This is a genomic window from Gordonia jinghuaiqii, assembly GCF_014041935.1.
GTDB classification, from domain to species: domain Bacteria; phylum Actinomycetota; class Actinomycetes; order Mycobacteriales; family Mycobacteriaceae; genus Gordonia; species Gordonia jinghuaiqii.
Genome location: NZ_CP059491.1, coordinates 2994514 through 3225199, shown reverse-complemented (window position 1 = coordinate 3225199; position 230686 = coordinate 2994514). Strand labels below are relative to the sequence as shown.

At 67.5% G+C, this 230686-nt stretch carries 181 protein-coding genes, 2 tRNA genes, 3 rRNA genes and 6 pseudogenes (2 of these 192 running past the window's edge); 116 read left to right on the top strand and 76 right to left on the bottom strand.

Annotated elements, in window-relative coordinates:
- The 3 genes in view from bioB to H1R19_RS14335 are tightly spaced (at most 34 nt apart) and all read left to right on the top strand, a layout consistent with a single transcriptional unit that may run on beyond the window.
- On the top strand, positions 1-718 hold the 3' portion of the coding sequence (bioB, locus tag H1R19_RS14345) for a biotin synthase BioB (RefSeq protein WP_219849374.1). It extends 317 nt beyond the left edge of the window; only the last 718 of its 1035 coding nucleotides appear in the window; its start codon lies off the left edge, out of view; its stop codon occupies positions 716-718.
- 34 nt (positions 719-752) lie between these two features.
- The gene (gene bsaP, locus H1R19_RS14340) at positions 753-992 is read left to right on the top strand and encodes a biotin synthase auxiliary protein BsaP (RefSeq protein ID WP_219849373.1); all 240 of its coding nucleotides are present in this window, start codon (positions 753-755) and stop codon (positions 990-992) included.
- Positions 989-1615 (top strand): DUF2567 domain-containing protein, encoded by a 627-nt coding sequence (locus tag H1R19_RS14335; RefSeq protein ID WP_244970713.1) that lies wholly within the window; start codon positions 989-991, stop codon positions 1613-1615. The genes bsaP and H1R19_RS14335 overlap by 4 nt, the downstream gene beginning before the upstream one ends.
- Here the strand turns inward: H1R19_RS14335 and H1R19_RS14330 are convergent.
- Both H1R19_RS14330 and map read right to left on the bottom strand, forming a co-directional pair.
- On the bottom strand, positions 1578-2342 hold the full coding sequence (locus tag H1R19_RS14330; RefSeq protein WP_219849372.1) for an NUDIX hydrolase: 765 nt from the start codon (positions 2340-2342) through the stop codon (positions 1578-1580). The two genes, H1R19_RS14335 and H1R19_RS14330, sit on opposite strands and share 38 nt — an antisense overlap.
- A gap of 73 nt (positions 2343-2415) precedes the next feature.
- Positions 2416-3180, bottom strand: a complete 765-nt coding sequence (gene map / locus H1R19_RS14325; protein ID WP_188327880.1) for a type I methionyl aminopeptidase — start codon at positions 3178-3180, stop codon at positions 2416-2418.
- Between the two features lie 139 nt (positions 3181-3319).
- On the opposite strand from map, the gene H1R19_RS14320 reads away from it, so the two are divergent.
- The 4 genes from H1R19_RS14320 to nadC all read left to right on the top strand — a co-directional run bounded on the left by H1R19_RS14320 (position 3320) and on the right by nadC (position 6250).
- A complete protein-coding gene (locus tag H1R19_RS14320) occupies positions 3320-3580 on the top strand; it encodes a helix-turn-helix domain-containing protein (RefSeq protein WP_219849371.1) in 261 nt (86 codons plus the stop codon).
- Entirely contained in the window at positions 3577-4083 is a 507-nt protein-coding gene (locus H1R19_RS14315; protein ID WP_219849370.1) for a DUF1990 domain-containing protein, read from the top strand. Before H1R19_RS14320 ends, H1R19_RS14315 begins: the two co-directional genes overlap by 4 nt.
- Positions 4084-4253: 170 nt before the next feature.
- A complete protein-coding gene (gene nadA, locus H1R19_RS14310; RefSeq protein WP_188327883.1) occupies positions 4254-5327 on the top strand; it encodes a quinolinate synthase NadA in 1074 nt (357 codons plus the stop codon).
- Between the two features lie 17 nt (positions 5328-5344).
- Positions 5345-6250, top strand: a complete 906-nt coding sequence (gene nadC, locus H1R19_RS14305; protein WP_244970993.1) for a carboxylating nicotinate-nucleotide diphosphorylase — start codon at positions 5345-5347, stop codon at positions 6248-6250.
- A gap of 111 nt (positions 6251-6361) precedes the next feature.
- Here nadC and H1R19_RS14300 read toward each other — a convergent pair.
- The 3 genes and pseudogenes from H1R19_RS14300 to H1R19_RS14290 all read right to left on the bottom strand — a co-directional run bounded on the left by H1R19_RS14300 (position 6362) and on the right by H1R19_RS14290 (position 9644).
- Positions 6362-7977 (bottom strand): annotated as a pseudogene (locus tag H1R19_RS14300) (HNH endonuclease signature motif containing protein).
- A gap of 266 nt (positions 7978-8243) precedes the next feature.
- Complete coding sequence (locus H1R19_RS14295) at positions 8244-8699, bottom strand: hemerythrin domain-containing protein (RefSeq protein ID WP_219849369.1); 456 nt, start codon at positions 8697-8699, stop codon at positions 8244-8246.
- 216 nt (positions 8700-8915) lie between these two features.
- Positions 8916-9644 (bottom strand): MerR family transcriptional regulator, encoded by a 729-nt coding sequence (locus tag H1R19_RS14290; RefSeq protein ID WP_244970712.1) that lies wholly within the window; start codon positions 9642-9644, stop codon positions 8916-8918.
- Between the two features lie 214 nt (positions 9645-9858).
- Between H1R19_RS14290 and hisD the strand changes: the two genes are divergently transcribed.
- From hisD to H1R19_RS23365, 24 genes are all read left to right on the top strand, one after another.
- A complete protein-coding gene (gene hisD, locus H1R19_RS14285; protein WP_219851685.1) occupies positions 9859-11202 on the top strand; it encodes a histidinol dehydrogenase in 1344 nt (447 codons plus the stop codon).
- Positions 11199-12347 carry a histidinol-phosphate transaminase gene (locus H1R19_RS14280; protein WP_219849367.1) on the top strand — a complete coding sequence of 383 codons (1149 nt, stop codon included), beginning with the start codon at positions 11199-11201 and terminating at the stop codon, positions 12345-12347. The genes hisD and H1R19_RS14280 overlap by 4 nt, the downstream gene beginning before the upstream one ends.
- A complete protein-coding gene (gene hisB, locus H1R19_RS14275; protein ID WP_188327889.1) occupies positions 12344-12982 on the top strand; it encodes an imidazoleglycerol-phosphate dehydratase HisB in 639 nt (212 codons plus the stop codon). Before H1R19_RS14280 ends, hisB begins: the two co-directional genes overlap by 4 nt.
- A complete protein-coding gene (gene hisH / locus H1R19_RS14270; protein WP_188327890.1) occupies positions 12979-13617 on the top strand; it encodes an imidazole glycerol phosphate synthase subunit HisH in 639 nt (212 codons plus the stop codon). The genes hisB and hisH overlap by 4 nt, the downstream gene beginning before the upstream one ends.
- On the top strand, positions 13614-13919 hold the full coding sequence (locus H1R19_RS14265; protein WP_244970711.1) for a hypothetical protein: 306 nt from the start codon (positions 13614-13616) through the stop codon (positions 13917-13919). The genes hisH and H1R19_RS14265 overlap by 4 nt, the downstream gene beginning before the upstream one ends.
- 113 nt (positions 13920-14032) lie before the next feature.
- Entirely contained in the window at positions 14033-14776 is a 744-nt protein-coding gene (gene priA / locus H1R19_RS14260; protein ID WP_188327891.1) for a bifunctional 1-(5-phosphoribosyl)-5-((5-phosphoribosylamino)methylideneamino)imidazole-4-carboxamide isomerase/phosphoribosylanthranilate isomerase PriA, read from the top strand.
- Positions 14776-15597: an inositol monophosphatase family protein gene (locus H1R19_RS14255; RefSeq protein ID WP_188327892.1), complete on the top strand. Its 822-nt coding sequence runs from the start codon at positions 14776-14778 to the stop codon at positions 15595-15597. The genes priA and H1R19_RS14255 overlap by 1 nt, the downstream gene beginning before the upstream one ends.
- An 85-nt stretch (positions 15598-15682) precedes the next feature.
- Positions 15683-16456 (top strand): imidazole glycerol phosphate synthase subunit HisF, encoded by a 774-nt coding sequence (hisF, locus tag H1R19_RS14250; RefSeq protein WP_188327893.1) that lies wholly within the window; start codon positions 15683-15685, stop codon positions 16454-16456.
- A 118-nt stretch (positions 16457-16574) separates the two neighbouring features.
- Positions 16575-16970 (top strand): phosphoribosyl-AMP cyclohydrolase, encoded by a 396-nt coding sequence (gene hisI, locus H1R19_RS14245; RefSeq protein WP_188327894.1) that lies wholly within the window; start codon positions 16575-16577, stop codon positions 16968-16970.
- Between the two features lie 29 nt (positions 16971-16999).
- Positions 17000-17179: a tautomerase family protein gene (locus H1R19_RS14240; RefSeq protein ID WP_005179191.1), complete on the top strand. Its 180-nt coding sequence runs from the start codon at positions 17000-17002 to the stop codon at positions 17177-17179.
- Positions 17176-18753 carry an anthranilate synthase component I gene (locus H1R19_RS14235; protein WP_219849366.1) on the top strand — a complete coding sequence of 526 codons (1578 nt, stop codon included), beginning with the start codon at positions 17176-17178 and terminating at the stop codon, positions 18751-18753. Before H1R19_RS14240 ends, H1R19_RS14235 begins: the two co-directional genes overlap by 4 nt.
- Before the next feature lie 74 nt (positions 18754-18827).
- A complete protein-coding gene (locus H1R19_RS14230) occupies positions 18828-19565 on the top strand; it encodes a Trp biosynthesis-associated membrane protein (RefSeq protein ID WP_372631545.1) in 738 nt (245 codons plus the stop codon).
- A gap of 148 nt (positions 19566-19713) precedes the next feature.
- Positions 19714-20532, top strand: a complete 819-nt coding sequence (gene trpC / locus H1R19_RS14225; protein ID WP_188327897.1) for an indole-3-glycerol phosphate synthase TrpC — start codon at positions 19714-19716, stop codon at positions 20530-20532.
- 60 nt (positions 20533-20592) lie between these two features.
- Positions 20593-21918 carry a tryptophan synthase subunit beta gene (trpB, locus tag H1R19_RS14220; protein WP_219849365.1) on the top strand — a complete coding sequence of 442 codons (1326 nt, stop codon included), beginning with the start codon at positions 20593-20595 and terminating at the stop codon, positions 21916-21918.
- Entirely contained in the window at positions 21915-22724 is an 810-nt protein-coding gene (gene trpA / locus H1R19_RS14215; protein WP_188327899.1) for a tryptophan synthase subunit alpha, read from the top strand. Before trpB ends, trpA begins: the two co-directional genes overlap by 4 nt.
- A gap of 64 nt (positions 22725-22788) precedes the next feature.
- Positions 22789-24414 carry a prolipoprotein diacylglyceryl transferase gene (gene lgt / locus H1R19_RS14210; protein ID WP_219849364.1) on the top strand — a complete coding sequence of 542 codons (1626 nt, stop codon included), beginning with the start codon at positions 22789-22791 and terminating at the stop codon, positions 24412-24414.
- Between the two features lie 290 nt (positions 24415-24704).
- Positions 24705-29276: a glutamate synthase large subunit gene (gene gltB / locus H1R19_RS14205; protein WP_219849363.1), complete on the top strand. Its 4572-nt coding sequence runs from the start codon at positions 24705-24707 to the stop codon at positions 29274-29276.
- Positions 29269-30774: a glutamate synthase subunit beta gene (locus H1R19_RS14200; RefSeq protein ID WP_219849362.1), complete on the top strand. Its 1506-nt coding sequence runs from the start codon at positions 29269-29271 to the stop codon at positions 30772-30774. Before gltB ends, H1R19_RS14200 begins: the two co-directional genes overlap by 8 nt.
- A gap of 200 nt (positions 30775-30974) precedes the next feature.
- Positions 30975-32399, top strand: a complete 1425-nt coding sequence (gene pyk / locus H1R19_RS14195; RefSeq protein WP_188327903.1) for a pyruvate kinase — start codon at positions 30975-30977, stop codon at positions 32397-32399.
- Positions 32400-32474: 75 nt separating this feature from the next.
- The gene (locus H1R19_RS14190; protein WP_188327904.1) at positions 32475-33353 is read left to right on the top strand and encodes an acyl-CoA thioesterase; all 879 of its coding nucleotides are present in this window, start codon (positions 32475-32477) and stop codon (positions 33351-33353) included.
- A 70-nt stretch (positions 33354-33423) separates the two neighbouring features.
- Positions 33424-33882 carry a hypothetical protein gene (locus tag H1R19_RS14185; RefSeq protein ID WP_219849361.1) on the top strand — a complete coding sequence of 153 codons (459 nt, stop codon included), beginning with the start codon at positions 33424-33426 and terminating at the stop codon, positions 33880-33882.
- Positions 33883-34051: 169 nt separating this feature from the next.
- Positions 34052-36037, top strand: coding sequence for an ABC transporter ATP-binding protein/permease (locus H1R19_RS14180; RefSeq protein ID WP_188327906.1), 1986 nt, complete (start codon positions 34052-34054; stop codon positions 36035-36037).
- Positions 36038-36142: 105 nt separating this feature from the next.
- The gene (locus H1R19_RS14175) at positions 36143-37981 is read left to right on the top strand and encodes an AMP-dependent synthetase/ligase (protein WP_219849360.1); all 1839 of its coding nucleotides are present in this window, start codon (positions 36143-36145) and stop codon (positions 37979-37981) included.
- The gene (locus tag H1R19_RS23365) at positions 37978-38100 is read left to right on the top strand and encodes a hypothetical protein (protein ID WP_257865655.1); all 123 of its coding nucleotides are present in this window, start codon (positions 37978-37980) and stop codon (positions 38098-38100) included. Before H1R19_RS14175 ends, H1R19_RS23365 begins: the two co-directional genes overlap by 4 nt.
- Here the strand turns inward: H1R19_RS23365 and eutC are convergent.
- The 4 genes from eutC to H1R19_RS14150 form a co-directional block, all read right to left on the bottom strand.
- Positions 38097-38897, bottom strand: coding sequence for an ethanolamine ammonia-lyase subunit EutC (gene eutC / locus H1R19_RS14165; RefSeq protein WP_219849359.1), 801 nt, complete (start codon positions 38895-38897; stop codon positions 38097-38099). The two genes, H1R19_RS23365 and eutC, sit on opposite strands and share 4 nt — an antisense overlap.
- Positions 38894-40303: an ethanolamine ammonia-lyase subunit EutB gene (locus tag H1R19_RS14160; protein WP_219849358.1), complete on the bottom strand. Its 1410-nt coding sequence runs from the start codon at positions 40301-40303 to the stop codon at positions 38894-38896. The genes eutC and H1R19_RS14160 overlap by 4 nt, the downstream gene beginning before the upstream one ends.
- 79 nt (positions 40304-40382) lie before the next feature.
- Positions 40383-41201 carry an SDR family oxidoreductase gene (locus H1R19_RS14155; protein WP_219849357.1) on the bottom strand — a complete coding sequence of 273 codons (819 nt, stop codon included), beginning with the start codon at positions 41199-41201 and terminating at the stop codon, positions 40383-40385.
- 13 nt (positions 41202-41214) lie between these two features.
- The gene (locus H1R19_RS14150; protein ID WP_219849356.1) at positions 41215-41898 is read right to left on the bottom strand and encodes a TetR/AcrR family transcriptional regulator; all 684 of its coding nucleotides are present in this window, start codon (positions 41896-41898) and stop codon (positions 41215-41217) included.
- A gap of 102 nt (positions 41899-42000) precedes the next feature.
- Here H1R19_RS14150 and H1R19_RS14145 point away from each other — a divergent pair, with 102 nt between their 5' ends.
- Complete coding sequence (locus H1R19_RS14145) at positions 42001-42870, top strand: alpha/beta fold hydrolase (RefSeq protein WP_219849355.1); 870 nt, start codon at positions 42001-42003, stop codon at positions 42868-42870.
- Here the strand turns inward: H1R19_RS14145 and H1R19_RS14140 are convergent.
- Complete coding sequence (locus tag H1R19_RS14140) at positions 42862-43095, bottom strand: dodecin (protein WP_188327912.1); 234 nt, start codon at positions 43093-43095, stop codon at positions 42862-42864. The genes H1R19_RS14145 and H1R19_RS14140 overlap by 9 nt on opposite strands.
- An 87-nt stretch (positions 43096-43182) precedes the next feature.
- On the opposite strand from H1R19_RS14140, the gene H1R19_RS14135 reads away from it, so the two are divergent.
- Positions 43183-43599: a YchJ family protein gene (locus H1R19_RS14135; RefSeq protein ID WP_219849354.1), complete on the top strand. Its 417-nt coding sequence runs from the start codon at positions 43183-43185 to the stop codon at positions 43597-43599.
- 28 nt (positions 43600-43627) lie between these two features.
- On the opposite strand, the gene H1R19_RS14130 is transcribed toward H1R19_RS14135, so the two are convergent.
- The 6 genes from H1R19_RS14130 to H1R19_RS14105 form a co-directional block, all read right to left on the bottom strand.
- Positions 43628-44560, bottom strand: coding sequence for a putative antibiotic biosynthesis monooxygenase (locus H1R19_RS14130; protein ID WP_219851682.1), 933 nt, complete (start codon positions 44558-44560; stop codon positions 43628-43630).
- A 107-nt stretch (positions 44561-44667) separates the two neighbouring features.
- Positions 44668-46065 (bottom strand): amidohydrolase family protein, encoded by a 1398-nt coding sequence (locus H1R19_RS14125; protein WP_188327914.1) that lies wholly within the window; start codon positions 46063-46065, stop codon positions 44668-44670.
- Between the two features lie 101 nt (positions 46066-46166).
- Positions 46167-47162, bottom strand: coding sequence for an antibiotic biosynthesis monooxygenase (locus H1R19_RS14120; RefSeq protein ID WP_188327915.1), 996 nt, complete (start codon positions 47160-47162; stop codon positions 46167-46169).
- Between the two features lie 36 nt (positions 47163-47198).
- Entirely contained in the window at positions 47199-47789 is a 591-nt protein-coding gene (locus H1R19_RS14115; RefSeq protein WP_244970710.1) for an FAD-binding oxidoreductase, read from the bottom strand.
- A gap of 147 nt (positions 47790-47936) precedes the next feature.
- On the bottom strand, positions 47937-48608 hold the full coding sequence (locus H1R19_RS14110) for a DUF2461 domain-containing protein (protein WP_219849353.1): 672 nt from the start codon (positions 48606-48608) through the stop codon (positions 47937-47939).
- The gene (locus tag H1R19_RS14105; RefSeq protein WP_219851680.1) at positions 48608-49240 is read right to left on the bottom strand and encodes a CHAP domain-containing protein; all 633 of its coding nucleotides are present in this window, start codon (positions 49238-49240) and stop codon (positions 48608-48610) included. Before H1R19_RS14105 ends, H1R19_RS14110 begins: the two co-directional genes overlap by 1 nt.
- A 325-nt stretch (positions 49241-49565) precedes the next feature.
- On the opposite strand from H1R19_RS14105, the gene H1R19_RS14100 reads away from it, so the two are divergent.
- Positions 49566-51026 carry a phospholipase D-like domain-containing protein gene (locus H1R19_RS14100; protein ID WP_219851678.1) on the top strand — a complete coding sequence of 487 codons (1461 nt, stop codon included), beginning with the start codon at positions 49566-49568 and terminating at the stop codon, positions 51024-51026.
- A gap of 64 nt (positions 51027-51090) precedes the next feature.
- Here the strand turns inward: H1R19_RS14100 and H1R19_RS14095 are convergent, their stop codons facing one another.
- The 15 genes from H1R19_RS14095 to phnG form a co-directional block, all read right to left on the bottom strand.
- A complete protein-coding gene (locus H1R19_RS14095) occupies positions 51091-51690 on the bottom strand; it encodes a TetR/AcrR family transcriptional regulator (RefSeq protein ID WP_219849352.1) in 600 nt (199 codons plus the stop codon).
- Entirely contained in the window at positions 51687-52889 is a 1203-nt protein-coding gene (locus H1R19_RS14090) for an NAD(P)/FAD-dependent oxidoreductase (protein WP_244970709.1), read from the bottom strand. The genes H1R19_RS14095 and H1R19_RS14090 overlap by 4 nt, the downstream gene beginning before the upstream one ends.
- Positions 52886-53065 (bottom strand): rubredoxin, encoded by a 180-nt coding sequence (locus H1R19_RS14085; protein ID WP_219849351.1) that lies wholly within the window; start codon positions 53063-53065, stop codon positions 52886-52888. The genes H1R19_RS14090 and H1R19_RS14085 overlap by 4 nt, the downstream gene beginning before the upstream one ends.
- Positions 53062-53229 carry a rubredoxin gene (locus tag H1R19_RS14080; RefSeq protein WP_188327919.1) on the bottom strand — a complete coding sequence of 56 codons (168 nt, stop codon included), beginning with the start codon at positions 53227-53229 and terminating at the stop codon, positions 53062-53064. Before H1R19_RS14080 ends, H1R19_RS14085 begins: the two co-directional genes overlap by 4 nt.
- Positions 53226-54455: an alkane 1-monooxygenase gene (locus H1R19_RS14075; RefSeq protein WP_188327920.1), complete on the bottom strand. Its 1230-nt coding sequence runs from the start codon at positions 54453-54455 to the stop codon at positions 53226-53228. The genes H1R19_RS14080 and H1R19_RS14075 overlap by 4 nt, the downstream gene beginning before the upstream one ends.
- Positions 54456-54620: 165 nt before the next feature.
- A complete protein-coding gene (locus H1R19_RS14070; RefSeq protein ID WP_188327921.1) occupies positions 54621-55226 on the bottom strand; it encodes a DUF8020 domain-containing protein in 606 nt (201 codons plus the stop codon).
- Between the two features lie 134 nt (positions 55227-55360).
- Complete coding sequence (phnN, locus tag H1R19_RS14065) at positions 55361-55999, bottom strand: phosphonate metabolism protein/1,5-bisphosphokinase (PRPP-forming) PhnN (protein ID WP_219849350.1); 639 nt, start codon at positions 55997-55999, stop codon at positions 55361-55363.
- Positions 55996-57174, bottom strand: coding sequence for an alpha-D-ribose 1-methylphosphonate 5-triphosphate diphosphatase (locus H1R19_RS14060; protein ID WP_219849349.1), 1179 nt, complete (start codon positions 57172-57174; stop codon positions 55996-55998). Before H1R19_RS14060 ends, phnN begins: the two co-directional genes overlap by 4 nt.
- On the bottom strand, positions 57171-58019 hold the full coding sequence (locus H1R19_RS14055; RefSeq protein ID WP_219849348.1) for a DUF1045 domain-containing protein: 849 nt from the start codon (positions 58017-58019) through the stop codon (positions 57171-57173). Before H1R19_RS14055 ends, H1R19_RS14060 begins: the two co-directional genes overlap by 4 nt.
- Positions 58016-58756, bottom strand: a complete 741-nt coding sequence (gene phnL, locus H1R19_RS14050) for a phosphonate C-P lyase system protein PhnL (RefSeq protein WP_244970708.1) — start codon at positions 58754-58756, stop codon at positions 58016-58018. Before phnL ends, H1R19_RS14055 begins: the two co-directional genes overlap by 4 nt.
- A 2-nt stretch (positions 58757-58758) precedes the next feature.
- Positions 58759-59535, bottom strand: coding sequence for a phosphonate C-P lyase system protein PhnK (gene phnK, locus H1R19_RS14045; RefSeq protein ID WP_188327926.1), 777 nt, complete (start codon positions 59533-59535; stop codon positions 58759-58761).
- A complete protein-coding gene (locus H1R19_RS14040; RefSeq protein ID WP_188327927.1) occupies positions 59532-60392 on the bottom strand; it encodes an alpha-D-ribose 1-methylphosphonate 5-phosphate C-P-lyase PhnJ in 861 nt (286 codons plus the stop codon). The genes phnK and H1R19_RS14040 overlap by 4 nt, the downstream gene beginning before the upstream one ends.
- Entirely contained in the window at positions 60389-61510 is a 1122-nt protein-coding gene (locus H1R19_RS14035; protein WP_219849346.1) for a carbon-phosphorus lyase complex subunit, read from the bottom strand. The genes H1R19_RS14040 and H1R19_RS14035 overlap by 4 nt, the downstream gene beginning before the upstream one ends.
- The gene (gene phnH, locus H1R19_RS14030; RefSeq protein WP_219849345.1) at positions 61510-62142 is read right to left on the bottom strand and encodes a phosphonate C-P lyase system protein PhnH; all 633 of its coding nucleotides are present in this window, start codon (positions 62140-62142) and stop codon (positions 61510-61512) included. The genes H1R19_RS14035 and phnH overlap by 1 nt, the downstream gene beginning before the upstream one ends.
- On the bottom strand, positions 62139-62630 hold the full coding sequence (gene phnG / locus H1R19_RS14025) for a phosphonate C-P lyase system protein PhnG (RefSeq protein ID WP_219849344.1): 492 nt from the start codon (positions 62628-62630) through the stop codon (positions 62139-62141). Before phnG ends, phnH begins: the two co-directional genes overlap by 4 nt.
- A 214-nt stretch (positions 62631-62844) precedes the next feature.
- Here phnG and phnF point away from each other — a divergent pair, with 214 nt between their 5' ends.
- Positions 62845-63573 carry a phosphonate metabolism transcriptional regulator PhnF gene (gene phnF / locus H1R19_RS14020; RefSeq protein ID WP_223204594.1) on the top strand — a complete coding sequence of 243 codons (729 nt, stop codon included), beginning with the start codon at positions 62845-62847 and terminating at the stop codon, positions 63571-63573.
- 56 nt (positions 63574-63629) lie between these two features.
- Here phnF and H1R19_RS14015 read toward each other — a convergent pair whose 3' ends face one another.
- The 6 genes and pseudogenes from H1R19_RS14015 to H1R19_RS13990 form a co-directional block, all read right to left on the bottom strand.
- Positions 63630-65360: a PhnE/PtxC family ABC transporter permease gene (locus H1R19_RS14015; RefSeq protein WP_188327932.1), complete on the bottom strand. Its 1731-nt coding sequence runs from the start codon at positions 65358-65360 to the stop codon at positions 63630-63632.
- The gene (gene phnC, locus H1R19_RS14010; protein WP_219849343.1) at positions 65354-66187 is read right to left on the bottom strand and encodes a phosphonate ABC transporter ATP-binding protein; all 834 of its coding nucleotides are present in this window, start codon (positions 66185-66187) and stop codon (positions 65354-65356) included. The genes H1R19_RS14015 and phnC overlap by 7 nt, the downstream gene beginning before the upstream one ends.
- A 25-nt stretch (positions 66188-66212) precedes the next feature.
- Positions 66213-67160: a phosphate/phosphite/phosphonate ABC transporter substrate-binding protein gene (locus tag H1R19_RS14005; protein ID WP_188327934.1), complete on the bottom strand. Its 948-nt coding sequence runs from the start codon at positions 67158-67160 to the stop codon at positions 66213-66215.
- A gap of 204 nt (positions 67161-67364) precedes the next feature.
- On the bottom strand, positions 67365-68141 hold the full coding sequence (aqpZ, locus tag H1R19_RS14000) for an aquaporin Z (RefSeq protein WP_188327935.1): 777 nt from the start codon (positions 68139-68141) through the stop codon (positions 67365-67367).
- A 145-nt stretch (positions 68142-68286) separates the two neighbouring features.
- Positions 68287-68860: pseudogene (locus H1R19_RS13995) on the bottom strand (pirin family protein).
- A 611-nt stretch (positions 68861-69471) separates the two neighbouring features.
- Positions 69472-69654, bottom strand: coding sequence for an AMP-binding enzyme (locus tag H1R19_RS13990; RefSeq protein WP_219849342.1), 183 nt, complete (start codon positions 69652-69654; stop codon positions 69472-69474).
- 80 nt (positions 69655-69734) lie between these two features.
- Here H1R19_RS13990 and H1R19_RS13985 point away from each other — a divergent pair, with 80 nt between their 5' ends.
- Genes H1R19_RS13985 through H1R19_RS13970 form a run of 4 tightly spaced genes read left to right on the top strand, consistent with a single transcriptional unit; the run spans position 69735 to position 73622 of the window.
- Positions 69735-70019 (top strand): hypothetical protein, encoded by a 285-nt coding sequence (locus H1R19_RS13985; RefSeq protein WP_188327936.1) that lies wholly within the window; start codon positions 69735-69737, stop codon positions 70017-70019.
- Positions 70016-70840 carry a hypothetical protein gene (locus H1R19_RS13980; protein ID WP_188327937.1) on the top strand — a complete coding sequence of 275 codons (825 nt, stop codon included), beginning with the start codon at positions 70016-70018 and terminating at the stop codon, positions 70838-70840. Before H1R19_RS13985 ends, H1R19_RS13980 begins: the two co-directional genes overlap by 4 nt.
- A gap of 60 nt (positions 70841-70900) precedes the next feature.
- The gene (locus H1R19_RS13975) at positions 70901-72874 is read left to right on the top strand and encodes a fumarate reductase/succinate dehydrogenase flavoprotein subunit (protein WP_219849341.1); all 1974 of its coding nucleotides are present in this window, start codon (positions 70901-70903) and stop codon (positions 72872-72874) included.
- 1 nt (position 72875) lies between these two features.
- Positions 72876-73622, top strand: coding sequence for a succinate dehydrogenase/fumarate reductase iron-sulfur subunit (locus H1R19_RS13970; protein ID WP_188327939.1), 747 nt, complete (start codon positions 72876-72878; stop codon positions 73620-73622).
- A 143-nt stretch (positions 73623-73765) separates the two neighbouring features.
- Here the strand turns inward: H1R19_RS13970 and H1R19_RS23260 are convergent.
- Positions 73766-73993, bottom strand: a pseudogene (locus H1R19_RS23260) (M23 family metallopeptidase); the annotation flags it as partial.
- Between the two features lie 110 nt (positions 73994-74103).
- Entirely contained in the window at positions 74104-74805 is a 702-nt protein-coding gene (locus H1R19_RS13960; protein WP_219849340.1) for an HD domain-containing protein, read from the bottom strand.
- Between the two features lie 190 nt (positions 74806-74995).
- Between H1R19_RS13960 and H1R19_RS13955 the strand changes: the two genes are divergently transcribed.
- Together H1R19_RS13955 and H1R19_RS13950 are read left to right on the top strand one after the other, a co-directional pair.
- Positions 74996-76009 carry a GlxA family transcriptional regulator gene (locus tag H1R19_RS13955; protein WP_219849339.1) on the top strand — a complete coding sequence of 338 codons (1014 nt, stop codon included), beginning with the start codon at positions 74996-74998 and terminating at the stop codon, positions 76007-76009.
- A pseudogene (locus H1R19_RS13950) lies at positions 75946-76083 on the top strand (succinate dehydrogenase/fumarate reductase iron-sulfur subunit); the annotation flags it as partial. The gene H1R19_RS13955 and the pseudogene H1R19_RS13950, both read left to right, overlap by 64 nt.
- 290 nt (positions 76084-76373) lie before the next feature.
- On the opposite strand, the gene H1R19_RS13945 reads toward H1R19_RS13950, so the two are convergent.
- Entirely contained in the window at positions 76374-76904 is a 531-nt protein-coding gene (locus H1R19_RS13945) for a TetR/AcrR family transcriptional regulator (RefSeq protein WP_219849338.1), read from the bottom strand.
- Between the two features lie 76 nt (positions 76905-76980).
- On the opposite strand from H1R19_RS13945, the gene H1R19_RS13940 reads away from it, so the two are divergent.
- Positions 76981-77913 (top strand): alpha/beta hydrolase, encoded by a 933-nt coding sequence (locus tag H1R19_RS13940; protein ID WP_219849337.1) that lies wholly within the window; start codon positions 76981-76983, stop codon positions 77911-77913.
- 331 nt (positions 77914-78244) lie between these two features.
- On the opposite strand, the gene H1R19_RS13935 is transcribed toward H1R19_RS13940, so the two are convergent.
- Positions 78245-78321 (bottom strand) — tRNA-Leu (locus H1R19_RS13935).
- Between the two features lie 114 nt (positions 78322-78435).
- Between H1R19_RS13935 and H1R19_RS13930 the strand changes: the two genes are divergently transcribed.
- Together H1R19_RS13930 and H1R19_RS13925 are read left to right on the top strand one after the other, a co-directional pair.
- Entirely contained in the window at positions 78436-79059 is a 624-nt protein-coding gene (locus H1R19_RS13930; protein WP_188327945.1) for an ANTAR domain-containing response regulator, read from the top strand.
- A gap of 165 nt (positions 79060-79224) precedes the next feature.
- The gene (locus H1R19_RS13925; RefSeq protein WP_188327946.1) at positions 79225-80589 is read left to right on the top strand and encodes an ABC transporter substrate-binding protein; all 1365 of its coding nucleotides are present in this window, start codon (positions 79225-79227) and stop codon (positions 80587-80589) included.
- A 148-nt stretch (positions 80590-80737) separates the two neighbouring features.
- On the opposite strand, the gene H1R19_RS13920 is transcribed toward H1R19_RS13925, so the two are convergent.
- The 4 genes from H1R19_RS13920 to H1R19_RS13905 are packed head-to-tail and all read right to left on the bottom strand — an operon-like array spanning position 80738 to position 85081.
- Positions 80738-81547, bottom strand: coding sequence for an ABC transporter ATP-binding protein (locus tag H1R19_RS13920; RefSeq protein WP_188327947.1), 810 nt, complete (start codon positions 81545-81547; stop codon positions 80738-80740).
- The gene (locus H1R19_RS13915; protein ID WP_219849336.1) at positions 81547-82725 is read right to left on the bottom strand and encodes an ABC transporter ATP-binding protein; all 1179 of its coding nucleotides are present in this window, start codon (positions 82723-82725) and stop codon (positions 81547-81549) included. Before H1R19_RS13915 ends, H1R19_RS13920 begins: the two co-directional genes overlap by 1 nt.
- Entirely contained in the window at positions 82718-83707 is a 990-nt protein-coding gene (locus tag H1R19_RS13910) for a branched-chain amino acid ABC transporter permease (protein ID WP_188327949.1), read from the bottom strand. The genes H1R19_RS13915 and H1R19_RS13910 overlap by 8 nt, the downstream gene beginning before the upstream one ends.
- Positions 83708-83710: 3 nt before the next feature.
- Entirely contained in the window at positions 83711-85081 is a 1371-nt protein-coding gene (locus H1R19_RS13905) for a branched-chain amino acid ABC transporter permease (protein WP_219849335.1), read from the bottom strand.
- A gap of 269 nt (positions 85082-85350) precedes the next feature.
- On the opposite strand from H1R19_RS13905, the gene H1R19_RS13900 reads away from it, so the two are divergent.
- The 6 genes from H1R19_RS13900 to H1R19_RS13875 all read left to right on the top strand — a co-directional run bounded on the left by H1R19_RS13900 (position 85351) and on the right by H1R19_RS13875 (position 92689).
- A complete protein-coding gene (locus H1R19_RS13900) occupies positions 85351-85920 on the top strand; it encodes a GNAT family N-acetyltransferase (RefSeq protein ID WP_219849334.1) in 570 nt (189 codons plus the stop codon).
- 55 nt (positions 85921-85975) lie between these two features.
- Positions 85976-88777, top strand: a complete 2802-nt coding sequence (gene polA / locus H1R19_RS13895; protein WP_219849333.1) for a DNA polymerase I — start codon at positions 85976-85978, stop codon at positions 88775-88777.
- 16 nt (positions 88778-88793) lie between these two features.
- The gene (locus tag H1R19_RS13890; RefSeq protein WP_219849332.1) at positions 88794-89918 is read left to right on the top strand and encodes an isocitrate/isopropylmalate dehydrogenase family protein; all 1125 of its coding nucleotides are present in this window, start codon (positions 88794-88796) and stop codon (positions 89916-89918) included.
- A 155-nt stretch (positions 89919-90073) separates the two neighbouring features.
- On the top strand, positions 90074-90946 hold the full coding sequence (locus H1R19_RS13885) for an ABC transporter substrate-binding protein (protein ID WP_219851677.1): 873 nt from the start codon (positions 90074-90076) through the stop codon (positions 90944-90946).
- Between the two features lies 1 nt (position 90947).
- The gene (locus H1R19_RS13880) at positions 90948-91907 is read left to right on the top strand and encodes an amino acid ABC transporter permease (protein WP_188327954.1); all 960 of its coding nucleotides are present in this window, start codon (positions 90948-90950) and stop codon (positions 91905-91907) included.
- Positions 91904-92689: an amino acid ABC transporter ATP-binding protein gene (locus H1R19_RS13875; RefSeq protein WP_280527220.1), complete on the top strand. Its 786-nt coding sequence runs from the start codon at positions 91904-91906 to the stop codon at positions 92687-92689. Before H1R19_RS13880 ends, H1R19_RS13875 begins: the two co-directional genes overlap by 4 nt.
- A 7-nt stretch (positions 92690-92696) precedes the next feature.
- Here the strand turns inward: H1R19_RS13875 and H1R19_RS13870 are convergent, their stop codons facing one another.
- On the bottom strand, positions 92697-93545 hold the full coding sequence (locus H1R19_RS13870; protein WP_188327955.1) for a class I SAM-dependent methyltransferase: 849 nt from the start codon (positions 93543-93545) through the stop codon (positions 92697-92699).
- Positions 93546-93562: 17 nt separating this feature from the next.
- Here H1R19_RS13870 and H1R19_RS13865 point away from each other — a divergent pair, with 17 nt between their 5' ends.
- Positions 93563-94336 carry an AfsR/SARP family transcriptional regulator gene (locus tag H1R19_RS13865; RefSeq protein WP_188327956.1) on the top strand — a complete coding sequence of 258 codons (774 nt, stop codon included), beginning with the start codon at positions 93563-93565 and terminating at the stop codon, positions 94334-94336.
- A 73-nt stretch (positions 94337-94409) separates the two neighbouring features.
- Here the strand turns inward: H1R19_RS13865 and H1R19_RS13860 are convergent, their stop codons facing one another.
- Complete coding sequence (locus H1R19_RS13860) at positions 94410-95495, bottom strand: class I SAM-dependent methyltransferase (protein ID WP_219849331.1); 1086 nt, start codon at positions 95493-95495, stop codon at positions 94410-94412.
- Positions 95496-95981: 486 nt separating this feature from the next.
- On the opposite strand from H1R19_RS13860, the gene H1R19_RS13855 reads away from it, so the two are divergent.
- Genes H1R19_RS13855 through H1R19_RS13815 form a run of 9 tightly spaced genes read left to right on the top strand, consistent with a single transcriptional unit; the run spans position 95982 to position 106556 of the window.
- Positions 95982-96863, top strand: coding sequence for a glycosyltransferase family 2 protein (locus H1R19_RS13855; protein ID WP_188327958.1), 882 nt, complete (start codon positions 95982-95984; stop codon positions 96861-96863).
- Positions 96864-96909: 46 nt separating this feature from the next.
- On the top strand, positions 96910-98184 hold the full coding sequence (locus H1R19_RS13850) for a lipopolysaccharide biosynthesis protein (RefSeq protein WP_244970707.1): 1275 nt from the start codon (positions 96910-96912) through the stop codon (positions 98182-98184).
- Between the two features lie 4 nt (positions 98185-98188).
- A complete protein-coding gene (locus H1R19_RS13845) occupies positions 98189-99868 on the top strand; it encodes a glycosyltransferase family 2 protein (RefSeq protein ID WP_219849329.1) in 1680 nt (559 codons plus the stop codon).
- Positions 99865-101622 (top strand): hypothetical protein, encoded by a 1758-nt coding sequence (locus tag H1R19_RS13840; protein ID WP_244970706.1) that lies wholly within the window; start codon positions 99865-99867, stop codon positions 101620-101622. Before H1R19_RS13845 ends, H1R19_RS13840 begins: the two co-directional genes overlap by 4 nt.
- Before the next feature lie 8 nt (positions 101623-101630).
- Complete coding sequence (locus H1R19_RS13835) at positions 101631-102851, top strand: hypothetical protein (protein WP_244970705.1); 1221 nt, start codon at positions 101631-101633, stop codon at positions 102849-102851.
- Entirely contained in the window at positions 102848-104011 is a 1164-nt protein-coding gene (locus H1R19_RS13830) for a glycosyltransferase family 4 protein (RefSeq protein ID WP_219849327.1), read from the top strand. The genes H1R19_RS13835 and H1R19_RS13830 overlap by 4 nt, the downstream gene beginning before the upstream one ends.
- Before the next feature lie 39 nt (positions 104012-104050).
- Entirely contained in the window at positions 104051-104785 is a 735-nt protein-coding gene (locus H1R19_RS13825) for an alpha/beta hydrolase (protein ID WP_244970704.1), read from the top strand.
- Positions 104758-105762 (top strand): glycosyltransferase family 2 protein, encoded by a 1005-nt coding sequence (locus H1R19_RS13820; RefSeq protein WP_308258779.1) that lies wholly within the window; start codon positions 104758-104760, stop codon positions 105760-105762. The genes H1R19_RS13825 and H1R19_RS13820 overlap by 28 nt, the downstream gene beginning before the upstream one ends.
- Positions 105759-106556 (top strand): glycoside hydrolase family 16 protein, encoded by a 798-nt coding sequence (locus tag H1R19_RS13815; RefSeq protein WP_188327965.1) that lies wholly within the window; start codon positions 105759-105761, stop codon positions 106554-106556. Before H1R19_RS13820 ends, H1R19_RS13815 begins: the two co-directional genes overlap by 4 nt.
- A gap of 482 nt (positions 106557-107038) precedes the next feature.
- Here H1R19_RS13815 and H1R19_RS13810 read toward each other — a convergent pair whose 3' ends face one another.
- Positions 107039-107587 carry a 2'-5' RNA ligase family protein gene (locus H1R19_RS13810; RefSeq protein WP_188327966.1) on the bottom strand — a complete coding sequence of 183 codons (549 nt, stop codon included), beginning with the start codon at positions 107585-107587 and terminating at the stop codon, positions 107039-107041.
- 189 nt (positions 107588-107776) lie between these two features.
- On the opposite strand from H1R19_RS13810, the gene rpsA reads away from it, so the two are divergent.
- The gene (gene rpsA / locus H1R19_RS13805) at positions 107777-109255 is read left to right on the top strand and encodes a 30S ribosomal protein S1 (protein WP_188327967.1); all 1479 of its coding nucleotides are present in this window, start codon (positions 107777-107779) and stop codon (positions 109253-109255) included.
- A 75-nt stretch (positions 109256-109330) separates the two neighbouring features.
- Here rpsA and H1R19_RS13800 read toward each other — a convergent pair whose 3' ends face one another.
- Entirely contained in the window at positions 109331-109897 is a 567-nt protein-coding gene (locus H1R19_RS13800; protein WP_188327968.1) for an SWIM zinc finger family protein, read from the bottom strand.
- The gene (locus H1R19_RS13795) at positions 109894-111513 is read right to left on the bottom strand and encodes a DEAD/DEAH box helicase (RefSeq protein WP_244970703.1); all 1620 of its coding nucleotides are present in this window, start codon (positions 111511-111513) and stop codon (positions 109894-109896) included. Before H1R19_RS13795 ends, H1R19_RS13800 begins: the two co-directional genes overlap by 4 nt.
- Before the next feature lie 201 nt (positions 111514-111714).
- Here H1R19_RS13795 and H1R19_RS13790 point away from each other — a divergent pair, with 201 nt between their 5' ends.
- The 4 genes from H1R19_RS13790 (at position 111715) to H1R19_RS13775 (ending at position 115408) form a co-directional block, all read left to right on the top strand.
- Complete coding sequence (locus H1R19_RS13790) at positions 111715-112488, top strand: TetR/AcrR family transcriptional regulator C-terminal domain-containing protein (protein WP_219849324.1); 774 nt, start codon at positions 111715-111717, stop codon at positions 112486-112488.
- Positions 112489-112569: 81 nt separating this feature from the next.
- Positions 112570-113820, top strand: coding sequence for a zinc metallochaperone AztD (gene aztD / locus H1R19_RS13785; protein ID WP_219851671.1), 1251 nt, complete (start codon positions 112570-112572; stop codon positions 113818-113820).
- Positions 113821-113890: 70 nt separating this feature from the next.
- Complete coding sequence (coaE, locus tag H1R19_RS13780; protein WP_188328060.1) at positions 113891-114787, top strand: dephospho-CoA kinase; 897 nt, start codon at positions 113891-113893, stop codon at positions 114785-114787.
- Between the two features lie 198 nt (positions 114788-114985).
- The gene (locus H1R19_RS13775) at positions 114986-115408 is read left to right on the top strand and encodes a hypothetical protein (RefSeq protein WP_308258780.1); all 423 of its coding nucleotides are present in this window, start codon (positions 114986-114988) and stop codon (positions 115406-115408) included.
- Here the strand turns inward: H1R19_RS13775 and H1R19_RS13770 are convergent.
- Positions 115402-115998, bottom strand: a complete 597-nt coding sequence (locus H1R19_RS13770) for a ribonuclease FAU-1 family protein (protein WP_219849323.1) — start codon at positions 115996-115998, stop codon at positions 115402-115404. The two genes, H1R19_RS13775 and H1R19_RS13770, sit on opposite strands and share 7 nt — an antisense overlap.
- Positions 115999-116117: 119 nt before the next feature.
- On the opposite strand from H1R19_RS13770, the gene uvrB reads away from it, so the two are divergent.
- The gene (gene uvrB, locus H1R19_RS13765; protein WP_219849322.1) at positions 116118-118274 is read left to right on the top strand and encodes an excinuclease ABC subunit UvrB; all 2157 of its coding nucleotides are present in this window, start codon (positions 116118-116120) and stop codon (positions 118272-118274) included.
- 178 nt (positions 118275-118452) lie between these two features.
- Entirely contained in the window at positions 118453-118899 is a 447-nt protein-coding gene (locus H1R19_RS13760; protein WP_188327972.1) for a universal stress protein, read from the top strand.
- 46 nt (positions 118900-118945) lie between these two features.
- Here the strand turns inward: H1R19_RS13760 and H1R19_RS13755 are convergent, their stop codons facing one another.
- Positions 118946-119848 (bottom strand): hydroxymethylglutaryl-CoA lyase, encoded by a 903-nt coding sequence (locus H1R19_RS13755; RefSeq protein WP_219849321.1) that lies wholly within the window; start codon positions 119846-119848, stop codon positions 118946-118948.
- 339 nt (positions 119849-120187) lie between these two features.
- On the opposite strand from H1R19_RS13755, the gene H1R19_RS13750 reads away from it, so the two are divergent.
- Both H1R19_RS13750 and H1R19_RS13745 read left to right on the top strand, forming a co-directional pair.
- Positions 120188-128431, top strand: a complete 8244-nt coding sequence (locus H1R19_RS13750; protein ID WP_219849320.1) for an amino acid adenylation domain-containing protein — start codon at positions 120188-120190, stop codon at positions 128429-128431.
- 29 nt (positions 128432-128460) lie between these two features.
- Positions 128461-154689: a non-ribosomal peptide synthase/polyketide synthase gene (locus tag H1R19_RS13745; RefSeq protein WP_219849319.1), complete on the top strand. Its 26229-nt coding sequence runs from the start codon at positions 128461-128463 to the stop codon at positions 154687-154689.
- A gap of 36 nt (positions 154690-154725) precedes the next feature.
- Here H1R19_RS13745 and H1R19_RS13740 read toward each other — a convergent pair whose 3' ends face one another.
- The 3 genes from H1R19_RS13740 to H1R19_RS13730 form a co-directional block, all read right to left on the bottom strand.
- Positions 154726-157092, bottom strand: coding sequence for a HelD family protein (locus H1R19_RS13740; protein ID WP_219849318.1), 2367 nt, complete (start codon positions 157090-157092; stop codon positions 154726-154728).
- The gene (locus H1R19_RS13735; protein WP_219849317.1) at positions 157089-157763 is read right to left on the bottom strand and encodes a hypothetical protein; all 675 of its coding nucleotides are present in this window, start codon (positions 157761-157763) and stop codon (positions 157089-157091) included. The genes H1R19_RS13740 and H1R19_RS13735 overlap by 4 nt, the downstream gene beginning before the upstream one ends.
- Before the next feature lie 106 nt (positions 157764-157869).
- Positions 157870-159018 carry a DoxX family protein gene (locus H1R19_RS13730; protein ID WP_219849316.1) on the bottom strand — a complete coding sequence of 383 codons (1149 nt, stop codon included), beginning with the start codon at positions 159016-159018 and terminating at the stop codon, positions 157870-157872.
- A 483-nt stretch (positions 159019-159501) separates the two neighbouring features.
- On the opposite strand from H1R19_RS13730, the gene H1R19_RS13725 reads away from it, so the two are divergent.
- Complete coding sequence (locus tag H1R19_RS13725) at positions 159502-159894, top strand: hypothetical protein (RefSeq protein ID WP_188327979.1); 393 nt, start codon at positions 159502-159504, stop codon at positions 159892-159894.
- A gap of 4 nt (positions 159895-159898) precedes the next feature.
- Here the strand turns inward: H1R19_RS13725 and H1R19_RS13720 are convergent, their stop codons facing one another.
- A complete protein-coding gene (locus H1R19_RS13720) occupies positions 159899-160597 on the bottom strand; it encodes an MBL fold metallo-hydrolase (protein ID WP_188327980.1) in 699 nt (232 codons plus the stop codon).
- 250 nt (positions 160598-160847) lie between these two features.
- Between H1R19_RS13720 and uvrA the strand changes: the two genes are divergently transcribed.
- A complete protein-coding gene (gene uvrA / locus H1R19_RS13715) occupies positions 160848-163730 on the top strand; it encodes an excinuclease ABC subunit UvrA (RefSeq protein WP_219849315.1) in 2883 nt (960 codons plus the stop codon).
- Positions 163731-163746: 16 nt separating this feature from the next.
- Here uvrA and H1R19_RS13710 read toward each other — a convergent pair whose 3' ends face one another.
- Together H1R19_RS13710 and H1R19_RS13705 are read right to left on the bottom strand one after the other, a co-directional pair.
- The gene (locus tag H1R19_RS13710) at positions 163747-164064 is read right to left on the bottom strand and encodes a PspA domain-containing protein (protein WP_219849314.1); all 318 of its coding nucleotides are present in this window, start codon (positions 164062-164064) and stop codon (positions 163747-163749) included.
- Between the two features lie 35 nt (positions 164065-164099).
- Complete coding sequence (locus H1R19_RS13705; RefSeq protein ID WP_219849313.1) at positions 164100-164525, bottom strand: DUF1844 domain-containing protein; 426 nt, start codon at positions 164523-164525, stop codon at positions 164100-164102.
- Between the two features lie 316 nt (positions 164526-164841).
- Between H1R19_RS13705 and infC the strand changes: the two genes are divergently transcribed.
- The 5 genes from infC (at position 164842) to H1R19_RS13680 (ending at position 169598) form a co-directional block, all read left to right on the top strand.
- Positions 164842-165444, top strand: coding sequence for a translation initiation factor IF-3 (gene infC / locus H1R19_RS13700; RefSeq protein ID WP_188328062.1), 603 nt, complete (start codon positions 164842-164844; stop codon positions 165442-165444).
- 117 nt (positions 165445-165561) lie between these two features.
- Positions 165562-165756: a 50S ribosomal protein L35 gene (gene rpmI, locus H1R19_RS13695; RefSeq protein WP_004018754.1), complete on the top strand. Its 195-nt coding sequence runs from the start codon at positions 165562-165564 to the stop codon at positions 165754-165756.
- Positions 165757-165799: 43 nt separating this feature from the next.
- Positions 165800-166180, top strand: coding sequence for a 50S ribosomal protein L20 (gene rplT, locus H1R19_RS13690; RefSeq protein WP_188327984.1), 381 nt, complete (start codon positions 165800-165802; stop codon positions 166178-166180).
- 47 nt (positions 166181-166227) lie between these two features.
- Positions 166228-167037 (top strand): TrmH family RNA methyltransferase, encoded by an 810-nt coding sequence (locus tag H1R19_RS13685; protein ID WP_188327985.1) that lies wholly within the window; start codon positions 166228-166230, stop codon positions 167035-167037.
- A gap of 47 nt (positions 167038-167084) precedes the next feature.
- Positions 167085-169598: a Tex family protein gene (locus H1R19_RS13680; RefSeq protein WP_372631549.1), complete on the top strand. Its 2514-nt coding sequence runs from the start codon at positions 167085-167087 to the stop codon at positions 169596-169598.
- Between the two features lie 84 nt (positions 169599-169682).
- Here the strand turns inward: H1R19_RS13680 and H1R19_RS13675 are convergent, their stop codons facing one another.
- The gene (locus H1R19_RS13675; protein WP_219849311.1) at positions 169683-170543 is read right to left on the bottom strand and encodes an alpha/beta fold hydrolase; all 861 of its coding nucleotides are present in this window, start codon (positions 170541-170543) and stop codon (positions 169683-169685) included.
- Between the two features lie 157 nt (positions 170544-170700).
- Here H1R19_RS13675 and H1R19_RS13670 point away from each other — a divergent pair, with 157 nt between their 5' ends.
- The 35 genes from H1R19_RS13670 to H1R19_RS13500 all read left to right on the top strand — a co-directional run bounded on the left by H1R19_RS13670 (position 170701) and on the right by H1R19_RS13500 (position 213933).
- Positions 170701-172128 carry an acyltransferase gene (locus H1R19_RS13670; protein WP_219849310.1) on the top strand — a complete coding sequence of 476 codons (1428 nt, stop codon included), beginning with the start codon at positions 170701-170703 and terminating at the stop codon, positions 172126-172128.
- Between the two features lie 91 nt (positions 172129-172219).
- Complete coding sequence (gene pheS, locus H1R19_RS13665) at positions 172220-173272, top strand: phenylalanine--tRNA ligase subunit alpha (protein WP_188327988.1); 1053 nt, start codon at positions 172220-172222, stop codon at positions 173270-173272.
- Between the two features lie 55 nt (positions 173273-173327).
- Positions 173328-175799 (top strand): phenylalanine--tRNA ligase subunit beta, encoded by a 2472-nt coding sequence (pheT, locus tag H1R19_RS13660; protein WP_219849309.1) that lies wholly within the window; start codon positions 173328-173330, stop codon positions 175797-175799.
- 151 nt (positions 175800-175950) lie between these two features.
- Positions 175951-176976 carry an N-acetyl-gamma-glutamyl-phosphate reductase gene (gene argC, locus H1R19_RS13655; RefSeq protein ID WP_219851669.1) on the top strand — a complete coding sequence of 342 codons (1026 nt, stop codon included), beginning with the start codon at positions 175951-175953 and terminating at the stop codon, positions 176974-176976.
- Complete coding sequence (argJ, locus tag H1R19_RS13650) at positions 176973-178235, top strand: bifunctional glutamate N-acetyltransferase/amino-acid acetyltransferase ArgJ (RefSeq protein WP_219849308.1); 1263 nt, start codon at positions 176973-176975, stop codon at positions 178233-178235. Before argC ends, argJ begins: the two co-directional genes overlap by 4 nt.
- Complete coding sequence (gene argB, locus H1R19_RS13645; RefSeq protein ID WP_219849307.1) at positions 178232-179203, top strand: acetylglutamate kinase; 972 nt, start codon at positions 178232-178234, stop codon at positions 179201-179203. Before argJ ends, argB begins: the two co-directional genes overlap by 4 nt.
- On the top strand, positions 179200-180465 hold the full coding sequence (locus H1R19_RS13640; protein ID WP_188327993.1) for an acetylornithine transaminase: 1266 nt from the start codon (positions 179200-179202) through the stop codon (positions 180463-180465). The genes argB and H1R19_RS13640 overlap by 4 nt, the downstream gene beginning before the upstream one ends.
- Positions 180462-181385 carry an ornithine carbamoyltransferase gene (argF, locus tag H1R19_RS13635; RefSeq protein WP_219849306.1) on the top strand — a complete coding sequence of 308 codons (924 nt, stop codon included), beginning with the start codon at positions 180462-180464 and terminating at the stop codon, positions 181383-181385. Before H1R19_RS13640 ends, argF begins: the two co-directional genes overlap by 4 nt.
- A 33-nt stretch (positions 181386-181418) precedes the next feature.
- Complete coding sequence (locus H1R19_RS13630; protein WP_188327995.1) at positions 181419-181925, top strand: arginine repressor; 507 nt, start codon at positions 181419-181421, stop codon at positions 181923-181925.
- A 164-nt stretch (positions 181926-182089) separates the two neighbouring features.
- Positions 182090-183289 (top strand): argininosuccinate synthase, encoded by a 1200-nt coding sequence (locus H1R19_RS13625; RefSeq protein ID WP_188327996.1) that lies wholly within the window; start codon positions 182090-182092, stop codon positions 183287-183289.
- Positions 183286-184755, top strand: coding sequence for an argininosuccinate lyase (gene argH / locus H1R19_RS13620; RefSeq protein WP_188327997.1), 1470 nt, complete (start codon positions 183286-183288; stop codon positions 184753-184755). The genes H1R19_RS13625 and argH overlap by 4 nt, the downstream gene beginning before the upstream one ends.
- Before the next feature lie 83 nt (positions 184756-184838).
- Positions 184839-187835, top strand: a complete 2997-nt coding sequence (locus tag H1R19_RS13615) for an AMP-binding protein (protein WP_219849305.1) — start codon at positions 184839-184841, stop codon at positions 187833-187835.
- A gap of 4 nt (positions 187836-187839) precedes the next feature.
- A complete protein-coding gene (locus H1R19_RS13610) occupies positions 187840-188055 on the top strand; it encodes a Trm112 family protein (protein WP_188327999.1) in 216 nt (71 codons plus the stop codon).
- Between the two features lie 60 nt (positions 188056-188115).
- Complete coding sequence (tyrS, locus tag H1R19_RS13605) at positions 188116-189429, top strand: tyrosine--tRNA ligase (RefSeq protein ID WP_188328000.1); 1314 nt, start codon at positions 188116-188118, stop codon at positions 189427-189429.
- Between the two features lie 426 nt (positions 189430-189855).
- Positions 189856-191379 (top strand): 16S ribosomal RNA (locus H1R19_RS13600).
- 431 nt (positions 191380-191810) lie between these two features.
- A 23S ribosomal RNA gene (locus H1R19_RS13595) occupies positions 191811-194947 on the top strand.
- 112 nt (positions 194948-195059) lie between these two features.
- Positions 195060-195176, top strand: a 5S ribosomal RNA gene (rrf, locus tag H1R19_RS13590).
- The 16S, 23S and 5S rRNA genes sit together here, the layout of an rRNA operon.
- 129 nt (positions 195177-195305) lie before the next feature.
- Entirely contained in the window at positions 195306-197519 is a 2214-nt protein-coding gene (locus H1R19_RS13585) for an HAD-IIA family hydrolase (RefSeq protein ID WP_219849304.1), read from the top strand.
- A gap of 11 nt (positions 197520-197530) precedes the next feature.
- Positions 197531-197821: a hypothetical protein gene (locus H1R19_RS13580; protein WP_244970702.1), complete on the top strand. Its 291-nt coding sequence runs from the start codon at positions 197531-197533 to the stop codon at positions 197819-197821.
- A 49-nt stretch (positions 197822-197870) separates the two neighbouring features.
- A complete protein-coding gene (locus H1R19_RS13575; RefSeq protein ID WP_188330521.1) occupies positions 197871-198782 on the top strand; it encodes a TlyA family RNA methyltransferase in 912 nt (303 codons plus the stop codon).
- 76 nt (positions 198783-198858) lie between these two features.
- On the top strand, positions 198859-199878 hold the full coding sequence (locus tag H1R19_RS13570) for an NAD kinase (protein ID WP_219849303.1): 1020 nt from the start codon (positions 198859-198861) through the stop codon (positions 199876-199878).
- 2 nt (positions 199879-199880) lie between these two features.
- Positions 199881-201635, top strand: coding sequence for a DNA repair protein RecN (gene recN, locus H1R19_RS13565; protein WP_188330469.1), 1755 nt, complete (start codon positions 199881-199883; stop codon positions 201633-201635).
- 127 nt (positions 201636-201762) lie between these two features.
- Positions 201763-202950, top strand: coding sequence for a putative cytokinetic ring protein SteA (steA, locus tag H1R19_RS13560; protein ID WP_219849302.1), 1188 nt, complete (start codon positions 201763-201765; stop codon positions 202948-202950).
- A 3-nt stretch (positions 202951-202953) separates the two neighbouring features.
- Positions 202954-203889 (top strand): copper transporter, encoded by a 936-nt coding sequence (locus H1R19_RS13555; protein WP_219849301.1) that lies wholly within the window; start codon positions 202954-202956, stop codon positions 203887-203889.
- A gap of 181 nt (positions 203890-204070) precedes the next feature.
- Positions 204071-205873, top strand: coding sequence for a CTP synthase (locus H1R19_RS13550; protein WP_188330466.1), 1803 nt, complete (start codon positions 204071-204073; stop codon positions 205871-205873).
- A gap of 5 nt (positions 205874-205878) precedes the next feature.
- The gene (locus H1R19_RS13545) at positions 205879-206523 is read left to right on the top strand and encodes an NUDIX domain-containing protein (RefSeq protein WP_188330465.1); all 645 of its coding nucleotides are present in this window, start codon (positions 205879-205881) and stop codon (positions 206521-206523) included.
- Complete coding sequence (gene xerD, locus H1R19_RS13540; RefSeq protein WP_188330464.1) at positions 206523-207440, top strand: site-specific tyrosine recombinase XerD; 918 nt, start codon at positions 206523-206525, stop codon at positions 207438-207440. The genes H1R19_RS13545 and xerD overlap by 1 nt, the downstream gene beginning before the upstream one ends.
- 160 nt (positions 207441-207600) lie before the next feature.
- Positions 207601-208548 (top strand): ParA family protein, encoded by a 948-nt coding sequence (locus tag H1R19_RS13535; protein ID WP_219849300.1) that lies wholly within the window; start codon positions 207601-207603, stop codon positions 208546-208548.
- A 13-nt stretch (positions 208549-208561) separates the two neighbouring features.
- Positions 208562-209449, top strand: coding sequence for a segregation and condensation protein A (locus tag H1R19_RS13530; RefSeq protein WP_372631315.1), 888 nt, complete (start codon positions 208562-208564; stop codon positions 209447-209449).
- The gene (gene scpB, locus H1R19_RS13525) at positions 209446-210177 is read left to right on the top strand and encodes an SMC-Scp complex subunit ScpB (RefSeq protein ID WP_188330462.1); all 732 of its coding nucleotides are present in this window, start codon (positions 209446-209448) and stop codon (positions 210175-210177) included. The genes H1R19_RS13530 and scpB overlap by 4 nt, the downstream gene beginning before the upstream one ends.
- A gap of 6 nt (positions 210178-210183) precedes the next feature.
- A complete protein-coding gene (locus H1R19_RS13520; RefSeq protein ID WP_188330461.1) occupies positions 210184-211122 on the top strand; it encodes a pseudouridine synthase in 939 nt (312 codons plus the stop codon).
- Between the two features lie 77 nt (positions 211123-211199).
- Complete coding sequence (gene cmk / locus H1R19_RS13515) at positions 211200-211871, top strand: (d)CMP kinase (protein WP_219851667.1); 672 nt, start codon at positions 211200-211202, stop codon at positions 211869-211871.
- Positions 211868-213307, top strand: coding sequence for a ribosome biogenesis GTPase Der (gene der / locus H1R19_RS13510; RefSeq protein ID WP_219849299.1), 1440 nt, complete (start codon positions 211868-211870; stop codon positions 213305-213307). The genes cmk and der overlap by 4 nt, the downstream gene beginning before the upstream one ends.
- Before the next feature lie 137 nt (positions 213308-213444).
- Positions 213445-213708: a GlsB/YeaQ/YmgE family stress response membrane protein gene (locus H1R19_RS13505; RefSeq protein WP_188330459.1), complete on the top strand. Its 264-nt coding sequence runs from the start codon at positions 213445-213447 to the stop codon at positions 213706-213708.
- Positions 213709-213859: 151 nt separating this feature from the next.
- Positions 213860-213933, top strand: a tRNA-Pro gene (locus H1R19_RS13500).
- A 66-nt stretch (positions 213934-213999) separates the two neighbouring features.
- Here H1R19_RS13500 and H1R19_RS13495 read toward each other — a convergent pair.
- From H1R19_RS13495 to H1R19_RS13470, 6 genes and pseudogenes are all read right to left on the bottom strand, one after another.
- Positions 214000-215121 (bottom strand): ATP-binding protein, encoded by a 1122-nt coding sequence (locus H1R19_RS13495; RefSeq protein ID WP_244970701.1) that lies wholly within the window; start codon positions 215119-215121, stop codon positions 214000-214002.
- Between the two features lie 37 nt (positions 215122-215158).
- Entirely contained in the window at positions 215159-215632 is a 474-nt protein-coding gene (locus H1R19_RS13490) for a GNAT family N-acetyltransferase (RefSeq protein WP_219849298.1), read from the bottom strand.
- Between the two features lie 111 nt (positions 215633-215743).
- Positions 215744-215866: pseudogene (locus H1R19_RS13485) on the bottom strand (diiron oxygenase); the annotation flags it as partial.
- Between the two features lie 205 nt (positions 215867-216071).
- Positions 216072-216374: a hypothetical protein gene (locus H1R19_RS13480; protein WP_188330446.1), complete on the bottom strand. Its 303-nt coding sequence runs from the start codon at positions 216372-216374 to the stop codon at positions 216072-216074.
- Positions 216371-216940, bottom strand: a complete 570-nt coding sequence (locus tag H1R19_RS13475) for a recombinase family protein (RefSeq protein WP_219851663.1) — start codon at positions 216938-216940, stop codon at positions 216371-216373. The genes H1R19_RS13480 and H1R19_RS13475 overlap by 4 nt, the downstream gene beginning before the upstream one ends.
- 290 nt (positions 216941-217230) lie before the next feature.
- Positions 217231-217494 carry a cyclic-phosphate processing receiver domain-containing protein gene (locus H1R19_RS13470; RefSeq protein ID WP_188330445.1) on the bottom strand — a complete coding sequence of 88 codons (264 nt, stop codon included), beginning with the start codon at positions 217492-217494 and terminating at the stop codon, positions 217231-217233.
- A gap of 166 nt (positions 217495-217660) precedes the next feature.
- Here H1R19_RS13470 and H1R19_RS13465 point away from each other — a divergent pair, with 166 nt between their 5' ends.
- Positions 217661-219118, top strand: a complete 1458-nt coding sequence (locus H1R19_RS13465) for an LLM class flavin-dependent oxidoreductase (RefSeq protein WP_257865646.1) — start codon at positions 217661-217663, stop codon at positions 219116-219118.
- 64 nt (positions 219119-219182) lie between these two features.
- Here the strand turns inward: H1R19_RS13465 and H1R19_RS13460 are convergent, their stop codons facing one another.
- From H1R19_RS13460 to H1R19_RS13450, 3 genes are all read right to left on the bottom strand, one after another.
- Complete coding sequence (locus H1R19_RS13460) at positions 219183-219734, bottom strand: LppP/LprE family lipoprotein (protein WP_219849297.1); 552 nt, start codon at positions 219732-219734, stop codon at positions 219183-219185.
- A gap of 86 nt (positions 219735-219820) precedes the next feature.
- Positions 219821-220342, bottom strand: a complete 522-nt coding sequence (locus H1R19_RS13455) for a methylated-DNA--[protein]-cysteine S-methyltransferase (RefSeq protein ID WP_188330443.1) — start codon at positions 220340-220342, stop codon at positions 219821-219823.
- Between the two features lie 90 nt (positions 220343-220432).
- A complete protein-coding gene (locus H1R19_RS13450) occupies positions 220433-220591 on the bottom strand; it encodes a hypothetical protein (protein ID WP_219849296.1) in 159 nt (52 codons plus the stop codon).
- 26 nt (positions 220592-220617) lie between these two features.
- Between H1R19_RS13450 and H1R19_RS13445 the strand changes: the two genes are divergently transcribed.
- From H1R19_RS13445 to H1R19_RS13435, 3 genes are all read left to right on the top strand, one after another.
- Entirely contained in the window at positions 220618-220986 is a 369-nt protein-coding gene (locus H1R19_RS13445) for an SbtR family transcriptional regulator (RefSeq protein WP_219849295.1), read from the top strand.
- A 61-nt stretch (positions 220987-221047) separates the two neighbouring features.
- Positions 221048-221473, top strand: a complete 426-nt coding sequence (locus tag H1R19_RS13440) for a nitroreductase family deazaflavin-dependent oxidoreductase (protein WP_219849294.1) — start codon at positions 221048-221050, stop codon at positions 221471-221473.
- Between the two features lie 94 nt (positions 221474-221567).
- Positions 221568-222032, top strand: a complete 465-nt coding sequence (locus tag H1R19_RS13435; RefSeq protein ID WP_188330440.1) for a phage tail protein — start codon at positions 221568-221570, stop codon at positions 222030-222032.
- 99 nt (positions 222033-222131) lie between these two features.
- On the opposite strand, the gene H1R19_RS13430 is transcribed toward H1R19_RS13435, so the two are convergent.
- From H1R19_RS13430 to H1R19_RS13415, 4 genes are all read right to left on the bottom strand, one after another.
- Positions 222132-223184, bottom strand: a complete 1053-nt coding sequence (locus tag H1R19_RS13430) for a fused (3R)-hydroxyacyl-ACP dehydratase subunits HadA/HadB (RefSeq protein WP_244970700.1) — start codon at positions 223182-223184, stop codon at positions 222132-222134.
- A 163-nt stretch (positions 223185-223347) separates the two neighbouring features.
- Positions 223348-224619, bottom strand: a complete 1272-nt coding sequence (locus H1R19_RS13425; protein ID WP_223205328.1) for an oxygenase MpaB family protein — start codon at positions 224617-224619, stop codon at positions 223348-223350.
- A gap of 156 nt (positions 224620-224775) precedes the next feature.
- The gene (gene poxB / locus H1R19_RS13420; protein ID WP_219849293.1) at positions 224776-226512 is read right to left on the bottom strand and encodes a ubiquinone-dependent pyruvate dehydrogenase; all 1737 of its coding nucleotides are present in this window, start codon (positions 226510-226512) and stop codon (positions 224776-224778) included.
- 166 nt (positions 226513-226678) lie between these two features.
- Positions 226679-226954, bottom strand: coding sequence for a Rossmann-fold NAD(P)-binding domain-containing protein (locus tag H1R19_RS13415; protein WP_244971030.1), 276 nt, complete (start codon positions 226952-226954; stop codon positions 226679-226681).
- On the opposite strand from H1R19_RS13415, the pseudogene H1R19_RS13410 reads away from it, so the two are divergent.
- Positions 226933-227388, top strand: a pseudogene (locus H1R19_RS13410) (MmyB family transcriptional regulator); the annotation flags it as partial. The gene H1R19_RS13415 and the pseudogene H1R19_RS13410 overlap by 22 nt on opposite strands.
- A gap of 9 nt (positions 227389-227397) precedes the next feature.
- On the opposite strand, the gene H1R19_RS13405 reads toward H1R19_RS13410, so the two are convergent.
- The 4 genes from H1R19_RS13405 to H1R19_RS13390 all read right to left on the bottom strand — a co-directional run.
- Positions 227398-228042: a GyrI-like domain-containing protein gene (locus H1R19_RS13405; RefSeq protein ID WP_219849292.1), complete on the bottom strand. Its 645-nt coding sequence runs from the start codon at positions 228040-228042 to the stop codon at positions 227398-227400.
- A gap of 23 nt (positions 228043-228065) precedes the next feature.
- A complete protein-coding gene (locus H1R19_RS13400) occupies positions 228066-228551 on the bottom strand; it encodes a PPOX class F420-dependent oxidoreductase (RefSeq protein ID WP_188330437.1) in 486 nt (161 codons plus the stop codon).
- Positions 228552-228623: 72 nt separating this feature from the next.
- On the bottom strand, positions 228624-229805 hold the full coding sequence (locus tag H1R19_RS13395; protein ID WP_219849291.1) for a serine hydrolase domain-containing protein: 1182 nt from the start codon (positions 229803-229805) through the stop codon (positions 228624-228626).
- Between the two features lie 75 nt (positions 229806-229880).
- A protein-coding gene (locus H1R19_RS13390) for a polysaccharide pyruvyl transferase family protein (protein ID WP_219851659.1) crosses the window boundary here: on the bottom strand, positions 229881-230686 show its 3' portion. It continues 490 nt past the right edge of the window; the window shows 806 of its 1296 coding nt (coding positions 491-1296); its start codon lies beyond the right edge, outside the window; it ends in the stop codon at positions 229881-229883.

Sequence of the window (230686 nt, the reverse complement as noted above, 5' to 3'; positions counted from 1 at the left end):
GCTGGTCGAAGCCGCCAAACAGACCGCCAAGACCGGTGCCACCGAGTTCTGCATCGTCGCTGCGGTCCGCGGTCCGGACAAGCGCCTGCTCAGCCAGGTCGCCGCCGGTATCGAGGCCATCCGCAACGAGGTCGACATCCAGATCGCCTGCAGCCTGGGCATGCTCACCCAGGAGCAGGTCGACCAGCTCCGTGACATGGGTGTACACCGCTACAACCACAATCTCGAGACCGCCCGCAGCCACTTCCCGAACGTGGTCACCACCCACAGCTGGGAGGAACGCTGGGACACCTTACGCATGGTCCGTGAAGCGGGCATGGAGGTGTGCTGCGGCGGCATCCTCGGCATGGGCGAAACCCTCGAGCAGCGGGCCGAGTTCGCCGCCGAGCTCGCCGATCTCGAGCCGGACGAGGTGCCCCTGAACTTCCTCAACCCGCGGCCCGGCACTCCCTTCGGTGACCTCGACGTCCTGCCCGCCGCCGAGGCGCTCAAGTCGGTCGCGGCCTTCCGCCTGGCCCTGCCGCGCACGATCCTGCGGTTCGCCGGTGGCCGCGAGATCACTCTCGGTGACCTCGGCGCCAAGCAGGGCATCCTCGGCGGGATCAACGCCGTCATCGTGGGCAACTACCTGACGACACTCGGACGTCCCGCCGAGGACGACCTCGATCTCCTCAGCGATCTGTCGATGCCCATCAAGTCGCTGAACGACACGATCTGACGATCAGGTCGGACGTGATGGGTAGCGTGTTCTCATGATCGACACCGTTCCGGGTCCACTCGCCGAGCCGTGCCGGTTCGGGGTCCACACCGGACTCGAACTGGAACTGCAGGCGCCCGACGCCGTCCCGCCGGCCGCCCGGCTCGGTCTCGAACCCCCGCGGTTCTGCGGCCAGTGCGGGCGCCGGATGGTGGTTCAGGTGCGCCCCGACGGCTGGGATGCGCGGTGCTCGCGTCACGGCACCGTCGATTCCACCGAACTGGGCCGCCGGTGAGAACGCCGGTTCCGCACACGCGCCGCGGATCGGCCCGGCCGGAGCGCCCGACGTCGGTGCTGCTGGCGATCACAGCGGTGGTGATCCTCCTCGGTGCGGTCGCCGGGATGATCTGGGCGTCACTGACGCCGCCGAGCACCGGCGTGGTGATCGAGGGGGCCCGAGGTGACATCCCCGTCGACTTCGACGGGATCGGAGCATTCGCGCTGGTGATGTTCGGTTACGGCGGCGTCGCGGCACTCGTGGTGTGGCTGGCGGCGAAACCGTGGCGCGGCGTCGTCGGTTTCGTGTGGCCTGCGCTGGGCACGGTGGCCGGTGCGGCGCTGGCGGCAACGGCCGGGATGAGGATCGCCGGCCTTCGGTTCCACGACGACCCCGCCGATCTGCCGGTGGGGACGATGTACCGGGTCGTCCCCGAGCTCTGGCTCGAAGGTGCGACGCGCGCGGGACAGAGCGCGTCGTGGACGCTGCTCATCTGCGCACCGTTCGCCTTCGCGCTGGTGTATCTGGTGTGCGTGTTGTCCTCGCGGACAGCTGATCTCGGTGTCGGAGACCTGGATCTTCACGACCCGTCGGCGGAGGAACTCACATCGGCGGGCGTAGCGTCGCGAACTCATCGGTGACGCGCAACTCGGTGTCGGCGAAGGCGTAGAGCGCAGGCGGCCGCCCTCCGGATCGCCCCGTCTTGCCGAGTGTGCCGGTTGCCACCACGACGGCACGTCGACTCAGGATGCGCAACAGATTGGTCGTGTCGACCGGGTAACCGAGTGCGGCGCAATAGATCTCGGACAGCTGCGACATCGGGAACTGCTTCGGGGCCAGCGCGAACGCGATGTTGGTGTAGGAGAGCTTGGCGGCCAGGCGGTGTCGTGCGGTGTCGATGATCTCGCCGTGATCGTAGGCGACCGCGGGCAATGAGTCGACGGCGAACCAGCGGGCGGCGTCGGGCAACGACGCCGACGCATCGGAGGGGACCAGCCCCATGTAAGTGGATGCGATGGTTCGAATCCCGGGAACGCGATGCGGATCGGAGAACACCGACAACTGCTCGAGGTGGGCGATCTCGCGGACATCCATCGTGTCCGCGACGAGCCGGCGGGCACTGGTCGAGAGCGTCTCGTCGGCGCCCACGCCGCCGCCGGGCAGAACCCAGCGCCCCGACTCCGACCCAGACGCCCGCTCAGACCCAGACGCCGGCTCAGACTCAGACTCAGACAGCAGCACGCACAGCGTGGGTTCCGCAGTGGTCTCGGCCGTCGCCGGTGGACGTATCTGCAGTACGACGCTGAGAACCTCGACCCGGAGGGCGGTGCCGTCGGCGACGGGAGGCTCGGAGCCGGCGGCAGGCATGCGGTCGATTGTATGGCCCGTACCGCCGGGGGAGCCCACTTCGGCGACCCACACCTCGGGACACACCTCGCGCTCACGCCGTGGTGAGCACCAGCGCCTCCCCGTCGGTGACCGCGATGGTGTGTTCGCTGTGGGCGCCGCGGGAGCCGTCGAACGAGCGGATGGTCCAGCCGTCGGCGTCGAATTTGATGCGTTCCGACCCGAGGGTGAACCACGGCTCGAGGGCGAGCGTCAGTCCGGGCTGGAGTGTCATCCCCCGACCCGGTCTGCCCGTGTTCGCCACGTGCGGGTCCTCGTGCATGGTCCGGCCCAGCCCGTGGCCGCCGAATTCGGTGTTGACCCGATAGCCGTAGGACTTGGCGACCGCCCCGATCGCGGCCGAGATGTCGCCGAGTCGGGCGTTCGGACGGGCGGCGTCGATGGCAGCCTGCAATGCCTCCTCGGTGGCGGCGATGAGACGCTGATCATCGGGGCGTGGCGTCCCGACGATGAGGCTGCGCGCCGAATCGGCGACCCAGCCGTCGATGGCCACCGCGATGTCCATCGACAACAGGTCGCCGTCCTCCAGTACGTAGTCGTGGGGGAGTCCGTGCAGCACTGCGTCATTGACCGACAGGCAGATCACATTGCGGAACGGTCCGCGCCCGAAGGAGGGGGTGTAGTCCCAGTAGCACGACTGGGCCCCGCGTTCGGCGATGAGTTCACGTGCGCGTTCCTCGAGTTCGAGGAGGTTGACCCCGACGTCGGCGCGGCCGGAGAGATCGTCGAGCAGATCCGCGATGAACCGCCCGGTCACTCCCATGGCGGCCACCTCCGCCGGTGACTTCAGTTCGACCATGTTGTTGTCCCTCCGTGACATGCCGTGTTCCGGTATAGAAATACCGATCTCCCGGTATAGGTATACCGCACGTCGCCTTCCTCCTGCGACGCGCCGGTAATCCCGGTATAGAAATACCGAATCCGATACGCTGGTCCGCATGGTGCGTAACCCGTTGACCCCGGAACAGATCGCGGCCGGCCGCAGGCTGGGTGCGCGGCTCCGCGAACTCCGCGGTGCCCGACCGCTGGCCGACGTGGCGCTCGGTGCCGGGATCTCACCGGAGACGCTGCGCAAGATCGAGACCGGCCGGATGCCCACACCGGCATTCGCCACGATCGCCGCGCTCGCGCGTGCGCTGGACACCTCACTCGACGACCTGGCACTGGTGCTCGACGGCCAGGTCGCACGCGCCGGATGACGGTGCAACGAATGGGCCTGACCTATCCCGAGGTCGGGGCCACTGCCGCGGAGTTGCCCGCCGGCTATCACCACCTGCGCCGCTCTCGCGTCGTCGGTGCGGGGAGGGACTGCTTCGCGGCCGCGGGGCAACGAATCCTGGAGTGGGACATGCATCGTCGCGCGGGCATCGATGTCGAGGCGACGACCCCTCCGGCGGCGTCGGGGCTGGTCGTCGGCATGCGACTGGGCCTCGGGCGTGTCGGTGTCACCGCGCGGTGCCGGGTGGTCGAGATCATCGACACCCCACGTGAGCGCGGGTTCGCCTACGGGACTCTCGCCGGGCATCCCGAGATCGGTGAGGAACGATTCTGGGTGCAGCTGCTCGACGATGACACCGTGGTCGCGCACGTCGTCGCCTTCTCTCGGCCGGGGAAGTGGTTTACCCGGATCGGTGGGCCCGTCGGCCGTCTCGTCCAGTCGCGGATCACCGATCGATACCTGGATGCGCTGATGTGTCCGTGACCGGTGTCCGGTGACCGTGCCGGCGGCGGGAATGAACCAGGTGTGGCGAATGTTACGATGCACATGTTTTCGACCATGAGTCGAAAACCTGCCTCGGACACACGGCCCGTGATCTGGGGACACCAGTGACCCGGCGGCTTGCCGCCGCCGGGACAGCCAGAGGAGTGGCAATGAGCATCACCAGTGATCGCCCCGCGGCCGTGACCGCGCCCGCGGGTTCGGGCTCAGCGCTCATGGATGCCGCATGGTTCGACGCACCCGGTGGCTACACCGGAGTGGAACCGACCCAGGAGTGGGCGGAGGAGGTTCGACGCCTCGCACGTGCCCGTAACGCAACCCTGCTCGCGCACAACTACCAGCTGCCGGCGATCCAGGACGTCGCCGATCACGTCGGTGACTCCCTCGCGCTGTCGCGCATCGCTGCCGAGGTCGACTCGGACGAGATCATCTTCTGCGGCGTGCACTTCATGGCCGAGACCGCCAAGATCCTCAGCCCCGACAAGCGCGTCCTGATCCCGGACGAGCGTGCCGGCTGCTCCCTGGCCGACTCGATCACCGCCGACGAGCTGCGCGAGTGGAAGGCCGAGTTCCCCGACGCGGTCGTCGTGTCGTACGTCAACACCACCGCCGAGGTGAAGGGCCTCACCGACATCTGCTGCACGTCGTCGAACGCGGTGGACGTCGTCGCCTCGATCGATCCCGATCGGGATGTGCTGTTCCTGCCGGACCAGTTCCTCGGCGCGCACGTCAAGCGCGAGACCGGTCGCGACAACATCCACATCTGGGCGGGTGAATGCCACGTCCACGCCGGCATCAACGGCGACGAGCTCGCCGAGCAGGCCGCCGCCCACCCGGGTGCCGATCTGTTCATCCACCCCGAATGTGGTTGCGCCACCTCGGCTCTGTACCTCGCGGGCGAAGGTGCGGTCCCGGAGGATCGCGTCAAGATCCTGTCCACCGGCGGCATGCTCGACGCCGCACGCCAGACCGGCGCCTCGCAGGTCCTCGTCGCCACCGAGATCGGCATGCTGCACCAGTTGCGCAAGGCCGCGCCCGGAATCGACTTCCAGGCCGTCAACGACCGCGCGTCGTGCCCGTACATGAAGATGATCACCCCCGCCGCGCTGCTGCGCTGCCTGCGTGAGGGACGCGACGAGGTGTTCGTCGACGCCGATGTCGCCGAGAAGGCACGTAAGAGCGTCGAGCGCATGATCGCGATCGGCAACCCCGGGGCCGGCGAATGAGCGTGAGTGAAGTTGCTGTGGGCGACGGATTCGTCGGGCAGGCCGCGGGTGGCACCCTGGGATCGCCGGTCGACGACGAGGTCCGTGCGCTGATCCGGACCGCGCTCGACGAAGACCTCCGCTACGGGCCCGACGTCACCACGTCATCGACCGTGCCCGAGGACGCGACCGTCGACGCGGCGATCGTCAGCCGCTCACACGGGGTGATCGCGGGCGTGCCCGTCGTCGAGGCCGTCTTCGACGAGGTCATCGGCGCGGGCGGGTACTCGATCACCAGCCGGGTCGACGACGGCACCCGTGTGGAGCCGGGCACCGTCGTCCTCGCCGTGCACGCCCCGACGCGCGCGCTGCTGACCGCCGAACGCACCGCGTTGAATCTGATCTCGCACATGTCGGGTATCGCGACGGCCACCGCCGAGTGGGTGGCGGCGATCGAGGGTACCGGCGCGACGATCCGTGACACCCGAAAGACGTTGCCGGGACTGCGTTCGCTGCAGAAGTACGCCGTACGAGCCGGCGGGGGAGCCAACCACCGCATGGGACTCGGCGACGCCGCACTCATCAAGGACAACCACGTGGCCGCCACCGGGTCCGTCGCGGCGGCGCTGCAGGCGGTGCACGCCGCGGCTCCCGGACTGCCGGTGGAGGTCGAGGTGGATTCACTGGCTCAGCTCGACGAGGTCCTCGAACTCGAACCACAGCTGGTGTTGCTGGACAACTTCCAGCCCTGGGAAACCCAGATGGCAGTTCAGCGTCGGAACACCCGCTCGCCGGAGACCAAGCTGGAGAGCTCCGGAGGTTTGTCGCTGGAGGTCGCCGCGGACTACGCCCGCACCGGCGTCGACTATCTTGCCGTCGGCGCGCTGACCCATTCGGTCACCGTGCTCGATCTGGGTCTGGACATCCCCGCGCCGAAGGACTGAGGCGGCCGAAGGACTGAGGCTGCCGGTCAGGCACGGTTGCCGGCGGACAGGCTCGAACGGGTGCCCGCACGCGCCCCCTGATCTGAGTGAACCGCGAGCCCGCGGACACCATCAACCAGTTGCGTTACGCTGCAGTCGGTGTCGGACGAGGATCTGTTCGAGGTGGGCTTCGACCGATGTCAGAGGCCGTGTTTCAGTGCGTGGATGTGGCGACTCCGGCGTGATCATCGGTCGGTAGTCGATCACCCGGCGCAGACTGAGGCTCAGGTCATCTGGGTGCGGGTCACCAGGGCGTGCCTCATCGCCGGACGTCTGTGGTCCGTGGATCTCGTCGCGCACCTGTGTCAGATGTCGGGCGAACCGGCTGGGTATGTCGGGTCGCCGGTTGATGCGTTCGGGGTTGGGTGGCGCGCCGGGCTGGGTGTTGAGTCGCCACACGCAACGGCCCTCGTCGGCTCCGTGACGTTGCATCCGGGTGGTGTAGTGGCCGGGGCGGCCGCTGACCATCCGGTTGTGTTTCGGGCAGGCCGGTGCGAGGTCGGTGATGTCGGTGAATCCGCCGTCGGCCCAGTCTCTTTCGGCGTGATGCATCTCCACGTGGGTCGCGGGTTGGTCGCAGCCCGGTGCCGAGCACACCTCGCCGTCGGGTCTGGCGAAGGAGACCAGACGCTGATCGCGGGTGGCGAGCCGTTTGCCGTGTCCGAAGTACAGCGGGACGGCGGTGGCGTCTTTGAACACCGCGAGATGGGGCTGGGCGTCGGCGGCGAGGGCGAGGACGTCGGAGATGGGCAGAAGGTTGCCGGTCGCGGTGGTCGCCAGACCGGCTTCGCGGATGAGATCGTTGAGGTCGGCTTTGACGATCAGCTGCACCGGAAGCCCGCGGTGGGTCTCACCCCAACAACCCGTCTTCCAGGACTGCCTTCAGGAGAGCGTCGAACGCGTCGTGGTTGCGTTGGGCGGGTGTACGGTCATCGCGATCGGCGGCGGCCGCGACCTGGGCCGGGTCGGCGTCTTCGTAGGCGCCGCAGGGCGATTCAGGGTCGTTGGGGTTGTTCATCCCGGGTTTGGCCCAGACGGCGAGCATCGTGGAGATCCGGGCAGCCAACTCGGGTGTGAGATTTCCGGTCATCTTGGCGGTGCCGTCGGCGCGCTGTCGATTGAGCCAGAGGTTGCGGCGGCGGGTGCGGTCGGCGTCGTCGGTGAGGGTGCCGTCGGGGTCGAGGTGTGCGAGGAGTCGTGCGCCGAGATTGGTGATGTCGGCGGGGGTGTGGTCGACGGCGATCTCGGTCATCTGTCGTTCGGCGGCCACCTTCACGTCGTGATCGACGGCGTGGGGAATCTGGTCGAGCACGTCGATGACAGCGCGCACGTGGGCCGAACCCACCCGTCCGTCGGCGAAGGCGTCGGCCAGCGTCGGGTGCTGCGGCGACAGTGGCTCACCGGTCGTGAGATCGGAAAATGTTGCGGTGGCGACCATCTGGTTGCGTCGACGCATGGGTTCGGCGATGCGGAGGCGGTGTGTCATGAACTCCGATGATGCTGCGGTACCCGGTCTTCTGGGGCAGCCCGCGGTCGGTGGCTTCGACGATCTGACGGTCACCGGCGAAACCGATTCGGGCAATGGCCCTTTCGGTCTCGGCGGCGATGTCGACCAGTTCGGCATCGGAGCACTTCGTCAGGTCTGCCGTCTGCAGCCGGCCGACGAGGGTGTGGATTGCGGCGATGATCTCGCCGGCGCCGCCCGATGGGGCGGTCGTGGAATCGGCAACAATGTCGGCCACCGCTGTCGCCCCCCTCGGGAAACCGATAGTGCGAATACATGTTCGAGACGACCTGCAATTCCACTGGCGCGCAACGAGTGTCGGAGATGCTTGTGGGCCCGGGGATGTCGGTGGTGTGTGATAACGCGCTGTCGATGCGGTCGGGGGATCGTCTGTTCAGCAGTAGGTGTCGCTGATCGATACCTATTGCTGACCGTGTCCGAGCGACTCGCCTAGATGCCCGTCTCGAGCATCTTCTCGCCGGGGTGCGCCCGGTGCCATGCCGCGATCGCGGCGTCCCACTGATCGCCGTCGAGTGTGGTCACCGACGCCGGGAACAGCGCGTCCTCTTCTTTCGCGATGTGCAGATGGAGGGCGAAGACCGCGTCTCGGAATCTGTCCTCGTCGGCGGGATCGGCGAGATCCATCGACGCCAGGAACGCGCCGAGTTCACGGTGTTCGGCGACGAGCGGGTCGATGTACTCGACGAAGAGGTCGTGCTCGGTGTCGAGCAGCTGGGCGAACAACCCGTCCTCCTCGCCTCGCCAGTGGGATCGGAGTTCGTCGGCGAGACGTCCGGCGAGGTCGCGTGCACGGTCGAGATCCCCCGCATCGAGCGCGCGCACCGCGTCCCCGCCGAAGTTCACGACGCGTTCGTGCTCGGCGGTGTAGTCCCGCAGCAACGGCATGTCGCGGCACCCGCAGTATTGGCACACTGTCTTGCCTCTCGGTCGTCGGGCAGCCCACGCGCTCGTCGGCGTCCGATCGGTGGCCACAGCTCCACGGTAGGAGCATCGGCGCGATTGCGCCGGCACATGGGTGTCCTACCCATCGAAAGGCGGCCCCGACGGTCAGGGACTGCCGACCCCCAGGGGCTCACGAACTGCCCCGGGAGCACGGCGGGGCTATCCGCCGAGCCGCTCGTCCGCGTAGATGACCATCGCGTCCCGCTGGTACTCGGCGAGGCCCTCGGCGATCTTCTCGTAGTTCACCGTGAACCGCTCGTCGTCCACATACATCTGCCCCAAGCACTTGTATGCCTCACGATCAGGCGTCCAGAACCGGCAGATGCCCTGGTAGTGCTCGTGTACCTCCTCCTGGACCGCCGGGTCGGCGACCGGCGTACCGGTGGTCATGAACTCGGCCATCCGGATCATCGCCGCGGTCAGTTCCCGCTGCATCTGTTCGACGTCCTCGGGGGACAATGCCGCGGTGTTGCGCCGAGACTGTTCGAACTCTTCCGGCCAACGTTCGCGGGCCTCGTCGTCGTATTGCGTGTGATCGAAGCCCTCGAACAGATTCTCCGGGCGGTTGACCTTGTCTGTCATCTGCGTCTTCCCTTCGAGCTCGGCGATGGTGCGTGCCACGGTCTGCGCCATGCGAGCCATGCGGTCACGCTCCGCGAGCAGGCGGATGTGTTGTCTTCTCAGGGCGGCCAGCGTGTTCGGCTCGGAGTCGACCGACTCGGCGATCTCGGCCAGTCCCAGGCCGAGTTCGCGCAGGACGAGGATCTGCTGCAGTCGCAGCAGTTGCTCCTCCTCGTAGAAGCGGTAGCCGTTGGCGCCCACCCGGGCAGGCGTGAGCAGTCCGATGTCGTCGTAGTGCCGCAGGGTGCGGGCGGTGACCCCCGACATCCTCGCCACCTCGGCGATCGACCAGATCATCGCGATTCCCATCGTCCGTGAGGCCGGTGGTTCCGGCCTCGTCTTCGACCGTAGAAGTTGCCGCAACGGAAAGGTCAAGCGGATATTCGACGACCGGCGAACCGCTGTCACCACCGCGTGGGAAACCCGCTGGCGAGCGACCCGTATCCTGGATGGGTACATTCTCGCACCACCAGGAGAGATCATGCTCGCCCGAATTGACCTGCGCGGTAGCACGCCTACGCTCGCCGAATTGCGTCGTGCGCTGCCCCGCGGGGGTACCGATGTCAACGCCGTCCTCGACACGGTGACGCCGGTGGTGCATGCGGTGGCCGAGAGCGGCAGCAGCGCCGCGCTCGACTTCGGTGAGAAGTTCGACGGTGTCCGGCCGGCGTCGGTGCGGGTGCCCGCCCAGGTCATCGCAGATGCACTGGCGAACCTCGACCCGCAGGTCGCCGACGCGCTGCGCGAATCCATCGCCCGCGCTCGGAAGGTCCACGCCGACCAGCGCCGGGAGACCACCCGCACGCAGGTGGTCGACGGCGGCGTCGTCAGTGAGAAGTGGATCCCGGTCCGTCGCGTCGGCCTCTACGTTCCCGGCGGCAATGCGGTCTACCCGTCGTCGGTGATCATGAACGTCGTCCCCGCTCAGGAGGCGGGCGTCGGCTCGCTCGTCGTCGCATCGCCCCCGCAGAAGGACTTCGGCGGCTGGCCGCACCCGACCATCCTCGCCGCGTGCGCACTGCTCGGCGTCGACGAGGTGTGGGCCGTGGGCGGTGCCCAGGGCGTGGCCCTCCTCGCCTATGGCGGCGTCGACACCGGCGCGGCCGACGAGCCGAACGCCGTGCTCGACCCCGTCGACCTCATCACCGGCCCCGGCAACATCTACGTCACCGCCGCAAAGCGACTGTGCCGCAGCGTGGTCGGGATCGACTCCGAGGCAGGACCGACCGAGATCGCGATCCTCGCCGACGACTCGGCCGATCCCGGCATCCTCGCCTCCGACCTGATCAGCCAGGCCGAGCACGACGTCCTCGCCGCCTCTGTGCTCGTCACCGACAGCGCCGAGCTCGCCGACGCCGTCGACATCGCGCTCGACGCCCAGGTCGCCACGACCAAACACCGCGAGCGCGTCACCACGGCGCTGGCGGGGGAGCAATCCGGAATCGTCCTCGTCGACGACCTCGAAGCCGGACTCGCCGTCGTCGACGCCTACGCCGCCGAGCACCTCGAGATCCAGACGCGCGACGCCGCCACGGTCGCCGACCGCGTGCACAACGCGGGTGCGATCTTCGTCGGCCCGTATGCACCGGTCAGCCTCGGCGATTACTGCGCGGGCTCCAATCACGTTCTCCCGACGTCGGGTTCGGCGCGGTTCGCCTCGGGTCTGTCCGTGCAGACCTTCCTCAAGGGCGTCCACGTCATCGACTACGACGAGGCCGCCCTGCGTGAGGTCGCCGACAAGGTCGTGACCCTCGCCGACGCCGAAGACCTTCCGGGCCACGGCGACGCGGTCAAGCAGCGTTTCCTGGGGAGCGTCACCTCGTGACTGCCTCCGACGCTGCGACCAGCCGCATCCCCGGGGCGCGCATCACCGTCGACGACCTTCCCCTGCGCGCGAATCTGCGCGGCAAGAGTGCTTATGGCGCACCGCAACTCAAGGTCCCGGTGATTCTCAACACCAACGAGAACCCGCATCCCCCCTCGGCCGCGCTGATCGACGACGTCGCCGACTCGGTCCGCGAGGCAGCCGGCGAGCTGCACCGCTACCCCGACCGCGACGCCGTCGCCCTGCGTACCGATCTGGCCGCCTATCTCACCCGGGCCACCGGTGTGCAGCTAGGCGTCGAGAACCTCTGGGCGGCAAACGGTTCCAACGAGATCCTGCAGCAGTTGCTGCAGGCGTTCGGGGGACCGGGACGCAGCGCACTGGGCTTTGTGCCGTCGTATTCGATGCACCCGATCATCGCCGACGGCACCGACACCACGTGGCTGGTCGCCGCGCGCGCCGGTGACTTCACACTCGACACCGACTACGCCGTGGCCGAGGTCGCCAACCGGCTGCCCGACGTCGTCTTCGTCACCTCGCCGAACAACCCGACCGGCGGTTCGATCCCGCTCGCCGACCTCCGGCGCATCGTCGAGGCGGCACCGGGCATCGTCATCGTCGACGAGGCGTACGGCGAGTTCTCGGCCGCGCCGAGTGCCGTCGAACTCCTCGACGAGTTCCCGGCCAAGGTCGTCGTCAGCCGCACCATGAGCAAGGCCTTCGCCTTCGCCGGCGGACGCCTCGGCTACCTCGCCGCCGCGCCTGCGGTCGTCGACGCCATCCAGCTCGTCCGGCTGCCGTACCACCTGTCGGTGCTGACCCAGGCCGCCGCGCGCGCGGCGCTGCGGCACAGCGACGACACCCTCGCAGGTGTCGCGGCGATCATCGCCGAACGCGAGCGCGTCGTCGCCGCACTGTCGGAGTTCGGGTACCGCGTCGTCGACTCCGACGCCAACTTCGTGCTGTTCGGGAGGTTCCGGGATGCTCCGGCGTCGTGGCAGCGTTACCTCGACAACGGCGTCCTCATCCGCGACGTCGGGATCGCCGGTCACCTCCGCGTGACCATCGGCCTGGCGCACGAGAACGACGCCTTCCTCGACATCAGCCGCACGCTCGCCTCAACAGATCTGGAGAACACTCAGTGAGCACCCCCACACCCGGGAGCCCGACACCGCGGATCGCCAAGGTCGAACGGACGACCAGGGAATCCTCGATCGTCGTCGAGTTGAACCTCGACGGCACCGGGGTCACCGACATCTCCACCGGCATCGCCTTCTTCGACCACATGCTCACCGCCTTCGGTCAGCACGGCAGCTTCGACCTCACGGTCAAGGCGCAGGGCGACATCGAGGTCGAGGGCCATCACACCATCGAGGACACCGCGATCGTCCTCGGCCAGGCACTGGGGCAGGCCCTCGGCGACAAGAAGGGCATCCGCCGCTTCGGCGACTCCTGGATTCCGATGGACGAGACGCTCGCGCAGGCCGTCGTCGACGTGTCCGGACGCCCCTACTGCGTGCACACCGGCGAACCCGACCACATGCTCACCGCGGTGATCGGCGGCTACCCGGGTGTGCCGTACTCGACGGTCATCAACCGGCACGTCTTCGAGTCGATAGCACTCAACGCCCGCATCGCCCTGCATGTCCGGGTGCTCTACGGCCGCGACCAGCATCACATCACCGAAGCCGAGTTCAAGGCGGTGGCGCGGGCCCTGCGCGCGGCGACCGAGTACGACGCACGGGTGAGTGGTGTGCCGTCGACGAAGGGTGCGCTGTGAGCATCGACGTCACCATCCTGGACTACGGTTCCGGCAACCTCCGGTCGGCGCAGCGCGCCCTGGAACGGACCGGCGCGACGGTGACCGTGACCTCCGACTTCACCACCGCCCTCGAGGCCACCGGCCTGGTCGTGCCGGGCGTCGGCGCCTTCGCCGCCTGCATGGACGGGTTGCGCGCGGTCAAGGGTGACCGCATCGTGGGTCGACGCCTCGCGGGTGGCCGACCCGTTCTCGGCATCTGCGTCGGCATGCAGATCCTCTTCGAGCGCGGCGTCGAGTTCGGTGTGGAGGCGGACGGGTGCGGCGAATGGCCGGGTAGCGTCACCCAGCTTCCCGCGCCGGTGTTGCCGCACATGGGCTGGAACACGGTCGACGCGCCGGAGGGCTCGGTGTTGTTCGACGGCCTCGACGCCGACACGCGGTTCTACTTCGTGCACTCCTACGCGGCGCAGACGTGGGAGATGGACAACGAGGGTTCGCCGCTGACCGCACCCAAACTGACCTGGTCCGAACACGGCGGCCGATTCCTGGCCGCGGTCGAGAACGGCCCGCTCTCGGCCACGCAGTTCCATCCGGAGAAGTCCGGTGACGCCGGCGCTCACCTCCTCGAGAACTGGGTGCGGGCACTGTCATGACCCTGGGCGGGGAGTCTCCGGCGGATCGCGGCGTCCAGGGCCCGGCCCTGCGGCCCGCCGCCGGTTTCTCGATCGCCAAACTCGCGTTCTACGCTCTCGGCGCGGGCGTGCTCGTCCTGGCGGTGTCGGTGCCCGTCATCGTGCTGTGCGCGCACTGGTCGCCGTTCGCGGGTCTGGTCGCCGCACTGGTAGCGGTGGCGGCGATGATCGCCGCGATCGGTACGGTGGCAAACCGCATGGTCAATCGCGCCCGGGCGGCGATGCTCGCCGAGCAGGCGGGCCATCGCCCGGACGCTTCCTGAGCACGGATGCCGCGACACCCGACCCGCCCCACGAGGAACACCGCACACCGAACACGCACGCCGACAAGAACATGCACGCCGAGAACACGCACACAGACAGGAAAGATTCACCCATGGGCAGCACTCTCGAGCTCCTTCCCGCCGTCGACGTCGCCGACGGGCAGGCGGTCCGCCTGGTCCAGGGGGCGGCCGGCACCGAGACCTCCTACGGCTCGCCGCGGGACGCCGCCCTGGCATGGCAGCGCGACGGTGCCGAGTGGATCCACCTCGTCGATCTCGACGCGGCGTTCGGCCGTGGCGACAACCGCGACCTGCTCGCCGGTGTCGTCGGTGAGCTCGACGTGAAGGTCGAGTTGTCCGGCGGAATCCGCGACGACGACTCGCTCGCCGCCGCGCTCGCCACCGGCTGCACCCGCGTGAACCTCGGCACCGCCGCCCTCGAGAACCCCGAGTGGTGCGCCCGTGCGATCGCCGAACACGGCGACCGGATCGCCGTCGGACTCGACGTCATCCGGGACGGCGAGTCCTACCGTCTGCGCGGACGGGGCTGGGTCACCGACGGCGGGGACCTCTGGGAGGTCCTGGAGCGACTCAACCGCGACGGCTGCGCACGCTACGTGGTGACCGATGTGTCCAAGGACGGCACGCTCAAGGGTCCCAACCTGGAACTGCTCGCCGAGGTGGCCGCTGCCACCGACGCCCCGATCGTCGCCTCCGGTGGCGTCTCGGCCGTCGACGATCTCGTCGCGATCGCCGGCCTCACCGATCAGGGTGTCGAGGGAGCCATCGTCGGCAAGGCGCTGTACGCGGGCCGCTTCACGCTGCCCGAGGCCCTGACGGCCGTCGCCGGGGTCTGATGAGCGCTTCGGAAGCCACTCTCGACCTGCCACGGCTCCTCGACACCGCGGGGTCGATCCTCGACCGCGCCGTCGATCGCTTCGTCGACGGCCAGGGTGCGCCGAGCGCGGTGCACAAGGGCGGCACCGACTTCGCCACCCAGATCGATCTCGATCTCGAACGTTCCATCGGTGCCGAACTGGCCGATCGCACCCAGATCCCGGTGCACGGGGAGGAATTCGGCGGCGCCGACGTCGTCGACGGTCCGGTGTGGGTCCTCGATCCGATCGACGGCACCTTCAACTACTCCGCGGGCATGCCGCTCACCGGCATCCTCCTCGGCCTCGTCGTCGACGGCGAGGCCACTCTCGGACTCACCTGGCTGCCCCTGGTCGGGCGCCGCTACGCCGCGCACGCCGACGGTCCGCTGCTGATCGACGGCGAGGCGGTCTCACCGCCGCCGGACATCCCGCTCGAGGAGGCCGCGATCGCCTTCGGTCCGTTCAATGCGCGAAGCGGCGGGCCTTACCCGGGCGCACGTCGCGCCGACCTGCTCCGTGAGGTCAGCACCCGCGCCGCCCGCATCCGGATGACCGGATCCACCGGTGTGGACATGGCGTTCACCGCCGCCGGGGTGTTCGGCGGGGCGGTGGCCTTCGGCCGCCATCCGTGGGACAACGCCGCGGGCGCCGCCCTGGTCCGCGCGGCCGGCGGTGTGGCGACCGACATCGCAGGAGAGCCGTGGACCGTCGCGTCGCCCTCTCTCGTGGCCGGGGCCCCGCGCGTGCATGCGGGACTGATGCAGGTCATCGGCGAGACGATCGGAGAGTGGTCGCCGTGACCGCCGGACCGTCCGCGAGCCAGGATTCCGTAGGAGAGAGGCCGGCCCGACCCATGGAGCGCACCGACATGAAGGAGACCCGACGATGACTCTGGCGACCCGGGTCATCCCGTGCCTGGATGTCGACGACGGCCGCGTCGTGAAGGGCGTGAATTTCGAGAACCTGCGCGACGCAGGCGACCCCGTCGAGCTCGCCGAGCGTTACGACCGTGAGGGCGCCGATGAGCTGACCTTCCTCGACGTCACCGCGTCGAGCTCGGGCCGCTCCACGATGATCGACGTCGTGAAGCGCACTGCGGACCAGGTCTTCATCCCGCTCACCGTCGGTGGCGGCATCCGCACGGTCGACGACGTCGACACCATGCTGCGTGCCGGTGCCGACAAGGTCAGCGTCAACACCGCGGCCATCGCCCGGCCGGAGGTGCTCGGCGAGATGAGCCGGCGGTACGGCTCACAGTGCATCGTGCTGTCGGTCGACGCGCGCACCGTTCCCGAGGGTTCGAAACCCACCCCGTCGGGCTGGGAGGTCACCACCCATGGCGGTCGCAAGGGCACCGGGATCGACGCCATCGAATGGGCGGTCCGCGGACAGGAACTCGGGGTCGGCGAGATCCTGCTGAACTCGATGGACGCCGACGGCACCAAGGCGGGTTTCGACCTGCGCATGCTGGCCGCGGTCCGGGCGGCGGTGTCGGTACCGGTGATCGCCAGCGGCGGCGCCGGGAAGGTCGAGGATTTCGCACCGGCCGTCGAGGCGGGCGCGGACGCGGTCCTCGCGGCATCGGTCTTCCACTTCGGCGAACTGACCGTCGCCGAGGTCAAGGCGGCCATGCGCGACGCGGGGATCACCGTCCGATGAGCAACGAGCCGTACCGGTCCGGCCCCGATTCGTCCGGCCCCGATTCGTCCGCCCCCGATCCGTCCGCCCCCGATCCGTCCGCCCCCGATCCGTCCACCACCGACAGGGGAGTTCGCTGATGGCACTCGATCCCGATCTCGCCGCCCGGCTCAAGCGCAATGCCGACGGATTGTTCACCGCGGTCGCGCAGGAGCGCGGCACCGGAACGGTCCTGATGGTCGCGTGGATGGACGACGTCGCACTGGAACGCACGCTGGCGACCCGCAAGGGCACGTACTACTCGCGGTCGCGTCAGGAGTACTGGGTCAAGGGTGAGACCAGCGGCCACACGCAGTACGTGCACGACGCCCGTCTGGACTGCGACGGCGACACCGTCCTGCTCGTCGTCGATCAGGTCGGGGCGGCCTGTCACACCGGCAATCACAGTTGCTTCGACACCGAGTCGCTGACCTTCGGGGCCGACGCCCGGACCGGGGCCGACCCGGCACCGGAGTCCGCCGGCCCAGCACAATAGATCGAGACCCGAAGAAAGGCGGCGTGCCCATGCCCCTCATCCAGATCTCGCAGACGCCGGGACTGTCCGACCGCGTCAAGCGCGAGACCATCGCGGCGGTGACCGAGGCCTACGCCAAGGCCACCGGCAAGAACCCCGATTCGGTCTGGGTCACCATCACCGAGGTACCCCGGTCCCAGTGGGGCGTCGGCGGCGAGCCGCTCGGATGACCGCCACCTCGTCGGCGCAGGCCGCCACCACCTCTCTCGAGGAGTTCCTCGACCTCGCCCGCGACCATCGCGTGGTGCCGGTGACCCGCAAGGTGCTCGCCGACTCCGAGACGCCCCTGTCGGCCTACCGCAAGCTCGCCGGCGAGCGACCGGGCACGTTCCTGCTCGAGTCGGCCGAGAACGGCCGGTCGTGGTCGCGCTGGTCGTTCATCGGCGCGGGCGCACCGTCGGCGCTCACCGTCGTCGACGGTCAGGCGCACTGGTGGGGTTCGGTGCCTGCAGGCGCCCCCACCGGCGGCGACGCCCTCGACGTCCTCGCCGAGTCGCTGCGTGTGCTCAAGACGGACCCGCTGCCCGGTATGCCGCCGCTGACCGGCGGCTTCGTCGGCTTCATGGCCTACGACATGGTGCGACGCCTCGAACGTCTCCCCGAGACCACGGTCGACGACCTCGGCCTCCCGGACATGATGATGGTGCTGGCCACCGACCTCGCGGCCGTCGACCACCACGAGGGCACGATCACGCTGATCGCCAATGCGGTGAACTGGGACGGTTCCGACGAGCGGGCCGAGGAGGCCTACGCCGACGCGCTCGCGCGCCTGGACGACATGACCGAGGCGCTCGCCGCGCCCGCCCCGTCGACCGTCTCCACCTTCGACCGTCCGAGCCCCGACTTCCGCGCTCAGCGCTCACTGGCCGAGTACAGCGAGATCGTCACCAGCATCGTCGGCGAGATCGAGGCGGGGGAGGCGTTCCAGGTCGTGCCGTCGATGCGGTTCGAGATGGACTCCGACGCCGACCCGCTCGACGTCTACCGCGTGCTGCGCGCATCCAACCCGAGCCCGTACATGTACCTGCTGCGCATGCCCGGGACCGAATGGGCCGCAACAGATTCCGACACCAGCGACGCCGTTGCGCGACAGCCGTTCACGATCGTCGGCAGCAGTCCCGAGGCTCTGGTCACGGTGGCCGACCGGGTGGCGACCACCCATCCCATCGCCGGCACCCGCTGGCGCGGCGCGACCGAGGAAGAGGACCAGCTCCTCGGCAAGGGACTGCTCGAGGACGAGAAGGAGAACGCCGAGCACCTGATGCTGGTCGATCTCGGTCGCAACGACCTCGGGCGAGTCTGCATACCGGGCACCGTCAAGGTCAGCGACTACCGCCACATCGAGCGCTACAGCCACGTCATGCACCTGGTCTCGACCGTGTCGGGGACCCTGCGCGACGACAAGCACGCACTCGACGCGGTCACCGCATGTTTCCCGGCCGGAACGCTCACCGGTGCACCCAAGGTGCGTGCGATGGAACTCATCGACGAACACGAGAAGACCCGACGCGGTCTCTACGGCGGCATCGTCGGCTACCTCGACTTCGCAGGCAACGCCGACACCGCCATCGCCATCCGAACCGCCCTGCTCGCCCGCGGGCAGGCCTACGTGCAGGCCGGCGGAGGGGTGGTCGCCGACAGCGAGCCCGAGTACGAATACAACGAGGCGCGCAACAAGGCCACCGCGGTGCTCAACGCGGTCGCCGCCGCGTCCACCATGCGTCGTGTCGGAGGGGCATCGTGAGCTACTCCGACGCTGACCTCGAGGCCATCCGACGCAAGTCGGTGCGACGCTTGCAGATCGTCGCCGCGCTCCTGATGGCCGCGGCCGCCGCCGCGTTCTGGGGTGCGAGCCGCATGACCTGGGCGACCATCTCCGCCGAGGACGGACTGTCACCCCAGCGCGCGTTCGAGGTGAACGGGGCCGACTGGAGTCCGTGGCTCACCCCGCTCGCACTGGTGTACCTCGCGGGGATCGCCGCGGCACTCCTGGTTCGCGGCTGGGCGCTGCGAATCGTGGCGCTGCTGGTCGCGGCCGGCGGAGTGCTGGCGGCATTCCCGGCGATCTCGCTGGTCGTCGGGGGAGCCGATTCCGACTATGCCGCCGACGCCGGCAGCATCCCCGACCGGTACGTCGTGATCTACATCGACACCAACTCGCTGGCCGCCATCGTCGTCCTGGTCGGCACGGTGTGTGCGGTCGCCGCCGCGGTCACGCTGCTGCGCGTCGTGAAAGGTGCGACGACGTCGTCGTCGTCGAAGTACACGACACCCGCCGCGCGGCGCGAGGAACTCGAAACCGAGATCTTCGCCGACTACGAGCGGCGTAAGGCCGCAGGCTCGGTGGCCGACACCCCCTCGGCAGGGGTCGACGGCAACGGTGAGCGCACCGCGGACAGCAATGGTGATCGCGCCGCGGGCGGCGATGGGCACGCACCCGACGCGAACGAACGAATGATGTGGGATGCGCTCGACACCGGCATCGACCCGACCGACTCGGGCACGCCCGACTCGGACACATCCGGCCCGGATACGCCCGGCTCCGGCGACCGCTGACCCCCCGATCGACGGCGGCACGTGTGTTCCACTGCCCGGTGCGGGCCGACGGTGTGGCGTCGGTAAAGATCTTGCAACCCGGCCGCAGATGGGCGGGAGGCCCCGTCTACCCTGAGTGCACACGACGAGCGAAAGGGAGCAAGTCGCTGTGAGCATGCCCAACGTTCTCGAGTCGATCATCGAGGGAGTGAAAGCCGACGTCGCCGCTCGCGAAGCGGTGGTCGACTTCGCGGCTGTCAAGGCGGCGTCGTCGAAGGCTCCCGGTCCCAAGGACGCGATGGCCGCACTCCGCCAACCCGGTATCGGCGTCATCGCCGAGGTCAAGCGCGCCAGCCCGTCCAAGGGTGAACTCGCCAACATCGGGGACCCCGCAGAGCTCGCCCGCTCCTACGAGGAGGGTGGCGCCCGCATGATCAGCGTGCTCACCGAGGAACGACGCTTCCGCGGCTCACTCGCCGACCTCGACGCCGTCCGCGCCGTCGTGAACATCCCGGTGCTGCGCAAGGACTTCATCGTCGGCACCTATCAGATCCATGAGGCCCGCGCCCACGGCGCGGACGTCATCCTTCTGATCGTCGCCGCACTCGAGCAGAACGTCCTGGCCTCGCTCCTCGACCGCACCGAGAGCCTGGGCATGACCGCGCTCGTGGAGGTGCACACCGAGGAGGAAGCCGATCGCGCACTCGAAGCCGGTGCCTCGGTGGTCGGCGTCAACGCCCGCAACCTCAAGACCCTCGAGGTCGAACGCGACACCTTCTCGCGTATCGCTCCGGGGCTGCCCACCGAGACCATCCGTATCGCCGAGTCGGGTGTGCGGGGGACCGCGGACCTGCTGGCCTACGCGGGTGCCGGCGCCGACGCCGTACTCGTCGGCGAGGGACTCGTGACCAGTGGTGACCCCCGTGCCGCGGTGCGCGAGCTGGTGACCGCGGGTACCCACCCGTCCTGCCCTAAACCTGTTCGCTGACAACGCCTTCGGGTCGTGTTCGGCCCATGTCGTCGTCGGCCCGATCGACAGTGAGATGTAGTGACCGCCCAGCATGAATCGTCTGAGACCTTGTCGCTTCCGGCCGCCAGCGTCGGGTTGACCACGCGTACGTCGCTCGAGCCCGATGAGCAGGGCCATTTCGGCGTCTACGGGGGCCGGCACGTTCCCGAGGCGTTGATGGCGGTCATCGACGAGGTCACCGCCACCTATTTCAAACTCCGCAACGACGACGATTTCCTCGCCGAGCTCGACCGTCTGCAGCGTGACTACGCCGGCCGGCCGTCGCCGTTGTACGAGGCCCGCCGACTGTCGGAGATGGCCGGGGGAGCGCGCATCTTCCTCAAGCGCGAGGACCTCAACCACACCGGGTCACACAAGATCAACAACGTTCTCGGACAGGCTCTTCTGGCCCAGCGGATGGGCAAGCGCCGCATCATCGCCGAGACCGGCGCGGGTCAGCACGGGGTCGCTACCGCGACCGCGTGTGCGCTGCTCGGTCTCGAGTGCGTGATCTACATGGGCCGGGTCGACACCGATCGCCAGGCGCTCAACGTGGCCCGGATGCGTCTGCTCGGCGCGGAGGTCATCGCCGTCGACAACGGTTCGGCGACCCTCAAGGACGCGATCAACGAGGCGATGCGTGACTGGGTCACCAACGCGCACAACACCTACTACTGTTTCGGGACCGCTGCCGGACCCCATCCGTTCCCGGTCATGGTGCGCGATCTGCAGCGCGTCGTCGGCCTCGAGGCCCGCGTCCAGATCCTCGACAAGGCAGGCCGTCTGCCCGATGCGGTGACCGCGTGCGTCGGTGGCGGCTCCAACGCGATCGGCATCTTCCATCCCTTCATCGACGACGAGGGTGTCCGGCTCGTCGGCTTCGAGGCAGCCGGCGACGGCGTCGAAACCGGTCGCCACGCAGCCACTTTCACCGGCGGTACGCCCGGCGCTTTCCAGGGTGCGTACTCCTACCTGCTGCAGGACGAGGACGGGCAGACGATCGAATCCCATTCGATCTCCGCGGGTCTGGACTACCCGGGCGTCGGTCCCGAGCACGCCTACCTCAAGGACACCGGCCGCGCCGAATACCGCCCGATCACCGACACCGAGGCGATGGACGCGCTCGCGCTGCTGAGCCGGCGTGAGGGCATCATCCCCGCGATCGAGTCGGCCCATGCGGTCGCCGGCGCACTCAAGCTGGGTCAGGAACTCGGCGAGGGGGCGGTCATCGTGGTCAGCCTGTCCGGACGAGGCGACAAGGACGTCGACACCGCCGCCCGCTGGTTCGGTCTGTTCGACACCCCGCCGTCGCAGGACGAGGCGCACACATCCACCGACACCCAGAAGCCGGGAGAACAGGCATGAGCGCACAGGCGAGCCCGTCCAAGCTCGGTCCCGTCTTCGAGAAGTGCCGCGACGAGGGCCGTAGCGCGCTCATCGGCTATCTGCCGGTCGGCTTCCCGACCGTCGACGAGTCGCTCGCCTCCTTCCGGACCATGGTCGAGGCCGGTTGCGACATCATCGAGGTCGGCGTGCCCTACTCGGATCCCGTCATGGACGGTCCGACCATCCAGGACGCCGCCGACCAGGCCATCATCAACGGGGTCCGCGTGCGTGACGTGTTCACCGCGGTCGAGGCCATCACCTCCGCGGGCGGTCACGCCGTGGTCATGAGCTACTGGAATCCGGTGCTGCAGTACGGCGTCGAGAACTTCTCGCGCGACCTCGCCAACGCGGGCGGGGCCGGGCTCATCACGCCGAACCTGATCCCCGAAGAGGGCTCGCAGTGGCATGCGGCGTCGGACGAGTACGGTCTCGACCGCATCTACCTGGTTGCCCCGTCCTCGACGACCGAGCGGATCGCGCTCACCGTCGACGCCTCGCGCGGCTTCGTCTACGCCGCGTCCACGATGGGTGTGACCGGTGCGCGAGATGCGGTGTCGGACATGGCCCCCGAATTGTGTGCGCGTGTGCGTGAGTACTCCGACATCCCGATCGGCGTCGGCCTGGGTGTCCGAAACCGTGAGCAGGCCGCGCAGATCGCCTCGTACGCGGACGGCGTGATCGTCGGTTCGGCGCTCGTGACCGCGGCCAAGGCGGGTCAGGATCGGCTTGCCTCGCTGGTGTCCGAGCTCGCCGAGGGCGTTCGGTCGCGCCGCGCTGCCGTCTGATCGGATCACCGCAGGCCCCGGTGGCACGCGTGGTACCGGCGGTGGGGTCGGTTAGGGTGACACCGTGATCGCGCCGAGCTCGACGTTGCTGGCCTACATCCCCAGTCCGCCCCAGGGCGTGTGGGAGATCGGGCCGTTCCCGCTGCGCGCCTACGCGCTGTGCATCATCGCGGGCATCGTCATCGCTGTCTGGTGGGGTAATCGTCGGTGGGTCGCTCGCGGCGGCCAGGACGGCGAGGTTCTCGACGTCGCGATCTGGGCGGTCCCGTTCGGTCTGATCGGTGGTCGTGTCTATCACGTGATCACCGACTGGAAGACCTATTTCGGCGCGGATGCGCTCAAGGAGCCTGCCGATGTCTTCCGGATCTGGGACGGCGGTCTCGGGATCTGGGGTGCGGTCGCGCTGGGTGCGGTCGGCGCCTGGATCGGCGCTCGACGCCGCGGGATCCGCCTGCCTGCATTCGGTGACGCGATCGCGCCGCCGATTCTGTTGGCGCAGGCCATCGGTCGTCTCGGCAACTACTTCAATCAGGAGCTCTACGGCCGGGAGACGACGCTGCCGTGGGGTCTGGAGATCTTCGAACGAGAGAACTCCGCCGGTTACGCCGATCCCGGCCTGATCGACGGCGTGTCGAACGGCGTCGTGGACCGGGTGGTGCACCCGACGTTCCTCTACGAGCTGCTGTGGAACGTGCTGATCGTCGTGGTCCTGGTGGTTCTGGACCGTCGGTTCCGCATCGGCCACGGCAGGCTGTTCGCGTTGTATGTCGCCGGCTACTGCCTCGGCAGGTTCTTCGTGGAGATGCTGCGCGACGACCGCGCCGCCGTCGCCAACGACATCGCCGGTATCCGCCCGAACCTCTTCACCGCGGCACTGGTGTTCCTCGCCGCGATCATCTATTTCGTGGTCGCGCCCAAGGGTCGCGAGCAGGGCCTCGAGATGTACCACGAGGACCGCGCCGCCGAACTCGAGGAACAGGGCATCGCGGGCTACGTCGACGACTGGTACGACGAGGAACTGGACGACGAGGTACCGGCAGCCGTCGAACCGGAGGCTGTCGAACCGGAGGCCGTCGAGTCGGAGGGCGTCGAGTCGGACGCTGTGGAGTCGGAGGCTGTGGAGCCTGCGGCCGACGAATGGGAGGCTGTCGAACCGACCATCGAGCCGGAGGCCGACGACGCTCCCATCGAACCGGAGGCCGACGACGCCCCCGGCGAGCCGGAGACCGCCGAGCCCGAAGCCGACGGCGCTCCTGTATCGGTTCCCGAGACGACGCCCGGGTCCACGGGGTCCGACGCCGAATCCGACGCCGAAGCAACGGCTGATGAGGCGACAACCGAACAGGCGACCACCGAACAGGCGACCACCGAACAGGCGACCACCGAACAGGTGGCGACTGAGCAGGCAACGCCTGATGAAGCAACTCCTGACGAGGCAACTCCTGACGAGGCAACTCGTGACGAGACAACACCCGAGGCCGTCACCCCCGAGGAAGCCACCTCCGACGAGGTAACGCCCGAGGCCGCTACCCCCGACCAAGCCACCCCGGACGATTCCAACCCCGACGAAGCCACCCCCGACGCGGCGCCCGTCGACGAGGTGTCAGGTGCCGAGGGGTCAGGTGCCGAGGAATCAGGTACCGACACCGCAGGTCCCGAGGTGTCCTCGGAGGACTCCGACAAGTCCTGAGGGACTCACCTCCGGACTTCTGTCCCCGCCGTGTGTCCGTTCGGTCGTGAGTGTCACAGCATTTCCGCACCGACGGTGCTTGTGAGGTTCGGATAGGATCGGATCTCACGGCGCGCGACCCCTCCGCCCGGTACCGACCGTCACGGCCCTCGAGAAGCCACGACGATTCCGACTCACCCCGGTACCGATCTCGGCACGGTCACCCGCGCGTCGCGCAATGCTCCTCGGGCCAGTGCTGTCCCATTGGACACTCAGCAGGCGGACCGTTCGCGGTTCGGGTGGAGGTAGTGATGCTGTTTTCTGCGCTCCCGGCCAAGCAGGGTCTGTACGACCCGGAGGCCGAGGTCGACTCGTGTGGCGTGGCGATGGTCGCCGACATCCACGGCCGCCGTTCGCATTCGATCGTCGCCGACGGCCTGCTCGCCCTGGAGAACCTCGACCATCGCGGTGCGGCAGGGGCCGAGACCAACAGCGGTGACGGCGCCGGAATCCTGATCCAGCTGCCCGACGAACTGCTGCGCGCCACCGCAGGCTTCGAGCTCCCCGAACCCGACCCCGACGGCTCCCAGACCTACGCCGCGGGGATCTGTTTCCTCCCGACGGACCCCGAGCTGCGTCGACGCGCGATGGACCGGGTCGAGACGCTCGCCGCCGACGAGGGCATCACCATCCTGGGGTGGCGGGATCTGCCCGTCGACCATGAGCACGCCGATGTCGGCGGGACGGCCGTCGAGTGCATGCCGTACATGATGCAGCTGTTCGTGACGGTCGACCCCCAGCCTGGGGCCGACCGGCTCGCCGGCCTCGAACTCGACCGCTACATCTATCCGTTCCGCAAGCAGGCCGAACGGGTGACGCCGGAGATCGACGAGGCAGGAACCGGCCTGTATTTCCCGTCGCTGTCGAGCCGGACGATGGTGTACAAGGGCATGCTCACCACCATGCAGCTGCCCCTCTACTACGAGGATCTGCGCGACGAGCGCTGCCGGAGCGCGATCGCCATCGTGCACTCGCGTTTCTCCACCAACACCTTCCCGTCGTGGCCGCTGGCGCACCCGTTCCGGTTCGTCGCGCACAACGGCGAGATCAACACGGTTCGCGGCAACCGCAACCGGATGCGCGCTCGCGAGGCACTCCTCGAGACCGACCTCATCCCGGGCGATCTCAAGCGCGCCTTCCCGATCTGCACACCCGAGGCGTCGGACTCGGCGTCGCTCGACGAGGTGCTCGAACTCCTCCATCTCGGTGGCCGCAGCGTGCACCACGCGGTGATGATGATGGTTCCGGAGGCCTGGGAGAACGTCCCCGACATGGATCCGAGACGACGGGCGTTCCTGCAGTTCAACGCGTCGCTGATGGAGGCGTGGGACGGACCCGCGTGCGTCACGTTCACCGACGGCACAGTCGTGGGCGCGGTCCTCGACCGCAACGGCCTCCGCCCCGGGCGCTGGTGGCAGACCCGCGACGGCCGCGTCATCCTGGCCTCGGAATCGGGTGTGCTCGACGTGCCGGTGGAGGATGTGGTCAGCAAGGGCCGTCTCGAACCTGGCCGGATGTTCCTCGTCGACACCAGGGAGGGCCGGATCATCCCCGACGAGGAGATCAAGGGCGACCTGATGGGCGCCGAGGCCTACGACGAATGGCTTCATGCCGGGCTCCTCGACATCGCGACCCTGCCGGACCGGCCGGTCTTCCAGCCCAACCACGACACCGTTGTCCGCCGCCAGCAGTCCTTCGGGTACACCGAGGAGGACCTGCGCGTGCTGCTGACGCCGATGGCGGCGTCGGGCTACGAGCCGCTCGGTTCCATGGGCACCGACACCCCGGTGGCCGTGCTCTCCCAGCGGTCACGACTGCTCTACGACTACTTCGTCGAGCTGTTCGCCCAGGTCACGAACCCGCCGCTGGACGCGATCCGCGAGGAGATCGTCACCTCGATGAGCCGTGTGATGGGTCCGGAGCAGAACCTGTTGCGTCCCACCGCGGCGTCGTGCCGGCAGATATTGCTGCACTGGCCCGTCCTCGACAACGCCGACCTCGCCAAACTCGTCCACATCAACGACGACGGCGACAACCCCGGTCTCTCGGCCAAAGTGCTCCGCGCCCTGTACGAGGTGTCCGAGGGTGGCCCCGGGCTTGCCGCCGCGCTCGAGGACCTACGCAACCGGGCCAGTCAGGCCATCGCCGAGGGTCACACCACGCTGGTGATCTCCGACCGCCTCACCGACTCCGACCATGCACCCATCCCGTCGCTGCTGGCGACCTCGGCCGTCCATCACCACCTGGTGCGGACCAAGGAACGCACCCGCGTCGCGCTCGTGGTGGAGTCCGGCGACGCCCGCGAGGTCCACCACATCGCCACGCTCATCGGTTTCGGTGCGGCCGCGGTCAATCCGTACCTCGCGCTGGAGACCATCGAGGATCTCATCGCCGAGGGGGAGCTGACCGGTGTCACCCGATCCAAGGCCATCCGCAACTACCTCGAGGCGCTCGGCAAGGGCGTGCTGAAGGTGATGAGCAAGATGGGTATCTCGACCATCAGCTCCTACACCGCGGCGCAGGCCTTCGAGGCGGTCGGACTGTCCTCGGAGGTGGTGCGCGAGTACTTCACGCGCACGGTGTCGCGGATCGAGGGCGTCGGGCTCGACGAGCTGGCGCAGGAGGTGCGCATCCGTCACCACCGCGCCTTCCCGGAGAACCGCACCGAGCAGGTCTATCGGCGTCTCGAGGTCGGTGGCGAGTACCAGTACCGACGCGAGGGCGAGCTGCATCTGTTCAGCCCCGAGACCATCTTCCTGCTGCAGCACGCAACCAAGACCGGGCAGTCGGAGATCTTCCGGAAGTACTGCGACGAGGTCGACCGGCTCTCCCGCGAGGGCGGCACCCTGCGTGGCCTGTTCGACTTCGATTTCCAAGCGCGCGAACCGATCCCGCTCGAGGAGGTGGAACCGGCCGAAGAGATCATGAAGCGCTTCAACACCGGTGCCATGAGCTACGGCTCGATCTCGGCCGAGGCCCACGAGACCATCGCGATGGCGATGAACAAGATCGGCGGGCGCTCCAATTCGGGTGAGGGTGGAGAGGACGTCGAACGGCTCTACGACCCCGAACGACGCAGCGCGGTCAAACAGGTCGCGTCGGGACGCTTCGGTGTCACCAGCGACTACCTGATCAACGCGACCGACATCCAGATCAAGATGGCGCAGGGCGCGAAACCCGGTGAGGGCGGCCAGCTCCCGGCCTACAAGGTGTACCCGTGGATCGCCAAGACGAGGCATTCGACGCCGGGGGTCGCACTGATCTCACCGCCGCCCCATCACGACATCTACTCGATCGAGGACCTCGCCCAGCTGATCCACGACCTGAAGAACGCCAACTCGCATGCACGCATCCATGTGAAGCTGGTCAGTGCGGTCGGCGTCGGCACGGTCGCGACCGGGGTGTCGAAGGCGCATGCCGACGTCGTTCTCATATCCGGGCACGACGGCGGTACCGGCGCGTCGCCGCTGACGTCGCTCAAGCATGCCGGAACCCCGTGGGAGATCGGCCTCGCCGACGCCCAGCAGACGTTGATGCTCAACGGACTTCGCGACCGAATCACCGTGCAGTGTGACGGCGCACTGCGCACCGGTCGCGACGTCATCACCGCGGCGCTGCTCGGCGCGGAGGAGTACGGCTTCTCGACCGCGCCGCTGATCGTGGCCGGGTGCATCATGATGCGTGTCTGTCACCTCGACACGTGTCCGGTGGGGGTCGCCACGCAGAACCCGGTGCTGCGCTCCCGGTTCACCGGACAGGTCGAGCACCTGGTCAACTTCTTCCGGTTCATCGCCGAAGACGTGCGGAAATACCTGGCACAGTTGGGATATCGGACCCTCGACGAGGCGATCGGTCAGTCGGATCGGCTCCACACCGACACCGCGGTGGCGCACTGGAAGTCCAAGGGGCTCGATCTCAACCCGATCTTCCGCAAGGTCGAGAACAAGGGGCCGAGCCGTCGGGTGCGTGAGCAGTACCACGCACTCGACCGCGCGCTGGACCAGACGCTGATCCAGCTCGCCGAGGGTGCGCTCGAAGACGCACACCCGGTCACCCTGGAACTGCCGGTGCGCAACGTGAATCGAACGGTCGGTACATTGCTCGGCGCGGAGGTCACCCGCCGGTACGGCGCCGACGGACTCGCCGAGGACACCATCGCGGTCGAACTCACGGGCTCGGCCGGTCAGTCGCTCGGTGCGTTCCTGCCGCCTGGGGTGACGATCAAACTCATCGGTGACACCAACGACTACGTCGGCAAGGGGCTGTGCGGCGGCAAGATCGTCGTCGCACCGAACCCCGACTCGTTGTTCATCGCCGAAGATCAGGTGATCGCCGGGAACACCATTCTGTACGGCGCAACTGCCGGCGAGGTGTATCTGAGAGGCCGTGTGGGCGAACGGTTCTCGGTCCGGAATTCGGGTGCGACCGCGGTGGTCGAGGGTGTGGGCGACCACGCCTGCGAGTACATGACCGGTGGGCGGGTGGTGGTGCTCGGCCCGACCGGGCGCAACCTGGCAGCCGGAATGTCGGGCGGTATCGCCTTCGTGCACGACCTCGACCGCGGCAAGGTGAACATGGCCATGGTCGAACTCATGCGTCCCGACCCCGACGATCTGGACTGGCTGAAACAGATCATCACCACCCACACCGAACTCACCGGCTCGGCCATCGGCGCGTCGATCCTGGCGGACTGGCCCCGGCGCTGCCTGGCCTTCACCAAGGTGATGCCCACCGACTACAAGCGTGTCCTCGACGCGGCCAGGATGGCCGAAGCCGAAGGGCTCGACGTCGATTCAGCGATCATGGAGGCGGCTCGTGGCTGATCCACGCGGATTCCTGGAAATCCCGAAGAAGGAAGCGAAGTACCGTCCGGTCGCCGAACGCGTCCAGGACTGGGACGACGTCTACGAGCACGCCGACAACCCGATCAAGGTGCTCGGCGAGGTCAGCACCCAGGCCCGGCGCTGCATGGACTGCGGTATCCCGTTCTGCCACTCCGGAACCGCCGGCTGTCCGCTGGGCAATCTGATCCCCGAGTGGAACGACCTGGTCCGGCGCGGACGGTGGGACGCGGCGAGCAGCCGCCTGCATGCCACCAACAATTTCCCGGAGTTCACCGGGATGGTGTGCCCCGCGCCGTGTGAGTCGGCGTGTGTGCTGTCGATCTCCGAGCAGGCCACCGGCGGCAGTGTGACCATCAAACGCATCGAGAAGACCATCGCCTACGAGTCGTGGGCCGAAGGCGTCATCGGCCCCGAGCCGCCCGAGTCGAGGACCGGCAAATCGGTCGGTGTCGTCGGCTCGGGCCCGGCCGGACTCGCTGCGGCACAACAGCTGACCCGCGCCGGTCACGACGTGACCGTCTACGAGCGCGACGACCGCCTCGGTGGTCTGCTCCGTTACGGCATCCCCGAGTACAAGCTGCAGAAGTCCGACATCGACCGTCGGATCGCCCAGATGCGCGCCGAGGGAACGGAATTCGTGACCAACTGCGACGTCGGCGTCGAGCTCACGGTTGCCGACCTGAACGCCCGGCACGACGCGGTGGTCCTGGCAATCGGCGCCATGGAGGCCCGCGACAACCCGGTCCCCGGTCGGGAACTGAACGGGGTCCATCTGGCGATGGAGCATCTCGTGCCGGCCAACAAGGAATGCGAGGGCGACGGACCGTCGCCGGTCACCGCGGCGGGCAAGAACGTGGTGATCATCGGCGGCGGCGACACCGGTGCCGACTGTCTGGGCACCGCGCACCGTCAGGGCGCGGCGTCGGTGGTGCAACTGGACTACAACCCGGAACTGCCGGGTGAACGCGACGACGAACGGTCCCCGTGGCCGACGTGGCCGCTGGTCATGCGGACCTCCAGTGCCCATGCCGAGGGCGGCGAGCGCATGCATCAGGTGGCCGTGCAGCGATTCGTCGGCGACGCCGACGGCAATGTGACCGCGCTGGTGCTCGCGGAGGTCGAGATCCGGCGCGACGCCGACGGCCGTCGGGAGATCACGCCGGTCGGCGAAGAGTTCGAGATCCCTTGTGAGCTGGCGCTGTTCGCCATCGGTTTCGCCGGGGTGGAGCGGTCGGAGCTGTTGACCGACATGGGGATCGAACCCAACAAACGCGGTGCCATCACCTGCGGAAGTGACTGGCAGACCGACGCCGAGGGCGTGTTCGTCTGCGGTGACGCGCATCGCGGGGCGTCGCTGGTGGTCTGGGCCATCGCGGAAGGGCGTTCGGCGGCCCGCGCGGTGGACGAGTTCCTGGTCGGCGAGTCCGACCTCCCGTCGCCCGTCCGTCCGGCATCGTTACCGCTCTCGGTGCGGTGAGGCGCCTTCGTGTGACGAAGACGTTCGTCCGGGTTTCCGTGACATCGGGTGCCGGCGCCGAACACGCGCGGCCCCAACAAGTTAAGTAATGTTCATACCCGGCGGTAGACGCCCGCCACCAGCGATAACACCTGATGGCCTGCCGGTGACAACTCGCCCGCCACATGGAGATGCGAACCCGACGGGACTAAGGTGGCCTTGTGACACGCCGAACCAAGATTGTCTGCACCCTGGGCCCGGCCACCGCCAGCGACGAGCGTCTCAAAGAGCTCGTCGAGTGCGGTATGGATGTGGCCCGGATGAACTTCAGCCACGGTACGCATGAGGACCATGCGGCCGTCTACGCGCGCGTCCGCAAGGCCTCGGACGCGACGGAGAAGGCCGTCGGCGTCCTCGCCGATCTCCAGGGGCCCAAGATCCGCCTCGGCCGTTTCGACGGCTGCGACGGTTCGACGGTGTGGGAGACCGGTGATGAGGTGCGGATCACCGTCGACGACGTCGAAGGCACCCATGACCGGGTCTCGACCACCTACAAGCAGCTCGCCGAAGACGCCAACGCCGGTGACCGACTCCTCGTCGACGACGGCAAGGTCGGTCTGACGGTGTCCTCGATCGACGGCAACGACGTGGTCTGCACGGTCACCGAGGGCGGACCGGTCAGCAACAACAAGGGTCTGTCCCTGCCGGGTATGAGCGTTTCGGTGCCCGCGATGTCGGAGAAGGACATCGCCGACCTCGAATTCGCCCTCGAGCTGGGCGTCGACCTGGTCGCCCTGTCGTTCGTCCGCGGTCCGTCCGACATCGAACTGGTCCACGAGGTCATGGATCGTGTCGGGCGTCGTGTGCCGGTCATCGCCAAACTCGAGAAGCCCGAGGCCATCGACAACCTCGAGGCCATCGTGCTGGCCTTCGACGCGATCATGGTGGCCCGTGGCGACCTGGGCGTCGAGCTGCCGCTCGAGCAGGTTCCGCTGGTGCAGAAGCGTGCCATCCAGATGGCGCGCGAGAACGCCAAGCCGGTGATCGTGGCGACCCAGATGCTCGACTCGATGATCGAGAACTCGCGCCCGACCCGCGCGGAGGCCTCCGACGTCGCCAACGCCGTGCTCGACGGCGCAGACGCGGTCATGCTCTCGGGGGAGACCTCGGTGGGCAAGTTCCCGATGGAGACCGTGCGCACGATGGATCGCATCTGCCGGGCCGTGGAGACCGGGCCGCGGGATGTGCCGCCGCTGTCGCATGTGCCGCGCACCAAGCGCGGTGTCATCTCCTACGCCGCGCGCGACATCGGTGAGCGGCTCGAGGTGAAGGCCCTCGTCGCGTTCACCCAGTCCGGCGACACCGTCCGCCGACTCGCACGGCTGCACTCACGCCTGCCGCTGCTGGCGTTCACCCCGACGCAGGCGGTGCGCAGCCAGCTCGCGCTGAGCTGGGGGACCGAGACCTTCATCGTCGACCATGTCGACACCACCGATCACATGATCGATCAGGTCGACCATCAGCTGTTGCGTATCGGTCGTCTCGCCGAAGGTGACGTCGTGGTCATCGTCGCCGGCGCGCCGCCCGGCACCGTGGGCTCGACCAACCTCATCCACGTTCACCGCATCGGCGAACAGGACCACTGAGCTCCTGTCCGAGGCGGAGGCCGCGATGCGGGGCGGGTGCATGTCCCGGCCCCGATCGGTCATAGGGTGTGTGGCATGACCGTGGAACAGGCCGGGGATCTCGGCAAACTGCTCGCGCTGCTCGACGTCGAACGTGCCGGCGATGACCTGTTCATCGGGCAACACCCCGAACAGGTCACCGCACGGACGTTCGGCGGCCAGCTCCTCGGCCAGGGGGTGGTCGCCGCGGCGCGCACCCTCACGCGCGGCAACCCGCCGATCCACGCGCTGCACGCCCACTTCATCCGCGGCGGCGACGTCACCAAGCCGATGGAGTACCACGTCGACCGGTTCCGCGACGGCAAGTCCTTCGCCAATCGGCAGGTGACCGCCGAACAGGACGGCGAAGAGATCTTCACGATGCTGGTGGCGTTCCAGGACAACACCTCAGGACTCGAGCACGCCGTCGAGATCCCGCAGGTGCCGTATCCGGAGGAATTGCCCACTCTCGGTGAGCATTTCGAGGGCTACGAGGATCGCATCGCGACCTTCGTGAACGCCTTGCACCCCATCGACATCCGATTCGCCAACGATCCGAGCTGGAAGGCGAAGGAAGCGGGACACAAACTCACCGACAACCGGGTGTGGATGCGGACCGACGGTGCGATGCCCGACGACCCGGTGATGCACGTTGCCGCAATGTGTTACGCCTCCGACACCACGGTGCTCGACTCGATCATCACCACCCACGGACTGTCGTGGGGTATCGACCGGTTGTTCGCCGCGACCGTCAACCACTCGATGTGGTTCCACCGCGACTTCCGCTTCGACGACTGGCTCCTCTATGCGACGCGCTCGCCGGTGGCGACGGGGTCACGCGGGATGGGTTCGGGCCGGTTCTGGAAACGCGACGGCACCCTGGCGACGTCGGTCGTGCAGGAAGCGCTGATCAAGTACTTCCCGCCCAAGAAGTGACAACGACCGGTAGGCGACTACCGGTGGGCGACAACCGGTGGCGGGTGCGAGTGACGGGGGCGAGGCGGGTATGACCCAGCAGATGTGGCTCGACCCGGGCCCGGCACTGCCGCGGCGCTCGTGGCAGCGCCGGACCCGCACACCGGTCATCATCGTGACGTCGGTCGCGATGGTGCTCTTCGCGGCCGTCGTCGCATCGGCACTGCTGACCGGACTGCTCACCACCCCGACATTCACCGCCAAGGGCGGGGTGATCGTGGATTGTGCGACAGAGGTTGCCGAGACCCCGGACGGCGGCCGGATCGCCCGCGGTGCCGCTGTCGTCGTCTTCGACGCCGCAGGGGGAGAGGTCGCCTCGACCACCCTGACGACGCTGCTGCGCAGCGACCTGGGCTGCCAGCTCACCTTCGAGGCCGACGGAGTCGACTACACCGACGCCGGTTATGTGGTCACCGTCGGGGACCGCTTCTCCCAGTCGGTCTCCACCGCGGCCCTCGAACGGGGCGCGGTCCTGCGGACCCTCGGCTGAGGAGCACGGTTCCCCGGGCGCGGTTGGCCGGACACGGCCTGAACGTCGGGTTAAACTTCGCCGGATCATCGTTGCGCCGGATCTCGTTGTGCCGATCCGTTCTTCGGCGCAGCAGAACTGGAACACCGGAGCGTGATGTCCCCTGGGGCGTCCGAGGCGAGGAGCGTGCGTGGAGTACAGCATCGACTGGGGTAACGAGGTGTGGGCCAGCCTCAAGTGGCTGGCCATCGCCTTCGGGATCGCCGCGGCGGTCACCCTCGTCATCGGTTTCCTGCTCGCCCGCTTCAGTCGCTGGGGCGGCCCCCTCTGGAGCGTCATCGGTGGGTTCTTCACCGGATCGAAGACCAGGGTCGCGGCGTGGGGACTCGTCATCGCCCTCACCCTGCTCGCGCTGTTCGGCGTGCGGGTCTCGGTGTTGTTCTCCTACTTCAGCAACGATCTGTACACCGCGTTGCAGACCGCTGCCGAGGGGTTGGCCTCCGGCGGCCCGCAGGGCGCGGACCTGCTCGAGATGGGCAAGGAGGCGTTCTGGCACTCGATGGCGGTGTTCGGCATCCTCGCCGCGATCCACGTCGCGCGCACGATGCTGGAGATCTACGTCGGCGCGGCCTTCGAGATCAGACTCCGGTACTGGCTCACCGAAGGTGCCGCAGCCGACTGGATGGCGGGCCGGGCCTTCTATCGCAACCGCTTCGTCGACCTCAGTGCCGGCTTGCTGCGCCGCAGGCGTTTTCGGCGCGGCAAGCCCGATGCCAAACGCAAGCCCGCCGACATCCATCCCGGAGTCGACAACCCCGATCAGCGCATCGAGGCCGACATCACCAATGTCGCCTCCCTCGGCTCGTCGCTGTTCTGGGGTGGTGGCGGGTCGTCGACCAACGGCGTCCTCACCGCGTGTGCCTCGATCGTGTCGTTCACGATCATCCTGTGGGACCTGTCGGGGCCGGTGACTCTCGGCGGGGTCGAGATACCGCGCATGATGGTCTGGCTGGTGCTGGTCTACGTGCTGGTGGCCAGCGTCGTGGCCTTCGCCATCGGTCGACCGTTGATCCGACTGAACTTCTGGCGCGAACGCCTCACGGCGAACTTCCGCTACGCGCTCGTCCGCATCCGCGACGGCGCCGAGAACGTCGCCCTGTATCGCGGCGAACGTGTCGAACACGCCGGCCTGATGAACCGATTCAGTGCCGTCGTCAAGAACTTCTGGCAAATTGTCCATGTGCAGCTGGCATTCGTGGGCTGGAACTTCAGCGTCACCCAGCTGTCGGTGGTGTTCCCGTATCTGGTGCAGGCGCCGCGGTTCTTCGACGGACAGATCAAGCTCGGCGACATGTCCCAGACGGCGTCGGCCTTCGGCGAGATGCACGACGCACTCTCGTTCTTCCGCAATGCCTATGACGATTTCACCGCCCTGCGCGCATCCATCATCCGTCTCGACGGGCTCGCCGACGCCGATGCACGGTCGCGCACACTGCCCGAGATCAAGACCGTGGACCGTGAGGGTGCGGTTGCGCTGTCCGACATCGACATCAGCACACCGAGCGGTGATGAACTGATCCGCTCGCTCAACCTGTCGCTGGCTCCCGGTGCGGCCCTGGTGGTCAAGGGCCGGTCGGGTTCGGGCAAGACCACTCTGCTGCGAGGCCTGGCCGGGCTGTGGCCCTTCATCGACGGCGAGTTCGCCCGGCCCCCGGGCCGGCAGACGTTGTTCCTCTCGCAGATGCCCTATATCCCGCTGGGCGATCTGCGGACGGCCGTCGCCTATCCGGCGCTGCCCGACGACATCGGCGACGAGGAGATCAAGACGGCGCTCGAGAAGGTGTTCCTGCCGCATCTCATCGGCCGCCTCGACGAGGAGCAGGACTGGGTGAAGGTGCTCTCGCCGGGCGAGCAGCAGCGTGTGGCGTTCGCCCGCATCCTGCTGACCCGTCCGCAGGCCGTCTTCATGGACGAGGCGACCTCTGCCGTCGACGAGGGACTCGAGTTCGCGTTGTACTCGCTCATCCGCACCGAACTCCCCGAGACGATCCTGGTGTCGGTGAGTCACCGCAGCACCACCGATCAGCACCACACCGAGGTCCTGGAACTGACAGGTGGAGGGGCGTGGACCCTGAACCCGACCGACGCGGGTCCTTCGTTAGACAAACATTCTTGACCTGAGAGTTTGCGATTCGATTACCGATCGGGTCAACCCGTCCTGAAATCCGGCGCGGCTGGTTAGTGTGATCTCAACCACATTTATCAGCGAGTCGAGGACGCGATGCCCGCATCAGAACTGATCACGTTCCCCCATCAGACCGGTGTCGCAGTGGCGACGCTCCCGGCTGCCTTCCAGGAGACGGTCACCGTGCGGCCCGACGCGGTCGCGCTGCGCACGGTCGGTGGGCTCCAGGAGATCACCTGGTCTGAATACGCACGCCGCGTCGAGGCCATCGCCGGCGGTCTCGCGGCGCTCGGGGTGCGGCGTGGGGACACCGTCGGCATCATGCTGACCAACCGCCCGGAGTTCCACCTGGTCGACACCGCGGCGCTGCACCTCGGTGCGGTGCCGTTCTCCATCTACAACACGAGCTCACCCCAGCAGGTCGAGTATCTGTTCGGCAACGCCGACAATGCGGTGGTGGTCACCGAGCAGGCCTTCCTGCCGACCATCACCGCAGCGTCGACCGGTGTGTCGACCACGATAGTGGTCGACGGTGTGGCCTCCGGTGCGATGTCTCTCGCCGACCTCGAGGCGATGTCTGCGCCGGCAGGCTTCGACCTCACCGCATCGTGGCAGGCCGTCGAGCCCGAGGATCTGGCGACGATCATCTACACGTCGGGCACCACCGGTCCGCCGAAGGGGGTCGAGATCACCCACCGGAACATCGTCGCGGAGATGACGGCGCTCGTCGACGTGGTGGCCGCCGGGTTCGACGATCGGGCGATCTCGTATCTGCCCGCGGCGCACATCGCCGACCGCGTGTCATCACACGCGGCGAACATGATGCGTGGCATCCAGATCACCACGGTGCCCGACCCGCGCGAGATCGCGGCGGCGCTTCCCGAGGTGCACCCGACGTTCTTCTTCGGCGTTCCACGGGTATGGCAGAAGATCCGGGCGGGGATAGAGGCGAAGCTCGCCGACGAGTCGAGTCCGGTGAAGAAGGCCCTCGCCGGCTGGGCGTTCGGGGTCGGCGCCGCCGCCGCGGAGGCCGAACTCGGCGGCAAGGGAATGGGCGCGCTCGGCGGAGTCCAGCATGCTCTCGCCGACCGGCTCGTCCTCCACAAGGTGCGGACCACGCTCGGCCTCGACCAGGTGTCATTTGCCGGATCGGGTGCCGCGGCGATCCCGCCAGAGGTCCTGAAGTTCTTCCTGGGCCTGGGAATTCCGGTGCTCGAAGTGTGGGGGATGTCGGAGACCACCGGGGTCTCGACGATGACGACCAGCGACAATCTCAAGATCGGCACGGTGGGCACACCGGTGCGCGGGATGGAGGTCAGGCTCGCCGACGACGGAGAACTACTGGTGCGCGGCCCGGTCGTGATGAAGGGATACCGCAAACAACCGGACAAGACGGCCGAGACCATCGACGCCGACGGCTGGCTCTCCACCGGCGACATCGCGACGATCGACGACGACGGAAACGTGACGATCGTCGACCGCAAGAAGGAGCTGATGATCAACGAATCCGGAAAGAACATGTCGCCGACCAACATCGAGAACGCGATGAAGGCGGCGTCGTCGCTGATCGGTCAGGTGGCCGCGATCGGCGACGCCAGGCCGTATGTGTCGGCACTCGTGGTCCTCGATCCGGACGCGGCGGCCGCGCGCGCCAAGATGCTGAATCTGGGCGGTGCCGACCTCACCGAGTTGTCCGCACATCCCGACGTGGTCGAGGAGATCTCGGTGGCGATCCGGACGGGGAACAGCCGACTGTCCCGCGTCGAGCAGGTCAAGCGGTTCACCATCGTGCCGACGGCCTGGGATCCCGGCGGCGACGAGCTGACCCCGACGATGAAGCTGCGGCGCAACCCGATCGCCGACAAGTACGCCACCGAGATCGGTGCGCTGTACGAGACACGGCCGGGCGGGTCCGTCGTGGACCTCCGGTCATGACCGCGTCGGCCCCGGCAGGTGAGGAGAACGCGGAGCGTGAGCTGGGGCCGGTCGACTACATCGTCGTGGAGTGGGCGGGTGGGCAACCGACCGGTGCGGTGACTGTGCTCGAGACCTAGCAGGCGTCGATGGCCCCTGGGTCGTCGAACGTCTCCAGGGACCGACGCGACGTGTCCTTGAGTGCGACGCCCGACCGGCCGAGTCTGCGGGCGCCCTCGACCAGCGCGGCGGTGGTGCGCGCGGCGTTCTCGTAGTTCAGGCCGTCGGGCGGGTGGATGTTGGAGATGCAGTTTCGGTCGGCGTCGGTCCGGCCGGGTCTGGGCAGGTGGGTGAGGTAGATCCCGAGGCTGTCGGCGACCGAGAGACCGGGCCGCTCACCGACGATCACGATGACAGTGGTGACTCCCAGCGCCTCACCGATGTGGTCGCCGAGGGCCACCCGCGCCTGCGTGGCGATGACCGGCGGGGCGATGGAGTAGCGGCCGTCGAAGACGTCGAGGAGCGCGGCGACCAGGCCGTGTGCGTGGTCGACGACCGCGCGCGGTGACAAGCCGTCGGCGATGACGATGCCGATCTCGGCATCGGCGCAGGGCACCTCGGACAGATCCGCGGGCCGCCGGCCGAGGTCGGGACGACGCAGATACTCGCTGCGCGTCGACGCCTGGCTGGTGACGACCACCGGTGTCCCGATGCCGAGGTCGGCGAGGGTGCCCGCGAATGCCGCGGCGTCGAGCGGGTCATGGACGGCGTCGCGTGCGGCGGCGTGTGCGGCCTGGAACTCCAGCACCCGCCGCGACGGCAGCGAGTTCCCGGCGCGCCCGAGGCCGATGCGCGCCTGCGTGGTCTTCCGCATCTCCGCCCAGACGTCCGAGGTCTCGCCGGGTTCGGGCAGATCGTTGTGGCGAGGCGATGTCATCGGCCGGCCGTCAGGGACAGCAGGGGGGAGGTCGCCGGATCCACGGGCACGATGCGCCCGTGGCCGTCGACCATTCCCAGCCGTGCGAGCCAGGCCTCGAACTCCGGCGCGGGCCGCAGGTCCAGTGCCTGGCGGACGTAGAGCGCATCGTGGAAGGACAGGCTCTGATAGCCGAGCATCACATCGTCGGCGCCCGGAACGGTGATCACGAAGGCGGCGCCCGCGACACCGAGAAGCGTGAGAAGGGTGTCCATGTCGTCCTGGTCGGCCTCGGCGTGGTTGGTGTAGCAGACGTCGACGCCCATCGGCAGCCCGAGGATCTTGCCGCAGAAGTGGTCCTCGAGTCCGGCGCGGATGATCTGCTTGCCGTCGTAGAGGTATTCCGGGCCGATGAACCCCACGACGGTGTTGACGAGTAGCGGGTCCAGAGCCCGGGCCACCGCGTAGGCCCGGGTCTCGAGGGTCTGCTGGTCGACGGGTTTGCCTCCGGTACCGAGATGGGCTCCGGCCGAAAGTGCCGATCCCTGACCGGTTTCCAGGTACATGACGTTGTCGCCCACGGTGCCGCGGTGTAGCGACCGGCCGGCTTCGTCGGCCTCGGTGAGAATGTCCAGCGTGACCCCGAAGCCGGCATTGGCGCCTTCGGTGCCCGCGATCGACTGGAAGACGAGGTCGACCGGGACTCCCTGCCCGATGAGGTCGATGGTGGTGGTGACGTGTGACAGGACGCACGATTGCATCGGGATCTCGAAGCGTTGCCGGATCTCGTCGAGCATGTGGAGCAGGTCGGCGGTGGCCTGCGGTGAATCCGACGCGGGATTGATGCCGATGACCGCATCGCCGCAGCCCATCAACAGCCCGTCGAGTGTGGCCGCGGCGATACCGCGCGGATCGTCGGTGGGGTGATTCGGCTGCAGGCGGGTGGCGAGACGGCCTGGGAGCCCGACGGTGGTGCGGAACGCGGACGTCACCCTGGCGGCCGAGGCCACCAGGACGAGGTCCTGGTTGCGCATGATCTTCGACGCCGCGGCCACCATCTCCGGGGTGAGCCCGGCAGCGACACGTGTGATGCGTTCGGCCGCGTCGGGCCGAGCCGAGGTCTCGAGCAACCAGTCGCGGAATCCGCCGACGGTCAGATGCGAGATCTCGCCGAACGCGGCGCGGTCATGGGTGTCGACGATGAGACGGGTGACCTCGTCGGACTCATAGGGCACCAGCAGGTCCTCGAGGAACGTGGCCAACGGTACGTCGGCCAATTGCCATGCGGCGGCGGCACGTTCGGCATCCGAGCTCGCGGCGCATCCGGCGAGTTCATCACCCGATCGGCGCGGGGTGGCTTTCGCCATGAGTTCGACGAGGCCGTCGAACTCATACGTCGTCCCGGCGATCGCCTGGGCGTATCTCATCGGGTGTCGTCCTGGTGCGCCATGATCTCCGAAGTCTAGATTCCGGGTTCGCCGGGCGCAGGACGAATGTCCGGCCGAGCTAGCCCGACGAGGCGGCCAGTGCGGCGACCACGCCACCGTCGACGAGCAGGTCGGCGCCGGTGATGAACGACGCCGCGTTGCCGAGCAGGAAAGCCGCGGCGTCGGCGATGTCGGTGGCGGTGCCGACACGTCCGGTCCCCGACATCGAGACGAGTGTCCGCATCATCTCGCCGTTGCCGCCCGCGAGTTCCTCCTGCCCCATCGCGGTGGAGATCACGCCCGGGCTGATGCTGTTGACGCGAGCGCCGCGCCGGCCCCAATCGACGCTGGCGGCCTGCACTCGGGCCCGGTTGGCCTGCTTGGCGATTCCGTAGGCGGTACCGGGGTCGCCGAGCGCAGCCGGGGCGATGAAGGCGAGGTCGAGCAGTGCGTCGGCCGGTGTGGTGGCGAGCAGCCGGACCTGGTCGGCGGGCAGCGGCGGATAGATGTGCCCGGCCATGCTCGAGATCACCAGGCCGGCTCCGTTCTCGGCGATGACGCCCTCGAATACCTCGAGAGCGAGGGCGACGCCGAGGAGGTCGACTCTCAGGATCGTCTCGATCGGCGCCTGGACGGGGGAGACGCCGGCGGTGTGCACCACGTTGATCACGGCTCCGTGCGCTGATGCCGCCTCCGCGAGAGAGGTCAACGATTCCTTCGAGGTGACGTCGACGGGCACCGGTGTCACCTCGAAGCCCTCGGCCCGCAACTGTGCGGTGGGTTGGTCGAGCGCGTGCGGCAGATCGGCGATGACCAGGGTGCGTCCGCCGCCCTGGCGCCGGGCGATTGCCGCGCCCATTCCGCCGGTTCCGATGATCACCACGACTTCATGACTCATGTGCACCAGTCAATCATCGGCGACCACGCGCTGCAGCGCGGACTTCTCCCGACTCGGACCCGGTCGTCGCGGGCCAGCTCCCGCGCTGTCTGGCCGCGCTCTGGTCACGCGCGCTCTGGTCACGCACTGTCAGTGCCTGCGCGTACGCCCTCATGGCCTGCCCGGCCGCGAGCAGTGGCTCGACGGAACGTTGTGTCCTGGCCATGATGAACGCGCCCTCGAGTGCGGCCACGACTGCCTGGATCAGCGAGCGGGCGTCGGGTTCCGGTAGGCCGCGCGCGACGAACAGCGTTGTGCCCTGGTCGATCCAGGAGTCGATGACCTCGGCGCCGACTTCGCGGAGCGCCGGTTCGGCGTCGGCGACCTCGCCGGCCACGGTGCCGACGGGACACATGTTCAGCCAGTCGCTCGAGGCGATCGTGTCCGCGGCGGCGGCGAACGCGGCCGCCACGCCCTCGGCGATGTCGTCGTAGGGGGCGAGCACCATCGTGACGAGCTCGCCATAGGCGGCGCCGGACTGTCGAAGCGCCGCGGCGGCGACGTCGCGTTTGCCGCCGGCGAAGTGGTGATAGATCGAGCCGATCGGCGCATCCGACGCCTCGACGATCTGTTTGATGCCGGTCGCGGCGTAGCCCTGCCTGCGCAGGAGTTCGGCCATCGCCACCACGATGCGTTCGTCGGTTCTCACCCTGGCCATACTAGAGCATCTGTTCTAGAGTGAACATTCTAGAGTGGGCGTTCTAGCGTGGAGGTTCTACAGCCACCGTCCGGCCGTCGACGAGCATGAGGGAGCGGAGCCATGGGTGACGTCAGTGAAGTCGCGACGATGCGACAGGTCGCGACGCCTGCCGGGGTCATCGAGTACGCCGAGGAAGGTGCCGGTCCACCCGTCGTCCTCCTGCACGGCCTGCTGATGGATCACACGGTGTGGGACTCGGTGATCCCGCTGTTGCCGAAGGGTTTCCGCTACATCCGGCCGGTGCTGCCGTTGGGGTCGCACCGGATTCCGCTGGCCGACGACGCCGACCTCTCGATGGACGGGATGGTCGGACTGACCGCCGACGTGCTCGACGCCCTCGACCTCCGCGACGTGACGCTCGTCCACTCCGACTGGGGCGGATCGCTGTTCCTCACCGCGCTGGGTCTCGATTCCCGGATCGGGCGAATGGTCATCCTGCCGTGTGAGGCCTTCGAGAACTTCCCGCCCGGGCTCCCCGGAAAGATGGCGACCCTCGCCGTCCGCCTGCCGGGCGGTCTCGCCCTGGCCGCGCGTCAACTCCGGATCGGATGGTTACGACGACAGCCGATGTTGTGGGGGTGGATGGTGAACCGGCCCGTTGATCCCGCCCAGATGAGACGGTGGACCGAGCCGACGCTCTCCGACCCGCTCATCAGGCGCGACGTCACCAAATATGTGACGACCGAGTTCGACGACGCGGAACTGATCCGCAAGACCGAGGCGCTCGCAGGCTTCGAAGGTGAGGTTCTCGTGGTGTGGTCGCCCGACAACCGGGTGATGCCGCCCGATCACGGGCCTCGCCTCGCCGACCTGCTGCCCCGCGGACGCTACGTCGGCATCCCAGGCGCCGCAGTGCTCCTCATGCTCGACCAGCCGGCCGCCGTCGCCGCGCACATCGGTGGGTTCCTCACCGGAGACGGTTCACGGTGAGGTGGCCGAGTCGTTGGAACCCTCGATCTTGAAACCGACCTTCAGGGTCACCTGGAAGTGCGTGATCTGACCGTCTTCGATGTGTCCGCGGGTCTCGGTGACCTGGAACCAATCGAGGTGGTTGACCGTCTGCGACGCCCTCGCAATCGCGGCGCGAATGGCGTCGTCGGTACCCGAGGTAGACGAACCGACAACCTCGATGACTCGATAAACGTTGTTCGACAAGGAAATTCCCTTCGGTCTCGCGAGCTCTGCGTCGCGGCGTCGCGACCGGGTCGAGCGGTGCCGACCCGCCTTCTGTCTACCCCTAAGATGCGAGGAGTGGGCAGCGAATCGGTAAACCGTGATCCCGGCACGAGGTGTCCGTGTGTGTCCGGCCTGGTGTTCGGAGAGTGCTGCGAACCCATCCTCGCCGGTAGGCGCGCAGCCCCGACGGCCACCGCGCTGATGCGCTCGCGCTTCACGGCTTTCGCTCTCGGCGATCGCGATCACCTGCCCGCGAGCTGGCATCCCGACACCCGTCCCGACGAGCTCGACCTCGACGACGCGACCCGCTGGTATCGCCTCGACGTCGAGTCCTCGCGCGCCGGTTCGCCGTTCGACGCCGAGGGTGAGGTCACGTTCACCGCCTTCTACCGGAACGGTTCGGAACGTGGCTCGATACACGAACGCAGCCGGTTCACCCGTGTCGAGGGCAGGTGGGTGTATCTCGACGGGGTCGTCGGCTGACCGCATGCCGACCTGACGCGGCAGCCACTCAACCGTCGGCGTAGTCCCAGAACTGGAGCCAGGTGACGTTGGCGAACAGTGCCAGGCAGGCGAGATAGATCAGCACGACCGCGCACGCACCGGCGGTGTTGCTGCGCCAGCCACGGCCGTCGACCGGGTCGAGCCAGCGTCGGAACGGACGTGACGCCCAGGGCATCAGCCACCACTGCATCAGGGAGACGCTCACGACCTGGCTGAGCCACAGCGCCAGCCACGGTTGCGCGCCCAGGCGGTCGAGCGTCGGCCCGAGGAATCGCGACAGGGTCATCACTGTCGGATACAGCACGAGCAGCACCATCATCGCCGACTTCCAGTTCGGCGTCTTGAGGATGCGGCCCCGATCCGTACGCACCGTGGTACCGAAAGCGGTCGTACTGGTCATCGGAACGAAGTCGTGGGTCAGGTTCGAGCGCAGTCCGGCCAGAGCCTCGCTGCGTTCGCGCGAGGACACCCACGCCGACAGCTGCCGGTCGGTGCGGAACCGCAGCACCGACAGCGACGTCTCGTCCTCCTCGTCGACGAAGAGCGCGGTGCCCTCGTAGCCGCTGAATGTTCCTGCCGCCGCGGTCAACTCGCGCTGCGCACCGATGAATTCGTTGACCTTGCCCGGCACGATGTCGTGCCGGAACGCGCCGATTCCGGGCGGCGGCGACGATCCGTCGGCCACCTCCAGCACGGGTGCCGACGGCCACCATCCCCGGTCGCGGCCGGCACGCAGCGCCTGTGCGCGGGTGGGGCCGTCGAGCCATCGGTCGAGTGAGTCCTCGTCGGCGAACGAGGCGCTGACCGCGGGCTCGAAATGGCCCCGCGCCACCGTCGAGATCTCGGCGCCCAGGCAACCCTGCGAGTCGGTCGCCGAGGCGGCGAGCGTGGCTGCCCAGTCGGCGAAGTCCTCATCGGGTAGCGGGTGGAACACCGACACCGCGATGATCGCGGCGGGGCGGGGTGCTGAGCTGGACTCGGGAACGATGACCCCTCCTCGGCGGTGGGCGACGAGCGCGTTCACGGACGCGACCCGCATCGGGCCCCTCACGCCGTGACCCGACGCCCCTGGACGTAGACCTCGGCGATCGAGCTCTCCCGGATTCCCATCAGAAGACCGAAGAGTGTCTGATCACGGGCCAGGTCGGCGTCCTCGGCGCGGACCGCGTTCTCCAGCGTTGCCCTGAGGGCGTCGGCGGGTTCGATGACGAGGAAGTCGGCTTCCTTGCCGGCGTCGAAGTTGCCGAAACGCTCCTCCATGTCCAAGGCGCGGGCGCCGCCCAGCGTGCCGAGGAACAACATCTCCGCCGGGTGCATCGACACACCCTCGTCCCCGGGCTCGGTGATGTGCTGCTTGAACGCGTCGCCGAGCACACGGGGGATGAGCCACTCGTCACCGCCGCCGAAATCGGTTCCGGCCGAGATGTTCACGCCTGATCCGACGGTGCGCTTCCACGGCATGGTGCCCGAGCCTAGGAACAGCTGCGACACGGGGCAATGGGAGATCGAGGTGCCGGTCTCGGCCATGCGGGCCAGTTCGGCGTCCTGGCAGTGCACGCAGTGGGCCAGAATCGTGCGCGGCCCGAGCAGGCTCTTGCCGCCGACCTGCGAGCCGGGGAGGAACTTGCCGTCGTAGGTGTCGAGGTAGGAGTCGACCTGGTACACCTCCTTGGTCGTGTCGACCTCACCGGTTCCCGGCCGGTTGTTCTCGTTGAGGTGGCTGTGCACGTACACGCCGCGGTCGCGGTACTCGTCGTAGAGATCTCCGAGGTTCTTCAGGGTCTCGGTGGTGACCGACAGAGAGAAGCGCGGGACGATCGCCACGTGGAGGAGCGCGGTGCGGAAGTCGCCGGTGTCGGCGCCGTGCCACTTCTCGATCTCGGCGCGCGTGAGCCGGATCGCTTCCTCCTCCGAGGTGAGCAACGGCTTGGCGGTGTCGCCGCCCACCGTCTGGATGCCCCGTCCGGACACGATGCGCAGGCCCGCCCTCTGGGTCTCGGTGAACAGCGAGTCCTGTGCGTGGGGGAATGCCGAACCGAACACCATCATCGCGGTGGTTCCGGCCGCGACGCGGCGCTTGGTGAACTCGACCGCGGCGGCCTGCGCGAACTCGGGGTCGGCGAACTTCGATTCGGACGGGAAGATGCACAGGTTGAGCCACTCGAGCAACTGGCCGCCACCGTAGGAGTCGCCCGCGTAGGTCTGGGGGAAGTGGATGTGGGTGTCGACGAAACCGGGGATGAGATAGCCGCCGGGATGTTCGTGCGGCTGCGCCGAGGCGAATTCCGCCGGTAGTGCCGATCTCTCACCCGCGTACTTGATCGTGCCGTCCTCGCCGACGACCAGCGCGCCGTCGGGGGTCGAGACGAGCGCGTCGACGGCGTCGGTGATCCTGGGACTGCCGGCCAGGTGGAAGATGTGTCCGTAGTGGACGTGATCGGTCATCGGTGCTCCTCGGTGAGAGTTCTTTCAGGGACGGAATGGTGGACAATGCGCCGGCCCCGACGATCGACGGTGCGGCGGAAACCCTTGTCACGGTTTCGGTCTCACGGGAGAGTCCAGAACTGGACGGTGACCAGGTAGAAGATCGCCACCCAGGTCGCGTTCAGCGCGAGGATGAGCAATCCGCCCTTCAGGTCGGTCCGCGGTTGCGGCGCGGCTGTTCTCGGTTTCAGCCACCAGCCGAGAACCTTGTTCACGTAGTACGGCATGGAGATGTAACTCATCGCGAAGCTGGACAACAGGTTTCCGATCAGCATCCCGAGCCACAGCGGCATTCCCAGCGGTGCTGTCATCAGGGTCAGGAAGACGACGGTGGGGTAGAGGCCGACCCAGACCGCCACCGAGGTCTTGAAGTTCGACGGCGGTGGGGCATCGGAATCGCCGTGGGAGAACCAGTTTCCGAAGGAATGGTCGATCCTGCGCAAGGTGAAGTCGCCGAACTCCGCCGCCTGCGCCAGCAGCTCGGCGCGCTCGGACGATGTCAGCCAGGCATCGAGGTGCTCGGCGGTGTCGAAGCGGTAGGAGATCGTCCATTCCTCCTGCACACCCTCGATCGGCCGGAAGAGCTCGGTGCCCCGGAATCCGGGGAACCGGTGTTCGGCGTCGTCGACCCGTTTCTGCCAGGCCAGGAAGTCGTCGATCTTCGAGTCGGCGACGCGGTGGGTGATCACCACAGTGACCAGCGTCTCCGGCTCTTTGGCTCCTTCCGCGAGGACCTGGGCGGTGGCCGGCCCGTCGAAGAGCGGCTTGCCCTCGTCGACGAGGTCGAGGCGGATGGTGCTGTTGAGCCAGTCCTGCAGATGGCCCACCGAGTCGAACCCGTAGATGGCGGTCCAGTCCGGTTGGCCGGGATCGGGGGCCCGCAGCTTCGACCCGACGAACCCTGGGAAGCGGGCGGCGGCCGTCTCGATCTTCCCGTGCCACAGGCGATATCGGTCATCCAGGCCCGCGTGGATGCGTTGTCCGATGATGAGTGTCGCGGCGCCCTCCGGGGTTCCGGTCTTCCTGCCGGTCTCGGAGCGGGAGATCTCGTGGGTCATGGGGTCCTCCGGCGTGGTCTCTGGCGGGACGAGTGACTAGAACGGGTGAACGGCCAGCACCCGGCCGGGGTCGATGTGGTCCCGTAGTAAACGGAGCCGGTCGACGAGCACGGGACCATGCGCGACGGTGCGCAATACCGCCGAGGTGACCACGCCGAAGCTCGGGGCGCACCCGCGCACCGCCCACCACAGCTCTGCCCCGGTGCCGGTGCTGTCCTCGTCGAGCCGGACCACCTCGCCGTCGGGCAGCACCAACTCGATCTCCACCAGATGGTCGAGGGTGAGTCCGACGCTCCTGGTGAGGTATCCGACGCCGCCGCGCGTCGCCAGACCGAATCCCGCCAGACCGACGATGCCCACCGCGATGACGCGGCCGGAGTCGGAAAGAGCGGAGTCGGGAAGATCGGGGTCGGCGAGCGCGCCGAGCACCGCACCGACGGTGGCGCCGCCCTGCACCTCGACTCGGCCGTCGCGGGGATGCACCACGCAGGGCGGGCTCCGGCGTGCGGCATCGGGAAAAAAGATGCGGGACAGCGTATCCCGGTAACCGGATGAGCCGGACCGGTGCAGCCGGCCCGGCAGTGCGACCTCGAGCTCGGCGGCGACGGCGTCGTGCAGGGTCGTCATCGGTGCTCCGCCCGGGTGCTCGAGGTTCGACGTGGTCGGCGACAAGTATCACCCCGCCCTGACCGCAAGTGCCTGGGAAACCCGAGAACTCGTCTCGAATTGGTTCGCGCGAACCACCGGGCGAGAGTGCTACGCCGTCCTCGCGAGTCAGGTACCGGTGCGGCGCGCGATCCACTCGACGAGGGGGACCGTCGCCCGCCAGTCGCGGCGGACGCGGTCCACGAGTTCCGCGGAGTGGATGACCGCGTCGAACCCGTAGTCGCGGCCCACCGACAGCGACTTGTGGCGGAGCAACTCGATGCGCGGATGTTCGACGGAGTACCCGCGGGGCGCGGTCTTGAGCCGATCACCGGCGATCTCCCAGCCCGATCTGGTGAGCTTGCCGAGGAGGCGTTCGAGCTCCGATCCGCTTCTGTCACGGTCGACGGCCTTGCGGAACTCGGCGAGACGTGCCGGGGACGCCTCGTAGAATCCCGCGCCGACCCGTACTCCGGGTGCGCCGATCTGGACGTAATAGCCGGTCGCCGGGGCCACCGCGACGAATGCCCCCTGGTGTGTCTTGTACGGCGTCTTGTCTTTCGAGAATCGGACGTCACGATAGGGGCGAAAGATCTTGGCAGGACCGAACTCTTCGGACAGGGCCTCGGTGAGCGCGGCCATCGGTTCGGCAACCGCGGTTCGGTAGACCTCTTTGTGGTCCTCCCAGAACGCTTTCGAGTTGTCGATCTCGAGGTCGTCGTAGAAATCGAGTGCGGCCTCGGTGAATCCGGTGAAGCTCGTGGCGCCGTCTCCCGGCGTGCCCGTTGCATTGCCGACCATCAGTCGGTGACGCTCCGTCCGAATCCGAGGACGCCGTCGTCGGAGGACCAGTCCAGCGTGTGTACCCGGATCTTGCCCATCTCGTTGCCGCCGACCGTCGTGGCACTCGCACCGTCGACCGCGACCACGATGTTGGTGTGCTGTCCGAACCCGGAGGACCGGTCGTACAGTACGACGTCGCCGACGCGGGGCGAACGGTTCCCGACCGGCTCGAACCGGCCCTGGGCCTCATAGAACTCCTGCAGCGTGTACACGCCGGGAATCCGCCAGTGGCCCGAATGGGGATTGGACAGGGGCTGCCCCGCCGCGCGCATGACCCAGCTGACGAAGTTCGCACACCACGCCTCGTCGACACCCTCCGAATAGAACGTGCCCGGTCGTTGCGCGGAATGCTCGGCGCGCACCGATTCCACGATGCGCAGCTGGGCCGGTGTCAGTTGCGAGGCGTCGACCTGCGGGAACTCGGCGGTGTCCCAGGGCAGCCAGCGCTCCGGCACGGTGTGCCAGGCGAGGAGGCCGCCTCCCGCCAGCACGACCGCGAGCATCGCCCCCGCCACCAGGACCACTGTCCGTCGGCGTCGCCGCCGACCAGGCGTCTTGGCGGGGACGGTATTCGTCTGTTCGGCGTCCATCTCCTCGGGCGGTGCGTCAGCTCTCACCTCGACGAGTCTAGGCACCGCTCTGTCGCACACACCCGGACTCCGGTCACACGCGGGTGCACTCATGTGTGACGCGGGGGCCTTGGCAGAATCACACGCTGATGGCGGGGGGAGGACAGGTTCGGTGAAGGAGACCAGCGTGGATGAGGCGAGCGTGGATGAGACCGGGTCGGGTGACGCCTGGTCCGACGCCGCCTGGTCCGACTCCGAGTGGTCCGACGCCGAGTGGTCAGACTCCGAGTGGTCAGACTCCGAGTGGTCAGACTCCGAGTGGTCAGACTCCGCCGGCCGGCAGCCGATTCTCCGGGCGGGTGACACCTGCCGCGCGATCGCGACCGCCGATCGGGTGGCCTGCATCGTCGATGCGGCCGACTACTTCCTGTATGCCAAGTCCGCGCTTCTGCAGGCACGCCGCCGTGTCGTGCTGATCGGCTGGGATGTGGACACGCGCATCAGCCTGGACCCGCGGAGTCCTCATGACGGGGTCCCCGACAGACTCGGCGACTTCCTGCGGTGGCTCATCGACAACCGGCCGGGTCTGGAGATCTATGTCCTGCGGTGGAGCACGGGAGCGTTCACCGGCATGCTGCGCGGGGTGGCGCCGCCGTTCGTCCAGGACCTTCTCACGGGGCGACGTCTGCATTACCGGACCGATGCCGCACACCCCGTGTCAGCCGCTCATCACCAGAAAATCGCGGTGATCGACGACCAGTTCGCGTTCTGCGGCGGCATCGACATGACGGTCGATCGGTGGGACACCTCGGAGCACCTGTCGCACAACGAGTTCCGTCGTGGCCCGGATGGTGAGCCGCACGGGCCCTGGCACGATGTCACGGTCGCGCTGGACGGTGACGCCGCCCGGGTGGTCGCCTCGGTCGCGCACGACCGGTGGGAGGCCGCGACCGGCAACGCGCTCGCACCCCTCGTCGAGACCGACGGCCCCGACATCTGGCCGGAGCATCTGGACGTGACCTTCAGCGGCTGCGACGTCGCCGTGGCGCGCACCATCCCGCACTACGGAGATCAACCCGAGGTCGACGAGATCCGGAGGCTCTACCGAGCGGCCCTCGCCGCGGCGCGGCGGACCATCTACATCGAGAGCCAGTATCTGGCGGCGCGGGAGATCGCCGAGGCGCTCGCCGAGCGGTTGGGCGAACCTGACGGTCCCGAGATCGTCCTGGTGCTCCCACGTCACGCGGACAGTCGGGTGGAACGTCTCGCCATGGACGGTGCGCGACACAAGCTGCTGAAGTTGCTGTGGCGGGCCGACGTCCACAACCGCTTCCGCGCGTATTACCCGGTCACCGCCGACGGTGAACCCATCTATGTGCACGCCAAAGTGCTGATCGTCGACGATGTCCTGCTGCGGATCGGGTCGTCGAACCTGAACAACCGGTCGCTGGGTTTCGACAGCGAATGCGACGTGGCGATCGAGGCGGATCCGCAGGGCGCCGACGATGCGCTCCTGCGTGAGTCCATCATCTCGATACGCACGCGGTTGCTGTCGGAACATCTCGACGTCAGTGCCGAGGACTTCGACGCGACCGTGGCGGAGAAGGGTTCGCTGGTCGGCGCGGTCGAGTCTCTCGCCGGTTCGGGTAGGACGCTGGAGGAGTTCGACCACGAGGTGATCGGCGACGAGGAGTCGATCCTCGCCGAGAACGAGCTCGTCGACCCAGAGGATGCGCGGTCGACCGCGCTGGAACGCCTCTATCGATCCGTGATCCGGCGGGGTGCACGGAAACTGCTGCCACACTGAGGTATCACAGCTGAGGGGGGCACAGCCGAGGGGGCCGCCGCTGACGTTCACCCCCGGCGATCACTCACCGGATGCGGGCGGCCTCGATCGCCGGTGCGATGATCTCGGCGAGATCGGCGGCGACATCGCGGTCGCCCTCGGGTGGCATGGCGATGTAGCTCAATGCCATTCGGGTGATCGCGCGGGCGATGCGCTGGTTGTCCGCTTCCGGCATCGACAACCACGCGGAGTCGCGAAAGGCCTCCGCCAGCCGATCGGCGGCAGTGGTGATGATCGGTGCCGCATCGGTGGTGATCAGTTTCATCAGGTCTGGTTTGGCCTCGCCGGACAACAGTGAGGCGATCATCGGATCGGTTGCGACGCCGGTGAAGAACTCGGTGAAACCGGTGTGCAGTGCGCCGGTCACATCACCCGCATGGTCGGCGATCGAGTCGGCGACATGGCCGGCGAAGCGCGCCGCCAGCCGGACCGCGTAGCTCTGGGCGAGTCCGTACCGGTTGCCGAACTCGTTGTAGACGGTCTGGCGGCTGACGCCGGTCGCGGCGGCCACATCCGACATACGCACCGCCGACCAGTCCCGTTCTGTCAGGAGGTCGTGCAGGCCGTCGAGCAGGGAATTGCGAAGCAGTGCCTTGCTGTCTGTGGCGTAGTTGCGAGAGGTCATCCCCCGACGCCGGACGGTTCGAGGGCGCTTTCGATCTCGCTGCGGATCTGGCGTGCGGCACCCCCGCGTCCCGTACACACGGCGCCGACGAGACGGTCGCCGTCGAAGCACCGCACGGTTGTGGCCAGTCCGTCGGTCCCGGGACTGAGGTCCACCTCGAGGCGATCGCCGGAGGTGGGCCACCCGACCATCTGGATGTTGCTCGTGTACTGCATCGTCCAGGCGAGCGGCACACGAGGGATGGGGGTGGCGGCGCCCGGGTCGAGTCCGAGATCGGCGGCGATGGTCATGGCCACCAGTCTGCCGTGCTCGGTGGCGGTGAGCCACTGCTCGGCGCGCATCGGGGCACCGGTCAGGGGATGCGGGCGCGCCGCGACATCACCGGCCGCGTACACGCCGGACGCGGACGTCCGCAGGTCGTCGTCGACGACGATGCCGGCCGAACTGACCGAAAGCCCTGCCGCGACGGCCACTTCGACGTCCGGGTCCATGCCGACCGCGCTGATCACCGTGCCGCTCACCCGCGTCCCGTCCGCGAGTGTGACACCATCGGCACCCGCCGAGGTGATCGACACGTCGGTGAGGATTCGCACACCCCGTTCACCGTGAAGCGCTGCAACGGCCTCGGCGACGGTCTCCGGCACCACCCGCGACAGGATCGACGGTGCGGCCTCGAGGACCGTCACCTCGGCGGCGGACCCGGCCGACGCGATCGACGCGGCGATCTCGAGTCCGATGAGACCGCCACCGATGATGACCACCGGGCCGCCGGCGTCGCGCCGGATCCGTTCGACGTCGTCGCGTGTGCGCAGCGACAGCAGACCCGACGTTCCGGGGAGCTGTCGCGCGGTGCCGCCGGTGGCCAGGACGAGTGCGTCGTAGCCGACGGCGGAGCCGTCGGCCAGCTGAACCCGTCGTGCCGCCGGGTCGACGCCGGCGACCCGCGTCGACGGCACGATCTCGATCCCGCGCTCGGCCCAGTACCCGCGGGGGCGAAGCGTGATCTTGGCATCGGACAGATCTCCGTTGACGATGCCCTTGCTGAGTGCCGTCCGACGGTACGGCAGATGGGGCTCGACCCCGAACATCGTGATCGTCCCGCCGAAGCCGTTGGCCCGCAGAGTTTCTGCGGCGGTGGTTCCGGCCACTCCGGTGCCGACGATCACCACCGAGCGTCCGGTCCCGTGCTCGTCGCTCACGGACGGGCCACCTCGATCATCTCGAAATCGGCTTTGGCTGCACCGCAGTCCGGACAGCTCCAGTTATCCGGGATGTCGGACCAGCGTGTGCCGGGCTCGATGCCGTCCTCGGGCCAGCCGAGTTCCTCGTCGTACTCGAATCCGCACACCTCACAGCGGAAGAGCTTGAAGTTCATGGCGCTTTCCCCTCGAAATCGAGCTTCTCCCGGACGCCGCAGTCGGGACACGGCCAGTCGTCGGGGACGTCGGCCCAGGCGGTGCCGGGTGGGAATCCTTCGCGGGGTGCGCCGACCGCTTCGTCGTAGACGAAATCGCAGACCGGACAGCGGTATGCGCTCATCGACCCGACACCCCGTGCTCGGCCAGCACGCGCCGGCGGCGGTGCGGCGCGATGTTGATGCGCTCGACGTCACCGTCGTAGTGGTCGAGGACCCGCTTGTCCATCACGGCGCGCCAGATCGGCGGGAAGTAGGCGAGGGTGATCATGCTGGCGTATCCGCTGGGGAGGTTCGGCGCGTCGTCGAAGCTGCGCAGCGTCTGATAGCGACGCGTCGGGTTCGCGTGGTGATCACTGTGGCGCTGAAGGTGATACAGGAAGATGTTGGTGCAGATGTGGTCGGAGTTCCAGCTGTGCTCCGGGGTGCACCGTTCGTATCGTCCGGTCTTGGTCTTCTGTCGCAGCAGGCCGTAGTGCTCGAGGTAGTTGACGGTCTCGAGCAGCGAGAATCCGTAGACGGCCTGCACCACGAGGAACGGCAGGACCTGCCAGCCGAAGACGGCGGCGAGTGTGCCCCACAGCGCGATCGACATCGCCCACGCATTGAGGATGTCGTTGCTCGGGTGCCAGAACGACTTGCCCGCGCGGTCGAGTCGCTTGCGCTCCAACTCGATCGAGGAGGTCAGGCTGCCCCACACGCTGCGGGGGAGGAAGCGCCAGAACGATTCTCCGAAGCGGGACGACGCCGGGTCCTCCGGTGTCGCGACGCGCACGTGGTGTCCGCGATTGTGCTCGATGTAGAAGTGGCCGTAAAAGGTCTGGGCCAGCGTGATCTTGGACAGCCAGCGCTCGAGATCGTCCTTCTTGTGGCCGAGTTCGTGCGCGGTGTTGATGCCGATACCGCCCATCACGCCGATCGACAAGGCCAGGCCGATCTTCGATGCGAGGCCGAGCCCGCCCTCGATGCCCAGCCAGCTGAGATTGTCGGCGGTCCACAGGTAGCAGGCCATGACCAGACTGGCGATCTGGAACGGAATGTAGATGTAGGTGCAGTAGCGGTAGTACTTGTCGTTCTCCAGCTGCTCCATCAGCTCCTCGGGCGGGTTGGAACCATCCGGCCCGAAGAAGACATCGAGGATGGGGAGCAGGACGTAGACCAGCATCGGGCCGATCCACCACCAGGCCGGCGACACCGCGTCGAGTCCGATCGCGTTGAACGCCGCGACCATCCCGAGGGCGATGAAGATCGACGTCGGCGGGATGAGGCCGAGTAGCCAGAGGTGACGTTTCTTGTCTCGCCATTCGACGGGCGGGGTTCCGGGGGCGGGTTCGAGCGGTGCGGTACTCATGCACGCTCCTCTCAACTGGAGTGGCTGTGACTAACAGCACTAGACATTAACCGAGACAATGTCCGTTGTCTAGACAATAGGCAGGATTTGTAAAGTAGCCTTTCGCAAAGAAGATCCCTCGCGCTCACCTGTCGGGGGAGGGCGCGAGGGATCTTCGGGGTGGGTCTAGGGGGTGTTGATCCAGTCCAGGATCGACTGCGCGGCACGAGGGTCACCGTTGTTGATGCCGATGACCGCGCCGATCGCCGCGCCCACGCCGGCACCCCAGATGCAACCGACGATGACGATGCAGCCGATGATCAGACCGGCGAGTGCGCCGATCGCGGTGGTGACGTTGCCGCCCCGGTTCCAGCCGTTGGTGATGTGCCAGATCATCTTCTGGTAGGCGCGATCCTTCTTGGCCGACGCCGGACGGACGCCCGCTGCGATCGCTGCACGTGCCTCCGGGCTCAGGATCGGGGTGAAGGTCGCCCGGGTCCGGTCGGCGCTCACCGCGGCGCGCATCGGAACGTGGATGCCGTTGAGCGGCAGGGTCAGCGCGACCCGGTCGATGGTGCGCCCGTCGTTGTCGACGACCCGCAGTTCGCGCTCGCCCGCGACGAATGTCGCGTTGCGCAGCTGGGAGGTGATCGAGGTGCCGTCGGCGGACGCGGATGACTGATGGGATGGCGCCGCGGGTGCGGGCGCGCCGTGTGCGGTGCCGAAAGAGATGGTGAGCATCGAGATGGCAAGGCCTGCAATGGTGAGTACCGCTATCCGAAAACGATTCATCGGTCGATCTCCACTTCGTGTGAGGGGATGTCGGCGTGCCCAGGTATGCAGACACCCCCGCAGCTGCAACGCTCAGGGGTGCCTGGTAGGTCTGGTCGGCCTGGTATGTCTGGTTCAGCGCTGTGATTGTCGCATCACGGTCCGGGCGAGGTGGGCAGAACACGATCCGGATCGATCAGTCGGGGTACATCGCCGGTTTCGTGGCCGGCGACGGTGTCGCGGTCTCGACGGCCGCCGGCTCGCAGGATCCGCACGAGCTGCTCACCGCCCTCGGCGACCGAACCGTCGTTGCAGATCACGATGTCGGCCGACCGATGTGGTGCCGGATCAGGACGCGCGAGCCGGGTGGCCACCGCGTCGTGTGACTCTCGCCCTCGCGCCCGCAGCCGGTCTCGCTGCACCGCGTCGGAAACGGTGACCCGTACGACCACCAGCCGGGCGTATCGATTCGCCAGCTCGTCGAGTACTGACCGCGAGACGTTCGCGACCACGGTTCGCCCACTCGTCACCGCGTCGTCGACCTCGACCGGGATGCCGTACCGCAAACCGTGCGCGGCCCAGTGCACGGCGAAGTCACCACGAGCGCAAGCCGAGTCGAACTCGGCCGGGCTGACGGGCCGGTGATCCTCGTCGGCCCCCGGGCCCCGGGTGATCACCCGGCGCGGGAAGAACGCTTCGGAATGCCGGTGCGCATACGCGATCAACGAGTCCTTGCCGACTCCGCTGGCGCCCACTACCGCGACGAACGTGCCGGGCCCGAGCGGTGCGCTCATGTGACGCGAGTGCCCGCGCGGTAGACCCCACGGACCACCGGGACGTCCAGGCCGCGCGGATGACGTGGTGTCGGGGGCATCGTGTGCGAGCGCACCCGGACCAGATCCGCGCGCTTGTGCACCGCGATCTCGCCGCGGTCGTCGAACCCGATGGCCCGCGCGGGGTTGCCGCTGATCAGTTTCGCGCCTTCGACGAGATCGAGTGCTCCGTCGGCGGCGAGCTGGAACACCGCCTGCAGCGGGCTCGCCGGAACGTAGTCGGACGACAATATGTGCAGAAACCCGCGTTCGAGCAGATCGGTGGCCGCCACGTTGCCGGACTGGCTGCCCCCGCGCGCGATGTTCGGCGCGCCCATCACGACCTGGAGGCCGTGATGGGTCGCGCTCTCTGCGGCGGCGATCGTGGTCGGGAACTCGGCGATGTGTACCCCCAGCCCGATCGACTCCTCGACATGTGCGGGTGTCGCGTCGTCGTGTGCGGCGAGCGTGATGCCACGTTCCGTCGCAAGGGTTGCGATCGTCTTCCGGTTCAGGTCGGCATGGCGCTCGGACTGTTCGACGCGCTCGGCGATGTAGCTGTCCATGTCCTCCGGCGAGATCAGCCGCTTGCCACCGTAGTACTTCTTGAACTGCTCGATGTCGGCGAACTGACGCTGGCCGGGCGCATGGTCCATCAGCGAGGCGAGTCGTACGTGTGGGTCGTCCGCGAACTCCTGGAAGGCATCGACGCAGTCGGCGGCCGACACCTCGCAGCGGAGGTGGATCGCATGATCGGCGCGGAGTAGACCTGCGTCGACGGCCTGGGTCACCGCATCGGCGAGGCGGTGGGCGGCGGCCGCGGTGGTGTCCGCCGACTCCGATTCCGAGCCGATGCGTACTGCATCGAGGACGGTGGTGGCGCCGGCCGCGGCCATCTGGGCGTCATGGGCCAGGACCGCGGGAAGCGGATCCCAGAACACACCCGGTCGTGGCGTGAAGTGGAACTCGAGGTGATCGGTGTGCACCTCGACCACGCCGGGCATCAGGTAGTCGCCGTCGACATCCACGCCGGAGGTGGAAGTCGAGCTCTGCGGACTGATGTCCGCGATGACGCCGTCCCGGATCAGCACGCTGCCGTGCAGGATCTGATCGTCGAGGACGATTCGGGCGTTGGTGAGCACCATCTCGCCGCTCATCGTGTGATTCCTTCCTGAGTGCTCGCGCCCTGGAGTCGGGAGTGGAGTGCGAGGATGGGTTCCGCTGATCCCGGAGTCGGGGTGTCGGCGCCGCCCGAGTCATCTGCTTCCGACCGGCGGACGCCGAAGGACATCGGATGAGACGTGTGGAGTCGGAACGGTGAACCGGGTGCTGCCTGGGTCAGCACCGTGAGGACGTCGAGCGGCACGTCCTGGCCGAGGACGTCGTCGAACCATGACCTCAACACGTCGCCGACGACATGGTGCCGATCGTCGGGGATACGGTCGGTGAGCGTGAGGTGGAAGCGGAACTCGTCGAGAACGTAGGGGTAGCCCCATTTGTCGAGCAGATCCCGTTGGCGCGGTGTCAGGGAGTCCGGATCTCGCCGGGTTCGGTCCTCGTCTGTCATCGGCGCGCGGAACGAGTCGAGGCCGGTGACGACCGCGTCGGCCACTGCACGCAGCGCATGGTCATCGGTACCCGGTACCAGTGCGAAGAACGGGCCGAGTCGGCCCAGTCGCAGACGCGGGATCGACACTGTCGGGGTTCGTGCCGCGAGGTCGTCCACCGCAGCGACCAATTCGTCCAGGCTCCGGCCGGGAGCCAGGCGGAATGGCGGTTTGAGCGTCCCGTGGAAACCGTACGAACGGGCGGCCACGGTGATCGCGTCGACCTCGTCGCGGGTCCATCCCGCGGGCATCCGCGCCGGTACCGCTCGGCCGTCGATCGCCCGACCCAACCACTCCTCGGCCCGTTCGCGTAGCAGCGTCGCGAGCGGGTCGGGTGTGGAAGGGGGCGCGGCGAAACCAGGCGCGGCGTACACGGCCGCACGCCAGACCGTCATACGCCGGCTCCGAGGAGATGCGGGGTGAAGGCGGCGACATCGATCACCCGGTCGGCGACGGCCTCCCGGACGTTCGCGTCGTGGAAGATGCCCAGCATTCCCGTTCCGCGAGAGCACTTCTCCCGAACGAGTTCGATCACCACGTCGCGGTTGTGGGCGTCGAGGGAGGCCGTCGGCTCGTCGAGCAGCAACAACGGCAGATCGGGCAGGAACCCGCGAGCGATGTTGACCCGCTGCTGCTCCCCGCCGGAGAAGGTCGCCGGCGGCAGCCCCCACAGTCGCTCGGGGATACTCAGCCGCGTCAGCAGGGTGGCGGCCCGCTCCTCGGCGATCGAGGCCTCGACGCCCCGCTCGAGGAGCGGCTCGGCGACGACCTGGAGGGCAGGCACGCGAGGGACGCAGCGCAGGAACTGGCTGACGTATCCGACCTGGTCCCGTCGTGCGGACAGGATCTCGCGGGGGTCGGTGTCGGCGAGATCCACCGTCCGTCCCTCGCCGTTCAGCACGATCGCGCCGTGGTCCACTCCGTAGTTGCCGTAGACCATCTTCAGGATCGAACTCTTGCCTGCCCCCGATGCGCCGTCGAGGACGACGCACTCGCCGGGGAACACCTGGAACTCGAGCCCGGTCAGAACCGGCAGTTCGACCCCGCCCTGGAGATGCATGACGAAGGTCTTGTCGACGCCCGCGACGTCGAGAATCGGTGTGGGTGTCTGACGTGCAGTGGTGGGGACCATGATCATCCTTGCAGGATCGACGAGACGAGGAGTTGGGTGTAGGCGGCCCGCGGATCGTCGAGAACCCGGTCGGTGAGGCCGGATTCGACGACGTGACCACCCTTCATGACCACCGTCCGGTGTGAGAGCAGCCGGGCGACCGCCAGGTCGTGGGTGACGATCACGACGGCCAATCCGAGGTCGGCGACGAGCCTCCGGAGCAGATCGAGCAGGCGGGCCTGAACCGAGACATCGAGACCGCTGGTCGGTTCGTCCATGAAGACCAGGCGGGGCGCGACGACCAGATTCCGGGCGATCTGCAGGCGCTGGCGCATGCCCCCGGAGAAGTCGACCGGCGCATCGTCGATGCGGTCGATCGGGATCTCCACCCGCTCGAGCCACTGCGCCGCGGTCTGGCGGATCCGCCCGTAGTGCCGATGTCCGGTGGCCATCAACGGTTCGCCGATGTTGCCGCCTGCGCTGACATGCATGCGCAGACCGTCGGCGGGGTTCTGGTGGACGAAACCCCATTCGGTACGCCACAGATGTCGAACCGAACTCTCGCCGAGCGTGGCGAGGTCGACGATGTCACCGTCGGCCAGTCGGTAGTGAATCGTTCCCTCAGACAGGGGAAGCCGCTGCGAGAGCGTGTTGAGCAGCGTCGATTTTCCCGAACCCGACTCGCCGACCACTGCGAGTACCTCGCCCGGCCAGAGGTCGAAGTCGACGTCGCGGCACCCGTACCGCTGCCCGTACCGATGTCCCGCCCCGCGGACACTCAACAGGGGTGCGTCGTTCATGCTCCGACCTCCTCGTCGGTTCGGATGGCGTTGCGTTCGCAGTGGTCGGTGTCGGAGCACACGAACATCGCGGTTCCGGCGTCGTCGGTGATCACCTCGTCGAGGTACACCCCGACGGACCCGCAGATCGCGCAGGGCCGGTCGAAGCGCTGCGGTTCGAACGGGTGGTCCTCGAAGCCGAGACTCTCGACCGAGGTGAACGGCGGGACGGCATAGATCCGCTTCTCGCGTCCCGCGCCGAAGAGCTGCAGGGCGGGGCTCATGTGCATCTTCGGGTTGTCGAAGCTGGGAATCGGGGAGGGCGCCATCAGGTAGCGTCCGTTGACCAGAACCGGATAGTCATAGGTGGTGGCGATGTGCCCCAGTGAGGCGATGTCCTCGTAGAGCTTGACGTACATCAGGCCGTAGTCCTCCAGGGCATGGAGTCGGCTCGTCTCGGTCTCCCTGGGCTCGAGGAATCGCAGCGGTTCCGGGATGGGTACCTGGTAGATGAGGATCTGTCCTGCGGCCAAGGGGGTTTCGGGGATTCGGTGCCGTGTCTGGATCACGGTCGCCTCCTCGGTGACGGTGGTGGTGCCGACCCCGGAGACCTCGGCGAAGAATGCACGGATCGATACCGCGTTGGTGGTGTCGTCGGCGCCCTGGTCGATCACCTTCAGCACGTCCTCACCGCCGAGGACCGCGGCGGTGACTTGGACGCCGCCCGTGCCCCACCCGCGTGGCATCGGTACCTCACGCGAGGCGAACGGCACCTGGAATCCGGGTACCGCAACGGCTTTCAGAAGTGAGCGACGGATCATCCGCTTGGTCTGCTCGTCGAGATAGCCGACGTTGTAGTCGATGGGGGCGAGGGTCATGACGTCTCCGTAGTGAGTTCACGTGTGCGTGCATCGGTGGGATCCTCGACGACGCGGGCCACGCGTCGGCGGAAGTCCTCGTGCAGCTGACGGACGAGGGCGAGCTCGGCCTGGAAGTCGACATAGTGGGGCAGTTTGAGATGCTCGACGAAGCCGGTCGCAGCCACATTGTCGGAGTGACTGATGACGAACTCCTCGTCCTGGGCGGGCGCGACGATGCGTTCGCCGAACTCGTCGGTCCGCAGCGCCCGGTCGACCAGCGACATCGACATGGCCTTGCGTTCGCCTCGTCCGAATGTCAGGCCGTAGCCGCGGGTGAATTGCGCTGGGGTGTCCGAACTTCCGGTGAACTGGTTGATCATCTGGCATTCGGTGACCTCGATACGGCCCATCGGCACCGCGAATCCCAGTTCCGGAGCGAGGAACTCGACCTCGACCTCGCCGACGCGGATCTCACCGGCGAACGGATGCGTCCGTCCGTATCCGCGTTGCGTCGAATAGCCGAGCGACAGCAGGAATCCCTCGTCGCCGCGCGCCAGTGCCTGCAGCCGCCCGGCCCGGGACATCGGGAAAGTGGTGGGATCTCGGGTGATGTCTACGGGCTCGGGATCGAGTGGACCGGGTTCGGCAGGCTCGATGAGGTCGCCGCCCGCGAGCAGATCGGTGACCCGTGGCATGTGGGCGTCCCCGGTGTCCCCGGCCGACTCCGGACCGGCTGTGTCGCGTTCGGTGAACAGTCGGTGGGTGTAGTCGAAGGTGGCCCCGAGCTGCTGCCCGCCGGGCAGGTCCTTGTACGTCGCCGACACTCGTCGCTGCGGTGGCAACGCCCCGGTGTCGACCGGCTCGGAATACCCGAAGCGCGGCAGGGTGGTTCGGTACGACCGGATCAGGGTGATCGCCTCGAGGACGTCGCCCTGGGCCTGGACCAGCGCGCGGCCGGCGAGCTCGGGGTCGTAGAGTGAGCCCTCGGTCATCACTCGAGACACCAGGACGCCGAGCTGTTCGGCGATCTGGCTTGGATCGAGTGCGGGCAGGCCGGTGTCGCCGCGGCCTTCCTTGGCCAGCAGGGCGTGGGCATTGGTGATGGCGCGTTCACCGCCTTTCACCGCTACATACATCAGACCTCCTGTGGGTCGAGTCGGGTGGTACGGGGGAGCCCGGCCACGGTGTCGCCGGCGGCGAACACGATGTCGATGCCGCGCGGGAAAAGCGTGGTGTTGTGATTCCAGAGCGTGGCGAAGTCGCTGAGGGCACTGGGCACCTCGATGATCTGGCTGGTCTCGATCCCGGGTCCGCGTCCGACGAAACGGGTCGAGGATCCCCCGGCGGGGAGTGCGAGGAGCACGGTCGCCGACAGGTGCGGCGCCTCGTCGGTCCCGACTGCCAGGCTGTCGAGCCGGGGTAGGGACTCCGCGTCGGTGGACAGGAGGAACTGGGCCTCGGCGGGGCTGTCGATCACCCGGACACCGGTGTGAAACGTCAGCCAGGTGACGACCGCGGGTGTCGCGGACAGTTCGGGTGCGAGCCAGGCCGTGCAGTCGTCGTCGAGGAGGGTCAGTGCGAGTGCCCCAAGCTCGGGCCCCAGGGGTTGCGGGGCCGCGGAAGCACCGGTGATGGGGAACCTCCTGCCGGGATGGGAGAGGGCATCGAGGACGGCTCGGAACGCCGACTGCGCCTCGCGTGTCGGATCGTCGAAACCGGGTGCGGGCGCGGCGGTCTCGTACGGTGTGGTCGGTCTGGTGGTGGTCATTCGTGCTCCCTGGAGACGTTGAAGAAGTCCACCAGCGTGCTGCGGGCCTCGGCCCGACGCGCTGTGTCGAGGCGCGTCGCTGCCGTCCTCATCGGGTCGATGACCTCGGCGAGGACGCGTGGACGCTGCGCGTCGTCGCAGAGGAGGGCGTCGAAACATGCGGCGGCAAGGGCGTGTTCGCGATTCGTACCCAGGATGTAGGCGGAGCCGACGGCGTCGGCGGTCAGCGGTCCGTCGTGGAGGCGCACCGTCGCGCGGGTCACGGTGGCCTCACCGAGATTGAAGCGGTCGCCGGCAGAATCGATCCGGGCGCGCAGCATCACCAGCCCGGATTGGGGGCCGCGTATATGCTGCACAGCGGGTTTGGGTTCCCAACGTTGCCATGCGGCGTCCACCGCCGCCGCGGGCGCGGACGCGAGGGTGTGCATCCACTTCTGTCGCGGGGTGAGGGTGGGGCCCGCCGCGGTGCCTTCTGTCGTCGCAGTCATCGGTCCTCCGGAGTGTTGAACTGTGAGAAGTCGGGTGAAAGGGTGAGGCTGAATGGTCGATCAAGTTGTCTAGATCATTAGACAACTGGGATGGTAGTCCGGCCCGGGCCACCAATCCGGTGACGAGGCATGGCCGCTCGGCCGCCGGGCGGTGAACATCTCGTGAACCGAACTCGGGCTCGGTGGAGGCGGTACATTCGGCAGCATCATGGTGATGCACAACAGATCTCAGAGCGGCTACTCGACGTGGCGTCTGATCGCCGACGAACTCCGCGGCGAGATCGTCGACGGTGGCCTGTCGCCGGGTACTCGCCTTCCGTCGGAGTCGCAACTCGCCAGTCGTTTCGGGGTCAACCGCAACACTGTGCGGCATGCGGTCGCGGCTCTCGCGGCCGATGATCTCGTCGTCGCGAGGCGCGGCAGTGGGACTTATGTAGCCGAACACACGGTACTGGTGCACCGCATCGGACTGCGTACCCGGTTGAGCGACAGTCTCGGTGAGCGTGCGAAGGGGGCGAGCGCGCGTCTGCTCGAGTCCGAGATCGTGCCGGCTCCGGCGGCAATCGCGACACGTCTGGATCTCGACGATCGTCTCGCACTGCGCATGAAGATCGTGCGGACGGTTGACGGACGTCCGATCTCGTTGAGTACCAGCTGGTTCGACGCCGACCGTGTGCCGGGACTGGCCGACCGTTTTGTCGCGGCGGGATCGCTGACACGGGCGCTGCGTGACGGAGGGGTCGAGGACTACGTCCGCGGCGCGACCACCATCGCCGCCCGTCATGCGACCACGAGCGAGGTGGCCGAACTCGAATTGCTGGAGGGCGCGGTGGTTCTCGCCGTCGAGGGATTCGATGTCCTGCCCGACGGTACGCCGCTGCAGCTGGGTATCACCCGTTTCCCCGCGGATCGGGTCGAACTCGACGTCGACCCCGGGCGGTGAGGCGCACCGCCCGGGATTCGCTCTGGTGGAACCCGGTCGGGTCGGTATGTGACCGTTCAGCGGAACACCCGGCGTAGCCAGGCAGCCACACCCTCCACGGTGAGTACGGTGACGACCATCATCACGACGAGGGTGGTCACCTGCCCGTGCATCGACGACAACGTCGAGGCGCTCATGAGGTAGAAGCCGATGCCGCTGCCACCGACGATGCCGAGGATGGTGGCGGATCGGATGTTCGAGTCCACCAGATACAGCGTGTTGCCGATCAGGGACGGCAACGCCCGTGGCCATGTGGCGGCCAGATAGCGCTGCCCGCGCGCGGCACCGGTCGCGGTGAGTGCGCGCTCGGGACCGGGGGACACCTCTTCGCAGGAGTCGGCGATCAGCTTGCCCAGCAGCCCGATTCCGCCGACGGCGAGTGCGACCACACCAGCTTGGTTGCCGAGCCCGGTGATCATGATCAGGAAGATCGCGAGGACGAGTTCGGGGATACCGCGAAAGACCACGAGCAGTACCCGGAATGTGCCGCGCACAACCGGATTGGGGGCGATGTTGCGGGCGGCGAACGATCCGATCACGAGCGAGACGACCAATGACAGCAGCGCGGCGGCGAATGCGACCTGTACGGTCACCAGCAGCGCTTCGGCGAACTCGCCGAAGGTGTGCGACCCGGTGCTCGGTGGCCAGAAGCTCTGGATGGACGGCCACAAGTAGGCCCAGTTGATGTCGGCGAAGTCGATGTCGGCCAACCAGTAACTGGCGATCACCAGCGCGAGGGCACCGATCGTCCAGGCGGTGTTGCGGATGCGGCGTGCTGTCCACGGCTGTCGGGCCATGGAGTCCACGGTGGCCGCGATGGTCGGCGGAGTCTCGGTTCGCGCACTGCGCCCACGCCCACGCCACCGCGAGACGAGTCGAACCGCGCGATCACCGAGCCGGCGTCCGCGGGGCTCGACGCCGAGCAGGTTGCGGCGGATCGTGGACGAGATGATCTCGCACACCACGCACAGCACGAAGATGACTGCCGCGATACCGAGCCCTCGTCCATAGCCTTGTGGGAACTGCTCGAACGCGATCTTCATCGCGTACCCCAGACCGCCGACGCCCGCGTAGCCGAGGATGGCAGATCCGCGCAGGTTGATGTCGAACCGGTGCAGGATCGTGGCGATCCACGACGGCAGCACCTGAGGGAACACTCCCGACCAGAACTCCTGTGCGCGACTGCCTCCGGCGGCACGGATCGCCAGCCGGGGGCCGTCGTCGATCTGTTCGATCGCGTCGGCGAACAGCTTTGAGATCATCCCGATCGAGTGGATGCCGATGGCGAGCACGCCGGGCAACGGACTGCCCAGCACGAAGGCCAGCGAGAATGCCAGCGCGAGAACCACATCGGGCACCGCTCTGGTGAGCACTCCGATCGTCCTGCCCAACCAGCGCAGCGTGGTGGACGGGGTGGTGTTCGATGCGGACACCCAGGCCACCGGAACCGAGACGACGGCGGCCACCACCGTGCCGAGGATGACGATGCCCAGTGTCAGACCGATGAGATAGGTGAGCTCACTCCATGCAGGCAGGCTGATCGGGTCCATCAGCGAGAACACCTTCTGGGCGTTGTCGATGCTGGACACGATGTTGGCCAACGAGAAGTCAAGTGTGGTCAGCGAATAGACACCGAACGCAAGCATTCCGAGGATGACGGTCGTGCCTGCGGTGCGTCCGGTCCGGCGTGATGACCTCGGGACGGACTGCTCCGGTTCGGATGGAGCGGTCTCGAGGGAGATCACCATGTGCCGCTCCGGATGCGGAGATCGTGCTCGCCGGTTTCTGCACCCACCTGCCGGTAGATCGCCATGGCCCGGTCACGGGAGAGTTCGGCGGTCGGGGTGTCCAGTACGACCTCCCCGGCACGCAGTCCGACCACCCGGTCGGCCCATTCGAGCGCGAGGTCGACCTGATGCAGGCTGCAGACCACGGTCAGTCCCCGGTCTGCGGCGATCTCGCGGATGAGTGCCATCACCTGTGCGCTGGACTCGGGATCGAGACTCGCGACCGGTTCGTCGGCGAGCAGTATCTCGGGATCCTGCATCAGGGCGCGGGCGATTGCCACGCGCTGCTGCTGGCCGCCGGACAGCTGGTCGGCGCGTTCATATGCCTTGTGCAGCAGGCCGACCCGATCGAGGTGTTCCAGTGCGGTGACGCGTAGAGGTCTGGGGTAGGTCCACAGCCCGAGGCGCGGACCACGGAGCTGGGCCAATGCGCCGGTGAGTACGTTCTCCAGGACGGTCAGCGGGCCCACCAGTTCGAACTGCTGGAAGATCATCCCGATCCGTCCTCGCAACGCGCGCAACTGCTTCGGGGTGCTGCCGCCGAGTGTTCGACCGAGTACCGAAACGCTGCCCGCCGTGGGGGAATCGAGACCGTCGAGGTGCCGGAGCAGGGTTGACTTCCCGGACCCGGACAGTCCGAGCAACACGACGATCTCACCACGTGTGACCGTGAGGTTGATGTCGTGCAGGGCGCGGTTCGCGCCGAAGTCCTTGCAGACCCCGGTCACCTCGATGAGAGGTGCGACCTTGGTCGGGATGGTGAGGGGTGAGATCGTCGTGTTGATCATGGCAGTGGGCCTCCGTCGGGCAGGGTCAGGACGCGCACTTCGCGGCGGCGATGTTCGTGCAGAGGTCGCTGATCGGGGTGAAGTACTCCTTGTCGACCTCCAGTACACCGAAGTAGCTGGACGTGAAACCGTCGGTCAGGGGCACACCCGACTCTGCGATGGCCTCCACCGTGGCACTGCGCAGGGCGTCGGTGACCTTCGTCTTGGCCTCCGCGGGCAGCGTCGACGAGACGGTGAACGGTCCGCCCGGTACGTACTCCCGGCCGATGACCTTGACCTGGCCCTTCTCGACGGCCTCCGCGGCCACGACGTCCTCGGCGAAGCCCACCTCGCACTGACTGGAGGCCACGGCCTGGGTCGCCTTGTCGTGGCTGCCGGCGAAGAACGGGGTGAAGTCGGCGAAGGTCGGGCGGCCGTTGGCATCGGCTCCTGTCGATGTCACATCGAGACCGGCCTTGGACAGGGCATTGAGACCGAAAAGGAACCCCGACGTCGAGTTCGGGTCGACGAAGCAGATCGACTTGCCCTTCGCCTCGGCGAGTGAGCTGATGGTGGAGTCCGTCGCGACGATGGCTTCCGAGAAGTACCCCGCATCCTCCGCATCCGGTGAGATCAGGCTTGCGGCGACCGGCTCGATCTCGGCGCCCTTGTTGGTGGCCATCACGTACTGGAGGCCACCCATGACGCCGATGTCGGCCTTGCCGGCGACGAGCGCCGCGATCAACGCGGTGTAGTCGCTGGTGGGGTAGTACTCGACGTCGTAACCGGTGGTCTCGGCCAGGTAGTTCTGCAGTGGTTTCCAGTTCGCGTCGGAGCCGGCTTTGTCAGGGACGGAGGCAAAGACGAGAGTGTCCGCGGATTTGGCCCAGCCGGTGGAAGCCGAACCGGTCGAGGAACAACCGGTCAGTGCGGCGGCCGAGAGTGTGCCGGCGACGGCGACGGACAGCAGGGTTTTGATGCTGGGGGCGCGCATGAGGGGCCTTTCGAGGCAATGGATGGCCACGACCAGGACGGTCGGGGTAACCGTGTGCTCGGAAACCGGTTCTCGCCGAACACAATCGATTGCTTCGCGAGCACGCCCCTCAGGGTTCGTTTGTTATGTGAACGGTTGTCGACCGAGGCCTGTCATCGGGATGAAGGCACCCGGAACATGTCTAGGTATGTAGACAGGTTGTGTTCAGGCGTCGGCGGTCTCGTTCCGCGACGAGCGGGACGCGAACTTACCGTTCTCGAACAGCAGCGGGTAGAGAAGGCCGCCGATGAGGCCACCGACCAGGGGCGCGACCCAGAACGCCCAGAGCTGGCCGGGTGCGCCGTTGCCGTTGAAGAAGGCGACCGCGGTCGACCGTGCCGGGTTGACGGAAGTGTTGCTGATCGGGATGGAGATCAGGTGGATGAGTGTGAGGCACAGGCCGATGGCGAGCGGACCGAACCCCGCCGGCGCGCGCCCGTCGGTCGCGCCGAGTACGACCATGAGGAAGAAGGCGGTGAGCAGGATCTCCGCGATGAGGACCGACACGAGCGAGTAGTCACTCGGGGAGTGTTCGCCGAAACCGTTGGCGGCCATGTTGCCCTCGGCGACGAAATCGGGCCGTCCCTTGGCAATGAGGAACAGCATCAGGCCCGCGGCCAGACCGCCCACCACCTGTGAGATCCAGTACCCGGGTAGTTCCTTCCAGGCGAAGCGGCCGCTGATCGCCGCCCCTAGAGTGATCGCCGGGTTGAAATGTCCACCGGACACGTGGCCCACCGCGTAGGCCATGGTGACCACCGTCAGACCGAACGCCAGTGAGACGCCGAGGAAACCGATGCCGACCTGGAAGGTGTTCTGGCCGTCGTCGGACTGGGCGATCTGTTTGGCGGCGAAGATGGCGCTGCCGCAACCGCCGAAGACCAACCAGAAGGTGCCGAAGAACTCGGCCGCGAGTCGTGCGGCAGGCGACGGGGATGTCATGGAGAACCTCTCGCTCGGTGTGCTGGCGGCGCACGCGCGCGCCTTCCGGCCTCGGTTGCGTCACACAGTAACGCCGAAGGGGCCCAGCATGAAGCGGTATGGCGAATATTCTGCAGGCTGATGAAGAAGTGCTGCAGGGCTGTTGTCACCTGCCGAAGGTGGTGTCCATCTCCCAGAAGAGGACCTCCGCACCGTTCTCCGTGGTAACGGAGAACTCTGCGCTGTCGGTAGTCCGGACCGCATCGCCCTCGGACAGGATGGTGCCGTCGGCGAGGGTGATCTTGCCCTTCGCCGTGTAGGGGTGTCCGAACGGTGCTGCCGGCGTATTCCGGTGCGACCCACATCTGCACCACCCGCAGTGTCTGGTCTTCCCGACGCGTCGACGCATTGACCTCGGTGTGCGTGATTCCGCGACCCGCGGACATGCGCTGGACGACGCCCGGTGTGATCAGTCCGGAATGTCCGGACGAATCACGATGTCGTACCGCACCGTCCAATACCCAGGTCACGATCTCGGCGTCTCGATGGAAATGTGCGTCGAATCCTTCACCGGCATCAACCCGATCGTCGTTGTGTACCAACAGCACTCCGTGGGCGTTGGCAGCGAGGTCGAAGTTCCCGGTTGCCGGGAATGACTGTCGTGAGTCGAGCCATTCGCTGCGCCACACGTGGCGATCGTCCGATCGGATGATCTGCCGGGTCGGTGCTTTCGTCGCCATCGTATTCTCCGCTCTACGAACCCCGCCGCATCAACCGGCGGGCAGCAGTGGCTATTCCGAGTCGCTGACACTGCACAACACCGCACCCCCGAGTGCGAGGTGATGGAGGCTCACGAAAGTGTCGCCGGGTTCCCGTGATGGTGACGAGAATGTAGCGCACAAGGCCTCCTGGGTTGAGACGCTCAGACGACGTCCGCGATTCTCGCGGCGTTCGGTTCGACTTGCCGACTTGGTCTGGACGGACGAATGGTCGTCAAACCGTTTGTGCAGCACAAGGTCTGGATTCCCGAATCTCGTACCTCTGGGGCCCGGGCATCGTACGCCCGTCGCGTTCTGGTGGGCGCGCAGAGTTTGCCTGGCCCCGTCAACCACGGCGCAGGAGCTGTTCCGGGACCGTCGAGTACCCGTCACCCGAGCAGGTGCACGGCATTCGCGACGACCATCGGAAGCCCCTTTTCGAACGTGGACCGTTGGCCCATCAAGGCTGCGCCGACAGCTGCACTTTCACCTCGGGTCTGACTACCTTGCCCTCCTTCGAGCGTCGGTGGTCGGGCCACCCGTGCACCACCTCCGTGTCTGGAGGCTGCCGATCCGTGCCTTGACGAAGGCGATCACGTACTCCGGGTCGGGGGATCTCCCACTTCGTGGCTGTACGACGGCTTCGACAGCTCGTCCCACTTGTCGTCGGGGCAGCCGATGACCGCACAGTCCTGGATGTCGGGATGTGCCAGCAGTGCCTGCTCCACCTCGATGGAGTAGACGTTGAATCCGGCGGCTCGCCGGTTGCCCGACACGTTCGGTCAAAACCGTTGACTGGCCACCTCCTGCCAGTACTGTGTTGCATATCACTAACGCTCGGAGGGAGTGCCGTGATATGGCCGAGATGAAAGAGCTCCATCGCAGCATCGTGGCGTTGCGGCATCACATCGTCACGCTGAAGTCGCAATACGGCGACGTGGACGCCGTTCGCCGGATGACCAACGACCTCGACCGGCTCGAGATCGACCTGCACGACTTCGAACATGCGCCGCCACCGCTGCTGAAGGTCAAGGCGCGCGGCGACGTGGTCTACGTTCCGGACAGCAAGTCGGACGAGTCGGCATGGCTCGGCGCGCAAGACGAAGGGCTGGGCTTCCACTCGCGTGAGCGAACGAAGTGAGCGCCCCCGCGACTGAGCGGGAGAGCGCCGGAGTCGATTCTCCGGGACGGGCGCGCATCCTTGCGCGAACCCTACGACAGGACAGATGGTGGTTGTCGCCGCTGCTGACCGCGCTCGGTCTGGCGGCGTTCATCATCTATGCGACGGTGCGGTCGTTTGTCCGCACCGCCTACTATGTCGCGGACTACCACTACCTGACGCCGTTCTACTCGCCGTGCCTGAGCGAGTCGTGTGTACCGGGGTCGAGTCATTTCGGCACCCCGTTCCCCGAACTCCCGATGTGGATTCCACTCGCGTTTCTGTCGTTGCCGTTTCTGCTCGGCTTCCGGGTGACCTGCTACTACTACCGCAAGGCCTATTACCGGTCGATCTGGTTCTCCCCGCCGGCGTGCGCGGTGGCCGAACCCCACGCGCGGTACACGGGCGAGACCCGACTGCCGCTGATCATTCAGAACTCGCATCGGTACTTTTTCTATGCGGCAGTGGTCATCTCGTTGATCAACACCTACGACGCCATCCTCGCGTTCCATGGGAAGGGCGGCGGCTTCGGCTTCGGGCTCGGCAACGTGATCCTGGTGGTGAACGTACTGCTGCTGTGGACGTACACGGTGTCGTGTCATTCGTGTCGTCATGTCACCGGTGGTCGTCTCAAGCACTTCTCGGCTCATCCGGTTCGGTACTGGATGTGGACCCAGATCTCGAAGCTCAACACCCGACACATGCAGTTCGCCTGGATAACTCTCGGCACGTTGGTGCTCACCGATTTCTACATCATGTTGGTGGCCAGCGGCACGATCTCGGATCTGAGGTTCGTGGGTTGATCGCTCGTTGAGTTCGCAACGCCTGTTGCGCAACTGATGTCACGTGAGGAGTCGCGCTGGATGACCGAGCCGGAACGCTACACATTCGACGTTGTCGTCATCGGCGCGGGCGGTGCCGGTTTGCGGGCGGTCATCGAGGCGCGCGAGAAGGGCTATTCCGTGGCGGTGGTGTGCAAGTCGCTGTTCGGTAAGGCCCACACGGTGATGGCCGAGGGCGGGTGCGCGGCGTCGATGGGTAACGCCAACTCGAAGGACAACTGGCAGACGCACTTCCAGGACACGATGCGTGGCGGCAAGTTCCTGAACAACTGGCGGATGGCGGAACTCCACGCCAGAGAAGCGCCGGACCGGGTCTGGGAACTGGAAACCTATGGGGCGCTGTTCGATCGAACCGACGACGGACGTATCGCGCAGCGCAACTTCGGAGGGCACACCTACCCGCGGCTCGCGCACGTCGGCGACCGGACAGGTCTGGAACTGATCCGGACGATGCAACAGAAGATCGTGTCGTTGCAGCAGGAGGACTACGCCGCCACCGGCGACTACGAGTCACGCATCAAGGTGTTCGCCGAATGCACCATCACCGAGCTGCTCAAAGACGGCGACGCCATCGCCGGGGCGTTCGGGTACTGGCGCGAGTCCGGCCGTTTCGTCGTGTTCGAGGCCCCGGCGGTGGTGATTGCGACCGGTGGCATCGGCAAGTCGTTCAAGGTCACGTCCAACTCGTGGGAGTACACCGGTGACGGGCACGCTCTCGCGCTGCGCGCCGGGGCGAGCCTGATCAACATGGAGTTCATCCAGTTCCACCCGACCGGCATGGTGTGGCCGCCCAGTGTCAAAGGGATCCTGGTGACCGAAGGTGTCCGAGGAGACGGCGGCGTCCTGAAGAACACCGAGGGCAAGCGCTTCATGTTCGATTACATCCCGCCGGTGTTCAAGGGCCAGTACGCCGAGACCGAGGACGAGGCCGACAAGTGGTTGGCCGACAACGACAGCGCCCGTCGGACACCCGACCTGCTGCCACGCGACGAGGTCGCGCGGGCGATCAACGAAGAGGTCAAGGCCGGCCGCGGCACCGAGCACGGGGGTGTCTACCTCGACATCGCCTCCCGCATGCCCGCCGAGGAGATCATGCGTCGTCTGCCGTCGATGCATCACCAGTTCAAAGAGCTCGCCGACGTCGACATCACCGCAGAGCCCATGGAGGTCGGTCCCACCTGCCATTACGTCATGGGCGGGATCGAGGTCGATCCGGACACCGGGGTGTCGCGCGTGCCGGGCCTGTTCGCGGCGGGTGAGTGCTCCGGCGGCATGCATGGATCGAACCGTTTGGGCGGCAACTCATTGTCCGACCTGCTGGTGTTCGGGCGCCGCGCCGGGCTGGGTGCGGCGTCGTATGTGGGATCGCTGCACACCCGGCCCGGGATCTCACCCGACGACATCGACCGGGCGGCGTCGTTCGCGCTGGCGCCGTTCGATCCACCCGCCGGCGGCACGCCGGAGAATCCCTACACGCTGTACACCGACCTGCAACAGACGATGAACGACCTCGTGGGAATCATCCGCAAGGAGGAGGAGATGCAGGAGGCGATCACCCTTCTCGCCGACCTGCGAAATCGACTGGGCGGCATGCAGGTGGAGGGGCACCGGCAGTTCAATCCCGGCTGGCATCTGGCGATCGACCTGCGGAACATGCTGCTGGTCTGTGAGTGTGTCGCGAAGGCCGCGCTCATGCGGACGGAGAGCCGTGGCGGTCATACCCGCGACGACCATCCGTCGATGGATTCGGCCTGGCGCAACTCCCTGCTGGTGTGCACCGCGGATCTGGGCGACGATTCACCGGTCCCCGAGGTGACGGTGGTCAGGGAGGAGCAGACCCCGATGCGGCCGGACCTGATGGAGCTGTTCGAGTTCCAGGAGGTCGAAAAGTACTACACCGCAGCCGAGATCGCCGGCCATCCCGGCGCCGCAGCCGAGATCGCCGGCCATCCCGGCGCCGGAGGCGAGCGAGCCGAGGGACATTCGGAGGACTGACATGGGATACGACGCGAAGTTCCGAATCTGGCGCGGCGACACCGACGCCGGTGAACTCAAGGACTACACCGTGGTCGCCAACGACGGTGAGGTGGTGCTCGACATCCTCCACCGGCTGCAGGCGACCCAGACCCCCGACCTGGCCGTGCGCTGGAACTGCAAGGCAGGCAAGTGCGGCTCCTGCTCGGCGGAGGTCAACGGCCGCCCGAAACTGTTGTGCATGACGAGGATGTCGACCTTCACCGAGGACGAGGTCATCACGGTGACCCCGATGCGTACCTTCCCCGTGATCCGCGATCTGGTCACCGACGTCTCGTTCAACTACGCGAAAGCACGGGAGATCCAGTCGTTCACGCCGCCGGAAGGGTTGAAGCCGGGGGAGTACCGGATGAAACAGGTCGACGTGGCGCGGTCGCAGGAGTTCCGCAAGTGCATCGAATGCTTCCTGTGCCAGAACACCTGCCACGTGGTCCGCGATCACGAGGAGAACAAGGAGGTCTTCGCCGGACCCCGCTACCTGATGCGGATCGCGGAACTCGACATGCATCCCCTCGACGTCGCCGAACGGCCCGACACCGCGCAGTCCGAGCACGGCCTGGGGCTGTGCAACATCACCAAGTGCTGTTCCGACGTGTGTCCCGAGAACATCAAGATCACCGACAACGCGCTCATCCCGATGAAGGAGCGGGTGGTCGATCGCAAGTACGATCCGCTGGTGTGGTTGGGTAACAAGCTCTTTCGAAGGTAGGGGGTCCGAGTGGTGACGCCGGGTCCTGGATGTGACGTCACCACTCGCTGACGTCGACGACCTCCCCCGTTACGTGGCAACGAACCGCTGAACGTCAGAGGCACCGCGGAGGCGCGCTCCACGTCGCGGTTGTCGATCGCCCGCACATGGACGTGCGGCTCCGTGCTGTTGCCTGAATTACCGCAGTGACCGAGCACGTCACCGACCCGTACCCGCTGTCCGGGCCGGACCAGCAGACCGCCTTGCCGGAGACGACAGAGGGCAACCACGACGCCACCGGCTTCGATGAACACATGGTTCCCGGCAAGCGCCACCCAACCTGTCCGCGCACGCACGGTGAGAGCGTGCCGCTCGGTCGCCGGCAACGACATCCACCGCACGCCTCTGATCGCTCCCTCGGTCGCGAGTATTGCATGACGCAGTCGTGCTTTCCCGCAGCTTCCAGTCGTCGGCCGACCTCGCTTGCGCCCAAAGCGGCCAGCTACTTGTCCTCGGATCGGTCGCCCCAGGCTGCGTTGGCGACGACGTCGGCGAACACGATGGCAGGTGCTCCGTTGAGCGCCTCGTTGAGGTGGCCGGGCAAGGTGAACGGTGGCGCTTTCATCGGGTTGTGCGGGTGTTCCCGGATATCGCGGGCTATTGCGTCCCCGAGTGCGTGGCCCAGACCGTGACGGGGCCAGGTGGTGGTGACGCGTTCGATGAAATCTGGTGAGTGGTTTTCCATGCCCATTCCGTCGACGTCGAAGGAGATCCCCGCGGTCGAGATCGCCTGTACGGTGCCAAAGCGGTGTCCCAGACCAAGGCTGCTGTGGAGTGCGATGGACTGCCAGATCGTGGTGATCACCTGATCGTCAACGCCGCCGTGTTCGCGTAAGAACCGTGCTGCGGCGTCGGCGCCTTCGATCTCGAATCGTTGATCCCCGCTTCCATAGTCGGTGAGACCGAGGTCGTGCAGGAGACATGCGAGGTAGAGCGTTTCATCGTCGTAATCGACGCCGCCCTGTAAACCCCACGCAGCGGCGATCTCGCGTCCGAACACATAGCTCCGGACGCAGTGGTTGGAGAGGGGTGAAGAAGAAGTGGTGTTCACCAAATGGAGTGCTGCTGAGCATATTTCGGAATCCGGAAGGTTCCATTCGGTTGGGTCAAGAGCGTCGGTCGCAGTGGTGGATGACTCGGTCATGCGGGGGTCCTTCGCTGTCGGTGGAGGGGGCGATGTCGCTTTGGCGCGTCCAGGGCATCTGGCCGGCCGCGCAGCGCGTCGACGCGTGGGCTCACTGGCGCCCTTTTCGTTCTGTGTGACCCTCCGACTGTGCGCCGAGCGCGCGCCGTTCGCCAGTGGCCGGTAAGACCATGGTCGTAATATATGGGCCATGAATGTTCATCGGGTGACCGTGTTGGCACTTGAGTCGGTGTTGCCCATCGATCTCGGAATTCCGACGCAGATCTTCAACCCACGCCCGGATACGCCCTACGCCTTGAGTATTTGCGGCATTACGCCAGGGGCGGTCAGGACGAGCACGGGTTTCACGATCGGTGTGACGGCGGGCCTGGAGGAGCTCGATCACGCTGGGACAATAATCATTCCGGGTTACCGCGACTATCGGCTGCCACCGCCGGCGGCAGTGTCGGAGGCATTGAACAGAGCGGCACGTCGGGGGGCCAGGATTGCGTCCATCTGTACCGGAGCGTTCGCACTGGCTGCCGCTGGTCTGCTGGACGGTCGCACCGTCACCACACACTGGGCCAGCGCTGACGAGCTCGAGGAGCTGTTTCCCGGAATCACCGTAGACCGCGAGGTGCTCTACATCGATGACACCCCGATACTCACCTCCGCGGGCGTCACCGCCGGGATAGATTTATGTATGCATATGGTGCGCAACGATCTTGGTGCGCATGTCGCCAACACCATCGCCCGTGAACTCGTGGCAGCGCCGCATCGCGACGGAGGTCAGGCTCAGTACATCACCAGACCGCTTCCCGACCCCAGTGCGACAACTCTGGCCGCAACCAGGGAGTGGGCGGCGAGTCGTCTCGGCGAACCGCTGACCCTCGACAGTCTGGCGCAGCATGCCGGGGTCTCAAGTCGGACCCTCACCCGCCTCTGGCGCGCGGAGACCGGAGTCAGTCCACACCGGTGGCTGTTGGCTGCGCGTGTCAACCGAGCCAGGGAACTTCTCGAGAAGACCGACCACACCGTTGAACAGGTGGCCAGTCGGTGTGGCCTCGGCAGCGCCACCAACCTACGCGCGCGGTTCCGAGAGGCGGTTGGTACCACGCCCACCGCGTACCGGAGGGCATTCAGTCAGTCTGCCGTCGCGAATGCACCATCACCAAGTGCTGCACCGACGTGTGCCCGAACATCAAGATCACCGACAACGCGCTGATCCCGATGAAAGAGAGGGTGGTCGATCGCAAGTACGACCCGCTGGTGTTGTTGGGTAACAAGCTCTTTCGAAGGTGGTCGTCGACAGGCGTCGACCGGACCGATGGCGCCCGGCCACCATGGAGGTCCCGTCGCGGGCCACGGTCGCGGTCGGGGCAAGGAGCCGGTCACGGTGTGCAGAAAAGCGCGCCGGGCAGCGGCGGCAAGGGCGGTTTTGCGTCGTTGGTGGACCGCGGCGGGTTCGTCTGCGGCGGCGGAATGAACGATCGCGGCCTGCGCCCAGGTCGGGGTCCGCGGGTACAGGTCGTAGAGCGCTACGACATACCCGGGAGGATCCTCCGCGTCGAAGGGCCCGAGCCCGGCGATCAGCGCTGGGTGATGCGGTCGACGAGTAGGTCGATGATTGCCCGTTGCTCTGCTTCGTCGCCGGGATGTGTGAGTAGACCTTCGACCACGAACGCGATGATGTGGCTCGCCGGTTGCGCATCATCGGGCGGGAGATCGGCGCGGGTGAGTGCATCTGCCATCGCGTGGAAGTTGCTGTGCCATCGATCTATTATTGGCGAGGCGGCGCGGCGCGAATGGACTGTGTCGACAAGGTTGCGCATTGCGGACAACTCTTCGAGCACGAACATGATCTTGTCCGCCAGCGGACGCTGCGCCATCGGTTCGTAGCGCGCCAATGCCTCGATGAGCAGTTCTTCCAGGACGGCCACCAGTAGATGGTCCTTGTCGGGGAAGTACCAGTAGACGGTGTTCGCGGTGACTCGGGCATCGGCGGCGATCTTGCTCAGCGTCGTGTCGTCGTAGCCGTTGTCGACAAAGAGTCGGCGAGCGGAGGTGACGATCTCGTCGCGCTTTTCTGCCCGTGCTCGTGGACGACGATTGGCGGGCATAACACCACTTTACTTGATCTGCGTTCAAGAAGGCGCTACATTCCTTGAATATCAATCAAGAAAACAGGGGGCGACCGTGTCGAGCGGCAACCAGTACACCCAGACTGAAGAGTTCTTCTCGAGCGACGGGGTCAGGTGCGCCGCGACGGTGTATCGACCGAGCGCACCGCTGGGCCCGGTGCCGGTGGTCGTCATGGCTCATGGCTTCGCCGCGACGCGGGGGCTTCGGTTGCCGGCCTACGCGGAACATTTCGCGACCGCGGGATACGCCGTGGTCTTGTTCGACTACCGCTATTTCGGCGACAGCGAGGGTGAGCCACGCCAATTGCTTGATGTCCGATCGCAACTCGACGACTGGCGAGCCGCCATCAGGTTTGCCCGTTCCCTGCAGTTCGCCGATGCCGAACGTGTCGTTGCTTGGGGCACGTCGTTTGCCGGAGGTCATGTGTTGACGTTGGCCGGCCATGGTGAGCGATTGGCGGCGGTCATCACTCAGGTTCCCCACGTCAGTGGGCCGGCGGCGGTGCGCGCCACGGGTCTGCGGCAAGTTCTGCGACTGGCGCCGGTAGGTCTGGCCGACCTCGTCGGATCCTTCCTTCGGCGACCGCCTCGATACGTCGCGGCGGTCGGGCCCGAAAACGCCGTGGCAGCCCTCGCTGCCCCGGGCGCGCTGGCCGCGTTCGAGCGGCTGATTGCAGACTCGAGCATTCGGCGTGGGGATTACCCGGAGACCGTGGCCGCGCGGATCCTGGTGAAGATCGGGCTTTACTCTCCTGCTCGAACTGCCCGAAAGATCTGCTGCCCGGTGCTGATCCAGGTGGCGTTGTCGGATAATATCGCGCCGGCCGCGGCGGCAGTGAAGGTCGCCCGCGCCATCCCCGAGTCGACGCTGCTGCGTTATGAATGCGGCCACTTCGATCCCTACGTCGAGCCCGCCTTTCCCGGCGTGGTCACCGACCAACTCAAGTTCTTGGTTGAGACCGTGCCCGTCAGGTCTCGACAGGCGTGAGAGGTACAGGTGTTGCCGACCTGCCCTTGGGGGGCTCAGAGGCCCTACGTCCCGAGTGTGCGATTGGGGTACGGTCTCGTCGTTGGTGACGAAAAGAGTTGAGCCGCAGCGTGACGACGTCGCCTCTGTTGTCTACCTACCACGTGCTGTGCGGTGATTTCCCGGACGTTTCCGGCCCGCGCAGGGTAGTCGCCGCGAGGTATTGCCGCTCGCTGAATCGCTCATCTGTTCGCCTCGGAAGCGTTGCTTGCCGAGACTCTGCGTACCCACTGCGTATCGGCTGGATATCGTCGCTTTCAGCGGTCTAAGCAAACCTGCGACCTGCGTGTTTTGGTGCCCCCGGTCAGACTCGAACTGACACTGGACGGGTTTTGAATCCGTTGCCTCTGCCAATTGGGCTACGGGGGCCAGTGCTCGGGTTGCCCCGTGCAGGAGCCAACTCTAGATGATCGGCCGATGCGCCTGCCAACCGGTACTCTTCGGATCAACCGAGACATAGTGTGCGGGGTCGTGGAGGAGGGGATGGTGACGGTGACCGACAGTGCCACAACTACGGCGGGTGAGACCACGAAGACACATCGGGTGCTGGTGGCCGAGGACGACTCGTTGATCCGCATGGACCTCATCGAGATGCTCCGCGAAGAGGGGTACGACGTCGTGGGGGAGGCGCCCAACGGGCAGATCGCCGTCGAGCTGACCGAGTCGCTCGCGCCGGACCTGGTGATCATGGACATCAAGATGCCGGTTCGCGATGGCATCGACGCCGCGACCGAGATCGCCGAGAAGCGGCTGGCGCCGGTGGTGATGCTGACCGCGTTCAGCCAGCGGGATTTCATCGACAAGGCGCGTGACGCCGGGGCGATGGCCTACCTGGTCAAACCGTTCACCAAGGCCGATCTGGTGCCGGCGATCGAGGTGGCCGTCAGTCGCTATCAGGAGCTCAAGCAGCTCGAGGGCGAGGTGGTGTCGATGAACGAGCGCCTCGAGACGCGCAAACTCGTCGAGCGCGCCAAGGGGTTGCTCATGGAGAAGCAGGCGCTCTCGGAGCCGGAGGCCTTCAAATGGATTCAGCGTGCGGCGATGGACCGGAGGACGACGATGAAGGCGGTTGCGCAGGTCGTCGTGGAAACGCTCGGGACGAATTGATCTCACCGCCGTGTTCGACGCAATGACCGTGGGCGCAAGTCAGTTTCACTGTCTTTACGCAGCGGCAACAAGATCGCGCTAGCTTTTCTCCCAGCGAGGCGCGGTTGATTGCGTCATCTTTGATGCGCCGCCTTCGTGGCAACTCCAATCGCAAGGAGAACATTGATGTCCTTACGCTTTTTGAAGAGCGGGGCGGTGGTCATGACTGCGGCGGCGGCGCTGGTGGTCGCGGGCTGCAGCAGCTCGGACTCGGGTTCCGACGGAGGTTCCGAGGCGTCATCGAGTGCCGCGGTCGAATCCACCCCCGCACCACCGGGCCTGGGCCTGGCCCAGAAGCTGGCCTGTAACCCGCCCAAGGCCACCCCGGGGCCGGTCAGTACCGCCGCGCTGAAGATCGGCACGCTGCTCCCCGAAACCGGCTCGCTGGCGTTCCTCGGGCCGCCCATGGTCGCCGGCGTCAACCTGGCCATCAAGGACATCAACGCCGCCGGCGGCGTGCTCGACAAGCCGGTCGAACTGGTCACCGGTGACTCCGGCGACACCACGACCGACACGGCCAACGCCACCGTAGACCGCGAATTGTCGTCCGGTACCCAGGTCATCATCGGCGCGGCGTCGTCGTCGGTGTCGCTGAAGGTCATCGACAAGGTCGCCAATGCCGGTGCCGTCATGTTCTCGCCGGCCAACACCTCCGACGAGTTCACCTGCTACCAGGACAAGGGTCAGTACTTCCGTACCGCTCCCACGGATGTCCTGCAGGCGCAGGCACTCTCGCAGACCATGGCCGAAGACGGCGTCCAGCGCGTGTCGATCCTGGCGCTCAACGACCCCTACGGCACTGGCCTGGCCGACAACACCGTCCGCGATCTCGAGGCCGCAGGTGTGCCGGCCGATCAGATCCAGAAGATCATCTACGACCCGAACGCCCAGTCGTTCAACGCCGAGGTCGACCAGGTGAAGAACTTCAACCCCGACGGCATCGCCGTCATCGGCTTCGAGGAGAGCGCGAAGATCCTCACCCGCATGCACGAGATCGGCATCGGCCCGAGCGACGGCAAGCTGGTCTACGGCGTCGACGGCAACATGGGCAACGCGCTCGGCGAAGCAGTCGGGTCCGGTCTGCTCAAGGGTATGAAGGGCACCACGCCTCTCACCCAGACCAGCGGTGATTTCCAGGCCGCGCTCAAGGAGGTCGACTCCGGTCTCATCGACTACAACTACTCCGGTGAGAGCTACGACGCCGCCGTCCTGAGCGCGCTCGCGGCCAGCGCGGCCAAGTCGACCGACGGTCGTACGATCGCGGCCAACATCATCGGCGTCACCAACGGCGATGAGGAGTGCGACTCGTACAAGGCGTGCCTGGATCTCCTCAACAGCGGCAAGACGATCGCCTATGTCGGCAAGACCGGCAAACTGGCGTTCAATGCCGCGGGTGAGCCCAGCGTCGGCTCCTACGGAGTGCTGGAGTTCGACGACAGCAACAAGCTGCTGACCCCGACGCGCAAGTACGTCTCGGTCGCCGCGCAGTAAGCAGCCGCACGACAGACAGAGGACCCTCGGCCTCCGGGCCGAGGGTCCTCAGTCTGTGGCTCGCTGTCGTGTTCGGTACCGCTCACAAATTCCGCAACCCGCGCACGTTTTTCTGGTGAGCGGCTACGGAAAGGGTGAGCGCGGGCTACTACTTCTCCGAACTCCCCGCGAGGGTGCCCAGGTAGAGCTCGATGATCTTGGGGTCGTTGGCCAGGTTGCGGCCGGTGTCGGTGTAGGCGTTGCGGCCCTGGTCGAGGACATAGCCGCGGTCGCAGATCTGCAGACAGCGACGAGCGTTCTGCTCGACCATGATGATCGAGACCCCGGCGGCGTTGATCGCCTTGCAGCGGATGAAGACCTCGTCCTGGAATATGGGGGACAGGCCTGCCGACGGCTCGTCGAGCAGCAGCACCGCGGGTTCCATCATCAACGCCCGCCCCATGGCGACCATCTGACGTTCGCCGCCGGACAGGGCGCCCGCCTTGACCTTTCGGCGTTCCGACAACAGCGGGAACAGTTCGGAGACGAACTCGAAACGCTTGGTGAAGGTCTTGGGGCGGAGGTAGACGCCCATCTCGAGGTTCTCCTCGATGGTCAGCGCGGGGAACACGTTCTGCGTCTGCGGGACGTAGCCGACCCCCTTGTCGACGAGCACGTGGGCCTTGGCCGAGGTGATGTCGTCGCCGCGGAGGGTGACCGATCCCTTGCGCACCGGGATCAACCCGAACAGCGTCTTGAGCAGCGTCGATTTGCCTGCGCCGTTGGGGCCGATGATGCCGACGATCTCGCCGTCGTCGAGGTAGAAGTTGCACCCTTCGAGGATGTTGATCCCCGGCAGGTAACCGGCGGTGATGTCGTCGGCGCGCATCAGCGCCTTGCCCGCCAGTTTCCGATGCTCCTCGGCGGTGGCCGCGAGCTGTGCGGGCGTCGACGATTCCGCGCCCGGTTCTGTGCTCATCACTCGCCCTCCTTGTGGGTCGAGACCTCCGAGGTGGGGTCGGCGCCGGTAGCGGTCGGCGGCAGTTCGGTGACCTCGGAGAGGTCGCCGCCTTCTTCCAGAGTGGCCTCGATGGCCGCCGAGACCTTCTCGGCGAGTACCGCAGTGGCACCGACGGGACGGCCCTGATCGTCGAACTCCAGAGCCTGATCGTGGTGTCCACCGAGGTAGGCGTCGACGACGGCCTCGTTGTCTCCCAACCGATCCGGAAGGGACTCGGCGATGATCTGCCCCTGCGCCATCACCACCACCCAGTCGCTGATGTCGCGGATGACGTCCATGTCGTGTTCGACGAAGACCACCGTGACGCCTTCGTCGCGCAGCGACTTGATGTGTTCGAGCAGGCTCTGGGTGAGTGCCGGGTTGACGCCGGCCATCGGCTCATCGAGCATCACGATCTCGGGATCGGTCATCAGCGCGCGAGCCATCTCCAACAGCTTGCGCTGGCCGCCGGACAGCGACCCCGCGTAGTCATGCGCCTTGGTGCCGAGCTGGAACCGTTCGAGCAGTGCGTTGGCGCGCTCGGTGATCTCGGCCTCCTGCTTGCGCCACGTCCACGGCGCGAGCGCTGCCAGGAAGTGCTCGCCGCGCTGGCCCGTGGCGCCGAGTTTGACGTTGTCGAGGACCGTCAGCTTGGCCAGCGCCTTGGTGAGCTGGAACGTGCGCACCATGCCTCGACGCGCGACCTGATGGGGAACCATCCGCCCCAGCGACTCGCCGTTCAGCGACCAGGTTCCCGAGTCCGGTTTGTCGAAGCCGGTGATCAGGTTGAAGAAGGTGGTCTTACCGGCCCCGTTGGGGCCGATGAGGCCGGTGATGGCCCCGCGCTGGACCTCCAGATGATCCACCTGGACGGCCTTCATGCCGCCGAAGGTGCGAGAGATGTTGTCCGCCACGATGATCGGGTCGGGCTTGGGCGAGCCGGCCACCGGGGACACCTCGCCGAACAACTGGAGACGTCGGGCCGCCGACAACGTCGTCAGATCCCGGCGGGTGGCCCTGGTGTGCGTGAACTCAGGGCCGTGCTGATCGGTCCCGGGCTGATCGGTGCCGGGCCCGTCGGCCGGTGTCGTCGGCGGGGTCGGCGATCCGTCGTCGGCCGAGTGACGGCCCCGGCGGGACGAGGATTCATCAGGCATCGAGCTGCACCTCCCTCTTGTTCCCGAGCAGTCCTTGCGGCCGGAACACCATCATCAGGATGATCGCCAGACCGAGCAGGACGTAGCGGAACGCGCCGACCTGCTGTGCCGACAGGTTCAGCAGCGGATCGTCACCCGAGGTCGCCTGGCGTAGCAGGGCGTCGGGGACGGCGAGCAGGAACCAGAACAGCATGGCGCCGAGGACCGGCCCGAACACCGTCGCCGCACCGCCGAGGATGAGGGCCCCGTAGGCGAAGAATGTCTGCGCCGTGGAGTAGAAGTCCGGATTGATCGATTGGGTGGCAAGCGAATTGAACACACCGGCGAGCCCGCCGATGCAACCGCCGAGGACCAGCGCCTGCATCTTGTAGAAGTAGGCGTTCTTACCCAGCGAGCGGGCGGCGTCCTCGTCCTCCCGCACGGCCTTGAGGACACGCCCCCACGGGCTGTGTACCAGGAGGTACACCATCAGGCACAGGAGTCCGACGACGATCCAGCCCACCACCATCGACCACAGGTCGCCGCCGAGGAACTTGACCCCGAAGAACGAGTACTGCTTGCCGTTGTCGAACGGGCTGATCGAGAAGAAGCTGCTCGCGTACCCGTAGATGCCGTTGGTGGAGTGCGTGAGGTCGTCCGTCGACGTCGAGCGGAAGACCAGACGCAGGATCTCCGACGCGGCGATGGTGACGATCGCCAGATAATCTGCGCGCAGACGCAGAGTCGGGATACCGAGGACCACCGCGAGCATGCCGGCCGCGGCGATGCCGACGATGGCGCCGAGCCACAACGGCTGGTCGTAGTTGACGGCCATGATGCCGACCCCGTACCCGCCGAGCAGGGCGAAGCCGATCTGCCCGAAGTTGAGCAGCCCGGCGTAACCGAAGTGCAGGTTGAGGCCGATGGCGAGCAGGGCGTAGAAGATCGCCGACGGGCCGATCAGCTGTGCGATGGCGATCTGGAGTGCTGAGACGATGTCCATGGGTCAGCCGATCCTCGCTCGCGAACCGAGAATGCCCTGGGGCCGGATGGTCAGGATGATGATCAGGATCAACAGGCCACCGATGTATTTGAGGTCCGGACTGAGGATGTAGGTCGACAGCTGTACCAGCAGGCCGACGATCAGACAGCCGAGCAACGCGCCGTACGCGGTGCCGAGGCCGCCGAGGGTGATGCCGGCGAACATCAGCAGGAGGAGTTTGAAACCCATCTCCCACTGCACACGGCCACCGAGCTCGGAGAGCGCGAACATCACGCCGCCCAGCGTGGCCAGCCCGCCCGCGAGTGCCCAGACGAACAGGATGACGCGGTCGACGTCGATGCCCGAGGACTCGGCGAGGTCCTTGTTGTCGGCCACTGCGCGCATGGCCTTGCCGATCCTGGTGCGCTGCAGCATCAATGCCACCGAGAGGAGGACGACGATGCTGATGACAATGCATGCGAGGTTGACCGGGGTGATCGCGAACGGTCCCGAACCGATCTGCGTCTGGGCCTGATAGTCGTTGAACGGTTCGGCCCGGTCGGAGAAGAAGATCAGGATCAGATACCGCAGCATGATCGACAGGCCGATCGACACCACGAGCATCGCGATCAGCCCTGTTCGGCGTCTTCGCAGTGGTCGCCAGAGGCCGAGTTCGTTGAGGATGCCGATCCCCACGCCAACGATGACCGCGAGGATCGTCGCCGGGATCAGCTGGACCCCGAGCTTGACGTTGATCACCCACGCGATGACCGCCCCCAGGGTGACCAGTTCGCCGTGCGCGAAGTTGGTCAGGCCCGTGGTGCCGAAGATCAGGCTGAGGCCGACCCCGGTGATCGCGATGATGAGGCCGAAGCGGATGCCGTCGATCGTCAGTCGGGTGAGCTCGGAGACCGCCGAGATCTCGGTGCCGGTTCGGACGTCGCCGAAGGAGAAGATCACCGGTCGCGGGGTTCCGCCGCTGACGTCGACCGGGAGCTCGGATTTCTGCACCGCGACCCCGTCGGGGAGCGACTCGGTGTCGATCACGATGGTGTACTCACCGGGCGCGACATTGATCGACCACGCGCCCGTCGCCGACGACGTGGCGCTTCCGACGACCGTGCCCGACGCGTCCCTTGCCGCGAGCTCCACAGCCTCGACCTTCTCCTGGCCGTTCTTCAAGACACCGAACACGCGCACCGTGTCGGTGGGCGCGGCGGAAGCGGTCGTCGTCCCGAATAGCCCGCACAGGATCGACGCCGCGATGAGCAGCAGCACTGCGACCGAGGCGGGTCGCTTCGTCGAGCGGGAGGACGGCGGATGGCTCCGGTGATCGGTCTTGCGACCGGAGTCGTCATCGGCCACGAGCGACGCCTGTGAGGCAGGCTCTGACATCGAGGGTGGTTCCTCCTTCTGATCCCGCGCGCACGAATTCCGAGGCACTTCCCGGTGACAACAGCTCCGCCCGTCGACCACCGGCCGGCATCGGCGAAGCGGACGCACAGGCGTGTGTGCGTGTCACCCTGCGGGACCTTAGCGTCAGCATCGTCGCGGCGTGACGACAACGACGTTTCCCGGAAGTAACATCTCCGGAAGGCCGTGGGCCGCCGAAGGAACGCCGCAATGTGCTGTCGGAGACCCGATTCGGGCCGTACGCTGGTCCAATGGTCCCGGTCACCGTCTCCCCAGGCAAGGATGTCGAGCTCGCCAGCGCTCTCCTCGCGCAAGCCTTCGCCGACGACCCGGTGACCGTGTGGATGCAGCCGGACCCGACACGACACCGAGCGATGTTCCGCACGCTGCTCACACATATCCACGGCAGGGGTTCGACGCTGGACATCGCGCTGCGCGACGGTCAGCCCGTCGGCGCCGCGGCCTGGGACCCGCCCGGACACAAGATCTCGGCCAAGGGACAGGTTCTGTCGTCGTGGGAGTTCTTCCGTCAGCTCGGCCCGCGTATGAACCGGGGGATGAAGCTGGAGCAGGAGTTCGCGAAGCGTCGCCCCAAGGAACCCCACTGGTATCTGGGACAGATCGGTGCACCCGTCCACGGCGTCGGTGTCGGTACCGCACTGATGCGGCATCGGCTCGACCAGATCGACGGTCCCGCCTATCTGGAGAGCTCCAACGCCCGCAACGTCCCGCTCTACGAGAGGTTCGGGTTCGAGGTGACCGAGGAGTTCTCCCTGCCGCTCGACGGGCCCAGGGTCTGGGCGATGTACCGGCCCATGTGAGCGGTCCGGGCAGTCCCATGTGAGGTGTCGGGACGCATCACTAGACTTTGCGACTGTGAGTCCAGCGCAGAGTTCCCCGGCAGCAACCCCCGCCCAGGCAACCCCCGCCCAGGCAACCGACGTTCAGGCCGCCGGTGGCAAGGCGCCCCGCGGCAAGGGCAAGACGAAGCAACCGGTGTTGATGCTGCTCGACGGGCATTCCCTGGCATATCGAGCGTTCTTCGCGCTTCCCGCCGAGAACTTCAAGACCCATTCCGGCCAGACGACCAACGCCGTCTACGGCTTCACCTCGATGCTCATCAACCTGCTGCGCGACGAGGAGCCGACCCACATCGCCGCGGCGTTCGACGTCTCGCGTAAGACGTTCCGCTCGGAGATGTTCCCGGAGTACAAGGCCCAGCGCTCCAAGTCGCCGGACGAGTTCAACGGGCAGGTCGACCTCACCAAGGAGGTCCTCGACGCGCTCGGTGTCACGGTGATGGCCATCGAGGGATACGAGGCCGACGACATCATCGCGACCCTCGCCACCCAGGCGCGCGACGAGGGTTACAAGGTCCTCATCGTCACCGGTGACCGTGATGCGCTGCAGCTCGTCGATGCGTCTACCACCGTGCTCTACCCGCGCAAGGGCGTGTCCGACCTCACCCGGTTCACGCCCGAGGAGGTCGAGAAGAAGTACGGCCTCACACCCACCCAGTACCCCGACTACGCCGCGCTGCGCGGAGACCCCAGCGACAACCTGCCGGGCATCCCGGGCGTCGGGGAGAAGACCGCATCCAAGTGGATCCGTGAGTACGGCTCGCTCGCCGCCCTCGTCGATCATGTCGACGAGGTCAAGGGCAAGGTCGGCGACGCCCTGCGTGCTCACCTCGCGTCGGTGCAGACCAACCGTCAGCTCACCGAACTCGTCCGCGACATGCAGCTACCCGCCGGCCCCGACGACCTCGCCATGGTCGGGTGGGATCGCGAGCGCATCCATCAGCTGTTCGACGACCTCGAATTCCGGGTGCTCCGCGACCGACTCTTCTCCACGCTGAGTTCCGTCGAACCCGAGGCCGAGGCCGGCTTCGATCTCGACGGCGCGGTACTCGGCACCGGACAGGTCGCCTCCTGGATCACCGAGCACGCCCGCACCGGGCGCACGGGTCTCGAGGTGACCGCGCCGCACATCGTCGTCGGCTCCGATCCGAGCGGCGTCGCACTCGCGGCGGCCGACGGTACCTCCGCTTACGTCGATGTGACCACACTCAGTCCGGAAGATGAAGCGGCACTGGCCGATTGGCTCGCCGATCCGACGGCGCTCAAGGCCGTCCACGAGGCCAAGTGGGCGGTGCACGCACTGCGCTCACGTGGCTGGAAGCTCGACGGTGTCACCAGCGACACCTCGCTCGCCGCCTACCTGGTGCGGCCCGGTCAGCGCAGCTTCAACCTCGATGACCTGGCCCTGCGTTACCTGCGTCGGGAACTGCGAGCCGACGGAGAAGCCGGCGACGGGCAGATGTCGCTGCTCGACGACGACACCGAGGGCAAGGTCGCCGAGCAGCACATGCTCTCGGCGCGGGCGGTACAGGAACTGGCCGACACCCTCGACACCGAACTCGACCGCATCGATTCCAAGCCGCTGCTCACCGACATGGAGTTGCCGCTGTCGTTCGTACTCGCCGATCTCGAGGCAGCGGGTATCGCGGTCGACGTCGATCACTTCGGGGCGCTCGAGCAGATGTTCGCAGACCGCATCCGTGCGGCCGCCGAGTCGGCGTACGAGGTCATCGGCGAACAGATCAATCTGGGCTCGCCCAAACAGCTTCAGACGGTCCTTTTCGACAAACTCGACATGCCCAAGACCAAGAAGACCAAGACCGGCTACACGACGGACGCCGACGCGTTGCAGTCGCTGTACGAGAAGACCGAACATCCCTTCCTCGCACACCTTCTCGAACACCGCGATGCGACACGGCTGAAGGTCACGGTCGACGGACTGCTGAAGTCGGTCGCCGACGACGGCCGAATCCACACGACGTTCAACCAGACGGTCGCCGCGACCGGCCGGCTGTCATCGACCGAACCCAACCTGCAGAACATCCCGGTCCGCACCGAGGCGGGCCGCGAGATCCGCCGTGGCTTCGTCGTCGGGTCCGACACCCGGAGCGGGACCGACTTCGAGTGCCTGATGACCGCCGACTACAGCCAGATCGAGATGCGGATCATGGCCCACCTGTCGGAGGACGCGGGGCTCATCGAGGCCTTCAACACCGGAGAAGACCTCCACAACTTCGTCGGGTCGCGCGCCTTCGGCGTGCCGATCGACGAGGTCACCACCGAGATGCGTCACCGCGTCAAGGCGATGTCGTACGGACTTGCTTACGGGCTCAGCGCTTTTGGTCTCGCCGCCCAGCTCAAGATCAGCCGCGAGGAAGCCAAGGACCAGATGGAGGCGTACTTCGCGCGATTCGGTGGGGTGCGCGACTACCTGCACGACGTCGTCGCCGAAGCCCGACGCAACGAGTACACCGCGACCCTCTTCGGTCGCCGCCGTTACCTGCCGGATCTGAACAGCGACAACTGGCAGCGCCGGCAGTCCGCGGAACGCATGGCGCTCAACGCCCCGATCCAGGGCACCGCCGCCGACATCATCAAGGTCGCGATGATCAACGTCCACAAGCGACTCGCCGCCGAGCAGCTGACGTCGCGGACTCTGCTGCAGGTGCACGACGAACTCGTCATCGAGGTGGCACCCGGTGAGCGGGACGCGGTCGAGGCCGTGGTTCGCGAGGAGATGGGCAACGCCATCACGCTGTCGGTGCCGCTGGAGGTGTCGGTCGGTTTCGGGCGCTCGTGGGACGATGCGGCCCACTGAGCGGGCGGCTCACCTGATGCCCGACAACGCCAGACGGATCGGTGTTCTCGTCGGCGACGGCATCGGCGTGGAGATCGTGCCGGCCGCGGTCGCCGTCGCCGATGCCGCCGCACATGCGGAGGGAATCGAGATCGATTGGTGTGAGCTGCCTTTCGGTGCCGCGGCCATCGAATCCCACGACGACCCGGTCCCGCCGGAAACCCTGTCGGCGCTCGACGATCTGGGTCTGTGGCTCGTCGGACCGCACGACTCCGCGTCGTATCCGGCGCAGCACAGCGCCCGCACTCCGGGCGCGGTCCTGCGAACCCGCTACGGACTGTTCGCCAATCTGCGTCCTGCCAAGGCATTTTCGGGGGTACCGGCAGTCAAGCCCGACATCGATGTGCTGATCGTGCGGGAGAACTCCGAGGGCCTCTACGCCGATCGCAACATGGCCGTCGGCAGCGGAGAGTTCATGCCGACCGCCGACGTCGCACTCTCGGTCGGACTGGTCACGCGTGCCGCCAGCGAGCGCATCGCGCGCGTGGCCTTCGCCGCCGCAGCCGACCGTGCCGCGCCGGGACGCCCCGGACGGGTGACGATCGTGCACAAAGCGAACGTACTCCGACTGACCACGGGACTTTTCCGGGACGTGTGCCGGGAGGTGGCGACCGAGTTCGCGGAGATCGAGGTCACCGAACAGCACGTAGACGCGATGGCGGCGCTACTCGTCCGACGCCCCGCCGACTTCGACGTCATCGTCACCGAGAACCTGTTCGGCGACATCCTGTCGGACCTCGCCGGTGAGCTGGCCGGGTCACTGGGCATCGCCGGGTCGGTCAACTGTTCGGAGACCCAGGTGATGGCACAGGCGACCCATGGCGCCGCCCCGGACATCGCCGGCCGCGACGTCGCCAACCCGGTCGCGATGATCGCCTCGGTCGCGATGGGCTTCCGGCGGTACGGACTGATGACCGATGACGCGGCACTGATCGCCGTGGCGGGCCGAATGGAGTCCGCGGTCGCCGACACCCTCGCAACGTCGGTCGCCACTGCGGACCTGGGCGGCACCGCATCGACGACCCGGTTCGCGGCTGCGGTGGCACAGCAGGTCGTCCGGACCCGCGTCGAAGGGGCGGCCGGCACATCCGAACACACATGAACCCCCGGTGGCGAGCCGGTATGCCACATGCGAACTACAGTGAGTTCGTTCGAACGGTCTTGACGAAGGGAAGTGGTGTGTCACCGGCCTCTACGCCGCTTGCCCGGGCCAACGGGGAACGTTCGGCTCGCCGTCACCTCATCCGGCTCCTCGGGATGCTGCTGGTACTTGTGTTCGCGGTGACCGGGTGCGTGGACAACGAGGCGCGCGAGAGCGCCAACCAGGTCACCCCGATCGACGTCGACGTCGCGAAGGTGCCCGACATCGCCGCGCTCGTTCCGCCGGAGATCGCACGGACCGGGCGCCTCGTCGTCGGGGTGAACGTGCCCTACCAGCCCAACGAGTACAAGGACGCGTCCGGCAAGATCGTCGGTTACGACGTCGACCTGATGAACGCCGTCGCCAAGGTCCTGGGACTGACCCCGGTGTACAAGGAGTCGCAGTTCGACACGATCATCCCGTCGGTGCAGGCCGGTACCTACCAGGTGGGTATGTCCTCGTTCACCGACACCCTCGAGCGTGAGAAGCAGGTCGACTTCGTCACCTACTACAGCGCGGGGGTGCAGTGGGCTCAGGGCGCCGACAACGACGACGACATCGATCCCGACAACGCCTGCGGACTGCGCGTCGCCGTGCAGACCACCACCTATGAGGACACCGACGAGATCCCGGCCAAGAGCGAGGCCTGCGTCGCGGCGGGCAAGCCGGCGATCGACAAGGTGAAGTTCGACAGTCAGGACGAGGCGGTCAACGCGTTGATCCTGGGTCGCGTCGACGCGATGTCGGCCGATTCGCCGGTCACCGCCTACGCGATCAAACGCACCAAGGGCCGGTTGAAGCCTGCCGGCCCGGTGTTCGACTCCGCCCCCTACGGGTGGGCCGTACGCAAGGGTTCATCCTTGGCGCTCGCGATGCAGCGAGCCGTGCAATACCTCATGGACAACGGACAGTATGAAGAGATCGCGGCCAACTGGGGCCTGGAAGAGGGCGCAATCGATGTCTCCGAGATCAACGGCGCGGTGAGCTGACATGACGACACCGCAGATCGCAACCACACCGGCCGACGACCCCGAACCGATCAAGGCGGTGCCACTGCGTCGGCCCGGCCAGTGGATCGCGGCGGTCATCATCGTCGTCCTGGCTGCTCTGTTCATCTACGGCGCGGCGACCAACGACGCCTACGGGTGGGGCACCTACGGCAACTACCTCTTCGACTCTCGGATCCTGTCGGGTGTCGGCTACACCCTCGCGCTGACGGTGCTGTCGATGACGATCGCGATCGTCCTCGGCGTCCTGCTGGCGATCATGCGCCTGAGTCCCAACCCCGTTCTGCGCGGAACGGCGTGGGTGTACCTGTGGATCTTCCGCGGCACCCCGGTCTACGTGCAGCTGGTGTTCTGGGGCCTGTTCCCGGCGATCTACAAACAGATCGACCTCGGCATCCCGTTCGTCCACCAGTTCGTCTCGCTCGACATCCAGACCCTCAACGCGGCTTTCCTTTTCGCGGTCATCGGACTCGGGCTCAACGAGGCCGCCTACATGGCCGAGATCGTGCGGGCCGGTGTGTCGTCCGTGGGTGAGGGACAGACCGAGGCCTCGGTGGCCCTGGGCATGTCGTGGTCGCAGACCATGCGTCGTACGGTCCTGCCGCAGGCGATGCGGGTGATCATCCCGCCCACCGGCAACGAACTGATCAGCATGCTCAAGACCACGAGCCTCGTGGCCGCGGTCCCGCTCACGCTCGATCTGTACGGTCGCCAGCGCGACATCTCCGGAGTGATCTTCGAGCCGATCCCACTGCTGCTCGTCGCCTCGACCTGGTACCTCGCCATCACCAGCGTCCTGATGGTCGGCCAGTTCTACGTCGAGCGGTACTACGCCAAGGGTGCGACACGGGCGCTCACCGCGCGGCAACTCAAGACGATGGCCGACGGCGCCGCCACCGCGCCGGGCGGCGCCGCGGCACCGGCCGGGGGAGAGAAATCATGACATCAGGAGATCTGTCCAACGGCACGCCGATGGTGCTCGCCGAACGTGTATGCAAGAGTTTCGGCTCGGTGCAGGTCCTCAACGGCATCTCACTGGAGGTCGCGCGTGGCGAGGTGCTGTGCCTCATCGGACCCTCGGGGTCGGGCAAGTCGACGTTCCTGCGGTGCGTCAACCATCTCGAGGTCGTCAACGCCGGGCGGCTCTATGTCGACGGTGACCTGATCGGTTACCGCGAGCGCAGCGGCAAGCTCTACGAGATGAGCGCCAAAGACGCCGCCACCCAACGCCGTGACATCGGCATGGTGTTTCAGCATTTCAACCTGTTTTCGCACCGCACAGCCCTCGAGAACGTGATCGAGGCGCCGATGCGGGTGAAGAGGCAGAAGAAGGCCGAGGCCGTCGAGAAGGCGCGGTATCTGCTGGACCGGGTCGGGTTGTCCGACCGGGCCGACGCCTACCCGGCCCAGCTGTCGGGCGGCCAGCAGCAGCGCGTCGCCATCGCCCGCGCATTGGCGATGGACCCCAAGCTCATGCTCTTCGACGAGCCGACCTCGGCGCTCGACCCCGAACTCGTCGGCGATGTCCTCAATGTGATGCGTGAGCTCGCCGCGTCGGGCATGACGATGATGGTGGTCACCCACGAGATGGGGTTCGCGCGGGAGGTCGCCGATCAGCTGGTCTTCATGGACGCCGGCGTCGTCGTCGAGAAGGGCGACCCGCGGGAGCTGCTCGCCAATCCTCAGGAGGAGCGAACCAAGGCGTTCCTGTCGAAGCTGCTCTGAGGGCCAATCACCCGGCTTTGTGACTGCAGAAGATCGCTGTTCCGGGAAAGTAGCTGCCGCGCAACGGACTCCACTGTCCCCATTCCCGGTCGAAGCCGTCCGGCCACTCCGGTTCGATGATGTCGTCGAGGATGAAGCCTGCTGCGCGCAGCTCGCGTACCCGATCGCCGATGGTGCGATGGTGCTCGACGTAGGTGAGTGCGCCGTTCGAGTCGGTCTCGGTGTATGGCGTGCGGTTGAAGTACGGGATGCGCACCGTGAGTCCCTCGGGTCCCGGATCGTCGAGGAACATCCAGCGCATCGGATGGTTCACGGCGAAAACCCAACGGCCGCCGGGCTTCAAGACGCGAGCCACCTCGGCCATCACCCCGGCCGAATCGGCGACGAACGGGATGGCGCCGAACGCCGAGCAGGCGGCGTCGAACGACTCCGGGGCGAACGGCAGTGCCTCGGCCGTGGCCTGGATCAGCGGGACGCGCACCCCCTCGGCTGCCATCGCGTCGAGGCCGATGCCGAGCATGCGACGCGACAGGTCGACGCCCACCGCGTGAGCACCGTTCGCGGCGAGCCACCGCGCGCACGGCGCCGACCCACACCCGATCTCGAGGATGTCGCGACCCGCGATCTCACCGAGTAGCCGCGCCTGCGATTCGCGCACTCCCTCCGGGCACCACACGAAGTCGCCGCCCTCGGCGTAGGTGCCGAGGAATTCGCCGTGCTCGACGTGGTAGTTGTCGGCGTCGTGGTCCCACCACCATCTGCTGGCACGGTCGCTGGTCGTGGAGTCGACGTCACCCAGGATTCGCGGGGTCCGGTTGGGTGCCGATTGCGGAGATTCCTCCTGGTTGGGGGCCATCCTGCGATGATAGGGCCATGGTCTGCCTCACACTGCTGGGCCCGGTGGACATACCGGGCAAAGCGGGTGTGCCTCGACCGCAGTTCGGCACACCGCGTCTCCGGTGTCTGCTCGCGGCGCTGGCGTTGCGTGCCAATGCGGTCGCCGACGTGGACTGGCTGGCCGAGATCCTGTGGGCCGACACTCCGCCGGCCAATCCCGAGTCGGGCGTCCACAACCTCGTCTTCCGGCTGCGCAGCACGGTGGCTCGGCGCCAGGCCGATGACCGCCTCCGAATCGTCACCACCGCACCGGGTTACACCCTCCTCGTCGACCGCGCCGAGATCGACTCGCTGCTGTTCACCGACACCGTGGGACGAGCCGCGGGCATCGTCTCGTCCGAGCCGCAGCTCTCGGTCGGAATGCTTGACGACGCCGAAAAGCTTTGGCGAGGAACGCCGTTCGGCGAGTTCTCGGATTCGGTCTGGGCTCGCGCCGAGGTGCAGGCGCTTCTCGAGCGGCGGGTCCGTGGAGCAGAAACGGCGGCTGACGCCCTGGTGGCACTCGGGCGTCCGGCCGACGCATACGAGAAACTGATTCCCTTCGTCGAGGAGCATCCGTACCGGGAGGGGTTACATCTGCGGGTGATGACTGCACTGTGGCGCATGGATCGGGCGGCGGACGCGCTCGACGCCTATCAGCGGCTCCGCCGGCGGTTGGCGACCGACATCGGCACCGATCCGGCACGGTCGGTCAGCGACCTGCACACCCGCATCCTGGCGGGGGAGACCGCCGGGCGGTCGAGGCGCTGACCGAGCACTGGGCACCCACGGCGAATTGCTCGTCCTGGACAACTCGTACTCGGGCCTCGGGCCTCGGGCCCGGCTACGTGGCGAGCTCGTAGAAACGGAAGAAGCTGAAGTCGTCGATCGGCAGGACCTCGACGCCCTGGTACCCGGCGTCGCGGGCATACTCCCGCAGCGTCGATGTGCGCAAGACCGTCCCGGTGGCCGCCGACGGCGGTGAGCTCATCGAGTCGGGGAGGCACACGAAGAGTGAGAACCCGTACATGATCTTGTCGAGATCGTCAGCAGGACCGGCGAATTCGTCTGACACCGCCTCGTCCATCACGATCATCGGAGCTCCCGGAGCCAGAGATTCGCGGACCGCGGCGAGCACCTCGACGGGGCGGGGCATGTCGTGCAGACACTCGAATGCGAACGCGGCGTCGAAGGGTCCGTGCGTGCCGGCTTCGTCCCCGTCGGCGATGAGGAACCGCACCCGGTCGGCGACACCGGCGGCGGCAGCGTTGTCCTGGGCCATCCGCACCGACGCCTCGTCGATGTCGAGGCCGACGAAGGTGGCTTCCGGGTAGGCCAGGGCGAGAGCGATGGTCGAGTAACCGGCGCCGAAACCGATGTCGGCGATCCGGGTACCTGGGCGGGAGAGCCTTGCGTGCAGATGGGCGACGCCGGCCAGCGCGGGGGCGAGCCTGGACTCGAACCACGGCCGGTTCAGCGCCGCCTGGCATTCGCGGGCGTCGGCGCCGAGTTCTTCCCAGCTGACACCGCCACCGTTCCGATAGGCGTCGAGCAACTCGGGCAGCCGGCGCATCGACGCCGCGAACATCCGCGGCAACGGACCCAGGTACGACAGGCTGGCCGAATCGGTGAGTACCTCCGCGACCCCGGCGGAGATGCCGAACCGGGCGGCATCGCCGGAGAGATCACAGTCGAGAATGCCGAAGGCGCCTTGCATCTCGAGCCACTCGCGGGCATACCGGGAGTCGGTTGCAGTCCGTCCCGCGAGGTCCTCTGCCGTCATGGGCCCGTGGTCGACGAGGCAGCGATACCAACCGAGCCGGTCACCGAGATAGACGCTCATGGTCTCCGCGGTTGCCAGGACCGAGGCGAAGAATCGTTCCGCGAACTCGTCCGCGGACTTCTGCGTTGGTTGAACAAAACTGGTCATGACCCGATGATCGGCCAGGCGCCTCTCAGATCACTCTCGCCGGCGTCCCGACCATCCCGCCGCCGAGCAGTGCGACCATCTCGGTCTGGTCCGAACGGACGAATATCGTGGCTGCTCACGCACCCCCGAACCGACACCTACCGTCACGGTGTGTTCGAAAGATGTTGCGCTGAACAGGGTTATGAACTCCGACAATACTCAGAAGGTATGGTGGCGCACCTTCGTCGGCGTGGTTTTCGGCGTGAGAGTGATCTTCGTCCATGAGATTGCGCGATGGCATGTTCTGTGCAACATTTAATTCGGCCACGTGCAGGGGGGGGACCTTTCATGGGGGGAAGTGTTCTTGCGTGGCCACGATCCCAGAGTTGGCTCTCTTTGTATTGCTAACGATCTTCGCGACCGGACGCGCCGCGATGTTGCGGGTGTGTCACGTTGTCGACGGCGAAGTGCGGATAATTTCTGGTCGACCACGAAAAAGGTTTAACCATGGGGGAAGAAAAGATTACCGACGGTGAAAAAACCGCCGTTTCCGGTATTTGGGATCATCTGTCGACGAAAACGCGTCGTCCGACGGTTTCAGTGGTGGTACCCGCGATGAATGAGGCGAGGAATCTCCCGCACGTCGCGGCCAGAATGCCACCCGACATAGACGAGATCGTCTTCGTCGATGGTCATTCGGTGGACGACACCGTGGCCGTCGGTCGTTCACTCTGGCCGGATGCTGTGCACCTGACCCAATCTCGACGAGGTAAGGGCAACGCGCTGGCCTGCGGTTTCGAGGCGGCTTCCGGTGACATCATCGTGATGATCGATGCTGACGGGAGCACGGATCCGCAAGAGATCACCCGGTACGTCGCGGCGCTCGTCGACGGTGCCGACTTCGCCAAGGGGTCGCGCTTCGTCGCCGGCGGCGGCAGCGCGGACATCACGAGGGTTCGGCGTGTCGGGAACTGGGGGCTCAACAGCATCGTCAACACGCTGTTCGAATGCCGGTTCACTGATTTGTGCTACGGCTACAACGCTTTCTGGCGTCACTGCCTCGATGTCATGCAGCTTCCCCCGACACGGGATTCGCTGCCTCATTGGGGCGATGGATTCGAGATCGAAACGCTGATCAATGTGCGCGTTGCCGTGAACGGAATGCAGATCGCGGAGGTGCACAGTTTCGAGGCCAACCGTATTCACGGCGAGAGCAATCTGAACGCGGTGAGTGACGGAATGAGGGTGCTGCGCACAATCGGTCAAGAATTCAGGCATCAGCGCAGGGCAGGCGGCATGCGGGGCGCCACCGAGGACTTGTCCGTCGTGCGCAGTGAGCTCGGTGCGCACGGCGACACAGGGTGGGTGTCACCCGGCCATGTCGGCTGAACTGGACGCCGAAGCGGGAACAGCGTCACGATACGGTGCGCAGAGAGTGCAACGCGACGCAGTTCTCGTCGCCGTTGCCTCGATCACCAATGCCGCTCTGGGAGCAGTGTTCTGGGGTTTCGCCGCGAAGTATGTGACGCCGTCCGAGCTGGGTGTGATGACGGCAGTGCTCGCCGTCATCACCGCAGTCGGCTCCGTCATCGCGACCGGAATCGGCGACGCCTACACCGCGGTGTTACCGGCGGTCGGGCGTGGTCGGCCTGCGGTGTACCGGCGTGGCCTGTGGTTGTCCTCTGTCCTGTCCCTCACCGTAGGTGGTCTCAGCGGGCTGCTGACGATCTGCGTGCTGTCGGAGGTGCGCGGGGAGTACGCCGTGGCAGTCATCATCACGATCGGCGTCTTCGCGCTGTCCGCCTACGGTCTGCAGAACGCCACGCTGATAGCGATCGGGCGGGCGAACTGGACTCCGTCGGCGAATATGGTGGTCGGCGTCGCCAAGATCGTTCTGCTGGTGGTGTTCTCGTTCACGATCGCATGGCAGAGTGTCCCGCTGGCGGTGGGTGTCGCGTCGCTGGGCATGGTCGTGATCCTGCGTCCGATGATCCGGCGGATCGTCGACGACGCAGACGGATTGCCCACGCACGGTTCGATCTCCGAGAGCACTGCGATGTCGGAGTTCCACCGGGTGGTCACCAGGACCATCGCGCTGTCCGGGCTGAATCTCGGTGTGCTCACACTCGCCCCGTTTCTCGTCACGATGTTCGCCGGACCGGATGAAGGTGCCCGTTTCGCACTCGTCTTCTCCATCGTCGCCACCCTTGACTTCATCGGCGCGTCGATGGCGGTCTCACTGGTGGTACACGCATCGAGCGAGCCCGAATCGGCTGCGGCAATGGCGAAGAAGATCCTCATCCGCGCGGGAGCGGTGACCGGACTCGGCGCCGTCGGACTGGCTGTGGTGGTTCCGCAGGCGCTTCATCTGCTGAACCCCGCGTACGGGACGGCCGAGACTCTCGCGGTTGTCATCGTCCTCTGTGCCGGATCGATCATGCGCCTGCCCTACCTCGTGTGGGCCGCCCTGCAACAGTCCCGACGCCGGCTCCGCGCGCCGCTGGTGTTCAGCGGGGCCACCGCGATTCTCCTGTTCGCGATGATGCCCGGCTTCTGCGAATCGCTCGGCGCGGTCGGTGGTGCATGGGTCATCTTGATCCATCAGGTGGTGCTCACAATCGCCGCGGGGACCTTGGTGCTGGTCACCCGTCTCAGGGGCAAATCGCACTCTCAGCACGAGGAGCTTGTTCCTCGGCACAACGGAAAGTAGCTCGATGGTCGACAACGGACAGGTGGTCCGGCGTCCGGGTCTTGCGCCGATCAGGCGAACCCAGGGAGACGGTCACGATTGGGACGGTGCAGTCTGGGTCGGACAGATCGACGCCGACCAGATCGACACCACAACAACAGAACTGCTCGACGGCGCCGGATTTCGGAGCGCGAGATTGCTGGTCTGGCGAGAGGGACGCCCCCTCGGGTTCGTCCAACTCGCGGTGGAGGACGGGGCCGTCGACGGCTCGGTTCTCCGCGAACTCGCTCACGCCCTGCCCGAGCCGCCCGCGTTGCCGCAGCCGGTCTCCCGGCCCGGCGTGTCGGTGGTGATCTGCACCCGGGATCGGCCGGAGCATCTCGGCCGCCTGCTGGCAAGCCTCGCCACACTCGACTACCCCGAGTTCGAGGTCATCGTCGTGGACAACAATCCTGCGAGTGGGCTGACGCCACCGGTCGTCGACGACTTTCCGACGCTGTCGGTCCGGGTGGTCGATGCAGTCGGCCAAGGACTTTCGATAGCCCGGAACGTCGGAGTCCGCACTGCCGGCCACGACCTCATCGCGTTCACCGACGACGATGTGGTCATCGACCCGAACTGGCTGTCCCGCCTCGTGATCGGTTTCGAGCGCGACGACGCAGTCGCCTGCGTGTGCGGGATGGTGCCCTCGGCAGAGGTGATGACCCCGTCGCAGGCCTATTTCGATTCCAGGGTGGGTTGGGCGCAGCGATGGGAACCTGCCCTCTTCGGCATGACCGAACACGCGGTAGACGATGGCCTCTTCCCGCTGCGGGTGTCCGAGTTCGGTACCGGCGCGAACTTCGCGGTGCGCAAGGACACCGTGATCGGACTCGGCGGGTTCGACGAGGCGTTGGGTGCGGGGTCGGCGGCGGGCGGCGGTGAGGACATCGACATCTTCGTTCGAGTCCTGCTCGCCGGCCGTCTGCTGGCGAGAGAGCCGTCGGCGATCGTGTGGCACAGCCATCGCGAGACCGTCGCCGAACTCGAGAAGCAGATGTACAACTACGGCGTCGGGCTGAGCGCGGTGATCTGCAAGATGCTCGTCCATCCACGGACCGCGGTGCTGGTGGCGAAGCGACTTGTCGGGGGAGTCCGTCATCTCGGCGCGACCACCGAGGTCGTACACGGGCCCGCGGTTGCTGCCGAGCCTGCATTGACCGAACTGCGCCGTCGAGAGTTGGCCGGGGTCATGCGCGGGCCGTGGGAACTCCTGAAAGGTAGGCTCGCGGGCCGCGTCGGGTCTCCGCTCAAGGTGACGCCAGGTCTGCGCGGCGTACTCGACTTCCGCCGAGGCCAGATGTGGGGCGACGAGGGCAACACCATCCTGGCGGGTCGACTCGCCACCGCATCCGTATGGCTGGGGCTCATCGGGTGCCTCGCAGCCCCGACCGTTCTGCCGGCCCTCTTGCAGGTGACCGCCGTGACCGCCTTTGTCCTGTCGGGCCCCGGGAGTCTGTTGATGTCGTTCGGTCAGTTGCCCCTGTACGCACGTCTGTCGCTCATCCCGGTACTCGGCCTCGCGGTCTGCATCATCGCGACAACAGGTCTGTTGATGGCAGGTTTCTGGCATCCGTCGATCGTTCTGGCGCTGCTGGGATCGGCGACGATGATCGGTGGTCTCGGTCGCGGTGTCTTCCTCGCCTCCACGGTGGAACGCACATGACGATCGCGGAGGCAACCCACGGGACCCCGGTGTCGCAGGGGGGTGGGTTGGATCATCGGCGGCGATCACCCGAGCGGTCGCAGGTCGCTCCGGCGGTCCCGTGGTGGCGTCGTCCGGTGGTGCCCTGGGTCGTCCTCGCCCTGTGTCTCGCGTCGTTCGTGTACGGCGTGAGGTCCGTTTCGGCCTCCCCGTTCAACGAGTACGGGTTGCTTGCCGGTGCATCACCGCTGTACGCCGTGTCGATCGTGCTCGCCGGGATCGGATTCGGAGTTGCGCTGCGACAGAGTGATTCGGTTGCCGCGTGGGCCGCGATCGGCGCGATGATCGTGTGCCAGCGGCTTCCGCGCGCGCTGTCCACCGAGGCCCCGATGTACTCGTGGACCTACAAGCATCTCGGCGTCGTCGACCACATTGCGCACAGTGGCTCCCTCGCAAAGGGAGTGGACATCTACAACGGTTGGCCCGGACTCTTCGCGGTCACCGCGTGGTTCGGCGACCTCACGGGTGTCGCTCCCATCGGCATCGCACACTGGTTCACACCCGTCTACAACGTCGCCCTTGCCGCACTCGTCTTCGCGGCGGCCCGCGCGTGGCGCCTCACGCGGGACCAGAGCCTGGCGGCGACGTTCCTCGTGGTGACCCTGAACTGGGTCGAACAGGACTATTTCGCGCCGCAGGCGATCGGGCTGTTGCTCACGGTCGGCATGCTCACGCCGATCGGTCTGTCCCGCGGCCGGTCGGCCGGCACCCTGTCGATCCTGGTCCTCTTCGCGGCCCTCACGATCACCCACCAGCTCACCCCTTACTGGGTCCTGGGGGCATGCGTCCTGCTCGTCCTCGGCCGCACCGTGAAGCCGTGGTGGATGCTGCCGCTGATGGTCGTGATCCTCGGCGGTTCCCTGTTGTACAACTTCGACATCGTGTCCGGTTACACGCTGTTCTCCAGCGACGTCGCAGGCAACGCGAGTACCAACGGAGCCGGGCATCCCGGGATGCCCGGTCAGATCTTCTCGAGTTCGGTGATGCGTGCCCTCACGATCTCGCTGTGGTGCTCCACGGCATTCGTTCTGCTGCTGAGATGGCGCCGAAAGGAACCGTACTGGGCGCTCGGTGTCGTCGCCCTGAGCCCGATTCTCATCCTCGGCGGGCAGAGCTACGGGGGTGAGGCGGTGTTCCGGGTCTTTCTCTACTCGCTCCCCGGTTGTGCGTTCGTCCTTGCTCCCGTTCTCGTCGCCGGACTCCGAGCCGGCCGGAAGCGGTTCGTCGCGACGTTCGCCGCGCTCCTCGCGGGCACCGCGATGGCAGCGCAGGCAGCCACCGCCAACTGGTACACCAGCCAGATCAGCGCTGCGCAGGTCACGGCCTCCGGGGATGTGCTCGCGGGCAACGTGTTCCCCGCATTCGTGACGCCGCTGGTCCCGGTCTGGCCGGAGCGGAGCACGGGTGACTACGTGCGCTTCGCCGAGTTCACCCACGCATTCGACAACGCCTTGATGTTCCAGCCGGGCCTCCTCGGGCGGGACTTCGCCACCGAATCGGACTACCAGCGATTGATGGCCGTGATAGCGGATCGGAACCGACCGACCTACCTCGTGCTGTCGGACACGATGCGTGCGTTCGGCGCCTACTTCGGTCTGTTCCCCGCCGAGTCGGTCACCAATCTGAGGCGCCACCTGGCCAGTGACCCGAGGTGGGACGTCGTCGTCGAAGAAACCGGCGCGTGGGTCTACCTGTACCGAAATGAGATGAGATGAGGTCGACTATGTCGAAAAACCCAGCACTGCAACGACGTGACCGCCCCTGGGTCGGCTCGGTGCTCAGCTTGCTGCTCGGACCGGTCGACCTCCCACCGCTGGATGACGTGCGCGCCGCGCTCGTGCGCGTGGCCGCGGAGAACCCGCACGCCCGGCTGGGTTGGCAGCTGGATCGTGTCGCCATGCGCTGGGTGCCGGGTGAGCCGACCGACGCCATGGTCACCGAAGGTGAACCGTGGCCCGAGGGCACCGATCTCGGCGATGTCGTCGACGCCCTGGTCGCCGACGCCGACGATCAGATGCCTCTGCAGTTCGTCCGATTTCCCAACCACCTCGGCATGGTCGTCTGCCACGCACTCAGCGACGGCCGCAGCAACGGCGCCATCATGGAAGCGGTGGCGGCGGCGGCGTCCACCGGGGATTACGCCCCGATCGCATCCCACCCGTCAGGACGGATGCCGATGCTGTCGGCCGCCTGGGCGACGTTCGGACGCGATCCCAAGCGGTTCAGAGCGGCTTTCGCCGACCGGCCGGACCGGTCGGGTCCGCCGACCGCCGGGGTGATGGTGCCGTGGCAGCCATCGCGGAAGACCTTGTACGCGAGCCTCGACGGGGCACTGCGCGACGAGACGGTGGCCACGGTCAAGGCGACCGCGGGCAAGGTCAGCAACTTCGCTGTCGTCGCCATCGCCGTCATCCGGGCACTGCAGGGGGCAGGCGTCGAGGTGTCGCCGGTGTCGAACGTGGTCGTCGACCTGCGGACCTACCTCGACGGGGAGTGGATCAACGGCAACTTCCTGGGCGCGCTCCCGATCCGTATCGACGAGGACACGACGATCCTCGAGGTGTCGCAGCGAATCCGCTCGGGTATGCGATCAGCGCGACCGCTTGCCGGTGCGCTGCTCTCGTCGGCGCGTACCGGCAGCCGCCGTCACCGTCCCACGATTCCCACGTCGGTCGACCCCACCGCGCCCGCCGTGGTGGCCTTCTCCGACGTCGGGATGCGCACCAACATCCCGTTCTCCGACGCCGGAAACCCCGTGTACGCCTCCAGTAACGAACCCGACGGTCCGAACGGGGTGACGATCGTCGCGCTGCACACGAAGGATGCGAGTCTGCTGTCGGTGTCCTTCCACGACAACGTCATCGACGCCGGTCGCGTCGACGCGGCGCTGAAGGCGCTCACGCACGACTTCCGCCGGTTGGTGTTCGGTGAGGAAGCGTCATGATCCGGGTGCTCGCGGTCTCGGCGTCGAGGGAGGTGACGGGCGCCGAACAGAGCCTGCTCAACTTCGCGCCACTCCTGTCGGGATCCGGTGTACACCTGGCACTGGCGGCGCCCGGTGGGGGAGGTTTCGAAAAGCGTTGGCGAGAAGAGGGATTGGAGTTCCGTCAGCTGGATCCGGCGCCACGCCGGGGCCTGCGGTCCACCGACGGGCAGCAACTGCACGGCCCCGCCGAGCTGATCGGACTGCTGTGGCGCACGGTGCAGGCCATCGTTCGGCTCGTCCGGGTGGTGGGTGACGCCGAGGCCGATGTGATCCACTCCAATCTGCTCATGACCCACCTGGACTGCGCTGTCGCCGGCAGGCTGACCCGGACGAGGTCGGTGCTCGAACTCCACGAGATCGTCGCCCCCGGTATCGGGCGGTTCGCTCTCGGAGTGGCGGTTCGACTGTCCGACACGACGATCGCGATCAGTGGGGTCTCGCGCAACCAGGTGCCGCCGTGGGCGCGCGGCAAGGTCGTGGTGATCCCGCAATGTGTCGACGCCGGACGATTCGGTGGTGACACGTCGGGAAGCGAGTGGCGCGAGCGACTGGCGGCGTGCCCGGAGTACCCGGTCGTCGCGGCTGTGGGCCGCATCGATCCGGAGAAGGGACTGCACGTCCTGCTGGACGCGGTGGCCCGAGTGCGGGCGAACGGTCTTCCGCTGCAACTGGCGCTGGTGGGTTCCCCGGGGACCAGCGACGGCCGGTACATGACGGAACTCGCCAGGACCGGCGACGAGCTCCTGGGTGACGCGCTCCGGATGGTGCCTCATGTGGACGACGTGTCCGGCGTGCTCGGTGCCGTCGACGTGCTCGCCTGCCCGTCCTTCGAGGAGCCGTTCGGGATGATCCTGCTCGAGGCGCAGCTGTGCGGGACCCCCGTCGTCGCCTGCCGATCAGGTGGTCCCGCAGAGTTCATCGACGACGAGGAGACCGGGATCCTGGTCGCGCCCGGCGATGCAGGTGAGCTCGCGGACGCGCTCCTGAGGCTGCTCGGCGACGACGATCTGCGCGAGCAGATGGCCAGGGCCGGGGCGGAACGGGTCCGCGGCGAGTACATCGCGCCGGTTCGCGCGGGGCGTATCGCATCCCTGTACTCCCGCATCGCGGCGGCGTAAGGCATGCTCCGCGCAGGCACACTCGTCGCGACACTCCTGATGCTGCTGTTTCCGGCCTCACTGGCAGCGTGCGCGCCGACCGGTGACGGACTGACCCGCACCGAGGCGATGGTCAACGGGCAGAACACCCTGAGCATCTGGGACGCGGACCGGACCACACGCGGTGTGGTCGTCTTCTTCCACGGCCTGGACAGAGACGAATCCATCCTCGGGCTGGACGAGCCCCATCGTGCGCTCGTCCGCGCGCTCTGTGACGCGGGCTATGTGGTCGTGGCCGGCCGCGCCGGTGGAAACGCATACGGCAACAGCGAATCCCAACGCGATTACGCTGAGCTCGCGATTCGGGCGGCCGATCAACACCGCGTGTCGGATGTGTTCTTCCTCGGCGAGTCCATGGGCACGGTCGCCGCGGTCAACCTGATGGCGAAGCGACCTGATCTACGTCCGCGCGGCCTGGCGGCCATCGGCCCGGCGCTCAACCTCGACGCCGCCGAAGGTGACTACCGCACGAGTCTGGCCGGGGTCAACTCCGATCCGGCGGGAACCGATCCGATGAAACTGCCCGTCGAATCACTGGCCGGCCAGAACTTCCGCTTCTACGTGAGCCCGGGGGACACACTGGTACCGACGTCGACCAACGCAACCGAGTTCCGGGCGCGCTTCGGGGCGGCCGCGAACGTATCCCTCGTCGAATGCTCCGGGGCGCATCTCGATCCGTCGTGCATCAATGGAGAGGACGTGGTGTCGTGGTTCGACAACCTCGCGCAGTGGTGATCGACCCGTCGGTACACGATGCCGCGGCGTTGCAGCCCGACCGCGTCGCCACTTCCTCGGCCGGCCCGTTCGACCGACCGACGTTGTCGGTCGTGATCTGCTGTTACACCGAACGGCGCCGAGCTCAGCTCGAGGCGGCGATCACGGCCACCACCGCGCAGCTGGGTCCGGCCGACGAGCTCATCATCGTCGTCGATCACAACCCGGACCTGCTGACCGACCTCCTCGCGTCCCATCCCGATGTCGTCGTGTGCGCCAACACCGGCACACGCGGACTCTCCGACGCACGTAACACCGGCACCGCCAGGGCGACGGGGACGACGGTGGTCTTCCTCGACGACGATGCGTGCCCGGCACCGGACGCACTCGCCGCGGTACGCGCGCGACTCCGCGACGCGTCGGTCATCGCGATGGGCGGAGCTGTTGCGGCGCAATGGGAATCATCCGCTCCAGCCTGGTTTCCCGAAGAATTCGGCTGGGTCGTCGGATGTGATTACCGCGGCCTCCCCGACAACGGAGCCGAGATCCGCAACCCCATCGGGGCGGCGATGGCTGTCCGCCGCGACGCCCTGGACGAGGTCGGGGGCTTCTCCGCGGACCTCGGACGACGCGGCACCCTCCCGGCCGGCTGTGAGGAAACGCTGATGGGCATCGCGCTCCGCCGACGCTATCCCGACCACGTCATCGTGCGAGACACGTCGTTTCGCGTCTCACATGCCGTGCCCGACGACCGGCGCCGGTTCGACTACTTCGCCCGCCGGTGTTACCACGAGGGACGATCCAAGGCGGTGTTGTCCGGACTCGCCGGCGCCGGCAGCGCGCTGGCAAGCGAACGCCGTTACACCGCACAGGTGTTGCCGGCGGGCGTCTGGCGGCATCGTCGCTCACCGGCACGCGTCGGTGCACTGATCGCCGGACTGCTGCTGACCTGCGCCGGCTACGCATCCGGTCTCCTGGCACCGAAGGTGCGACCATGAGGCGGCTCGTCCACCTGTGCGTGATCTCGGCGATGGCCGTCACGGCGTGTAACGCGTCCATCGGTCACGCGGAACCCGACCGCGGGCCGAGCGTGATCTATGTCGACGAATTCGATGGCCCGGCACGGAAACCGAGCAGCCCGTGGCGACCTGTCACCGGTGGTGGCGGCTGGGGTAACGACGAAGACCAGGTGTACACCGACTCATTCGCCAACGTACGTGTGGACGGCAAGGGGCACCTGGCGATCACGGTCCGGCGTCACAAGGGGCGATACACCTCGGCTCGTATCTCCACGAAAGGCAAGCTGTCGGTCACCTATGGCCGGGTCAGCGCACGGATCGCGGTACCGGCGGGAACCGGTCTGCACCCGGCGTTCTGGATGCTCGGTGACGACATCGACGAGGTCGGGTGGCCGGCATCAGGTGAGATCGACATCATCGAGACACTCAATCAGGCACCCGAGTACCACATCGGGGTCCATGTGCCACGGGACTCGGCCGAAGGACGACAGGCGGTCTCGGTGTCGGGTGTTCCGCGATCACCGCTGGCATGGAAGTTCCACACGTACTGGGTGAACAAGCTGCCGGACCGGATCGAGGGCGGCATCGACGATCAGACGCTGTTCGTCGCCCACCGCGGTGATCTGGCGGCAGACGCGCACTGGGTGTTCGACAAGCCGTTCCATCTCCTGTTGAACGTCGCCGTCGGCGGCCGCTGGCCCGGGCCGACCGACGCGACGACCCCGGCCAAGGCCACCATGCTCGTCGACTGGGTGCGGGTGATCGCACCGTGAACACACCTGCACCCGCAGACGGTGTCTGCGAATCAGATGGATCCCCCGCGACCTTGTCTGTCGAGCCGGCATCGACGCCGAATACGTCGTTGGAGTGGCCGATGCGCGCCGTTTGGATAATCTGTCGCAGTGGGTGACGACATCTGCCGATGCGGTCACGACCGATCGGCCCATCAGCATCATCGGACCGGCACCGACTGTGCGCTGTGCGCCGCGGGTTCGTGTCCGCGATATCGGCCGGACACGCGACTTCGCCGCGTCCTGGACCGGTTGTCCGGACGTGGGGGCGCTGGTTCCCGATCGGCGTAGGAGGACACCGGTCCTCGGAAACGCCTGGACGCCAGAACGCCCGGACGCCAGAACGCCTGGACGCCAGAACGCCTGGACGCCAGAACGCCCGGACCCAGAACGCCCGGACCCAGAACGCCCGGACCCAGAACGCCCGCGCCACAGAACGCCCGGAGAGCAGCGGATCGCGACGATCAGCAGGCGCGACCGGCGAGGATGTGATCGGTTCCGGCGTCGGAGTCCCAGCGTCTGAGTGCCACGAACGTGCCGGTGGGTTCGGCGCGTAGGTCGAGCACCTCGAGTGCGCGCGCGAGCTGAACCCCGTCCAGGCGCCGCGCGAGGGTGACATGTGGGGTCCATCGTCCGGGACGTGTGTGGGCGAGCATCGATTCGGGCGTGTCCGGGCCGATGTGGCCGTCGGCGACACGGGTGACCCGGGCGTGCATCGAGATGAGTCCGGCGGACGGGACGACCAGTCTCGACAGCGTGACGCGGCCTCTGTTGGAGAACAGCACGGGAGCACCCAGGCGCATGGAGATCGGCAATGTCATCGCGGCCGGGACGAGTGCGGCGTCGACGCCGGGATCGATGGACGACGCGGCGACCAGGGTGACGTGCGGGCGGTTGGTGGTGGACACCACCGAGCCCTGGTGGGGGAGCCCGGCGCCGGCCAATGCGGCCCACTCGTCGCGAACGTGCTGGTCGGCGGCCTCGTCGAGAAGGAGTTCGAGTGAATGCGCCACCAGCGCGTCCTCTCTTGTGGACGGTATTTGCCCAGCACATCGGTACTGGAGTACGCTTTCTCACGCGCGTGTGCCCGATGACGCGCGGTGCGCACATGCCTGATCGGAGACCTCTGATCGATGGCCGTGTGCGATCCACAGCTTTGAAGAATCGTACCTACTACACACCTGTCCGGAGCAACTCAACATATGTCGTCCCCCACGATCACCTCGCCGCAAGTAGCCATCAATGACATTGGCACTGCCGAGGACTTTCTCGCCGCCATCGACTCCACGATCAAGTACTTCAACGATGGCGACATCGTCGAAGGCACCATCGTCAAGGTCGATCGGGACGAGGTTCTGCTCGACATCGGTTACAAGACCGAAGGCGTCATCCCTTCTCGCGAACTGTCGATCAAGCACGACGTCGACCCCAATGAGGTCGTCAACGTCGGTGACGAGGTCGAGGCTCTGGTCCTCACCAAGGAGGACAAAGAAGGTCGTCTGATCCTCTCCAAGAAGCGTGCGCAGTACGAGCGGGCTTGGGGCACCATCGAGGAGCTCAAGGAGAAGGACGAGGCCGTCAAGGGCACCGTCATCGAGGTCGTCAAGGGCGGCCTGATCCTGGACATCGGCCTGCGAGGCTTCCTCCCGGCATCGCTGGTGGAGATGCGTCGCGTCCGCGATCTGCAGCCGTACATCGGCAAGGAGATCGAAGCCAAGATCATCGAGCTCGACAAGAACCGCAACAACGTGGTCCTGTCGCGCCGTGCATGGCTCGAGCAGACCCAGTCCGAGGTCCGCAGCGAGTTCCTGCACCAGCTGCAGAAGGGCCAGGTCCGCAAGGGCGTCGTGTCCTCGATCGTCAACTTCGGTGCGTTCGTCGATCTCGGCGGCGTCGACGGACTGGTCCACGTCTCCGAGCTGTCCTGGAAGCACATCGATCACCCGTCCGAGGTCGTCGCTGTCGGCGACGAGGTCACCGTCGAGGTCCTCGACGTCGATCTGGACCGCGAGCGCGTGTCGCTGTCGCTCAAGGCCACCCAGGAAGACCCGTGGCGTCAGTTCGCCCGCACCCATGCCATCGGCCAGATCGTGCCCGGCAAGGTCACCAAGCTGGTGCCGTTCGGTGCGTTCGTCCGCGTCGACGAGGGCATCGAGGGTCTGGTCCACATCTCCGAGCTGGCCGAGCGCCACGTCGAGGTGCCGGATCAGGTTGTCGCCGTCGGTGACGACGCGATGGTCAAGGTCATCGACATCGATCTCGAGCGTCGTCGTATCTCGCTGAGCCTCAAGCAGGCCAACGAGGACTACACCGAAGAGTTCGACCCGTCGAAGTACGGCATGGCCGACAGCTACGACGAGCAGGGCAACTACATCTTCCCCGAGGGCTTCGACGCCGACACCAACGAGTGGCTCGAAGGCTTCGAGAAGCAGCGTGAGGCATGGGAGGCCCGGTACGCCGAGGCCGAGCGTCGCCACAAGATGCACACTGCCCAGATGGAGAAGTTCGCTGCTGCCGCAGCAGAGGCCGCCAACGCCCCGACCGACTACTCGTCGGCCACGGAGAGCCGCGGAGCCTCGACGACCAGCAGCTCGGCCGGCGCCCCGTCCACCGGTGGTGGATCGCTGGCCAGCGACGAGCAGCTCGCCGCACTGCGCGAGAAGCTCTCGGGCAACGCCTGACAGTAGTTCCGCTCACTGAGCAGACAAGAGCCCTCCCGGGAAACCGGGAGGGCTCTTCTCGTGTATGCGTGTCCTCTAGCCGGGCGGTCGAACCGAGTAGTAGTCCCGGACGTCGACCGAGGTCATCGGAACCCATCGAACCGGTGGGCCGGCGACGTCGGCCGCGGCGGCCTCGTCGGGAGAGCCGAAGTCGCGCACCCGTAACGCGAGGGCGGGGTCGCGATCGACGGCGGCGGCAGTCGCGTACAGGGTGGCGAGGATGTGCACACAGCGGTCGCCGCGCGCGCGGCACGAACAGTCGGCGACGTCGAGCGCCGGTGGTGACCAGTCGCCGGAGACCACCGCCCGTCGGTGTGTGTCCTCGGAGGGCTCCGCCGACGATCCGACGAGTTCACGCAGCACCGCGGCCGCCGCGGACGTCATCGCATCGAACTCGAGGTGGACGACCGACGCCTCGCCCCCGCGCTGGACCAGCCCCGTCACACTCCGACCGTCGAAGGTCAGGGTGACACCCCCGTTGCGCGCGATGCTGCGGGCTCGGGGAGCCAGCGCGTTGGGTGTGCGAGCCGAGAGCGGCTCGGCGAGCCGGACCACGTCTGCGCCCCACCTGCTGTAGCCGAATTCTGCTGGTGCCGTCGTCATCCGGCCTCCCGATTGCGCCGAAGGATGTCGATGAGCCGATCGTCGCCGAGTGTCGTGAGGGCGGTGATCGCGGACGTGTCGTCGCCGTGCTCGCGGTGCGCGCTCAGCGTCGACTTGCGGCGCTGGAGATCGTCGATGTGTTCCTCGAGCGTGGTCGCTGTGGTGAGAGTGGTGACGGTGACCGGACGCTCCTGCCCGATGCGATGAACCCGATCCGAGGCCTGCGCCTCCACGGCAGGGTTCCACCAGCGGTCGAAGTGGATCACATCGCAGGCGCGGGTGAGTGTGAGTCCGACGCCACCGGCCTTGAGGCTCATCACCATCACCTCGGCGGTACGGCCCGCCTGGAAATCGGCCACGAGATCGTTGCGGCGCAGCGCAGACAGTCCGCCGTGGAAATACGGGACCTCGCGGTCCACCACGTCCGCCAGATGGCGGACCAGGAGCTCGCCGGTCTGCCGGTATTGGGTGAACACCAGGGTGGGGGAGTCGGTCCGGACGTTCTCGGCGACGATGTCCGCGCATACGTCGAGCTTGCCCGAACGCCCGCCGAGGTCGGTGGTGTCGCCGGTGACCAACCCGGGGTGGTTGCAGATCTGTTTCAGCCGGGTCAGCGTCGCGAGAATTCGACCGTGTCTCTCGAATCCGACACCGAAGCCCGTGTCCTCGATCTCCGCCAGGTGGGCATCGTAGAGGTCTGCCTGCTCGGCGGTGAGATCAACCAGGACAGGGTTGTGGATCTTGGGTGGGAGCGCGGTGGCCACCCGGGACTTCGTGCGCGCCAGCATCACCGGGGACACGGCGACTCTCAGTCGTTGCAGGGCAGCGGTGTCGCCGTCGTCGACCGCCCGCGTGAAGCGGCGTCGGAAGACGGCCCTGTGCGGAAAGAGCTGTGGTGCCACCACCCGAAGGATCGCCCACAGCTCGTCGAGGCTGTTCTCGATCGGCGTGCCGGTCAGGGCGATTCGCGCACGGGCATCGAGTCCCCGCGCCGCTCGGGAGACCTGGGTGCGGTGATTCTTCAGCGCCTGCGCCTCGTCGAAGACCACTGTCGTCCATGTCCGGTCGTTCACCGCGTCGTTGTCCAGGCGCAGGCGGGCGTAGGAGATCACCGTCACCGAACCGGCGACAGCGGGCGCGCCGGCGACTGGGCCGGTATGGACGACGAGCGTCGGCGCGAAGCGGGCCATCTCGTGCGCCCAGTTGCTCACCAGGCTGGTCGGACACACGACGAGTTGCGGTCCCTGCGCGGCGCGCAACGCGAGGACCCCGATCGCCTGGAGGGTCTTGCCCAGGCCCATCTCGTCGGCGAGTAGCGCGCCCCCCGTTGTCTCGGCCGTGTTCGCCAGCCAGGAGATTCCGCGAATCTGGTACGGGCGCAGCATCGCGTCGATCGATTCGCCCATCCGATTCGCGGTGGCGAGACAGTCCAGAAGCGCGCCGCGGGCGAAGTCGGCGGTCGTCACCGCCGTGCCGGTCGGGTCGACCTCGGCGTGGCCGGCCAGGGGGAGAGGTGTGTCGGGCTGTCCGTCGAGCACCTTCTGCCATGTCCGTACGGAGTCCGCGGTGCTGTCGATCCCGGAGACGTCGGCCGCCTCGATCAGATCACAGGCCACCTCCCGGACGCCGAGTCCGCGGCCGTCCGGAACCGCGATGCGGCACGTCGCGGTGCGTGTCTCGGCGTCGAGGTCATGTGAGGACCAGACGGCGAACTGGTGCAGGTCGGGCAGATACGTGGCTTGGGTGGGCAGCTCGGCTCCTGACTTGGTACGGTGTGCGGATCAGTACTCAGTACACCGTACGGGAATGAGGATTCGATGTCGACCGCTGACGATGCCCGTGCCTTGGTGAGGTTGCTCTGGCGGGCAGAGGTGGAGGCAGGGGGTGACGCGGCGTCTCCGGCCGCTCCTCGTCGCGGCCCGAGGCAGCGCGTCACCGTCGACGAGATCGTCGGGGTCGCCGTCGACATCGCCGACGCCCGCGGCCTGGCGGCGGTGTCCATGCGTGCACTCGCCACCGAGCTCGGGATGGGGCCGATGAGTCTGTACACCTACGTGCCCTCGAGGGATGTGCTGGTGGCGCTCATGGTCGACCGGGTGGCCGCCGATGCGCCGATGCCGGTTCGATCGACAACCGCCATCGACTCGTTGGACGGTGTTGCGCGCGCCCTGCGAGCCGAGTATCTGGCGCACCCCTGGCTCCTCGATGCCTCGTCGTGGCGTCAGGTCCTGGGGCCGCACCGACTCCGGAGATACGAACTGCAGCTCGAGATCCTGGAGGGTCTGGACATCTCGGACCTGGAGCGCGACAACATCATTGCCCTTGTCTCCTCGTTCGTGACCGGAAATGCTCGCGACGCGTTGAGTGCTCGCTCGGCGGTTGCCGACAGCGGGCTCAGTGACGAACGGTGGTGGGAGGTCGTCGGCCCGGAGTTGAGCTCGGTGATGCCGGCGGATGCCTTCCCGCTGTCGGGTCGGGTGGGTACCGCGGTCGGTGAGCATCACCAGGCGCCCGGCGCGCCCGACGACGCCTTCGAATTCGGGCTGGCCCGTGTGCTGTACGGCTTGAGGCCGCTCGTGGGTGAATCGTGACGATCGGCTGCGTCAACCATGGTGGTGGCACCGATCCATTCGTTGTTGACAATAATTTTCATTAAGAGCTTGACTGTCCTGGTGTATCCACAACGGACAAACCTGACCCGGTCACTGGCGGTCCTCCTCGCCGCATCCTTCACCCTGGTCGCGTGCGGAACGGCGGAGTCGGCGAAGCCGGCCCCCGCGTCGAGCTCGTCGACCGAGCCTGTCGAGCGGCAGAGCGCGACACCGCGTCTCGCTCTGAGCTATGACGGCGGAATCCTGGTTCTCGACGCCGCCTCGCTGGAGCAGGTCGCCGACCTCCCGACCGAAGGTTTCATCAGGCTCAACAGCGCGGGCAACGGTCGCAATGTGTTCGTGTCGGAATCCGGCGGGTTCCGCGTGCTCGACATGGGCACCTGGACGCGTCAGCACGGCGACCACGGACACCACTACACGTCGGCACCGGCGCTCACCGACATGACGTTCGGCGGCGCGGAGCCGGGCCACGTCGTGCCCCACGACTCCCGCATCGCACTGTTCAGCGACGGCACCGGCGAGGTCGATATCGTCGAGCCGGCAGAACTGTTGCGCGGCAAGGCCGTATCCACCTCGTTCACCGTGCCCGAACCCCACCACGGTGTGGCGGTGTTCCGAGAGGACGGGACCGTGGTGGTGACCGTCGGCGACGAGGACACTCGCAGCGGCGTCGCCATCCTCGGCAAGGACCGCAAGGAGATCGTCCGCAACGATCAGTGCCCCGGAGTCCACGGCGAGGCGGCCGCTGCCGACGGAGCGCTCACCTTCGGCTGTCAGGACGGCATCCTGGTGGTCAGCGGCAACGAGATCCGCAAGGTCGACAGCCCGGACGACTACGGCCGGATCGGGAACCAGGCCGGCACCGACGAGTCCCCGATCGTCCTCGGTGACTACAAGACCGATCGCGAGGCCGGCTCCGGCGACAACGAGATCGAACGCCCCGATCGCTTCACGCTCACCGACACCCGCACCGGTCGGCTGCGCGTCGTGCCGTTCGATTCCAGCTACAGCTTCCGGTCGATCGAACGCGGACCCGGCGGATCGGCGGTGATTCTCGCGACGGACGGCGCGCTGCACGTCTTCGACGCCACGACCGCCGCGCGCACCGCGAGAATCCCGGTCGTCGGGGCCTGGACCGAACCCGACGAGTGGCAGTCGCCGATGCCCAACGTCGTGGTCCTTGGCGACATCGCCTACGTCACGGACCCGGCCGCGAAGAAGATCGTCGCGGTCGACCTGACGACCGAGGAGCAGGTCGGCGAGGCGACGCTGCCGCACCGGACCGTCGAGCTGGCCGCGGTCACCGGCTGAGACCTCCGCGGCCGGGGTTCGCCTGCGCCCCGGTGAACATGAGGCGGGCGTGTTTGCCACACTGGTGGGCGTGATCAGGCTGGGACTCACCGGTGGCATCGGCGCCGGCAAATCGACCGTGGCAAAGACCTTCGTCGAACGGGGCGCCTACATCATCGACGCGGACAAGATCGCGCGCGAGGTGGTGGAGCCGGGATCGCCGGGCCTGGCCGGGCTGGTGGAGGCCTTCGGTTCCGACATCCTCACCGAGGACGGGAGTCTCGATCGGCCCGCTCTCGCGGCCAAGGCCTTCGTGGACGACGAGTCGCGCGGGCGGCTCAATGCCGTCACCCACCCGCTGATCGGGGCGCGCACGCAGGAGCTGCTCGACGCGGCTCCGGCGGACGCCATTGTGGTGCAGGACATCCCATTGCTCGTGGAGAACCATACGGCGCCCTTCTTCCATCTCGTCGTCATCGTGTTCGCCGATGCGGACGTGCGGCTGCATCGCCTGACGACCATGCGCGGCGTCGGCGAGGCGGACGCCCGCGCGCGCATCGCGGCGCAGGCCACCGACGAGCAACGGCGCGCGGTCGCCGACGTCTGGCTCGACAACTCGGGCGAACCGGAGGCCCTGGCGGTGGCCGCGGCCCGGGTCTGGGACGAGCGCCTGGTCCCGCTGGAGGCCAACGTCCGGGCACGGCGGGTCGCCGAGCCGGTGCCCGAACTCCTTGCCGCGGAACCTAATCCCGACGGGCCTTCGGCGCGGCTTGTCAACCGGCTGTGGGCCCTGTCGGGAGAGCGGGCCACCGCGGTGGACGTCACCGATGCCGCATCGGTCGAGTTGCGGATCACCGCGCGCGACGCCGACGCGGCCGCCGAACTGACCGATCGGCTGGCCGACGGGGGCTTCGCACCGACCGGTCCGGGCGTCTACGGCTCCTGTGATCCCGGCCGGCCGGCCACGGTGCGGGTCGCCACCAACTGACCGGCAACCAAGCCACCCTGCGCCGGAAACTGACTACGAATGTTTCCAAATTGGGGGCATCGTCCACCGCCCGCTGCTAGCTTGTGACTCGCACACCCCTTCGGGAGATGTGATCTGACAACGGAGTCGACGAGGAGCGGAGTCGCACCCATGATCGGTCGGAGAAATCGGTATCGGATGAGGATCGCCTGTGGGGCAGTGGCTTTCACTGCGTCGGCGGTTGCCGGGGCGGGTATGGCGGGGCCCGCCGGCGCGGCGTTGCAGGGCATCGCGGTCGACACCCAGGCGGGTTACGGCTCGTCGGCGACCGGGTCGACGAACTACGGCACCTATGGCGCCGGATGCGCCTACGAGCTCTCGGTCATCGTCGGGGACCCCGGGTCCGCGAAGTCGAACCTCGAGGTCACCTCGTCAGGCAACGGCAGGACGGTCACGATCTACGACCAGAAGCCGAAGACCGTTGAGGTCACACCGATCTGGCGCCCGTCGGCGCCCGGCCGGTACGTCCTCACCGCGACGCTCGACGGGGTCACCAAGACGCGCAGCGTGAACGTCGGCAGTGGCGTACAGTTCCCCGAATTCGTGCGTAACGGAGCCTGTTTCGTGTTGCCGACCTACTGACCGGAGCGCGGTGCCCGGCTGCCGGGGGCGTCGCTGTCGCTGCTGTCGTGGTCGTGGTCGTGAAACCGAACCTGCCCGCCGGCGGCGGCGTCGAGCCAGGACTGTACGTCGTGATGCTGTTCGGCGGCTCCGACGAGCGCGCGGGACGCGATGTCGAACGCGCGGACACACCGCGACGTGTCGAGCAGACCGATCCGGTGTGCCTCGAGGATCTCGTCGACGTCGATGAGCTCGAGCGGGCGGCCGGGAACGTCGACGAGGTCGAGGTACCAGTCCTCGGCGTGCCAGCGGTCGTCGGGATCGGGGCCCCAGAACTCGCCGATGTCCAGATACAGCCGCTGGCCGGTGCGGTGGCCGTCGACGAAGTGGAAGATGTTGGCCCGGAGACCGAGCGCGGGCAGCAGCCAGGACTCGAGGTGGTCGAAGCGGGGATGACCCGGCGCGGGGCGTGACATGTAGAGGCCGTGATCGGTGACCCGGTACTCGTCGACCTCCCGCACGAATCCCTTGTTGTCGGTGTTCGTCATCGCCGGGACGTCGAAGATCTCCCGCTTGGGAGGGTGGACGCCGTGCGCCCCGCCGCGTGTCATGGGAGAGAATGTAGCGATCGGGGCCGACGATCGTCTGTACAACGACTCCGGGTGTGTCCCGTCACCTCCGCGCGGCGCTCGGGAACACCGGTGTCATAGGCCGCGTTTACCCTGGCACTATGGCTTTTGCAGCAGAACATCCGGTCATCGCGCACTCCGAGTTCCGCCCGGTCGGGGAGATCGAGCGCACCGGACGCGAATTCAAGGTCGTCAGCGAGTACGAACCCGCTGGTGACCAGCCTGCCGCCATCAAGGACCTCACCAAACGTCTCGAGGCCGGCGAGAAGGACATCGTGCTCCTCGGTGCCACCGGTACCGGTAAGTCCGCGACCACGGCGTGGCTGATCGAGCAGGTCCAGCGGCCCACCCTGGTGATGGCCCCCAACAAGACCCTGGCCGCACAGCTCGCCAACGAACTGCGCGAGATGCTGCCCAACAATGCCGTCGAGTACTTCGTCTCGTACTACGACTACTACCAACCCGAGGCGTACATCGCCCAGACCGACACCTATATCGAGAAGGACTCGTCGATCAACGACGACGTGGAACGCCTCCGCCACTCGGCGACCTCGAATCTGCTCTCTCGGCGTGACGTCGTCGTGGTCGCGTCGGTCTCGTGCATCTACGGTCTCGGTACCCCGCAGTCCTATCTCGATCGTTCCGTCGAACTCGGGGTCGGGCAGAACATCGACCGCGACGCGTTGCTGCGCCTCCTGGTCGACGTGCAGTACTCCCGCAACGACACCGCGTTCACGCGGGGCAGCTTCCGCGTGCGCGGCGACACCGTCGAGATCATCCCGTCCTATGAGGAACTCGCCGTTCGCATCGAGTTCTTCGGCGACGAGGTCGAGTCGCTGTACTACCTGCATCCACTCACCGGCGACGTCGTGCGCCAGGTCGACTCGCTGCGCATCTTCCCGGCCACCCACTACGTGGCCGGGCCGGAGCGGATGGAGAAGGCGATGGCGAGCATCGAGCAGGAGCTCGAGGACCGGCTCGCCGACCTCGAGGGCAAGGGCAAACTGCTCGAGGCCCAGCGCCTCCGGATGCGCACCACCTATGACCTGGAGATGATGCGGCAGGTCGGGTTCTGCTCGGGCATCGAGAACTACTCGCGCCACATCGACGGCCGTGCCCCGGGCAGCGCGCCGGCCACGCTCATCGACTACTTCCCGGACGACTTCCTCCTGGTCATCGACGAGTCGCATGTGACCGTGCCGCAGATCGGCGGCATGTACGAGGGCGACATGTCGCGCAAACGCAATCTCGTCGAATACGGGTTCCGGCTGCCCTCGGCCGTCGACAACCGGCCTCTCACCTGGGACGAGTTCGTCGATCGCATCGGGCAGACCGTGTACCTCTCGGCCACCCCGGGACCCTACGAACTCGGCCAGTCCAACGGTGAGTTCGTCGAGCAGGTCATCCGCCCGACCGGCCTCGTCGACCCCCAGGTCGTCGTCAAACCGACGAAGGGCCAGATCGACGACCTGGTCCACGAGATCCGTCTGCGCACCGAACGCGACGAACGTGTCCTCGTCACCACGCTGACGAAGAAGATGTCGGAGGATCTCACCGACTACCTCCTCGAGCTCGGTATCAGGGTGCGTTATCTGCATTCCGAGGTCGACACCCTGCGTCGTGTCGAACTGCTGCGGCAGCTGCGGTCGGGTGACTACGACGTCCTCGTCGGCATCAACCTGCTCCGCGAGGGCCTCGACCTCCCGGAGGTGTCGCTGGTCGCGATCCTCGACGCCGACAAGGAGGGCTTCCTGCGGAGCACCACCTCGCTGATCCAGACGATCGGTCGTGCCGCTCGTAACGTGTCGGGCGAGGTGCACATGTACGCGGACAAGATCACCGACTCGATGCGCAACGCCATCGACGAGACCGAGCGTCGCCGCGAGAAGCAGATCGCCTACAACAAGGAACGCGGCATCGATCCGAAGCCGTTGCGCAAGAAGATCGCCGACATCCTCGATCAGGTGTACCGCGAGGCCGAGGACGAAGCGGTGGCCGTCGGCGGGTCGGGACGCAACGCCAGCCGGGGGCGCCGGGCGCAGGGCGAGGTGTCCAAGGCCGGGAGTGCCGGCGTCATCGAGAAGCGCGATGTGTCGACGATGCCGCGCGCCGAACTCGCCGATCTCGTGTCGCAGCTGACCGACCAGATGATGAACGCGGCGCGCGACCTGCAGTTCGAGCTCGCGGGCCGACTCCGGGACGAGATCGCCGATCTGAAGAAGGAACTGCGTGGAATGGACGCAGCGGGTATCAAGTAGCGTCCTGACCTGCGATGTCTGCGCGCCGCCCGCCTTGTGGGAGTGTGCCGATCGCCACGATCGGCGGACAGACATGCCCGTGGCAAACTAGTGTCCCGGTGCAAGACCCCTGCACTATGGGGATATGCGGTGACGCCTCGCTGATGGGCAGCGAGGCGAATTCATGTCGGAGGTTGGGATGAGCTCTTACGAAACCATCGTTGTCGGGACCGACGGCTCCGAGTCGTCGTTGAAGGCGGTGGAACGTGCTGGGGCACTGGCGGGTGAAGCGGCGCAACTGGTGATCGCGTGCGCCTACTTCCCCAACGAGCGAGGTGCCGGGGACGCGGCGGACATCCTCAAGGACGAGGCGTACCAGGTCACCGGATCCACACCCACCGAGGAGATCCTGCGTACCGCCAAGGAGCGTGCCACCAAGGCCGGAGCGAAGACGATCGTGCAACGCCCGGTCAAGGGCGCTCCGGTCGAGGCGTTGCTGCAGCTGGTGTCCGACGTCAAGGCCGACCTGCTGGTCGTGGGCAACCGCGGCCTGAACTCGATCGCGGGCCGCCTACTCGGGTCCGTGCCTGCCGACGTCGCGCGCAAGTCGGCCTGCGACGTGCTGATCGTGCACACCACCGGCTAGATCCACCTCGCCGCGGGAGAGCCCACGGTCACAAGGTGTCCCCGGCTCAGCGGGGTGCCGGGAATGCCCCGGCACGTCCGAGGAGTGCGGGGACATTCTTGTCCAGGGCCTTGCCCAGCCATTCCGCGGCGGCGATCAGCGCCGACATGTCCACGCCCGTGACGATGTCCGAGCGGTCGAGCGCGTAGAGCAGGTCCTCGGAAGCGATGTTCCCGGTCGCGGCCGGCGCGAACGGGCAGCCGCCGAATCCTCCGATGCTGGAATCGAGCGCGTGTGCCCCCATCTCCAGGGCGGCAAGCGCGTTCGCGTACCCGGTGTTGCGGGTGTTGTGGAAATGCCAGCGCTGCGGGATGCCCGGCGCCCGTGCGGTCGTGAGCTCGGCGAGGGTGCGCACCTGTGCGGGGACGCCGACGCCGATGGTGTCCGCGAGGGCGATCTCGTCAGGTGCGGCACCGTCGGTCAGGCGGGCGACGATCTCCGAGATGCGGTCCGGGTCGACCTCTCCGGTGAACGGGCAGCCGAAGGAGACCGCGATCGTCACGGTCGTCGCCAGTCCGGCCGCGCGCGCATCGCCGACCACGTCGACCGCCGCGGCGATGCCCTCGTCCACGCTGCATCCCTGATTCCGCCTGCTGAACTCCTCGGTGGCCACGACCACAACGTTCACCTCATCGACCGCGGCGTCGAGCGCGCGGTCGAGGCCGCGACGGTTGAGCACGAGACCGATGTAGGAGACCCCGTCCACGCGCGGCACCCGAGACATGACCTCCTCGGCGCCGGCCATCTGCGGCACGCGCTTGGGGTTGACGAAGCTGACGGCCTCGACGCGCCGGACTCCGGCTTCCACGCTCCGGGTGATCAGTTCGACCTTGTCGTCCACCGACAGGAGCTTCTGCTCGTTCTGGAGTCCGTCACGCGGGCCGACCTCGATCAACTGCACGTTCGTCATGGGTCAATCTTGCCCCGCCGGGCGGGGTGGCCGCGCCCGGGTCGGGGGCGTCGGATCCCGTGTCGGTCGAACGACCGAACCTCAACTGCGACATGTCGGGTTCGGTGGTGCGGATGTGAAAGAAATCGATTCAAGTTACTCATGTGCCCGCATTTGGCGCGATAGGGCAACGAAGGTGTCACGGTCCCCAAATCACTTGGCTGATGGGCTGTATCACTTTCGCCGGCCGGAGCGACGTAACGCGTATGATTCGTGGCTGTTCGACGAACGGCTCGGGGGAGCGCGTTGAGACGTCTTCGTCGAGCGAACACAAGCGCCGAAACCGACGTCGGACGAGGCATGGATGACAACGCGTCCCGCAGGGGTGGGACATCGAAGAACGGCAACCGGGGACTTCCGGCGACGCCGGCTGGGGGAGAACTGCTCGACCTCACCGCGGCGCAGCGCGCCATGTGGTTCGCCGAGAACCTCGACGACGACCACTCTGTCACCGTTGCCCACTACATCGACATCGTCGACGACGGCCGCCCCTTCGACCGGGAACTCTTCCGCCAGGGCGTGATCGAGGGTTCTCGCGGTCTCCAGACCGCCTACACCCGTCTCACCGAGGTCGACGGGGCCCCGATGCAGTACATCGACGAGTCGATCCCGTTCGACGTCGTCGACGTCGACTTACGGGCCGAGCCGGATCCCCTGGCCGCGGCCGCTGAGTGGATGCGCGCCGATCACCAGAGTCCGGTGGATCTGCTCCACGACCCGGTCGCGGTCGCGGCCTTCATCCGCGTCGCCGACGATCGCACCTACTGGTACATGCGTGGCCATCACATCGCGTTCGACGGGTACGGAGCCCTGGTCGGTCTGCACGAGGCCGTCGCGCGATACAACGCCGGCCTGCGAGGTGCCGCCCATGTGCCGCCGCGCCGCGCGACGCTCGCCGAGGTGATCGCCGACGACGCCGCCTACCGGCAGAGCGCCCGCCAGGAGAAGGATCGCGACTTCTGGACCGCGCGTGCGGCAGATCTTCCGGAGCGGGTCACCCTCGCGACGCACCCGGCGAGCACCGGCATCCACAACGAGACGGTCGTCTCAGCCGGCATGCTCGGCGCCGAACTCGACCAGACCCTGCGTCGATGTGCCAAGGACCTCGACGCCTCGGTGGCTGCGGTACTCACCGCCGCCTTCGCCGCCTTCCTGGCGAGGATGTCCGGTGGTGACGACATCGTGCTCAGCCTTCCGGTGACGGCACGCACGACCGCCCGGGTCAGGCACTCGGCGGGCATGGTCTCCAATATGCTGCCGCTGCGGATCGACGGGGTCGCCGCGGCGACGTGCGCCGATGTGGTCGCCGCGGTCACCAGGGAGATCACCGTGGGGCTGCGGCATCAGCGGTATCGGTCCGAGGACATCCGGGCCGCAGCAGGTTTCGGCGACGCCGCGGGCACCTCGTTCGGTCCGCTGGTCAACCTTCTCCTGTTCGACAAGCCGATCATCATCGACGGCGCCCGCGTCAGCTATCACATGCTGTCGGCGGGCATGGTCGAGGACCTGGTGATGAATGTGTTCGCGGCCGGCCCGGGAGCGCCGCTCGAAGTGGGTCTGCACGCGAATCCGGCCCTGTACGACACGACCGAACTGGAGACACACCGCCGTCGGCTGCTGCACGTCCTGGAACAGTTCGTCCTCCATCCGGATCGGCAGATCGCGGACCTGGACCTGCTGATGCCGGGGGAGCAGTCGGAGCTGGACCGGCTGGGCGCCGGGGAGCCGGCGGCCGGGGTCGTGGGCGAACACATCCTCGCCGCCGTCGATCGGCAGGTCGCCGCGACACCGGACGCGCCCGCACTGGTCTTCGGCGACGCGTCCATGACCTACCTCGAGTTCGCACGCGCCTGCGACGGGCTGGCGGACATCTTCGCCGCGGCCGGCGTCGGTGTCGGCGACCGGGTCATCGTGGCGCTCGACCGGTCGTTCGCACAGGTCTGCGCCGCCCATGCCGTCATCGGACTCGGCGCGGCCTACGTCCCGGTCGATCCCGCCGAACCCGGCGACCGGCGCGACGCCATCGCCGCGATCGTCGACCCGGTCCTGGTCGTCGACGACCGGTTCCTCGCCGCCCATGAAATCGACGTCCGCGGAATCGACGACGCGACACCGGCATCCGCCGCCATGGACGCGACGCCTCGCATCGCACGGTGCGAGCCGCTCCCGCACCAGGCCGCCTACGTGATCTTCACCTCGGGGTCGACCGGTGTCCCCAAGGGTGTCGAGATCGATCACGCAGCTCTCGAACACCGGCTGGCGTGGATGCAGCGCGACCATCCCATCGACGCTGCCGACGCCGTACTGCACAAGACCCCGGCGACTTTTGACGTGTCGGTGTGGGAGTTGTTCTGGCCGTTGCGTACCGGCGCGCGGATGGTGATCGCCGAGCCCGGCGGACACCGCGATCCCGCCTACCTTCGTGCCCTCATCGACGCCGCGCGCGTCACCGTCCTGCACTTCGTGCCGTCGATGCTCGACGCATACCTCGACGTCGTCGTCGGTGCCGAGACCGATGTGCGTTCCGACGAGACACATCCCGGCGCGGCTGCTGCCGGCGTGATCGCGCTACCGGACCATGTGCGGTGGGTGTTCGCCTCGGGGGAGGCGCTGTCGGCGACACTGGCCCGGCGACTGCGGGAGGCGTCGTCGGCGCAGCTGGTCAACCTCTACGGTCCGACCGAGGCCGCGATCGACGTGACCGCCCACCGGGTCACCGGGGACGGACCGGTCGTCCCGATCGGCCGGCCGGTGCCGGGTACCGGACTGCGCGTACTCGATACGCGGTTGCGGCCGGTCCCTCAGGGTGTCGCGGGGGAGCTCCATCTCGCCGGTCCGCAGCTGGCCGGCTGCTACATCGGTGCGGCGCAGCAGACCTCGGCCCGCTTCGTGGCCGATCCGCTGGGCAGCGGTGGTGCACGGATGTATCGCACCGGTGACCTGGTCCGGTGGACCGCGCGGGGCGAGCTGGAGTATCTCGGACGAACCGACCAGCAGATCAAGATCCGCGGCCAGCGAGTGGAACTCGGGGAGGTCGAGGCGGTGATCGCGGCCATGCCGGGTATCGCCGCGGTGGTCGTCGTGGCACGCCGCGACCTCGGGCCGGCGCCGGTACTCGTCGCCTACGTCCGCGTTCACCCGGACGCCGGTCCGGGCAAGCCGGGGACGCGTGGCCCGGACGATCCCGAATCCGTTCGCGCCCACTGCCGCCGCCGGCTTCCCGGTCACATGGTTCCACTCGCGGCGGTGTTCCTGGATTCCTTCCCGACGACCCGGTCGGGCAAGCTCGATCAGCGGGCGCTGCCGGCGCCGGAGTTCACCACCGGGGCGTCGACGTACCGCGAGCCGAGCACACCCGCGGAGGAGGCCGTCGTCGCCCTTGTCGCGCAGGCACTGGGCCGTGAGCGCGTCAGCGTGACCGACAATCTGTTCGCGCTGGGCGGTGACTCGCTCCTCGCCGCGCGAATGGTGTCCCGGGCGCGGATCGGTCACGGGCTGACGATCGCGCTCACGGATGTCTTCGACAGCGACGACCTCGCCGACCTCGCCTCTCGGGCCGTGTTCACCGGCGCCGATGCAACTGTTGGCCGCGTTCGCGGTCCGGTACCGCGACCCGCGCGAATCCCGTTGTCCCAGGCGCAGACCCGGCTCTGGTTCATCAACAGGATGTCGCCGACGGAATCCACCTACAACATGTCCGGTGCTCTCCGCCTGACTCATGCGGTCGATCCCGACGTGCTGCGTGCGGCCGTCCTCGACGTCGTGGACCGGCACGAGATCCTGCGCACGGTGTTCCCGGTGGTCGACGGCGAACCCGAGCAGCGCATCCTCGACACGCACACCGCCGCGAAGACACTCGGCGCCGATGTCGTGACGGTGTCACCCGCGGGCGTCGACAGCCGGGCCCGCCTGGATGACGCCGTCTCGGCGGTCACCGAGGTGGGATTCGATCTCGCCGAGGAGATCGGGTTCCGCTACCGCCTGATCACCGGTGATCCCGACGGTGACGTGGTGGTGTTGGTCCTGCATCACATCGCCGCCGACGGGCACTCGCTGCGGCCGCTGCTCCGCGACCTGATGACCGCCTACGACACCAGGCGCGCAGGTGAGGAACCCGCCTTCACCCCGCTGCCGTTGCAGTACGCCGATGTGGCGATCGAGCGTGCCGCGACATTGGGGACCCCTGAGGAGCCGTCGGAGGCGCTCGCGGAGGGCTTGGAGTTCTGGCGTACCGAGCTGCAGGGCGCACCCGACCTGCTGCAGCTACCCACCGATCGTCCGCGGCCGCGGGTGATCTCGAGCGGGGGCGCCCACGTCGACTCCGTCCTCGACGCGGAGCTCACCGCGCGGATACGGGTGCTGGCGCAGTCGCTGTCGGTCACGCCGTTCGCGGTCTTTCAGTCGGCCCTGGCGATCACTCTCGGCCGGCTCGCCTCGACCGACGACGTGAGCATCGGCACCGCGGTCGCCGGCCGCGACGACCCTGCCGTGGCCGACCTGGTCGGGATGTTCGTCAACACCGTCGTGCTGCGCACGCCCATCCGTCCGGCGGAGACGGTGCGCGAGCTCGTCACCGCGGCCCACCGTCGCTGCGCGCGGGCGATGAGCCACGCCGACGTGCCGTTCGAGCGCGTCGTCGACGCCGTGGCGCCGCACCGCTCGCCGTCGCACTCGCCGCTGTTCCAGGTCGCGTTGACCGTGCAGCCGGATCAGCTCGCCGCGCTGTCGCATTGGACCGGTTCTGCCGAGGTCCTCGATGCCCGGGTGCCCTCGGCGAAGTATGACCTCACGGTCTCGGTGACCGATCGTGCCGAGGACTATGCGGTCGAATTCGCCTATGCCACAGATCTCTTCGACGCGGAAACGGTGCAGGACCTGGCCGGTTACCTGCGTCGGGTGCTGACGCAGATGGTCGCCGGACCCGACCGGGCCACGGCGTCGCTCGACCTGCTCGAACCCGCGATGGTGCGTGCCCTCACCGAACCCCCTCGGGGTGTACAGCGTGAGTCCACGCTCGCCGACCTGATCGCCGCGGGCATCGCCGCCGCCGACCCGGCCTCGGCGGCACTGACCGGGGCGGGCACGCTCAACTGGTCGGAGCTGTCGACCGCGACCCATCAGATCGCGCGTGTCCTCATCGACCGCGGGCTCGGGCCCGGCGACGTCGTCGCCGTGAGCATTCCGCGGTCTCCCCGGTCCGTTCTCGCGCTGCTCGGGGTGGCGATGAGCGGAGCCGCGTTCGTCATGGTCGATCCACGGCTGCCGGCTGCGCGGCGTGCCGCGATGCTGGCCGACAGCGGCGCATGCCTGGTGATCAGCGTCGGTTCGGTCCCGACGCACACCGGGCACGACGCCGGGGCACAGGGGCGCACGCCCGGCCACTCGACCGTGGAGGAATGGCACCTCGACGACCTCGAAGCCGAACTCAGCATCGCCGGACGCCCGACGCATCCCGTGTCCGACGACGAGCGCGTTCGTCCGATGTACATCGACGACCTCGCGTATCTCCTGTTCACCTCGGGTTCGACCGGACGGCCCAAGGCTGCGGCGGTGACCCACGCCGGGCTGGCCGAGATGGTCGCCGAGCAGCAGAGGCTGCTCGGTGTGACCTCGGCGTCGCGCGTACTGCACGTCGCCGCACCGGGTTTCGACGTCGCGGTGTGGGAGATCGTCCTCGCGGTCTGCGCGAGTGCCGAGTTGGTGATCAGCCCGCCGGAGGTGTTCGCCGGTCCGGAACTCGAGACGGTCATCGCCCGGCATCGGGTCACCCATGCCATCGCCACCCCGACCGCACTGGCCACGGTCGAACCGTCGGCTGTTCCCGACGTGGAAGTGATGATGACCGCGGGGGAGGCGTGCCCGCCCGAGCTCGTGACGCGGTGGGACGCGGGTGGGCGGCCGTTGCTGAACCTGTACGGCCCCACCGAGACCACCATCTGGGTGACCACCTCGGCGCCGCTTCGGTCGAATCGGCCGATCACCATCGGCGGACCGATCTCCGGGGCCGGGATCAAGGTCCTCGATGCGGGTCTGCGTCCGGTGCCGCCCGGAGTCATCGGCGAGCTGTACCTGTCGGGCCGGGTGCTCGGGCGTGGCTATCACGGACGTCCCGATCAGTCCGCCACCCGGTTCGTCGCGGACCCGTTCGACGCCGGCGCGCGCATGTACCGCACCGGCGACCTGGTCAGCCTGACCCGGTCGAATGAGCTGATCTATCACGGGCGCAACGACTTCCAGATCAAGATCCGCGGCATGCGGGTGGAGCCGGGTGAGGTCGACGGGGTCCTCGTCACCCATCCCGACGTCGAGAACGCGGTGAGCGTCGGTGCACTGACCCCGGCGGGCGACACGGTTCTGGTGTCCTATGTGACCGCGGTGGCCGGCCGCGCGCCCGCTCCCGAGGACATCCTCGACCACGCCGTCGCGCGTCTGCCCGGGCATCTCGTGCCGCACACGGTTCAGGTGCTCGACGCGCTGCCGGTGACACGAACCGGGAAGGTCGATCGTCGAGCCCTGCCCGCGGTCGAGATCTCGCCGGCGCGCGAGTACGTCGCGCCGCGAAGCCGTCTCGAGGCGGTGGTCGCACAGATCTTCGCCGATGTGCTCGGGCTGCGAGAGGTCAGCGTGCACGACGGCTTCTTCGAACTCGGCGGCAGCTCGCTCTCGGCGACCAAGGTGACCTACCGCGTCGAGCAGCACATCGGACAACGCGTCGCGCTCGCGCTCCTGTTCGAGAACCCGACGGTCGCGAGCTTCGTGGCGGCGGTCGGCAACAGCGACGCGGCGGGCGTCGGACGGATGCTGACGCCGCGCGACCGCAAGCACATGGTGGAGCTCACCGGTGTCCAGCGCGGCCTGTGGTCTCTCAATCAGATCGACCCGTCGTCGTCGGCCTACAACATCGGGCTCACCCTCGACCTCGAGGGCAGGCTCGACGTCGCGGCGCTGACCGGGGCCGTGGGCGACATCGTCGCCCGCCACGAGTCCCTGCGAACCCGCTATCCCGTGCACGAGGGGGTTCCGGTGCAGATCGTGCTCCCGGCCGCGGAGGCGTTGCGCCGCTTCGGGGTCGACGTGATCGACATCAGCGTGACCGGGGACGCGACCGATGAGCGCGTCGAGGACGAGATCGCCGCCGTCGTCGAGCCCGGCTTCGACCTGACCGACAGCCCCGCCGTCCGCGCCGCCGTTCTCCGGTTGCGTCCGGAACGGCATCTGCTGGTGTTCGTCGTCCACCACATCAACGCCGACGGTGAGTCCCTCGGGGCGCTGGCCCGGGACCTGACCGAGGCCTACGCGGCACGGATCTCCGGACACACCGGTACCGCGTCGACCATCGCCCGTCCGTTGCGGGTTCAGTTCGCCGACTACGCGATCTGGCATGCCGAGCGACTGCAGGCGCAGGGGCCGGACGGGGCGACCGAAGAGCAACGTCAACTCGAGTACTGGCAGCACCGGCTGGGCACGGTGCGCGAGGTGGCGACGCTCGCGTCGGACCGGCCCCGGCCCGCCGAGCCGCGCCACCTCGGTGGCGTCGTAGACCTGACCATCCCGTCGTCGACCGCGACGATCCTGCGACAGATCGCCCGCGTCAACAACACCACCCAGTTCGTGGTGATGCATGCGGCACTCGCGGTGCTGATCGGACGTCTGTCGGGAACCGACGACGTCGTGATCGGCACTCCGTTCGCCGGTCGCGACGATCCGGCACTGGCCGACATGGTGGGCATGCTGGCGACGACCGTTCCGCTGCGTACGACGCTGCGGCTCGACGAGTCGTTCGACGATCTGCTCCGCCGCGTGCGCACCGACGACTTCGCCGACCTCGGCAACAGCGATGTGTCCTTCGACCAGATAGTCGACCACCTCACCCGTACGGGGTCAGGCGCCGCACGCCGAGGCCGTCACAATCCGCTGTTCTCGGTGATGCTCTCGTATCAGAACCTCCGATTGCCCGAGGTGGAACTCGAAGGGCTGCATGTTCGTCCGCGCCCGCCGGCATCGTTTCCCGCCAAAGTCGATCTGGAACTGATGCTGTACCCGGGGGACCTCGACGGCATCGACCGCGACGGCGCGCTCGGCGGCCAGATCGCCTACGACACCGACCTGTTCGATCACGCGACCGTGGAGAAGGTCGCCGAACGCTACCGGACGCTGCTGGCCGACATCGCGGCGCGTCCCGGTACCGCGGTGGGTGACCTCGCGATCTGGACCGGTGGCGAGTCGTCGTCGGCTGCCACCGACCCGGCCGGGGCGCATCCCCCGCTCCACGAGATCGTGTCGCGTGTCGCCGCATCGGCACCCGAGGCGGTCATCGGTGTCCCCGGCGCCCCGGAGGTGACCTTCGCCGACCTGGAGGCGACCGCGGTCGCGATGTCGATCTCGGTCCCCGACGAAGACCCCGCGGAAGCGCTGACGATCGCCGTGGCCACTCTGCTCGCCGACGCCGACCGCACGATCGACGAGGTCTTCGACTCTGTGCGGGCCGCCGCCGAAGCGGTAATGCAGGGCGCGGGCTCGCGCAATCGAGTGGGACCCGCGTGACGTCGGACACCTCGACTCCGCGAGGAGCGGTGGGGCGTTCGTCCCCCGGTTCGGCACAGCAGCCGGGCATCCTGCGATTGCTGACGCTCGCCGCGGCCCACGACGGTGAGTCCGAGGCCATGGTGGGTGCGGCAGGCCCGGTCACCTTCCGGGCGCTGCATCGCCGTGTCGCGGCGTCGGCGGTCAAGCTGGCCGAACGCGGTGTCGACCCCACCGCCGCGGTGCGTGCCACCGTGACGGCGCTGATGCCGCGCACCGGGCTGACCGCCGCGCAGCTCGCCGTGGCCGCCGGCGAGATCCTCGCCGGACTCGAGGAGCGCATCGCCGGGATCGTCGGCACCGGCGATCTGGTGTCGCTGCCGGGCCTCGTCCGGGTGGCCGCGCGCCGGCGAGGGGACGCCGTCGCACTGACAGACCTCGCCGGTGCGTCGATCACCTACCGGGACCTCGACGAGCGAACCGACCACCTGGCACGGGCACTCGCCGCTCTCGGGGCCGGGCCCGAGAAACTCGTCGGTGTGGCGATGCCGCGTTCGGCGGACCTCATCGTGGCGTTGCTGGCCGTCCTCAAGACCGGTGCCGCCTACCTGCCTCTGGACCGCACGCATCCGATCGCGCGACTGAGCACGATCGTCGACGACGCGGCACCGGTGGTGATTCTCGCCGACCCCGACACCGTCGAGGCCTGGCAACACATGCCCGCACCGGTGGCGACACTGGATGATGTTCTCGCACAGGGTGATCCGGGGTCCGCGGCTCCGCTACCGGAACGCATCGGCGCGCACGCGAGCGCGTACGTGATGTACACCTCCGGCTCGACGGGCACCCCCAAGGGTGTCGTCGTCACACACGACAACGTGGTCTCGCTGCTGGTGGCCCTCGACGCGCTGGTCGAGAGCACACCCGAGGACGTGTGGTCGATGTTCCACTCCTACGCCTTCGACGTGTCGGTGGGGGAGATCTGGGCCGCGCTCGTCGCGGGCGGGCGCCTCGTCGTCCTCGATCACGCCACCACCCGAGCGCCCGACGATGTGGTCGAGGTCTTCGACCGCGAAGGCGTCACCGTCGTGAACTTCACCCCGTCGTCGTTCTATCAGTTCGGCGCGGTTCTCCGGCCACCACACGGCCGTGCCCTCCCGAAATCAGTACGACGCCTGCATTTCTCAGGTGAACTCCTGGACTATGAGCACGTCCGCAAGTGGCAGGCGGACCGGGTGGCCGACGGATCGGCCACCCGGCCGGGCGCGGATGTGGCGGGCCCGCAGCTGAACAACATGTACGGGCCGACCGAGACGACCGTGTACATGACCCGACGCGAGCTGACACGCGCGTTCGTCGGGGAGGCGACGGCGTCCGACATCGGCACCCCGCTCCTCGGCTCGCGCGTCCACGTCCTCGACGGGCGGCTCGCGCCACTCCCGGACGGTGTGCCGGGTGAGCTGTACGTGTCGGGTGCCCAGGTGACCCGCGGCTTCCTGCGCAGGCATGGTCAGACCTCGACGCGGTACGTCGCCGACCCCTTCGGCCCGCCGGGCAGCCGGATGTACCGCACCGGCGATGTCGGCGTCGCGCGGAACGGATCGATCGAGTTCGTGGGCCGCCGCGACGGCCAGGTGAAGCTTCGCGGCTTCCGCATCGAACTCGGCGAGGTCGAGTCGGCGATGTCGGCGCTCGACGGGATCGACGCGGCCGGCGCGGTGATCGCGACCCTCGGCGATACCGAACATCTCGTCGGATACCTCGTGCCCACCGACGGAAAGCCGTTGGACGCCGACGACATCCGTGCCCGAATGGCAACGGCAGTGCCCGACTACATGGTGCCGACGCTGCTGGTGTGGCTGGACAAGCTCCCGCTCACGGTGAACGGCAAGCTCGATCGCGATGCCCTGCCCGAACCGTCCGTCGGCGACGACCCGGCAACCGATGAACCGCCCGCCACGCCCACCGAGGAAACGCTCGCCGCGCTCGTCGCCGAGATCCTGGGCGCGAACGAGGTCGGGGTCACCACCTCGCTGTTCGATCTCGGCGGCAACTCGCTGACGGCCACCAGGGTCGCCGCCCGCGCCGCCGACGATTTCGGCACGTCGGTGTCGGCGCGAGACCTGTTCGCCTCGCCCACAGTCCGCGGCCTCGCGGCGATCATCGACGACCGTCTCGGTGGTGCCTCACCGGCTTCTGCCCGCAGGCCCCGGCTGCGTCGGGTCCCGCGTGCGGGCCGGTTACCGCTGTCGCCCGCGCAGCGACGGATCTGGTTCCTGGAGATGCTCGACCCGGGCGGGGCGGGCTATCTCATCCCGGCTGTTCTACGGCTCCGCGGAAACCCGGCAGGGCAGCTTCCATCGGGGGGCGACGCCCGCCTGGATCCGGCGGCGGCGGCCGCGGCGCTCGACGACCTCATCGCGCGGCACGAGGTCCTGCGTACCCGTTTTGTCGCGCCGGACGGCGTGCCGGAGCAGGTGATCGCAGGTCCGGGATCAGGCGGTGCCGACATCCGGGTGAACCCGCCGATCGACCTGCGTGGCGCCGACGAGACCGGTGTGTCGGAGACCATCGCCGAGATCACCACCCGCGGCTTCGATCTCGAACGCGCGGCACCGGTGCGCGCCCGGTTGCTGCGCATCGGCGACGACGACTGGATCCTGGTCCTGGTGGTGCACCACATCATCAGCGACGGCGGTTCGGTGGCGCCGATGGTGGCCGACTTCGTCGAGGCCTACCAGGCGCGCCTGGCGGGCCGGGTGCCCGACTGGGCGCCCCTGCCGGTCCAGTACGTCGACTATGCGGTCTGGCATCACGAGATCCTCGGGGACGACGCCGATCCCGGGTCGCTCGCCGCGCAACAGCTCGACCACTGGCGTGCCCGCCTCGCCGGAGCGCCCGAACTCATCGACCTCCCGGTCGACCGCCCGCGCACCGCGGTGCGCGACGACTCCGGTGCGGAACTCTCGGCGTTGTTCGACGCCGAGACGTGGACGGGCCTGCGTGAACTGGCCGATCGTTTCGACGCCACCATGTTCATGGTCGTCCACGCGGTTCTCGCGGTCGCCCTCGTCCGCTCCGGCAGCAGCGAGGACGTGGTGATCGGCACGCCTGTGGCGGGGCGCGGTGAACGCGACCTGGACGGACTCATCGGCATGTTCGTCAACACGCTCGCGCTGCGGACGCCGCTGCGGCGCGATGCCGATTTCGCCACCTTGCTCGCCGAGATCCGCGAGATCGACATCACCGCACTCGATCACGCCGACCTGCCGTTCGAGACCGTGGTCGAGGAGGTCGTGGCGGCCCGCAGCACCGCGGCACCGCCGCTCTTCCAGGTCGCCCTCGCGTTCCAGAACACCGACCGACCGACCGTGGAGCTACCCGGACTCGTCGTCTCCGAGATCGAACCGCCGGTCACCACGGCGAAGGTCGACCTGCAGGTCACCGTCATCGACCCGCCCGGACGCTCCCGCGGGGAGGACACCCGGGTCGTCCTGACCTATGCGACGGCACTGTTCGACGCCGACACCGTCGAGGCCTTCTGTCATCGCATGATGGCCATCGCCCGTGCCGTCGTCGAGTCACCCGAGAGCCCGATCGGCGACCTGCCCACCGGCGAGGACGGTCGGGACCTGTCGCAGAGGGTGGTGGGCGCGCCACGGCTGGCGTCATCGCCGGTACTGCTCGGCGACCTGCTCGCCACCGCGGTGGCAGACAATCCCGATGGCGTCGCCGTCAGCGAGGGGTCGCGGCACCTGACCTACGCCGAACTCGACCGCGCCGCGCGCCGCCTCGCCGGTGCTCTGCGCGCGAAGGGTGCGCGCCCGGGATCGGTGATCGCACTCGCCACGCCGAGGTCGCTGGCCGGAACCGTCGGGTTCTGGGCGATCGCACGCACCGGTGCGGCTGTCGCCCCGATCGATCCAGGGCAGCCGCTCGAGCGGAGCCGCTACATGGTCGACACCATCGACGCGCGACTCGGCGTGACGTCGGTTGCGGCACAGTCGATGCCGGGCACGCTGCCCGACGGTCCCGAATGGCTCGACCTGGACACGTTCTTGGACGCGGACACGTTCCTCGACGCGGCGTCGTCCGATGCCGCGGACCGATCCGCGACCGGGATCGATGACGTCGGGGGAGTGCGGGCCGACGACACCGCGTATGTCATCTTCACCTCGGGCTCCACGGGCAGACCCAAAGGCGTCGCCGTCACCCATCGCGGTCTCGCCGATCTGGTGGCCGACGCGCGCCGGCGATTCGGCCTGCATGCCGGCGCGCGCGTACTGCGCTTCGCCGCGCCGGGTTTCGACGCGTCGGTGTTCGAGACCCTCGTCGCGGTGGCGGCCGCGTCGAGAATGGTCGTGGTGTCCGACGGTGTGACCGGCGGTGCAGAGCTCGCGGAGATCCTGGCCGGCGAAGCGGTGACCCACCTCGCCATCACCCCGACTGCCCTGGCCACCGTGCCGAATGTCGCTTCGGCGCAAGACTTCCCCGACCTCGACGTGGTCTGCGTCGCGGGTGACACCTGCTCACCCGAGCTCGTCCGCGCGTGGTCCGCCGACCGGACGATGCTGAATCTGTACGGACCCACCGAGACCACCGTCTGGGCGACCTCGTCGGCACCGCTACGACCCGACGCCCCGGTCACGATCGGCGGTCCGATAGCGGGTGTGAGTGCGGTGGTACTGGACCCGCGTCTGCATCCCGTGCCCGCCGGTGTCGCCGGCGAACTCTACCTGACCGGAGCCTCACTGGCAGCGGGCTACCTCGGACAGACCGCACTCACCGCGGAACGTTTCGTTGCCGCCCCGTTCGGGGCGCCGGGTGGCCGGATGTACCGTACCGGTGACGTGGTCCGGTGGCGGCGCCGCGCCGGGGAGTGGGAACTGGACTTCCTCGGCCGCAGCGACTTCCAGGTCAAGATCCGAGGTTTCCGGATCGAACTGGGCGAGATCGACGCCGTCCTCGAAGGGCATGGTGCGGTGGACTTCTCGACCACGGCGGGTGTCGCCCACCCGACGTCGGGAGAGACCGTCCTGGTGTCCTGGGTACGTGGATCCGGCGGGGTCCGGCCGGATGTCGCGGCCCTCACGGGGTACGTGGGTCGCAGGCTACCCGCCCACATGGTCCCGACCGCCATCGTCCCCATCGACGAGATCCCCCTCGCGGCAACAGGAAAGCTCGACCGTTCCGCCCTGCCCCGTCCCGAGTTCGGCGGTGGCGTACACCTCGATCCGCGAACCGACACCGAACGGGCGGTGGCCGCGGCCTATGCCGACGTCCTCGGACTCCCCGCGGCCGAGGGGAACGGCACCGTCTCCGCGCTGGCCTCGTTCTTCGACCTCGGGGGTACCTCGTTGTCGGCCACGCGGGTCGTCGCCCGACTCGGCGCGACCCTCGGCATCGAGATCCCGGTGCGGGCCCTGTTCGACGCACCGACCGTGCAGGGGCTGGCATCCGCACTCGACGCGGGTGAACACGCGGTGGCGCCGACGGGACCGATGCCGGGTTCGATCCGGCGGCCCGATCCGGTCCCACTCTCGTACGCGCAGCGTCGGATGTGGTTCCTCAACCAGTTCGAACCCACCTCCACCGCCTACGTGATCCCGATCGTCGTGCGGCTGCGCGGCGATCTCGACGTGGCGGCCATGCGTGCGGCGATCCGGGACGTCGTCGACCGTCACGAGGTGCTCAGGACGATTTATCCGGCACCGGTCGCCGTCGACGGGGCAGCGCCCGCACCCGAGGCGACGACGGTGGAACCCGTCCAGGTCGTCCTGGAGGACTGGTCCGACCATGTGCCGATCGGGCACACGGTCCTCACCGGGCGAGCCGGCTCCGACGGGCTCGTCGAGCGGGAGATCGGTGAGACCATCGCGGTTCCCTTCGACGTCACCACCGATCTACCGGTGCGGGCCCGCATCATCAGCACCTCGCCGTCCGAGCACGTGCTCGTCATCGCACTGCACCACATCGCGGCCGACGGGGAATCGGCGCCCGTGCTGGCGGGGGAGATCGCATACGCCTACGCGTCCCGGCGTTCGGCGCGGGCCCCGGAATGGTCGCCGCTGCCGCTGCAGTACGCGGATTATGCTGTGTGGCAACGACACCGGCTCGGACAACCGAACGATCCGGCGTCGGAGATGTCGCGGCAGCTGGCGTACTGGACCGGACGGCTGCGAGACATTCCCGATGTTCTGCCGCTGCCGACCGATCACCCGCGACCCCGTACCCCGGATGCCCGTGCCGCCACCGTGCGGTGGTCACTCCCGGCGAGCACGGTGGCCGGTCTGCGGCGTCGAGCGGCCGAACGTCGTGCGACGCTGTTCATGGTCGCGCACACCGCCGTCGCCGCCGTACTCTCGCGCCTCACCGCGACCACCGAGATCGCGCTTGCGACGCCGGTCGCCGGTCGGGGCCACCAGGATCTCGACGGACTCATCGGTATGTTCGTCAACACCGTCATCCTCCGGGTCGACGTCGACGCGCACCTCACCGCCGGCGCGTTGCTCGACCGGGTCAAGGCTGCCGACCTCGCGGCCTTCGATCATGCCGACGTCCCGTTCGAGCGCGTCGTGGACGCCGTGGACCCGCCTCGCCTCGAGAACGTCGAACCGCTGGCGCAGGTCATGCTCGTTCACTCCGCCGCCGCCTCGTCGCTGGTATCCGGGGCGTCCATGGGAGATCTCGACGCCGAGTTCGTCGACTCCGACGAGACCACCGCGAAGTTCGACCTCACCATCGGCGTACGCGAAGAGGTGGACGGCGGGCTCGCGGGGTCGATCACCTATGCCACGGCACTGTTCGCGCCCGCGACCGCCGAGATGATCGCCTCCGCGCTGACCGCGACGCTCACCGCGGTGGCCGCAGATGCCGACGTCCCGGTCGCCGACATCGCACTGCTCACCGAGATGGAGTACCGGGAGCAGCGGCACCTGTCGTCCGGACGGGATGTCGACCTTCCCGCAGACACCCTGGCGTCGGCGATCGCCGCCGGCAGTCGCGTGGCCCCACACGCCGTGGCCCTCCGCTCCGGTGAGCGTTCGCTCACACACCGGGAGTTCGCCGCACGGGTGTCGACGCTGGCGCTCGAGCTCATCGAGGCCGATGTCCGGGCCGAGGACTGTGTCGTCGTCTGCATGCCGCGGTCGGTCGAACTCGTGATCGCCGTCCACGCGGTGATCGCCGCGGGTGCGCAGTACGTCCCCATCGCGCCCGACGCCCCGTACGACCGCGTCCGATACATGGCCGAGACGGCACGGGCGGAGATCGCGCTCGTCACCGGCGATCCCGCATGGGGCGACGGCATCGTCGGGCGGACCCTCGTCGTCGACTCGACGTGTCCCGTCGACCTCGACGCAACACCGGTCACCGACGCCGAACGTGCTCTGCCGCAACGACCCGATCACGCCGCGTACACCCTGTTCACCTCGGGGTCGACCGGCCGTCCCAAGGGTGTCACGGTCAGCCATCGGTCCGTGCTGAACAGGTTGCGGTGGGGCATAGACGAATTCGGAATCGGACCCGGCGACGCGGTGCTGCTGAAGACCCCGGCCACCTTCGATGTGTCGGTCCCCGAACTGTTCGCGCCGCTGATGGTCGGTGCCCGGCTGGTGATCGCGCCGGACGACGCACACCTCGACCCGCACGCCGTCGCGCGCCTGATCGAGACCGAACGCGTCACGACCGTGCATTTCGTGCCGTCGCTGCTCGGTGTGTTCGTCGCCGTTCTCCACCAGGACGGGCCCGGGCCGGTGCTGCCGAGTCTGCGCCACCTGTACTGCTCGGGTGAGGCGTTGCCGCCCTCGACACTGCGCGATGTCCGTGCGGCGCTACCCCACGTCGACGTCCACAACCTGTTCGGCCCCACCGAGGCCGCTGTCGAGGTCACCGGGGCGACGGTCGGCAGGGCCGGCTCCGGCGGGGCTGGGGCCGGCGGGTCTGGGGCCGATGCGGGGCTCGACGTGGTGCCGATGGGCCGGCCGGTCTGGAACACGCAGGTCTTCGTCCTCGACGCGCGCCTGCGTCAGGTCCCGGCCGGTGTGGCCGGCGAGTTGTATCTCGGCGGGGTGCAGCTCGCCCGCGGGTACGCCTCGCGGCCGGACCTCACCGCGGATCGTTTCATCGCCGATCCGGCCGCTCACGGGACCAGGCTCTACCGCACCGGCGACCTCGTCCGCCGCAACCGGTCGGGCGACCTGGAATACCTGGGTCGCACCGACTTCCAGGTCAAGCTGCGCGGCCAGCGGATCGAACTGGGCGAGATCGAAGCGGTGCTCACGGCCGTCGGCGGCGTACGCCAGGCCGCGGTCACCCTGGCGAGCACACCGGGCGGCGCCGAGCATCTCGTCGGCTATCTCATCGGTCCGGATGCTCAGGCCGCGGTCGGGCCCGCGCGGGACGCCGTCGCGGCCGCACTCCCGGCCTACATGCGGCCGACGCTGTGGATGTACCTGGATGAGGCGCCACTGAGCAGTGCCGGAAAACTCGACCGGAAGTCCCTTCCCACCCCGCATTTCGACCTGCTGCCGACGTCGGGAGCCGCTGTACCGACGACCGACGCCGAGCGCGTGGTCGCCGGGATCGTCGCCTCGGTCCTCGGCGTCGAGTCCGTCTCGGTGACCCGATCGTTCTTCGAGTTGGGTGGCGACTCGATCGCCTCCATCCGGCTGACCTCGATGTTGCGCGCCGCGGGGTTCTCCGTCACACCGCGGGACGTGTTCGCCGCGTCGACGGTCCGCGAACTCGCCGGTCTCGCGCGCACGACATCGGGCAGGGTTCTCGACGAGTTGCCCGGCGGTGCCGTCGGCCGGGTGGCGATCACCCCCGGTGTGGCCTGGATGCTCGAGTTGTCCGACGATCCGGCAGACATCTCGGACTTCTCCCAGGCCACGGTGTTGACACTGCCCGCCGACATCGACGAGCAGGCCCTGCGCACCGTGCTCACCGCGGTTGTCGCCGCTCATCCCATGCTGACCGCCTCGTTGCAGGTGGACCGCCACGGTGACCCGATCATGGTCGCGGGCGCGGGCAGTGCGCACGACATCGTCGTCGAGATCGCCGAGGCCCCCGCGATCTCCGCCGCCGTCCCCCGCTCCACCGCCGTCGAGGACGCCATCCGCGATGCCCACACGCGAGCACTGGCGACGCTTTCTCCCGTGCAGGGACGCCTGGTCGCGGCGATGGGGGTGCGCCTGACCGACGGGACCGGACGCCTGGTGATCGCCATCCATCACCTGGGCGTCGACGCGGTGTCGTGGCCGACGATCGTGTCCGGTCTGGCCCGCGCGTGGTGGCAGGTGCGAGCGGGTGAAGAGCCTCAGGTCACGGTCGACGGCACATCGTTCCGGCGCTGGGCGGAGGTGCTCGCCGGACTGGCCGGCCGCACCGAGGAGATCGACTGGTGGGCACGGCAACTGCCTCCGGCCGGGACCGCGCGCCGTCTCGACCGGACACGCGACCGGCTCCGCACCACGGTCTCGGTGAGTCACGTCGTCGAGGCCTATCGGGGCGAGGAGATCCTGGGCCGGGTCACCGAGGCCTTCGGGGCGCGCGCCGACACGGTGCTTGCGGCGGCCGTCGCCCGGGCGTCAGGGCCCCCGGCGGGCGAACCGAACACAGCGGGCGAACCGAACCCGGTCTCGATGATGCTCGAGTACCACGGCCGGGAAGAGGGAGTCGCCGACGGCGCCGATCTGAGCGAGACCGTCGGGTGGTTCACCTCATTCGTGCCGGTGCGGCTCGACATTCCGGCACCGGGTGGCGCCGGACACGATCTGGCCGCGATGGTCAAGTCGCTCAAGGACACCCAGGCACGAACCCCGGACAACGGCATCGCGTTCGGCCCCCTGCGCTGGCTGCGGACGGGTTCGCCGCTGGCCGACCGTGATCTCCCTGACATCACCGTCAACTACCTCGGCACCATGGCCGGCGGGACACCCGGAGAGGACTCCGACGCGGCGACGGAGTTCGTCCCGGCGGGCGATGCGCCGTCGTTGCCGCCGTCGGCACGTGGCGACATGATGGCCCTCGCGGGTCTCACGGTCACGGCCGGCGCGGTGGTCACCGAGCACGGCCGCGAACTGCGCATCGACCTCACCGCGCCCGAGGCGTTCCTCGACCGGACGGCCCTGGCCGGTATCGCGGACCGGATCGACTCGGCGTTGTCGTCACTGCTCGAATACGTCCACGCCGTGGGCGATCCGGGACCGAGTGAGACCGACATCATCGGCGGCGGGCTCGGCCAGGCCGAGATCGACCATCTGGTCCACACTCTCACCGAAGGTCCGTCGCACCCGGACAGCCGGACCTGGGCAGCGGCGTGCATCTGGCCAACGACCCCGCTGCAGCAGGGCCTCTTTTACGAAGCAGAGCGACTCGCCGACTCTGATCCATATGTGACGCAGTCGATCATCGAGTTCGACGGAGATCATCGGCCGGAGACCCTCCTCCCGGCGGTCCGTGAGCTGCTGGCCCGGCAACGAGTTCTGCGGTCGTCGTTCACCCGAACGTCGTCGGGGCGTCTCGTGGTGGTCGTGCCGCCCGTCCATCATCCAGCTGCGACCGACCCCGACTTTCGCGCGCTCGATCTGACCGATCTGTCGGGAACAGAAGCGGCGCAGCGTATTGCGGAGATCGCGGAGGAGGACCTCGGCAGGCGGTTCGACCTCGGGTCGCCGCGGCTGATCCGCTTCACCGCGATCTCGCACCGGACCGGCACGGGGCCGGCGTACACACTGGTCGTGACCGCCCATCACATCGTCGTGGACGGGTGGTCCGGACCGGTCCTCGTCGCCGATCTGCTCGCCGCGCATCTGGGCCGGCCCGCGATCACGCCGCCCCGCGACTTCGCGTCGTACCTCGAGTGGCTCGACCGTCGGGATCGAAACGCCGCGGTCGCCGCCTGGCGGAGCCGCCTCGCGGACGCCACTCCGACCCTGATCGCCCCGCATCGCACCGCACGCCGGGATCGGGACGAGCAACGGTCGCACGAGGTCGTTCTCCGGGTGTCGGGTGCCACGCGCGCCGCCCTCGAGAGGCGGGTACGCGAACTCGGCACCACGACAAGCACCGTGCTGCACGCGGTCTGGGCACTGATTTTGTCGCGGCTGACCGGCGACCGGCGAGTGGTGTTCGGCGAGACCGTGTCCGGCCGCCCCGCCGATCTCGCCGGCGCCGAGGCGATGATCGGTCTGTTCATCAACACCGTCCCGGTGATCGCCGACACCGACCCGGGTCAGACACTCGCCGATCTGATCACCGCCCTGCACGACGCGCGAGCGGGGATCGTCGACCACCAGTTCCTCGGACTGGGTGAGATCACCGCCGCGACCGGGCATCCCGCCCTCTTCGACACCCTGGTGGTGTTCGAGTCCTACCCGGTCGACACCGACGCAGTGATGGACGGCTCGCGCACCTCGGGGCTCGCCATCCGCGATGTCTCCACCTCCGATGCCACCCACTACCCGCTGGCACTGATCGCAGCACCCGAGGGTGACGATCTCTCCCTGACGGTGCGGGTGGACCTCGACGCCGTGGACGAGGGCGTCGCCGAGGTGATCGCCGCCTCCGTGACCGACCTTATCGACGCGATCGTCGACGACCCGACCGTGCCGATCGCCGCACTCGATCCGATGCCGACGGGAATGGCCGGCGCGATTGCGGAGTGGTCGGTGGGTGAGGTTGTGGGGTTGGGGTGGTCGGGTCGGTCGGTGGGGTCTGTTGTTGCGGAGCGGGTGGGGTTGTCGTGGGGTTCGGTGGCGGTGCGGTGTGGTGATCGGGTGGTGTCGTATGGGGAGTTCGGTGGGTTGGTGGCGGGGGTTGCGCGGGTGTTGTCGGGGTTGGGGGTGGGTGTTGATTCGGGTGTGGGTGTGGTGATGTCGCGGTCGTTGGAGTTGTTGGTGGCGGTGCATGCGGTGGTGGCTGTGGGTGGGCGGTATGTGCCGGTGGAGGTGGATGCGCCGGTGGAGCGGGTGGGGTTCATGTTGTCGACGGCGGGTGTGGGTGTGGTGTTGGTTCGGGCGGGTGATGGTGGGGTGGTTGTGCCGGGTGGGGTTGAGCGTGTTGTGGTGGATTGTGGTGAGGGGGTGGGTGTTTCGGTTGATGGTGTTTCGGTTGGTGGTGTGGTTGGTGGTGTTGAGGGTGCGGGGTTGTTGGGTGAGGTGGTTGCGGGTGTGGGGGAGGTGTCGGGGTTGGCGGGTGTGTACACGTTGTTCACGTCTGGGTCGACGGGTCGGCCGAAGGGTGTGACGGTGTCGCAGGCTGCGGTGGTGAATCGGTTGGGGTGGATGCAGTCGTTGTTCGGGGTGGGGCAGCGGGATGTGGTGTTGTGGAAGACGCCGGTGTCGTTTGATGTGTCGGTGTGGGAGTTGTTCTGGCCGTTGATGGTTGGGGCGTCGGTGGTGGTTGCTGAGCCGGGTGGGCATCGGGATCCGTGGTATGTGGCGTCGGTGGTGGAGCGGTTTGGTGTGTCGGTGTGTCATTTTGTGCCGTCGATGTTGTCGGTGTTTGTGGATGCGCTGGGTGGTTCGGAGTTGTCGGGTGGTTCGGGTGGTTCGGGTTTGGGGTCGTTGCGGCAGGTGTTTTGTTCGGGTGAGGCGTTGGGTGTGGGTGCGGTGGTGGGGTTGCGGGGGTTGGTGCCGTCTGTGCGGGTGGTGAATTTGTATGGGCCGACTGAGGCTGCGGTGGATGTGACGTCGTATGTGGTCGGTGGTGGTGAGGTGGTGGTGCCGATTGGTCGGGTGGTGCCGAATGTGTCGGTGTGGGTGTTGGATTCGCGGTTGCGGCCGGTGCCGGTGGGTGTGGTTGGGGAGTTGTATTTGGGTGGTGTGCAGGTGGCTCGGGGGTATGCGTCGCGGTCGGGGTTGACTGCGGAGCGGTTTGTGGCGGATCCGTGTGGTGGGGTGGGTTCGCGGTTGTATCGGACTGGTGATCGGGTGCGGTGGAGTGGTGTGGGTGAGTTGGAGTATTTGGGGCGTGTTGATTTTCAGGTGAAGTTGCGTGGTCAGCGGATTGAGTTGGGGGAGATCGAGACGGTGTTGGCCACCACCCCGGGCGTCGTGGCGGCGGCGGTGACGGTGCGCGACGACCGGCTCGTCGCCTACATCTCGGGCCCAGACGACTCCGATGTGCCCGTGGTGCAGGAACACGCGGCCCGCCGTCTGGCGTCGTACATGCTGCCCGACACCTACGTCGTGCTCGACGAGATGCCACTGAGCACCGCAGGCAAGATCGACCGGAGGTCCCTGCCCGCGCCGGTGCTCGCGTCACGGACGGTCGTCGAACCGGCCACTCCCACCGAACTCGCGGTGACCGAGATCGTCGCCGACGTGCTCGGTCACGCCGAGCCGGGTGCGGAGTCGATCTCGGTCACCGACAGCTTCTTCGACATCGGTGGGCATTCGCTGTCGGCCACACGCGTCGCAGCCCGGATCACGCACACCTACGGGGTGCCCTTCGGTGTGCGGGAGCTCTTCGATACGCCGTCCGTACGCGACATGGCGTCGTGGATCGATGACGCGCTCGGCGAGTCGGGCGCAGACCGACTGTCTCTCCCGGTCACGGCGCCAGAACTCGGGACCATCCCGCGCCCGCCCCGGCCGCCGTTGTCGGCGGCGCAGCAACGGATGTGGTTCATCAATCAGTTCGATCCGGCCTCGCCCGCCTACAACATCCCGTTCGCCATGCGCTTGCGCGGCAGGGTCGACACGGTCGCCCTGCGCGCGGCTCTCGGTGACGTGATCAGTCGGCACGAGGTCCTGCGCACCCGATATCCGCAGAATCTCGACGGCCGGCCGTGGCAGCAGATCGCACCGGCCGGTGACGTCACGGTCGACCAGTGGTGGGCGGGTGACGACGCTGCAACGCTTCCGTCCAGACCGTTCGATGTCACCCGCGATCTACCGATCCGCGCCGGGATCGTTGCCGGTGGCGAGGGTGGACACGACGATGAGCACGTGCTGGTCGTCGTGCTGCACCATATCGCCGCCGACGGCGAATCCCTTGCCCCGCTGGTCGATGACCTGCTCCGCGCCTACGGCGCGAGGGTGGCGGGGCTCGAGCCCGATCTGCCGCCGCTGCCTGTCCAGTACGCCGATGTGGCCCTGTGGCAGCAGCACAGCCTGGGGTCGGTCGACGACCCGGCTTCCGAACTCGGTGGTCAGTCACGGTGGTGGCAGACGCAGCTCGCCGACCTCCCCGACGTGCTCGAACTGCCGACGGATCGGCCTCGGCCACCGGTCGCGTCCCACCGTGGGGCCGTCGCCGAACTCGATCTCCCCGACGATCTGGCGCGGACGGTCGACGAGTTCGCCAAGTCGCACGGGGTGACCGTCTTCATGGTGCTGCACGCGGCGGTGGCCGTCGTGCTGTCGCGGCTGTCGGCCTCCACCGACATCGCGGTCGGCACTCCCGTCGCCGGGCGCGGACGCGCCGAGCTCGACGGCCTCGTCGGCATGTTCGTCAACACCCTGGTCCTGCGTACCCGGGTGGACCCGGGAGCCACCTTCGGCGAGACCGTCCGGCACATCCGCGCCACCGACCTCGATGCATTCGCCGCCGCCGATGTTCCGTTCGAGCACCTCGTCGACGTCCTCGCCCCCGCCCGCAGTGAGGCATTCGCCCCACTGACCCAGGTGTTGCTGACCCTCGAACAGTCGTCGACCGGAGACATCTCCGTGCCCGGGCTCACGATCACGCCGGTCGACGCCGGTGCCCCGGCCGCCCGTTTCGATCTGATGATCGGCATGACCGCCGACCGCGGTGCGACGGGTGCGCTGACCTCGCTCACGGGTCGCATCGTCTACGCCACCGACCTGTTCGACGACCGCACCGTGCGACGTATCGGGGCCCGGATCGTCGACGTGCTGACCGCCGGACTCGCCGACCCCGAGGTGATCGTCGGAGATGTCGACATCACCGACCCCACCGAACGTGCCGCGATTGCGGAGTGGTCGGTGGGTGAGGTTGTGGGGTTGGGGTGGTCGGGTCGGTCGGTGGGGTCTGTTGTTGCGGAGCGGGTGGGGTTGTCGTGGGGTTCGGTGGCGGTGCGGTGTGGTGATCGGGTGGTGTCGTATGGGGAGTTCGGTGGGTTGGTGGCGGGGGTTGCGCGGGTGTTGTCGGGGTTGGGGGTGGGTGTTGATTCGGGTGTGGGTGTGGTGATGTCGCGGTCGTTGGAGTTGTTGGTGGCGGTGCATGCGGTGGTGGCTGTGGGTGGGCGGTATGTGCCGGTGGAGGTGGATGCGCCGGTGGAGCGGGTGGGGTTCATGTTGTCGACGGCGGGTGTGGGTGTGGTGTTGGTTCGGGCGGGTGATGGTGGGGTGGTTGTGCCGGGTGGGGTTGAGCGTGTTGTGGTGGATTGTGGTGAGGGGGTGGGTGTTTCGGTTGATGGTGTTTCGGTTGGTGGTGTGGTTGGTGGTGTTGAGGGTGCGGGGTTGTTGGGTGAGGTGGTTGCGGGTGTGGGGGAGGTGTCGGGGTTGGCGGGTGTGTACACGTTGTTCACGTCTGGGTCGACGGGTCGGCCGAAGGGTGTGACGGTGTCGCAGGCTGCGGTGGTGAATCGGTTGGGGTGGATGCAGTCGTTGTTCGGGGTGGGGCAGCGGGATGTGGTGTTGTGGAAGACGCCGGTGTCGTTTGATGTGTCGGTGTGGGAGTTGTTCTGGCCGTTGATGGTTGGGGCGTCGGTGGTGGTTGCTGAGCCGGGTGGGCATCGGGATCCGTGGTATGTGGCGTCGGTGGTGGAGCGGTTTGGTGTGTCGGTGTGTCATTTTGTGCCGTCGATGTTGTCGGTGTTTGTGGATGCGCTGGGTGGTTCGGAGTTGTCGGGTGGTTCGGGTGGTTCGGGTTTGGGGTCGTTGCGGCAGGTGTTTTGTTCGGGTGAGGCGTTGGGTGTGGGTGCGGTGGTGGGGTTGCGGGGGTTGGTGCCGTCTGTGCGGGTGGTGAATTTGTATGGGCCGACTGAGGCTGCGGTGGATGTGACGTCGTATGTGGTCGGTGGTGGTGAGGTGGTGGTGCCGATTGGTCGGGTGGTGCCGAATGTGTCGGTGTGGGTGTTGGATTCGCGGTTGCGGCCGGTGCCGGTGGGTGTGGTTGGGGAGTTGTATTTGGGTGGTGTGCAGGTGGCTCGGGGGTATGCGTCGCGGTCGGGGTTGACTGCGGAGCGGTTTGTGGCGGATCCGTGTGGTGGGGTGGGTTCGCGGTTGTATCGGACTGGTGATCGGGTGCGGTGGAGTGGTGTGGGTGAGTTGGAGTATTTGGGGCGTGTTGATTTTCAGGTGAAGTTGCGTGGTCAGCGGATTGAGTTGGGGGAGATCGAGACGGTGTTGGCCACCACCCCGGGCGTTGCCCAGGTCGTGGTGTCGGTGATGGATCTGCCTGCGGGAGAGCAACTCGTCGCGCATCTCACCGGAACCGATGTCGACCTCGACGCCGTACGTGTCGCCGCCGAACAACTCCCCACCTACATGCGGCCGACCTCATGGGTCGTCCTCGACGAGCTGCCACTCAGCACCGCGGGCAAGGTGAACCGCAAGGCTCTGCCGGCCCCGGAGTTCGCCACGGGGGCACGGACGGATCCGGCCACTCCCACCGAGAACGCGATCGCGGAGGTCTTCGCCGACGTGCTCGGACTGGCCGGGCCGGATGCGGGACAGATCTCGGTCACCGACAGCTTCTTCGACCTCGGCGGCAACTCGCTGGCCGCCACGCGGGTCGCGGCACGGGTCGGCCGGATGCACGGCGTCGAGGTCACCGTCCGTACCGTCTTCGACGCGCCGACGGTACGTCGACTCGCCGGGATCATCGACTCCGCGGTCGCAGCGGCATCGACCTCGGCGCTGTCCGAACATGATTCGACGTGGACCCGACCGGACGTCCTGCCCCTTTCGAGCGCGCAGCGGCGGATGTGGTTCATCAACCAGTACGAACCGGCCGTGGCGTCCTACATCATCCCGTTCGCGTTCCGGATTCACGGGAGCGTGCAGGCCGACCACCTGAGAGCAGCGCTGGCCGACGTCGTCGCCCGTCACGAGATTCTGCGGACCATTTATCCCATCGGGCCCGACGGGCGCCCGCACCAGGTGATCTCAGCGGCCTACGACAGTGCATTCGATTGGCGGGCCGTCGATTCCGCAGCCGAAGCCATCGCCGTGGTCTCCGAACCCTACGACCTCACCGCTGACCGGCCGTTGCGCGCACGACTGCACACCGACCCCGTCGACGGGGCTCTGCTGGTCATCACCATCCACCATGTCGCCGCCGACGGCGAGTCCGGGCCGGTGCTCGCGCGCGACCTCCTGACCGCCTATCTCGCGCGTCGCGACGGTCGCGGACCGGATTGGGTGCCGTTGCGTGCTCAGTACGCGGACCACGTGCTCGCCGTCGCCCGGCGGGCCGACGCCGTCGCCGAGCATCGTCGTTGGTGGACAGAACAGCTGAGCGGAGCGCCGGTCCTCCTCGACCTCCCCACCAGCCATCCGCGCCCGGCGACGCCCACGATGCGCGGCGCGACACTCGAGTTCGTCATCCCGGGGCGGATCGCCCGGGCCGTCACCGCGGTCACCAGGATCACGGGTGCCACCGCGTTCATGGTGTTGCACGCGGCCCTCGCCACGGTCTTGGGGCGGCTGTCTGGCAGTCGGGACGTCGTCATCGGAACGGCCACCGCAGGCCGCGACGGTGACACCGACGACCTGATCGGCATGTTCGTCAACACCGTCGCACTGCGCACGCCACTCGACCCCGGCCAACGTTTCGTCGACTTCCTCGACGCAGTGCGCGAGGTGGACCTCGACGCGCTCACCTACGCCGACGTCGCGTTCGACGATGTCGTCGATGCACTCGACATCGCACGTACCCCCGCGCATGCGCCGCTGGTCCAGGTTCTGCTGACAACCTCGGAACTGTCGTCCCCGGCAGGGTTGAGCGCGGCGGATCTCGACATCGAACCGGTTGCCGTCGACGACACCTCGGCGAAACTCGACCTCACCGTCGGTGTCGTCACGGACCCGTCGGACGGCGCTCCCTGGCGAGGGACGCTCACCTTCGCCACCGACCTGTACCACGAGGCCGACGCCCGGCGCCTGGCCGACCGCTTCGTCACACTCCTGTCCGCCGCGGTCGACGACATGACCACCCCGGTCGGTGACCTCGCGCTGCTGGGCGACGACGAGGACATGCTCCCGTTCGTGTCCGGTGATCCCGACCCCGCGATCACCCTGCTCCCGGATCTGCTCTCCGCCGCCGCCCGCTCACGTCCCGACCACATCGCCGTCGTCGACGCAGGGGGTAGCTGGACCTACGCCGAACTCGACTCGGCCAGCTCCCGTCTGGCCGGTGAGCTCATCGAGTTCGGGGTGGGCCCCGACGATGTGATCGTGTGCGCGTTCCCACGCTCGGCGCACGTGCAGCTCGCGCTGTGGGCGGTGGCCAAGGCCGGTGCGGTGTACTGCCCGATCGATCCGCGGTATCCGGCGGACCGCATCCGGCGGGTCGTCGCCGCGAGCGGCGCCCGGCTGGGACTGACCGACGGTTCGGTGGACGCTCTCGCCGACGATCCGGCCGCGGCCGGTCTCCGGTGGCTGTGCGTCGATGCGGGCCGAGCCGACGACCTGCGTACGCGAACACCCATCGCTAAGCCGCCGCGCGTGCGGACCCTGCGTGCCGATCACGGTGCCTACATGATCTTCACCTCCGGCTCGACGGGAGTGCCCAAGGGTGTGCTCGTCACCCACCGCGGCCTAGCCGGTGTCGCCACCGTTCTGCGCGACCGCCACGAATCCGGACCAGGCGCACGGTGGCTCGGTATCAGCTCACCGGCGTTCGACGCCGCGATCCTCGAGGTGCTCGGTGCCTACGGCAGCGCCGCAACCCTCGTCGTGGCCCCGCCGGACATCGTCGGAGGCCGTGACCTCGCAGACTTCATCACGACGCACGACACCACCCATGCATTCCTCGTGACGTCGGTGGCGGCATCGTTGCCGGACCCCGCCGGGCTCCCCATGACCAACGTGCTCGTCGGCGGCGAATCCGTGCCGGACTCCGAGAAGGACCGGTGGGCCCCGGGGGTCGGGTTCCACAACGGGTACGGGCCGACCGAGACCACGATCATCAGCGTCACCTCGACGCCGGTGGGCGCCCACGAGCCGGTCCGCCTCGGCCGGCCGGTGCCCGGAGCGACCGCCCACGTCCTGGACGAGCGGCTCCACCCGGTACCGCCGGGCGTCATCGGAGAGCTCTACCTCGCCGGCGACGAATTGGCCCGGGGCTATCACGGACAACCGGCGCTGACCGCCGAGCGATTCGTTCCCGCCCCGTTCGGCGCGCCCGGGTCCCGGATGTACCGGACCGGTGATCTCGTACGCCGTTCGCGCACCGATGAACTCACGTATGTGGGCCGCGCCGACTTCCAGGTGAAGCTGCGCGGACAGCGTCTCGAACTCGGCGACATCGAGTCCACCCTGACCGCACATCCGGCCGTGCGGACCGCCGCGGTCATCGGTGTCGGGAACCCGATCACCGCGCTGGCCGGATATGTCGAGCCGCTCGACCCGGATCGTCGCCCCGAGATCGCCGACCTCCGACAGCATCTCGCGGCGCAACTCCCGCCGCACATGATCCCGGCACGGCTGGCCGTCGTCGACGTGATGCCGCGCAACCCCGTCGGCAAGATCGATCGTGGCCGGCTGACCGAGATCGGCCCCGGAGACCCCGTCGATGAGCACGTGCCACCGTCCACACACACCGAGCGGGTGCTCGCCGCCATCGTGCGCGACGTCCTCGGACTCGAGACCGTGTCGGTCACCGCCGACTTCTTCGACATCGGCGGGAACTCGCTGTCGGCGACGCGCCTGGGCGCACGGGCCGGCGACGCATTCGGTGTCAGGGTGGGGGTTCGCGACATGTTCGAGGCCACCACGATTCGGCTGCTGGCCCGCCGGATCGACACCGCGTACGACGCCGAACCGCCACTGCCGCCGCTGCGCCGTGCCGACCCGCGACCGCCGCGCATCCCGCTCTCCTATGCGCAGCAACGCATCTGGTTCCTGAACCGCCTCGAACCGGACTCGGCGGCCTACACGATCCCGATGGCCGTCCGACTGCGCGGCAACCTCGATCGTGACGCGTTGCGGGAGGCCGTCGTCGATGTTCTCGCGCGCCACGAGGTCCTCAGAACGGTCTTCCCCGCCGACGCCGGTGAGCCCTACCAACACATCCTGCCGGTGGAGGAGGCCCGCACACTGCTGCGCTGGGAGACATCGGACGCCGCAACTGCTTCGGCCGAGGAGAATCCCGGACCCGCCGGCGCCGACAGCGTCCTGGCCGGCGACATCCTGGCCGGCGACATCCTCGCCCCTGACTTCCTGACCACCGACGCCTTCGACGTCACCACCGAGATTCCGCTACGCGTCCGCGTGGTGGAACTCGGCGCGCAGGAGCACATCGTCGTGGTGGTGCTGCACCACATCGCGGCGGACGGCGAGTCGATGCGACCACTGATGTCGGACCTCTGGACCGCATACGTCGCACGATCGGAAGGTCGGGCGCCGCAGCTGGAGGACCTGCCGATCCAGTTCGCCGATCACGCCCTCTGGCAGCGGCACGTCCTGGGCGACATCGACTCTCCGGACTCCATCCTCGGCGCGCAGGCCGGGTACTGGGTGAATCGGCTGTCGGGTGCGCCGGAGCTTCTCGCGCTGCCCACCGACCATCCGCGGCCTGCCGTCGCATCGCAACGGGGCGGACGCATCTCCACGCACATCCCGGCCGAGTTGACCGCACGGATCGCCGCCGCGGCGCGCGCTTCCGATGTCACCGAGTTCATGTTCGTGCATGCAGCGCTGTCGATCGTGCTCGCGCGGTTGTCGGCCACCCGTGACATCGTGATCAGCACGCCTGTCGCCGGCCGCGGACATGCGCAACTCGATGACCTGGTCGGCATGTTCGTCAACACCATCGTGCTGCGCACCGAGGTCGAGCCCGACCTGCCGATCGGCGATTTCCTACACCGCGTACGCGTTGACGATGTCAATGCGCTGGCTCGACTCGACGTTCCGTTCGAGTATCTGGTGGACCGGTTGGCGCCGGTCCGTTCGGAGGCCTTCGCCCCGCTCAGCCAGGTCATGCTGTCGGTGTTGCATGCCGACCCCGAGACCGCAGACCCCGAGACCGACCCCGGCGCAGCCGCTTTCGGCGGAGTGTCGACCGGCGAGATGAGCCTGGAGCCGATCGTCGCGACCACCGGCACCACCCAGCTCGACATGACCGTTGCGGTCACCGTCGGACAGGACATGCCCTGGGCGCTCGAGATCGTCTACGCCACCGATCTCTTCGACGAGTCCACCATCGAATCGGTGGCGGTCCGGTTGACACGGGTCCTCGACGCCCTCGCCGGGGACGACCGTCCGATCGGGACCATCGACCTCACCGACGACGCCGAACGCGCACGGATCGCCGCGCTCGTCGCCGGTCCGGAGATGCCGGTGCCGTGGACCACGGTGACCGACGCGGTCGAGGCCGCGTGTCGTCGAGTACCCGACGCGACAGCACTCGTCGCAGGTGAACGAACCCTGACGTACCAGGAGTTCGGTGCGCGTGTCTCACACCTGACGGCCAGGCTCGCCGAATCCGGTGTCGGCCCCGATGTGTCGGTGGGGGTGTGCATTCCGCGGTCTGTGGAACTGGTGGTGGCCATCCATGCAGTGGTGGCGGCCGGCGGCAGTTACGTCAGCATCGATCCTGCGACGCCGGTGGAACGCGCGGCGGCAATGGTCGACGCCGCGTCGATCGCGGTGATACTCACCGGGGTGGACCGCCCCGAGGTGGTCTCGAGCCTCACCCCGGAGGTCCTGGTCGTCGACGAGTCACGGCCCGTGGCCGATCGTCGGAAGCCGAGCGCGGTACCGGCCCGACCCGGCCCGGAGAACGCGCTGTACACACTGTTCACCTCCGGATCGACCGGAACACCCAAGGGCGTCACGGTGAGTCACGGGTCCGTGCTGAACCGGCTCGTCTGGATGTCGACCCGCGCCCCGCTGAGCCCCGATGACGTGGTGATGCTGAAGACCCCGGTCACCTTCGACGTGTCGGTCCCGGAGCTGTTCGAACCGCTGATGGCAGGAGCGCGCCTGGTCATCGCCGAGGACGGCCGTCACGTCGATCCGGCTTATGTGCTGGCCGAGATCCGGCGATCGCGGGTGACCTCGATCCACTTCGTCCCGTCGATGATGGCCGCCTTCGTCGAGTACATCGGCGACGACCCGGAACGGCGGGACGCGCTCGGTTCCCTGCGTCGTGTCAACTCATCCGGCGAAGCCCTGCCTGCGGCCACGGCGCAGGCGATGAGTGAGCTGGTGCCGTCCGCGAGAATCGACAACCTCTACGGGCCGACAGAGGCGGCGGTGGAGGTGACCGCGTACCGATTCTCGTCCGGTGACCGGGCCGTGCCGATCGGACGTCCGGACGCCAACACCACCACATGGGTCCTCGACGACCGGTTGCAGCCGACGCCGATCGGTGTCGTCGGTGAGCTCTACGTCGGCGGCGGCCAGCTCGCCCGCGGATACGCGGCACGTCCTGATCTCACGGCCGAACGGTTTGTCGCCGACCCGACCGGCCATCCCGGTGCCCGGTTGTACCGCACCGGTGACCTGGTGCGCTGGAACGCTTCCGGGAACCTGGAGTATCTCGGGCGTGCGGACTTCCAGGTGAAGTTGCGGGGCCAGCGGATCGAGTTGGGGGAGATCGAGACGATCCTGGCCCGGATCGACGGCGTCTCCCACGCGGCGGTCGCGGTCCACGGCGGCCCGTCCGGGGACGTGCTCGTCGGCTACCTCGCCGGCACGGTCGACCTGTCGGCGGTGCGTGAGCGTGTCGAACAGACTCTCCCGCAGTACATGCGACCGACTCAATGGGTTGTCCTGGACGCGGTCCCGATGACGGCCACCGGCAAACTCGACCGCCGTGCGCTGCCGGCCCCGTCGAGTGTGTCGACCGACGTGGTGCTGCCCGCGGACGGCGTCGAACGTGCAGTCGCCGCGGTGGTCGCCGGTGTGCTCGGCCTCGACGAGGTGTCGGTGACCGTGCCGTTCTTCGACCTAGGCGGGAACTCGCTCGCGGCCATGAAGGTCGTGGCCGGGATCGGTGAGCGACTCGGGGTCGATGTCGACGTCCGCGACATCTTCCGTACTCCCACCGTCCGGGCGCTGGCGCGCACACTCACTCATCGCCGACTGTCCGCGCATCCGCTCGTCGCCCGCGAGCGGCCCGCGCACATCCCGTTGTCGTATGCCCAGCAGCGCATCTGGTTCATCAACCAGTTCGACGTGACCTCTCCGGTGTACAACATGCCCGTCGCCTTCGACATGCGAGGTGATCTGGACCCCGACGCGCTGCGCAGCGCGGTCCTGCGCGTCATGACGCGCCACGAACCGTTGCGGACGGTCTACCCGCTCGGAGACGACGGCACCCCCGAACAACTCATCGTCGACGCCGCCACCGCGGCCGCACGGTTGCGGTGGGACTCGGCTGCGACAGTCGAGGACGCGACTGCTCTGTGCGCAGAGGGGTTCGACGTGACGACCGACCTGCCGATCCGGGTGGCGATCGCCCGCCTCGACGGACCGGAGGTTGCTCACCGGGTCGTCGTGGTCATCCATCACATCGCGGGTGACGCCGCGTCACTGCAGATCCTGGCCGCCGAACTGCTCGGGGCGTACCGGGGGAGCCTGCCGGCGCCCCCTGAGGTCACCTACACCGACCACACCCTGTGGCAGCGCGAGGTGCTCGGCGACATCGACGATCCGTCGTCGGTCATGGCGTCGCAGTACACCTTCTGGGCGGAAACCCTCGACGGCCTCCCGGCGGCACTCGAACTCCCTGCCGATCGCCCGCGCCCGCCCGTGACCGAGGCCACCGGTGGACGTCTGCCCATCGAGGTGGGTGTCCAGCGCAGCGCGAAGGTGATGGCCACCGCCCGGGCACACGGGATCACACCGTTCATGGTGTGTCATGCCGCGCTCGCGGTGACGCTGGCACGGCTTGCCGAGGTCGATGACGTCAGCATCGGTGCGGCCGTGTCGGGTCGTGGCCAGCCGGCCACGGCCGGACTCATCGGCATGTTCATCAACACCGTCGTGTTGCGCACCGCCCATCGGGACGCCGACACCGTCGACGATCTCCTCCGCCTGGTCGGCGAGGCCGACCTCGCTGCCTTCGCCCATGCGGACATCCCGTTCGAGACGCTGGTCGAACGGCTCTCGCCTGTTCGTTCCACCGCACATGCGCCACTCGTCCAGGTGATGATCAACTATCTGGCCGGCGCGTCGGCCGGTTCGTCGAACCCGGCCATGGCCGTGGACGGGTTGGACATCGAGCCCGTGGACGCCGGCCCGCCACCGGCCAAGGTCGACCTGACGGTCGGACTCGCGGAACACCTCGTCGGCCCGGACCCGGTCATCATCGGCGAGATCGATTACGCCGCCGCGCTTTTCGATCCCGAGACGGTGCAGGTGATTCGCGACTCCTTCCTGCGGATGCTGGACGTCGTCACCGGTGAGGGAGCCGCCGTTCTGGGGGATGTCGCGCTGACGTCCGCGGTTGGAGCCGGGCCGAGGGTCGTCGACACCGCGGGCCGACCGGTACCGCCGCGGATCCCGGGACACCTGATCGAGATCTCTGGCGACGGTGCGGCGTCGCCGACGGGGATGCTGGCGCGGTGGAGCGACGCCGGCGAATTCCGCATCGAGACCCTGGGTCGCATCGATCGGCAGGTTCGGATCGGCGGGCTGCGAGTCGACCTCGACGCGGTCGAGCAGGCGATGACGACGGTCGAGGGCGTCGCCGAGGCGGCGGTCGTCATCATGCCCACCGGCGGTGTCGATGGCGCGAGCACTGCGGTCGGGGCGTGGGTGACCGGGAGCGGAGTCAGCTCGTCCGGCATCCGCCGGGCCCTGGCGGACCGCATCGCCCCGCACTGCATCCCGGCGACGATCGTTGTCGTGGACGAGATCCTCCGCCACGTCGACGGACGTCCCGACCACGATCGGATCGCCCGGGTCATGACGTCCGAACCGACCGAGCCCGAGACGCCCGCAACGGTCGAACCGCCGGCCGGCCGCTGGGAGATCCTTGTTGCCGAGTGCATGGCGGAGGTCACCGGTTCGGTGGTGACCGGAGCGGCACAGGGTTTCTTCGACCTCGGCGGAACGTCATTGTCGGCGGTCCGTCTCGTGTCCCTTCTCCGGCAACGCAGCGACATTCCCGTCGAAGTCGCCTGGGTGTTCGCCGGACCCACACCGCGGGATCTCGCCGCCCGGCTCGCCGACCATGCCGAATCGAGAGTCGACCCGACCGGGGTGTCGGGCAACGTTCTCGTGCCTCTGCGTGCGGACGGTTCTCGGGCGCCGGTGTTCTGCGTCCATCCCGCCGATGGTCTGGCGTGGCTGTTCGGCGGACTCGCCCCGCACCTCGACGACCGTCCTATCTACGGCCTGCAGGACCCGTATGTGGTGGCAGGTGAGTCCGCCGACGCCACGGTGAAGGATCTGGCATCGCGGTACGTCGAGGAGATCCGGAGGATCGCTCCGGAGGGTCCGTACCACCTGATCGGCTGGTCCATCGGTGGTCTCATCGCACACGAGATGGCCGCCGAACTCCGTTCCCGGGGCGATCGGGTCGGGTTCCTCGGGCTTCTCGACAGCTATCCGGCAGACGGCAGCCCGCCAGAAGGCTTCTCGCCAGAAGGTTCCGCGCCAGAAGGTTCCGCGCCGGAAGGTTCCGCGCCGGAGGGGTCCGTGCCGGATGAGCAGCAGTTCTCGACCAACGGTGCGGCTCGAGGCGAGTCGCCCGGACCGCTCGACGCCCGCGACACGGTGGCCGATCTGCTCGGCGGGTGGCGTGAGGTCGTGGACGTCGACGAGGTCACCGCATCCGGCGATCCGGAGGCCATCGCCCGTGCGGTCCGCGACCGCGTCACGGACCTCGGGCTGCTGTCCGCCGATGCCTTCGACCGGATGCTGCACCGCATGGCGGGTTCGGCGCAGCGTACTGTCGCCCACAGCCCGCGGCCTTTCGACGGGGACACGACCCTCATCGTCGCCGCCGCCGGTGACACCGACCCGGACGCGATGGTGAACCGGTGGTCACCGTTCCTGCGCGGGACGATCACCCGGATCGACGTCGACACCGATCATCTCGGCATCGTCGGCAGCGATGCGCTGCAACATTTCGGCCCGCAGATCGACGCCGCGCTGGCCGAGGCCGACCGCGACCTCCGGCCCGCGTAGGGGGATCCGCCCGACGAGCGGCAGGGTGGGAAACCCTCAGTCCGTGGCGGATTCGACGGTCGGAAGATCCGCGAGCGCCTCCGGTAGCGGTTCGCTGTGCACAACGACGAGCCGCTGGGTCGCACGGGTCAGGGCCACATACAGGTCGCTGTACCCGCGTGAGGACTCCGCGACGATCGCGGCCGGTTCGACCACGATCGTGGTGTCGAACTCGAGACCCTTGCAACTCCGTACGGTGTAGACCTTCGGCGGATCGAGTGCCTTCGCCTCGAACAGGACGGGATCGACTGCTGCAGCGAGGGTCTCGTGCAACGCATCAGGCACGACGACGGCTGTCAGACCCTGCGGTTCGGCGAGTTCGACGGCACGCAGCATCCCGGCGGCGATCGTGCCGGCGTCGGCATCGTGTCCGACGCGGATGGCCACCGGCTCGATTCCGTTGCTGCGCAACGACGTCGGAGCCTTCTCGCCGTTGCCGATCTCGTCGAGTACCCGGGCGGCGTACTCCATGATCTCGCTCGGGGTCCGATAGTTCACCGACAGCTCCTTGAACTGCCAGCGCTGGGCGACGTACGGCTCGAGCACATCTCCCCACGATCGGGTGCCCGCCTCGTCGGAGGTCTGGGCGGTGTCACCGATGATGGTCATCCACCGATTGGGGATGCGCCGCATCACCATTCGCCATGCCATCGCCGACAACTCCTGCGCCTCGTCGACGATCACGTGACCGAACGTCCAGGTGCGGTCGCCGTACGCGCGTTCGGCGGTGGTGGCCCGACGCGTCTCGGTCTGGCGCGACGCCAGCTGTTCGGCGTCGATCAGGTCGTAGGCCATCAGGATCTCGGGGTCGAGCTCGTCTTCGAGATCCTGTGGGGCCGAACCGGTCAGGATGTCCAGAGCGTCCTGGGCGTCGGCCAGCTGGCGGCGCCATCGGGCGCGTTCGGCGCGTTCGGCCTCGTCGGTTCCGTATCCGATGAGCTCGGCGAGCTCGTCGAGCAGCGGAACGTCGGCGGGGGAGAAGTCCTCGCCGGTGCCCGACCGCGGCCGAGGCGAACGCAACAGGGCGGCGCGGTCGGCGTCGGACCAGCCGGTCGTGGCCTTGCGGATAGCGCGTTCGTCGGTGAGCAGGTCGCGGAGCATGTCCTGCGGCGTCAGGGTCGGCCAGTAGCGGAGAAGCGCCGCACGGATGTCCGGGTCGCGGCTCATGTCGTCGCGGATGTCGGAGATGTCGGCGGGACTCAGCAGCTGCGATCCGTCGAGCAGGCTCGACCCGATGGTCGCGGCGTGCCGCGCGGCGAGTTCGGCGAGACCCGCCTTGAGGAAGGTGTTCTGGGACAGGTTGTGTGGGCGGCGGGTGGCACGCGCCCGTGCCCGGGCGCTCTTGACGAGGGTGGAGTCGATCTCCACCCGATAGCTGTCGAAATCGACCGTCTCGGGACGAGATGGCAGCGATTGTTGGGCCCGGACAGCGCGTTTGAGGACGTCGACCATCCGCAGTCCGCCCTTGACCGCTGCCGTGGTACGCGGGTCGTCGGCGCCTGCCCGCACGCCGGGGAACAGGTCGCCGATCGTGGACAGGAGCACACCCGACTCGCCGAGTGAGGGCAACACCTGGCCGATGTAGCTCAAGAAGTCGTCGTTCGGGCCGATGATGAGAATGCCACTGCGGGAGAGGATCTCACGGTGCGTGTAGAGCAGGTAGGCCGCGCGGTGCAGCGCGACGGCGGTCTTGCCGGTGCCCGGGCCGCCCTGGATGACGGTGACGCCGCGATGCGTCGACCGGATGATGAGGTCCTGCTCGCGCTGGATGGTCTCGACGATGTCGGTCATCTCGCCGGTACGCGCCGCGTTGAGCGCGGCGACGAGCGCCGACTCGTTGACCACGTCTCCGTGACCGAAGTCGTCGAGGATCGCCTCGCCGTCGGTCAGCGATTCGTCGCTGATGCCGCGCACCTTGCGACTACGCGTGCGGATGTGACGGCGACGGGCCACCTCCTCGGGTGCCGCGGGGGTCGCGAGGTAGAAGGGGCGGGCCAGCGGTGCGCGCCAGTCCAGCAGCAGCGTGGCGTCGGTCGCCGAGTCGTCGAGCGCACCGTCGGCTCCGAAGCCGTCGTCGAGGACACCGATGCGCCCGATGCGGCGGACCTCGCCGTCGTCGAGATCGAGGCGACCGAAGTACAGATTGTGTTCCGCGGCATCGAACTTCGCGAGGTCCTCGTTGTACATCCGCTCGTAGGACTCGCGCTCGGACCGTGCCTGGGGTGTGCCCCCGCGTTCGCTGAGCGTCGTGGACAACCTGCGTTGCGCGGTCTGCCGCATCCGGTCGAGGCGGCCGTACACCCGATCGAGGTGTTCCTGTTCCTCGGTGATCCGCGGATCGGTGTCGGAGGAGAGTGCGGTCACAGGCCACCTCCGCCGGCATACCGGTCCCCGGTCCAGGCACGGCGGGCCAGACCCGCGTCGTGGATCCGAGCGGTCATAGACGCGGCGTTACCGCCGGTGGCCAGCTGCGCACACACCTGAGCCGCCGGCCCGGACAGTGCGGCGTGGCGGAGGCGGTCGTGTAGCCAGCCGAGGATGCGGCTCTGCGGACCGAAGGGCAGGGTCGTGTGAGTCATGGGATCGGCGAGGACGCCGTGACGCGACACATACATGTCGAACTCGTCCGGCAGGGCGACGAGGGCGCCGCCGGGATGTGGCGGGCCGACGGGGATGAGGGGGTGGTCGTGCGTATTCACTGTCCGTCGATCGTAGTTGGGTTCGGTGGCGTCGAGTGCCTCGGCCTGGGCCGGGGTGAGCCACGCCGCGATGGTGACCAGGGAGGTCTGACCAGCGAAGACGGGTGCGGCGGGGACGTAACCGCGGGCCGCGACATGCGCAGAATGGCCCACTGTGATGTTGGTGACGCGAACGCGGACTAGCCGGGTGGGGGCTGCGGCGGGGAGATGTCGGAGTTTGCGACGCAGCACGTCCGGTGCGGCGTTCGAGCCGACAGCGACCACCAGGCGCGCGTCGGGCGCTGGAGGTGTCCACGACTCCTGCCGGCCTCCGTCGACCACAACGGACGCGGGCACCCAGGGGTAGTCCTCGGGCGGGTGCGCCGCGTCCGTTGAGAGATCGGTGGCCGTGATCAGGGTCGTGCTCGCATCAGGCGATCGTGCGGGTTGATTTCCGCAGAATCTAGCGACGTGCCTTGCGCAGGCGCTTGCGGCTCTCGTCCGCGGTCTCCTCGGCCACCGCGGCGAGCTGGCGTGCCGTCTCGGCCAACTCGGCCGAGCGTGCCCGGGCGATCTCGGCGAGCTCCGCGGTACGATCCCGCGCGACATCGGCGAGCAGCGGCGCACGCTTGCGGGCGTCCGCGGACCGCTCGCGGGCGGCTTCGGCGAGTTCGGCGGCGCGATCCCGGGCGGCGTCGGCGATCTTCGGCGCGTTCTTCTTCGCCTGCTTCTGTGCCTTCTCGGCGCGCTTCTGTGCCTTCTTGGCGAGCTTCGGTCCGCGCTTGCGGGCGGTCTCGGCGAGTTCCGACGAACGGCCGAGGGCAGCGTCGGCCAGCGTCGACGAACGCTCGAGTGCCGCGTCGGCCAGCACCGGTGCGCGGTCGCGAAGACGGTCGGCCACCTCCGCGGCGGTGCCGGCGGCCTTTTCGGCGATTTCCAGGGATCGCTTCTGCGCGGCCTCGGCGATTTCCGGAGCGTGCTCACGGAACTTCGCCGCAGCGTCCGCTGACCGTTCCGAGACCAGATGGGCGCCCTTGCTCAGCAGCTCCCCGGCTTCGGCGGAACGCTCACCGACGACCTCGGCGCCGTCGTGGGTGCGTTCGACGATGGTGTCCCAGGTCGACGACCCGGCGGCGGCGCCGATCGGGAGTGCCGCGGCAACAGCCGAGGCCTTGTGCCGACCGCGCCAGACGAGCGACGGCTTGCCCTCGGTGTCGACCGCGGCCAGCAGCACACCACCCAGGAGACCCATGTTCCTGATGAAGGCGTCACGCTGCGCCTTCTGGCGGACCGGATCGGCCTCGTTCCAGAAGTCGGTGCCCGCCGCAGTGGTCGGGATCAGCGTGCCGGCCAGCACCACCGAGGCGACGCGCGGGAACTTGCCGGTCGCGAGGAGGATTCCGCCGCCGATCTGGGCCGCCGCGTTGATCTGCACCAGCGTCTCGGTGTTCTCCGGGATCCGGCCGGCGACCTCCGGGGGAAGCGACGAGCGGGCCTTGTCCACCACCGGTTCCGCGGACTGCGCGATCGGTTTGGGGCTCCGGATGGCGTCGACGCCACTGGCGACGAACGCCGAGGCGAGGAGCGGGCGGGCGATACGGCGGAGAATCATCGGTCACAACCTTTTTCAGTCGAGTGCGGTTTCGAGATCCGTCGGGGTGGAGCGCGCTTCTTGGCTCGTTCAACGCTACCCGGTCCCGCGAAATGTACAGGTGAATATGGGTTCCACTGCCGATTTCCGACGTGACAACCCGTTGATCACGTATCCATATGTGCCCGTGGACGAGCGCGCCAAACATAGCCCGCCCGTTACCGGGACGTCGCGCCGGTCGGGAGTGAAGCCCCTCGGGTGCGATCACCGCCGAGATCGTGCCCACCACGCTCGGCGTCGTCGCCCGCGCGGCGGGACCGCGACCTCTGTGGCAGCATCCGTCTCGTGCGTAGACGCAGGGGACTGGTCGTATTCGGGAGCTGCGCGGTCGCAGTCGGCGTTCTGACTTCAACGGCCTGCGGTTCGTCTGCGCCGCCCGCAGCCGAGTCTGTGAGTGCGGTGACTGTGACGGTGACGGCAGAAGCCACACAGACCATCCCGACCGTGACGCACACACCGCCGCCCGCTGCCCCGCCCGCCGCGTCAGGCCCACAAGTGCTCGCTCCGAACGGGACGGGCTATGTCACCGTCAGGACGAAGTCGGGGCTCACGAAGTGCATGGTCGACGCCGCGGCGGTGATCTGTGAGTCCGGGGCCGCCACCGGATGGCCCACTGACCGGACCGGACAGCGGTTCACCTCGTTTCGCGTGAGCGCCGACGGCCAGACCACCTGGGCGCAGGGCAACCTCGGCGACGCACCCACGGTCCTGATGGACTACGCCACCTACAGTGCCGCAGGTTGGACCATCGTCGCGGGCTTCGACGGTACGACCTTCACCAACGACCGCACCGGGCGCGGGGTGTTCGTGAGTCTGCAGGCGGTCCGGACTTTCTGAAGCGTCACCAGCGACGTTCGCGCCACTCCGGGAGTGAGGCCCGCTCGGCGCCGAGGGTGGTGTCGGTGCCGTGCCCGGGGTAGACGACGGTGGAGTCGTCGAACCTGTCGAAGAGCTTGGTCGAGACGTCGTCGATCAGGGTGTCGAAGTCCTCTGGTTTCCAGGTCTTGCCGATGCCGCCGGGGAACAGGCAGTCGCCGGTGAACAGGTGAACGATCGACCGGCCGTCGGCATCGACATCGGTGAGGGCCAGCGCGATCGAACCGGGGGTGTGGCCGGCGAGGTGGATCGCCTCGAAGCTGAGGTCCCCGATCTCGATGGTGTCGCCGTCGTCGACGAGCCGGTCCGGGGTGACGGGCAGCTCGCCGGCGTCGAGGCGGCCGGCCGCGGTCGGGACGCCGGTGAACTCGGCGACGGCGGCCAGCGCCTGCCAGTGGTCGAAGTGCTGGTGGGTGGTGAAGATCAGCTTCGGCGTGCCCTCGATCGACTGCAGCACCGCGGTGATCGTGTCGGCGTCGTTCGCGGCGTCGATGATCAGCTGGTCCCCGGTGGCGCGTGACGTCACGACGTACACGTTGTTGTCCATGGGTCCCACGGACAGTTTGACGATGGTCGCCGACGAGAGCGTGCGCCGCTGCGGTGTCTTCGACTCGGAGAGGTCGCCGGTGTAAGTGTCGGTGATCGGTGTCGCTGCGGAAGTCATGCGGTCAGGCTATGACAAACGTCAGCGTCGGAGTGTGACGGTCGTGACCATCGGTCCCCGCGTCCGCACGCGTATCGTGGACTATCGGTTCGACGATGGAAAGCCTGGACGGCGAGACCGACCGTCCGGTCGTCGGGCCAGGAATCTCATCGGGCGACGATCGCAGGGACCGAAATCTGTCGGTGCCTGTCGGTACGGTGCCCTTGGCGCCACCTGTGCGCCCATATGACTCGAAAATGTAAGGACTGCAGTGGTTGATCGTCTGATCGTCCGAGGTGCCCGCGAACACAACCTGCGCGGCATCGATGTCGACCTGCCTCGGGACAGCCTCATCGTGTTCACCGGCCTGTCCGGATCGGGGAAGTCCTCGCTCGCGTTCGACACGATCTTCGCCGAGGGACAACGCCGCTACGTCGAGTCCCTCTCGGCCTATGCCCGCCAGTTCCTGGGTCAGATGGACAAGCCCGACGTCGACTTCATCGAAGGTCTCTCACCTGCGGTGTCGATCGACCAGAAGTCGACCAACCGCAACCCGCGGTCGACGGTCGGCACCATCACCGAGGTCTACGACTACCTCCGCCTGCTGTATGCGCGCGCCGGTAAGGCGCACTGCCCGATCTGTGGCGAGCCGATCGCCAAGCAGACCCCGCAGCAGATCGTCGACCAGGTCCTCGCGATGGACGAGGGCACCAGGTTCCAGGTCCTGGCCCCCGTCGTCCGCACCCGCAAGGGCGAGTTCGTCGACCTGTTCGCAGAGCTGCAGACGCAGGGCTTCTCGCGTGCACGTATCGACGGCGTCGTCCACCAGCTGACCGATCCGCCGAAGCTGAAGAAGCAGGAGAAGCACGACATCGAGGTGGTCGTGGACCGGCTCGTGGTCAAGGCGAGTGCCAAGCAGCGGCTGACCGACTCGGTCGAGACCGGTCTGCGGCTGGCCGACGGCATCATCGTGCTCGACTTCGTCGACCTCGACGAGGACGACCCGGACCGTGAGCGCAGGTTCTCCGAGCGGATGGCCTGCCCCAACTCGCATCCGATCGCCATCGATGACCTCGAACCGCGTTCGTTCTCGTTCAACTCGCCCTACGGCGCCTGCCCAGAATGTGACGGTCTGGGCATTCGCAAGGAGGTCGACGAGGAACTCGTCGTACCCGACCCGGACATGTCGCTGGCCGAGGGTGCGATCGCGCCGTGGTCGACCGGACACAACGCCGACTACTTCCTGCGACTCATGTCCGGTCTGGCCGAGCAGATGAACTTCGACATCAACACCCCGTGGAAGAAGCTGCCGATCAAGGCGCGCCGGGCGCTGCTCAACGGCAGCGATCACCAGGTGCACGTCAAGTTCCGCAACCGCTACGGACGTACCCGGTCGTACTACACCGAATTCGAGGGCGTCATGTCGTTCCTCGCGCGGCGTATGGACCAGACCGAGTCCGAGCAGATGAAGGAACGGTACGAGGGGTACATGCGCGACGTGCCGTGCCCCGCGTGCCAAGGAGCACGCCTGCGTCCGGAGATCCTCGCGGTGACCCTCGATCACCCCGACTACGGCCCCAAGTCGATCGCCGAGGTCTGCGCGCTGTCGGTGTCGGAATGTGCGGACTTCCTCGACCACCTCACCCTCGACGAGCGCCAGGCGGCCATCGCCGGCCGCGTGCTGAAAGAGGTCCAGGCCCGCATCCGCTTCCTGCTCGACGTCGGCCTCGAGTATCTGTCCCTGTCGCGCGCTGCCGGATCACTCTCGGGCGGCGAGGCCCAGCGCATCCGCCTGGCGACGCAGATCGGGTCCGGGCTGGCCGGCGTGCTGTATGTCCTCGACGAACCGTCGATCGGACTGCACCAGCGCGACAACCGCCGGCTCATCGACACCCTCACGCGTCTGCGCGACCTGGGCAACACGCTCATCGTCGTCGAGCACGACGAGGACACCATCCGCGCCGCCGACTGGATCGTCGACATCGGCCCGCGTGCCGGTGAACACGGCGGTCACGTCGTGCACAGCGGCAGCTACAAGGACCTGCTGAAGAACCGCAAGTCGCTGACCGGCGCCTACCTGGCCGGGCGCGACTCCCTCCCGGTCCCGGAGATCCGCCGGCCCATCGACCGCAAACGTCAGCTGACCGTCGTCGGCGCCCGTGAGCACAACCTGCGCGGGATCGACGTGTCCTTCCCGCTCGGCGTGATGACCGCGGTGACGGGAGTCTCCGGTTCGGGCAAGTCGACGCTGGTCAACGACATACTCGCGACCGTCCTGGCCAACAAGCTGAACGGCGCGCGGCAGGTACCCGGTCGCCACACCCGCATCAAGGGGCTGGACAACCTCGACAAGCTCGTGCAGGTCGACCAGTCACCGATCGGCCGGACCCCGCGGTCCAACCCGGCGACCTACACCGGTGTCTTCGACAAGATCCGCACGCTGTTCGCGGCCACCACCGAGGCCAAGGTGCGCGGTTATCAGCCCGGCCGGTTCTCGTTCAACGTCAAGGGCGGTCGATGCGAGGCCTGCACCGGCGAGGGCACGATCAAGATCGAGATGAACTTCCTGCCGGACGTCTACGTCCCCTGCGAGGTGTGCCACGGCGCGCGCTACAACCGGGAGACCCTGGAGGTCCATTACAAGGGCAAGACCATCTCCGAGGTGCTCGACATGCCGATCGAGGAGGCCGCCGACTTCTTCGAGCCGGTCACCTCCATCCATCGCTACCTCAAGACCCTCGTCGACGTCGGTCTGGGATACGTCCGCCTCGGACAGCCCGCACCGACCCTGTCCGGTGGTGAGGCCCAGCGCGTGAAGCTGGCTGCCGAACTGCAGAAGCGGTCCATGGGTCGGACGGTCTACATCCTCGACGAGCCGACCACCGGCCTGCACTTCGAGGACATCAAAAAGCTCCTCGCGGTGATCAACGGCCTGGTCGACAAGGGCAACACCGTGATCGTCATCGAGCACAACCTCGACGTGATCAAGACCGCCGACTGGGTCATCGACATGGGTCCCGAGGGTGGCGCCGGCGGTGGCACCGTGGTCGCCGAGGGCCTCCCGGAGGACATCGCGGCCACCCCGGACAGTCACACCGGCAAGTTCCTCGCCGACATCCTCGATCTCGATGAGACGGTGGCGTCCGCGGGCTGAGAGCCGGGGGCGGTGGCTACTGACCCATCGATTTGCGGATCTCCGCGAGGCGCTTCTTGGCGGCCTCGTCGCGCTTGCGCATCATCTCGTCGACGCCCTGCCCCTCGGGGCTCGCCTCCGCGAGTTCCTGCGACCCGATCGCCGTGGTGATCCGGTTCTCGATCTTGTCGCGGACGAAGTCGAAGGTCGGGACGCCGCTGTCGGTGTAGTCGGGGTCGGGGAGGGAGCCCGGGACAGGTCCCGTGTGCACGATCTCGGCGTCGATGATGTCGTCCGACGACGTGTTCGGCTCCGACGACGCGTGCGCCGGGTCGGACTCTCCTGGATTCGTCATGCCTCCAGGTTAGTGCCCGCCCGGTTCGACGACGCCTACTTCTTGGGCACGCGGACCGGTCCGGTGTACTTCTCGCCCGGACCTTCGCCCGGCTCGTCGGGATAGGCACTGGCCTCGCGGAAGGCCAACTGAAGTCCTTTGAGGCCATCGCGGATCGGTGCGGCGTGGATGCCGAGGTCGGTCTTCGACGCGTCGACCAGGCCGGCGAGGGCGGTGATCAGCGTGCGGGCCTCGGGCAGGTCGACGTTGTCTGAGGAAGCCTCCTCGGCCAGGCCGAGCTTCTCGGCGGCCGCGCTCATGAGCATCACGATCGAGCGGGTGATGACCTCGATCGCCGGAATATCTCCCAGGTCACGGACGTTGTCGGGATCGGTGCGCGCCGCATCTCCGATGCCGGTGTCACCGCCCGTCGCACCCTCCGGGGTCGTGGGTGTATGTGACGAATAGGAGTTCTCGGCCATGGCTGTTAGACTCCCATAGCACGACCGCCCTGGTATGCGCCGGGGTCGTAAGTGGAGTTCCGCTCCCACCGTTCGACGCGAGTCGCTCGCCTTGCGAGTAACCGTAGTTGTACGGTCCGGTTCACGCCGATCGTCGCAGATCGCATCTTCGGATGCGTTGCTGCACATCGGCAGCAGCATGTGCCATCACGGCACAGCCTTGCGAACCGGTCGGTATCGGAGCCCCGCGGACACAGTCCCGGGGCTCTCTTGCTGAGGCTGTCCGTCGGTTCTCTTGCATACGTCCCTCGCCACACGCGACGGTCATCCCTGCAGGATTGAACTAGGAGGCCCCATCAGCACTGAGACCCGCATCAACGAGCGCATCCGCGTCCCCGAGGTCCGACTCGTCGGACCCAACTCGGAGCAGGTGGGCATCGTGCGTGTTGAAGATGCGCTTCGCTTGGCCTACGAGGCCGACCTCGACCTGGTCGAGGTGGCTCCGGATGCCCGTCCACCGGTCTGCAAGATCATGGACTACGGCAAGTTCAAGTACGAAGCGGCCCAGAAGCAGCGCGAATCGCGTCGCAACCAGCAGATGACTGTGATCAAGGAGCAGAAGCTCCGCCCCAAGATCGACGACCACGATTACGAGACCAAAAAGGGTCACGTCATCCGGTTCCTCGAAGCGGGGTCCAAAGTGAAGGTCACCATCATGTTCCGCGGCCGCGAGCAGTCCCGTCCTGAGCTCGGCTACCGCCTGTTGCAGCGGCTGGGCAACGACGTCGCCGACTACGGCTTCGTCGAGACCTCCGCAAAGCAGGACGGTCGAAACATGACGATGGTCCTCGCCCCGCACAAGGGCGCGAAGACCCGTCAGAAGGCGCAAGAGAGCCGTGAACGTTCCGGCGGCCCCAAGGCCGCGGCGGACGAGAACTGAGTCGATCGGCCGGGTGTGAGGGCAGATCCTCCCGGCCGAGATCACGACACGCGAACCCGGAGTCTGCCGGACCTCATCAGGTCCGGCTGACCGAGTTCGCCCGAGAAAGGGAAGAACATGCCGAAGAGCAAGACCCACAAGGGCACCGCGAAGCGTTTCAAGGTGACCGGCAGCGGCAAGATCGTGCGCCAGAAGGCCAACCGTCGCCACCTGCTCGAGCACAAGTCCTCGAAGCGCACCCGTCGTCTCGACGGCACCACCGTCGTCAGCGAGAACGACGCCCCGCGCATCAAGCGACTGCTCAACCGCTGACGCCAGCGACCCCAGACATCTGACAAGCAAAAGGATCTAACACATGGCACGCGTGAAAAGGGCCGTCAACGCCCAGAAGAAGCGTCGGTCCACCCTCGAGGCGTCGAAGGGCTACCGCGGACAGCGGTCGCGCCTCTACCGCAAGGCGAAGGAACAGCAGCTCCACTCGCTGACCTACGCCTACCGCGACCGTCGCGCCCGCAAGGGTGAGTTCCGCAAGCTGTGGATCTCGCGTATCAACGCTGCGGCCCGCGCCAACGACATCACGTACAACCGCTTCATCCAGGGCCTCAAGGCTGCTGGTGTCGAGGTTGACCGCAAGGTGCTCGCCGACATCGCGGTGACCGATCCCGAGGCCTTCACCGGTCTGGTCGAGGTCGCTCGCAAGGCACTGCCGGCCGACGTCAACGCACCGGCTGCCTGATTGCGCCACACTCCACACGACCCGCGAGTCGCGAGGACGATCATCCGATGACGGAGATCCTGTCCGAGCGGTCCTCGCGGGTCGTGTCGTATGCCAAGCTCCGTCGCGCCGCCGAGCGTCGCGACCAGGGGCGTTTCCTGGCCGAGGGGGCCAACGCGGTGTCGTCGGCGCTCGCGGTCGGCCGCGCCGAGACCGTGCTCGTCTCCGACGATGATCAGCCACGGCACCGGGAACTCCTCGACACAGCCGCAGCCGCGGGTGTGCCGGTCCTCGTCGTCAGTGCGCGCGCCGCGTCGAAGCTCGCCGAGACCTCCACGCCGCCGGGGATCTTCGCGGTGTGTCCGCTGCTCGACGTCCCGCTCGACGCCGTGCTGGCCGCGCAGCCTCGACTGCTCGCGATCGCCGTGGAGGCGCGCGAGCCGGGTAACGCGGGGACACTGATCCGATGCGCCGACGCGATGGGTGCCGATGCCGTCGTCTTGCTCGGCGACGCGGTCGACCCGCACAACGGCAAGTGTGTGCGGGCGAGCGCGGGCAGTGTGTTCACCGTGCCGGTCGTGCGCCATCGTGCGCTGACCGACGGTCTGGACGCCATCCGTCGCGCCGGCATCGCGCTGCTCGCGACGGCCGCGGACGGTGAGGTGGTTCTCGACCATGCCGCCGATGTCCTGGCCGGCCGGGTCGGGTGGCTCTTCGGCAACGAGGCGCACGGCCTGTCCGCCGACATCCAGCGGTTCGCCGACCACCGGGTGTCCATTCCGATCCGTGGTCGCGCGGAGAGTCTCAATGTGGCTGCCGCGGCCGCCATCTGTCTATACGAGAGTGCGCGGATACACAGCGCGGCGGGTCGCGACTGAGGCGCTGTCCGAGGCGGCCGGTAGGGTCGGCGATCGTGTCAGAAACTGTGTCACCCACGCCCGCGCCAGTTCCCGAGTCCGCCGCTGCAGGAGCGTCCGGTTCACCGGTCCCCGCCGCCCCGCAGACGGTCCCCGTTCCTGACCCCGCGGTCGTGAACGCGCGGATCGCCTCGGCCATCGCCACCGAACTCGGGGTCGGCGTCGGACAGGTCCGCGCCGCGATCGAGCTCCTCGACGGTGGCTCGACCGTTCCGTTCGTCGCGCGGTACCGCAAGGAGGTCACCGGCGGTCTCGACGACATCGCACTGCGCGCCCTCGACGAGCGCCTCGGATACCTGCGTGACCTCGAGGCGCGACGCCAGTCCGTGCGCGAGTCGATCGCCGCGCAGGGCAAGCTCGATGCCGACCTCGACGCCCGCATCCTCGCCGCCGACACCAAGGCCCGCCTCGAGGACATCTACCTGCCCTACAAGCCCAAACGTCGCACCAAGGCGCAGATCGCCCGCGAGGCCGGGCACGAGCCCGTGGCCGACGCCCTGCTGTCGGATCCGATGACCGATCCGTCGACGTTCACCGCCGAACAGCTCGAAGGCGCGCGGGCGATCGCGGTCGAACGGTTCGCCGAGGACGCCGACCTCGTCGGTGAACTGCGTGAACTGATGTGGCAGACCGGTGTCCTGAGGACCACGGTGCGGGAGGGCAAGGAGTCCGCCGGTGCCAAGTTCGCCGACTACTTCGAGTTCTCCGAGCCCTTCACCTCGCTGCCGTCACACCGGGTGCTGGCCGTGCTGAGAGGCGAGCGTGAGGACATCCTGTCGGTCACCCTCGACGCCGATCCGGATGCCGCCGACCGCCCGGCCGGACCGGGCCCGTACGAACAGCGCATCTCCGCCCGCTTCGGACTGTCCGATCAGGGGCGTCCCGCCGACCGCTGGCTGGCCGACACCGTGCGCTGGGCATGGCGCACCAAACTGTTCGTCGGTCTGTCTCTCGATGTGCGGATGCGTCTGCGCCAGGCGGCCGAGGCCGACGCGGTGGCCGTCTTCGCCACCAACCTCAAGGATCTACTGCTGGCCGCGCCTGCTGGTGCACGCACCACGATGGGTCTCGATCCCGGCCTGCGGACCGGTGTGAAGGTCGCAGTCGTCAACGCCACCGGCAAGGTCGTCGACACCGCGACCATCTATCCGCACGAGCCGCGTCGCGACAAGTCGGGGTCGCTCGCGGTCCTGGGCGCCCTCGTGGAGAAGCACGGAGTCGAGCTGATCGCGATCGGCAACGGAACCGCCTCCCGCGAGACCGATGCCCTGGCCGGTGAGCTCCTCGCCGCCATCAAGGGCGCGGGCAAGAAGCCGCCGACCAGCGTCGTCGTGTCCGAGGCCGGGGCCTCGGTGTATTCTGCGTCGGCGTACGCCTCCAAGGAGCTACCCGACCTCGATGTCTCGATCCGCGGGGCGGTGTCCATCGCGCGCCGCCTGCAGGACCCGCTCGCCGAGCTGGTGAAGATCGATCCGAAGTCGATCGGGGTGGGGCAGTACCAGCACGACATCTCCGAGACCCTGCTCGCCCGCTCGCTCGGCGCCGTCGTCGAAGACGCGGTGAACGCGGTGGGTGTCGACGTCAACACCGCATCGGTCCCGCTGCTGTCACGGGTCTCCGGAATCACCGCAGGCCTCGCGGAATCGCTTGTCACGCACCGGGATGCGCATGGAGCGTTCCGCAGCCGCAAGCAGATCACCGATGTGCCCCGGCTCGGACCCAAGGCGTTCGAGCAGTGTGCGGGATTCCTGCGGATCACCGACGGCGACAACCCCCTCGACGCGTCGAGCGTTCACCCCGAGGCCTACCCGGTGGTCACGCGCATCCTCGACAAGGTCGGCACCGATGTCCGTTCCCTCATCGGCGACACCGCGACGCTCAGCAAGCTGCGCGCCGATGACTTCGTGGACGAGACCTTCGGCCGGCCGACCGTCGTCGACATCATCGCCGAGCTCGACAAACCGGGTCGCGACCCCCGACCCGAGTTCAAGACCGCGACCTTTGCGACCGGCATCGAGAAGGTCTCCGACCTCACGCCCGGCATGGTGCTGGAGGGACAGGTCACCAACGTCGCGGCGTTCGGCGCCTTCGTCGACGTGGGCGTCCACCAGGACGGGCTCGTCCACGTGTCGGCGATGGCGCACCGCTTCGTCTCCGACCCGCACGAGGTCGTCAAGTCCGGCGACATCGTCAAGGTGAAGGTGATGGACGTCGACACCGAGCGCAAGCGCATCGGACTGTCGCTGCGCCTCGACGACGAACCCGCGACCGGTGAGTCGGCAGGCAACGGCAAGGGCGGATCGCGAGCTCCGCGTGGGGAGAACAACCGCGGGGGCGGCCAGCCGCGGCGCAACGATCAACGGGGCGGTAACCGGGGCGGCCCGGGCGCCCAGAACGCTCAGGGCGCCCGGAACAATCAGGGCAACCAGGCGAACCGGGGCGGCGGCAACCGCAACGACCGCAGGCCTGCGCCGAGCGGTTCGATGGCCGACGCTCTCAAGCGTGCCGGCTTCGGCAAGTAGCCGACCTGTCAGTCAGTCGGGGCACACATGGCCAGGACCCACCTCATGCGATGAGGTGGGTCCTGGTGTCATGGGGGCAGTGCGTCACGGGGTGCAGGCGACCTCGTCGAGGAACTCAAGGAGTCCTCGGCTCAGGACATCGTTGTCGTCGCCGCCGACCATGTGGCCCGCCCCGCCGACGTCGATGTACCGCGCGCCCGGGATCAGCTCGAGGAGTTCGCGGGCGCCGTCGGCGCTGACGACGTCGGACTGCTTGCCCCGGATGAGGAGGGTGGGCGCGGTGACCGCCCGCGCGGCCGCACGGGCACGGGCCTCGCGTGCGGGACCCATCTCTTCGACGTCGCCGTGATCGGTGAGCATTCGTGGGTCCCAATGCCAGTACCAGCGTCCGTCGCGTTCGCGGAGATTCTTGCGCAGACCGTCGATCCGGGGTGGGCGCTGCCGATGCGGGTTGTAGGCGACGACGGCCTCGAGCGCGTCGTCGAGACTGTCGAAGCCGGCCAGACCGGCACGCATGAAGCCGGTGATCTTGGCGATGCCTGCGGGTTCCGCGGTCGGCGTGATGTCGACCAGCACGAGAGCCCGGGGGAGCTCGGGGTGGCCACTCGCGACCTGCAGCGCCGCGAGTCCGCCCATCGACGCCCCGACGAGGACGGGTCGCACGCCGAGATCGTCGACGATCGTACAAATGTCGCGTGCGTGCGCCTCGCTGCTGTAGTCCGCGTCGTCGGGCCAGTCGCTGTCACCGTGTCCACGCGCGTCGATGGTGAGTGCCTGCCAGCCGTGCTCGGCGAGTCGAGCGCCGGTCCGCTGCCACGAGTGCCGGGTCTGTCCGCCGCCGTGCAGCAGCAGCACGGTGCCCTTCGGGTCGGCACCGGGGTCCCAGATGTCGGCGGCGAGCCAGATGCCGTCGCCGCGGAGCTGCGTGGTGCTGGAGGGCTGCACGGTGGATGGTCTCCTCGGGTCTCGGGTGCGCACACGGTGATGCGGCGCACACAACTCGTTGCAGGCTATCCGCGTACTGCGTCAGCAGGGGGATTGCGGACCCCGACCGAGTAGTTCTGCTCAGGTCGTCGGGCGTTGTGCTGTCGAGACTGAGCGAATGCTCACGACAGCACCCCGGGGCCGTTCGCACGGCCTGCCGACCCCACGACAGCTCGACGCCATGACCGGTGACCGCGATCGGGTCATCGACGTGATCCGGATCATCTCGCTGGTCGTGGTGGTCGCGGGGCATTCGATCATGCTGACCGTCGACGTGACCGGTGAGTCGATCCGGTTGGGAAACACCCTCGCCGAAGTGCCGGTCCTGCAGCCGGCGACCTGGCTGTTGCAGGTCCTGCCGCTCTTCTTCTTCGCCGGGGCGGCGGCCGCGACGTGTGGATGGATGTCCCGCGGAGCCGACGACACCCCGAGCGCGGGGCAGTGGCTGTTCGCCCGCACACAGCGGCTGATGCGTCCGCTGGTCTGGTACCTCGCCGCGGTGCTCACGGTGGCGATCGGGCTGGCCTTCGCCGGCGCCGACGCGGTCGCCGATGTCGTCGCGCGGCTGGGGGTGCAGTTGCTGTGGTTCCTCGGTGCATACCTGCTGGTGCTCGCGGCGGTGCCGTTCCTGCAATGCATTCGCACAGCCCGTCACGTCGCGATCGCGCTCGGGGGGTGTTGGGTCATCACCGCTCTCCTCGACGCCGCGCGACTCTCCGACGGCCCGGCGTGGCTCGGGTACCCGAACTTCCTCACGGTGTGGACGATTCCCGCGGTTCTCGGCGTCGCCTACGCCAAGCAGATCCTGCGGCCGGCGGTCGCGCTCGCGGTGTCGGCCGGGGCGCTGTTCCTCGACCTCGCCCTCGTGCACTGGGGACCGTACGAGGTCTCGCTCGTCACGGTGCCGGGCCAGCAACTCTCGAACATGAGTCCGCCGAGCCTGCTGCTCGCCGGTCACGCGATCGTGCTGTGCGCCGGGGCCATCGCAGCGCGCCGCGTGCTCGCCGTGGTCGCCGAACGTCCGCGGATCTGGTGGTGGGTCGTGCTCGGCAACCGCGGCGCGATGACCCTCTACCTGTGGCATCTGCCGGTGCTCGCCGCGATCATCGCGGCGGGTGCGGCCGCAGGCCTCGACCGCGCCGACGTGCAGGCGGCGTCGTTCCCGGTGATCATCGCCGCTCAGACGCTGCTGCTTCTCATGCTGATGATCCCGGTCGTCGCGGCGCTGTCGCCGCTGGAGAACACACCGCTCCGATGGTGGGACGACGAGGTGCCCCGGCGCATCGCACCCCTCCGCGACGGGCTCGTGCTCACCACGCTGGCACTGCTGGGCGTCGCGGTACTCCTCCTGTCGCGGCACGGTGTGCACGGGGTGGGCGCCGCCTGGTTGGCGGCAGGTATCGCGTGTGCTGTGACGGCACGATGCCTGGCCGCTCCCGCCGGGCGTCGATGCGGGCCGGTGGCGGTTCGCGGAGTCGACGCCTCCCTGCAGGTCAGCGCATCGCGCCGGTCGACTACCCTCATGGGGAGTCATCGCCGCCGCTGAGTGTCATTCCGTGCCGGGTTTCCGCGCGCGACATCGCTGCGTGCGACGACGCCGCACATCCATCGACGCACGCATGAGGAGCACGCCGACCGTGGCCACTTCCGCCGACGAAACGGTATTCCCCGGACCCGACGACCTCGAGGCGGCCGCAGCGTCGGCCATCGAGGCCTTCGAGGCGGCGGCCGACCTCGACCAGCTGTCGGCGGCCAAGTCCGCGCACCTCGGCGACCGGTCACCCATCGCGTTGGCCCGACGCGCCCTCGGCAGCATCCCGAAAGATCAACGGTCGGAGGCGGGCAAGCTCGTCAACCAGGTGCGCGGCCGGGTGTCGGCGGCACTGGAGGCTCGTACCGCGGTCCTCGACGCCGAACGGAACGCGGCGGTCCTGGTCGCCGAGTCCATCGACGTGACCCTGCCGAGTGGCCGCCGGCCGGTCGGCGCGCGTCACCCGATCACCGTCATCGCCGAACAGGTCGCCGACGTCTTCGTGGCCATGGGCTGGGAGATCGCCGAGGGCCCGGAGGTCGAGACCGAGCATCACAACTTCGACGCACTCAACTTCCTGCCGGACCATCCGGCGCGCTCGATGCAGGACACGTTCTACATCGCGCCCGAGGGTTCCCGGCAGGTTCTGCGCACCCACACATCGCCGGTGCAGGTCCGTTCGATGCTGACCCGCGACCTGCCGATCTACGTCGCCTGCCCGGGCCGCACCTTCCGCACCGACGAACTCGACGCCACCCACACCCCGGTCTTCCACCAGATCGAGGGGCTCGCCGTGGACAAGGGCCTCACCCTGGCGAACCTGCGCGGCACCCTCGAGACCTTCGCGCGCGCTCTGTTCGGACCCGAGACCACAACTCGCATGCGCGCCAGCTACTTCCCGTTCACCGAACCCTCGGCCGAGGTCGACGTGTGGTTCCCCGCGAAGAAGGGCGGGCCCGGCTGGGTCGAGTGGGGCGGCTGCGGGATGGTGAATCCGAATGTGTTGCGCGCCAGCGGCATCGATCCGGATGTCTACTCCGGCTTCGCGTTCGGCATGGGCCTGGAACGCACTCTGCAGTTCCGCAACGACATCTCCGACATGCGCGACATGGTCGAGGGCGACATCCGATTCACCCTCCCGTTCGGCCCGGCTGCCTGATCCGGCGCCCCCGCCCCGCTGACTCCCACGACGCGACGAAAGTAGTTGATACACAGTGCGTGCACCACAGTCCTGGTACACCGAGGTCCTGCGCTCCGGCGACCCGCAGTGGTCGGCGACGACCGAGGAGATCGACGAGGGTTTCGTCCGCGTCGGGTTCGAGATCGAGGACATCGAGAAGTTCCCGGAGATCACCGGTCCGCTGGTGATCGGTCGTGTCGAGACCATCGAGGAGCTCACCGAGTTCAAGAAGCCGATCCGCTTCTGCACCGTCGAGGTCGGCGAGGCGGAACCGCGCGGAATCGTGTGTGGGGCCCGCAACTTCGCCGAGGGTGACCTGATCGTCGCGGCCCTGCCGGGCGCCGTGCTGCCCGGACCGTTCGAGATCGCCTCGCGAAAGACCTACGGTCGCGTGTCCGACGGCATGATCTGCTCGGTCTCCGAGCTCGGTATCGGTACCGATCACAGCGGGATCCTCGTGCTGGCACCGGGAACCGCGGAGCCGGGCGCCGACGCGCGTGAGGTCCTCGGCCTCGACGACGCCGCCATCGACGTCAACGTCACGCCCGACCGCGGCTACGCCTTCTCGGTTCGCGGCCTGGGCCGCGAACTCGCCGGCAGCTTCGGCGTGCCGTTCGTCGACCCGGGTCTGACCGAGTCCAGCGTGCTCGCCGACGGTGAGCCGTGGCCGGTCGCCATCGAGGAGAACTCCGGGGCGACCCGCTACACCGCTCGGGTGATCAGCGGCGTCGACCCGACCGCCGTCTCGCCGTGGTGGATGCAGAAGCGGCTGATGGTCGCCGGCATCCGTCCCATCTCGGCGATCGTCGACGTCACCAACTACGTGATGATCGAACTCGGACAGCCGCTACACGCCTTCGACGCCGATCGTGTCACCGGAACCGTCACCGTCCGGTCGGCGCGGCCGGGGGAGAAGCTCACCACCCTCGACGACACCGAGCGCGTCCTCGACCCCGAGGACGTCGTCATCGCCGACGAGACCGGCCCGATCGCACTGGCCGGCGTCATGGGCGGCGCGACCACCGAGGTCGGCGCAAACACCACGACGGTCCTCCTCGAGTCGGCGACCTTCGATCCGGTCCGCGTCTTCCGCACCGGTAAGCGTCACAAGCTGACCTCGGAGGCGAGCAAGCGATTCGAGCGCATCGTCGATCCGGAGATCACCACCGTCGCCTCCGACCGCGCGGCACAGCTCATCGTCGAGATCGCCGGCGGCCGGATCGCCTCGCCGCTCTCCGAGACGCGGGTCGCCACGCCGATCCCGTCGACGATCGCCATCGCCGCCGACGAGCCCGACCGTGTCGCCGGGATCAGCTACCCGCCGGGCACCACCGTCACCCGACTGAACGAGGTCGGCTGCGTGGTCACCGGGACCGACGAGCTCGACGTGTTCCCGCCGTCGTGGCGACCCGACCTCCGCCAACGCGCCGACCTGGTCGAGGAGGTTCTCCGCCTCGAGGGGCTCGAGGGCATCCCGGCCGTGCTGCCGCGCGCTCCCGGCGGCACCGGTCTCACCGCGGTCCAGCGGCGCCGGCGCAGCGTCGGGCGCACCCTCGCACTCGACGGTTACGTGGAGGTTCTTCCGTACCCGTTCATGCCCGCGGGGGTCTTCGACCTCTGGGACCTGCCCGCCGACGATGAGCGCCGACGCACCGTCAAGGTCCTCAATCCGCTGGAAGCCGATCGGCCCGAACTCAATTCGACGCTGCTGCCCGGTCTGTTGGAGATGGCCGCACGCAACATCGCGCGTGGTCAGCGCGATCTGTCGCTGTTCACCATCGGCCAGGTGGTCATCGCCGGTGACCATGTGACCGCGGTTCCCGCGCTCGACGTGACGCGACGACCCTCCGAGGAGGAGATCGCGGCACTCGACGCGTCGCTGCCGCATCAGCCGCTGCATGTCGGCGTCGTGCTCACCGGCCTGCGCGATCCCGCCGGTCCGTGGGGCCCCGGACGTGCTTCGGACTACCTCGACGCCTTCGAGGCCGCGCGCACCATCGGACGCGCCGCCGGGGTCACCATCGAGCTCACCGCGGCCGATCACCGGCCCTGGCATCCGGGTCGGTGCGCGCGACTCACCGTCGACGGGCGCACGGTCGGGTACGCGGGCGAGTTGCATCCGGCTGTGCTCGAACGCGCCCACCTGCCCAAACGGGCCTGTGCGGTGGAGATCGACATCGACGCGCTGCCGCTGGACGCAACCCTGCCCGCACCGTCGGTGTCGGTGTTCCCCGCTGTCCTGCAGGACGTCAACGTGGTCGTCGGCAACGACGTCCCCGCGGCAGATGTGGAGGCTGCGCTGCGGGACGGCGCGGGCGAGCTGCTCGAGAGCATCGCGCTGTTCGACGTGTTCACCGGCGAGCAGGTCGGGACGGGCAACAAATCGCTGACGTTCTCGCTGCGGTTCCGGGCGCCCGACCGAACCCTCACCGAGGAAGAGGCCAACTCTGCGAAGATGACGGCGGTCGATGCGGCGGCCACACGGGTGGGTGCTCGGCTCCGCTGATCTGCGCGGACGGCTGACGGCGAGTCGGACACACCCCGTTTGTGAATTGATTTGCAGGCTGCTGCATAATGATGACATGGTTTCGACAAGCTCAACCGGCAGTGAGACGGCGTCAACCGGCAGTGACGCGGCGTCAACCGGCAGCGTGAGGGTGGCGGTCGCCGGCGCAAGCGGCTACGCGGGTGGCGAGATACTCCGCCTATTGTGCGGGCATCCCCGTCTGCGGTCGGGGGAGCTGGAGATCGGTGCGCTCACCGCGGGCGGTAACGCCGGCACGCTGCTCGGCACCCATCATCCGCACCTGCTGCCGCTGGCCGACCGCGTCCTGCAGGACACCACACCGGAGATCCTCGCCGGGCACGACGTCGTATTCCTGGGCCTGCCGCACGGTGCGTCGGCGGTGATCGCCGACGCCCTGCCGCCCACCACGCTCATCATCGACTGCGGTGCCGACTTCCGGTTGCGGGATGCCGGTGACTGGACGGCCTACTACGGCGGCGACCATGCCGGCACGTGGCCCTACGGGCTGCCCGAGCTCCCCGGCAACCGGGAGATCCTCAAGGATGCGAGCCGGGTCGCCGTTCCCGGGTGCTATCCGACCGTGTCGATCCTGTCGCTGCTCCCCGCGATCACCGCGGGTATCGCCGAGCCGCACGTGACCGTGGTCGCCGTCAGCGGTGCGTCGGGTGCGGGACGCTCGCCCAAGGTCGATCTCCTGGCGTCCGAGGTCATCGGTTCTGCGCGCGCCTACGGGGTGGGCGGGGTCCACCGGCACACCCCGGAGATCTCGCAGGCATTGTCGGCGGCCGCCGAGCAGCCCGTCACCGTCTCGTTCACGCCGATCCTCGCGCCGATGGCACGCGGCATCCTCGCCACGTGCACCGCGCGGACCACCGCGACCGGGGCCGAGGCGCGGGCCGTCTATGAGAAGGCATACGCCGACGAGGAGTTCATCCACGTCCTGCCCGACGGGCGGCTGCCGGCCACCGGGTCGGTCATCGGGTCCAACGCGGTCCAGCTCGGTGTGACCGTCGACGAGCGCGCACAGACGCTGGTCGTCGTCGGCGCGGTGGACAACCTGACCAAGGGGACCGGCGGCGCCGCGGTCCAATCGATGAACCTGGCGCTGGGATGGACAGAGAACGAGGGACTGAGCACCGTGGGAGTGGCACCGTGACCGGCGCAGAACAGACGCAATCCGGCGCAGACGACCGGATCGAGGGTGGCGCGCCCGGCGACCATCCGAGACTCGTCCGCGAGCAGGGTGTCACCGCGCCGCTCGGGTTCCGAGCGGCCGGAATCGCCGCCGGTATCAAGGTTTCCGGTGCCCTCGACCTCGCGTTGGTCTTCAACGAGGGTCCCGATCACGCCGCGGCGGGTGTCTTCACCCGCAACCAGGTGAAGGCCGCGCCGGTGCTGTGGTCGCAACAGGTCCTCACCACGGGGCGGTTGCGCACGGTCGTCCTCAATTCCGGCGGCGCCAACGCCTGCACCGGTCCCGGCGGATTCCAGGACACCCACCGGACCGCCGAGGCGGTCGCCGAGGCGCTCAGCAACTGGGGGACCAGCACCGGTGCCGTCGAGGTCGCGGTCTGTTCGACCGGTCTCATCGGTGACCGACTGCCGATGGACAAGCTCCTCGCAGGTGTCACCGAGATCGTGCAGGAGATGGGCGGCGGTCTGTCCGGCGGCACCGACGCCGCACACGCCATCATGACCACCGACACGGTGCCGAAACAGGCTGCGCTGCACCATCCTGCGGGCTGGAACGTCGGCGGGATGGGTAAGGGCGCGGGCATGCTGGCGCCCTCGCTGGCGACCATGCTGGTCGTGCTGACCACCGATGCCGCGGCAACCTCCGAGCAGCTCGACTCCGCTCTCCGCAAGGCAACTGCACGCACCTTCGACCGGCTCGACATCGACGGCGCGTGCTCCACCAATGACACTGTGCTGCTGTTGAGTTCGGGTGCAAGTCAGATCCCGGTCGACCAGGCCGATCTCGACGAAGCGGTCTTCGCCGTCTGCGACGACCTCGCCGCACAGATGATGGCCGACGCCGAGGGCGTGACCAAGAGGGTGGTCATCACGGTGACCGGTACGCACACCGAGGACGACGCGCTGACCGTCGCCCGCATGGTGGCCCGAGACTCGCTGGTCAAGACCGCGCTGTTCGGCTCCGATCCCAACTGGGGTCGGGTACTCGCCGCGGTCGGCGCGTCGCCGGTGACCATCGATCCGGACCGGATTGCCGTGTCGTTCAACGGCTCTCCGGTGTGTGAGAACGGTTGTGGCGTCGACGGCGCGCGCGACGTCGACCTGTCGGGCCCCGACATCGAGGTCCTCATCGACCTGAAACTGGGCGAGGCGTCGGCGAGCATCCGGACCACCGACCTCTCCCACGCCTACGTCGAAGAGAACTCGGCGTACTCCTCATGAGCACGGATGCAACGGGGCACGGGCACCGGATCGATCCCGCGGCCGGACTGGCCAAGGCGACTGTTCTCGCCGAGGCGCTGCCCGCCCTGCAGGAACTCGCCGGGGCGACCGTCGTGGTCAAGTACGGCGGCAACGCGATGGTCGACGACGACCTCAAGAAGGCCTTCGCCGCGGACATGGTGTTCCTGCGTGCGTGCGGCATGCATCCCGTCGTCGTCCACGGCGGTGGGCCGCAGATCTCGGCGATGCTGAAGCGACTCGGCCTGCAGGGTGAGTTCAAGGGCGGATTCCGGGTGACCACCCCGGAGGTGATGGACGTTGCCCGGATGGTTCTGTTCGGTCAGGTCGGCCGCGAACTCGTCGGCCTGATCAACGCCCACGGCCCCTACGCGGTGGGGATCACCGGCGAGGATGCGCATCTGTTCACCGCGGCCCGCCGCACCGTCCTCGTCGAAGGCGTGCCGACCGACATCGGTCTGGTCGGTGACATCGCATCGGTCAACACTTCCGCGGTGCTCGATCTCGTTGCCGCCGGGCGCATCCCGGTGGTCTCGACCCTCGCGCCCGACCGCGACGGCGTCGTCCACAACATCAACGCCGACACCGCCGCCGGCGCCCTCGCCGAAGCTCTCGGTGCGTCGCGGCTGGTGATGCTGACCGACGTCGAAGGTCTGTACACCGACTGGCCCGATCGGGGGTCGCTGGTGTCGCAGATCGACACCGATGCGGTCGCCGGACTGCTGCCGTCGCTGGACGCGGGGATGGTCCCGAAGATGGAGGCCTGCCTGCGCGCGGTGACCGGGGGAGTGCAACGCGCCCACGTGATCGACGGACGGGTCGCCCATTCCGTGCTCGCCGAGCTGTTGACCGAGAGCTCGACCGGCACCACCGTGGTCGGACCGCGCGAGGCCGGATCGGCCGTCCCGCCGCGCGCCGCGGATGAACCACAGACACAGGAGAACTCATGACCGCGCCCCTGCAGCAGCGCTGGGCCCAGTCGCTGATGAACAACTACGGCACCCCGCCGATCGCACTGGTCGGGGGGAGCGGCCCCTATGTCACCGACGCCGACGGCACGCGTTACCTCGACCTGCTCGGCGGGATCGCGGTGAACGCCCTCGGCCACGCGCACCCGGCGATCATCGAGGCCGTCACCACCCAGCTCCAGACCCTCGGGCACGTGTCGAACCTCTACATCGCGCCACCCGTCGTCGAACTCGCGGAGAAGCTCCTCGACAAGTTCGGCCACCCCGGCCGGGCGTTCTTCTGCAACTCGGGAACCGAGGCCAACGAGGCCGCGTTCAAGCTGGCCCGCCGCACCGGCCGACCGGAGATCGTCGCCGCGGAGAAGGCCTTCCACGGCCGCACCATGGGTGCGCTCGCGATGACCGGGCAGCCGGCCAAACGTGCACCGTTCGAGCCGATGCCGGCCGGCGTGCGCTTCGTCCCGTACGGCGACGTCGACGCGCTCGACGCCGCGGTCACCGACCAGACCGCGGCGGTGATCCTCGAGCCGATCCTCGGTGAGGCCGGCGTCATCGTGCCTCCTGCCGACTACCTGGCGGCCGCGCGGCGGATCACCGAAGAGCGTGGTGCCCTGCTGATCCTCGACGAGGTCCAGACCGGTGTGGCTCGTACGGGCACATTCTTCGCCCACCAGCAGGCCGGTGTGGTGCCCGACGTGATGACCCTCGCCAAGGGCCTGGGCGGAGGGCTGCCGATCGGCGCCTGCATCGCCACCGGCGCGGCCGCCGAGCTCTTCCAACCGGGACAGCACGGCACCACCTTCGGCGGTAACCCCGTCAGTGCGGCCGCGGCGCTGGCCGTCCTGGGCGTGATCGAGTCCGAGGGGCTCTGCGATCACGTTGCCGCGGTGGGCAAATCGATCGCCTCCGGGATCGAGGACCTCGGTCACCCGCTGATCTCGCATGTGCGCGGAGCCGGTCTGCTGCTCGGCGTCGTGCTGACCGATGAGATCTCGGGTCGCGCGGAGCTCGCCGCCCGCGAGGCGGGCTTCCTGATCAACGCGCCGGCACCCGATGTGCTGCGCCTGGCGCCGCCGCTGATCCTCACCGAGGAACAGGGGCAGAGCTTCGTGCAGGCGCTGCCCGGAATCCTCTCCGCCGCAGCGGAATCGGCCGCAGCAGACCGTGCCGCTGCAGACCGCGCCGTTGACGCGCAGGCCGCATCGACACGATCGACCACACCGAACGAGGGGGACAAGGCATGACCCGGCATTTCCTGCGCGACGACGACCTCTCCCCGGCCGAGCAGGCCGAGGTCCTCGCCATCGCCGCCGAGGTGAAGGCCACACCGTTCGCGTTCCGTCCCCTGGAGGGTCCGCGCGGCGTCGGGGTGATCTTCGACAAGAACTCGACGCGTACCCGCTTCTCGTTCGAGGTCGGTATCGCCCAGCTCGGCGGCCACGCCGTGGTCGTCGACGGCCGAACGACGCAGCTCGGACGCGAGGAGACGCTCGAGGACACCGGACGCGTGCTGTCGCGGTTCGTCGATGCGATCGTGTGGCGGACCTTCGGCCAGGAGCGACTGGAGGCGCTGTCCTCGACCGCGACCGTGCCGGTGGTCAACGCACTGTCCGACGAGTTCCACCCGTGTCAGGTGCTCGCCGATCTGCAGACCATCATCGAGCACAAGGGGTCACCCGCGGGTCTGAAGATGACCTATCTGGGCGACGGTGCCAACAACATGGCGCACTCGCTGGCCCTCGGCGGCGTCACCGCGGGGATGCACGTCACGATCAGCTCACCCGAGGGCTTCCGGCCCGATCCGGCGATCATCGCGGCGACCGAACGCCGTGCCGCGGAGACCGGCGGGTCGGTGCGCCTCGTCACCGATCCCGCCGCCGCGTCGGAGAACGCAGATGTCCTCGTCACCGACACCTGGGTGTCGATGGGGCAGGAGGAGGACGGCAAGGACCGCACTGCGCCGTTCCGGCCGTACCAGATCAACGACGAACTGCTCGCGCATGCCGCCGACGACGCGATCGTCCTGCACTGCCTGCCTGCGCATCGCGGCGACGAGATCACCGGCTCGGTCATCGACGGTCCGCGCAGCGTGGTGTTCGACGAGGCCGAGAACCGCCTGCACGCGCAGAAGGCGCTGCTCATCTGGCTGCTGGAGCACCAGTGACCCGAAAAGAAGACCGATGACCCGGGAAGACCGATGACCGCCGGAGCCGAACCCTCGGAGAGCCGCCTGGCCGCAACGCGGGCGGGACGGCATGCGCGAATCATCGAGATCCTGTCCACGCACCAGGTACGGAGTCAGTCCGAGTTGCAGCGGTTACTGGCCGAGGAAGGCGTGGAGGCCACCCAGGCGACGCTCTCGCGTGACCTCGACGAGCTCGGTGCCGTCAAACTGCGCGCCGCCGACGGCGGTGCCGGCGTGTACGTCGTGCCCGAGGACGGTTCGCCGGTCCGCGGTGTGTCCGGCGGTACCGATCGACTCGGCAGGCTCGTCTCGGACCTGCTGGTCTCGACCGACAGCAGCGGCAACCTCGCGGTCCTGCGAACCCCGCCGGGTGCGGCGCACTATCTGGCCGCCGCACTGGACCGCGCGCGTCTTCCGGACGTGGTCGGCACGATCGCCGGGGACGACACGATCTTCGTCGTGGCCCGCGAACCGCTCGACGGGGCCGGACTCGCCCGGCGGATCGAGGGTCTCGTGTAGCCGCCGGCCGATCGAGCGGCGCCACACCCACGGACATACTCACCCAAGGCACCACTCACCCACACCACAGACTCCCCGACACCCAACCGACACCCGGACGGTGTTGTCGGAACCCCGGGTCCGATGATGGACTCGGGTCAACGCTAGAACAGGAGCTTCACCTCATGGCAGAACGTGTCGTACTCGCGTATTCGGGCGGCCTGGACACCTCGGTCGCTATCAGCTGGATTCAGAAGGAGACCGGCAAGGAGGTCGTCGCCGTGGCGCTCGACCTCGGGCAGGGCGGCGAGGACATGGAGGTCATCCGCCGGCGCGCACTCGAGTGCGGCGCGGTCGAGGCCGTCGTGGTCGACGCCCGCGACGAGTTCGCCGACGAGTACTGCCTCGGTGCCATCACGTCGAACGCCCTCTACATGGACCGCTATCCGCTGGTCTCGGCGCTCTCGCGCCCGCTGATCGCCAAGCATCTCGTCACCGCAGCGCGCGATCACGGCGGCACCGTCGTGGCCCACGGTTGCACCGGCAAGGGCAACGATCAGGTCCGCTTCGAGGTCGGATTCGCCACTCTCGCACCCGATCTGGAGGTCCTCGCGCCCGTCCGCGACTATGCCTGGACCCGTGAGAAGGCCATCGCGTTCGCCGGCGAGAACGGCATCCCGATCAACGTCAGCAAGAAGTCGCCGTTCTCCATCGACCAGAACGTGTGGGGCCGGGCCGTCGAGACAGGCTTCCTCGAGGACCTGTGGAACGCGCCGACCAAGGACGTCTACGACTACACCGAGGACCCCACGGTCAACTGGAACTCGCCCGACGAGGTCATCATCGGCTTCGACAAGGGCCGCCCGATCAGCATCGACGGGCGTCCGGTCAGTGTTCTCGAGGCCATCCAGGAACTCAATCGTCGCGCCGGCGCACAGGGCGTCGGTCGTCTCGACGTCGTCGAGGATCGTCTGGTGGGTATCAAGAGCCGCGAGGTGTACGAGGCCCCGGGCGCGATGGTCCTGATCCGCGCCCACGAGGAACTCGAGCACGTCACCCTCGAGCGCGAACTCGGCCGCTACAAGCGCGGCACCGACCAGAAGTGGGCCGAGCTGGTCTACGACGGCCTGTGGTTCTCACCGTTGAAGCGTTCGCTGGACGCGTTCGTGGCCTCCACCCAGGAACACGTCACCGGCGAGATCCGACTCACCCTGCACGGCGGCACCATCGCCGCCACCGGGCGTCGTAGCCCGGAGTCGCTCTACGACTTCAACCTCGCCACCTACGACGAGGGCGACACCTTCGATCAGTCGGCGGCTCGCGGATTCGTCGAGCTGCACGGCCTGTCGTCGAAGATCGCGGCCAAGCGGGACCTGAATCTGTGAGTGCCGGGACCTCTCACGACGGCGGGGACGCCGGCGGAACCACCAACCAGGGTTCGCTCTGGGGCGGGCGGTTCGCCGGCGGTCCGGCCGAGGCGATGGCGGCGCTGAGCAAGTCGACCCACTTCGACTGGGCGCTGGCACCTTTCGACATCGAGGCGTCCAAGGCGCACGCCCGGGTCCTGAACAAGGCCGGGCTTCTCACCGCCGAGGACCTGACCGCCATGCTCGACGGTCTCGATCGCCTCGCGGCCGACGTCGCCGACGGCACCTTCGGTCCGGCGGACTCCGATGAGGATGTCCACGGTGCCCTCGAACGAGGGCTGATCGAGCGGGTCGGCGCCGAACTCGGCGGCCGCCTGCGCGCGGGTCGTTCGCGTAACGATCAGGTCGCCACACTGTTCCGGATGTGGCTGCGCGCGGCGATGCGTCGCGTCGCGCTGGGACTCCTCGACGTCGTCGACGCGCTGACCGCGCAGGCGGCGGCACATCCCGACGCGATCATGCCGGGCAAGACGCACCTGCAGGCGGCGCAGCCCGTGCTGCTCGGGCATCATCTGCTCGCCCACGCGCAACCGTTGCTGCGCGACATCGACCGGCTCGCCGACGCGGATCGTCGAACTGCGGTGTCACCGTACGGTTCCGGCGCACTGGCCGGTTCGTCGCTCGGTCTCGACCCGGCGGCGATCGCCGCCGACCTCGGCTTCGACGCCCCGGCGGAGAACTCCATCGACGCCACCTCCGCACGTGACTTCGCCGCCGAGGCCGCGTTCGTCTTCGCGATGATCGCGGTCGACCTGTCCCGGTTGTCCGAAGAGGTGATCATCTGGAGCACACCGGAATTCGGGTATGTCACGCTGGCCGACGCGTGGTCGACGGGCAGTTCGATCATGCCGCAGAAGAAGAATCCGGACGTCGCCGAACTGATGCGCGGCAAGGCGGGTCGTCTGATCGGAGATCTGACCGGTCTGATGGCGACCCTCAAGGCGCAGCCGTTGGCCTACAACCGCGACCTCCAGGAGGACAAGGAACCGGTCTTCGACGCGGTCGCGCAGCTCGAACTGCTGCTGCCCGCGGTGACCGGCCTGGTCGCGACCCTCGAGTTCCACACCGAGCGCATGGCCGAGCTCGCGCCTGCCGGCTTCACGCTCGCCACCGACATCGCGGAGTGGATGGTCCGGCAGGGAGTGCCGTTCCGGGTCGCGCACGAGGTCGCCGGAGCCTGTGTGCGTGAAGCGGAGTCGCGCGGTGTCGGTCTCGACGAGCTCGACGACGACACCCTCGCGGCCATCAATCCCTCGCTGACGCCGGCCGTTCGCGATGTGCTGACGGTGCGCGGCTCGGTGGAATCGCGCAGTGCGCACGGCGGTACGGCGCCGGTCCAGGTGCGTCGTCAGATCGACGTCATCACCGCGCAGACCGCCGATCTCCGGACACGCTGGACCGCTGGGCCGGGAGGGCGACGCTGACGGCCATCACGTGAGTACAGTGACCTCAGTCACCGGGTGATCGGTGCGCAACGTTCGGCGGTGCCGGGGAGGGAACGAACACGATGGTGGGTTGGGACGGGGTCCCTGATATCGGTGGAGTCGTCGGTCGGGTGCTGGCCACTGCTCAGAACGGACTCGAGGTGCTGCGCTTCGGCGGCCTCGAGACCGGCACCGAGCCTGCGCCGTTCGCGATCGTCGAGACGCAGAAGATGTTCCGGCTCCGCCGGTATTTCCCGAACGAGCCCTCGACCGGTCCGAACATCGTGCTCGTACCGCCGATGATGGTGTCGGCCAACGTCTACGACGTCACCGACCAGAACGGCGCGGTCTCCGTCCTGCACCGCAACGGCATCACGCCCTGGGTCATCGACTTCGGTTCGCCCGATTCCGAAGAGGGCGGGATGGAGCGCAACCTCGCCGACCACGTGGTCGCTATCAGCCGGGCCATCGACCTGATCGTCGAGGCGACGGGCCGCGACATCCATCTCGCCGGCTACTCGCAGGGTGGCATGTTCGCCTACCAGGCGGCGGCGTATCGCAGGTCCAAGGGCATCGCCAGCCTGATCACGTTCGGCAGCCCCGTCGACGTTCTCGCCGCGCTCCCGTTGGGGCTGCCCGCCGGGCTCGTCGCCCCGGCCGCCGAGTTCCTGGCCGACAAAGCGTTCTCGCGCAATCTCTGGGTCCGGGACTGGATGGCTCGCACCGGCTTCCAGCTGCTCGACCCGGTCAAGACGGTCCGCAGCCGAATCGACTTCCTCCGCCGGTTGCACGACCGCGAGGCCCTGCTCCCGCGCGAGGACCAACGTCGTTTCCTCGAGGCCGACGGCTGGGTGGCCTGGTCCGGTCCGGCGATCGCCGAGTTGCTGCGGCAGTTCGTCGCGCACAACCGGATGGTCTCGGGTGGGTTCGTGGTCAACGGCGATCTCGTCTCGCTGACCGAGATAACCTGCCCGGTCCTGGCCTTCGTGGGCGAGGCCGACGACATCGGGCAGCCGACGGCGGTACGCGGAATCGTCCGGGCCGCACCCGACGCCGAGGTGTACGAATCCACCCTCCCCGTGGGACATTTCGGGCTCGTGGTCGGCACCGCGGCAGGTCAGCACACCTGGCCGACCACCGCCGAATGGGTCAACTGGCTGTCGTCCAACGGTCGGCGCCCGGAGCTGATCTCGGAGATGTCGCTGGTGGAACATGGTCACGGCGGCGGTGTGAGTCTCTCCTCGCGCATCACCCACGGCGTGGGTTCGGTCGCCGACGCCGGTACCGCCGCGTCCCGCGAGCTCCTCGGATTCGCGAATTCTCTGCAACGCACCTCGCGCGCGGTCGCCTCGGAATCGGTGCGTACCGTGCCCAGGCTCCTGCGTCTCGGCCAGATCCAGAGCGGCACGCGCATCTCGTTGTCGAAGTTGATGGCGGAGAACACCAAACGCGGTGGCGACAACGAACTGTTCCTGTTCGAGAACCGGGTCCTCACCCACGCGCAGGTCGACACCCGCATCAACAACGTGGTCGCCGGGCTCATCGATTGCGGGGTGCGTCCCGGTCAGCACATCGGTGTCCTGATGGAGACCCGTCCCAGTGCGCTGGTCGTCGTCGCGGCCCTGTCCCGACTGGGCGCGGTGTCGGTCCTCCTCGCCGGTGACGCGGACCTGCGGGAGATGTTGCGTCTCGCGGACAGCTCGGTCATCGTCACCGACCCGACTCATCTGGACCAGGCGGCCGCCGCTTCCGGGCGCGTACTCGTACTCGGCGGGGGTAGCGGCGAGTCACGTGCCATCGACGGCGCCGACGGCACGCGGGTGGTCGACATGGAACGGATCGACCCGGCGGCCGTGGTTCTGCCGTCGTGGTACCGACCCGATCCCGGTCTGGCGGGCGACCTGGCGTTCATCCTGTTCAGTCGCGCCCAGGGCAAGCTCTTCCCGTGGCCGGTCACCAATCACCGCTTCGCGATGTCAGCCTTCGGCGCGGCATCGGCTGCGGCGCTGACCGACCGCGACACGGTGTACTGCTTGCCGCCCCTGCATCACGCATCGGGCCTGCTGACCACGCTCGGCGCCACCGTTGTCGGTCGTTCGCGGATCGCGCTGTCGAACGGCATCGACCCCCAGAACTTCGCGACCGAGGTCCAGCGATACGGCATCACCGTCGTCTCCTACACCTGGTCGATGCTGAACGGCGTCGTCCGGGACCCGGGTTTCCGCATCAACCAGCACAACCCCATCCGGCTGTTCATGGGTTCGGGGATGTCCGCAGGCCTGTGGGAAGACGTCTGCCGCAGTTTCCCGCGCGCCCGCATCCTGGAGTTCTTCGCCACCGCCGACGGTTCGGCGATCCTGGCCAACGTCTCCGGCGACAAACTGTCCTCGGTGGGCCGCCCTCTGCCGGAGACCAACCCGGTGGAGGTCGTCGCATACGACATCGACAGCGACCGTCTGCTCATCGACGACTCGGGCTTCGTCCGTAGAGCCGAGATCGGGGAGCCGGGACTGCTGTTGTCGAAGGCCAAACACAAGTTCGACACCAACGGCACCGTGCTGCGCGGTGTCTTCACCGCCAGGGACCGTTGGGAGGTCTCGGGCCACTTGTTCGTGCGCGACGCCGACAACGACCTGTACTTCCTCGGTTCCACGGACCGGGTGCTGACGACCGCACACGGGCCCGTCTTCATCCCGCCGATCGGGCACGCGCTCTCCCGCATGCCGATGGTCGACCAGGTCGTCGTCTACGGCGTCGGTGATCCAGGACGTCAGGTCGTCATCGCCGCGCTGACACTTCGTTCCGGGGCGAAGGTCGAATCCCTGACGGTCACGCAGTTGCGTGTCGCCCTCGGTCAGTTCCCGGCGCAGGAGCGCCCCCACCTGATCCGTGTCGTCGACGAGATCCCGGTTTCTGCCTCGTACCGCCCGCTGAGCACGGGATTCGTCGACGAGGGGATTCCGGCTCCCGGCGCTCGCGTCTGGTATCGGGACGAGGACGGGCGTTATCGCCGGTACACGCGGACCATCGCGGAGAAGCTGGACTGGGCCGGGACGACGCCGAGCGATGTCCTAGGCTGAGCGGGTGACGACACGCGCTGAGGCCATCGACCCGATCGTGCGCGAACGACTGGCCTGCCCACAGGACCACGGCCCGCTGATCAACGCCGGCGACGAGCTCTACAACCCGCGCCTGCACGTGGCCTACCGGATCGACTCCGACGGCATCCCCGTCATGCTCATCGACGAGGCGCGCAAGGTCGACGACGCCGAGCACGAACGGTTGATCGCGCCGCACTAGATCGAACGCCGGGCGTCACCTCCTACACGCGTCGCTACCGGCGGATGACAAGATCGTGGTGTGAGTGCCGAGACCGCCAAGCCAGATACCAGCACCAGCGCTGGGACCGTCGACATCCTCGAGGAACTCGAGTGGCGAGGTCTGATCGCACAATCGACCGACCTGGGCGCCCTGGGTGAGGCGCTGGCCAACGGCCCCATCACGCTCTACGCCGGCTTCGACCCGACAGCCGCGAGTCTGCATGCCGGCCATCTGGTCCCTCTCCTGACACTGAGGCGATTCCAGCTCGCCGGACACCGGCCGATCGTCCTCGCAGGTGGCGCCACCGGACTGATCGGCGACCCGCGCGACGTGGGGGAGCGGACCATGAATGCGCCCGACACGGTCGCCGAGTGGGCCGGCCGTATCGACGCACAGCTCAGGCGGTTCGTCGACATCGATTCGTCGCCGACCGGCGCGGTCGTCGTGAACAACCTGGACTGGACCGGGCAGCTGTCTGCGATCGAGTTCCTTCGCGATCTGGGCAAGCACTTCTCGGTGAACGTGATGCTCGCCCGGGACACGGTGAAGCGTCGACTCGAGGGCGACGGCATGAGCTACGCCGAATTCAGTTACCTCCTGCTGCAGTCCAACGACTTCGTCGAGCTAAATCGCCGGTACGGCTGTCTCCTCCAGATCGGTGGTTCCGATCAGTGGGGAAACATCATCGGTGGCGTGGACCTGGGACGACGCCTCGACGGCAGCTCGCTACACGCTCTGACGGTGCCGTTGGTGACGTCGTCGGACGGAAAGAAGTTCGGCAAATCCACCGGCGGCGGCAGCCTGTGGCTCGATCCCGAGCTCACCAGTCCTTACGCCTGGTACCAGTACTTCGTGAACACCGCCGACGCCGACGTCGTGCGGTACCTGCGGTGGTTCACCTTCCTGGACCGTGAGGAGATCGAGGAGCTCGAGAGCGCAACCGCCGAGAAGCCTCACCTGCGTCTCGCGCAGAAGCGGCTGGCCGCCGAGATGACCACCCTCATCCACGGGGAGGCGAACACCGCTGCCGTCGAGCTGGCCAGCCAGGCGTTGTTCGGCCGTGCCGAGCTCGACGAGCTCGATGAGTCGACTCTCGCCGCAGCTGTGGGCGAGACCTCGGTCGCGGAGTACCAGGCCGCGCGGCCGACCATCGTGGAACTGCTCGTCGACACCAAACTCTCGGAGAGCAACAAGGCTGCGCGGCGTGCGGTGTCCGAGGGTGGCGCGTACGTGAACAACACCAAGATCACCGATCCCGAGTGGCAGCCGACCGACGCCGACCTGCTCCACGGGCGCTGGTTGGTCGTTCGCCGAGGGAAGAAGAGTTTTGCCGGAGCGCGACTAGCCCCCTGACCAGGCGATTTGACGCGTTGTTCGCGCCTGTGTAACTTAATTGACGCACCGCAGAGAGCAAGCCCCGGAGCTGCAAGCCCCGGGGCGGTAAAAGCGCCCTGACCGATGGTCGGGGTCGCCTGTGCGGGGCACTCCCGAGAACAAGAGAGCGGGTCACACCGCGCTCTGGGAAGCTCATCAGGAGCCGCCTCTCATGTAGAGGACGTCCGGTGGGTGTGTGTTCTTTGAGAACTCGATAGTGTGATGATGAATTGTCTGATGCCAATTTGGCATCGTGCATTCTTTATGGATGTAGATGTTTTTGTTTGTTTTTGTGGCATCTGCCTTTTTGGGGTGGGTGTTGCTAGTTTTTGGATTGGTCAGGTTTTGCTTTCCTGATTGTGTTGAAATGCTGGCTCTTTTGGGGGTTGGTTGTTTCGCTATTTTTTCATGGAGAGTTTGATCCTGGCTCAGGACGAACGCTGGCGGCGTGCTTAACACATGCAAGTCGAACGGAAAGGCCCAGCTTGCTGGGTACTCGAGTGGCGAACGGGTGAGTAACACGTGGGTGATCTGCCCTGCACTCTGGGATAAGCCTGGGAAACTGGGTCTAATACCGGATATGACCTTCCCTCGCATGGGGGTTGGTGGAAAGCTTTTGCGGTGTGGGATGGGGCCCGCGGCCTATCAGCTTGTTGGTGGGGTAATGGCCTACCAAGGCGACGACGGGTAGCCGACCTGAGAGGGTGATCGGCCACACTGGGACTGAGACACGGCCCAGACTCCTACGGGAGGCAGCAGTGGGGAATATTGCACAATGGGCGCAAGCCTGATGCAGCGACGCCGCGTGAGGGATGACGGCCTTCGGGTTGTAAACCTCTTTCACCAGGGACGAAGCGCAAGTGACGGTACCTGGAGAAGAAGCACCGGCCAACTACGTGCCAGCAGCCGCGGTAATACGTAGGGTGCGAGCGTTGTCCGGAATTACTGGGCGTAAAGAGCTCGTAGGCGGTTTGTCGCGTCGTCTGTGAAATTCTGCAACTCAATTGCAGGCGTGCAGGCGATACGGGCAGACTTGAGTACTACAGGGGAGACTGGAATTCCTGGTGTAGCGGTGAAATGCGCAGATATCAGGAGGAACACCGGTGGCGAAGGCGGGTCTCTGGGTAGTAACTGACGCTGAGGAGCGAAAGCGTGGGTAGCGAACAGGATTAGATACCCTGGTAGTCCACGCCGTAAACGGTGGGTACTAGGTGTGGGTTCCTTTTCACGGAATCCGTGCCGTAGCTAACGCATTAAGTACCCCGCCTGGGGAGTACGGCCGCAAGGCTAAAACTCAAAGGAATTGACGGGGGCCCGCACAAGCGGCGGAGCATGTGGATTAATTCGATGCAACGCGAAGAACCTTACCTGGGTTTGACATACACCAGAAAGCTATAGAGATATAGCCCCCCTTGTGGTTGGTGTACAGGTGGTGCATGGCTGTCGTCAGCTCGTGTCGTGAGATGTTGGGTTAAGTCCCGCAACGAGCGCAACCCTTGTCCTGTATTGCCAGCGGGTTATGCCGGGGACTTGCAGGAGACTGCCGGGGTCAACTCGGAGGAAGGTGGGGATGACGTCAAGTCATCATGCCCCTTATGTCCAGGGCTTCACACATGCTACAATGGCTGGTACAGAGGGCTGCGAGACCGTGAGGTGGAGCGAATCCCTTAAAGCCAGTCTCAGTTCGGATTGGGGTCTGCAACTCGACCCCATGAAGTCGGAGTCGCTAGTAATCGCAGATCAGCAACGCTGCGGTGAATACGTTCCCGGGCCTTGTACACACCGCCCGTCACGTCATGAAAGTCGGTAACACCCGAAGCCGGTGGCCTAACCCCTTGTGGGAGGGAGCTGTCGAAGGTGGGATCGGCGATTGGGACGAAGTCGTAACAAGGTAGCCGTACCGGAAGGTGCGGCTGGATCACCTCCTTTCTAAGGAGCACACAACAACACTCGTTTCTGTGGGCGTATGTTCTGCGGCGAGTGTGTGTTCAGGGTGAAACATCAGACAGGCCATGTGGTGGTGCCGGCTCATGCCGGGGTCATCGGTCGACGCTCACTGTGAGGTGGGTGTGTTCTTGTCACACTATCGGGGTTCTGAGAGAACACATTTGTGTTGTCTCTGGACTGCTCATGATGCGGATGTGTGTGTGGATCTCGGCTGTGGTGGTCGGGGGAGCGCGGGTCGGTTGTGGGTGTGTGTTGTTTGAGAAGTGCATAGTGGATGCGAGCATCTTTATTTCAAATCAACAATTTTTGTTGGTCTGTGATTTAGCAGAAAATGTTTTGTGATGTCTACATTCGGTCCCTCGCTGGCATGGCCTTTTGGGTTGTGTTGGGTGGGGGGTTGTTTGTAGGTGTTGTTGTAAGTGTTTAAGGGCGTTCGGTGGATGCCTTGGTACCAGGAGCCGATGAAGGACGTGGTAGGCCGCGATAGTCCTCGGGGAGTTGTCAAACGAGCTGTGATCCGAGGGTGTCCGAATGGGGAAACCCAGCACGAGTGATGTCGTGTTACCACCAGCTGAATGTATAGGCTGTGTGGGGGGAACGTGGGGAAGTGAAACATCTCAGTACCCATAGGAAGAGAAAACAATTGTGATTCCGTGAGTAGTGGCGAGCGAAAGCGGAGGAGGCTAAACCATGCGCATGTGTAACCGGGTAGGGGTTGTGTGTGTGGGGTTGTGGGGTTCATCTTCTCAGATCTACCTGTCTGGGCGTGAGTCAGAAAACCATGTGTTAGGTGAAGTGGCCTGGAATGGTCTGCCGTAGTCGGTGAGAGTCCGGTAGCTGAAAACATGTGGTCTTGCGTGATGAATTTTCCCAAGTAGCAGCGGGCTCGTGGAATCTGCTGTGAATCTGCCGGGACCACCCGGTAAGCCTGAATACTTCCTGGTGACCGATAGCGGACAAGTACCGTGAGGGAAAGGTGAAAAGTACCCCGGGAGGGGAGTGAAATAGTACCTGAAACCGGACGCTTACAATCCGTCAGAGCCTGTGCACCCTTGTGGTGGTGGGTGATGGCGTGCCTTTTGAAGAATGAGCCTGCGAGTTAGTGCTCGGTGGCGAGGTTAACCCGTGTGGGGTAGCCGTAGCGAAAGCGAGTCTGAATAGGGCGTTTGAGTCGCCGGGTCTAGACCCGAAGCGGAGTGATCTACCCATGGCCAGGGTGAAGCGACGGTAAGACGTCGTGGAGGCCCGAACCCACTTCAGTTGAAAATGGAGGGGATGAGTTGTGGGTAGGGGTGAAAGGCCAATCAAACTCCGTGATAGCTGGTTCTCCCCGAAATGCATTTAGGTGCAGCGTCACATGTTTCTTACCGGAGGTAGAGCTACTGGATGGCCGATGGGCCCCACAGGGTTACTGACGTCAGCCAAACTCCGAATGCCGGTAAGTGAGAGTGTGGCAGTGAGACTGCGGGCGATAAGGTTCGTAGTCGAGAGGGAAACAGCCCAGATCGCCGGCTAAGGCCCCTAAGCGTGTACTAAGTGGAAAAGGATGTGGGGTCGCGAAGACAACCAGGAGGTTGGCTTAGAAGCAGCCACCCTTGAAAGAGTGCGTAATAGCTCACTGGTCAAGTGATCCTGCGCCGACAATGTAGCGGGGCTCAAGTACACCGCCGAAGCCGCGGCACTCACACAATAGCCCGTTCTTCCCTTACGGGGGTTGAACCAGGTGTGTGGGTGGGTAGGGGAGCGTCCTGCATCCGTGGAAGCCACAGAGTGATCTAGTGGTGGAGGGTGTGGGAGTGAGAATGCAGGCATGAGTAGCGAAAGCAGAGTGAGAAACTCTGCCGCCGAATGACCAAGGGTTCCTGGGCCAGGTTAATCCGCCCAGGGTGAGTCGGGACCTAAGGCGAGGCCGACAGGCGTAGTCGATGGACAACGGGTTGATATTCCCGTACCCGTGTATCCGCGCCCATGCTGAATCAGTTGTACTAACCATCCTGAAACCGACGAGTGGACCTTCGGGTCTCGAGTTGGTGGATGCATGGGACCTCGGCTGGTAGTAGGCAAGCGATGGGGTGACGCAGGAAGGTAGTGGGGCCAGTGAGTGGTAGTACTGGTGTAAGCCTGTAGGGCGTGTTCTAGGTAAATCCGGGACACATACAGCCTGAGAGGTGATGCGTAGCCGTTGAGGCGAATTCCATGATCCTATGCTGCCGAGAAAAGCCTCTAGTGAGTTGGTACACGGCCCGTACCCCAAACCGACACAGGTGGTCAGGTAGAGAATACTAAGGCGATCGAGAGAACTGTGGTTAAGGAACTCGGCAAAATGCCCCCGTAACTTCGGGAGAAGGGGGACCCAGACTGGTGACGGCATTTACTGCTTGAGCTGGTGTGGGTCGCAGAGACCAGAGAGAAGCGACTGTTTACTAAAAACACAGGTCCGTGCGAAGTCGTAAGACGATGTATACGGACTGACGCCTGCCCGGTGCTGGAAGGTTAAGAGGACCGGTTAGTCACTTTCGGGTGGCGAAGCTGAGAATTTAAGCCCCAGTAAACGGCGGTGGTAACTATAACCATCCTAAGGTAGCGAAATTCCTTGTCGGGTAAGTTCCGACCTGCACGAATGGCGTAACGACTTCTCTGCTGTCTCAACCACAGACTCGGCGAAATTGCAGTACGAGTAAAGATGCTCGTTACGCGCGGCAGGACGAAAAGACCCCGGGACCTTCACTATAGCTTGGTATTGGTGTTCGGTTCGGTTTGTGTAGGATAGGTGGGAGACTGTGAAGTGGGCACGCCAGTGTTCATGGAGTCGTTGTTGAAATACCACTCTGATCGTATTGGACTTCTAACCTCGGACCCTGATCGGGTTCAGGGACAGTGCCTGGTGGGTAGTTTAACTGGGGCGGTTGCCTCCTAAAAAGTAACGGAGGCGCCCAAAGGTTCCCTCAGCCTGGTTGGCAATCAGGTGTTGAGTGTAAGTGCACAAGGGAGCTTGACTGTGAGACGTACATGTCGAGCAGGGACGAAAGTCGGGACTAGTGATCCGGCACCGGCAAGTGGAAGCGGTGTCGCTCAACGGATAAAAGGTACCCCGGGGATAACAGGCTGATCTTCCCCAAGAGTCCATATCGACGGGATGGTTTGGCACCTCGATGTCGGCTCGTCGCATCCTGGGGCTGGAGTAGGTCCCAAGGGTTGGGCTGTTCGCCCATTAAAGCGGCACGCGAGCTGGGTTTAGAACGTCGTGAGACAGTTCGGTCTCTATCCGCCGCGCGCGTTAGAAACTTGAGGAAACCTGTCCCTAGTACGAGAGGACCGGGACGGACGAACCTCTGGTGTGCCAGTTGTTCCGCCAGGAGCACTGCTGGTTAGCTACGTTCGGAAGGGATAACCGCTGAAAGCATCTAAGCGGGAAGCCTGTTCCAAGATGAGGTTTCTCACCACCTTGAGTGGTTAAGGCCCCCTACAGACCATGGGGTTGATAGGCCAGAACTGTACGCCTAGCAATAGGTTCAGGTGACTGGTACTAATCGGCCGAGGACTTACCAACAACACCCACACATCACATACACCAGTATGTTTGTGTGTTCGCATCCACTATGACACTTCTGAAACAACACACAACCGTTTAAACAAACAGTATGTGTGCTGTTTTATAAAGTTACGGCGGCTATAGCGGAGGGGAAACGCCCGGCCCCATTCCGAACCCGGAAGCTAAGCCCTCCAGCGCCAATGGTACTGCACCCTAATCAGTGTGGGAGAGTAGGACACCGCCGAACACAATTTCAGAAGGGCCCCGTATTCGATGAATTCTCTTCGTCGAATACGGGGCTTTTCTCGTGCGTCCACACCGGTCGGAGTGAGGCGCGATGCTTCCCAACAAGGTTCAAGGGCATAGATTGGCTGCTATGAGTGATCGTGATCGTCCGCGTCGTGAGGGACGCGGCCAGCGGGACACGCGGGGTTCGCGCGATTCGGGAGGGCGGGGTGCGCCCGGTGGACAGGGCCGGCGCCCCGATCGTCCCGCACGCGACCGCGGTCCCGATCGCGGCAGTCGGCAGCCAGGTCCGCCGTTGCCCGAGGATGTCGCCGCGTCGGATCTCGATCCCGAGGTCCGCCGGGACCTGCTGTCGCTCGACAAGACCAATGCGGAGATCGTCGCACGTCATCTCGTGATGGTGTCGCGGCTGCTGCTCGAGGATCCTGTGCTCGCACTGGAGCACGCCCGTGCGGCTCGTGCCCGTGCATCGCGGGTGGGTGTCGTCCGCGAGACCGCCGGCATTGCCGCGTACAACGCAGCCGAGTGGCAGGAGGCCGCGACCGAACTGCGCGCTGCCAAGCGGATCACCGGCAGCACGGCCCTGCTGCCGCTGATCGCCGACTGTGAGCGGGGCCTCGGACGTCCCGAGCGCGCCGTCGAGATCGCCCGGGGCGACGACGGCCGATCGCTGACCGGCGAGGACGCGACGGAGATGCGGATCGTCGAGGCCGGTGCGCGGATGGACCTCGGCGAACCGGAGAAGGCCGTGGTGACGCTGCAGGCGGAGAACCTCAAGCCAGGCCAGCTCGGTACCGGCCCGGCACGCCTCTTCTACGCGTACGCGTCGGCATTGGACGCCGCCGGTCGCCGTGACGAGGCGATGACCTGGTACATGAACGCGGCCGCCGCCGACGTCGACGACGTGACCGACGCCGAGTTCCGCCTCGCCGAACTGGCTGACGACTACCAACCCGCCGATGGCGCCGGCGAGACGCTCGACGGTGCCGAGGCGGTGGAAGAGGCCACGGTGCCCGTCGTCGAACCTGCGGAGAACGCCGAGCCGGTAGCCGATGACACCGACAGCGTCGAATCGGTGGACGGTACCGCGGACCTCTCCGCGACGTCGAGTTATGTCGAGACAGACAGCGCGGTGCTCGTCGACGATCCTGACGAGACCGCAATCGTGTCGCCCGCAGCGGACACCGTGGAGGCCGAGGCCGAGCCCCAGATCGTCGAGGGTGTCCCCAATCCCATCGCCGCCCTCCACGAGTCGGCTCCGGTTGAGTCGGCTCCGGTTGAGTCGGCTCCGGTTGAGTCGGCTCCGGCGGCATCCGCTGCGTCGGCGGCGGCACCGGTGACGTCGCTGGCTGACCGGTACGACGCGCTCCTGCTCGATCTCGACGGCACCGTGTTCGCGGGGCACCGCGCCCTGCCGAACGCCGTCGACACCCTGGCACGTCTGCCGATCGCACGATTCTTCGTGACCAACAATGCGAGTCGCCGTCCGGTCGAAGTCGCCGCGCACCTGCGCGAGCTCGGCTTCGAGGCGACCGAGGATCTGGTGGTGACGAGTGCCCAGTCGGGTGCCCGGTTGCTGTCGGAGCACCTCGAGCCCGGGTCACGGGCGCTGGTGATCGGCACGGACGGTCTTGCGCAGGAGCTGCGCGAGGTCGGTATCGGCGTCACGCGCAGTGCCGATGACCGTCCGGCAGCCGTCATCCAGGGTCACTCACCGGAGACCGGCTGGGCCCAGCTGTCCGAGGCCGCGCTGGCGATCCGCGCGGGAGCACTGTGGGTGGCCACCAACGTCGACGCGACCCTGCCGTCGGAACGCGGTCTGCTGGTGGGCAACGGCTCCATGGTTGCCGCCCTGCGCAACGCGACCGGCAAGGAGCCGCTCGTGGCCGGCAAGCCCGCGGCACCTCTGATGGCCGACGCGATCGCACGCGCGCGGGCCAGCGCCCCGCTCGTCGTCGGAGACCGGCTCGACACCGACATCGAGGGCGGTCACGCCGTCGGAATCGAGAGCGCACTCGTTCTGACAGGTGTCAGCACGGTCACCGATCTCCTCGCCGCACCGCCGGAGCAACGCCCGACCTACGTCGTCGACGACCTTGCCGGTCTGTTCGAGGATGCCGAGGCCGTTCGGGTGTCTCATCAGCCGGACTGGACGGTCACGGTCGAGGGTTCGACGGTGACGGTCACCGGTACCGGCGCCGAGATCGGGCTCGTGCCGGCACTCGCCGCCGCCACCTGGGCGGCTGTGGACGCAGGCACGGCCGATCCCGAGGAGCTGCGTATCGTCGCCGACGGGTCGGCGCGGACCAAGCTGGCTTCTCTGGGTGTCGCCCTCGTCGGCTAGCGTGGTGCACGATGAGCTTCCCGCCTGAGCACCCTCCCGGCCACGATGGTCCCCGGCCCAGTCCGGGGGCCATGCCGCGTCGCCAGCACGACCCGGCCACCGACGGTTTCCCCGGCCAAGTGGCCGACCTGGAAACACCCGACGTCGAGGCCGAGGTCTCGGAGTTGCTGTCCCAGGTCGACGCGGTCCGCGAGTCCGTGGGCGACACATTCTCGCTGGCGTCGCTGGAACGGCAGGCCGTGCTGCTCGAACAGGCACACGACGCCCTGACAGCGGCCCTCGATGCGGTCGACCGCCGATGACACGCGACTCGATCCTGACACGATCCTCGATCCGGATGTGGCGCTGACGATGGCCATCAGAGCACGACTCGACGCCGAGTTGGTTCGCCGCGGCCTCGCCCGGTCCCGTGAGCAGGCGCGCGAACTGGTCGACGCCGGAGCGGTGAAGGTGAACGGAACGATCGCCGCGAAACCGGCGACCGGCGTCACCCGGGACACCCCCATCGTCGTCGACGAGGCACCCAAGGACGACTGGGCTTCCCGTGGCGCACACAAGTTGCTCGGTGCACTCGAGGCGTTCGAACCGCTGGGCCTGAGTGTCGAGGGACGGCGTTGTCTCGATGCCGGCGCGTCGACCGGCGGGTTCACCGACGTCCTGTTACGGCGCGGTGTGCGGGAGGTGGTCGCAGCCGACGTCGGGTACGGGCAGTTGATCTGGCGCCTGCAGAACGACGAGCGCGTACACGTGCTCGACCGCACCAATGTCCGTCATCTGGAACCGGACGCGATCGGTGGCCCCGTCGACGTGGTGGTCGCCGACCTGTCGTTCATCTCGCTCGGACTCGTGCTGCCGGCACTGGCCCGATGCTGTGCGCCCGGCGCCGATCTGCTCCCGATGGTCAAGCCGCAGTTCGAGGTCGGCAAGGATCGCGTGGGCTCCGGCGGGGTGGTTCGCGATCCCGCACTGCGTGCCGAAGCGGTGTTCGACGTGGCGAGCGAGGCCGCCGCACTCGGGTTGCGGACGCGAGGCGTCGTGGCAAGTCCGCTGCCGGGGCCGTCGGGCAACGTCGAGTTCTTCCTGTGGTTGCGCAAGGAGTCGGTGCACAAGAAGTCGGGGCACCAGGCAGGCGAGGAGTCGGTGGAGAGCGATAGGGTCGACCGGTCGGACTCAGCGTCGGCGGCCGGCTCGCATCCCGCGGCCCGCCCCGGAGAAGAGCTCCGAGCCATGATCGAGCGAGCGGTCGCCGAGGGTCCGCACTGACCGCCCGGTCCGGTGGCCCGGCTGGTCGTCACACATTGCACCTTCACGGAGCACTTTCACACGGAGGGAACCACCAGTGACCGACGATTCGGTAGCCGAGTCCGCCGGTGCCCGCGAGTTCTTGGTGGTCGCCCACACGGGTCGTGAGAACGTCATCGAGACCATCGAGGCGATCGCCCGTCATTGCGCGGCGGCCGGCGTCGCTCTGCGTGTCGTCGACCACGACACCCTCGGCCGTGACGTCCCAGATCACGATGTCATCTACCGCCAGAACCCCGCGGCACCCGCCGCGTCGGTGAACACCCCGGTGGATCCGGAGCATCTACGGCAGCTGGGTGCCGTGGTCGAGGTGACGACTGCGGAGTCGGCGTCGGCCGAGGGTTGCGAACTCGTCATCGTGCTCGGCGGCGACGGGACCTTCCTGCGTGCCGCCGAACTCGCCTATCCCGCCGACGTCCCCGTACTGGGCATCAACCTGGGACACATCGGGTTTCTCGCCGAGGCCGAGGCACATCGCGTGCATGAGGTGATGGCGCAACTCATCGCCCGCGACTACCGCGTCGAGCCCCGGATGACCCTCGACATCGCCATCGTCGACCCGGCGGACCCGGATCCGCCGACCGCCTGTGGATGGGCACTCAACGAGGTTGCGGTACTCAACACCAGCAACCACGGGGTGCTCGAACTCGTGACCGAGGTCGACGGACGGCCGGTCTCGGCCTTCGGCGCCGACGGCGTGCTGGTCGCCACTCCCACCGGTTCGACCGCCTATGCGTTCTCGGCGGGGGGACCGGTGATGTGGCCCGATCTCGAGGCGATCCTGGTGGTCCCGAACAACGCGCACGCGCTCTTCGCCCGTCCGATGGTGACGAGCCCGCGGTCGCGGATCGCAGTGGAAGTCGACAAGAACGGACGTTCGGCGCTCGCGCTGTGCGACGGCCGCCGCGCACTCTCGGTGCCGGCCGGAGCGCGCGTCGAGGTTCTGCGCAGCGAGCGTTCGGTGCGGTGGATTCGGATCGACTCCGATCCCTTCGCAGACCGACTCGTCACCAAGTTCGCCCTCCCGGTCACGGGTTGGCGAGGGAGGCAGGCATAGGGGTGCTCGAAGAAATCTCGATCACCGGTCTCGGTGTCATCGAGGAGGCGCAAGCGCGCTTCCATCCCGGATTCACCGTGCTCACCGGCGAGACCGGTGCGGGCAAGACGATGATCGTCACCAGCCTGCACCTGTTGTCGGGTGCACGCGCCGATGCCACACGCGTGCGCACCGGAAGTCCCAAGGCGATCGTCGAAGGACGTTTCCGGCTGGCGAATGCCGAGGGGGTCCACAAGGACCCGGTGGTCGCCGAGATCCTGGACTCGACCGGAGCCGAACTCGACGACGACGACACCGTCATCGCCGTCCGCACGGTCAGCGCCGACGGACGCTCCCGTGCACACCTGGGCGGGCGGTCGGTGCCGGTGGGGGTCATGGGACAGCTCACCACCGCAGTGCTGGCGATTCACGGCCAGAACGATCAGCTCCGGCTCCTGCGCCCCGAGCATCAGCGCGCCGCGCTCGACACCTTCGGCGGGGCCAAGGCGGTCGCCGCGCTCGAGGCCTACCGCAAGGCGCGGGCCGCATGGGTGGAGATCCTCGACGAGCTCGACGTCCGGCGCGCCAACTATCGTGAACTCGCGCAGGAGGCCGACCGCCTGCGCTTCGGCATCGACGAGATCGCCGCCGTCGACCCTGTCCCCGGAGAGGACGAGGAACTCACCTCGACCATCCGCAGGCTCTCCGACCTCGAATCCATACGCGCAGCCGCAGACCAGGCACACGACATCGTCGCCGGCGATTCCGGATCGTCGATCATCGAGGGGCTGGGCTCGGTGCGCACACTCCTCGAGTCCGCTGCCGACGACACCCTGCGCGAGTTGGTGCCGCGGGTCGCCGAGGCACTCACCGTCATCACCGATGTCGGTGCGGAGCTGACGGCGTTCACTTCCAGCCTGCCCGCCGATGCCGACTCGCTCGACAAGCTGCTGGCCCGTCAGGCCGAGCTGAAGACCTTGGTGCGCAAGTACGCACCCGACGTCGACGGTGTCATCGACTGGCGGATCAAGGCTCAGGCTCGGCTGGCCGAGATCGAGGACCCGCGCGCCTCCATCGAGGAGCTCGAGACAGCCGCGACGGCGGCGAGGGAGAAGGTCGAGGCGGCCGCGGGCAAGCTGCACGACCTGCGTACCAAGGCGGCGAAGTCGATGGCCGACAAGGTGTCCAAGGAACTCAAGGGGCTGGCGATGGGTGACTCCACCCTCGCGGTGTCGGTCAACCCCGATCCCGCGTCCCCCGATGACCGGCTCGCGATCACCGTCGCACGGCAGCAGGTGCACGCCGGTGCCGACGGACCGGACAAGGTCGAGTTCGCGCTCGTCGCCCATCCCGGGGCGACACCTCTGCCGATCGCGAAGTCGGCGTCCGGCGGTGAGCTCTCACGTGTGATGCTGGCACTGGAGGTCGTCCTCGCGGCGCCCACGTCCGGTTCGGTCATGGTGTTCGACGAGGTCGATGCGGGCGTCGGTGGACGCGCCGCGGTCGAGATCGGCAAACGGTTGTCCAGATTGGCGCGCGCCCATCAGGTCATCGTGGTGACCCACCTCCCGCAGGTGGCTGCCTTCGCCGACAATCACCTCGTCATCGGCAAGAGCAAGAAGGGTGCACTCGTCACCAGCAGCGTGCGAACCCTCGATCGGGACGAGCGGGTGGCCGAACTGGCACGGATGCTGGCCGGGCTGGGGGAGTCCGACACCGGACGTGCCCACGCCGAGGAACTTCTGGCGACGGCGGAATCCGAACGCGCAGCGCACTGAGAGCATCGAGACCGACCCTGGACGTGATGATTCGGCGATGAGACACATGGTGCGTGTGTGACAAAAGTTGCCCCTGTTACGGCGCGCCTCCACGGCTGAGCCATGCGTTCGGTCAATCATGGCCGTCATGAAGATGCCTGCACTGCTCGCGCGTAACACCGAAGAACTGCCTGGCGTGACTGGTATCGCCAGGATCGACAAGAACACGAAACGCCTGCTCAGCAGGGTCGGACCGGGGGACATCGCGATCCTCGACGAGGTCGATCTCGACCGCGTCACCGCCGACGCTCTTGTCGAGGCCAACGTCGTCGCCGTGGTGAACGCTTCGCGTTCGATCACCGGTCGCTACCCGAACCTGGGTCCGGAGGTGCTGGTCGCCTCGGGCATCGCCCTTCTCGACGACGTGGGGCCGGAGATCTTCAAGCGGGTCAAGGACGGTGCCAAGGTGCGGGTCCACAACGACCGGCTCTTCGTCGGCGACCGCAGGCTGGCTCTGGGCACCGAGCTCGACGAGCGCGACATCGCCGACATCATGATCGGTGCGAAGGCGGGTCTCGTCGATCACCTGGAGGCGTTCTCCGGCAACACGATCGAGTTCATCCGCAGCGAATCCCCGCTGCTGATCGACGGCGTCGGCGTACCCGACATCGACGTCGACGTCGCGGGCCGCCACGTTGTCATCGTCGGTGAGGGTGCCGATCGTGCCGCCGATCTGCGGTCCCTGAAGCCGTTCATCAAGGAGTATCAGCCCGTCATGGTCGGCGTCGGGACCGGCGCCGACACCCTGATGAAGGCAGGCTACAAGCCGTCGATCATCGTCGGCGATCCCGAGGACATGAAGACCGCGACGCTGAAATCCGGTGCACAGCTTGTCCTTCCGGCAGACACCGACGGACATGCGACCGGCCTCGAGCGCATCCAGGACCTCGGCATCGGGGCCACCACCTTCCCGGCGGCCGGCTCGCCGGGCGACCTCGCGCTGCTCCTGACCGACTACCACGGGGCTGACCTGATCGTCACCGTCGGCTATCCCGGCTCGCTCGACGACTTCTTCGACCGGTCTCGCCGTGAGAGCAATCCCTCGATGTTCCTGACCCGACTCAAGGTGGGGCAGAAGCTCGTCGACGCCAAAGCCGTCGCGACCCTGTACCGCAGCCGGGTGTCGGGTGCGGCGATCGCGTGCGTCGTGCTCGCCGCGCTGGTGGCGGTGATCGCGGCGCTGCTGCTGTCCAACGCGGGCACCGACGTCACCGATTGGATCATCGTGCAGTGGAATGCGCTGCTCGACTGGGCACGAGAGGTCTGGAACCGGTAGGCGATGATTTCGCTACGACAACACGCGATCTCGCTGGTCGCCGTCTTCCTCGCACTGGCACTGGGGCTCTTCCTGGGGTCGGGATTCGTCGGTGACCGGGTGAACTCGATGACCGGGACCAGTCGCGACCGGATCGGGGATCTGGAGACCGAGCGCGACGACCTGAACGCCAAACTGAACGCCGCCAACAGCTTCGACATGGCGATCGCCCCGCGCCTGATCGCCAATACACTTCGCGATCAGTCGGTTCTGGTGGTCACCGCACCGAACGCGGCCCAGGCCGACATCGACGCGGTCAAGGAGTCCCTCTCGGGCGCCGGGGCACGCTTCGGCGGACAGATGGCGCTCACCGATGCGCTGCTCTCCGATTCCAGATCCGAGGAACTGCGGACCATCGTCGACCAGACGATCCCGCCCGGCACGATGCTGCGCGCCGAGCTGACCGACTCGGGTGGCCGCGCAGGCGATCTGCTCGGCGCACTCGTGCTGTCCAACGACGCGGCCAGACCCGCATCGGCCGAGGATCGCCGTACGGGGCTGCGTACGCTGCGCGACGGCGGTTTCATCGACTATGCCGACAACGCCATCACCCCGACGGATCTGGTGGTCGTGGTGACCGGCGAGGAGTTCGGCCCCGACTCGGGTGCGCAAGGTGCGCTCGTCGGCCGCCTGGCCGCCGCGATGGCCGCCCGCGGTGTGGGCGGTGCTCTGGTGGGACGCACCGGCTCGGCCGGCGGCGGCTCTCCGATAGCCGTGGTCCGGGCCGACCCGTCGCTCGCCAACGCCGTCTCCACCGTGGACAACGTCGATCAGCCCACCGGGCGCATCACCACGATCCTGGCGCTCGCCGCCGAGGTCGACGGTGCCACCGGCGCCTACGGCACAGGTCCCGGCGCGGGTGCGATCACGGTGGGCGCCGATGGACGCCCCGCCGCCTGATCGTCAGCAGCAGTATCGACAGCAGCAGTATCGACAGCCGAGGGTGAGAACGCCTCGGGAGTGAGTACCGCCACGCCGCACATGGGTGTGGCGGTACGGCCCTCCGGCCGAGTGGTGTTACCCTGGAGTCCCGTAGGTAATCAGGGCATCGGCCCCGATTTCGGCCGACGGGAGACCCCTTTTGCGACCACTGCGTCATGTCCACGACACCAAGCACATCTTCGTCACCGGTGGTGTTGCGTCTTCACTGGGTAAGGGTCTGACGGCCTCGAGCCTCGGACAACTTCTCACATCTCGTGGCCTGCGGGTCACGATGCAGAAGCTCGATCCATATCTGAACGTGGATCCGGGCACCATGAACCCCTTCCAGCACGGCGAGGTCTTCGTCACCGAAGACGGCGCCGAAACCGACCTCGACGTCGGACATTACGAGCGATTCCTGGATCGCAACCTGTCGCAGTCGGCGAATGTCACCACCGGACAGGTGTATTCGACCGTCATCGCGAAGGAACGACGCGGCGAATACCTCGGCGAGACCGTCCAGGTGATCCCGCACATCACCGACGAACTCAAGTCCCGCGTGCTGGCGATGGGTGAACCCGACGCCAATGGCGACGTCCCCGACGTCGTCATCACCGAGATCGGCGGAACCGTCGGCGACATCGAGTCGCTGCCGTTCATCGAGGCCGCCAGGCAGGTGCGCCACGACGTCGGCCGCGACAACGTCTTCTTCCTGCACGTCTCACTCGTGCCCTACCTCGCGCCGTCGGGGGAGCTGAAGACCAAGCCCACCCAGCACTCGGTGGCCGCGCTGCGCAACGTCGGTATCCAGCCCGACGCGTTGATCCTGCGGTGCGACCGGGATGTGCCCGAGGGCCTCAAGAAGAAGATCGCCCTCATGTGCGACGTCGAGCTCGACGGCGTGATCTCCACGCCCGACGCACCGTCGATCTACGACATCCCCAAGGTGCTGCACAACGAGCACCTCGACGCGTACGTGGTCCGCAAGCTGGGCCTGCCGTTCCGTGACGTCGACTGGACGGTGTGGGGCGAGCTGCTGCGCCGTGTCCACGAGCCGCGCGAGACGGTCCGGGTCGCGCTGGTGGGCAAGTACGTCGATCTTCCCGACGCCTACCTGTCGGTCACCGAGGCCATCCGCGCCGGCGGTTTCGCCTGGAAGGCGCGGACCGAGATCAAGTGGGTCCCGTCCGACGACTGTCAGACGGAGGCGGGTGCGCAGGCCGCGCTCGGCGACGTCGACGCGATCCTCATCCCCGGTGGTTTCGGTATCCGCGGGATCGAAGGCAAGGTCGGGGCCATCTCATACGCCCGGCGCCGCGGGATCCCGCTGCTCGGGTTGTGCCTCGGCCTGCAGTGCGTGGTCATCGAGGCGGCGCGGTCGGTGGGTCTCGACGAGGCCAGCTCCACCGAATTCGATCCCGACACCCCGCATCCGGTGATCTCGACGATGGCCGATCAGGCCGACGCCGTGGCCGGCGACGCGGACCTGGGCGGCACGATGCGCCTGGGTGCCTACGACGCCGTCCTGAAGGCGGGCTCGGTCGTCGCCGAGGCCTACGGCACCCGCGAGGTGTCCGAGCGTCACCGACACCGCTTCGAGGTGAACAACGCCTACCGCGACAAGATCGCCGACTCGGGCCTGGTGTTCTCGGGCACCTCTCCCGACGGCCATCTCGTCGAATTCGTCGAGTACCCCAAGTCGGTGCATCCGTATCTGGTCGCCACCCAGGCGCATCCGGAGCTCAAGAGCCGTCCTACGCGGCCGCATCCGCTGTTCCGGGCGTTCATCGAGGCCGCACTGAAATACAAGGCGGCCGAACGTCTCCCGGTCGACCTCGGCGACGACTACGAGTCCAATGACGCACCGGCCGACGCGGTGGCCGCGGTGAATGCGGTCAACGTGGAGCCGGTCGACGGTCTCGACAAGTCGACGCGCCCCGACGCCGCGGCCGGCAAAGGCTGACGGGGTTGGGCCACGAATTCGACGTCAAGGGCACCCGCACCGTCTACGACGGTGCGATCATCACGCTGCGCGTCGATGACGTGGAGATGCCCGGGGGTCGCGTCGCCGAGCGCGAGGTCGTCGAGCACTTCGGTGCGGTGGCGATCCTCGCCCGCGACGACGCCGGTCGGGTCGCGATGGTGCGACAGTACCGTCATCCCATCGGGCGTCGGCTGCTCGAGTTGCCGGCCGGCCTCCTCGATCAGGGTGGCGAGGCGCCGCTCGCCGCGGCCCAACGTGAACTGGCCGAGGAGGCCGACCTGGCCGCCGACTCGTGGCATGTCCTCGTCGACCTCGCACTCTCGCCGGGCTTCACCGACGAAGCGTTGCGCCTCTACCTCGCCGAGGGGCTACATCACCTCGACGAGGCCGAGCGCGTCGACGAGGAGGCCGACATGTCGGTCGAGTGGGTGGCGCTCGACGACGCGGTGACCATGGTGCTGGCGGGTGAGATCGTCAACGCGACCAGCGTGGCGGGCATCCTGGCCGCCGCGGCAGCCGGACGCGCGGGAACCGCCCTGCGCGGCGTCGACGCGCCGTGGCCCGACGAGCCGACCGCCCTGCGCGACCGACGTCTGGGCGAGCCCCACCACGAGCGAGACCGCGGGTAGTGACCCTCTCCGCCGACATCGCGCGCTACCTCGATCACCTCACCGTCGAACGGGGTGCGGCGGTCAACACCGTGTCGTCGTACCGGCGGGATCTGGAGCGGTACCGTCGATACCTGGAGGCCCGCGGCATCGCGTCGCTGGACACGGTGACCGAGGAGGACGTCCGCGAGTTCCTGGTCGATCTGCGCCGGGGTGACGCCGACGCCGGGTTCACACCCCTCGCCGACAGTTCGATCGCGCGAACCCTGGTGGCCACCAGGCGTTTTCACAAGTTCGCGGTCGACGAGGGGATTGTCGTCACCGACGTCGCACACGGAGTGCGTCCGCCACGGCCGGCGCGGCGGCTTCCCAAATCGCTGCCGGTGGACGAGGTGCTGGCCATCCTCGACGCCGCCGGTGTGGAGGACCATCCACGCGGACTGCGCGACCGGGCACTGCTTGAGTTCCTCTACAGCTGCGGTGCCCGCATCACCGAGGCCACCTCGCTCGATGTCGACGACATCGACCTCGATTCCCGTGCGGTGCGTCTGCGGGGCAAGGGCGGGAAGGAACGCATCGTGCCTCTAGGTGGCCCTGCCATCGCGGCGCTCGAGGCGTACCTCGTCCGGGGCCGGCCCGCGCTGGTCTCCCGGGCGACTCCTGCGCTGTTCCTCAACGCGCGCGGCGGGCGGCTGTCGCGCCAGAGCGCGTGGCAGGTGCTCGTCACCGCCGCCGAGCGTGCGGGCCTGGACAAGGCCGTCTCACCTCACACCCTGCGGCACAGCTTCGCGACGCATCTGCTCGACGGCGGCGCCGATGTCCGCGTTGTGCAAGAACTTCTCGGGCACGCATCGGTGACCACCACGCAGGTGTACACGCTCGTGACGGTGAACACGATGCGAGAGGTGTATGCCGTCGCTCATCCGCGGGCCCGCTGACCGATGGGACATCGGCGGCCGTGATGGGACATCGGGGCGGTGCCGGGCGCGCCGACGCCGGGATGATCGATCGCATGTCCTAGGCTGATACGAGGCCCGGTACGGAACGAGTTGCGGACCGGCAGAGGCGACATCGAAGAGGAAAGCGAGCGGCGGACACGTGACCACTCCGAGCGCACCGCACTCTGGCACCCGCCCCGGGGATCAGTACAGCATCCAGGTGTCGCCGGGTAAGGACGCCGAGGAAGCCACGCACGACGCCGACGAGATCGGCCCCACCGGTCGGCCGTACCGCGAGGTCCCCGAACCCGCCCCACTCGACCGGCACGGTCCGGCCACCGTCATCGCCGTCTGCAACCAGAAGGGCGGGGTCGGCAAGACCACCTCGACCATCAACCTCGGTGCGGCGCTCGCCGAATGCGGCAGGCGCGTGCTGCTCGTCGATCTCGACCCGCAGGGCGCGCTGTCGGCGGGCCTCGGTGTGCCGCACCACGAACTCGACCAGACCGTCTACAACCTGCTCGTCCCGCCGCAGGTGGCCACCGACGAGGTCCTGATGCGCACCCGCGTCGACGGCATGGATCTGCTGCCCAGCAACATCGATCTCTCGGCAGCGGAGATCCAGCTGGTCACCGAGGTCGGTCGCGAACAATCGCTGGGCCGCGCCCTGCACCCGGTCCTCGACCGCTACGACGTCGTGCTCATCGACTGCCAGCCGTCGCTGGGACTGCTGACCGTCAACGCCCTGGCCTGTTCGGACACCGTGCTGATCCCGATGGAGTGCGAGTACTTCAGCCTGCGTGGTCTGGCGCTGCTCAACGACACGATCAACAAGGTGCGCGACCGGCTCAACCCGCGCCTCGATCTCGGCGGCATCCTCGTCACCATGTTCGACGCCCGCACATTGCATTCGCGTGAGGTGATGGCGCGGGTCGTCGAGGTGTTCGGCGACGCGGTCTACGACACCGTCATCGCCCGGACCGTGAGATTCCCGGAGACCAGCGTGGCCGGTGAGCCGATCACCTCGTGGGCGCCGCGCTCGGGCGGTGCCAAGGCCTACCGTGCTCTCGCGCGAGAAGTGATCGCGCGCAACATCAAGCAAGCATGACGGTCGACCCGTCGTGACGCTCGGCACCGGCGAGGAGTCACCCGCGTCAGGCGCGGGGACCGCGGTGGAGGACACGGACGCCGTCGCGGCGGTACCGGCGGAATCCGCGGTCGAGGCGGGCTTCCGCGTCAAACTGCGCAACTTCGAGGGCCCGTTCGACCTGCTGCTGAACCTCATCACCCAGCACCGTCTCGACGTGACCGAAGTGGCGTTGCACGTGGTGACCGACGACTTCATCGCCTACACGCGCGAGCTCGGACCGGAGATGGGCCTCGATGCGACCACCGAGTTCCTGGTCGTCGCGGCGACGCTGCTCGATCTGAAGGCGGCGCGGCTGCTGCCGTCGGGCGAGGTCGACGACCCCGAGGACCTCGCACTGCTCGAGGCGCGCGACCTGCTGTTCGCCCGGCTGCTGCAGTACCGCGCCTACAAACAGGTGGCGGCTCTCTTCGGCGAGCTCGAGGCTGCGGCGCTGCAACGCTATCCGCGCGCGGTGTCGCTGGAGAAGCGGTTCGAGGATCTGCTGCCCGAGGTGACGTTGGGCGTCGACGCCGACGGATTCGCGCAGGTCGCCGCCGCGGGATTGACGCCGCGCCCCGTCCCGACCGTCGGCCTCGACCACCTGCACGACGTCCAGAAGGTGTCGGTGCCCGGCCAGGCGCGTCGGATGGCGGCACTGCTCAGTGCCACGCCGGGACGCTGGCTGAGCTTCCGCGAACTGACCGCGGACTGCGAGAACGGGCTGGAGATCATCGGCAGCTTCCTTGGGTTGCTGGAGCTGTTCCGCGAGCAGGCCATCACCTTCGAGCAGCCCGAGGCTCTCGGGGATCTCGCCGTGATGTGGACCGGGGAGCGCGAGGACACCGAACTGCGCATCGACAAGGCAGAGGACTACGGATGACCGACATCACACCAGACCCGGAGTCGACCGACCCCGGTCCCGCCGACCCGGAGCAGACCACTCTGCACGGCGAGAGCGAGTACCTCGACGACGCGCAGCTGCGGGCGGCGTTGGAGGCGGTGCTGCTCGTCGTCGACACCCCGGTGACCACCGAGGAGCTCGCCGACGCGGTGGATCAGGACCGGGCGCGGGTGCGGGAGCTGCTCAACACGATGTCCGCGGAGCTGACGGCGTCGGGCAGCGGCATCGACCTGCGTTTCGCCGGCGACGGCTGGCGGTTCTACACGCGTGCCGAGTACGCGCCCTACGTGGAGAGATTGCTGCTCGACGGCACGCGTTCCAAGCTCACGCGCGCCGCACTGGAGACGCTCGCGGTGATCGCCTATCGCCAGCCCGTCACCCGTGCGCGGGTCAGCGCGATCCGCGGGGTGAACGTCGACGGCGTGATCCGTACGCTGGTCGCCCGGGGGCTGATCAACGAAGTCGGTCACGAACCGCAGACCAACGCCACCACCTATGCGACCACCGAGTTGTTCCTCGAGCGTCTGGGCCTGGCCTCACTGTCGGAATTGCCTGATCTGGCGCCCCTGCTGCCCGATGTCGACCTCATCGACGACCTCGACGAAGAGCTACTGGCCGATCCCCGATTCGCCAAACTGTCGTCTCAACCGTCAGACTCGAAGGACTTGATCATCGACGGTGGCACCACCACCGACACACAGGACTGAGAGAACATGGCATCCGCTGGCCGAGATGGCACACCGGGAAGACGCCGCAAGGGCGGGCCCGCACAACAACCGCGCACCAAGAAGACCCACCGCAAGGGTTCTTCGACACCCAACGCCGAGGTGGGCAAGGTCCGCCTCAACAACGCGAAACCGGCACGTCACCAGGCGCCGCCGCCCGACCACGCCGAAGGCGGGGGAGCGGCCTACGTCGAAGACGGCGTCCGCTTGCAGAAGGTGCTCGCGCAGGCCGGAGTGGCCTCACGACGCGGCGCCGAGGAGATGATCGCGGCAGGCCGTGTCGAGATCGACGGCGAGATCGTCACCGAGCAGGGTCTGCGTATCAATCCCGACACCGCGATCATCCGGGTCGACGGCGCACGCGTGATCATGGACGAGACGCGCCAGTATCTGGCGTTCAACAAGCCCAAGGGCTGGCAGTCGACGATGGCCGACGACCAGGGCAGGCCCTGCGTCGGCGACGTGGTCGCCGAACGTGTGATGGCCGGACAGCGACTGTTCCACGTCGGACGTCTCGACGCCGACACCGAGGGACTGCTGCTGCTGACCAACGACGGCGAGCTCGCTCACCGTCTGATGCACCCCTCCTTCGAGGTTCCCAAGACCTACCTGGCGACCCTGAAGGGCGAGGTCCCGCGCGGACTCGCACGCCGGATGAGGGAAGGCGTCGAGCTCGACGACGGACCGGTCACGGTGGACAAGTTCACGGTGATCGAGGTCCACGAGGGTCAATCGCTGGTCCGCATCACCCTGCACGAGGGTCGTAACCGCGTCGTCCGCCGCATGATGGACGAGGTCGGCTTCCCGGTCGTGAAACTCGTTCGTACGCATGTGGGTTCGGTCTCGCTCGGTGAGCAGCGCCAGGGTAGCCTGCGCGCCCTCGGGAGTGACGAGGTCGGTGCGCTGTACAAGGCGGTCGGACTGTGACCGACGGTGCCACAGGTACGTCCTCCGCTGCGGCGGACTCCGCCCGCGGCGCCGCTGCCCCCGATGACACCACTCGTGTGGTGGCCATCGACGGGCCGGCCGGGACAGGCAAATCCTCGGTGTCCAAACTCCTCGCGTCGAAGATCGGCGCAAGTTACCTCGACACCGGTGCGATGTACCGGGCGGTGACCCTTGCGGTGCTCGACGCCGGTGTGGCCCTTGATGATCCGACCGGTATCGCACGGGTGGCAAGCGCGGTGGACATCGAGTTGATCCCCAACGACGAGGGCTCGACGGTCCTCCTCGACGGGCGCGATGTCTCGGTCCCGATCCGCACCGACCACGTCACCAGTGCGGTGTCGGCGGTGTCGGCGGTTCCCGAGGTGCGTACCAAACTCGTTGCGCTGCAGCGGCAGAACGCGCAGGGGCGCTTCGTGGTGGTCGAGGGACGCGACATCGGAACCGTGGTGTTCCCGAGCGCCGACGTCAAGATCTTCCTGACCGCGACGCCGGAGGCACGTGCGGAACGACGCCACAAGCAGAATCTCGCGAGCGGTCGTGAAAGTGATCACGCCGCAGTGCTGGAGAGTGTGAACCGGCGTGACCATCTTGATTCGACGCGCACGGTCTCGCCGTTGCGCGCAGCCGATGACGCCATCGTCGTCGATACCAGTGACAAGACCCTCAGCGAGGTGCTCGACGAACTGAGCGCCCTCGTGGAGACCCGGATCGGAGCATCAGAACGGTGAGCGACAACTACGAGACTGACCTGGCGGCGTTGCCCGGTGACGGTACGTGGTCGGACGAATCCGACTGGCAGCTCACCGATGTCGAGGGCGGCGAGGGCGCTGCCGGTGTCGAGCACATGCCGGTGCTGGCGGTCGTCGGACGCCCGAACGTGGGCAAGTCGACGCTCGTCAACCGCATCCTCGGCCGCCGCGAGGCCGTGGTCGAGGACATCCCCGGTGTGACCCGCGACCGCGTGTCGTACTCGGCGAGCTGGTCGGGACGTCAGTTCACGGTCGTCGACACCGGCGGTTGGGAACCCGACGCCAAGGGCCTGCAGCAGGCCGTCGCCGCGCAGGCCGAACTCGCCATGCGCACCGCCGACGCCATCGTCGTGGTGGTCGACGCGACGGTCGGCGCCACCGCGACCGACGAGGCCGTCGCGCGCGTGCTGCGTCGTTCCAAGACCCCGGTCATTCTGTGCGCCAACAAGGTCGACAGTGAACGGCTCGAGTCCGACACGGCGTCATTGTGGTCGCTGGGTCTCGGTGAGCCGTACCCGGTGTCCGCCGCCCACGGGCGCGGTGCGGGTGATCTCCTCGACGTCATCCTGGACAGGTTGCCCGAGACTCCGCGCGAGCGGCCGACTCTGGGTGGTCCGCGACGCGTGGCGTTGGTCGGTAAGCCCAATGTCGGCAAGAGCTCGCTGCTGAACAAGCTGACCGGCACCGAGCGGTCCGTGGTGGACAACGTCGCCGGCACCACCGTCGACCCGGTCGACGAGCTCGTCGAACTGGGCGGCAAGCCTTGGCATTTCGTCGACACCGCCGGTCTGCGCCGCAAGGTCAGGACCGCGAGCGGGCACGAGTACTACGCCTCGTTGCGGACACGGTCGGCGCTCGACGCCGCCGAAGTGGCCGTTCTGCTGATCGACGCCTCGGAGCCGATCACCGAGCAGGACCTGCGGGTGCTCTCGCTCATCATCGAGAGCGGTCGCGCCCTCGTGATCGCCTTCAACAAGTGGGATCTCGTCGACGAGGACCGCCGCTACCAGTTGGACAAGGAGATCGACCGTGAGCTCGCCCGCGTACCGTGGGCGCGTCGCGTGAACATCTCGGCGTCGACCGGCCGTGCGGTCCAGAAGTTGGTGCCCGCGTTGGAGAGTGCGCTCGACTCGTGGGACAAGCGCATCTCCACCGGCCCGCTGAACAGCTGGCTCAAGGACATCATCGCGGCCAACCCGCCGCCGCTGCGCGGTGGCCGTCAGCCGCGCGTGATGTTCGCGACCCAGGCCTCGGTCCGTCCGCCGACGTTCGTGCTGTTCACCACGGGCTTCCTCGAGGCCGGTTACCGCCGGTTCCTGGAGCGTCGCCTGCGCGAGGAATTCAACTTCGACGGCTCGCCGGTCCGCATCAACGTGCGCGTGCGTGACAAGCGGGAGCAACGCCGCAAGCGCTGACCGCCGCGCCGCCGCACACCCACCACCATCGGACATGCCCACCACGCCAAGCGTGGTGGGCATGTCCATGTGTGGAGGGCTTGCGGGTGCTGCCCGTTCGGGCCCGGTAGTGGACGCGCTGTGACACACTCCGAGTCGTGCTCATCTTGGCAATCATCGTGTTCGGCATGGTCATCGGCGCACTCGCGCAGGTCCTCGTCGGTGGCAAGAACCTGCGGACCGTTGACTGGGGCCTCGCGTTTGTCGCCGGTCTCGTCGGCTCCTTCGTCGGCGGACTTCTCATCAGCCTGCTCTCGGGCGACGGCCTCGAACTCCGTCCCAGCGGTATCATCGGCTCACTCGTGGGTGCCCTGCTGGTGACCGCGGGGTGGATCTGGTTCAAGAGGCGCTCGACGGTCTAGGGCCCGGCCGCGATGTAGCGTTTTGTAGCGCCCGGCACCACGAAGCGCGACATCTGAGGGATGCGTCGGAAACCCCGCCTGACCAGGCGATTGGTTCCGGACCGTGGTCGTCGGCTAGGCTTTACATCGCTCCGCTTGAGCAGGGAGCAAACGGGCTGTGGCGCAGTTTGGTAGCGCACTTGACTGGGGGTCAAGTGGTCGCAGGTTCAAATCCTGTCAGCCCGACAGAAAGAAGCCCCTTCCGGTGACAATCGGAAGGGGCTTTCTCGTCTGTGGGGTATGCCTCGGCGCTCAGCCGGTGAGCGGCACCGCGACGTCGGCGCCGCCCTCTTCGGTGATGCGGGGGCCCATCTGTGTGAACGTGGGTGTGGGAACGAACCCACCGGCGAAGAGTGCTTCCCCCTGGCGGAATTCGGGTGACTCCGCCAGCATGTGCTCGCTGACGAAACCGAAGGTGTCGGCCAGTTCGGCCAGATCGCGCGGCGCGTTCATCCGCATCAGGCACAGGTTGTCGCACTGGGACAGCACGTTGGGGTGGATCTTCGTCGGCCGTTGCGTCGACAGCAGCAGCCAGAGACCGAATTTGCGTCCCTCGGCGGCGATCTGCACGACGCGATCGATCAGAGCCTGCTCGACCGCGCTGGTTGCCAGCGGCGGGCAGATGTTGTGGGCCTCGTCGATCACGATGAGGACCGGGCGGCGTTCGTCGCGCCGCGCCCACAGGTGTTCGAGCACACCGAGTGCGGCGACCTTCGGTTCGGCCGGATGGGCGAACCCGCCCAGGTCGAGCACCGTCGCCTGGGGTCGTTCGTCGATGATGTCGGTGGCAGCGAGCTCGCCGCGCGCCCACAGGTCCCACTCGAGGACCTGAAGATTCTCGATGCGCTTGGCCAGACGCTGGTGGCCGGGATCGTCGGATGAGCGCAGGGCGGTGATATATGTGCCCTCATCGAGCGTGCCGGCGCCGGTGAGGTTGGCCCCGGTGAGGTTGGCCCCGGTGAGGTTGGCATCGGCATGCAGCAGAACGTTGTACTCGTCGGCGTCGGCGATCGGATCCAGCTGCAGGACTGCGGCCTTCGCGGCCAGGGGGAGCTCGGTGAACCGTGTTCGCAACTGTGGTTGGTCGCGTCGGGTGGAATGCAACACCCGGATGTCGGATGCACCGATCGCGGCGGCGTCCGGGTGCGTGGAGTCACGTGTCTCCGGCAGCCGGGTGAAGTCGGCGTTCGGATCGAGGATGAGCAGGGGGAGTCGAGTGTTCAGGAGCAACTGTTCGAGCACCACTCCGAGCGCGTAGGTCTTCCCCGATCCGCTCTGGCCACACCAGAAGGTGTGCCGGTTGAACTTCTCCGCGGTGAGGAGGACGTCGGTCGTCGCGTCGTCTCGGAGGCTTCCCACTGTCAGCTGAACCACGTCCGTACCTTATGGCATGCGCGGCATCCCATAGGACTTACGGGTTTGTCAGCTCCGTGCGCAGGACGAAAGCGCGGTCGCCGGTGGCGGGGTTTCGTACCGGAAACCCGTGCCGGGCATAGAAGCGGTGCGCGTCGACGTCTGGTTCATCGACCTCTATCTCGAACTCACCGGCACCCCGTCGTGCCGCCTCCGCGACGGCGACGGTCAGGACCGCACTGCCGAGTCCGCGGCTCCGTTCGGTGGGCGTCGTGTACAGCTCGTCGAGCAGCGCGATGCCGCCCTCGAGCCAGACGTTGGTCCTGATGGTGACCAGTCCCAACGACGTGATCGGGTCGCCGGCCACGATGGCGAAAGTGGAAGCGCCGGAGAGCAACTCGCGTAGGCGATGAGCCAGCACCGCCGGTCCGGGCGATGGTTCGTCGTACTCGCGATTGAACGCATCCAGCAGGTCGGCCATCGTCGCTGCGTCTGTCGGTGTCGCCAGTCGGGCGCGGTTGTGGACGTTCACGGTCCTACGGTAGCGGCGCGTCGGAAGGTCGTCGTCCACTTCGGCGCGTGCCGCACATGCCTCCCGCCACAGCGCCGGCCCACGAGTCCCGTTGGGCCCGCTGCTGCGCAGTCAGCTGGCCTCACCGAACCGGGCGAGCAGGCGATCGATCGCGCTGCAGTCCTGCAGGAAGCGCCGGCGATCGGGGTCTTCGGCGACCTCGCGCAGCATCGCGTCGCCGCCCGGGACCTGCTCCTGACCGGCCGTCATCCTCCGGGTCCATGTGCAGGGCCGCAGGGTTCGGTTCGCCAGCTGCGGCGACAACGCCGTGTCCCAGTAGATCACCGGTGTCCCAGCGCGGGGACAGCGCTCGGCCGCGGCGCCACCCGCGGACTGAAGCGCTACATGTACGGATCGATCAAGGTGTCCTTGTCGCCCTCCGCGTTCTCGACTTCGATGCTCACTTGCCGGCATGGCGTAGATGTCCGTACAACGCCGCGCGGTATCCGCGTGTGTAGCTCGGTTCCTCGTCGTCCGGGTCGGGTGGGCAGGCCAGGGTCGACGAGGCGAGCTGACGAGCCCACGGGGGCGGGAGTGCACCGAGGTCGGCCTCGGCGTCGCAGAAGCCTTTCTGGAACAGGTCCGGGTCGAGATGTTCGTCGAGTTCGGCGTCGAAGATCGGAAACGACGTGGGCAGCCGCGTGACGACGCCGTGCTCGGTGACGATGTCGAGTTCGGGAAGGTCTGGCTCCAGAGGGTTCAACGGACCGAACGCCTTTCGGCGAGGGTGCGGTAGAGGGTCGCCCGGCTGACACCGAGCGCCTGGGCGATCCTCGGCACGGATTCGCCTGCGGCACGCATCTGTTCGGCACGTGCGACCTGTTCGGCGTCGAGTGCGCGTGGACGACCGACTGCCGTCGACGACCCGCGCAGCGTCCTCGGCTGCGATCGGTCGGGCCGAGTCGACGGGTCGTCGAGTTCGGCCAGGGAGGCCAGCACGGCGACGATCATCGCGCCGGCCGGATCGTCGGTGTCGATTCCCTCGCGCAGCGACCGTAGGCCGATACGGCGACCGGCCAGCTCATGTGCGATCGCCATGACCTCGCCGACGGTGCGGCCCAGACGATCGATGCCGACGACGACGGTGGTGTCGCCGGCCCTCGCGTAATCCAAGAGTGCGGTCATCCCCGGGCGGCGTTCGGCGGCCCGGTCACGGTCGGCGGCGTCGGTGTAGATGCGTTCAGGATCGACTCCGGCGTCGGTGAGTGCGTCGATCTGCGGGGGGAGTGCGTGGGTGCCGAGGGTCTCGCGTGCATAGCCGAGCGCGATCCCCGACGACCCTGGCGTCGCATCTGTTGTCACCGGAGCAGACTATCTCAAAACTATCGAAAGGAGTTCCGGGACGCGCGGAGATTCGAGACACTCACGGATTGTTGGTCTGTGCGTCTGCAGTGGCGCGACCGATGGAGTCGCAAAAGTGTCGCGAATTGAGTCGCGAAACTTCTGCGACACGGCATCGGTCGCGCCGGTGCGTTCCCGACCGGCGGCCGAAGCCGACCGCACTGCGAGGGCCGGGGGAGGCCACCCGACCGACTTCTGTCTCGGTGCCGAGCTCGCCTTCAAGGTCGATATCGCTCGACCATCCCGGTGAGCCATTCGACGCCCACAGGGTTCGCGCTGTGGACGCGGATGTCCTGCGGCCACACGTCGTTCTCGCACATCCAGAGCACGACGGGGCGGGTCGTGTCGTCACCGCCGAGGTCGTGATCAAGTGACAGGGCGGTGACATCGTTGCGGCGCAGGAGTGAGATCGCCTCGGCGCTCGTCTTCGCCCACGTCCAACCCGCCGGCGGTGTACGGAGATCGTCGACCCACAGTTTCATGGGCTCATTGTCCCGACGCTGTCCAGCGGTTTGATTTCGTCGTCTGAGCCGATAGTCCCTGTGCGCCAAATTAAATCAGCGAGAATCTAAGCGGGCACACTGCGACGGGGGCCGCCTAGCCTTTTAGCAGGCATCTCCGCCTGCACCCCATGAAGGACGTTCATCCGTGTCTGCGCAACAATCGCCCCGCCCCTTGCACTTCGCCGCCTTCGTGATGAACACGACGAGCCACATCGTCCAGGGGACATGGCGGCGTCCCACAGCTCGCCAGACGGACTTCAACGACCTCGACCACTGGGTGAATCTCGCCAAGACGTTGGAGCGCGGCAGGTTCGATGCGATCTTCTTCGCCGACGTCGTCGGGCTCTATGCGCCCTACCGAGGGGACGAGCGCAAGTACTTCGAGGCGGGTCTGCAGGTTCCGAGCAACGACCCCAGTGTTCTTGCCAGCGCCATCGCATATGCCACAGAGCATCTCGGCATCGCGTTCACCGCGAGCATCCTGCAGGAGCACCCGTTCAACTTCGCCCGCCGGATCTCGACGCTCGACCATGCGTCCAAGGGGCGCATCGCCTGGAACATCGTCACCAACTATCTGCCGAATGCCAGCCGAAACTTCGGCCTCGACGGACTCACCGCGCATGACGAGCGATACGCGTGGGCCGATGAGTACGTCGACGTCGCCTACAAACTGTGGGAGGGCAGCTGGGACGACGACGCGCTGGTGCAGGACCGTGAGCGGGGAATCCACGCCGACTACGACAAGGTCCACCGCATCAACCACAAGGGCGAGCGGTACCAGGTGGAGGGCCCGCACCTGGTGTCCCCGAGCCCGCAGCGCACGCCGTTCCTGTTCCAGGCGGGTGCCTCCGAGGCCGGCCGCAACTTCGCGGCGAAGAACGCCGAAGCGGTGTTCCTCGGAACGCCGAACCGTGAAGCCGCACTCCGGGACACCTCGGACATCCGCCGACGTGCGGTGGCGATCGGGCGCCGAGCGAACGACCTGAAGTTCTTCCAGGGGCTCTACGTCGTGCCCACCTCGACCGAGGCCGAAGCGGCGCGCGTCGCCGCCGAACTCGACGAATGGATCGACCACGACGGGCATCTCGCACACATGTCGGGTTCCATCGGCATCGACTTCGGGCACGACGACCTCGACACCCCGGTCGGTGAGATCGAGACCGAAGGCGTGCAGTCCGCCGTCGGCTGGATCCGTGACCTCGTCAAGGACCGCCCGGCCACGCTGCGCGACGTCGCACACCACACCGCGACAAGCCTTCGCATCGTAGGGACCCCGGAGAAGATCGCCGACGAACTCGCCGCGTGGCAGGCGAGCGGAATCGACGGCATCAACCTGATGAACTACGAGATCCCCGGCTCATACGAGGAATTCGTCGACCACGTCAACCCGACCCTGCGCGACCGTGGGCTCATCCAGAGCGAGTACTCCGAGGGCACGCTTCGCCAAAAGATCTTCGGTGAGGGAGCACGTCTGCCGGAGCGCCACCATGCGACGCGATACCGCGGCGCCTTCGGCGCGGACGCCCCCGAACGGTCGATCGCCGAACGGTCGATCGCCGAGCCGTCGCTGCACGAGCCGTCGCTCACCGGAGCCCAGATCTGACACCCCGCATAGGTGGGTACCACTCCGGGGTGTCATCAGCATCGCGGGTGGGCGCCCTCCATCGTCAGAGACCCGGTGGAAGAGCGCCGATCCGGTAGACGCGGTCGACAACCGGCACGAAGGTGGACGACACAGGACCGCCTGACGGGTCGGCGTTCGCGTCGCCGCGTCGCGGCCATCGGTAGGTGACCGTCACGCTGACCGGGGAGAAGTCGCTGACGTTGGTGTACCCGGTCGGCCGGTTCGTGAGTCCCAGAAACTTCCCGGGCCGGAAGAGCAGGACCGCCACAGGAGAGGACACGGTGCCGCGCTCCGTGTCGAATACGGCCCACATCAGCGGCGGACACGCGGGGGTGCGGTCCAGCGAACGGCTCCTCGGTCCTCTGCGGGGCACCCACTTCGAGGCGGAGCTCCTGAAGGGCGGACCGATCACGCGAAGTGCTCGCTTGACCTCGGGTGAACCGAGATCCAGGCAGAGCCCGTGGCCGGACGTGCTTGCCGCCGGACGGCTGTCGGTGGGCGCTGCCGAGGCAGATGACGGGACGACGGTGGTTGCGAACATCGCGGCCGAGACCGCGACGACTGCGGCGGCGAGACGGGATCGACTGCTGGACATCGGGTCTCCTCGGCGTTCGGGTTCGTGGTGCCTTGCCGGGGACGATAACAACATCAAGCAGCGCGCAAGGGTGCTTTCTGGTTGTGTCAGAACAACGTCGGCGGCAGCGAACCTTCGAATTCGAGCAGCCAGCGTTTCGTCGCCAGGCCCTGCCCGTGGGTGCCGCCCGAGTAACCGCCGAGGCCATCGCCGGCGACGACGCGATGGCACGGGACGACCAGAGGCAGCGGGTTGATGCCCATGATGGTTCCGACGCCTCGCGCCGGCACCTCGGTGCCGCTCATCCTCGCCAGCTCTCCATAGGTGACGGTCTCTCCGGCCGGAACGTCCTCATGCAGCGTCGTGAGGACAGCGCGGGCCGACTCGGACATCGTGCCGAGATCGACCGGGATGTCGAAGACGAGCAGTTTTCCGTCGAAGTACGCACGGAGCTGCCGAACTGCTTCCCTCAGAAGAGGATCGGGGGAGGCTGCGTCGACGGGACCGGCCGGGTCACGCCAGCCGACCGAGACGATCGACCGTCCGTTCCCGGCGATCGTGATCGTTCCGACCGGCGTCGAGAGCGCGGCCGATTGCTCGGCGTCGTGGTCTTCGCGAAGTGGGCTCATCGCAGGCTGCCAATCGGGTGAGGTCGGAACCCACAGTAATCGGCCGATCGGACACCAAGTACATAACCGCGCCGTGACGCTCGATCTGGTTCAGGCGGCAGCACGACCGGCACGCTCATGAACAGGCCGCCGCCACAGGGACCGGTTCTGGATGGCCGGGGGTAGATAGGTCTGGTCGAGCCTGCCGATGTCGGTTCCGGGCGGAACGGTCTCGTCGATGCGGTCGAGGACATCGTCGGGAAGTGCCACGTCGAGCCCCGCGAGGAGGTCCTCGAGTGCGCGGCCTGGCCGAGGAGTTGCGTGACTCTCATCTGCCGGCCGAGGCGCTCGCACAGTGGGTGCACCGCTACACCGAGTTCGTGGGCACCAAACGAGGGCTCGCCTCGGCGCTGCACTCGGGAGATCCGGCCTTCGACGCACTGGCCGACCACTTCGTGGAGCGGCTCGAACCGGCTGTCGCCTCGCTGCTCGAGGCCGGCGCCGAGGACTTGCGCCCGGCCGTCAGCGCGAGCACGCTCCTGCACGCGATCGCGCTGCTGTGCCAGCGGGTGCCAGGGAAAGAGCTCGACTACAACCAGCAGATGGCCGGTGTGTTCGTCGACGGGTTGTATCGCCGTCGCGGCGACGCCGGAACGCGTGGTTGACGGCCACAGCGGGACGGACGGCAGCAAGAAGAGGGGCGGCAGCGGAGTACGCTGGCAAACCATGAGTGCTAATGCAGAGTTGAGCCCGGAAGGCTGGGTCCGCGAGCAGACCGAGAAGATCCTCGAGCAGGGCACCACCGAGGGTGTCACCGTGATGGATCGCCCGATCGTCCTGTTCACGACCACCGGCGCGAAATCCGGCAAGAAGCGCTACGTGCCGCTGATGCGCGTCGAGGAGAACGGTCGCTACCTGATGGTCGCCTCCAAGGGCGGCGCGCCGGAACACCCGGCGTGGTACCACAACGTGAAAGCGAACCCGCAGGTCACCGTGCAAGACGGCACCGAGGTCAAGGAGATGACCGCGCGCGAGCTGAGCGATGGCGAGGAACGCGACCACTGGTGGGAGCTCGCCGTCGCGGCCTACCCCCCGTACGCGGAGTACCAGACCAAGACCGACCGGCAGATCCCGGTGTTCGTCCTGCAGTGATGAATCTGCGTCAAGCAGTCAGTAGAGCCCCCGGCCCCTGGTCGGGGGCTCTACTGTTGTGGGGCACTCGGCTGACATCGGAGATGGAGCGGGTATGGGTTACGTCGTCGACTTCACGAACGTCTCCACCGAGGGCGTGGACGGTTCTCCGGTGGCGGAGGCGCTCGCCGGGCTCCGCGCCAACGAGTCCCGCTACTACAAGACCAAATACGGCCACGACTTCACGGTCGTGCCGGCCGATGAGGCACCCGACGTACTTGCGCGGGTGACTCGCATCCTCGCCGACGAGCGCGACATCACCATCGCGTCGAACCCGCTGGAGGTCAGCGACTTCGAGGTCGACGGTCTGCACATGTCATATGTGTTCTACGAGTCGGGCCTGGCCGTCAACGTCATGTACAGCCTGGATCCCTCGGGTAAGCGCGCGGTCGGCTTCAAACTCTCCGAGGGGATGGACGTCCCGGAGGAACTCGAGTCGAAGTTCAAGTTCGCGCGCCAGAAGTCGAAGCTCGCCGGGATCATCCGCGGTTCGTACTTCGTCATCAAGGGCGAGTACTAGGGCCGGCGAGTACTGGGGGCCGGCGAGTACTGGGGCCGGCGACGACGAAATCCCCGGCGCGGCCAGGCCGCACCGGGGACTTCGTCGTACGTCTCGCTTCTACGAGAACCGGATGTTCATGGTGGCCAGACCGAAGACCTTGCGGCCGCCGGACTTGGCGACGACGATCACGACGCCGGTACGCGTCTCGGGGTCCAGCGACTTGATCCGGCCGCTGAACTCGATGTCGCCGCCCTCCGACGCCGACACGGGGACGGTCTGCGAGAGCCGCACCGAATAACGGGTCGCGGCGCCGGGGTCGCCCGACCAGGCCGAGACGAAGGCCGCCCCGAGTCCCATGGTGAGCATTCCGTGCGCGATCACGTCCGGCAGGCCGGCGAGCCTGGCGGACTTCTCGTCCCAGTGGATGGGGTTCGCGTCGCCGGCGACGCCGCTGTAGTTCACGAGGTCCCCACGGGACAGACGCGCGTTGTGCAGGGGGAGTTCGTCGCCGACCGACAGCTCGTCGAAGGAGCGGGCACCCGACGGGCGGTTCGCGTCGTCGGCGGTGCGGATCTCGCCGTCGGGACGGACGGTCTTGACGTAGCGGTCCGCGGTTTCGTCGTGGCTGAAGATGTTGACGTCGTGCATCATCACCTTGCGCACGGCAGAGCTGAGTTCGGGGTCGACTTCGTCGGCGGTGACGCCGACGACGGTCGTGTGCATGGTGTGCACCTTCTCGCCCGCGGCATCGGTCATGGTGTTGGTCACCGTGATCAGTTCGCGGCCCGCAACCTTGCGTACGCCCGACAATTCCGCATCGGTGACGAGCTGATCGCCCGCGACGATGGGGCGGTGCTGCTCGAAGACCTGCTCGGTCTGCACGTAGGTGTCGTAGCCGACGATCACCGACTCGAACAGTTCGCGGTTGGCCGCCATCGCCGGGATGGACGTGAACGTCATCGGCGCGACCAGTCCCGAATAACCCAGGGCCGCAGCAGCTTCGGGCTCCCAATGGGCGGGATGGTAGTCCTGCACCGCGCGGGCGTACTCGCGCACCTTCTCGCGACCGACCTGGTAGGAGCCATCAAGGGTGTAGTAGTGGCCGACGCGGGCTTCGAGCCCTGCGGCGTCACCGGATGCATTCGGAGCTGCGGTCGGAGAATGGGTCACCCCGAACACGCTAATCGTGTACTCCACTGCGTCAAAGTCGGGTGCCGGTCAGACCCGGGTGCCGATCACGGTCGGGTGCCGCCCGCCGCGGCCTGATGGGACCGCGATCACGTCACCACCGCGATCACGTCACCACCGCGATCACGTCACCACCGCGATCACCTCACCGCCGCAGCCCCTTGCCGTGGGCGAAGTCCGCGGGACGTCCGGAAGTCTGCCAGTCATGCCAGTTCTCCCGGTGACGACACATCGCCTTCTCGTGCAGGCGGCGGAATCCGGGGGAGAGGCGCCGCAAGGTCTCCACCAGCACGACGGCCGGCATCCTCAGCACGATCAGGGCGATGCCGGGGATCGGGCTGGGCATGCGGTAGCGCAGACGTGTCATCGGCATCATGTAGATGCTCGAGTACGCCGCGTACATCATCGAGTTGTATCTGCCGCGCAGGCGTTTGAACCCGGTTGCGCCGTCGGCGGCGAAGGCCGCGGGGAACGATTCGATGAGTTCGGCGCCGTCGGCCCCGGCGTCGTGACTGCGGGTGGAGGTGACGAACGCCAGCAGTCGGAGTGAATCGGAGATGGTCTCGGGGTACCACTGGGTCCGCACACCCAGCAGGTGGCCCAGATAGCGCTGGTAGTGCAGCAGTACCCGGATCTCTCGGGGCGTGGTCATCACCCCGGTGAGCCACAACGCCGACGCGGGCACGACGCTGCCACCCAACAGGGTGAGGAGCTGGTAGGACTGGCTGATCGGGTCGCCCCAGCGGCTCCGGTCCCATTCGGGATGTCCGGCGACGGTGCGTCGAACCCACACGTGCATGACCCGCACCCGCATCGCCGTCGCACGCCCCTGCGATCCCGGGGTCAGCAGAGCGCCGGGCTGCGACACATCGATCCAGAACCGTGAGGTCTCCAGGAAGCGGCGCAGCGCGTTGTCGCCGGCGTAGCCCCCCGCGAGCGACAGCGGCTTGGCCACCGCGGCCTCGGTGTACATCTCCAGCGTGATCCCGCCGGCCACGCTGAACAAGCCGGTACCCCAGCGCCGCCAGATCGCCTCGCCTTCGGCGATCAGTTCGGGATCGACCCAGTCGGGTACCTCGTCGAACTCCTCGAACAGTTCGACGAGCGCCGGCGGGGGATTGTCGATGCTGTCGAGACCGTCGGTGAGCGCCTGATCGAGCAGTGCGCGAGCAGCCTCGGGTCCGAGGGTTCCGTACACCTCGTCGACGAACCGCTCGGCCACCGGATCGGTGCGGAACATGTCCTCGGCGAAGGTGCGCAGGTGCTCCGGTTCGGGAAACAGGTCCTTGCCGGTGACCCTGCGGACCACGTGGCGTACCCGGGTCAGACCTCGGCCGGCGACTGCCTTGTCGTAGGCCACCGCGGTCGGGAAGGCCGGGGCTCCGGGATCGCCGGTTCGCGGCAGCAAGGTGGACAAGGTACTCCCAACGGTATGAGACGAATCGAATCATGTGTATCACCCGTGGGGGTGTTCGCGCACATCTCCGATCCCGCGCCCGACGAGCCGCCGCCCGGCCCGTGCGGGTGCACCGACCGCGCGTTGTCCGGTTTTCGGTGCGCGCGCAGTCAGGGGTCAGTCGAAGAGTCGGCGGAAGAGGTTGGTCTCGGCGAGATCGACGAGCTCGTCGCCGCGTCCGGACAGCACCGTGCGCAACGCGTACAGGGTGAACCCCTTGGCCTGGGCGGCAGTGATGGTCGGCGGGATGGACAGCTCCTGTCTGGCGGTGGTGACGTCGAGCAGCGCCGGGCCGTCGTGGGCCAGGAACTCATCGACCGCGGAGGCGAGATCGTCGGGTTGATCGACACGGGTACCGCGGATGCCGACGGCCTCGGCGAGTTTCGCGAAGTCGGGGTTCTCGAGGTCGGTGGCGAAATTGACGAAACCGGCCGCCTTCATCTCGACCTCGACGAAGTTCAGCGACGAGTTGTTGAAGACGACGATCTTCACCGGCAGTTTGTTCTGGGTGATCGTGAGCAGTTCGCCGAGGAGCATGGCCAGGCCGCCGTCGCCGGCGAGGGCGATGACCTGACGGTCGGGGAACGCGGTCTGTGCGCCGACTGCCTGCGACACCGCGTTCGCCATCGATCCGTGGGTGAACGAACCGATCAGTCGCCGCGCACCGTTCATCTGCAGGTAGCGCGCCGCCCAGACGACCGGCGACCCGACGTCGGGGATGAACACCGCGTCGGCGCTTGCCTTTTCGCTGATCAGGCGGGTGAGGTACTGCGGGTGGATGGGTGCGCGGTTGCGGTCGTTGTCGGCGAGTTCGTCCAGCCGGCGCCGGGCCTTGGTGTAGTGGGCAAGCGCATCCGAGAGGTGCTCGGAGTCGCGGCCGTCGGCGATGTGCGGGAGAAGTGCACGCACCGTGTCACCGACATCCCCGACGAGCGGGAGGTCGACGGGGCATCGGCGCCCGATCTGTTCGCCGCGGATGTCGACCTGGATGATCGTCGCCTCGGACGGATAGAACTGTTCGTAGGGGAAGTCGGTGCCGAGCATCAGCAGGGTGTCGCATTTCTCGATCGCCCGGTATCCCGACGAAAAGCCCAGCAGCCCGGTCATTCCCACGTCGTACGGGTTGTCGTATTCGATGAACTCCTTGCCGCGCAACGCATGCACGATCGGTGCCTGCAGGGCACCGGCGAGTTCGACGACCTCGTCGTGGCTACCCTGCACCCCGGCGCCGGCCAGGATGGTCACCCGCCGGGCGGCGTTGAGGGTCTCTGCGAGGAGGACGATGTCGGCGTCGGTGGGCCGCGCGAGCCGAGGGCGGCGACGGATCGGGGCACCCGAGCGCCGTGTGGGACACGGGGTGAGGAACAACTCCCCGGGGATGACGAGGACCGCGACGTCCTGGCGTTCGACGGCGGTGCGGATCGCGATGTCGAGCAGGCGGGGCATCTGTTCGGGCGTGCTGACCATCTCGCAATAGGCGCTGCACTCCCGGAACAGCTGCTCCGGATGGGTTTCCTGGAAGTATCCGGTCCCGATCTCGGTCGCCGGGATGTGCGCGGCGATGGCGAGCACCGGTACCCGGCTGCGGTGGGCGTCGAACAGCCCGTTGATCAGGTGCAGGTTGCCCGGTCCGCAGCTGCCCACGCAGACGGCGAGCTCCCCGGTCAGTGCGGCCTCCGCGGACGCGGCGAACGCGGCCGATTCCTCGTGCCGGACATGACGCCATGAGATGGTGTCGTTGGTGCGCAGGGCATCGGTGAGTCCGTTGAGCGAATCGCCCGGGAGGCCGTGTATCCGTCGGACTCCTGATCGTTCGAGCTCTTCGACAATTCTCTCGGCGACTGTTGTCGGCATCGCGATCCGTTCGGTCGGGGCCGGTGTGAACCCGACTATAGACGCGACTGGGCATCTGTCGACCTCGACGGAGTTCCGGCCACCCCCGCGCCGGGCGGGCCCGAGCGTCCGGTGCACGATCGGGCTCCCGAGTCGGATCGTCACGCTGCTCGGCGCAGCGGAGGCGTCACACCGCGGGATGATCCGAGGTCACCGCGAGGTCGCGTGCGGCGTCGAACTGCTTCCGCAGGGAGTGCAGCCGAGCGTCGGCGAACTCGAGGGCGTCCCAGCCCAGCAGCTGATGCAGCGGGGCGTCGCCTCGCGTGGCGACGGTGATGATCGCCGACGCCGCGCGGGCCGGATCGCCGAGCTGGGTGCCCGACATCGCCTGGTGGGCGCCGGTCATCTCGCGGAGTGCGGGGTAGACCTCGACAGTGGATTCCACGGGCAGCTGCGCGTTCACGGTCGAGCGTGCAGCGACTGCGGCCCGGGTTGCGTCGGCTTCTCGACTCCTTCGACGCCCATCCCGCACTCGTCCTCGGACGCCGTACCGAGGTGCTCGCGGCCAACCCGATGGCGTGCGCGTTGTTCGCCGACTTCGAGCGACTGCCCGGGCGAGAGCGAAACTACGCCCGCTGGATGCTCCTGTCCGACGACGCGCGCAGACTCTTCGTCGACTGGGAAGTGCAGGCGCGCAACGCGGTCGAGAGTTTACGGCTCGAGGCGGCCGAGGATCGCGACCTCAACGAACTCGTCGTGGACTACGAGACCTTCACCCTTCCGGGTGACCACGACCAGACGCTGTTCCTCTACTCGACAGAGCCGGGATCACCGTCGCGTGAGGCGATCTCGATCCTGGCGAGCTGGAGTCAGCCGACGGCTGCACCCTCGGAATGAGATGAGACGTCACAGCTTCGCGATACTCGAAGGGTGTAATTGTTCGACAGGTTGTCGCAGGATGGTGCGCAGTTTGTCCGGGGCGACCTTCCGGAAATCGCTGAAGTAGATCTCATGGTGGATGCCCCGCATCCGAAGCCCGTTGGCCGGGACGAACTCGTCGTGCATCCGAGCCAGCACCGGGGCCTCATCGTCGAATGAGCCGAGGTGCAGTGTCTGCACGCAGAGACCTTCGTCGAGGACGTCCAACCGTAGGTCGTCGAGCCGGGGCGGTGGCCGCGTGCCCGCAACCTTCGCAACGGCGGCCGCGACCAGATCGTCGTCGATCCAGCCGGGGACCATCAGCAGAAGAGTCCAACTCCAGCGGGACTTGTCGCGCGCACCGGTGAACGCGGACATGTCCTCCGACCACCACAGGCCCTCGAGAGGCGGGACCACGTAGTCTCGGCCGAGTTCGCGGCTGCTCGCGAACTTCACCTTGTACGCCACCGGGTGCAGGGTCTCGATGGCCGCGGCGAACTCCCGTGAGGTGTTGGGATCACCGGCGCCGTCGATCATCAGGTACCGGGTCGGCGGGACGTCGACGAGCCTGAACTCGCCGCGCCTGGCCGTGTAGGTATCGAGTGACTTCTTGAAATCGACCTTGTCGGACAAGGGTTCGCCTGCCGTGGAGCGGCTCAGCTGTCCTGCGCGTCGAGCTTGGCCGCGACATCGGCGGGGAAACCGCCGGTGGCCACGGGGCCCCACCGCGTGGGCGTGATCCGGATGAGTGACTTGCCCTGGGTCCGCATCGCCGCCCGGTACTCGTCCCAGTCCGGGTGCTCGCCGGAGATGCTGCGGAAGTAGTCGACGAGGGCGTCCTCGGCCTCGGGCATGTCGAGAACCTCGGCGTCACCGTCGATCTGGACCCAGGCACCGTTGAACTCATCCGACAAGACCACAACGCTCGCCACGGGAGTGTTGCGCAGGTTCGCGGCCTTGGCGCGGCCGGGGTAGGTGGAGATGACGATGCGCCCGTGGTCGTCGACGCCGCCGGTGACCGGCGACAGCTGAGGGCTGCCGTTCGACCGGACGGTGCTGAGGATCATGTGGTGGCGCGGCCGGATGAAGTCCAGCAGTTCGGCGCGGTCGACGGCATCGGCTTTCGCAACGGTTCTGGCCATGCTCCGACCATACGCCCGGCGCGCAGGGGGAAGACCGGCGTCAGGGGAGCGCGGCGTCAGGGGAGAGCGGCGTCAGGGGAGAGCGGCGACCAGCCCGGCCTGGAGCGCGGAGACCGGCGGCATCTGAGTGCCGTCGACCGTGACATCGTCGTCGCTGTTGACGACGATGATGATGGTGGTGTCGGACTCGTAGTTGTGGAACAGCGAGGTGTTGTATCCGGGGAAGTCGCCGTCGTGTCCCCACCAGCCGTCCCGGTTGCCGATGCCTATCCCGTAGCCGGCCGTCGCGGTGTTGGGCGGCGGCGAGGTCAGGATCGAATCACGCCGAAGCTGTTGTGTCGCAGGATCGAGGATCCCCCGACCGGTGAACAGGGCCTCGCCCCAGGTCTGCAGATCGTCGATGGTGGAGATGACCGCGCCCGCGGTGAAGGCGAACGACGGATTCCATCGGGTGGAGTTGACGGTGCGGCCGTCGGCCTGGCCCTGGTCGGTCAGTCCGTCGAGGTGCGGATCAGGGATCTCCACAGACCCACCGGGCCACGAGGACTCGTCCATGCCGAGCTTGGCGAAGATGCGATTCTCGAACATCTCTCCGACCGCCGAGTCGAGGACTTCCTCGATGAGCAACCCCAGCAGAACGTAGTTGGTGTTGGAGTACTCCCAGCCCCGCCCGGGCGGGAAGCTCGGCGGCAGCGTTGTGGCGGTGTCGACGAGTTGGAGCGGGGTCCACACGGATTCGGGATCGGCGAAGAACTTCTTGTCGAACGCCTCGGACTGCGTGTACGAGGGGATGGCGCTGGTCATGTCCGCGACCTGCCGCACGGTCGCGGTGCCGTTGGGGGCATCTGGCACGTACTTGCTGATGGGGTCGTCCAGGGAGACACGCTTCTCCTGCACGAGTTGCAGCAGAAGCGTCGCGGTCATCGTCTTGGTGAGTGACCCGATGCGGGTGTGATCTTCGGGGCTGATCGGGTCGTCGCCGCCTGCTGCCCGGACGCCCGACGTTCCGGTCCAGATTCCGGCGGGGGAGATGACCCGCGCGATGACGCCGGGGAATCCGCCGGTTGCGCGCGTGGTGTCGAGCACCTTCTGGAACGCGGCCGCGCTCTCCGCCGGCATCGTCGTCGAGGCGTTCGGGGACGATCGGAATCGGGATGCGGTGTCCGATGGTGAGCACCCGGCGATGCCGAGTACGGCAACGACACCCAGCATCGTCCACCGCAAAACACCTGTGCGCAAGGGCAGTTGGCTCATCCCGCGATTGTCCACCGTGGGTGCATCCGAGGTGAGGCACTCAGTGTAAAAGGCGCAAACAGGTCGGTCGCGCGGTCACGCTCGGTGGGCCAGCAGGCGGGACACAGGGTAGATGTCCCGCGCGGTGGCGAGTTTCGCCTCGACGGCCAGGGCACGATGAGCGGCGTCGAAGCCGCGCCCGGTCGGCCGGCTCGGGATCGTGTCACCGGAATCGATGATGGTCCAGTCGGATCCGGCGTCGATCAGGGAACGGTGCTTGGTGGAGTAGTACACCGGCATGGGGACGACGGCGACGCCGGGATCACCGGCGGCGGCGGCGATGAGGTGAGGATGAAAACGCGTGCTGATCCACGTGTCTCGGCGTCCGGCGGGCAGGCCGCCGAGCCAGACGTCACGGAAGTTGAGCACCGTCGCGCCATCGAGGCGTGCGCCGAGCAGGAACGGGACGGTGTAGTCGTGACCGGGAATGCCCTCGACGACGGTCACCGCGGACCCCGGTACCTCCCAGGCGTCGAGCGTGTCGCGAACGAAATCGGCGAGCGCCTCGACGCCGGTCGACCGTGGCCCGGTGAACTTCTCGGTCAGATCGGACTGCAGACACAGTACGACGCCCCCACCCGGCGGACGCCGATCCGGTGCACCAGGGTCGACAGCGTCGTCGGTGCGGTAGAGCCCCGGTTCGGGCCGGTGCAACGCGAGCCAGGCGTCGTCGCCGGAATGGCGCGCCGCGGCGATCCCCGACAGCGCGTCGAGCGACGCGGAGTCGCGGACGTCGACGATGTCGAAGGCGGAGAACGCATGGCGCAGCGCCGACCATGCGGGTTCGTCGAGTGTCGGGACCAGTCCCTGGCCGGTGGTCACCAACCGGGCGCCGGTCCTCC

What these genes read in the sequence shown, in the direction of transcription:
- H1R19_RS13685 (WP_188327985.1), top strand. Translation starts at nt 166,228, where the DNA reads ATGACGGAGATCCTGTCCGAGCGGTCCTCGCGGGTCGTGTCGTATGCC.
- argB (WP_219849307.1), top strand. Translation starts at nt 178,232, where the DNA reads ATGAGCACGGATGCAACGGGGCACGGGCACCGGATCGATCCCGCGGCC.
- H1R19_RS13440 (WP_219849294.1), top strand. Translation starts at nt 221,048, where the DNA reads ATGAGTGCTAATGCAGAGTTGAGCCCGGAAGGCTGGGTCCGCGAGCAG.
- H1R19_RS13730 (WP_219849316.1), bottom strand. Translation starts at nt 159,018, where the DNA reads ATGATTCTCCGCCGTATCGCCCGCCCGCTCCTCGCCTCGGCGTTCGTC.
- H1R19_RS13945 (WP_219849338.1), bottom strand. Translation starts at nt 76,904, where the DNA reads ATGCCCGCCAATCGTCGTCCACGAGCACGGGCAGAAAAGCGCGACGAG.
- H1R19_RS14230 (WP_372631545.1), top strand. Translation starts at nt 18,828, where the DNA reads ATGGCCGCGGCCGCCGCCGCGTTCTGGGGTGCGAGCCGCATGACCTGG.
- H1R19_RS13865 (WP_188327956.1), top strand. Translation starts at nt 93,563, where the DNA reads ATGGTCTGCCTCACACTGCTGGGCCCGGTGGACATACCGGGCAAAGCG.
- H1R19_RS14135 (WP_219849354.1), top strand. Translation starts at nt 43,183, where the DNA reads ATGCGAGGAGTGGGCAGCGAATCGGTAAACCGTGATCCCGGCACGAGG.
- scpB (WP_188330462.1), top strand. Translation starts at nt 209,446, where the DNA reads ATGACCGACATCACACCAGACCCGGAGTCGACCGACCCCGGTCCCGCC.
- H1R19_RS14005 (WP_188327934.1), bottom strand. Translation starts at nt 67,160, where the DNA reads ATGCGCGCCCCCAGCATCAAAACCCTGCTGTCCGTCGCCGTCGCCGGC.
- H1R19_RS13435 (WP_188330440.1), top strand. Translation starts at nt 221,568, where the DNA reads ATGGGTTACGTCGTCGACTTCACGAACGTCTCCACCGAGGGCGTGGAC.
- H1R19_RS13860 (WP_219849331.1), bottom strand. Translation starts at nt 95,495, where the DNA reads ATGACCAGTTTTGTTCAACCAACGCAGAAGTCCGCGGACGAGTTCGCG.
- eutC (WP_219849359.1), bottom strand. Translation starts at nt 38,897, where the DNA reads ATGACATCGCCTCGCCACAACGATCTGCCCGAACCCGGCGAGACCTCG.
- H1R19_RS14095 (WP_219849352.1), bottom strand. Translation starts at nt 51,690, where the DNA reads ATGACCTCTCGCAACTACGCCACAGACAGCAAGGCACTGCTTCGCAAT.
- H1R19_RS14035 (WP_219849346.1), bottom strand. Translation starts at nt 61,510, where the DNA reads ATGTATGTAGCGGTGAAAGGCGGTGAACGCGCCATCACCAATGCCCAC.
- H1R19_RS13575 (WP_188330521.1), top strand. Translation starts at nt 197,871, where the DNA reads ATGGCCATCAGAGCACGACTCGACGCCGAGTTGGTTCGCCGCGGCCTC.
- rpmI (WP_004018754.1), top strand. Translation starts at nt 165,562, where the DNA reads ATGCCGAAGAGCAAGACCCACAAGGGCACCGCGAAGCGTTTCAAGGTG.
- nadA (WP_188327883.1), top strand. Translation starts at nt 4,254, where the DNA reads ATGAGCATCACCAGTGATCGCCCCGCGGCCGTGACCGCGCCCGCGGGT.
- H1R19_RS13615 (WP_219849305.1), top strand. Translation starts at nt 184,839, where the DNA reads ATGGTGGGTTGGGACGGGGTCCCTGATATCGGTGGAGTCGTCGGTCGG.
- H1R19_RS13460 (WP_219849297.1), bottom strand. Translation starts at nt 219,734, where the DNA reads ATGTCCAGCAGTCGATCCCGTCTCGCCGCCGCAGTCGTCGCGGTCTCG.
- H1R19_RS13520 (WP_188330461.1), top strand. Translation starts at nt 210,184, where the DNA reads ATGGCATCCGCTGGCCGAGATGGCACACCGGGAAGACGCCGCAAGGGC.
- H1R19_RS14015 (WP_188327932.1), bottom strand. Translation starts at nt 65,360, where the DNA reads ATGGTGATCTCCCTCGAGACCGCTCCATCCGAACCGGAGCAGTCCGTC.
- H1R19_RS13870 (WP_188327955.1), bottom strand. Translation starts at nt 93,545, where the DNA reads ATGGCCCCCAACCAGGAGGAATCTCCGCAATCGGCACCCAACCGGACC.
- H1R19_RS13705 (WP_219849313.1), bottom strand. Translation starts at nt 164,525, where the DNA reads ATGGCCGAGAACTCCTATTCGTCACATACACCCACGACCCCGGAGGGT.
- H1R19_RS13845 (WP_219849329.1), top strand. Translation starts at nt 98,189, where the DNA reads ATGGTCGACAACGGACAGGTGGTCCGGCGTCCGGGTCTTGCGCCGATC.
- H1R19_RS13920 (WP_188327947.1), bottom strand. Translation starts at nt 81,547, where the DNA reads ATGAGCACAGAACCGGGCGCGGAATCGTCGACGCCCGCACAGCTCGCG.
- H1R19_RS14235 (WP_219849366.1), top strand. Translation starts at nt 17,176, where the DNA reads ATGACCGCCACCTCGTCGGCGCAGGCCGCCACCACCTCTCTCGAGGAG.
- H1R19_RS14125 (WP_188327914.1), bottom strand. Translation starts at nt 46,065, where the DNA reads ATGACCGATCACGTCCACTACGGACACATCTTCCACCTGGCCGGCAGT.
- H1R19_RS13815 (WP_188327965.1), top strand. Translation starts at nt 105,759, where the DNA reads ATGAGGCGGCTCGTCCACCTGTGCGTGATCTCGGCGATGGCCGTCACG.
- H1R19_RS13890 (WP_219849332.1), top strand. Translation starts at nt 88,794, where the DNA reads ATGCCCGACAACGCCAGACGGATCGGTGTTCTCGTCGGCGACGGCATC.
- H1R19_RS14145 (WP_219849355.1), top strand. Translation starts at nt 42,001, where the DNA reads ATGGGTGACGTCAGTGAAGTCGCGACGATGCGACAGGTCGCGACGCCT.
- H1R19_RS13800 (WP_188327968.1), bottom strand. Translation starts at nt 109,897, where the DNA reads ATGACGACGGCACCAGCAGAATTCGGCTACAGCAGGTGGGGCGCAGAC.
- H1R19_RS13770 (WP_219849323.1), bottom strand. Translation starts at nt 115,998, where the DNA reads ATGACACGCGGCGGGGCGCACGGCGTCCACCCTCCCAAGCGGGAGATC.
- H1R19_RS14085 (WP_219849351.1), bottom strand. Translation starts at nt 53,065, where the DNA reads ATGAACTTCAAGCTCTTCCGCTGTGAGGTGTGCGGATTCGAGTACGAC.
- H1R19_RS14265 (WP_244970711.1), top strand. Translation starts at nt 13,614, where the DNA reads ATGACCCTGGGCGGGGAGTCTCCGGCGGATCGCGGCGTCCAGGGCCCG.
- H1R19_RS14060 (WP_219849349.1), bottom strand. Translation starts at nt 57,174, where the DNA reads ATGAGCGGCGAGATGGTGCTCACCAACGCCCGAATCGTCCTCGACGAT.
- H1R19_RS13955 (WP_219849339.1), top strand. Translation starts at nt 74,996, where the DNA reads ATGAATGTTCATCGGGTGACCGTGTTGGCACTTGAGTCGGTGTTGCCC.
- H1R19_RS13640 (WP_188327993.1), top strand. Translation starts at nt 179,200, where the DNA reads ATGACCGCGCCCCTGCAGCAGCGCTGGGCCCAGTCGCTGATGAACAAC.
- phnC (WP_219849343.1), bottom strand. Translation starts at nt 66,187, where the DNA reads ATGATCAACACGACGATCTCACCCCTCACCATCCCGACCAAGGTCGCA.
- H1R19_RS13455 (WP_188330443.1), bottom strand. Translation starts at nt 220,342, where the DNA reads ATGAGCCCACTTCGCGAAGACCACGACGCCGAGCAATCGGCCGCGCTC.
- H1R19_RS13760 (WP_188327972.1), top strand. Translation starts at nt 118,453, where the DNA reads ATGAGCTCTTACGAAACCATCGTTGTCGGGACCGACGGCTCCGAGTCG.
- H1R19_RS14185 (WP_219849361.1), top strand. Translation starts at nt 33,424, where the DNA reads ATGACCCAGCAGATGTGGCTCGACCCGGGCCCGGCACTGCCGCGGCGC.
- uvrB (WP_219849322.1), top strand. Translation starts at nt 116,118, where the DNA reads ATGGCTTTTGCAGCAGAACATCCGGTCATCGCGCACTCCGAGTTCCGC.
- H1R19_RS14075 (WP_188327920.1), bottom strand. Translation starts at nt 54,455, where the DNA reads ATGAGTACCGCACCGCTCGAACCCGCCCCCGGAACCCCGCCCGTCGAA.
- hisF (WP_188327893.1), top strand. Translation starts at nt 15,683, where the DNA reads ATGACTCTGGCGACCCGGGTCATCCCGTGCCTGGATGTCGACGACGGC.
- H1R19_RS13960 (WP_219849340.1), bottom strand. Translation starts at nt 74,805, where the DNA reads ATGACCGAGTCATCCACCACTGCGACCGACGCTCTTGACCCAACCGAA.
- phnL (WP_244970708.1), bottom strand. Translation starts at nt 58,756, where the DNA reads ATGGTCCCCACCACTGCACGTCAGACACCCACACCGATTCTCGACGTC.
- H1R19_RS13470 (WP_188330445.1), bottom strand. Translation starts at nt 217,494, where the DNA reads ATGAAACTGTGGGTCGACGATCTCCGTACACCGCCGGCGGGTTGGACG.
- H1R19_RS13970 (WP_188327939.1), top strand. Translation starts at nt 72,876, where the DNA reads ATGGGATACGACGCGAAGTTCCGAATCTGGCGCGGCGACACCGACGCC.
- H1R19_RS13710 (WP_219849314.1), bottom strand. Translation starts at nt 164,064, where the DNA reads ATGACGAATCCAGGAGAGTCCGACCCGGCGCACGCGTCGTCGGAGCCG.
- H1R19_RS13840 (WP_244970706.1), top strand. Translation starts at nt 99,865, where the DNA reads ATGACGATCGCGGAGGCAACCCACGGGACCCCGGTGTCGCAGGGGGGT.
- H1R19_RS13900 (WP_219849334.1), top strand. Translation starts at nt 85,351, where the DNA reads ATGGTCCCGGTCACCGTCTCCCCAGGCAAGGATGTCGAGCTCGCCAGC.
- steA (WP_219849302.1), top strand. Translation starts at nt 201,763, where the DNA reads ATGAAGATGCCTGCACTGCTCGCGCGTAACACCGAAGAACTGCCTGGC.
- phnF (WP_223204594.1), top strand. Translation starts at nt 62,845, where the DNA reads ATGCACAACAGATCTCAGAGCGGCTACTCGACGTGGCGTCTGATCGCC.
- bsaP (WP_219849373.1), top strand. Translation starts at nt 753, where the DNA reads ATGATCGACACCGTTCCGGGTCCACTCGCCGAGCCGTGCCGGTTCGGG.
- H1R19_RS14055 (WP_219849348.1), bottom strand. Translation starts at nt 58,019, where the DNA reads ATGACGGTCTGGCGTGCGGCCGTGTACGCCGCGCCTGGTTTCGCCGCG.
- H1R19_RS13835 (WP_244970705.1), top strand. Translation starts at nt 101,631, where the DNA reads ATGTCGAAAAACCCAGCACTGCAACGACGTGACCGCCCCTGGGTCGGC.
- H1R19_RS13630 (WP_188327995.1), top strand. Translation starts at nt 181,419, where the DNA reads ATGACCGCCGGAGCCGAACCCTCGGAGAGCCGCCTGGCCGCAACGCGG.
- H1R19_RS13985 (WP_188327936.1), top strand. Translation starts at nt 69,735, where the DNA reads ATGGCCGAGATGAAAGAGCTCCATCGCAGCATCGTGGCGTTGCGGCAT.
- H1R19_RS14315 (WP_219849370.1), top strand. Translation starts at nt 3,577, where the DNA reads ATGACGGTGCAACGAATGGGCCTGACCTATCCCGAGGTCGGGGCCACT.
- H1R19_RS13905 (WP_219849335.1), bottom strand. Translation starts at nt 85,081, where the DNA reads ATGTCAGAGCCTGCCTCACAGGCGTCGCTCGTGGCCGATGACGACTCC.
- H1R19_RS14255 (WP_188327892.1), top strand. Translation starts at nt 14,776, where the DNA reads ATGAGCGCTTCGGAAGCCACTCTCGACCTGCCACGGCTCCTCGACACC.
- H1R19_RS13395 (WP_219849291.1), bottom strand. Translation starts at nt 229,805, where the DNA reads ATGAGCCAACTGCCCTTGCGCACAGGTGTTTTGCGGTGGACGATGCTG.
- H1R19_RS14040 (WP_188327927.1), bottom strand. Translation starts at nt 60,392, where the DNA reads ATGACCCTCGCCCCCATCGACTACAACGTCGGCTATCTCGACGAGCAG.
- H1R19_RS14160 (WP_219849358.1), bottom strand. Translation starts at nt 40,303, where the DNA reads ATGAGATACGCCCAGGCGATCGCCGGGACGACGTATGAGTTCGACGGC.
- aqpZ (WP_188327935.1), bottom strand. Translation starts at nt 68,141, where the DNA reads ATGACATCCCCGTCGCCTGCCGCACGACTCGCGGCCGAGTTCTTCGGC.
- H1R19_RS14150 (WP_219849356.1), bottom strand. Translation starts at nt 41,898, where the DNA reads ATGGCCAGGGTGAGAACCGACGAACGCATCGTGGTGGCGATGGCCGAA.
- H1R19_RS13910 (WP_188327949.1), bottom strand. Translation starts at nt 83,707, where the DNA reads ATGGACATCGTCTCAGCACTCCAGATCGCCATCGCACAGCTGATCGGC.
- H1R19_RS13880 (WP_188327954.1), top strand. Translation starts at nt 90,948, where the DNA reads ATGACGACACCGCAGATCGCAACCACACCGGCCGACGACCCCGAACCG.
- phnK (WP_188327926.1), bottom strand. Translation starts at nt 59,535, where the DNA reads ATGAACGACGCACCCCTGTTGAGTGTCCGCGGGGCGGGACATCGGTAC.
- rplT (WP_188327984.1), top strand. Translation starts at nt 165,800, where the DNA reads ATGGCACGCGTGAAAAGGGCCGTCAACGCCCAGAAGAAGCGTCGGTCC.
- H1R19_RS14175 (WP_219849360.1), top strand. Translation starts at nt 36,143, where the DNA reads ATGCCCGCATCAGAACTGATCACGTTCCCCCATCAGACCGGTGTCGCA.
- H1R19_RS13625 (WP_188327996.1), top strand. Translation starts at nt 182,090, where the DNA reads ATGGCAGAACGTGTCGTACTCGCGTATTCGGGCGGCCTGGACACCTCG.
- H1R19_RS13875 (WP_280527220.1), top strand. Translation starts at nt 91,904, where the DNA reads ATGACATCAGGAGATCTGTCCAACGGCACGCCGATGGTGCTCGCCGAA.
- phnN (WP_219849350.1), bottom strand. Translation starts at nt 55,999, where the DNA reads ATGAGCGCACCGCTCGGGCCCGGCACGTTCGTCGCGGTAGTGGGCGCC.
- H1R19_RS14320 (WP_219849371.1), top strand. Translation starts at nt 3,320, where the DNA reads ATGGTGCGTAACCCGTTGACCCCGGAACAGATCGCGGCCGGCCGCAGG.
- H1R19_RS13855 (WP_188327958.1), top strand. Translation starts at nt 95,982, where the DNA reads ATGGGGGAAGAAAAGATTACCGACGGTGAAAAAACCGCCGTTTCCGGT.
- H1R19_RS14295 (WP_219849369.1), bottom strand. Translation starts at nt 8,699, where the DNA reads ATGCCGTTGCTGCGGGACTACACCGCCGAGCACGAACGCGTCGTGAAC.
- H1R19_RS13555 (WP_219849301.1), top strand. Translation starts at nt 202,954, where the DNA reads ATGATTTCGCTACGACAACACGCGATCTCGCTGGTCGCCGTCTTCCTC.
- H1R19_RS13830 (WP_219849327.1), top strand. Translation starts at nt 102,848, where the DNA reads ATGATCCGGGTGCTCGCGGTCTCGGCGTCGAGGGAGGTGACGGGCGCC.
- H1R19_RS13885 (WP_219851677.1), top strand. Translation starts at nt 90,074, where the DNA reads ATGCTGCTGGTACTTGTGTTCGCGGTGACCGGGTGCGTGGACAACGAG.
- hisD (WP_219851685.1), top strand. Translation starts at nt 9,859, where the DNA reads ATGCTCGCCCGAATTGACCTGCGCGGTAGCACGCCTACGCTCGCCGAA.
- H1R19_RS13825 (WP_244970704.1), top strand. Translation starts at nt 104,051, where the DNA reads ATGCTGCTGTTTCCGGCCTCACTGGCAGCGTGCGCGCCGACCGGTGAC.
- H1R19_RS14240 (WP_005179191.1), top strand. Translation starts at nt 17,000, where the DNA reads ATGCCCCTCATCCAGATCTCGCAGACGCCGGGACTGTCCGACCGCGTC.
- H1R19_RS13585 (WP_219849304.1), top strand. Translation starts at nt 195,306, where the DNA reads ATGAGTGATCGTGATCGTCCGCGTCGTGAGGGACGCGGCCAGCGGGAC.
- H1R19_RS14110 (WP_219849353.1), bottom strand. Translation starts at nt 48,608, where the DNA reads ATGGTCGGCAATGCAACGGGCACGCCGGGAGACGGCGCCACGAGCTTC.
- priA (WP_188327891.1), top strand. Translation starts at nt 14,033, where the DNA reads ATGGGCAGCACTCTCGAGCTCCTTCCCGCCGTCGACGTCGCCGACGGG.
- H1R19_RS14155 (WP_219849357.1), bottom strand. Translation starts at nt 41,201, where the DNA reads ATGAGTCATGAAGTCGTGGTGATCATCGGAACCGGCGGAATGGGCGCG.
- H1R19_RS13750 (WP_219849320.1), top strand. Translation starts at nt 120,188, where the DNA reads ATGGATGACAACGCGTCCCGCAGGGGTGGGACATCGAAGAACGGCAAC.
- H1R19_RS13580 (WP_244970702.1), top strand. Translation starts at nt 197,531, where the DNA reads ATGAGCTTCCCGCCTGAGCACCCTCCCGGCCACGATGGTCCCCGGCCC.
- rpsA (WP_188327967.1), top strand. Translation starts at nt 107,777, where the DNA reads ATGTCGTCCCCCACGATCACCTCGCCGCAAGTAGCCATCAATGACATT.
- argF (WP_219849306.1), top strand. Translation starts at nt 180,462, where the DNA reads ATGACCCGGCATTTCCTGCGCGACGACGACCTCTCCCCGGCCGAGCAG.
- H1R19_RS23365 (WP_257865655.1), top strand. Translation starts at nt 37,978, where the DNA reads ATGACCGCGTCGGCCCCGGCAGGTGAGGAGAACGCGGAGCGTGAGCTG.
- H1R19_RS13915 (WP_219849336.1), bottom strand. Translation starts at nt 82,725, where the DNA reads ATGCCTGATGAATCCTCGTCCCGCCGGGGCCGTCACTCGGCCGACGAC.
- H1R19_RS14080 (WP_188327919.1), bottom strand. Translation starts at nt 53,229, where the DNA reads ATGAGCGCATACCGCTGTCCGGTCTGCGATTTCGTCTACGACGAAGCG.
- poxB (WP_219849293.1), bottom strand. Translation starts at nt 226,512, where the DNA reads ATGCCGACAACAGTCGCCGAGAGAATTGTCGAAGAGCTCGAACGATCA.
- H1R19_RS13755 (WP_219849321.1), bottom strand. Translation starts at nt 119,848, where the DNA reads ATGACGAACGTGCAGTTGATCGAGGTCGGCCCGCGTGACGGACTCCAG.
- H1R19_RS14330 (WP_219849372.1), bottom strand. Translation starts at nt 2,342, where the DNA reads ATGCCTGCCGCCGGCTCCGAGCCTCCCGTCGCCGACGGCACCGCCCTC.
- H1R19_RS13975 (WP_219849341.1), top strand. Translation starts at nt 70,901, where the DNA reads ATGACCGAGCCGGAACGCTACACATTCGACGTTGTCGTCATCGGCGCG.
- hisI (WP_188327894.1), top strand. Translation starts at nt 16,575, where the DNA reads ATGGCACTCGATCCCGATCTCGCCGCCCGGCTCAAGCGCAATGCCGAC.
- phnH (WP_219849345.1), bottom strand. Translation starts at nt 62,142, where the DNA reads ATGACCACCACCAGACCGACCACACCGTACGAGACCGCCGCGCCCGCA.
- H1R19_RS13930 (WP_188327945.1), top strand. Translation starts at nt 78,436, where the DNA reads ATGGTGACGGTGACCGACAGTGCCACAACTACGGCGGGTGAGACCACG.
- gltB (WP_219849363.1), top strand. Translation starts at nt 24,705, where the DNA reads ATGCTGTTTTCTGCGCTCCCGGCCAAGCAGGGTCTGTACGACCCGGAG.
- H1R19_RS13720 (WP_188327980.1), bottom strand. Translation starts at nt 160,597, where the DNA reads ATGACTTCCGCAGCGACACCGATCACCGACACTTACACCGGCGACCTC.
- H1R19_RS14120 (WP_188327915.1), bottom strand. Translation starts at nt 47,162, where the DNA reads ATGACCCACGAGATCTCCCGCTCCGAGACCGGCAGGAAGACCGGAACC.
- H1R19_RS14290 (WP_244970712.1), bottom strand. Translation starts at nt 9,644, where the DNA reads ATGTCGGGGGTCACCGCCCGCACCCTGCGGCACTACGACGACATCGGA.
- H1R19_RS13670 (WP_219849310.1), top strand. Translation starts at nt 170,701, where the DNA reads ATGCTCACGACAGCACCCCGGGGCCGTTCGCACGGCCTGCCGACCCCA.
- H1R19_RS14070 (WP_188327921.1), bottom strand. Translation starts at nt 55,226, where the DNA reads ATGAATCGTTTTCGGATAGCGGTACTCACCATTGCAGGCCTTGCCATC.
- H1R19_RS14190 (WP_188327904.1), top strand. Translation starts at nt 32,475, where the DNA reads ATGACCGTGGAACAGGCCGGGGATCTCGGCAAACTGCTCGCGCTGCTC.
- H1R19_RS13925 (WP_188327946.1), top strand. Translation starts at nt 79,225, where the DNA reads ATGTCCTTACGCTTTTTGAAGAGCGGGGCGGTGGTCATGACTGCGGCG.
- H1R19_RS14115 (WP_244970710.1), bottom strand. Translation starts at nt 47,789, where the DNA reads ATGACGACCCTGCACGACGCCGTCGCCGCCGAGCTCGAGGTCGCACTG.
- phnG (WP_219849344.1), bottom strand. Translation starts at nt 62,630, where the DNA reads ATGACTGCGACGACAGAAGGCACCGCGGCGGGCCCCACCCTCACCCCG.
- H1R19_RS13400 (WP_188330437.1), bottom strand. Translation starts at nt 228,551, where the DNA reads ATGGCCAGAACCGTTGCGAAAGCCGATGCCGTCGACCGCGCCGAACTG.
- H1R19_RS13790 (WP_219849324.1), top strand. Translation starts at nt 111,715, where the DNA reads ATGTCGACCGCTGACGATGCCCGTGCCTTGGTGAGGTTGCTCTGGCGG.
- H1R19_RS14105 (WP_219851680.1), bottom strand. Translation starts at nt 49,240, where the DNA reads ATGGACGCCGAACAGACGAATACCGTCCCCGCCAAGACGCCTGGTCGG.
- map (WP_188327880.1), bottom strand. Translation starts at nt 3,180, where the DNA reads ATGGTCGAACTGAAGTCACCGGCGGAGGTGGCCGCCATGGGAGTGACC.
- trpA (WP_188327899.1), top strand. Translation starts at nt 21,915, where the DNA reads ATGAGCGCACAGGCGAGCCCGTCCAAGCTCGGTCCCGTCTTCGAGAAG.